General features: G+C 40.8%; 177 protein-coding genes, 10 pseudogenes and 1 riboswitch (1 of these 188 only partly in view). Of the genes and pseudogenes, 86 read left to right on the top strand and 101 right to left on the bottom strand.

Annotation, left to right across the window (positions count from 1 at the left end):
* Positions 1 to 2,346, top strand: the 3' portion of a protein-coding gene (locus RS893_RS22240) for a cation-transporting P-type ATPase (RefSeq protein WP_315787873.1). The gene continues 519 nt to the left of window position 1, outside the view; only the last 2,346 of its 2,865 coding nucleotides appear in the window; its start codon lies beyond the left edge, outside the window; it ends in the stop codon at positions 2,344 to 2,346.
* A gap of 529 nt (positions 2,347 to 2,875) precedes the next feature.
* Here RS893_RS22240 and acpP read toward each other — a convergent pair.
* The 13 genes from acpP to RS893_RS22175 form a co-directional block, all read right to left on the bottom strand.
* The gene (gene acpP, locus RS893_RS30375; protein ID WP_396336380.1) at positions 2,876 to 3,403 is read right to left on the bottom strand and encodes an acyl carrier protein; all 528 of its coding nucleotides are present in this window, start codon (positions 3,401 to 3,403) and stop codon (positions 2,876 to 2,878) included.
* Between the two features lie 246 nt (positions 3,404 to 3,649).
* Positions 3,650 to 4,360: a serine O-acetyltransferase gene (cysE, locus tag RS893_RS22230; RefSeq protein WP_315792075.1), complete on the bottom strand. Its 711-nt coding sequence runs from the start codon at positions 4,358 to 4,360 to the stop codon at positions 3,650 to 3,652.
* 731 nt (positions 4,361 to 5,091) lie between these two features.
* The gene (nrtS, locus tag RS893_RS22225) at positions 5,092 to 5,346 is read right to left on the bottom strand and encodes a nitrate/nitrite transporter NrtS (protein ID WP_315787872.1); all 255 of its coding nucleotides are present in this window, start codon (positions 5,344 to 5,346) and stop codon (positions 5,092 to 5,094) included.
* A gap of 95 nt (positions 5,347 to 5,441) precedes the next feature.
* A complete protein-coding gene (locus RS893_RS22220) occupies positions 5,442 to 6,749 on the bottom strand; it encodes a CmpA/NrtA family ABC transporter substrate-binding protein (protein WP_315787871.1) in 1,308 nt (435 codons plus the stop codon).
* Between the two features lie 74 nt (positions 6,750 to 6,823).
* Positions 6,824 to 7,651, bottom strand: coding sequence for a nitrate ABC transporter ATP-binding protein (locus RS893_RS22215; RefSeq protein WP_315787870.1), 828 nt, complete (start codon positions 7,649 to 7,651; stop codon positions 6,824 to 6,826).
* Between the two features lie 30 nt (positions 7,652 to 7,681).
* A complete protein-coding gene (gene ntrB / locus RS893_RS22210; RefSeq protein ID WP_315787869.1) occupies positions 7,682 to 8,479 on the bottom strand; it encodes a nitrate ABC transporter permease in 798 nt (265 codons plus the stop codon).
* A gap of 337 nt (positions 8,480 to 8,816) precedes the next feature.
* Positions 8,817 to 9,341, bottom strand: a complete 525-nt coding sequence (locus RS893_RS22205; protein ID WP_315787868.1) for a DUF302 domain-containing protein — start codon at positions 9,339 to 9,341, stop codon at positions 8,817 to 8,819.
* Positions 9,342 to 9,690: 349 nt separating this feature from the next.
* Positions 9,691 to 11,460, bottom strand: coding sequence for an NAD(P)/FAD-dependent oxidoreductase (locus RS893_RS22200; RefSeq protein ID WP_315787867.1), 1,770 nt, complete (start codon positions 11,458 to 11,460; stop codon positions 9,691 to 9,693).
* Between the two features lie 176 nt (positions 11,461 to 11,636).
* On the bottom strand, positions 11,637 to 12,602 hold the full coding sequence (locus tag RS893_RS22195; protein WP_315787866.1) for a DUF1702 family protein: 966 nt from the start codon (positions 12,600 to 12,602) through the stop codon (positions 11,637 to 11,639).
* Between the two features lie 85 nt (positions 12,603 to 12,687).
* Complete coding sequence (locus RS893_RS22190; protein WP_315787865.1) at positions 12,688 to 13,629, bottom strand: DUF1702 family protein; 942 nt, start codon at positions 13,627 to 13,629, stop codon at positions 12,688 to 12,690.
* A 2-nt stretch (positions 13,630 to 13,631) separates the two neighbouring features.
* Positions 13,632 to 15,044, bottom strand: a complete 1,413-nt coding sequence (locus tag RS893_RS22185; RefSeq protein WP_315787864.1) for a carotenoid oxygenase family protein — start codon at positions 15,042 to 15,044, stop codon at positions 13,632 to 13,634.
* Between the two features lie 132 nt (positions 15,045 to 15,176).
* Positions 15,177 to 15,962 (bottom strand): metal-dependent hydrolase, encoded by a 786-nt coding sequence (locus RS893_RS22180; protein ID WP_315787863.1) that lies wholly within the window; start codon positions 15,960 to 15,962, stop codon positions 15,177 to 15,179.
* A gap of 131 nt (positions 15,963 to 16,093) precedes the next feature.
* A complete protein-coding gene (locus RS893_RS22175; RefSeq protein WP_315787862.1) occupies positions 16,094 to 17,461 on the bottom strand; it encodes an aldehyde dehydrogenase in 1,368 nt (455 codons plus the stop codon).
* A 141-nt stretch (positions 17,462 to 17,602) separates the two neighbouring features.
* Between RS893_RS22175 and RS893_RS22170 the strand changes: the two are divergent.
* Positions 17,603 to 17,782, top strand: a pseudogene (locus RS893_RS22170) (IS1 family transposase); the annotation flags it as partial.
* 47 nt (positions 17,783 to 17,829) lie between these two features.
* Here RS893_RS22170 and RS893_RS22165 read toward each other — a convergent pair.
* Positions 17,830 to 19,659 (bottom strand): NAD(P)/FAD-dependent oxidoreductase, encoded by a 1,830-nt coding sequence (locus tag RS893_RS22165; protein WP_315787861.1) that lies wholly within the window; start codon positions 19,657 to 19,659, stop codon positions 17,830 to 17,832.
* A gap of 129 nt (positions 19,660 to 19,788) precedes the next feature.
* On the bottom strand, positions 19,789 to 26,841 hold the full coding sequence (locus RS893_RS22160) for an SDR family NAD(P)-dependent oxidoreductase (protein WP_315787860.1): 7,053 nt from the start codon (positions 26,839 to 26,841) through the stop codon (positions 19,789 to 19,791).
* A gap of 30 nt (positions 26,842 to 26,871) precedes the next feature.
* Between RS893_RS22160 and RS893_RS22155 the strand changes: the two are divergent.
* Positions 26,872 to 27,087: pseudogene (locus tag RS893_RS22155) on the top strand (DDE-type integrase/transposase/recombinase); the annotation flags it as partial.
* Positions 27,088 to 27,123: 36 nt separating this feature from the next.
* Here RS893_RS22155 and RS893_RS22150 read toward each other — a convergent pair.
* The 3 genes from RS893_RS22150 to RS893_RS22140 all read right to left on the bottom strand — a co-directional run bounded on the left by RS893_RS22150 (position 27,124) and on the right by RS893_RS22140 (position 32,317).
* Entirely contained in the window at positions 27,124 to 27,777 is a 654-nt protein-coding gene (locus tag RS893_RS22150; RefSeq protein WP_315787859.1) for a hypothetical protein, read from the bottom strand.
* A gap of 251 nt (positions 27,778 to 28,028) precedes the next feature.
* Positions 28,029 to 29,543, bottom strand: a complete 1,515-nt coding sequence (locus RS893_RS22145) for a hypothetical protein (protein WP_315787858.1) — start codon at positions 29,541 to 29,543, stop codon at positions 28,029 to 28,031.
* A gap of 1,664 nt (positions 29,544 to 31,207) precedes the next feature.
* Positions 31,208 to 32,317, bottom strand: a complete 1,110-nt coding sequence (locus tag RS893_RS22140) for an NmrA family NAD(P)-binding protein (protein WP_315787857.1) — start codon at positions 32,315 to 32,317, stop codon at positions 31,208 to 31,210.
* Positions 32,318 to 32,681: 364 nt separating this feature from the next.
* Between RS893_RS22140 and RS893_RS30370 the strand changes: the two are divergent.
* From RS893_RS30370 to RS893_RS22120, 5 genes and pseudogenes are all read left to right on the top strand, one after another.
* Positions 32,682 to 32,906, top strand: a pseudogene (locus RS893_RS30370) (tyrosine-type recombinase/integrase); the annotation flags it as partial.
* Positions 32,907 to 32,957: 51 nt separating this feature from the next.
* Positions 32,958 to 33,575 (top strand): TetR/AcrR family transcriptional regulator, encoded by a 618-nt coding sequence (locus RS893_RS22135; RefSeq protein WP_315787856.1) that lies wholly within the window; start codon positions 32,958 to 32,960, stop codon positions 33,573 to 33,575.
* A gap of 202 nt (positions 33,576 to 33,777) precedes the next feature.
* Positions 33,778 to 35,136, top strand: coding sequence for an efflux RND transporter periplasmic adaptor subunit (locus RS893_RS22130; protein ID WP_315787855.1), 1,359 nt, complete (start codon positions 33,778 to 33,780; stop codon positions 35,134 to 35,136).
* A gap of 307 nt (positions 35,137 to 35,443) precedes the next feature.
* Positions 35,444 to 38,590, top strand: coding sequence for an efflux RND transporter permease subunit (locus RS893_RS22125; RefSeq protein WP_315787854.1), 3,147 nt, complete (start codon positions 35,444 to 35,446; stop codon positions 38,588 to 38,590).
* 69 nt (positions 38,591 to 38,659) lie between these two features.
* Positions 38,660 to 39,133 carry a hypothetical protein gene (locus tag RS893_RS22120; RefSeq protein ID WP_315787853.1) on the top strand — a complete coding sequence of 158 codons (474 nt, stop codon included), beginning with the start codon at positions 38,660 to 38,662 and terminating at the stop codon, positions 39,131 to 39,133.
* A gap of 251 nt (positions 39,134 to 39,384) precedes the next feature.
* Here RS893_RS22120 and RS893_RS30365 read toward each other — a convergent pair.
* A pseudogene (locus RS893_RS30365) lies at positions 39,385 to 39,709 on the bottom strand (IS701 family transposase); the annotation flags it as partial.
* A gap of 225 nt (positions 39,710 to 39,934) precedes the next feature.
* Here RS893_RS30365 and RS893_RS22110 point away from each other — a divergent pair.
* Positions 39,935 to 40,975: a GntR family transcriptional regulator gene (locus tag RS893_RS22110; RefSeq protein ID WP_315787852.1), complete on the top strand. Its 1,041-nt coding sequence runs from the start codon at positions 39,935 to 39,937 to the stop codon at positions 40,973 to 40,975.
* A 285-nt stretch (positions 40,976 to 41,260) separates the two neighbouring features.
* On the opposite strand, the gene RS893_RS22105 is transcribed toward RS893_RS22110, so the two are convergent.
* Positions 41,261 to 42,073, bottom strand: coding sequence for a M48 family metallopeptidase (locus RS893_RS22105; protein WP_315787851.1), 813 nt, complete (start codon positions 42,071 to 42,073; stop codon positions 41,261 to 41,263).
* A 446-nt stretch (positions 42,074 to 42,519) separates the two neighbouring features.
* On the bottom strand, positions 42,520 to 43,302 hold the full coding sequence (locus RS893_RS22100) for a class I SAM-dependent methyltransferase (protein WP_315787850.1): 783 nt from the start codon (positions 43,300 to 43,302) through the stop codon (positions 42,520 to 42,522).
* A gap of 409 nt (positions 43,303 to 43,711) precedes the next feature.
* Between RS893_RS22100 and crcB (RS893_RS22095) the strand changes: the two genes are divergently transcribed.
* Entirely contained in the window at positions 43,712 to 44,161 is a 450-nt protein-coding gene (gene crcB / locus RS893_RS22095; RefSeq protein ID WP_396336379.1) for a fluoride efflux transporter CrcB, read from the top strand.
* Positions 44,162 to 44,244: 83 nt separating this feature from the next.
* Positions 44,245 to 44,580, top strand: coding sequence for a DUF190 domain-containing protein (locus RS893_RS22090; RefSeq protein ID WP_315787849.1), 336 nt, complete (start codon positions 44,245 to 44,247; stop codon positions 44,578 to 44,580).
* A 51-nt stretch (positions 44,581 to 44,631) separates the two neighbouring features.
* Here the strand turns inward: RS893_RS22090 and crcB (RS893_RS22085) are convergent, their stop codons facing one another.
* Complete coding sequence (crcB, locus tag RS893_RS22085; protein ID WP_315787848.1) at positions 44,632 to 45,045, bottom strand: fluoride efflux transporter CrcB; 414 nt, start codon at positions 45,043 to 45,045, stop codon at positions 44,632 to 44,634.
* An 82-nt stretch (positions 45,046 to 45,127) separates the two neighbouring features.
* A riboswitch (Fluoride riboswitch) is annotated at positions 45,128 to 45,212 on the bottom strand.
* A 289-nt stretch (positions 45,213 to 45,501) separates the two neighbouring features.
* On the opposite strand from crcB (RS893_RS22085), the gene RS893_RS22080 reads away from it, so the two are divergent.
* From RS893_RS22080 to RS893_RS22055, 6 genes are all read left to right on the top strand, one after another.
* Positions 45,502 to 46,737 (top strand): hypothetical protein, encoded by a 1,236-nt coding sequence (locus RS893_RS22080; RefSeq protein ID WP_315787847.1) that lies wholly within the window; start codon positions 45,502 to 45,504, stop codon positions 46,735 to 46,737.
* A 604-nt stretch (positions 46,738 to 47,341) separates the two neighbouring features.
* A complete protein-coding gene (locus RS893_RS22075) occupies positions 47,342 to 48,175 on the top strand; it encodes an SDR family oxidoreductase (protein ID WP_315792073.1) in 834 nt (277 codons plus the stop codon).
* Positions 48,176 to 48,561: 386 nt separating this feature from the next.
* Complete coding sequence (locus RS893_RS22070; RefSeq protein ID WP_315787846.1) at positions 48,562 to 50,103, top strand: GMC family oxidoreductase; 1,542 nt, start codon at positions 48,562 to 48,564, stop codon at positions 50,101 to 50,103.
* A gap of 472 nt (positions 50,104 to 50,575) precedes the next feature.
* Positions 50,576 to 50,740 carry a hypothetical protein gene (locus tag RS893_RS22065; RefSeq protein WP_315787845.1) on the top strand — a complete coding sequence of 55 codons (165 nt, stop codon included), beginning with the start codon at positions 50,576 to 50,578 and terminating at the stop codon, positions 50,738 to 50,740.
* 63 nt (positions 50,741 to 50,803) lie between these two features.
* Positions 50,804 to 51,370 carry an HPF/RaiA family ribosome-associated protein gene (locus tag RS893_RS22060; RefSeq protein WP_315787844.1) on the top strand — a complete coding sequence of 189 codons (567 nt, stop codon included), beginning with the start codon at positions 50,804 to 50,806 and terminating at the stop codon, positions 51,368 to 51,370.
* Between the two features lie 47 nt (positions 51,371 to 51,417).
* A complete protein-coding gene (locus tag RS893_RS22055; RefSeq protein ID WP_315787843.1) occupies positions 51,418 to 52,431 on the top strand; it encodes a CapA family protein in 1,014 nt (337 codons plus the stop codon).
* A gap of 23 nt (positions 52,432 to 52,454) precedes the next feature.
* Here the strand turns inward: RS893_RS22055 and RS893_RS22050 are convergent, their stop codons facing one another.
* The 8 genes from RS893_RS22050 to RS893_RS22015 all read right to left on the bottom strand — a co-directional run bounded on the left by RS893_RS22050 (position 52,455) and on the right by RS893_RS22015 (position 61,835).
* Positions 52,455 to 53,822, bottom strand: coding sequence for an NAD(P)/FAD-dependent oxidoreductase (locus tag RS893_RS22050; protein WP_315787842.1), 1,368 nt, complete (start codon positions 53,820 to 53,822; stop codon positions 52,455 to 52,457).
* 64 nt (positions 53,823 to 53,886) lie between these two features.
* Positions 53,887 to 54,126, bottom strand: a complete 240-nt coding sequence (locus RS893_RS22045) for a hypothetical protein (RefSeq protein WP_315787841.1) — start codon at positions 54,124 to 54,126, stop codon at positions 53,887 to 53,889.
* A gap of 618 nt (positions 54,127 to 54,744) precedes the next feature.
* Positions 54,745 to 56,016 (bottom strand): glycosyltransferase, encoded by a 1,272-nt coding sequence (locus RS893_RS22040; protein ID WP_315787840.1) that lies wholly within the window; start codon positions 56,014 to 56,016, stop codon positions 54,745 to 54,747.
* A gap of 145 nt (positions 56,017 to 56,161) precedes the next feature.
* Positions 56,162 to 57,391 carry a glycosyltransferase family 2 protein gene (locus tag RS893_RS22035; protein ID WP_315787839.1) on the bottom strand — a complete coding sequence of 410 codons (1,230 nt, stop codon included), beginning with the start codon at positions 57,389 to 57,391 and terminating at the stop codon, positions 56,162 to 56,164.
* Between the two features lie 240 nt (positions 57,392 to 57,631).
* Complete coding sequence (locus RS893_RS22030; protein ID WP_396336470.1) at positions 57,632 to 58,102, bottom strand: DUF2141 domain-containing protein; 471 nt, start codon at positions 58,100 to 58,102, stop codon at positions 57,632 to 57,634.
* Between the two features lie 169 nt (positions 58,103 to 58,271).
* Complete coding sequence (locus RS893_RS22025) at positions 58,272 to 59,279, bottom strand: NAD(P)-dependent oxidoreductase (protein WP_315787837.1); 1,008 nt, start codon at positions 59,277 to 59,279, stop codon at positions 58,272 to 58,274.
* Between the two features lie 68 nt (positions 59,280 to 59,347).
* Positions 59,348 to 60,526: an ABC transporter permease DevC gene (gene devC, locus RS893_RS22020; RefSeq protein WP_315792072.1), complete on the bottom strand. Its 1,179-nt coding sequence runs from the start codon at positions 60,524 to 60,526 to the stop codon at positions 59,348 to 59,350.
* A gap of 109 nt (positions 60,527 to 60,635) precedes the next feature.
* Positions 60,636 to 61,835 carry an ABC exporter membrane fusion protein gene (locus tag RS893_RS22015; RefSeq protein WP_315787836.1) on the bottom strand — a complete coding sequence of 400 codons (1,200 nt, stop codon included), beginning with the start codon at positions 61,833 to 61,835 and terminating at the stop codon, positions 60,636 to 60,638.
* An 849-nt stretch (positions 61,836 to 62,684) separates the two neighbouring features.
* On the opposite strand from RS893_RS22015, the gene RS893_RS22010 reads away from it, so the two are divergent.
* The 9 genes and pseudogenes from RS893_RS22010 to RS893_RS21970 all read left to right on the top strand — a co-directional run bounded on the left by RS893_RS22010 (position 62,685) and on the right by RS893_RS21970 (position 83,204).
* A complete protein-coding gene (locus RS893_RS22010) occupies positions 62,685 to 64,034 on the top strand; it encodes a ParB/RepB/Spo0J family partition protein (protein ID WP_315787835.1) in 1,350 nt (449 codons plus the stop codon).
* Between the two features lie 1,009 nt (positions 64,035 to 65,043).
* The gene (locus RS893_RS22005) at positions 65,044 to 65,322 is read left to right on the top strand and encodes a hypothetical protein (protein ID WP_315792071.1); all 279 of its coding nucleotides are present in this window, start codon (positions 65,044 to 65,046) and stop codon (positions 65,320 to 65,322) included.
* Positions 65,323 to 65,599: 277 nt separating this feature from the next.
* Positions 65,600 to 71,101, top strand: a pseudogene (locus RS893_RS22000) (beta-ketoacyl synthase N-terminal-like domain-containing protein).
* 172 nt (positions 71,102 to 71,273) lie between these two features.
* Complete coding sequence (locus RS893_RS21995) at positions 71,274 to 71,768, top strand: hypothetical protein (protein WP_315787834.1); 495 nt, start codon at positions 71,274 to 71,276, stop codon at positions 71,766 to 71,768.
* Positions 71,769 to 71,931: 163 nt separating this feature from the next.
* Complete coding sequence (locus RS893_RS21990) at positions 71,932 to 73,671, top strand: SDR family NAD(P)-dependent oxidoreductase (RefSeq protein WP_315787833.1); 1,740 nt, start codon at positions 71,932 to 71,934, stop codon at positions 73,669 to 73,671.
* Between the two features lie 95 nt (positions 73,672 to 73,766).
* The gene (locus RS893_RS21985; RefSeq protein ID WP_315787832.1) at positions 73,767 to 78,368 is read left to right on the top strand and encodes a PfaB family protein; all 4,602 of its coding nucleotides are present in this window, start codon (positions 73,767 to 73,769) and stop codon (positions 78,366 to 78,368) included.
* Positions 78,369 to 78,582: 214 nt separating this feature from the next.
* Positions 78,583 to 80,244, top strand: coding sequence for a PfaD family polyunsaturated fatty acid/polyketide biosynthesis protein (locus tag RS893_RS21980; protein WP_315787831.1), 1,662 nt, complete (start codon positions 78,583 to 78,585; stop codon positions 80,242 to 80,244).
* Between the two features lie 5 nt (positions 80,245 to 80,249).
* Positions 80,250 to 81,755, top strand: coding sequence for a thioester reductase domain-containing protein (locus RS893_RS21975; protein WP_315792070.1), 1,506 nt, complete (start codon positions 80,250 to 80,252; stop codon positions 81,753 to 81,755).
* A gap of 444 nt (positions 81,756 to 82,199) precedes the next feature.
* Positions 82,200 to 83,204 (top strand): NAD-dependent epimerase/dehydratase family protein, encoded by a 1,005-nt coding sequence (locus tag RS893_RS21970; protein ID WP_315787830.1) that lies wholly within the window; start codon positions 82,200 to 82,202, stop codon positions 83,202 to 83,204.
* 150 nt (positions 83,205 to 83,354) lie between these two features.
* Here the strand turns inward: RS893_RS21970 and RS893_RS21965 are convergent, their stop codons facing one another.
* Together RS893_RS21965 and RS893_RS21960 are read right to left on the bottom strand one after the other, a co-directional pair.
* Positions 83,355 to 83,759, bottom strand: a complete 405-nt coding sequence (locus RS893_RS21965) for a hypothetical protein (RefSeq protein WP_315787829.1) — start codon at positions 83,757 to 83,759, stop codon at positions 83,355 to 83,357.
* Positions 83,760 to 83,915: 156 nt separating this feature from the next.
* Complete coding sequence (locus tag RS893_RS21960; RefSeq protein ID WP_315787828.1) at positions 83,916 to 84,545, bottom strand: HPF/RaiA family ribosome-associated protein; 630 nt, start codon at positions 84,543 to 84,545, stop codon at positions 83,916 to 83,918.
* A gap of 348 nt (positions 84,546 to 84,893) precedes the next feature.
* Here RS893_RS21960 and RS893_RS21955 point away from each other — a divergent pair, with 348 nt between their 5' ends.
* The 5 genes from RS893_RS21955 to RS893_RS21935 all read left to right on the top strand — a co-directional run bounded on the left by RS893_RS21955 (position 84,894) and on the right by RS893_RS21935 (position 87,729).
* Entirely contained in the window at positions 84,894 to 85,229 is a 336-nt protein-coding gene (locus tag RS893_RS21955; protein ID WP_315787827.1) for an ArsR/SmtB family transcription factor, read from the top strand.
* Positions 85,214 to 85,792, top strand: a complete 579-nt coding sequence (locus RS893_RS21950; RefSeq protein ID WP_315787826.1) for an SRPBCC domain-containing protein — start codon at positions 85,214 to 85,216, stop codon at positions 85,790 to 85,792. Before RS893_RS21955 ends, RS893_RS21950 begins: the two co-directional genes overlap by 16 nt.
* A gap of 22 nt (positions 85,793 to 85,814) precedes the next feature.
* Complete coding sequence (locus RS893_RS21945) at positions 85,815 to 86,678, top strand: nucleotidyltransferase domain-containing protein (protein WP_315787825.1); 864 nt, start codon at positions 85,815 to 85,817, stop codon at positions 86,676 to 86,678.
* 10 nt (positions 86,679 to 86,688) lie between these two features.
* Positions 86,689 to 87,033, top strand: coding sequence for a cupin domain-containing protein (locus RS893_RS21940; protein ID WP_315787824.1), 345 nt, complete (start codon positions 86,689 to 86,691; stop codon positions 87,031 to 87,033).
* An 84-nt stretch (positions 87,034 to 87,117) separates the two neighbouring features.
* On the top strand, positions 87,118 to 87,729 hold the full coding sequence (locus RS893_RS21935) for an ATP-dependent Clp protease proteolytic subunit (protein ID WP_315787823.1): 612 nt from the start codon (positions 87,118 to 87,120) through the stop codon (positions 87,727 to 87,729).
* 5 nt (positions 87,730 to 87,734) lie between these two features.
* On the opposite strand, the gene hetI is transcribed toward RS893_RS21935, so the two are convergent.
* From hetI to RS893_RS21915, 4 genes are all read right to left on the bottom strand, one after another.
* A complete protein-coding gene (gene hetI, locus RS893_RS21930) occupies positions 87,735 to 88,457 on the bottom strand; it encodes a 4'-phosphopantetheinyl transferase HetI (protein ID WP_315792069.1) in 723 nt (240 codons plus the stop codon).
* A gap of 74 nt (positions 88,458 to 88,531) precedes the next feature.
* A complete protein-coding gene (locus RS893_RS21925) occupies positions 88,532 to 88,792 on the bottom strand; it encodes a type II toxin-antitoxin system RelE/ParE family toxin (protein WP_315787822.1) in 261 nt (86 codons plus the stop codon).
* Entirely contained in the window at positions 88,789 to 89,058 is a 270-nt protein-coding gene (locus tag RS893_RS21920; protein WP_315787821.1) for a DUF6887 family protein, read from the bottom strand. The genes RS893_RS21925 and RS893_RS21920 overlap by 4 nt, the downstream gene beginning before the upstream one ends.
* Positions 89,055 to 89,231, bottom strand: a complete 177-nt coding sequence (locus RS893_RS21915) for a DUF6888 family protein (RefSeq protein WP_315787820.1) — start codon at positions 89,229 to 89,231, stop codon at positions 89,055 to 89,057. Before RS893_RS21915 ends, RS893_RS21920 begins: the two co-directional genes overlap by 4 nt.
* Before the next feature lie 180 nt (positions 89,232 to 89,411).
* On the opposite strand from RS893_RS21915, the gene RS893_RS21910 reads away from it, so the two are divergent.
* From RS893_RS21910 to RS893_RS21900, 3 genes are all read left to right on the top strand, one after another.
* Positions 89,412 to 90,110 (top strand): cyanoexosortase B system-associated protein, encoded by a 699-nt coding sequence (locus tag RS893_RS21910; RefSeq protein ID WP_315792068.1) that lies wholly within the window; start codon positions 89,412 to 89,414, stop codon positions 90,108 to 90,110.
* 190 nt (positions 90,111 to 90,300) lie between these two features.
* The gene (locus tag RS893_RS21905) at positions 90,301 to 91,617 is read left to right on the top strand and encodes a polysaccharide biosynthesis/export family protein (RefSeq protein ID WP_315787819.1); all 1,317 of its coding nucleotides are present in this window, start codon (positions 90,301 to 90,303) and stop codon (positions 91,615 to 91,617) included.
* A gap of 225 nt (positions 91,618 to 91,842) precedes the next feature.
* Positions 91,843 to 94,014, top strand: coding sequence for a GumC family protein (locus tag RS893_RS21900; RefSeq protein WP_315787818.1), 2,172 nt, complete (start codon positions 91,843 to 91,845; stop codon positions 94,012 to 94,014).
* 200 nt (positions 94,015 to 94,214) lie between these two features.
* On the opposite strand, the gene RS893_RS21895 is transcribed toward RS893_RS21900, so the two are convergent.
* Complete coding sequence (locus RS893_RS21895) at positions 94,215 to 94,691, bottom strand: MEKHLA domain-containing protein (RefSeq protein ID WP_315787817.1); 477 nt, start codon at positions 94,689 to 94,691, stop codon at positions 94,215 to 94,217.
* 105 nt (positions 94,692 to 94,796) lie between these two features.
* On the opposite strand from RS893_RS21895, the gene RS893_RS21890 reads away from it, so the two are divergent.
* Positions 94,797 to 95,228, top strand: coding sequence for a VOC family protein (locus tag RS893_RS21890; RefSeq protein WP_315787816.1), 432 nt, complete (start codon positions 94,797 to 94,799; stop codon positions 95,226 to 95,228).
* A 211-nt stretch (positions 95,229 to 95,439) separates the two neighbouring features.
* Entirely contained in the window at positions 95,440 to 97,632 is a 2,193-nt protein-coding gene (locus tag RS893_RS21885) for a CHASE2 domain-containing serine/threonine-protein kinase (RefSeq protein ID WP_315792067.1), read from the top strand.
* A gap of 124 nt (positions 97,633 to 97,756) precedes the next feature.
* On the opposite strand, the gene RS893_RS21880 is transcribed toward RS893_RS21885, so the two are convergent.
* The 5 genes from RS893_RS21880 to RS893_RS21860 form a co-directional block, all read right to left on the bottom strand.
* A complete protein-coding gene (locus tag RS893_RS21880) occupies positions 97,757 to 98,662 on the bottom strand; it encodes an ROK family protein (RefSeq protein ID WP_315792066.1) in 906 nt (301 codons plus the stop codon).
* Between the two features lie 252 nt (positions 98,663 to 98,914).
* Complete coding sequence (locus RS893_RS21875) at positions 98,915 to 99,103, bottom strand: hypothetical protein (RefSeq protein WP_062245019.1); 189 nt, start codon at positions 99,101 to 99,103, stop codon at positions 98,915 to 98,917.
* A 193-nt stretch (positions 99,104 to 99,296) separates the two neighbouring features.
* On the bottom strand, positions 99,297 to 100,193 hold the full coding sequence (locus tag RS893_RS21870) for an ABC transporter permease (protein WP_315787815.1): 897 nt from the start codon (positions 100,191 to 100,193) through the stop codon (positions 99,297 to 99,299).
* Between the two features lie 402 nt (positions 100,194 to 100,595).
* On the bottom strand, positions 100,596 to 101,963 hold the full coding sequence (gene trxB / locus RS893_RS21865) for a thioredoxin-disulfide reductase (RefSeq protein ID WP_315792065.1): 1,368 nt from the start codon (positions 101,961 to 101,963) through the stop codon (positions 100,596 to 100,598).
* A 137-nt stretch (positions 101,964 to 102,100) separates the two neighbouring features.
* Positions 102,101 to 103,375, bottom strand: a complete 1,275-nt coding sequence (locus RS893_RS21860; RefSeq protein WP_315787814.1) for a metallophosphoesterase family protein — start codon at positions 103,373 to 103,375, stop codon at positions 102,101 to 102,103.
* A 248-nt stretch (positions 103,376 to 103,623) separates the two neighbouring features.
* Here RS893_RS21860 and RS893_RS21855 point away from each other — a divergent pair, with 248 nt between their 5' ends.
* Both RS893_RS21855 and RS893_RS21850 read left to right on the top strand, forming a co-directional pair.
* On the top strand, positions 103,624 to 105,312 hold the full coding sequence (locus tag RS893_RS21855) for an efflux RND transporter periplasmic adaptor subunit (protein WP_315787813.1): 1,689 nt from the start codon (positions 103,624 to 103,626) through the stop codon (positions 105,310 to 105,312).
* Between the two features lie 30 nt (positions 105,313 to 105,342).
* Positions 105,343 to 108,465 carry an efflux RND transporter permease subunit gene (locus tag RS893_RS21850; protein WP_315787812.1) on the top strand — a complete coding sequence of 1,041 codons (3,123 nt, stop codon included), beginning with the start codon at positions 105,343 to 105,345 and terminating at the stop codon, positions 108,463 to 108,465.
* Here RS893_RS21850 and RS893_RS21845 read toward each other — a convergent pair.
* From RS893_RS21845 to RS893_RS21835, 4 genes are all read right to left on the bottom strand, one after another.
* Positions 108,418 to 109,236, bottom strand: a complete 819-nt coding sequence (locus RS893_RS21845; protein ID WP_315787811.1) for an FAD-dependent oxidoreductase — start codon at positions 109,234 to 109,236, stop codon at positions 108,418 to 108,420. The two genes, RS893_RS21850 and RS893_RS21845, sit on opposite strands and share 48 nt — an antisense overlap.
* A gap of 57 nt (positions 109,237 to 109,293) precedes the next feature.
* Positions 109,294 to 109,887, bottom strand: a complete 594-nt coding sequence (locus tag RS893_RS21840; RefSeq protein ID WP_315787810.1) for a hypothetical protein — start codon at positions 109,885 to 109,887, stop codon at positions 109,294 to 109,296.
* A 79-nt stretch (positions 109,888 to 109,966) separates the two neighbouring features.
* Positions 109,967 to 110,197 (bottom strand): DUF4396 domain-containing protein, encoded by a 231-nt coding sequence (locus tag RS893_RS30360; protein WP_396336469.1) that lies wholly within the window; start codon positions 110,195 to 110,197, stop codon positions 109,967 to 109,969.
* Between the two features lie 191 nt (positions 110,198 to 110,388).
* Positions 110,389 to 112,458, bottom strand: a complete 2,070-nt coding sequence (locus RS893_RS21835) for a heavy metal translocating P-type ATPase (protein ID WP_315787809.1) — start codon at positions 112,456 to 112,458, stop codon at positions 110,389 to 110,391.
* Between the two features lie 491 nt (positions 112,459 to 112,949).
* Between RS893_RS21835 and RS893_RS30555 the strand changes: the two genes are divergently transcribed.
* The 7 genes from RS893_RS30555 (at position 112,950) to RS893_RS21805 (ending at position 121,493) form a co-directional block, all read left to right on the top strand.
* On the top strand, positions 112,950 to 113,183 hold the full coding sequence (locus RS893_RS30555) for a hypothetical protein (protein ID WP_425475831.1): 234 nt from the start codon (positions 112,950 to 112,952) through the stop codon (positions 113,181 to 113,183).
* Positions 113,184 to 113,204: 21 nt separating this feature from the next.
* A complete protein-coding gene (locus RS893_RS30550; RefSeq protein ID WP_425475830.1) occupies positions 113,205 to 113,525 on the top strand; it encodes a DUF411 domain-containing protein in 321 nt (106 codons plus the stop codon).
* A 52-nt stretch (positions 113,526 to 113,577) separates the two neighbouring features.
* The gene (locus RS893_RS21825) at positions 113,578 to 115,038 is read left to right on the top strand and encodes a multicopper oxidase family protein (RefSeq protein ID WP_315787808.1); all 1,461 of its coding nucleotides are present in this window, start codon (positions 113,578 to 113,580) and stop codon (positions 115,036 to 115,038) included.
* A gap of 200 nt (positions 115,039 to 115,238) precedes the next feature.
* On the top strand, positions 115,239 to 115,748 hold the full coding sequence (locus RS893_RS21820) for a hypothetical protein (RefSeq protein ID WP_315787807.1): 510 nt from the start codon (positions 115,239 to 115,241) through the stop codon (positions 115,746 to 115,748).
* A 151-nt stretch (positions 115,749 to 115,899) separates the two neighbouring features.
* Complete coding sequence (locus RS893_RS21815; RefSeq protein WP_315787806.1) at positions 115,900 to 117,135, top strand: LL-diaminopimelate aminotransferase; 1,236 nt, start codon at positions 115,900 to 115,902, stop codon at positions 117,133 to 117,135.
* Positions 117,136 to 117,398: 263 nt separating this feature from the next.
* Positions 117,399 to 117,515: an XRE family transcriptional regulator gene (locus RS893_RS21810; RefSeq protein ID WP_315787805.1), complete on the top strand. Its 117-nt coding sequence runs from the start codon at positions 117,399 to 117,401 to the stop codon at positions 117,513 to 117,515.
* Positions 117,516 to 117,563: 48 nt separating this feature from the next.
* Entirely contained in the window at positions 117,564 to 121,493 is a 3,930-nt protein-coding gene (locus RS893_RS21805; protein WP_315787804.1) for a GAF domain-containing protein, read from the top strand.
* A 24-nt stretch (positions 121,494 to 121,517) separates the two neighbouring features.
* Here RS893_RS21805 and cobJ read toward each other — a convergent pair whose 3' ends face one another.
* The 5 genes from cobJ to cobG form a co-directional block, all read right to left on the bottom strand.
* The gene (gene cobJ, locus RS893_RS21800) at positions 121,518 to 123,275 is read right to left on the bottom strand and encodes a precorrin-3B C(17)-methyltransferase (protein WP_315792064.1); all 1,758 of its coding nucleotides are present in this window, start codon (positions 123,273 to 123,275) and stop codon (positions 121,518 to 121,520) included.
* A gap of 115 nt (positions 123,276 to 123,390) precedes the next feature.
* Positions 123,391 to 125,052: a hypothetical protein gene (locus RS893_RS21795; protein ID WP_315787803.1), complete on the bottom strand. Its 1,662-nt coding sequence runs from the start codon at positions 125,050 to 125,052 to the stop codon at positions 123,391 to 123,393.
* A 700-nt stretch (positions 125,053 to 125,752) separates the two neighbouring features.
* The gene (locus RS893_RS21790) at positions 125,753 to 126,451 is read right to left on the bottom strand and encodes a precorrin-2 C(20)-methyltransferase (protein ID WP_315787802.1); all 699 of its coding nucleotides are present in this window, start codon (positions 126,449 to 126,451) and stop codon (positions 125,753 to 125,755) included.
* Positions 126,451 to 127,080: a precorrin-8X methylmutase gene (locus RS893_RS21785; RefSeq protein ID WP_315787801.1), complete on the bottom strand. Its 630-nt coding sequence runs from the start codon at positions 127,078 to 127,080 to the stop codon at positions 126,451 to 126,453. Before RS893_RS21785 ends, RS893_RS21790 begins: the two co-directional genes overlap by 1 nt.
* A gap of 123 nt (positions 127,081 to 127,203) precedes the next feature.
* Positions 127,204 to 128,682, bottom strand: a complete 1,479-nt coding sequence (cobG, locus tag RS893_RS21780; RefSeq protein WP_315787800.1) for a precorrin-3B synthase — start codon at positions 128,680 to 128,682, stop codon at positions 127,204 to 127,206.
* A gap of 432 nt (positions 128,683 to 129,114) precedes the next feature.
* Here cobG and cbiE point away from each other — a divergent pair, with 432 nt between their 5' ends.
* The 4 genes from cbiE to RS893_RS21760 all read left to right on the top strand — a co-directional run bounded on the left by cbiE (position 129,115) and on the right by RS893_RS21760 (position 133,690).
* Positions 129,115 to 130,323 carry a precorrin-6y C5,15-methyltransferase (decarboxylating) subunit CbiE gene (gene cbiE, locus RS893_RS21775; RefSeq protein WP_315787799.1) on the top strand — a complete coding sequence of 403 codons (1,209 nt, stop codon included), beginning with the start codon at positions 129,115 to 129,117 and terminating at the stop codon, positions 130,321 to 130,323.
* A gap of 140 nt (positions 130,324 to 130,463) precedes the next feature.
* Positions 130,464 to 131,036 (top strand): RidA family protein, encoded by a 573-nt coding sequence (locus tag RS893_RS21770; RefSeq protein WP_315787798.1) that lies wholly within the window; start codon positions 130,464 to 130,466, stop codon positions 131,034 to 131,036.
* A 301-nt stretch (positions 131,037 to 131,337) separates the two neighbouring features.
* The gene (locus RS893_RS21765) at positions 131,338 to 132,351 is read left to right on the top strand and encodes an SDR family oxidoreductase (protein ID WP_315787797.1); all 1,014 of its coding nucleotides are present in this window, start codon (positions 131,338 to 131,340) and stop codon (positions 132,349 to 132,351) included.
* Positions 132,352 to 132,802: 451 nt separating this feature from the next.
* Complete coding sequence (locus RS893_RS21760; RefSeq protein WP_315787796.1) at positions 132,803 to 133,690, top strand: SGNH/GDSL hydrolase family protein; 888 nt, start codon at positions 132,803 to 132,805, stop codon at positions 133,688 to 133,690.
* 204 nt (positions 133,691 to 133,894) lie between these two features.
* Here RS893_RS21760 and RS893_RS21755 read toward each other — a convergent pair whose 3' ends face one another.
* A complete protein-coding gene (locus tag RS893_RS21755) occupies positions 133,895 to 134,332 on the bottom strand; it encodes a DUF4383 domain-containing protein (protein WP_315787795.1) in 438 nt (145 codons plus the stop codon).
* A 672-nt stretch (positions 134,333 to 135,004) separates the two neighbouring features.
* On the opposite strand from RS893_RS21755, the gene RS893_RS21750 reads away from it, so the two are divergent.
* The 7 genes from RS893_RS21750 to RS893_RS21720 all read left to right on the top strand — a co-directional run bounded on the left by RS893_RS21750 (position 135,005) and on the right by RS893_RS21720 (position 141,139).
* A complete protein-coding gene (locus RS893_RS21750) occupies positions 135,005 to 135,397 on the top strand; it encodes a WGxxGxxG family protein (protein WP_315787794.1) in 393 nt (130 codons plus the stop codon).
* Between the two features lie 530 nt (positions 135,398 to 135,927).
* Positions 135,928 to 137,112: a PAS domain-containing protein gene (locus RS893_RS21745; RefSeq protein ID WP_315787793.1), complete on the top strand. Its 1,185-nt coding sequence runs from the start codon at positions 135,928 to 135,930 to the stop codon at positions 137,110 to 137,112.
* 261 nt (positions 137,113 to 137,373) lie between these two features.
* Positions 137,374 to 137,775 carry a sensor histidine kinase gene (locus RS893_RS21740; RefSeq protein WP_315787792.1) on the top strand — a complete coding sequence of 134 codons (402 nt, stop codon included), beginning with the start codon at positions 137,374 to 137,376 and terminating at the stop codon, positions 137,773 to 137,775.
* Between the two features lie 12 nt (positions 137,776 to 137,787).
* Positions 137,788 to 138,018, top strand: a complete 231-nt coding sequence (locus RS893_RS21735; protein WP_315787791.1) for an ATP-binding protein — start codon at positions 137,788 to 137,790, stop codon at positions 138,016 to 138,018.
* Entirely contained in the window at positions 138,015 to 139,292 is a 1,278-nt protein-coding gene (locus RS893_RS21730; protein WP_315787790.1) for a glycosyltransferase, read from the top strand. The genes RS893_RS21735 and RS893_RS21730 overlap by 4 nt, the downstream gene beginning before the upstream one ends.
* A gap of 288 nt (positions 139,293 to 139,580) precedes the next feature.
* Positions 139,581 to 139,730, top strand: coding sequence for a PsaJ protein (locus RS893_RS21725; RefSeq protein ID WP_315787789.1), 150 nt, complete (start codon positions 139,581 to 139,583; stop codon positions 139,728 to 139,730).
* 653 nt (positions 139,731 to 140,383) lie between these two features.
* On the top strand, positions 140,384 to 141,139 hold the full coding sequence (locus RS893_RS21720; protein WP_315787788.1) for a TIGR04283 family arsenosugar biosynthesis glycosyltransferase: 756 nt from the start codon (positions 140,384 to 140,386) through the stop codon (positions 141,137 to 141,139).
* Positions 141,140 to 141,163: 24 nt separating this feature from the next.
* Here the strand turns inward: RS893_RS21720 and RS893_RS21715 are convergent, their stop codons facing one another.
* From RS893_RS21715 to RS893_RS21705, 3 genes are all read right to left on the bottom strand, one after another.
* Entirely contained in the window at positions 141,164 to 142,468 is a 1,305-nt protein-coding gene (locus tag RS893_RS21715; RefSeq protein WP_315787787.1) for an HhoA/HhoB/HtrA family serine endopeptidase, read from the bottom strand.
* Between the two features lie 15 nt (positions 142,469 to 142,483).
* Positions 142,484 to 142,681 carry an NblA/ycf18 family protein gene (locus RS893_RS21710; protein ID WP_315787786.1) on the bottom strand — a complete coding sequence of 66 codons (198 nt, stop codon included), beginning with the start codon at positions 142,679 to 142,681 and terminating at the stop codon, positions 142,484 to 142,486.
* Between the two features lie 522 nt (positions 142,682 to 143,203).
* Positions 143,204 to 144,646 (bottom strand): alpha/beta hydrolase, encoded by a 1,443-nt coding sequence (locus RS893_RS21705; RefSeq protein WP_315787785.1) that lies wholly within the window; start codon positions 144,644 to 144,646, stop codon positions 143,204 to 143,206.
* Between the two features lie 691 nt (positions 144,647 to 145,337).
* Between RS893_RS21705 and RS893_RS21700 the strand changes: the two genes are divergently transcribed.
* From RS893_RS21700 to RS893_RS30535, 15 genes and pseudogenes are all read left to right on the top strand, one after another.
* A complete protein-coding gene (locus RS893_RS21700; protein WP_315792063.1) occupies positions 145,338 to 146,009 on the top strand; it encodes a hypothetical protein in 672 nt (223 codons plus the stop codon).
* 189 nt (positions 146,010 to 146,198) lie between these two features.
* Entirely contained in the window at positions 146,199 to 146,414 is a 216-nt protein-coding gene (locus tag RS893_RS21695) for a chlorophyll a/b-binding protein (RefSeq protein ID WP_009456324.1), read from the top strand.
* A gap of 135 nt (positions 146,415 to 146,549) precedes the next feature.
* Positions 146,550 to 146,993 (top strand): YidH family protein, encoded by a 444-nt coding sequence (locus RS893_RS21690; protein WP_315787784.1) that lies wholly within the window; start codon positions 146,550 to 146,552, stop codon positions 146,991 to 146,993.
* Between the two features lie 387 nt (positions 146,994 to 147,380).
* Positions 147,381 to 148,214 carry a DUF2382 domain-containing protein gene (locus tag RS893_RS21685; RefSeq protein ID WP_315787783.1) on the top strand — a complete coding sequence of 278 codons (834 nt, stop codon included), beginning with the start codon at positions 147,381 to 147,383 and terminating at the stop codon, positions 148,212 to 148,214.
* A gap of 561 nt (positions 148,215 to 148,775) precedes the next feature.
* Complete coding sequence (locus RS893_RS21680) at positions 148,776 to 149,693, top strand: decaprenyl-phosphate phosphoribosyltransferase (protein WP_315787782.1); 918 nt, start codon at positions 148,776 to 148,778, stop codon at positions 149,691 to 149,693.
* A 228-nt stretch (positions 149,694 to 149,921) separates the two neighbouring features.
* Positions 149,922 to 150,560: a class I SAM-dependent methyltransferase gene (locus RS893_RS21675; protein WP_315787781.1), complete on the top strand. Its 639-nt coding sequence runs from the start codon at positions 149,922 to 149,924 to the stop codon at positions 150,558 to 150,560.
* Positions 150,561 to 150,573: 13 nt separating this feature from the next.
* Positions 150,574 to 151,194: a YqeG family HAD IIIA-type phosphatase gene (locus tag RS893_RS21670; RefSeq protein ID WP_315787780.1), complete on the top strand. Its 621-nt coding sequence runs from the start codon at positions 150,574 to 150,576 to the stop codon at positions 151,192 to 151,194.
* A 94-nt stretch (positions 151,195 to 151,288) separates the two neighbouring features.
* Complete coding sequence (locus RS893_RS21665) at positions 151,289 to 151,627, top strand: SMR family transporter (protein ID WP_315787779.1); 339 nt, start codon at positions 151,289 to 151,291, stop codon at positions 151,625 to 151,627.
* Positions 151,628 to 151,658: 31 nt separating this feature from the next.
* Positions 151,659 to 153,197 (top strand): glycosyltransferase family 39 protein, encoded by a 1,539-nt coding sequence (locus RS893_RS21660; protein ID WP_315787778.1) that lies wholly within the window; start codon positions 151,659 to 151,661, stop codon positions 153,195 to 153,197.
* Between the two features lie 182 nt (positions 153,198 to 153,379).
* Complete coding sequence (locus tag RS893_RS21655; protein WP_315787777.1) at positions 153,380 to 157,312, top strand: DUF2157 domain-containing protein; 3,933 nt, start codon at positions 153,380 to 153,382, stop codon at positions 157,310 to 157,312.
* 205 nt (positions 157,313 to 157,517) lie between these two features.
* A complete protein-coding gene (locus RS893_RS21650; protein WP_315787776.1) occupies positions 157,518 to 157,646 on the top strand; it encodes a hypothetical protein in 129 nt (42 codons plus the stop codon).
* Positions 157,647 to 157,801: 155 nt separating this feature from the next.
* Positions 157,802 to 158,200, top strand: coding sequence for a tetratricopeptide repeat protein (locus RS893_RS21645; protein WP_315787775.1), 399 nt, complete (start codon positions 157,802 to 157,804; stop codon positions 158,198 to 158,200).
* 84 nt (positions 158,201 to 158,284) lie between these two features.
* A pseudogene (locus RS893_RS30545) lies at positions 158,285 to 158,581 on the top strand (glycosyltransferase); the annotation flags it as partial.
* A gap of 645 nt (positions 158,582 to 159,226) precedes the next feature.
* Positions 159,227 to 162,106: pseudogene (locus RS893_RS30540) on the top strand (glycosyltransferase family 4 protein); the annotation flags it as partial.
* Positions 162,083 to 164,470 carry a tetratricopeptide repeat protein gene (locus tag RS893_RS30535; RefSeq protein ID WP_315792062.1) on the top strand — a complete coding sequence of 796 codons (2,388 nt, stop codon included), beginning with the start codon at positions 162,083 to 162,085 and terminating at the stop codon, positions 164,468 to 164,470. The pseudogene RS893_RS30540 and the gene RS893_RS30535, both read left to right, overlap by 24 nt.
* Positions 164,471 to 164,570: 100 nt before the next feature.
* Here RS893_RS30535 and RS893_RS21630 read toward each other — a convergent pair whose 3' ends face one another.
* The 4 genes from RS893_RS21630 to RS893_RS21615 all read right to left on the bottom strand — a co-directional run bounded on the left by RS893_RS21630 (position 164,571) and on the right by RS893_RS21615 (position 168,878).
* Positions 164,571 to 166,814, bottom strand: a complete 2,244-nt coding sequence (locus RS893_RS21630; RefSeq protein WP_315787774.1) for a tetratricopeptide repeat protein — start codon at positions 166,812 to 166,814, stop codon at positions 164,571 to 164,573.
* A 127-nt stretch (positions 166,815 to 166,941) separates the two neighbouring features.
* Complete coding sequence (locus RS893_RS21625) at positions 166,942 to 167,514, bottom strand: type IV pilin-like G/H family protein (RefSeq protein ID WP_315787773.1); 573 nt, start codon at positions 167,512 to 167,514, stop codon at positions 166,942 to 166,944.
* A gap of 291 nt (positions 167,515 to 167,805) precedes the next feature.
* Positions 167,806 to 168,381 carry an IS630 family transposase gene (locus tag RS893_RS21620; RefSeq protein WP_315785248.1) on the bottom strand — a complete coding sequence of 192 codons (576 nt, stop codon included), beginning with the start codon at positions 168,379 to 168,381 and terminating at the stop codon, positions 167,806 to 167,808.
* A complete protein-coding gene (locus tag RS893_RS21615; protein WP_315785251.1) occupies positions 168,372 to 168,878 on the bottom strand; it encodes a helix-turn-helix domain-containing protein in 507 nt (168 codons plus the stop codon). The genes RS893_RS21620 and RS893_RS21615 overlap by 10 nt, the downstream gene beginning before the upstream one ends.
* Positions 168,879 to 169,116: 238 nt before the next feature.
* Here RS893_RS21615 and RS893_RS21610 point away from each other — a divergent pair, with 238 nt between their 5' ends.
* A complete protein-coding gene (locus RS893_RS21610; RefSeq protein ID WP_315787772.1) occupies positions 169,117 to 170,037 on the top strand; it encodes an S-layer homology domain-containing protein in 921 nt (306 codons plus the stop codon).
* A gap of 120 nt (positions 170,038 to 170,157) precedes the next feature.
* Here RS893_RS21610 and RS893_RS21605 read toward each other — a convergent pair whose 3' ends face one another.
* The 3 genes from RS893_RS21605 to RS893_RS21595 all read right to left on the bottom strand — a co-directional run bounded on the left by RS893_RS21605 (position 170,158) and on the right by RS893_RS21595 (position 175,569).
* Positions 170,158 to 170,448, bottom strand: a complete 291-nt coding sequence (locus RS893_RS21605) for a hypothetical protein (RefSeq protein WP_315787771.1) — start codon at positions 170,446 to 170,448, stop codon at positions 170,158 to 170,160.
* 991 nt (positions 170,449 to 171,439) lie between these two features.
* Positions 171,440 to 171,691 (bottom strand): hypothetical protein, encoded by a 252-nt coding sequence (locus RS893_RS21600; RefSeq protein ID WP_315787770.1) that lies wholly within the window; start codon positions 171,689 to 171,691, stop codon positions 171,440 to 171,442.
* Between the two features lie 422 nt (positions 171,692 to 172,113).
* A complete protein-coding gene (locus tag RS893_RS21595) occupies positions 172,114 to 175,569 on the bottom strand; it encodes a hypothetical protein (RefSeq protein WP_315787769.1) in 3,456 nt (1,151 codons plus the stop codon).
* Between the two features lie 97 nt (positions 175,570 to 175,666).
* Between RS893_RS21595 and RS893_RS21590 the strand changes: the two genes are divergently transcribed.
* A protein-coding gene (locus RS893_RS21590; protein WP_315784082.1) for an IS1 family transposase occupies positions 175,667 to 176,358 on the top strand; the annotation gives its coding sequence in 2 pieces (ribosomal slippage) (positions 175,667 to 175,991 and positions 175,991 to 176,358; 693 coding nt in all).
* Positions 176,359 to 176,493: 135 nt separating this feature from the next.
* Here the strand turns inward: RS893_RS21590 and RS893_RS21585 are convergent.
* The 7 genes and pseudogenes from RS893_RS21585 to RS893_RS21555 all read right to left on the bottom strand — a co-directional run.
* Positions 176,494 to 179,052, bottom strand: a pseudogene (locus RS893_RS21585) (TonB-dependent receptor); the annotation flags it as partial.
* A 7-nt stretch (positions 179,053 to 179,059) separates the two neighbouring features.
* On the bottom strand, positions 179,060 to 179,635 hold the full coding sequence (locus RS893_RS21580; protein WP_315785248.1) for an IS630 family transposase: 576 nt from the start codon (positions 179,633 to 179,635) through the stop codon (positions 179,060 to 179,062).
* Positions 179,626 to 180,132, bottom strand: coding sequence for a helix-turn-helix domain-containing protein (locus RS893_RS21575; RefSeq protein ID WP_315785251.1), 507 nt, complete (start codon positions 180,130 to 180,132; stop codon positions 179,626 to 179,628). Before RS893_RS21575 ends, RS893_RS21580 begins: the two co-directional genes overlap by 10 nt.
* A 65-nt stretch (positions 180,133 to 180,197) precedes the next feature.
* A pseudogene (locus RS893_RS21570) lies at positions 180,198 to 181,349 on the bottom strand (TonB-dependent receptor); the annotation flags it as partial.
* On the bottom strand, positions 181,346 to 182,860 hold the full coding sequence (locus RS893_RS21565) for a hypothetical protein (protein ID WP_315787768.1): 1,515 nt from the start codon (positions 182,858 to 182,860) through the stop codon (positions 181,346 to 181,348). The gene RS893_RS21565 and the pseudogene RS893_RS21570, both read right to left, overlap by 4 nt.
* 94 nt (positions 182,861 to 182,954) lie before the next feature.
* Positions 182,955 to 183,527 carry a hypothetical protein gene (locus RS893_RS21560; protein WP_315787767.1) on the bottom strand — a complete coding sequence of 191 codons (573 nt, stop codon included), beginning with the start codon at positions 183,525 to 183,527 and terminating at the stop codon, positions 182,955 to 182,957.
* Positions 183,528 to 183,701: 174 nt separating this feature from the next.
* On the bottom strand, positions 183,702 to 186,200 hold the full coding sequence (locus RS893_RS21555) for a hypothetical protein (protein ID WP_315787766.1): 2,499 nt from the start codon (positions 186,198 to 186,200) through the stop codon (positions 183,702 to 183,704).
* Between the two features lie 819 nt (positions 186,201 to 187,019).
* Here RS893_RS21555 and thrC point away from each other — a divergent pair.
* On the top strand, positions 187,020 to 188,318 hold the full coding sequence (gene thrC, locus RS893_RS21550) for a threonine synthase (protein WP_315787765.1): 1,299 nt from the start codon (positions 187,020 to 187,022) through the stop codon (positions 188,316 to 188,318).
* 97 nt (positions 188,319 to 188,415) lie between these two features.
* Entirely contained in the window at positions 188,416 to 188,691 is a 276-nt protein-coding gene (locus RS893_RS21545) for a MoaD/ThiS family protein (protein ID WP_315787764.1), read from the top strand.
* 145 nt (positions 188,692 to 188,836) lie between these two features.
* Here the strand turns inward: RS893_RS21545 and RS893_RS21540 are convergent.
* The 6 genes and pseudogenes from RS893_RS21540 to RS893_RS21515 all read right to left on the bottom strand — a co-directional run.
* Positions 188,837 to 188,944: pseudogene (locus RS893_RS21540) on the bottom strand (element excision factor XisI family protein); the annotation flags it as partial.
* Positions 188,945 to 189,013: 69 nt separating this feature from the next.
* Positions 189,014 to 189,175 carry an element excision factor XisI family protein gene (locus RS893_RS21535; protein ID WP_315787763.1) on the bottom strand — a complete coding sequence of 54 codons (162 nt, stop codon included), beginning with the start codon at positions 189,173 to 189,175 and terminating at the stop codon, positions 189,014 to 189,016.
* A gap of 359 nt (positions 189,176 to 189,534) precedes the next feature.
* Positions 189,535 to 189,810: a hypothetical protein gene (locus RS893_RS21530; protein ID WP_315787762.1), complete on the bottom strand. Its 276-nt coding sequence runs from the start codon at positions 189,808 to 189,810 to the stop codon at positions 189,535 to 189,537.
* On the bottom strand, positions 189,789 to 189,932 hold the full coding sequence (locus tag RS893_RS21525) for a hypothetical protein (RefSeq protein WP_315787761.1): 144 nt from the start codon (positions 189,930 to 189,932) through the stop codon (positions 189,789 to 189,791). Before RS893_RS21525 ends, RS893_RS21530 begins: the two co-directional genes overlap by 22 nt.
* Positions 189,933 to 190,192: 260 nt before the next feature.
* The gene (locus RS893_RS21520; protein WP_315787760.1) at positions 190,193 to 190,447 is read right to left on the bottom strand and encodes a hypothetical protein; all 255 of its coding nucleotides are present in this window, start codon (positions 190,445 to 190,447) and stop codon (positions 190,193 to 190,195) included.
* A 150-nt stretch (positions 190,448 to 190,597) separates the two neighbouring features.
* A complete protein-coding gene (locus RS893_RS21515; RefSeq protein ID WP_315787759.1) occupies positions 190,598 to 190,756 on the bottom strand; it encodes a hypothetical protein in 159 nt (52 codons plus the stop codon).
* A 198-nt stretch (positions 190,757 to 190,954) separates the two neighbouring features.
* Here RS893_RS21515 and RS893_RS21510 point away from each other — a divergent pair, with 198 nt between their 5' ends.
* Positions 190,955 to 191,617, top strand: coding sequence for a DUF2996 domain-containing protein (locus RS893_RS21510; RefSeq protein ID WP_315787758.1), 663 nt, complete (start codon positions 190,955 to 190,957; stop codon positions 191,615 to 191,617).
* On the opposite strand, the gene RS893_RS21505 is transcribed toward RS893_RS21510, so the two are convergent.
* Entirely contained in the window at positions 191,614 to 192,120 is a 507-nt protein-coding gene (locus tag RS893_RS21505; protein WP_315787757.1) for a TM2 domain-containing protein, read from the bottom strand. The genes RS893_RS21510 and RS893_RS21505 overlap by 4 nt on opposite strands.
* Before the next feature lie 467 nt (positions 192,121 to 192,587).
* On the opposite strand from RS893_RS21505, the gene RS893_RS21500 reads away from it, so the two are divergent.
* Entirely contained in the window at positions 192,588 to 193,109 is a 522-nt protein-coding gene (locus tag RS893_RS21500) for a hypothetical protein (protein WP_315787756.1), read from the top strand.
* 75 nt (positions 193,110 to 193,184) lie between these two features.
* On the opposite strand, the gene RS893_RS21495 is transcribed toward RS893_RS21500, so the two are convergent.
* Positions 193,185 to 193,679, bottom strand: a complete 495-nt coding sequence (locus RS893_RS21495; RefSeq protein WP_315787755.1) for a DUF4385 domain-containing protein — start codon at positions 193,677 to 193,679, stop codon at positions 193,185 to 193,187.
* A 77-nt stretch (positions 193,680 to 193,756) separates the two neighbouring features.
* On the opposite strand from RS893_RS21495, the gene RS893_RS21490 reads away from it, so the two are divergent.
* Both RS893_RS21490 and RS893_RS21485 read left to right on the top strand, forming a co-directional pair.
* On the top strand, positions 193,757 to 194,218 hold the full coding sequence (locus tag RS893_RS21490) for a VOC family protein (RefSeq protein ID WP_315787754.1): 462 nt from the start codon (positions 193,757 to 193,759) through the stop codon (positions 194,216 to 194,218).
* 89 nt (positions 194,219 to 194,307) lie between these two features.
* Positions 194,308 to 194,583 carry a hypothetical protein gene (locus RS893_RS21485; protein WP_315787753.1) on the top strand — a complete coding sequence of 92 codons (276 nt, stop codon included), beginning with the start codon at positions 194,308 to 194,310 and terminating at the stop codon, positions 194,581 to 194,583.
* Positions 194,584 to 194,672: 89 nt separating this feature from the next.
* On the opposite strand, the gene RS893_RS21480 is transcribed toward RS893_RS21485, so the two are convergent.
* A complete protein-coding gene (locus RS893_RS21480) occupies positions 194,673 to 195,053 on the bottom strand; it encodes a phosphomannose isomerase type II C-terminal cupin domain (protein ID WP_315787752.1) in 381 nt (126 codons plus the stop codon).
* 78 nt (positions 195,054 to 195,131) lie between these two features.
* Positions 195,132 to 195,455, bottom strand: coding sequence for a divalent-cation tolerance protein CutA (cutA, locus tag RS893_RS21475; RefSeq protein ID WP_315787751.1), 324 nt, complete (start codon positions 195,453 to 195,455; stop codon positions 195,132 to 195,134).
* 501 nt (positions 195,456 to 195,956) lie between these two features.
* On the opposite strand from cutA, the gene RS893_RS21470 reads away from it, so the two are divergent.
* Positions 195,957 to 196,346 carry a hypothetical protein gene (locus RS893_RS21470; RefSeq protein ID WP_315787750.1) on the top strand — a complete coding sequence of 130 codons (390 nt, stop codon included), beginning with the start codon at positions 195,957 to 195,959 and terminating at the stop codon, positions 196,344 to 196,346.
* 59 nt (positions 196,347 to 196,405) lie between these two features.
* On the opposite strand, the gene RS893_RS21465 is transcribed toward RS893_RS21470, so the two are convergent.
* From RS893_RS21465 to RS893_RS21440, 6 genes are all read right to left on the bottom strand, one after another.
* Positions 196,406 to 196,591 carry a hypothetical protein gene (locus RS893_RS21465; RefSeq protein WP_315787749.1) on the bottom strand — a complete coding sequence of 62 codons (186 nt, stop codon included), beginning with the start codon at positions 196,589 to 196,591 and terminating at the stop codon, positions 196,406 to 196,408.
* Between the two features lie 397 nt (positions 196,592 to 196,988).
* On the bottom strand, positions 196,989 to 198,482 hold the full coding sequence (locus RS893_RS21460; protein ID WP_315787747.1) for an AAA-like domain-containing protein: 1,494 nt from the start codon (positions 198,480 to 198,482) through the stop codon (positions 196,989 to 196,991).
* A gap of 5 nt (positions 198,483 to 198,487) precedes the next feature.
* Entirely contained in the window at positions 198,488 to 199,264 is a 777-nt protein-coding gene (locus tag RS893_RS21455) for a MinD/ParA family protein (RefSeq protein ID WP_315787745.1), read from the bottom strand.
* 357 nt (positions 199,265 to 199,621) lie between these two features.
* On the bottom strand, positions 199,622 to 200,878 hold the full coding sequence (locus tag RS893_RS21450; protein WP_315787743.1) for an alkaline phosphatase PhoX: 1,257 nt from the start codon (positions 200,876 to 200,878) through the stop codon (positions 199,622 to 199,624).
* Between the two features lie 777 nt (positions 200,879 to 201,655).
* A complete protein-coding gene (locus RS893_RS21445; RefSeq protein ID WP_315787741.1) occupies positions 201,656 to 201,970 on the bottom strand; it encodes a hypothetical protein in 315 nt (104 codons plus the stop codon).
* Between the two features lie 188 nt (positions 201,971 to 202,158).
* Positions 202,159 to 202,935, bottom strand: a complete 777-nt coding sequence (locus tag RS893_RS21440; protein ID WP_315787739.1) for a MinD/ParA family protein — start codon at positions 202,933 to 202,935, stop codon at positions 202,159 to 202,161.
* Between the two features lie 531 nt (positions 202,936 to 203,466).
* Between RS893_RS21440 and RS893_RS21435 the strand changes: the two genes are divergently transcribed.
* Both RS893_RS21435 and RS893_RS21430 read left to right on the top strand, forming a co-directional pair.
* Complete coding sequence (locus RS893_RS21435) at positions 203,467 to 206,997, top strand: AAA-like domain-containing protein (RefSeq protein WP_315792061.1); 3,531 nt, start codon at positions 203,467 to 203,469, stop codon at positions 206,995 to 206,997.
* 88 nt (positions 206,998 to 207,085) lie between these two features.
* Complete coding sequence (locus tag RS893_RS21430; protein WP_315787737.1) at positions 207,086 to 207,874, top strand: glucosamine-6-phosphate deaminase; 789 nt, start codon at positions 207,086 to 207,088, stop codon at positions 207,872 to 207,874.
* Here RS893_RS21430 and RS893_RS21425 read toward each other — a convergent pair.
* The 11 genes from RS893_RS21425 to RS893_RS21375 form a co-directional block, all read right to left on the bottom strand.
* Positions 207,871 to 208,887, bottom strand: coding sequence for a DUF3445 domain-containing protein (locus RS893_RS21425; protein WP_315787735.1), 1,017 nt, complete (start codon positions 208,885 to 208,887; stop codon positions 207,871 to 207,873). The two genes, RS893_RS21430 and RS893_RS21425, sit on opposite strands and share 4 nt — an antisense overlap.
* Positions 208,888 to 208,951: 64 nt before the next feature.
* Positions 208,952 to 211,876, bottom strand: coding sequence for an NHLP bacteriocin export ABC transporter permease/ATPase subunit (locus RS893_RS21420; protein WP_315787733.1), 2,925 nt, complete (start codon positions 211,874 to 211,876; stop codon positions 208,952 to 208,954).
* A gap of 221 nt (positions 211,877 to 212,097) precedes the next feature.
* Positions 212,098 to 214,419, bottom strand: coding sequence for an NHLP family bacteriocin export ABC transporter peptidase/permease/ATPase subunit (locus RS893_RS21415; protein WP_315787731.1), 2,322 nt, complete (start codon positions 214,417 to 214,419; stop codon positions 212,098 to 212,100).
* A gap of 139 nt (positions 214,420 to 214,558) precedes the next feature.
* Positions 214,559 to 215,998: an NHLP bacteriocin system secretion protein gene (locus RS893_RS21410; RefSeq protein ID WP_315787729.1), complete on the bottom strand. Its 1,440-nt coding sequence runs from the start codon at positions 215,996 to 215,998 to the stop codon at positions 214,559 to 214,561.
* A 117-nt stretch (positions 215,999 to 216,115) separates the two neighbouring features.
* Positions 216,116 to 217,213, bottom strand: coding sequence for a cyclic nucleotide-binding domain-containing protein (locus tag RS893_RS21405; RefSeq protein ID WP_315787727.1), 1,098 nt, complete (start codon positions 217,211 to 217,213; stop codon positions 216,116 to 216,118).
* 352 nt (positions 217,214 to 217,565) lie between these two features.
* On the bottom strand, positions 217,566 to 217,763 hold the full coding sequence (locus tag RS893_RS21400; protein ID WP_315787725.1) for a hypothetical protein: 198 nt from the start codon (positions 217,761 to 217,763) through the stop codon (positions 217,566 to 217,568).
* A gap of 103 nt (positions 217,764 to 217,866) precedes the next feature.
* The gene (locus RS893_RS21395) at positions 217,867 to 218,133 is read right to left on the bottom strand and encodes a CTB family bacteriocin (RefSeq protein WP_315787723.1); all 267 of its coding nucleotides are present in this window, start codon (positions 218,131 to 218,133) and stop codon (positions 217,867 to 217,869) included.
* A gap of 109 nt (positions 218,134 to 218,242) precedes the next feature.
* Complete coding sequence (locus RS893_RS21390; RefSeq protein WP_315787721.1) at positions 218,243 to 218,455, bottom strand: CTB family bacteriocin; 213 nt, start codon at positions 218,453 to 218,455, stop codon at positions 218,243 to 218,245.
* 89 nt (positions 218,456 to 218,544) lie between these two features.
* Entirely contained in the window at positions 218,545 to 218,757 is a 213-nt protein-coding gene (locus RS893_RS21385; RefSeq protein ID WP_315787720.1) for a CTB family bacteriocin, read from the bottom strand.
* Between the two features lie 90 nt (positions 218,758 to 218,847).
* Positions 218,848 to 219,060 carry a CTB family bacteriocin gene (locus RS893_RS21380; RefSeq protein ID WP_315787718.1) on the bottom strand — a complete coding sequence of 71 codons (213 nt, stop codon included), beginning with the start codon at positions 219,058 to 219,060 and terminating at the stop codon, positions 218,848 to 218,850.
* A 97-nt stretch (positions 219,061 to 219,157) separates the two neighbouring features.
* Positions 219,158 to 219,370 (bottom strand): CTB family bacteriocin, encoded by a 213-nt coding sequence (locus tag RS893_RS21375; protein WP_315787717.1) that lies wholly within the window; start codon positions 219,368 to 219,370, stop codon positions 219,158 to 219,160.
* A gap of 949 nt (positions 219,371 to 220,319) precedes the next feature.
* Between RS893_RS21375 and RS893_RS21370 the strand changes: the two genes are divergently transcribed.
* Positions 220,320 to 220,967: a response regulator transcription factor gene (locus RS893_RS21370; RefSeq protein ID WP_315787715.1), complete on the top strand. Its 648-nt coding sequence runs from the start codon at positions 220,320 to 220,322 to the stop codon at positions 220,965 to 220,967.
* Positions 220,968 to 221,097: 130 nt separating this feature from the next.
* On the top strand, positions 221,098 to 221,979 hold the full coding sequence (locus RS893_RS21365) for a universal stress protein (RefSeq protein WP_315787713.1): 882 nt from the start codon (positions 221,098 to 221,100) through the stop codon (positions 221,977 to 221,979).
* Position 221,980: 1 nt separating this feature from the next.
* Here the strand turns inward: RS893_RS21365 and RS893_RS21360 are convergent, their stop codons facing one another.
* The 3 genes from RS893_RS21360 to RS893_RS21350 form a co-directional block, all read right to left on the bottom strand.
* Entirely contained in the window at positions 221,981 to 222,856 is an 876-nt protein-coding gene (locus tag RS893_RS21360) for a D-alanyl-D-alanine carboxypeptidase family protein (protein WP_315787712.1), read from the bottom strand.
* Positions 222,857 to 223,081: 225 nt separating this feature from the next.
* A complete protein-coding gene (locus RS893_RS21355) occupies positions 223,082 to 224,767 on the bottom strand; it encodes an NAD(P)H-quinone oxidoreductase subunit 4 (RefSeq protein WP_315787710.1) in 1,686 nt (561 codons plus the stop codon).
* Between the two features lie 110 nt (positions 224,768 to 224,877).
* Complete coding sequence (locus tag RS893_RS21350) at positions 224,878 to 226,290, bottom strand: 1-acyl-sn-glycerol-3-phosphate acyltransferase (RefSeq protein ID WP_315792060.1); 1,413 nt, start codon at positions 226,288 to 226,290, stop codon at positions 224,878 to 224,880.
* Positions 226,291 to 226,742: 452 nt separating this feature from the next.
* Here RS893_RS21350 and RS893_RS21345 point away from each other — a divergent pair, with 452 nt between their 5' ends.
* Together RS893_RS21345 and hemN are read left to right on the top strand one after the other, a co-directional pair.
* A complete protein-coding gene (locus tag RS893_RS21345) occupies positions 226,743 to 227,441 on the top strand; it encodes a heme oxygenase (biliverdin-producing) (RefSeq protein ID WP_315787708.1) in 699 nt (232 codons plus the stop codon).
* An 85-nt stretch (positions 227,442 to 227,526) separates the two neighbouring features.
* Complete coding sequence (hemN, locus tag RS893_RS21340) at positions 227,527 to 228,909, top strand: oxygen-independent coproporphyrinogen III oxidase (RefSeq protein ID WP_315787706.1); 1,383 nt, start codon at positions 227,527 to 227,529, stop codon at positions 228,907 to 228,909.
* 204 nt (positions 228,910 to 229,113) lie between these two features.
* Here hemN and RS893_RS21335 read toward each other — a convergent pair whose 3' ends face one another.
* Together RS893_RS21335 and RS893_RS21330 are read right to left on the bottom strand one after the other, a co-directional pair.
* Entirely contained in the window at positions 229,114 to 229,824 is a 711-nt protein-coding gene (locus RS893_RS21335; protein ID WP_315787704.1) for a molybdopterin-dependent oxidoreductase, read from the bottom strand.
* A gap of 237 nt (positions 229,825 to 230,061) precedes the next feature.
* Positions 230,062 to 230,661, bottom strand: coding sequence for a cytochrome b/b6 domain-containing protein (locus RS893_RS21330; RefSeq protein WP_315787703.1), 600 nt, complete (start codon positions 230,659 to 230,661; stop codon positions 230,062 to 230,064).
* Positions 230,662 to 230,686: the final 25 nt, after the last annotated feature.

Genomic DNA, 230,686 nt, shown 5'->3' with positions numbered 1-230,686 from the left:
GCAGCAGATGGACGCTTGGTAGATGCTGCGAATTTGCAAGTGCGAGAAGCAGCCCTCACAGGGGAAGCACATGCAGTCAACAAACAAGCAGAAGTGCTGTTACCCAAAGATGCGCCCTTGGGCGATCGCATCAATCTCGTCTTCTCAGGAACTGAAGTAGTTCAGGGACGAGGAACAGTTCTGGTGACTGAAACTGGAATGCAAACAGAACTAGGCAAGATTGCCAGCGCACTCCAATCAGTGGAATCTGAGCCGACTCCCTTGCAAAAGCGCATGAGCCAATTGGGGAACACCTTAGTAACAGGTTCCTTAATACTGGTGGCGATCGTCATAGTAGGTGGTACTATTTTTAATCCCTCCTTGTTTGAGGAACTAGTAAAAGTTTCCCTGAGTATGGCAGTTGCCGTTGTTCCAGAAGGTTTACCAGCAGTAATCACCGTTACCTTGGCACTGGGAACTCAGCGCATGGTCAGGCGTAACGCTCTCATTCGCAAACTTCCTGCTGTAGAAACTCTTGGTTCTGTTACGACGATTTGCTCAGATAAAACTGGAACTCTCACCCAAAACAAAATGGTAGTGCAGGCACTGCATACACCTAGCAATTCTATTAGCATCACCGGAGAAGGCTACAGTCCTGAAGGTCACTTTTATGAGATGGGTATGGTAAACCAACCATCTCAAATGATTTCACCTCAACAGCAGCCAGAACTTTTGGCACTCATGCTTGCCTGTGTGCTGTGTAATGATGCAATTTTGCAAAAAGAAAGTGGTGAGTGGGCAATTTTAGGAGATCCGACAGAAGGCGCATTACTTTCTGTTGCAGGTAAAGCTGGGTTCCGCAAGCATGAGCAAGAAGTCTATTTCCCTCGTGTTGCCGAGTTTCCTTTTTCCTCAGAACGGAAGCGCATGAGTGTAATGGTGGAGACTGGCAGAAGTAATGAACTACTTTCTCCACTCAATAATCTACACCTTGCACCCTATGTAATGTTTACTAAAGGTTCGCCAGAGTTGACCCTAGAACGTTGTACTCATATTCAGGTGGGGAATCGTTGGCAACCGATCACAGATGAACAGCGTCGAAAAATTCTCCAGCAAAATAATCAGCTTGCCAGTCGAGGTCTGCGAGTTTTAGGATTTGCTAGTAAACTCCTAACAGAATTGCCGCCCGAAGCTTCTGAAGATGTTTCCGAAAATGGATTGACATGGCTAGGATTGGTAGGAATGCTAGATGCACCCCGTCCTGAAGTCAGAGAAGCAGTAGCAAAATGCCGTGCAGCAGGTATTCGCCCTGTTATGATTACTGGAGATCACCAGTTAACAGCGCAGGCGATCGCTGAAGACTTAGGTATTGCTAAAGTAGGTAGCTTATGTCTTACCGGACAAGAACTAGAAAAACTCAGCATGGCAGACTTGGAGGCAGAGGTTGATCGGGTAAGCGTGTATGCTCGTGTCTCACCAGAACATAAGCTGCGGATCGTCCAAGCACTGCAACATCGCAACAATGTAGTGGCAATGACAGGAGACGGAGTCAATGATGCGCCGGCATTAAAGCAGGCAGATATTGGCGTAGCAATGGGAATTACGGGTACAGACGTTAGTAAAGAAGCCAGCGATATGGTGCTTCTAGATGACAACTTTGCCACAATTGTATCAGCCATAGAAGAAGGGCGTGTTGTTTACATTAACATTCGCCGCTTCATCCGTTACATTTTAGGTAGTAACATTGGCGAAGTACTGACTATTGCTGCTGCGCCCCTATTAGGATTAGGTGGTGTGCCGATGTCACCATTACAAATTCTCTGGATGAACCTAGTGACGGATGGTGTTCCTGCCTTAGCTTTAGCAGTGGAACCAGGTAGACCAATTGTCATGCAGCAGCCACCCAAAGATCCCAAAGAAAACATCTTTGCTAGAGGTTTGGGAGCTTATATGATTCGCATTGGCTGTGTCCTTGCCATCGTAACCATCTTAATGATGACGTGGGCATACAATTTTACGCAGCAGAACACAGCAGGCGGAACACTTGACCCAGACCGTTGGAAGACAATGGTGTTCACTACCCTATGTCTCGCTCAAATGGGACATGCACTTGCTATTCGTTCCAACACTCGTTTATTCATTCAGATCAATCCCTTCTCCAACCCCTTTATCCTAGCTTCTGTGATTTTAACCAGTATCTTACAACTGTTGCTGATTTATATCGAACCACTCCGAAACTTCTTCGGTACTCACTACATTACTTTTCAAGAACTGATGGTTTGTATTGGCTTCAGTGCCATTATCTTTATATGGATTGAGGCCGAGAAGCTATTTATTCGGTGGTTCTTCCGTCGACAAAGAGGCTAAATTGATTTGAGCGCAACTTTTAGACTTGTCCCAAAAAATAATCTTAACAGGGGGCGTTGCTGAACAATATGAATTATGCGATCGCCATATCTTCACGGAGGCAAAGCCCCTATCCGAATGCACTAAGAGAGGTCACTACTGGACTGACACAGCTAAAATGTCGCATTAGAATCCATAATTTCGTTGGTTTCAAAAACAGGATAGAGATGTTTCAGTTTGATACGAGCATCCTCAGTAGTAAAGCGCTGTTAGGACTTTGTTGGGACTTTACTTGCGGTGTTCCTGATAATCTGATTTTATTTTTTCAGCCTTCTCACTCCCCGGAATTAAACTTCATTAAACAAGTTTGGCAATATCTCAAATGCCAACTTCGTTGGTTAATGCCTCGCAATCTTAAACAATTGCGTTCTACAATCTATTCTCAACTGAGCAAATTAACTAAATCCATAGTTGTATCCATTACGAGACGCAGCTAAGTAGTTAGATGTTTATGCGGCTTAATTGGATAAAGTCGAACTCAGACATCCTCTTAAGTCTCGATAGATACTTCATGTTTCTGGCAAATGTAATCAACGATTTGTTGCACCGTTAAAAGTTTTCCAGAAACTTCATTGGAAATTTTAATCTTGAAAGCATCTTCTAAAGCTATGACTAATTCTAATGTATCTAAAGAATCAGTTTTCAAGTCATTGATAAAATTTACTGTTGGAGTTACTTGATCTGGCTCAAGTTTTAGTTTAGCTACAAGAATAGCACTTACTTTTTCAAAAATTTCTTGGTTTTTCGATCTGTTACACTGAATTGTTGCTTTCACATCGTCCATAAGGCTTCCAATGTCTTTCAATATTATCAAGATTCGCTGATATTGCTCAACTTCCTCATCATTGAGAAGATGGTATTCTCGATCTTTAAGCCAGTGATTACAAATTTTAGAACCATCAATTTCGTGATTTGAAAGCTGCATCAGTATTTCTAGCGAATCCTGTAAGTATTGGCTTATGTCTTTGGTAATTGTGGTATCTGCTTCGTCAGTGATTGGTATTACAGAATTTTCCATAAAGGTAGTAGGAATATTTCCTGAATTGTTTGTAGTAGGTGTCCTATTCCTCAAATTTTTTAAAAACTAGGATGACATTATGTGCAATGAAAACAAAGGAATTAGAAAGGGCAACCTTACATTTAAGTAATACCTCAAAGCCTTGTTGCTATAGCGTTTACTACGCTTGTCCACGCCTGAGTGTTAACTTTTTTCCAAATCCCATCATTCTCTCACAGTGCCCTGAGGTAAAGCTTTTCTTTATTTTTATCTTGCGTTGTAAACTCTGCTTGCGAGCGTTTCTGACAATTCATTCATCATGGAATAGTGCTTGTCTTGGCTTAACAACGCTTTCAGGTGTTCTATGTCTTGCTCCAGAATTTGAATCCTGTTAACTAACAACTGAATTCTGTTTGCTTCTAGATCTGGCAACTTTGCATGGTCAAGCAAACCGATTGCTTCTCCTTTAAAACGGACTATTCGCCCCGGAACCCCCACTACTGTGCAATTAGAAGGAATATTTTGCAAAACAACAGAACCTGCACCTATGCGAACGTGATCTCCAATCTGGATATTTCCCAAAATCTTTACTCCTGCACCTATTACAGTATGCTGTCCTAAGGTTGGATGGCGTTTACCTATTTCTTTACCAGTACCACCAAGGGTAACTCCTTGATAAATTAAGGCATAGTCTCCTACAATCGCAGTTTCTCCAATTACAACTCCCATGCCGTGGTCAATGAAAACATACTTGCCAATTTTTGCTCCTGGGTGAATCTCAATTCCGGTCAATAACCGACTTAGGTGAGAAATCAAGCGAGCAATAAAACACATCTTTAAGCAATACAACCAGTGCGCGACACGATAACAAAATAGTGCATGCAAACCAGGATAGCAAAACAGCACTTCTAACCAATTACATGCAGCTGGATCTCGCTCAAAAATAATTTGAAAGTCAGTTTTTAGAGTGTTTAGCAGCATCATTGTAAACTACAGCATTTGATAATGGTTCCTTGGTTTTGCTCCGTAGCTAGTTTGTATGCTAAATCTCCTAAAGCAAGGTCAAGTATATCAAGTCTAAAAGAACTGAATATAGTAATGTTATTATCTTGCTTTAATGAAACTCTCATTCGCTCGTAATGATAGAAACTAAATCTTCATAAGCACTACATTTACTCCATAAGTCATCATAAATATAACGCTTTTGACGTTCTCAAAAAGTCAGTTTTTCTTCGATTTTCAAACTAATAAAACAGAGACATTAGACATCCTATATCCTTAATGCTTATCTGTTAATTGTAGAGATATAGTATTACCCACTAATTAAATCTAAAGTATAAAAATTAGAAAAAAATCACCATAAAATTCCCGTATACAATTTTTATTTATTATAAAAACACAACTAAATTTAGAGTTCATTAATTAGCATAAAGCTACCCAAAAGGATTACTACAACCAACACTAAGCATAGCGAATATCAAAAAAAGTATTTAAAATAATCATAAGCTGACTAAATAAAATAGCTAAAAATAATAGATTTCCTCTACGTATACTTGTTGTTAATTTTTCAATCACTTCTGTTGGTAAAGGTATTACAGCATTAGGAGGAAAAGCATAGAAACGTTATTTTTGAGCAAATAAATCTGTCCAACCATTTTCTTGACACTACTTTTTAAGATTTTTGTCATGTAAATTGTCTCTATTCATTATTACTTACCATTTTTGGTAATACGTTCTTTTCTACCAATGTATTGACCATGAATACTGACCATATAAGGAACTATGTAAGTCAAAGTTCCAGAAATCCAACGTTCAGATCTCATCTGACCAGTTAACAATGCCCAACCATGATTGATCGTGAATAGGAGAGATCCTATAAATAGCGCTACTTTAAAGGCAGTAGGCATTAATTGGCGATCAAATAAGCTAGATAGATAGCCTCCTATAATGTTCCTATGCTTCATTTTGTAACTTTCCTTAAAGTAGTAATTAACAACAATAGAAGATATTCACAATTATGTAGTTGCATTGAATTCATATCATGTTGTGTTGCAAAGAATTAAACTTTTCTGATTGTAGGAGCATTTAAATAGAGTTGAGGATTTTCAGGATCAAATTCCAAACCATTAAAAAATTTCTCTACGCCTCGTGATGTACTGGGTGGAATTGCCTTTTCTTGACCAATGAATTTTGCTGCTTCTCGCCATAAATCTTCGCGATTTACAGCCTCAATTAAAGGTTTGGTTTCAAATTCTGGTGAGCGATACCCCCAGCGCATATCTTCAATGAAAAACCACAAATCATGACTTTTGTAAGGATAAGAAGCATTTTCACGCCAGAATTTAATAGCATGAGGACTATTTTCTACAACACGCCCATTTCCATAATCAAACTTGCCTAACAAGCGATCGCGCAGTAAATCACCGATGATTCCGATCCACTGTCGTTGTGACAAAATCTCAAACATTTCCTCCTTATTTTCTGCCTTGTCACACCACATTTGAGCTTCCAAGACTGCTGCTAGAAGTGCTTTAGCTGCTTTGGGATGCTTATCTACCCAATCACCACGCATTGCAAGTGCTTTTTCCGGGTGATTGTTCCACAACTCGCCACTAGTTACAGCTGAGTATCCAAGCCTCTTTTTGATTAAACGATGATGCCACGGATCGACCACGCAAAAGCCTTCCATCGTACCACCTCGCATATTTGCTACCATTTGCGGTGGTGGTACTACAATCAGGGATGCATCTCGTTCTGGGTCGATACCAGCGTAAGCTAGCCACCAGCGCATGAAAAAATCCCCTGTTACCCGTCGATAGGGAATAGCAAAGCGGGAAATTTCTCCATGTAAAGCCTTCTGAGCTAAAACTGATTTGAGCGCAAAGCCGTCTAAGCCCAGGTTTAAATGTTTATAGGTATTGGCAAGTGAAATCCCCTGTCCATTGACATTCAGCCGAGCCAATATGTACATAGGAGTTTTACGACCATAGCTAATCTCTCCTGTAGCAATCAGATATGCCATAGGAAAGAGCAAATGAGCGCCATCCAAACCACCATCACTTGAACCTAACATCAGTTTGTCACGCATCACAGCCCAAGAAGGCTGCTTGAGAACCTGGACATCAGGCATACCATACTTAGTAAAAAAGCCTTTAGCTTTAGCAATGATTAAAGGACAACTACTAGTTACAGGGATAAAGCCCAGAGTACCTTTTGTGATCTCAGGAGTATCACTATAACCAGCATATACACCTGAACTCAACTGGTTGAAAGTGGAGCCAGGGGAGGCACGATGGCTTATGGTTTGAGTCAGCAGGGCTGCTGCACTTGTTGTTAGTAAAAATTTGCGTCTGGAAAACTTTGTCACATCAATTCACCTTTTGTAAAGTGAAGAATGAGTCTCAAAATTGGTTTACCAATCAAAGTTTATGTAGCGAAGTACTAAACTGGGTCTGGCAAAATGTTTTCAATTTGGTTTTCTATATACTTGACTTGCTGCTGTTTATGCAGGAATTGCATCAGATCATGGCGCAGCAAATGATATTTACTGCTATCCATAATCTCTGTTGAAAGTCGAGGATACGGAAATGGTACTTTTAAAGTTTGCTCGATTGTCGCACCAGGGCCGCTTTTCAACATCACTACATGATTAGAAAGCAATAATGCTTCATCTACATCATGAGTAACCATCATAGCAGTAATATTATTTGTATTACATATATGCATCAACTCAACTTGCAAATTACCACGGGTTAGTGCATCCAAAGCTCCAAACGGTTCATCCAACAATAGTAGCTTAGGCTTAATAGCTAAGGCACGCGCCAGTGCTACTCGTTGTTTCATACCCCCAGAAAGTTGTGTTGGTTTCTTGTGAATGGCATCTTTCAGCCCTACCATTTCCAAGGTATGGGCAATCAACTGATAGCGTTCTTTCTTGGATTTGTGATGCATTACTTTATTAACAGCTAAGGCAACATTATCCCAAGCGGTTAACCAAGGTAAGAGGGAATAGTTCTGAAACACCATCATGCGATCTGAACCAGGCCTACGTACAAGTTGACCATCAACTTGTACATAACCTTGGGTTGGTTTATCCAATCCAGCCACAATATTGAGTAAAGTAGACTTGCCACAACCTGAATGACCAATCAAGGAAACAAATTCTCCTGGTCTGATATTCAAATCTATGTTTTTGAGGACAAGATTTTTGCTACCGTCGGATAGTTTAAATTCCTTTTCTATCCCTCTAATTTCAACAAAACTAGACATTGCTTGTTCTCCTTGTTATGTCTTGAAAGCTTACTCTTGTGGAGTTAATTTGAAGGATAGATAAGCCATGATCTTGTCTAGAAGTAGACCAACTGTACCTAAATAAATAATTGCCAAGATGAGTTCACTAATGTTTGAGTTATTGTAAGCATCTATGATGAAAAAGCCTATTCCGTCGTAAGCCAGCAGCATCTCAGCTGCAACAACAGCTAACCAAGACAAACCAAGCGCAATCCTTAATCCTGTAAAAATGTAGGGAAGTGTGGCAGGTAATAGAATTTTGAAAAAATTCTCAAAAACTGTGAGTCCTAAAATTTTGGAGACATTACTGTAATCTTTAGGAATGAGCTGTACACCCAAGGCAGTATTGAGGATAATTGGCCAAATTGCCGTAATAAAAATTACAAAGATTGCTGAAGGATCTGGTTTCAGAAAGATAGCTTGAGCAAGAGGTAGCCAAGCTAGAGGTGCGACCGGACGCAACAGTTGAATGATGGGGTCGATCGCTTCTTTAATGAACTTGTTCAAACTGATGATAAAACCAACAGAAATGCCTACAATTGCTGCTAGAGAATAGCCAAAAATAACTCGTTCCAGACTAGCAAGAATCAGCCAAAAAAAACCTTTGTTATTGCCTCCTTTGTTAAAAAAGGGATCGATAATTAAACCCCAAGTATTAGTTATAACTTGAAATGGACAAGGTAGTGATGTTTCAGGATTTAAACTCAGTAAATGCCATACAATCAACATGACTGCTATACCAAAAGCAGGTGCAATAATTGACTTAACTTGATTGTGGGAAATTAAGTTTTGAGTGTTTATCAACATTGAGTATTACCTTCTCAGTTAATAAAAGGTTAATGATGATAATTTCGTAATTTATTGTTTAGGAATTCCAAAAAAAATTATTCAATCAATAAACTACATCAAAATGCAGAAAATACAAGGAAATAATGAATAAATGGGGTTTATGCGTTAACCTGACGGGTATTTTTATTTGTTCTTTGTTATCCGTTATGTTTTAATTTGAGAAAAGCGATCGCTATTTCCTTCAATCTAATTTAGCTAGCTTCAGGCTGTTGTGATCGCTGATAAATATTAGAGTAAAGTTTGAGGTTTAATTTGTCTGACAGCTTGTAAATCAAAAAAGTCAATCATCCAACCTTCAAGCAATAGTTACAGCTATTTCTTGGAAGCGTTGATCGAGCCTTTGCGATACTTTCAAGATAAATTCGTTGTCGAATTGAGATAATATCGACGATAGTTTATCATAGGTAATATGAGTCTTACCTTCATAATCGTCGTACACAAGCAATCTTGGAGGAACGTAAAGACCAACCACAGGATTTTGTTCGATCATTTGGTTTGCGATTAGTGGGTTGCCAAGCAAATAGAGTTTGACATTCTTAGCCTTACCCATGAGGGACAAAAGTCCACCCGTATTGAACATGGCAAGTTTCATAAAACCGCTTTGACCCAACATTGATTCGACTACACTTTCGACCTGCTCAAAAGGAGCTTTAGCAGCAACAAGTTCTTCAAAGACGCTGTATTTACCGTCGCCAACTATAGACTCGATCGCATCGATTACTTCTTGAAATGGCTTTTCTGAGGATACAATTATACGTGTGACCGTATAATTAACGGTTTGCACGCCCTCAACTTGAATGTTCACATCAACAGCTTCCATGGATTTCTCCTTGAGTTTCTATGTAATATATGCAGAAAAAAATTAGGTAAATTTTTGTGCAGTTCACAAGCTTATTTTTTCTTTGGTCTCTACCCCTCCAGTTAAAAACAAATAAATAAATCGGCGTCACTGAATTGAAGTATGAATCCGGATATAGTGAAAGTACAGTGCTACGTCTCTACAACGATTTTGGTATTATGCAAAATCATTTTCATAAATGGAATCAGCAACGCCCTTAAATCAATCCCTCGCAATTAAAAACCTTATTTTCAAGCCCTAGACTTTCACAAATCCCTAGCATCTGTGTAAATGATGTTATTTTTAGACAACACAGATTAACTGAGCAATTCTAAATTTCACTAGTACCAACCCAATTCTTTAGCTTTGATTGATACTGATAATTCTTGAACTCTTCCCGTGTCTTAGCAACGATACTATTTGAGGGCTGATTACTTAATTTCAGTTTGTGTATTAATTCGGCGATCAACATTACTAACCCTGTCAACAGTAGACGCACAATCTGGAAAATGTTGCGGGGTCTGAGCAGGCCTATAAGACCAAACCCTTTCCATTGCAACATAATAAACCAAATTACTATATAGAAGCAGTAGGCTCTGAGTCCGGCAAAAACATTAAGTTTTCCAGGCTCTAATTTTGCATTCTCCAGAAAGTTATCAAAGAATTTATCTGGATGATAACCCCCGACTAACTGATCAGCTCGTAGCTGATCCATAAATCCAATGTTTGTCCTGCGTTCAGCCAAATCATTCAGCTGTTGGAGCGTATCTACCCAAAAACTACTATTAATTTTGAAAAATATCAGAGCTAGACGAGAAAACAATAAGTCTAAGTGCCATTTACCAACGTATATTGGTAGTAATGTGTTAAACCACACCATATAGTTCCCATAAAGTCGCCAACTCATGATACTGGCGTTACCAACTTGCTTTTCCTGATTACTAACAGCAAGGTTCATAAAGCGAGCAACGGCAAGATTAAAGTGATTGTAAGCATCCCGTCTGGTTTCCGCATCTTTTTCATTTCCCAGCTTGGCACAAATAATCTCAGTTACAGACTCGATCGCTATACAAGACATTGTTGTTCCAGTACTGTAGAGCGCGTCAAAGTTGCTAGCTGCATCTCCTATGACATACCAATTGTCACGAGAAAACATCTTTTTACTTGTATGAGCGATTCTCGGCCAGTAATTAAACTCAACGTGTTCACCACTCTGGAGGAGTTTGTAAACTAGATTATGGTTGGCTTTTAGGAAAGCATAAAACTTTTCTTTGGTGTTAACCAATTCAGATGGAATCACGTCTGGATGATGAATTATTCCAACCGATAACTCTTTTGTTTCAGTATTCAGGGGAATCATCCATAACCAGTGACCTTTGCCCATCCAATGATTGGTAGCATAGTAACGACTTTCCAAACTCTCTGTGGAATATACACTGTTGTCAAAAATAGTACGGTCTACATTCTTGACTAACACCCATCCCGAACTTGGTTTAATATTAATAGGTAGCTCTTTCGGATGCAATAAGAGGTTATCAGTTTTACGCCCAATGATAAACTTGCGACCTGCTGCATCAATTAAGTGTTTTGCTTTTAACTGTATATAATTATCGTGGAGCTTAACCTTAACAGTATTGAGTTCATCTTCTGGAGTTAAGTCTACATCAACAACACGACCATTATAGAAATGCGCTCCCATCTGCTTGTTCATTTCCAGCACATCTTGATCAAACTTCAAGCGATTCAAATGAAAAGATGGAATTGTTAGTTGTCGGTTAACCCAGATGTTGTAATAGTCATCCAATGATTCTGTTTTGTCTACATCTTTTGGCCAATGCCAGTTAAGACCTGCTTTATGGGTATGCTGTTCCAGTAGATAATCATGGAGACCTAACTCGCTAAAGAGAAACATAGACGCCGCTTCCAAGGTTGATTCACCTGGTCTGTGGTTTACTTCAGATGAATCTTGAGAACGGGGATCAATAATAGCAAGTCGGATATTAGGGATTTTGAGCAATAAATGACGAGCTTGACAAACACCCGCATATCCTGCTCCCATAATCACGACATCATATTCAAGTTGTTGTTCAATTGTATTCATTATCGTCCTCCTGTCATTCGATTTTGGATTTTGGATTTTGGATTTTAGATTTTGGATTGACTCTACAGATAAATTTGCTTGCTCTGTACTATCCAAGAAGTATCGGTCAGCTTCAAAGTCTAGAATTCCTAATTCAGATGCTTGTAATATTGGAGAATCACCAACCTAGTTAGAAATTAGTTACAGATAAGATAAGCTCGATAGTTCTGCCATAGAGACTCAACAGGTGTCGATCCAATATTCGGTAGCTTTTCTGGAATCAAGTCTGTAGTATCTGTGACATTAGCAACTAGATCAGATAGAATCGCATTAGCCAATTCTACGTGGGCTGCTGGTATGCCTAGTATTCTACGGAACTTAGCAGCACAGGACGCTCCTTGTGCTAACGCTGGAAGATAAGCTCCGGCTGCGGTTCCTAAAGCTTCTAAAGTTTCACGTTGCACACCACCAATAGAACTACATGCATAGCCAATACCACACCACAGATCAGGCTGTCTGCTAGGAGAGAAAGTTGCAATCGTTTCTTGAATATGAGTGACATCACCAACATCTATCACCCAAATACTACGGCCTAATCCCTGATCAAAAATGCGACCAATATAACCACAGAAGTATTCAGGTCTTGGTTGACCATAGAGATAGTCTTGCCAGTGAAGCATACCACATTGAAAGCCATAGCCATCAGCGATCGCCCAAACCCGTAAAGGGTTAAATGGCTCTAAATAGGATGTGATGAATGGATCGAGTGGCAGTTGCTCCGTTGCTAGCAGCACACCCACCCCTAAGAAAACCATAATTTGGTAAGCTACACTCGTGCCTGTGACAAAAGCCTCTACTCGGTTTAATTTACCAGGTGTAATAATATCTTGCTTGGCGAGCGCCATCCCTACTCCTTCTAGCGCAAATCCAAGTAACTCAGGTTCTATTGCCTTCAGTTTAGCTAAAATTGTTTCTGGTTGTTCACCACTAGCAACTAGCTCGTTGATTCCCAGCAGAGTCCGCCGTACCTTGACAAATCGTTTCTTTTTTGCAGAATCAAATGCTTGAATTCCACGTACTTCTCTTGCTTTCAATAATGAAGCAAGCCAAGGATCCATTTTATCCATTTGAGTTTTCTCTAATATCTGTTCCGTCTGCGTCATTTTGATTCTCCTGTTTTCTATCTCAAAGAAGCTTTAGCCCTTACTAGTAGCAAAATTTGCATACAAATAAAGTATGAAGAGTAAATTAAGTGAGTAAAGCAATTTTTTTCTGACGTATAAGATGTATGCGGTAGGGTTGCCAGCTTTCTCGATTTAATGTAGTTCCATTTGTAGTTGCATTGATGGAGAGACTTTTTAACATCTTATTTATAGTCTCATCTGCTGTCTCAGTACCCGTACCGCAGAAAACCTGACAAGCCAGTTGTGTATATCTAGATGGATTTCCAAGCAATTGACGTGACTTGGTAGCTATAGCTGCTGCTTGAGTCAAAATCGTATCATAAGATCCTGCTGCCACTCTCAAGGCTTCTAGGGTTGATTGGTCTACACCACCAGCGTAGGCACAAGCGAAACCAAGTCCCCCCCATAAATTTACTTGTCTTTCTGGCGGGAAAGCACTGATAGTCTGTGAAATCAAAGTTACATCAGTACCGTTAATAAACCAAATGCTGCGCCCCATACCTTGATCAAAAACTTGAGAAGCATAACCAGTAAGTACTTCAGGTATTGGTTGACCTTGAAGATAATCTTGCCAATGGGTAAAACCATGCTGAAAGCCATAGCCATCGAGTACTAACCAACTCCTGATCAGGCTAAGAGATTTTAAATATGGTTCGATAGGCAACTTTTTGTTGCCCAGTATCAAACCTAACCCCACATACACAAAGTTCTCATAAGCTGCCCCAGGACCTTTGACAAAGGCCTCTACTCGATTGCAAACAGTAGGTGTAAATACATCCTGCTGGGCTAAACCAGTACCTACACCCTCTAAGGCAAATCCGAGCAATTCGGCTGAAACTGAATTTAGTTTAGGAATAATCGCCTCTAGTTCTTCAGTAGTAGTTGCTACTTGGTAGCCCAGACTGTAAGCACTATGTATACTTCCAAGACGCTGGGCTGCCTCAGCAGGCAGGGGGGGAACTCCACGTAGTTTTTTGGTTTCGGATAATATAATATCTTGTGTCACTTTTATTCTCCTGATTGAAATCGTGGAATCCAAATTCCGTGAAAACCGTAGGGAACTCGTTGCGGGATGAGAATACGAGCTACAGGTTCAGTAGTTAAATCTTGGGCATTCAACACTAGCAATTCAGAGGCTTGTTGTGTTGAATCATAAACAAAGGTCATTAACCAGCCATCATCCTCTGTATTGGCATTGGGGCGAGGGACAAAAACAGCTTCTCCACCAAAACGACCCGATCCCAACTCATATACCTGTGAGGAGTTGGTTGTCAAGTCATATTTCAGCAATCCGTCAAAGCTAAATGCTATCCTTTGCCCAGATGCCATTTTTGCTGTGTAAGCATATCGGCTTTGTCGCCCCAATCTTTGCTGATTCAGACTAGGAAAATCTGATGCTAGATCATCGAGTGGTTCTTCATAAACCGCACCTGTACGCAAATTGAATCGCCAACGGTACAGTCTTGGCTTATCATCCTGGTCATTACTAAATTTTGTTGGGATGTCAAGAGATGTTGTCCCACTCATCCGACAAGCAATGAGGACAATTTCTTCTCCAGCCTCATAAGCATTAACAGTATGGAAAATGTAGCAAGAAGGAGCCTCAAACCATTGAATATTACTGTTATCTCCATGCCGGGGAAGAATACCAAAGCGACTAGGAACATCTGACTCGAATAAGTATGCTGATTCTCCCCGCATGATTCTTTCCATGCTAAAAGTCAGAGGCAGATACATGAAAATAGTGTAGTGTTCAGTGATGGCGAAGTCATGCATCATCACTGGTGCTGGTATATCAATAGTTGCAGTTTTTGTTAATTCTCCCTCTCGTGACACAATACTATATTGCAGATATGGTTGCGAAGTCACCGCATAGCCATAGAACATCATCTCCCCTGTTTCCGGATCAACTTTGGGATGGGCTGTAAAGCGAGATGCAAGTTTACCTTGATAGTTACATGGCCCGACTGTCTCTAAGTTGGGTACTGCAATTTCGTAAGGTTCAGCTCCTTCCCACAGAGCTAAAAGTTTTCCAGCATGCCAAACTAAGGCAGTATTGGCAGTATTTTTGAAAGGCCCAAATAGATTATTAGGGGGAAGTTCAAAATTAGGTGGTTCTGTTGGTCCTTTCCATAGCGATCGCCCTGCTTCGATTTCCATTTTCAAAGCTCTAGTTTGCACGTAACGATTGCGATAGGAAGCTTTACCATGATTGATTTGCACTCCATGCAACATCCCATCACCATCAAACCATTGATGACGACCAAGAGGAGCAAACTTAGGATTTGGGCCATTGCGGACAAATATCCCGGATAAATCAGGTGGTAACTCACCAATGACTACGAGTTCATCAGCAGTAATTTCTTCCTGAACTGGAGCAAAATTGCCATCAAGATAAGGGCTGATTGTTGTTGTGACCATTTTTGTTCTTTTTGTTCTCTATAAGTCTTCTAATTGCAAAATCTTTGCAGTATAAGGCTCTTACGGTATTCGTCCAACAAAGCTGTGTTGTATGGTAAGTAGATACTTAGTAGTGGAAAACTTTGATGTCGATCACCTAATTTTCTTCCTGACCAAAAATAGATTGTCTCTTTGTAGGGGATGAAAGTTTTTTCTTAAATACTCAAGAGAGTTTAAAAATACTTTGAAAAAAAGTTTTTCTTTGATAAATAAGAATTGTACCATTTCCTGCCAGACCTTAAAATTTAGAAGCTTTTTGTCCTGATACAGCATTAGAAACAATCCCAAGTTAAAAAACCCAAAAACAAAGGTATAACCAATAAGCATACCTAGCAGACGAATCAGATAACTATCTGTTACATTCTGAAGAACATCATAGGCAACTGTTTTATGCTCAATTTCTTCAGCAGCATGCCACTCAAAAAGTTCCTTTAACTTCGAATCTGCTTCTGCCAATAATTCCTCTTCTAAGACAAGCTCAGCTACAACATTTGTACAATTCTCAACTCCTGCAATCATAGCTAGCTTCAACTCGATACTCAACCAATTTTCACAAATATTCCAAAGAATAAACCGCAGAAAGCGAAGGTAAGTTTTTAATTCATAGCCTTGCTGTTGTAGATTTTTCCAGAACTTTTCATGCTGAATAGAATGTTGTGCTTCTTGACCTATAAATGCCGAGGCTTCTTGTTTGATCTGCAAGTTATTAATTTGCTTTAGTTGCCGTTTTATAGTGCGAAGCATGAATTGTTCACCATCGGGAAACAGAAGCGTTATGCTATTAAAAAAGTGTGTTCTAAAGTAACTGTTTCCACACCAATACCTCTCAATCTGTTCTGGAAAATCAAAATTCATTTCTCGTACAGTTATTTGAGACATAACTCTATGCTCCCTAAAATAACTCATCAATTATTTCATTGATTTAGAGACTCAGTATAGACAGCTTCAAAAATAATCTAATGAGTATGATGTTCCATGCGGTTGACTATAGCTCTAAACAACCTCTGAAATTAATGCTTTTTTTGTCCTCTGGGAGTAGGATAATATCTCCAATTTTGATCGAGCAGAAAAGATTTATTCAATACACTTCTTTGATAAGAGAAGTTTTCAAAGCCAGCCTTGCCATGATAACGACCCATTCCACTTTCACCAACTCCTCCAAAAGGTAAAGAGGGAATAGTTAAATGCATGACTGTATCATTAATACAAATTCCACCTGATGTAGTTGTCTGCAATACCTGAGCTTGATGTTGTTTATTCTTGGAAAAGAAGTAAAGAGCTAAAGGTTTTGGTCTTTCATTAATGATTGTGATCGCTTCATCTAAATCTGTGTACTCAACCACAGGAAGAATCGGGCCAAAAATTTCTTCCTGCATGATATTGTCTTCCCAAGAAACTTGCTCGATGACTGTGGGAGCTATATAGAGGTCTTTGAAATTAGTCTCTCCTCCCACTACAATTTTCCCACATTTTAGCAAATTAGCAAGACGTAAAAAATGTTTTTGGTTAATTATTCGGGAATAATTTGGACTTTTGGATGGTACATTCCCATAGAATTCTCTGATATATTTCTCAATTCGATTCAACAATTTTTCTTTGACATTTTTATGCACTAAAAGATAATCAGGAGCAGTGCAAGTTTGACCAGCATTGATAAATTTGCCCCAGACAATTCTTTTAGCAGTATATTCAAGGTGAGTATTTTCATCAACAATGCAAGGGCTTTTACCACCTAGCTCTAGGGTAACTGGAGTTAAATGCTTGGCAGCAGCTGACATGACAATTTTACCAACTTCAGTCCCTCCAGTAAAGAAGATATGATCAAATTTTTCTGACAATAATTCTTGACTAATTTCTACACCACCTTCAACAACATGAATAAAGGAAGCTTCAAATGTTTTACCAATAATTTCAGCCATGACAGCAGAGGATTGAGTAGATATTTCGGAAGGTTTTAAAACTGCACAATTACCAGCTGCGATCGCTCCAATTAAAGGAGTCATTACCAAATTAAAAGGATAATTCCAAGGGCCAATGATCAAAGTAACACCAAATGGTTCAGCATAAATGTGAGAAGAAGCAGGGAACTGATGATAAGGAGTTGCGACTTTTTGCGGTTTTACCCAATTTTTAATATGCTTCAGCGCGTAATCAATTTCCTTGAGAATCCCCACTGTTTCAAAGTAAGCATCAAAACCTGACTTATTTAAATCAGCCTTTAAAGCTTTAAAAATAGCAGGTTGATTTTCTATTAGTGCTTGCTTTAACTTTTGTAATTGTGCAATCCGAAAATCAATTTCTTTGGTTTTACCAGTCCGAAAGAACTGTTTTTGTTGTTCCAGGATGTTACTAATTCTAACTGGAGGTTGTGCAAGCATAAAGTTTCTCTCCCCAAAATAATTAGGGTTTACATCAAAGCTAGGTTAAGCGATTGGTCGATGATAAAAGCTAACCTCTTCCTGTCTCAAGCTAAAAGGCTTAGTTGAGTAAGGACTTGTGTATGATCAGGGCGGTAATTCAAAATTGTTAGTAAGACGTATGTGACGCGAGTCGAAAATGAAAATACAAGACTTAGGCATTATTGGGCTTGTCTTTATTGCAAAACTTTTTGCTATTTTAAAACCAAAGAAATGCTGAAGCACTCTGTTCGATTGTTACTACACTACCTCCAATATTGTTCTGTTCTTTTACCAGCATGAAATATACCTTCATTCAGCAACGGCCACTTTTGAATCGAAAGCTGGGCTTAGCTGCTAACTTTGGCTAGTTCTGAAATTATTAGCACTTGCTTATCTTTGTCATTTGCATCTACAGTTTCCAAATTCTGCCAAGGCTGGAGTTCAGTCCGGGGTTGATAAGTTTTGAACTCTTGTCTTTGCTTGGCAACTGTGCTGTTAGTGGGAATATTTCTGGTTTGGTAGTCAAAAATCAACTCATCTACATAAGATTGAGCAGATATTTTCAACAAAGTTAAAACTCGTTTGAAATTTTTCGGTGCTAGCAAACCTGGCAAACCAAATCCTTTCCACAGCAACTTCAGATACCATAAGGCAACGAAGAAATAAGTATTTCTCATCTCGGCATAGATGTTGCAGTGTTTAGGCTCGTATTTACTCAGACCTATGTACTTACTAACGTCTTTAGTGATTGAATACCCAAAAGGTAATTCATCCGTACGATGGGTGTACATAAATCCCAGATTCTGCTTCTTCTCCAACAGCTTATCAAAAAGCTTATATGCTTCTTCCAAGGTTTCAGCAACAACTGCACCACGTCCTTGTTTGCCAAACTTGTGGAGGAACGGCAAATCTAAATGCCATTTGCCGATATACATCGGGATCAGCACCCCGAACCACCACATATTTTCAAGGAAGATCCGCCAACTCATGATACTGGCGTTACCGAGTTGTTTTTCATGATGGCTAACAAGGTGATTATTGCGAGCAATCATGTTGACAGCAAAGTTGTTGTAAACAGCCCGCTTCTTCTCTACATCAGCCTCACCTGCAAATTTTGCCCGGATGATTTCCGTGACGTTCTCGATTTGAAAGGACATCATTGTCATTCCCATCGAGTAAAAGGGATCAAACATGGCTGCTGCATCACCAATGACATACCAGTTATCCCTGGAGTACATCTGCTTACTCTTATGCGCTAGCCTTGGTAGATAATGGAAATCTACTTCCTCCCCACTCTTGAGTAATTGGTAGACAACATTATGATTAGCCTCTAGAAAAGCAGAGAACTTTTCCTTAGTATTAACGCTTTGAGCAGGTATGACTTCATGATGGTGGACTAAGCCGATGGACAATTCCATACTATCGGTATCCGTTGGGATCATCCACACCCAATGTCCATGACCCATCCAGTGATTGGTTGCATAATAATGGCTGCATGTAGCATTTGCTGGATCATAACCATTATGGAAAATAGTGCGATCAACATTTCTGACTCGCATCCATGCTGAACCATTATTCACACCGTAAAGATTCTCTGGCCCAAAGACTAAATTATCTGTCTTACGACCGATAATAAATTTACGACCAGCAGCATCAATAACATGTTTGGTCTTTAGTTCCAGCTGCTGATCACCTACTTTAACTTTTACAGTATTCAACTCATCGCCAGAAGTGAAGTCAACATCAACAACTCGACCGTTGTAAAATTCAACACCCATCTCTTTATTCATTTTCAGGACATCGCGCTCAAATTTGGGGCGATTAATCAGAACAGAAGCCAGGGGAGGTTGACGAGTAGCCCAAAGATGAAAATAGTCATCTGTGTTTTCTGTTTTAGCAGGATCTTTAGGCCAATGAAAGTTTAAGCCAAACTTGGGTGGGTGATTTTCAATCATGTAATCATAAAGTCCCAACTCCTTACCAATCATCAGGGTGGAGATTTCAACAGTTGATTCACCCACTTTCATATCCTTATCCGCTCGTTCTTCTGGGCGGGGATCGACTAAGGCAATCTTGATGTTAGGAATATTGAGTAGCAGATGGCGAGCTTGGCAAACTCCTGCCATACCAGCACCCATAATCACAACATCGTAAACTTGAGATTGAGTATTGTTCATTAACATTGGCTTTTGTGTAGTTAAAATTTAGCGAAACTTTTACACCAAAACTCTGCGTTCCTCTGCGCCTAACTCCGCGCCCCTTTGCGTTTCACATCACAACTTCTTTACGCAAAGTTGTACCTAGACTTACGCTTTCAGAAAAGTGAATTCGTTACCTCGCTTCTCTGTATAAATTCCATTTGTTGATTGTGGTTTAGCATCCTGTACAATCAATGCAACCATCCTTTGTAAGCCTCGTGTCAACTGCACAGGGAAAGTGAGAACTTTGAGTTGACTACCAGCAGACATATCACGGAACAGGACGCTGTCTCCTTCAATATGGGCAATTCTTAAGCTGATGTCCTTGGCTCCAGTTGCTTTACGCAGGGCTTCTACAGCCGTCCAAATTCGCATTCCCGCCAAGTCCCCTGAGTCATCAGAGCGGAGCAACAGTTGTTGCATTAATGGTTGTCGTGCCTCACTGAGCAGTGCATTCCAATCCTGCTGGCTGCGATGGCTTACAGGTTCAATGTCGCAACCTTGAGGACCTTGTCCGGCGACACACAGACAGACACGCTGATCGTGGGAAAGAGAAACTTCTATTCCCTCTGTTCCAACTCCATTCACCATTGGTTTTCCAGATGCACTCCAGTTAATTTGTATTTGCGAGACATCGGAGTTTAGTAGTTTACCCAGAGCCTGATAGAATAAAGGCAACTCTTGGGCGTGACGTTCGTCTAGTGAAAGAGTACTGATTTCAGGCAGATAAGTTAGGGAAATCTCAGGGGCGCTAACTCCAAAAGAATGGGCGCGATCGCTAATTTTTTTGTGCAGTAGTACTTCATCTCTGCGTTGGGGAGCAGCCAATTCTTCCACCGTCGGATTATCCTGGCGATGTTCTAGTAACCGTGCTTCGTATCCACTCAGTTTTTCAAAAATACGCCCATCTTCAGTCATCACAAGTACACTATTACGGAATTGCTTACCTGACTGACCCTGGGGTACGGTGATACAGATACAGGAATTACTCAACTCACTGTCTGGCTGGTAAATTTCGATCCGTTCAATCAGTACAGGTAGGCAATTATCCTGTGGGATCAACAGTTGTCCAGCTTGGAGTAACGAGTCTCTGTAATAGGGATCTCCGAGTAAGAATGGCCCTTCTGACCTATCTGCATTGTCTGCTTGAGCAGAGGAGAAACTAAAGTTTCTCTGAGTGCGGAAGACACATTTTTCAGCATCTAATGTGTAAATTTCCTGCAAGCGTTGGAAACGTGGTCCCTGGAACAGCAACCAACTATAGAGATCCTCTTGGGGTTGAATATCTAAGGCTGTAGATGGAAGTTCAACCGACTCTATTGCAGGAGTTTTCTGCGTACCGAGAACAAAAGTAGCAGAAAAGTGGCTAATATTGAATCCTGTTTTTTCAGTCTTAATAGTTACACACACCTCCTGGGGAGCATTTTTAGATTCTCGCTCCAGTACCTCTGCATGAATTTCGATATCTAACCCTTTCTCTGGATCAACAACGATTGGGCGCTCTAGGCGGATATCGGCAATTTCTAGAGTTGGTAGAGTATTCTGACCCGTAACATAGGCAACTGCTTGAGCCATAGCCTCTAAGCCGAAAACCGTGGGAAACAGATATGAACCTTTATAGAGATGATCCAGAAGGTAAGAATCTCGCTCTAAGCTCAAGTGCGCTCGTGCAACCATTTCCACACCTGGTTCACACAGCAGCACCCGTTCTAAGAATTTTGACTCTCTGGGTGGTAAACATCTTTCTGGGAACCAAGTATCAAAACCACTGGTTTCAAAAGCAGAAAGAGCTTGCATCGGAGCAGCAATTACTACTCGCATATCAGCAGCTTCGTTCTCAATTAGATGCAAGAACCGAGCTACACCTGCATCTTTGGGGATCGCCTTAATTCCCATTTTATTGAGACTGCGAACACTACCCATCCGCGCCCCCATACCAACTTCTTCCCAAACACTAAACGCCATAGAAACAACCGCAGTTTCTGGGTGTTGAGCTTTAAAGCGGCGCAAAATCAAATCTAAAGCTTCATTAGAGAAACCGTACCAAGCATTACGTTGCATTCCGGTAATACCGATGACGGATGAAAAACCAGCAAAGAGCTTCAACGGTGTTTCGGCAAACTCCTGACATAAATTAAGTATGCCTTTAAGCTTGGGCTTGATTTCATCAAACGCAGCTTCTGTTGACACCTGCTCAATTAGTCTCGGCCAATTTAAAGCAGCTCCATGAATGACTCCAGTAATCTCGCCAAGATCCTGGCGAATATGTCGCAAGACAGCCCTCAAAGATTCGGGATCAGCAACATCACAACTGTAGCAAAGACACGTTAATCCTTCAGCACTAAAGCGTTCGAGGGTCCGCATTACCTCTGCATTGCCAGAACCAACAGTATGTTTGTCTGGGAGTGGCGAACGACCAACTAGAGCCATGCGTACCCCTGTTTTCTTCGCCAAAGCTAAGGCACATTCCGCAGTAATACCCTTAGCTCCACCAGTAACAAGAATCACATCTTTAGAAGACCAGGTAATTTTTCGTTCCTCATACTCGGCTGGTTCTTGCACTTGCGGACGCGGAACATAACGCTTCAGGGTTGCATCATAACCCGCAGCTAAGTAGAAATGAGAGGTAGCAAGCTCTTTTGTTACACATTTTGCGATCTTAGTAGGACTAAGCTTGGTAGAAAAATCAATGACTCGTACTTTGAGATCAGGGCGTTCTAAATGCAGACTGGATGCAAAACTGATCGCACAGCATTGCTCAATATCTGCAAGCGGTGGCTGTGTGCCGAAATGTCCACCACCAAATTGAATATACGCTACTGTTGTATGGGTGCGGGATGCTTGGGAAGCTGGCGGGGGAGTGGCTATGCTGCGTAACCGCTCAATCATGTTGAGTAAACGAGTATCTGATGACGACCCACTACTCGGTTTTTGCGGAAGTACAGCAATAAAGTGAGTAAACTCAGTGTTATCAATGACTGCTTCAGCCTGTGCTGTCGCAAAGGATAAGATTTGAGCTTGCGCGCCTTGGTTACGTAGTTTCTTACACAACGCTTCAGCTATAGAATTTTCAGTACTTTCACAGAGGATAACGGCGTTGGTAGTTTGCCAGTTTTCATCAGGATGCTTCCCAAAAGCAACTGGCGTAGATGCCTCTGCAATAGTACTCACTATGTAGTCACGTACTCGTGGTTTGCGATCGCGCTCTGGTGTTTGTGTTTGTTCAGTCTGTCTGCGAGCCTGTAGCTGAGAGCCATTTGTGGAACTTTTCACTCCATTGGTTCCATGATTGCTTTGTGGCATAACTAAGCGAATTGCCTCAGCAATCTCTTGAATTGTGGCATTAGCCATAGACGCAGGGTCAACCTTACCTGCAACACCAAATTGTTGGGTGGTAGCAGCAATTAATTCCCCTGCTTTAATAGAATCGAGATTGAGGTCATCAAGCAGTCTAATATTTGGCGTGACGCTTTGTGGTGGAAAACCTGTTTGTTTGACGATAAAGTCTACCAGAAAGCTTTCCACGCTACTAGTTTGATTGCCATTGATAGCAAGACTATGGGTTGGAACTATTTCAGCTATTTCTGGCTGAGAACTGCTTTCTGGAATCACTAGCCGAATCGCCTCAGCAATCTCTTGAATTGTGGCATTAGCCATAGATGCAGGATCAATCTTACCCGCAACACCAAATTGTAGGGTGGCAGCAGCAATTAGTTCCCCTGCTTTAATAGAATCAAGGTTGAGGTCATCGAGTAGTCTAATATTTGGCGTGACGCTTTGTGGTGGAAAACCTGTTTGTTTGACAATAAAGTCTACCAGAAAGCTTTCTACACTATTGGTTTGATTGCCATTGATATGTGGTTGAGGAGTTTGAGGGATTTCAACTTGCTTGTCTAAGGGGACTGTTGCCAAATTAGGAGTTCGTGAAGAACCATTATTTGGACTAGAGAAACCATTCTTCGAGGAGCCATTTTTGCTAGAACCATTGGTGGTCGCAAAACCATTGCCGTTGGTTTGGTTAGGAATATGCGACAGAGTTTGCAAGTCTGCTCGGATCACCTCTGTTAAAAACCTGCCTCGTTGGGAAATATAATTAGACAGGATTTCCCAAGGAACTTGGTTTTCTGGGCTAGGCAGTGTCTCCACAGAAGCAGGAGAGATTTTAGATATTTGCTCGGCAGATATGTGGAATGGTCGCTCTACGGGATTTTCAATGAATACTCGTGCTGATACTGGTACAAAGGGACGAACAAGACGATTTTCGTAGAGAACTTCCCATTTTATTTCATTGCCACGTACAAATATCGCAGCCAACATGACATGCAAATCTCGGTGTAGTCCAGGTTTAGATTCAACCGGGAAACAAGATACTTTCTTAGTATCGTTAATGTCGCTGACTAAACTGGAAAGGACTTTCCCTGGCCCTACCTCCACAAGTAAATTGCAGGTTTGATTCAGTGTTTTTACTAGTGAGACAAAATCTACCTGTGCCAGAATTTGATTAGCAAAGTGTTCACGTAATGATAGCCCTTGGTTTTGCTGCTGACCGTCGACACTGGAGAACAAAGATACGTTGATTTGTTTTAACTGCTGTGGAATTAATTCTTGTTTTCTGAGATGTTCGGCTGCGGTTGCAACTAATTGCGAATGGAAAGCGTTAGAAACTGGTAGCAGATGAGTGCGAATTCCTGCTGCTTGAGCTAGGGCGATCGCTTGTTCCACACTAGCCGATTCGCCAGAGATCACCATCTGTTTTGGACTATTGATGTTAGCCAGAACGACGTAACCACTGACTTGCTTGAGAATATTCTCTGCTGTTTCTTGAGAGCAAGCGAGACTTGCCATCGCACCTTGATTTTCGCCTTCCACAGTCGCAGACATAGCCTGTCCGCGAATTGCGGCTAGACGTAAAAGTGATTTCTCGTTAAAGGCTCCGGCGGCGTGAAAAGCAGTTAGTTCGCCAAGGCTATGACCACCTACAGCAACGGGCTTAATCCCAAGACGCTGAAGATAGTGCAACCAAAGCAATGAAGCCAAAGAGATTGCAGGTTGAGCAACTGCGGTTTGTGCTAGTGCTTTCGACCATCTTGCAACTTGCTCTTGGTTGACAGCACGGTCTAGAGGTAGATAGATGGACTCTCGCACACCACCAAAACCAGCCTCACGCAGCCAGATATCTGCTTGCTCTACCAGTTCTCTAGCCCAGGGATAACGCTCTACCAGCCAACGACTCATATTTAATTTCTGCGAACCCTGGCCAGGAAAGAGAAAACCGATTTTGTTTTGTTGGACACTATTGCCTACCCACACTTCTTTTTGTGGGCTAGTAACTAACTCTCCTTTGCTTGGGGGTGTTTCATGCAACAATTTTTCTAACAGAGTCAGATGGTTAACTAACTCTTCAGGCTTACCTGCGATCAAAGCAGCCCGAATCGGCAGTTGGGGCTGGAGATTGCGGCTCAGGTGTGCAGCTAGGTCAACTTGTTCTGCGAAACTCAAACCTTCTGCGGTATTGATTAAAGTCCGCGTTTGTTCGAGTAAAGCGGGAATTGATTCAGCACTCAAGACAAAAATTTCTGTATCCTGATTGGAAACTAGCAGAGATTGTTCTTCTATTGAAGTTTGCAGTTTCTCAGCCGGAGCATCGCCCGATTCCAGGGTGACATGGCAATTAATACCGCCAAATCCCATTGCAGAGACACCGGCACGCAGAATATCCCTTTGAGAACGAACTTCTCCTTGCAAAATCGGGTAAAGAGAACGGGCGGAAGTCTCAAATACTGCGTTGGGTTCTTGACAATCAGCTACCGGAGGGATGACTCGGCGGTTGACAGCCATGACTGATTTAATGAAGGCTCCAATACCTGCTGCGGCTTTCGTGTGACCAACTAGAGATTTAAAGGAGGTGATCCCACAAGAACGGGGATTGGGTTCGCCATCAGTACTCATGGCTAAGGCTATACCTTCTAGTTCTGTGCGATCGCCTACGACTGTTCCAGTTCCATGTCCTTCGACAAAATCCAGTGTATGGGGACTGTAACCAGCTCGATCATAGGCACGACGCAATGCCGCAGCTTGTCCTTCACGATTAGGAGCGGTAATTCCGCCTTTACCATCAGATGAAATTCCCCAGCCTTTTAAGACTGCATATATATAGTTACCATCAGCGCGAGCATCTTCTAAGCGCTTGAGAACTACAAAACCGCATCCTTCACCAGGGATGAAGCCACTAGCTCTGCGATCATAAACTTTCATGTCTGTACCAGTCAGAGCGCCTGTTTTGGCAAACCCAATCAATTCAAATGTGTCGAGACTGATATCTACGCCGCCTGCAAAAGCGAGGTCTAAGTCACGATTCATTAAAGCGGTAGCAGCGTTAGCTACAGCAATGAGGGAAGAAGAACAGGCTCCATCGACTGTGTAACCGCCACCGTGAAAGTTAAAAAAGTTGCAAACTCTGCCTGCAATTGTGTTGGAGAGATTACCTGCGAGTGTGTCTTCGGTAATTGGTGAGAAAACAGATTTGTAGTAAGCCTCCATAGTCTCCACTAGGGAGTCGATCGCTGATGGTGGAAGTTCCTGTGCTTGGGCTGTAGCAACCAAGGCACGCCGGACATAGGGCCAACGCATTCTCATGCTGGTGGAGCGTGAAAATTCTCCTGTTAAGGTGTTACCAAGCAATACGCCTGTGCGTTCAGTGGGAATGTTTGTACGGTTATAACCAGCATCTTCCGCAGCTTGAATGGCAACTTCCAAGGCTAGCCATTGAGCAATGTCCGCAGAATCTACTACACTTTTAGGAATGCGCCACTTTACCCAGTCAAACTCAAAACCATCAATCACAGCCATACGGCTGCCATATGTCTTGTCTGGCGCATCGGGATCTGGATCGTAATAGTCAGAAATAGGTAATCTTTGATTTGGCGATCGCCGAAATTGTTGTCGCCTCGCCACTATGTTTTCCCACAGTTGTTGCAAATTATTGGCACCAGGATACCAACAACCCATGCCAACAACTGCAATTTCATTAGGGTGAGATGCTGTGCTGTGCATATCGGTAATTATTTTAACTTTGGTTAGAAAAATGGTTGTGTCGCAAAAATAGGTAGATGGTAAGGTAAGAAAGCCTAAAACTCGACTCCCGCTTTCCAATGTCCACATTATCTCTATTCAAATGGCGACACTTTTGGCCGGAGATCATCTTGCTCAAACGATTCGTGGTGTGTCGATGAAACCTACATCAAAGTCAAAGGGCAGTGGAAGTATTTGTATAGAGCGGTCGATTCACAAAGCAATTCCCTAGACTTTATGCTCAGTGCCAAGCGCGATGCCAAAACAGCTAAAAGGTTCGTACGTAAAATGCTGGATGTTGTTCATACTCAAACTTCAACAGCGATCAACGTAAACTAAGAATGCAGCATATCTGAAAAAGGTGATGTACGATCACACCCTTGCCTCTTCTTGATAGAAGAGATATTCAACCTCCTTAGGGATAGGCTCAGTTAGCAAAGGAATCGAAGCATGACCTTGGATAACTTTTTGGAGCAAAATTTGGTCGTCTAATCCGCCTAATTCATTAGTATGAACTGATACAGCAAAAAAACCTTGAAAACTCTTATTCTTTGGACAAAACTGATGATAAACTTCCCCGTGAAACCGAAGAACAAATATTGCGTCTTTAGGAAGCTCAACAATAGTCATTTTCTCGATGAATATTTGAGGATCTTGCTTAATCTCATCAAGAGTTGCACTACTAAACTTAAGCACAGCACCAAATTCACCAGTAACAGCAGTGATTACCCGATGTCCTGCATGTCGATGAAAAACTAAATCTTTCTTATCAACCCCAAAAGTGTATATGGTCGTCAAATCACCTTTTTCCCAGTCTGTATTTGCAATTTTTGCGCTTGGTTCGTTATATTCTTCAATAAAATTCTTGTGCTTTCTTTGCCGTTCTAAACCATCATGAACAATTTCTTTTCCTACTCCAGATGGAAGCTTTGCTACTACAAAAATTTCTACTGGTAAACGGTTGTCTCCACAATCAATCACCAAATTTTTGTCTGACAAAATGACACGTCTGTTAATTTCTAACATGTTAGGATACATCCTTCACTAAGATTTGAACGAATTTTTCTCATTCTCAACTTTAGTCAACGATATCGCGGGAGTCTCAACCGTCAACGGAGCGTAGGAGGAAGATTTTTCTGTCTGCAATTGTTAAATCTTTAAGCACGATGAGCGCGAAGATGATAAGGTAGTTTGCGATTAATTCTTTGTCTGGCACGTCTAAGTATTCTTCTTAGCATCATTTTGCAGACAGATATCTGTTGTTAGTAATCCATTTGCTATCTCATTTTATGAAGGCGTCGACCGATTCTATTGCAAGGACCAAAGTTATCGGTGTCAGCACCTTGTTGAGTACTACCAACTTGGTTGTAAGGAAATTGTCCACCAGTGTTATTGATGTTAAAGTTTGCTTGTTTAGGGTAAAGTTGACCAGCTTGATTACCCAGGAAGCCAGAGAAAAGGTAACCATAGCATACTTTTCGAGCAGCAATTACCTTTTTCCTATCGGAAGGACTCCCAGGACCAGCAGTGAGGTAGTCCTCTCTAAAGATTACATAGTTCGGACCCGCAGAAATGACAGTACCGGTCTGAGCAGCAGTTGGACTATCTGCTGGAATCACCAATATAGCTTTCGAAATTTGCTGTGGTAGTGGAAATGAGTTGTTGTCTGTTATTGCTCTTTCAAGCAAGGTACGTTCCACGGGGCCGATAGTTCCATTGTGAGACCGTATGGCTTTGATGACAGCAAAATTATAAGAATTGGAGTTGTTGTCATCGCCAGTTTCAATAGCTGCATTGAAAGGATCTGTTTTAGTTGGGTCGCTCGTCGTAGCAGCAGCATTAATGGCGATATCAGTTATTCTTGGGTTAGGGATTATTGCTCCGTTATTAAATGCTGTTTGTGTAGAGTCAACGGCGCTGAGATCAGGAAGAGGGTTGCTGAGGAAAGTGTCAAGAGGAGGTCGTTTAGGACCACCTGGATAGAGTTCAACGCCGTTATTACATCCTTGAGCCATTCCGTATCTTCCACGCACACTAGTTGTACTATCTGTAAATACAGTAGCGGGGACGTTATTTTGTGAGGGATCGTTACCGTTAGAGAGGGTAGCAACCTCTCCGCTAACATCACCTGAAATAACGCGTATGATAGGCACATCTGGACCGAACTCACCCTTGGCATTTTTCACTTGTTTCCAGTTGACTGGATCGCCTAGAGCTGGGTTTCCTCTTAACATACGGCAAGCTACTTCTGGACTCATACTAGGCTCGTAATAACGACCATCAGGAAACTGAATATTGGTAGCTAACTCAATGTTAATGTTGACTCCGTTGACAACAACGTAATGTAGACCAGTGATGGGGTCAATAACTGGCTGGTTGGTAACTGTGTCGATAATGGTGTTGTTGCGGACAGTTGTGTTAGCACCAAAGGTTGTGCCTATACCGTCGGTCACTGCAAAGTCAACACGTTGGCCTAAAGCGATATCTCCATTGCGAAACGCTCCACGACCATAACCACTACCGGTGATTATATATCTGTAAGGGCTGCCTGAACGGTTTGTGAAGTTCCATAGTTCACTGTCATAACCAACATCTGGATCGCTCAGGGGATTGTTATCATCAAAAATGGTGATAACGGAGCCTCCACCAGCACCAACAATAGCAGGATTATCTTGAGCGAAATCTTTTCGAGGAGGTGGTGCAGTAAATGCCGCACCAACGGTCAATGTCATACCAGTGGTCAACGCCGCAATAGACGCTGCTTTGCTCAGACGATTAAAATTAGCTAACATAATTTGTGTTTAAGGATGTTTAATCAGCTTTTGCAAGGATGTTTAATCAGCTTTTGCAGAGAATTATTATTCAGATAGTGTTGCAAAAGATTCGAGAACTACTACTTATAGAGTGAATCATGTGTGTTACGACTATTTATGTAGTACTAGAGAGAATTTTTACAACACTACCTCCTTATACTGTTTGACGAACATTGAAAGGTATGGAGGCAATGAATATGATTTGCAAAGGACAAGTTTAAGCTGTTGAAAAAGGTTATATACGATTTCAGACAGAATTCGTATCTTAAAACTTGAAATTACTTGCTTAAATAAGCCTAAACCAAGTCAATCATTGTGTTATTTAATTTTTATTCAATAATTTTTGCTACATGACCATAGTGATGATGTCAATCTCAATCTTCTTAGTATTTAGTTAAGGAGCTTGCCTAATCTTGCTGATACTTAAGCTTAATGGTCATGTTTGATTTTAGAACTGGACTTTGGATGTCCATTTGTTCATAACTACTACAATAGTATAACATTCCTAATGAGTCAATATAGCAAAACATAAGTTCACTCTTTCTTGTTAGTTTGTTGTACATTGGAATTCCCCCAATTGAACGAACTTAGGAAGCTTGAAAAAACTATTGGAACGTGAAATAAAAGTATTTTAGATGAGATAGAGACAACTTTAAACTTTGCTCAAATATGACATGAAAAGGTTAACATCTGGTTGTGAAGTTAGTAACTTAAGCTTATGAAAATGAAATTAAGCTGAATAAAAAGCTACGTTAGTAAGATAAAAAATCAAATATCATCGATTCTACAAATGAAATTCTCTTGAATTTAGATAAGTGGTTTATTAATATTTATTGTGGAACAATGTAATCTTTAAGTTTTTAAATATTTAGTTTTTAAATAGATTTATAAAGCTCTAAAACATTAAAAAAACTCATAACTACCCCAAAGATAAATGAAAGGCAAGGAGTATAAATTCTTCACACATATTTGAGGGGGAGAAAGCGCTTGCTGTCGCTTTCTCCCCCCACAGAATGATTATTATTTAAGAACTGTCTTTTGAGCTTTTTGGATTAATTTATTTTTTTCCAGTTATCTTCTTGGCAGAGCGATCGCTTACCATACTCTTATACATCTTACTTATGTCGTGATTAATGTCACTAAAGTTAATTTGTTGAGAATAAAATTGAGTGTAGCCCCTGCTATTTCGATGTTTTACAACTTAATGGCAAAAGTCAAATTACCGTGATGCTCCATAATCTCATGATGGAATAATTGATCCTTGTATAAAGTCAAGCGACAAGAGAAACAGATAGTCCAACGAGAATGCCGAAGTTTACTCCCTCGAATATCAGCATTCGTGGAACAAGTAGGTTTTGGTAGAGTTCGTGTAAGGCGATCTCAACAAACACTCTGAAACCTTATAAGCTAATAAGCAACCCTGCTGAAATTTTAGACTCAACTTCTCCCGTGCAAATGTGCTAAACAGCCCTCAAGTCTTTATGCCTTTGCACTCAAGAGTTCCAGCGTAAAGAAGCCACGCTACAAAGATTGCGATCAACGTTATTCGAGTACAACCTTCAAATAACGGGAAAACACTCCAATAGCGACGATTACCATTAATCTGGAAAGGAGCAAGAAAAGATTAGAGAGCATTTCTATGCTCATACGCGTGTTCCGTCGATACCATTTATGACTTGAAAGCTAAGCCTATCCGCTCCATTGTTTACACCATGCTCATTAATCCAAACCTCGGAGTCGGCGGCAAGTATTGGATGAGCGAGCAATGGATGCCGTTGTTGCCGCTCGTAGCCATCTAGATCGTAAGCAGGTGTGAAACCGATGCGAATGAAATCCACCAAAGCGCGAAGCTTGTTTTCCAAACTGATACGGGCCTTTGGCAAAGCGGCGTAACGGCGGGCGATGGTTTCAAAATCCTCCGGCTGTCGACCTGTGACGTCATAAACGTCAGTGGTTGGAGCGCCCATTTCAAAAGCCCCACGCTTGTGATCTTCAACGTAATAACGGAAACCACTCAGTTCGAAAGCGCTCACGCCCTCAGCTCGCGCAGCCTTTAAAAACATCGGCATCGGCATGTTCATAGGGAGAACCTTCCGCTTTAGCACCCGGCTCAAGATTTTGGTCATATCGCTTACCGAAAGGAGTACAGGTCCAGTTGGACGATAAGTTTTACCGTTATGCTTTGCGGGATCAATCAACGCAGCAACAGCGACGCGTGCTATATCCTCATTTGAAGGCGGCGCATTGCGGCTGTTACCAGTCAGGTTAGGAAACATACCAAAATGAGCAGCAAAATTGATCAGGCGCAAATAGTTATCAGCAAAGAATCCTGGGTTGACGATGGTGTGGGCGACACCTGGGATCATAGAGAACAAGTGGTCGACGAGCCAGTGTTGCCGTGTTAACAATGAAGGATGCGAGGGACTTGCAAGCCATTGGCTAAGGCCAACGATGGCTTCGAGTCTTGCCTTTTGAGCGGAAACTACAAAGGCGGCTGCGCTTTGGATCATATACGAGTTAAAAGGCGGACAGTAATAAGCACGAGAGGTTCCCTGCATGGCTCTAAAGAGCTGTTCCGGATCGAATAAATCTGCGGCAACCACCTCCACCCCAAGTTTTCTCAATCTTTCACTGCGCGCATCAAGCGTGCGGACAACGGCGCGTACTGGCCAGCCGAGATTAACAAGCTCCAAAACGACAGCGCTTCCTATTTTGCCAGTAGCGCCAGTTACAAGAATGATCGGTTTATTCATTAAGTTAGTTTTAGATATTGTATGATGGTAATCATATTATAAAGACAATAACTATACAATACAGTCTGTTTCAATATTTTTTTAGAATTGTTGGCAATTACATATCCTAAAGATATACATGTCCTTCAATTAGATAATGGACTCCAGAAGATGCCCACCTTCTAATGCAGGTGCGAACGCAATGTTTAAATCAACAGTAGAGCAGATAGACTTTAATGCTGGAACGATTTACGTGAAGCGGGTAAAAAAGGGGATACATAGTGTCCAACCACTTTATGGTGAGGAGATGCGCTCACTCCGTAAGCTTCAAAGAGATTATCCTCTTAGTCTCTATGTATTCCTGTCTTAGTGTGAACCATTAGCACGAGATACAATTGGTGGAATTGTTGAGCGGGCTGGCAAGTTAGCAAGTCTGTCCTGTGTTCACGCAAATATGCTACGACATGGAACCTGTTATCCCAAGGCCAATCGAGGTACTGATACCCGGACAATTCAGAGTTACTTGGGGTATAACAACATCCATGTATCCCTAAAAGAGTCGCACCCAAATATATTGTTTTACCTGTTGTCATCCAAATATTCCTTCTGATAATATGGCAATGGATTAAAAGACCAATTGGTCTTTAAATAGAGATGCTAAATGTCCAAAGCAAAAATTACCAGAGAAAAAATTCTGACAAAGGCAGCAGAACTGTTTAACCTGAAGGGTTATAGTGGTGTTTCGATGTCGGATATTATGCAGGCTACAGGATTGCAAAAAGGAGGAATATATAACCATTTTCAAAGTAAAGAAGAGTTAGCACTACATGCTTTAGATCTTGCCTTTAATCTTGTTAATCAACGTTTTGTTGATGCTGTCAAAGGAAAAACTCATGCCATTGAACGCCTGCAAGCCATCACTTCTGTCTACCTAAGTTTTGTGCTTGGAGAACCACTTATTCCCGGTGGGTGTCCAATTTTAAACACAGCGATTGAAAGCGACGATACAAATTCAGTTTTACGGGCAAAGACACAGGAAGCTATGAACAGGTGGCGACAACTTATTTGCCAAATTATCGAAAAGGGAATTGCTGAAGGTGAAATTTCTCAGGCAGTCGAGCCAGATGTGGTTGCAACCATTGTTATTGCTAACCTTGAAGGAGCGTTGATGATGAGCCAACTCTACAGAAAACATATTCACATGAAAAGAGTGATTGAGCATTTAAATCAGTACTTGACAAGCCTCGTTTCTCTAAAAGACGAACATGAGTACAGATAAAGATAAATTTTTTTTGCTCTTTTAAAGAGCAACTGGCTTAGCCTTTTTGAAATTTAGGGAATTTTAAGCGAGGTCAAAAACATTAATAGGTGCGAGTTTTCAGCAACATAATCAACATAATTATTTGTAAATTAGGTTTACGTATGCCCCATTCCAAATGCAAGCAAGCAAATGTTGCGATCGCTTTTGAAGGATAAAAGCCATGAAAACAAAGTCATCTGATGAGCTTGCGTTTAAACAGGTAATACCTCACTTCAAGTCAACAACCAGAAGACTAACCCTAATAGGCAGTATCCTCTTGCTATCTGGCCTGACTATTGGCATCACACGCTTGTTGATGGACAAGCGAAATGTAGAAAGCAGTGCAGATGTAAATCTGCTCACTGTCAAAACAACCAATGTCAAGCCAGTAAAGTCTTATCAAATCTCACGAACCTACACAGGAGAATTCCAGGCAGTTCGAGCCAGTGAACTAGGCTTTGAGCGAGGTGGAAAACTAGTTTGGTTTGGTGTTGATCGGGGAAATCGGGTCGCTACTGGAACTGCTTTAGCCAAGCTGGATACGACTAACTTAGAAGCTAAACGTCAAGAGTTGATTGCTCAAAAAGACCGAGCTGTGGCTGTATTGGAAGAATTACAAACCGGGCCTCGCAACGAAGATATAGCAACTGCTCGCGCTCAAGTCAAAGAAATAGAAGAACAATTAAAACTGGAACATCTAAAACGTACTCGACGCAAGTATCTCTACGAAACAGGAGCAATTTCCAAAGAGCAATATGACGAAGTAGCCTTTAACTCTAATGCCTTGTTTGAGCGTCTATCGGCAGCAAAAAGTAATCTCAATGAGTTATTGGCAGGAACACGTAAAGAACAGATAGCAGCGCAAAAGGCAGCAGTCAAACAATTAGAAGCCAGTATAGCTGACATCGAAATCACTATAGCAAAAAGTACTATTAAAGCTCCTTTTGCTGGGATTATTGCGGCTCGGCGGCTGGATGAAGGAACTGTTGTGAATGCAGGTCAAGCAGTGCTGCGCCTCATGGAAGATGTAAGACCAGAATTAGAAATCGGTATTCCTGTATCATTGCTTTCCCAACTCCAAGTAGGTACTAACCAAAGTGTTCAAATTGGGGAAACAACATACACAGCGAAAGTATCATCTATTCTGCCAGAAATTGATCTAGCTACCCGTACTCGTACTGTCGTCCTCACATTAGAACAGGCGGCAAAGCAATCAGTAGCACCTGGACAAATCGGGCGATTAAAAATTGCTCAAACCGTCTCAACAAATGGATACTGGTTGCCAATCTCAGCACTTGTACAAGGAAAACGTGGCTTGTGGTCTTGTTATGCCTTAACTGAGACGGAAAATTCCCAAAAGAATTTATCCTTAGCGAATGCAACAAAACCCTATCGCGTCGAACGTCGGGACGTGGAAGTTGTGCATACCGAAGGCGATCGCGTTCTAGTTCGAGGAGCAATTGAGTCTGGTGACAATGTGATTATTGACGGAATACAACGAATTGTACCTGGTCAGCTAGTACAGATTGCAGGCTCTTAGGACAAGGAGGGACAAGCAATTTTAGATTTTGCGAAGGTTTGCTCACTTCATTGATTGGTTGGAATATCAAAACTCGGTCAAATTGAAAATTTATTTCAGACAAAGCGATCGCTCTTCTGGTGCGCCAAACAATCCAACCCGACTCAGGTATTGTACACATATTGAATTGAGCAAACAGTAATAGCCGCAGTTATCAGGTATATGACGCGAGATTTAAACCCGCTAACAATGCGAACTGTTATCCAAGTGATGAAATTGGTAACTGATAACTGATAACTGATAACTGTTAAAAAAGGGCGTCAGAATAATGTCAACTCTGTTTTACCGCAATGTCCAATTACTACTTCTGACAATTTGCTTGATCGTTGTGTGGGGACTCTCTGCATTTGTGACTATGCCCCGCCTTGAAGATCCTGTATTAACTCAGCGCAACGCTTTAATTAAAACTGCTTTTCCTGGAGCAACTGTTGAGCGTGTGGAAACGCTTGTGACCGATAAAATTGAGGAAGAATTATCTGATATTGAAGAGATCAAACATCTTGAATCTACCTCCCGCCCAGGTTTCTCTATTATCTCCATTGAACTGAAAGACACAGTCAAGGGTAAAGATGCTGACGAAGTTTGGTCGCGTGTACGCAATCGCATTACAGATGCGATTCCCCAGCTGCCATCAGAAGCCTCACGACCCAGGTTTGAAAAATTAGAAATTAAAGCCAATGCTTTGATTGTTGCCTTGACCTGGAATCTTAAAGAATCCACAGACTATACAATTTTGCGTCGTCTGAGTGAAGAACTTAAAGACCAACTACGCTATGTTCCAGGCACAACAAAAGTTGAGATGTTTGGCGATCCCAACGAAGAAATCATCGTTGAGATTAGCCCCTCGGATTTAGCTTCCCTTGGTTTGACAGCGCCAGAATTATCGAGGCAGATTCTCTCAAGTGATGCCAAGGTAGCGGCTGGTCAACTACGTAGTTCAAACAATGATCTGTTGTTTGAAGTTGAAGATGAACTTGATTCGCTAGAGCGAATTAATCGTATTCCTATTCGCTTTGGTAACTCGGGTCAATTTACTCGCTTGGGTGATATTGCCCAAGTTAAGAAAGCAACAATTGAGCCGCTTGCCAGTTTGGCTTTAGTTAGTGGTCAGCCAGCGATCGCTCTAGAGGTGTTGGTAGAACCAGAGAAACGTCTTGATGACTGGAAACATGTAGCCGATCAAACCATAGAAAAATTCCGCGCCCAGTTACCAAGTGGGATTGGTTTAAAAGTCCTTCTTGACCAAAGCAGTTATGTCGCAGCTCGCATCCGTGTTGTCCTCCAGGAATTGCTGATTGGTTCTGTCCTGGCGTTGATTGTCCTCTATTTTATGATGGGCTGGAGATCTGCACTGGTTGTTGCTGTCACTTTGCCTCTGTCATCTTTAATAGTGTTCGGGGCAATGCAAGTATTAAAGGTGCCATTGCATCAAATGTCTGTCACAGGACTAATTATTGCCTTGGGTCTTCTGGTTGATAACTCAATTGCCGTGGTTGATGAAGTGCAAGTCCGCCTGCATGAAGGCATGGCTCCAGAACAAGCGATCGCAGATAGTTTTAAGCACTTAGCTGTTCCACTTGTGAGTTCTACTACTAGCACTGTTTTGGCTTTCTTGCCTATTGCTTTAGCTCCTGGAGGTGTAGGGGAATTTACTGGTACTATTGGCTTAAGTTCAATTCTAGGGATCGTAGCTTCTTTAGTTACATCGTTAACTATTTTACCTGCGGTGGCTGGAAAGTTGCATGATTGGACGCATAGAGGTAGAAGTCATACTTCTAGCCGGAATGTTTGGTGGGAAACAGGCTTTTCTCACCCTCAGATCACACGAGTTTACCGTTGGACGTTGGATAAAGCTCTTGCTAGACCAGTGATCGCAGTAAGTATGTCTCTAATTTTACCGATAGCTGGTTTTGCCGTAGCTCCCCATTTGGATATTGAGTTTTTTCCACCTTCAGGCCGGGATCAGTTTTACGCTGAGTTAGAGCTACCAATCCAAGCATCATTAGAAAAAACTGAATCTACTGTTCTACAAGCACGGCAGTTAATTAAAAAGCATCCAGAAGTTAATGATGTTCATTGGTTTATCGGTAAAAGCGCTCCGAAAATTTACTACAACATCATTAATAATCGCGAAAATTCATCTAATTACGCCCAAGGTTTGGTGCAACTAAAACCCAATGTGTTACCATTACCAGTGATTCAAGCTTTGCAAAAAGAGTTGGATCAGGCATTTCCTTCAGCTATCGTTTGGGTGCGAAAACTGGAGCAAGGTCCACCATATGAGGCTCCTATTGAGTTACGCCTTTATGGCCCTGACCTAGAACGCTTACGGGAATTGGGAAACCAAATGCGGTTAATATTAAACCAAGTTCCCCATGTACTCCATACTCGCGCCACTCTGGCTGAGGCTTTGCCGAAACTCAGCTTAAAAATAGACGAAGAAGAAGCAAGATTAGCAGGGCTTGATAAGAGTGCGATTGCCCAGCAGTTAGATAATAGTTTAGAGGGGGCTGTGGGTGGCTCAGTTTTGGAAGATACGGAAAACTTACCCGTGCGTGTGCGCTTATCAAATTCCCAGCGTGGTAACTTGGATCAGATTTCTTCCTTAGATTTGCTATCAAACAACACTCCAACATCAGGTCAGGAACGTGCTAGGATTCCACTCTCGGCTGTAGGTGATGTTCAACTTATGCCTGATGTGGCAACTATCTTTCGACGCAACAGGCAAAGAGTAAATAAAATACAGGGATTGCTGAGTGCTGGGGTACTACCAGCGAAAGTTCTGGCAGATTTCCAACACCGTTTAGCAGCCAGTGACTTTCAGTTACCCCCCGGTTACTCATTAGATTTTGGAGGTGAGGCAGAAACACGAAGTACAGCAGTTACTAATCTGTTGTCAACGGTGAGTGTGTTGCTAGTGCTGATGGTGGGGACACTGGTACTAACTTTTAATTCTTTTGCGATCGCAGGGGTACTCGGATTAATTGCTATACTTGCTGCGGGTTTTGGGTTAGGCTCTTTAAGTGTTTTTGGTTATCCGTTTGGATTTACTTCCATCCTGGCCACGATTACGCTCATAGGTATAGGAATCAATGAAGCTACTGTTGTTTTAGCTGCTTTATTAGAAGATCCGCTAGCTCAACAAGGCGATCACCAAGGAATACGTGAGGTTGTGGTTCATGCCACACGTCATATGATCTCTACCACAATTACTGATATGTGTGGTTTCTTTCCCTTGCTTTTTGATAGTACAGGTTTTTGGCCGCCTTTTGCGATCGTTATGATTGGTGGTTTGGTTGGTATTACTCAATTGTCTCTGTACTGCGTACCTCCTGCCTTTTTGGTGCTAGTACGTAGACGTTATAAAACCAGTTTCTCTGCCAGAAAACTGTCAGAGTTGGATGCAAAAGTTTGAGTATGAACTTTACTTTTATTGCTCTGATAGGTCAGCTATTTAGATCAACTGAGAATTGTAAAGTTAACAGTGGCAGGAAGTTTTACTCTAACTAAGGCACTGCCACTATCCAAACGCTACCAAAAAGATACCTGGAGGCAAGCTGTGAGAATTGAGCTACTTGACCCTAAAGCATCTACTCAGCAAACACCAGATTACACAAGCAAGCACAACACAACAGACAATTTAGAATTAACACAGCTAAGATTAGAGAAACTTAGCACTTTATCGCCAACACTAAATCAGCAAATTATGACAGAATTAGACAACCCTACAAGAGAGCTTTTGCAGACTTGTAGTATTGATGCTTATTTCTGGTCTCAAAACAGTTTTATCAGAATCTCTTGTTATAATTTCCGGCTTTTTTCCTACCTGAAGCGACATAAAAAATGGTTGTTTTATCTTCGTAAAGTTATTCATAAATTAGTAGCAGAAGTTAAAAAAATTGAAGTAATTTATCAAGAAGGAGAAAAATTATATATATTTTATAGAATATTAGACTAATTTATCCCTCTTTTGTCACTTTCAGAATTAAACAAGTAGGAAATCAGTGAAATTATCCAGAAGTATAAAAAGGTTTCAATTGATTCATTGCACAAATTAAGTGATTGAATCCCAGCAATAAATCAGAATTGGCAAAGAATCTAACCAGGAATAAATCAACCAAATTAGAAAGAGCGGTTGGACAATGAAACGAAGATTCTTTAGAGTATTTTTCCATCCACCCTCATGTTTCTATTGCTGATGATGAGAAAAATTAAGAGAATTATTTTGTTGTACCTCAGTTTCAATTTGGTTTTCTTTAATCTTCGACTCTTCAACTCATTTTCTGACCAGTCTGAATTAGCTATAAAATGATGTAATGACTGGGCAGAATTTATACTTACTACTTTAGCTATTTCTGGTAATTATTTTCTTTTAATCGGTGAAATTATTCCCAACTGTAAATATTTAAAGCATTCATAGTTTCTCACTTCTTTGAACAGGTCTTTGTACTCTGCACCGCGATTCATCTACAATCCCAACCGTTGGGTGGGCATCTCTTGCCAAATTTTTCAAGATTTGTAATTCTACATCCATTGCCCTGCTTAGTTTCCAGAGTTTTTTCTTTTAATCCTTTTATTCAGAATACTCGGAAAGTGACACAAGAGGGATAAGTGCATCTGATCAAGTATATCAGGCTGCTTATCTGTGCAATACTTATTTTTTAGAAAAAATATGAGAATATGAGATTGCTCATGAATGTCAATTACCTAAATTTTAATTAAAATAAATAATAACAGTTTATAGATTTTGTTTATTTTGATGTCCTCTTCGAGACTACTACCTATAGCTATTGATGTCCATGCTCCTCTCCCAATTACTGTTCAGGTATCTGAACAAATTAAGCTATTGATTGCAATAGAATATCTGAGACCTGGAGATAGCTTGCCAACAGTTATTCAACTAGCAGAATACCTGAAGATAAATCACAATACTATTGCATTAGTATATTCGGAATTAATAGAAACTGGATATTTAGTAGCTAAAAGAGGAAAAGGAACTTTTGTCGCCGAAAGTGAATTATTACAAAAGTCAATTAGTCGTAATTCTCTCTATCAAATTTTAGAACAAGCTTTTTTGATCGCAACTCAAATGGAGTTAAGTGCATCTGAGTTTGGGTTGACTGCTTATGCTGTAGCAGTGAGTTCAAATGAGCGTAAACAAGTTGTTCCTTTGAAGCTAGTATTTGTAGAATCTCTTCAATCTGAGGCTGATTCGTATTTGCATTCTGTTCAATCAGAAATTAGTCATCCTCTATCCTTGCTGTATTTGGAAAATTTGCAAGCTGGTCAACCAGTAGCTTTAAAAGAACTTTATTCCTCTAATTTAGTGATTACAAAAGCTCAGTATGTATGTGAATTGACTCAAATCACTACTTCAAAACAAGAGGTGATTGGGATAATTTTTGAACCAGATTTGCAACTTCTAACACAGATTTCAAGTTTAAATCGTGGTAGTCAGGTATTGCTTGTTAGTCAAAAATCGGGCGAAGGTAAAAATATGAAACAGATGCTAGAAAAATCTGGCATTTCTCACTTAAACTTACAGTCAGTAAATATTGAAAACATTCAGTCATACTTTCAGTTATTTAATCATGCTGATATCATCTGTGCTTCTCAATCTGTCTGCGATTATATATGTGAAATTAGCCCTCAATCTGAAAAGGTTGTAAGTTTTAGTTTCATCATTAACAGAGCTAGTCTCTCCGTTTTAAAAACTCGCTTAGTTGCTATTCAACCAAAATTTCGCAGGTTAGTTAGCAAAGCAAATAATATTTTCGACAGGGAAAAGGGGAGAAAGTAAACAGAAGAGATCCCCACTCAAAATCCCCCACATCCCTAACATCCCCCTATGTCGTCACGGGAATCATAAAAGTGTGCGGAATCAGGAATTAAAGGGAGGTGTCCACTTGGTGTTGCTATAAATAAACCAGGCTGGTTTCATACATGTAGAGAAAAATCTAATAGTCCTTTCCCACCCACAAATGTTTATGTAAGAACTCTATCAAACAGCGATCGCTCTGATTGCTCATGCTAGAGAAGAAGATAATGGATCACGCTGACCAGGCGATCGCTAATCTACAGCAATTTAACGATTATCAGCAATTTTTCTTTGTAAAACTGCAATCCGTTCTCGTGGATTTGGGTGAGTACTCAAAAACTCTGGTGGAGAAGAACGAGTCGCTAATTTCTTTAAGAAAGCAGGCATAGCATTAGGATCGTAACCAGCCTGTTGCAGATACTGCAATCCCCGAGCATCAGCGTTAAACTCAGCCTCACGGCTGTTAGGTAAATCTACAGCCAACTGATAAGCTATGGCAGCCAACTTACTTCTATCTAAACCAGCAAGTGAAGCTGCACCTTGAACTAACTGCGTTTGTTTAAGCCTTTTAACCAAATCGTCATTACAAATGTGAGCAATTTCGTGTGCTATCACCGACGCCAACTGGTCTTCATTATCCGCCGCATTGATCAAACCAGTGTGGACATAAACATAACCACCAGTAGTTGCAAAAGCGTTAATGCTTGCATTTTGAACTACATAAAATTTAAAAGGAGTTTGAGAGCAGCTACTAACTCGCGCTAATCTTTGACCAATTCTGGTGACAGTTGCATTCGTACCAACTCTATAATTTCTGCGTACCTGTTGATGTATATTACTGCCCAATTCAACCTTTTGCTTAGTTGATAAATTAGAAAGTTGAAAATATTGGATTCCCGGAACAATTAAATCCTGAAATGGAAGCGCTTCCGCAGGTTTTGGAGCAGATAATCCTACACTTGCAGCAGTTCCTAAACCAAGTATCAAAGAAAGACCCTTATTTAATTTTTTAGGTAAACGAGAAAAATCTTCCTTACTTTGTGTTCTTTGGGTACTTTGTGGTTTGTGAAAAAGGTTCATTTTTCTAACTCGAATAATATAACTGTATATCATTCTTTTACTACTTACATGATAACTAATTAAAGTCGTGAAAACTCATCTATCTTGGGTCAGGAATTTTGTATATGGCTGAGTGTTTTATAAAATATCTAACCAAGAATTAATTTCACCAATTACTTGATTTTGAAATTCCAAATAACCCTAATGATTTGACGGATAACCGACATCAGCCCAATGGGGTACATGACAATTTCACAGTCCAAAACCAACTATTTTGATTTCAAACTTGCTTTTGAGCTCAATCTAGTACTCTTAATATTGTGATGCACCAATAAGGGCAATTGTTCCCAAAATTTTTGTTTTAGTGAAATTACGCAAAGTGGCTGCTAGCTAGTATAAAAATGCTATAGAAGAAAAACAAGTTTCCGACTTATCTAAAAAATCGGGAAGCTAAGCGACGTGATTGTTTACAATTCAGCACGTAGAAAACGATAACCTAAATCTATTTCTGTCAAACTGCAAATTTCACCATACTTTTTCATCCATTCTCCACTATTTAATTCTGCTGCTAGCGATTGTACTCCTCGCTCGACTAAATGTGGATCAGCTAAAGGAAAAGACGAGATCCCGGCACGTACTTCAGGCAGTAAATATAATTCCGGACGTCTCCAAGCTGCTGCTGCAAATAAATCAGATAAATCATGAGGTAGCAAAAAAGGTATGACTTCTACATATCTTTTGGTATTAGTTGTAATTAAATTAATCAGGTCATTCAATTGTAAGAATCTGAGGGCATCTTCCCATAAAAATGGAAAATAATCATAAAGCCAAATTTTGGGAGCGAATCTAATATCAAATGTCAGCAACACTATTGCTCCATCTCTACTAATTCGCTGCATTTCCTGAAAAGCTTTTGCGAGGTTAGAAAAGTGATGAATTGTCAGAACACTGATAACTCCGTCAACATAATTATCTGGTAAAGGTAAAGCTTCTGCATAGCCAGTAAACCACTCAATTTGTGGGTGTTTTATCGCTTGTGTTTGCATAACTTGAGATGGTTCAATAGCATTCACAAACAATCCTTGGTTAGCTAGCGCTAAACTATAACCACCTGTACCAGCACCAATATCAGCAATAACGCTTCCTTTAGGTAAACTGAGTAACTCAATTAATGTATTGACGATGCGATAATCGGGAATGCGAGTTTTGGAATATTGTTGACCAATTGAATTGTAAACAGGAATTGACATAATATTAATATTTAGATAACTTAACTCTGCAAGAATCTCATTTTAAAATATAAATCAAATTGAATATATAGAATTAATCTACATAATTCATAAGTTTTCAGGGGTGAATATAAATCCCTTCTGCCACCGCTACGTACTACAACGGAGGGAACCTCCAAGGGCGCAGTGGCTCCTCTGCCTTCTGCCTCTGTTGGTCATACCAAGTTGTGTTTAAAAACCTCACAAGAACAGCCCCTTCACCCCTAATCCCCACTCCCTTAGGGGAGTGGGGCCCCCGAGTTCCCCAGAGGGGACCCCCCCATCCCCTCTCCTTAGTAAGGAGAGGGGTGGCGTAGCCGGGGTGAGGTAATATCTATGAATGCAACTTGGAATGCAACTTGGTATCAATGTATTTTCTAGGAGATGTAGAATGTTTGTTCACATCCCTAGTGATATATTGGCTGAACTTAGAAATCCTGTGGAATTATTGACTTCTATGAACTCTGCAACTTATGTTGCCATTATCATTGGCTTGGGAGCAGTTCTAGGTGGATTGAGTCGCTATTACCTCACCTTATGTTTTGGGCGCTGGTTTGGAATCGGATTTCCTTATGGAACTTTATTCATCAATCTTACAGGTGCATTTTTGATGGGTTTTTTTACTACCCTCGCATCAAAGCTGTCTATTCCTTCAGCAGTACAAATGTTAGTTTCAGTAGGCTTGTTGGGTTCATACACCACGTTTTCAACTTATGCCTTAGACACCTCTAATCTCTTACGAACGAGAGACTATAAAGCAGCATTACTCTACTGGTTTGGTAGCCTGCTGTTAGGGTTTATTAGTATAGAGTTGGGAATATTCTTAGCAAAGATGCTTTAGTTTGCTAATATCTGTAAAGTCTTAAAATCTTAATCAGTATTTTTTTCATAAAAAATTCAAAATTGATTGACTGAGGGGTGAACATGAATACCCTAGAGCGTTTGACAATTTATGTTGGCGAGTCGGATCACTGGCATGGAAAACCTGTTTATATTGCTTTAGTAGAAGAAGCCCGACGTATAGGGATGGCTGGAGCTACCGTGACTGGTGGAGTAGCAGGTTTCGGGAAAAATCAACAATTGCATACTGCCAGAATCTTGGAATTATCGTCTGATTTGCCAATGGTAGTGACAATTATCGATACAGCAGAGGCGATCGCTTCCTTTTTGCCTACAGTACAACAAATGGTAGCTGGAGGCATTGTTGTTCAGGATACAGTGAAAGTGGTTCATCATGCACCTGTAAGTATCTCCAAGTGACACTAGCGATCGCTTTATCTTAAGCCAATATGGAGTTACTTCCGGTGATTGTCATGATTCCTTTTTGATCCGGATACATTCAGCCAGAGCATTCCCTAACAGCAGGCTGAGCAGTGCTAAAACAGCACTACCAAGCCAGTAAATCAAACCAATTTCTAAGCTGTGTTCTTGGAACAACTTGGCTGTATCTAACTCATAAGTCGAGAAAGTGGTATAAGATCCTAAAAAACCTGTGGTTACTAATAGCCGGATATCAGGATGAATTGCGATTAATCGTCCCATTGCCAGCGTCGTAAAAAAACCCATGACAAAACATCCACTGACATTAATGATCAGTGTGCTGTAGGGAAATCCTGTACCAAAAAGCTGAGTAATCCACAAACCGAGATAATAACGCGAGAGGGCGCCAGCAATTGCACCGATACTGATACCAATAGGGGTACGAATTGCAAGTTTTTGTAGCATATTAACTTTAGAACACTGAAAGAGCCAGCGTGACTTGCAACGGAATAACAAGACAAATAGCCCCACTCTTCCGTAGCAAGCCGGAGAAGTAGGAGTCATCAGCCTTTTGATTAAGTGTTAAATATCACTAGAAGGCGGTTATGGCGAACTCCATCGCCTTATTATTACTTTACATGTGAAGTGGTTTGTTGGAAAGTAAGCCTTTGTGTCTTTGTGGTGAAAAAAAGAATTATTGAAACACCCAGACACAAAGACACTAAGTTACATCTTGAAGGGGCTAGTTTTGCAGGAGAATTTTTGCATGACTTATCGTCTGTATGGCTAATTGTTAATGGCTAGTAGTCTGCCAACTTTAAACTGATGGGTTCATATAGGACAAGGAGGACTAGGGAAACAAGGAAATGGTTAACAACCAACTATCAACTATCAACAACCAACTATTTACTATTAACAACCATGCTCAAACGCTTAAGTGTGACAATTAGTGCTCTTGCTGCTTTGTGGTTATTTAGCACGTCCCTAACTATGGCGGCTACTAAAAAGCCTCAACCACCAGATGAGTTTCCGCCATCACCGTTAGAAATTACCACACCCGATCCATTGTTGCCACGGAATCCCGACAAAGACAAACAGCCGTTATCTGTGACTGAACAGCAACAGTTGGAGGTGGAGTTGGATAAGTTGAATCAACAAGCTACGGCAAAATTGCAAGCAGGTGATGAGGTGGGAGCATTTGATATCTGGAACCGAGAACTGCGGTTGCGTCGATATTTGGGTGCTGTGAAAGAGGTGCAAGCACTAGGAAGGGTGGGTGCTGTAGCTTATCAAAAAAGTAATCGCCCAGAGGTACAATATGTTACTCAGCGATTACAAGCGATTCAAAAGCAGGCACAGTCTCAAAAATTTCGTGATTTAGAGTTATTGCAAGCACTAGGACTAGCTTACCAACAAGTGCGATCGCCTCAAAATGCTGTGGAAGTCTATGAGCAAGTTTTAGCTGCGGCGCGACAGCAACAAGATTTAGCTAAAGAAGTACAAATTTTACAGACAATCGGGGAAGTACATCTGAGTTGGTTTGATTACAGTAAAGCAGGAGCAACTTATCAGGAGTTGTTAAAATTAGCTACTGCTAGGGGTGATAGTAGCAATGAGCTATTATACTTGCAAAAATTAGCTTATATTTACGAACAAGGGAAACAACCCCAGCAAGCAATAGAAATACAGAACCGACTCGCACAAATATACCAAAGACAGAATAATCCGACTCAATTACCAGCTTTAAAACTAGCGATCGGTTCAGATTATGAATCCTTGGCAAAGGAAAATCCTAATCTTCTTCAAGAAGCTTTCAATAATTATCAACAAGCTTACACAATTGCTTGGCAATCACAACAATATGTGCGTGCAGGTGAAGCGTTGCAAAAATTAATCGCACTCTACCGTTCCCAAGGACAAATACAAGAGGCGTTACAAGCTAGCGAAATTCTTGTACAGACTCAACAATTAGCCTCGAATTTCTATGGTTTGATGAATGCTTACGATCAAATTGGAAAAATGCACTTGGAACGCAAAGAGTATCCGCAAGCACTAAATGCTTTCCAAAAAGGGTTGGAAGTAGCCCAACAATTAAAGTACGAGGAAGATTACTTTTCAGGGCAAATTCAAAAACTTTCTGGACAAAATCCCCAATAATTTCGTAGTAAGGGTTTTAGCTCTTTTTTGAAGACTAAAGTCCTCACTACAAATCTTTAATTATTTATGTTGTCCTACTATACCGAGTCACTCTCTCTTTTTACCGATGCAGTTTGCTGTCAAGTTTGCTATTTTTATTTAACTTATTTTTTGTCAAGAATTAGTGATTAATTGAAATAATTAAAATTATATAAACTAAATCTTAAATTGAAGCTTTATTCCATATATTATATGGAACGTTTGACAATTTAAAATTTATTGCATAAAAAGCTTAAAAAGCATGAGAGTTGTGTTTTAATTAAATTAAATTAGCAATTAATAGCTAGAAGAGTGTCAACGTTAAAAAGTGTGCTGAGAGCGTTTAGGGGAAGTAAGCGTAATAAGACACTCAATTTGTTGTTAATTGCATATGCTCTCAGAGTATAGATAATTAGTGATGATGAATGTTCTACTGAAGTGAAGTAGAGCAGAGTTCTTTCTTGTTTTTGGTAATTAGCTATTACTTAGTTGTTTGTTCATAGTTATGGGTTGTTTGGATAGCAACAATCAACAACCAACAATCAACAATCAACAATCAACAATCAACAATCAACAACCAACAATCATGAAAAATCTTGCAGGGAAGACAGTAGTTTTAACTGGTGCTGCGGGTGGTATAGGAGTATTTATTGCTCGGGCGCTAGCAAAAGAAAAAGCAACTGTAGTTGGTGTTTCTCGTTCCCAAGAAAAATTAGAAAATATCCGTGCTGAAGTAGAAGTTGCTGGTGGTACATACCTCAGCATTCCCTTTGATATCAGCAAATTAGAAGAATTACCATTACTTGTCCAGCAAATTAATCAACATGTAGGTCAAATTGATGTTTTGATTAATAATGCTGCGATTGAAAAATATAGACCTTTTCAAAATTACTCTCTCAATGATATCCAGTCAATACTGATAACTAATCTATTAGCAGGAATGGAATTAACTCGGTTAGTATTACCGAGTATGTTGGAACGTAATAGTGGTCACATTGTCAATATTTCCTCTGGTTCTGGGAAAAAAGGAGCGCCTTACAACAGCATTTATTCTGCCAGTAAAGCTGGTTTAATTATGTGGACAGATGCAATGCGGCAAGAATTAATTGATACTAACGTAGGCGTTTCTGTGATTTGTCCAGGATACACAAAAGCAGGGATGTATTTGAAATTTGGCTTACCAGCACCCAAACTAGCGCGTGTTTCTGAACCAAAAACCGTAGCGATCGCAGTTATAGATGCCATCAAAAACAACAAAGCAGAAGTCATCCTTGATGGATTACTAACCAGGCTTCTCTTTTCTAATGTACAACTTTTTCCAGAATTTGGAGATGCTATTTACCGTTGGATTGGTTTAACCAATCTCAACCAAACTTGTGCAGAAAATCAAATACTAGCTGAAAGACGTTCACATCAGTAGTAGTCTTTGACACCAACTTTCAATTGTTTGTAGTAAGGACTAAAGTGCTTACTACAAATCCTTATATATATTTGATATCAAGTTTTTAAGGTCTTGATTACCATATTTAATAAAAATTGAATAAAACATCATATTTATTACATTAAAACTGCAAAATTAATTACTGAAAATTCTAATTATTTGATTTTTTATAAATTTACTTCGCTTGATAGATTACACTTGACAAACATCTTTAGCAGTGTGTCATCTTTATAAAGATGCTTAAATACTTTATATAGCTGCTATTTATACTTGTCATTAGGTTTTTTTATTTAGTGTTGTTCATCATTATTCTCTTCTCTCCTCACACCTGATGCATTACCACGAACTCAACCGACGGAGAAAAAATGGCTGATAGTCATTATGATGTCATCATCATTGGTACGGGTGCTGGTGGTGGAACGCTAGCATCTAAATTAGCACCAAGTGGTAAGAAAATTTTGCTACTCGAAAGAGGCTCTTTTGTACCTAAAGAAAAAGCAAATTGGGATTCTCGGCTAATTTTTCAAAAAGAATGTTATCGCCCTCAAGAAGTTTGGTATGACAAATGTGGTAAAATAATTCGTCCAGTCACACACTATTATGTTGGCGGTAATACTAAATTTTATGGCGGGGCATTATTTAGATTTCGTGAACAGGACTTTAATAGAGTTTTTCATCAAGATGGTATCTCTCCCGAATGGCCATTAAAATATCAAGATTTTGCCCCATATTACACGGAAGCCGAAAAACTATATGAAGTACATGGTCAACGAAATTTAGATCCTACTGAACCTCAAACTAGTGAAGATTACCCCTTTCCTCCTATTAGCCACGAACCATATATTCAAGAAATTAATGATGGTTTAAAAGACAAAGGCTTACATCCATTTTATCTACCACTTGGTATTAAACTCAATGAAGCTAGTCGTTTTTTAAGTACTTGTATTCGTTGTGATACTTGTGATGGTTTTCCATGTTTTTTAAATGCTAAAGCTGATGCTGATATTAACTGTGTGCGTCCAGCCATAGCTAATCAAAACGTGACTTTAATTACTCAAGCCAAAGTCCTACGTCTGCATACAAGTGCATCTGGTAGAGAAGTTACCGGGGTAGTAGCAGAAATCGCTGGTAAACGACATATTTTTTCGGGAGATATTGTTGTTTTAGCTTGTGGTGCAGTCAACTCAGCAGTATTATTACTGCAATCTGCCAATGATCAACATCCCAATGGATTAGCCAATAGCTCTAATCTAGTAGGGCGAAATTACATGGCTCATAAATTTGGGGTAGTCATGGCCTTATCTACAAAATTTAATCCTACAGTTTTTCCCAAAACAATAGCTGTCAATGATTTTTATTGGGGTGAAAAAAATTTCCCTTTCCCTATGGGAAGCGTCCAATTACTAGGGAATATCACCACAAATAGAGTTGCTGCTTATGCACCACCTTTGACACCCAAATTTATTGCCCAAGCAGTAGCAACTCATTCTGTTTCTTGGTTGCTAATCACTGAAGATTTACCAAATCCTCATAACCGTGTGTATGTTAAAGGTGAGCAAATTTCTATTGATTATACCAAGAATAATGAACAAACCTTTAATCGTTTTATAAAGCGCTGGGTTGCAACTTTACAATCAATGAAACTACCATCTCATCAAGGGCATGTTTCTGTTGTTTTTCCTCAACAAATGACTTTGAAAGAAGTTGGACATCAATGTGGTACTTGTCGTTTTGGCAAACACTCTAGAAATTCTGTACTTGATCTTAATTGTCGCACCCACGATGTCGATAATCTTTATGTTGTTGATAGTAGCTTTTTCCCTTCAAGTTCTGCTGTAAATCCATCACTAACGATTATGGCAAATGCATTACGAGTGGGAGAGCATTTGTTGGCAAGGATGAAATAACTAATAAGGATAGCTCAATAGATTTACAAACAATGCGGATTATTCAATATATACATAGTTAACCTTTGTGTCTTAGTATCTTTGTGGTGAAAAATAACATTTTATCTAAACTACCAAGGCACAAAGACACGAAGTCAAGTTAACGCACGTTACTAGTCAAAGCAAAGGGAATCCCACCAGAGTGTATCGACCTCATAGACGACGGGATCGCCACTGGCTCAACCATCAAGTAATCAAAACTTTCTATTTTTTTTAACTTCTGTTTGTCGAAATCCGACGTTTGATTTTTATATATTTTTTTATCTTTTCCTTGCTGACAATAGCTTTTAGAGAAATAATAGAAATTGAAAGCAGAGTAGTAATAATTAAAGTTCAAAATTCAAATTATATTGACTACTGGGTTGTAATTGCTGCTACATAGAGCGCCCATATAATGATTTTCCTTCCAGATTTAGTGTGGGAGGTGAGTATAATGACCATCACAACCACTAATCCAAATTTGCAGGTAAAAAAGCAAATTAAGAAAAAACGGTTATCTCAATATCCAATAAATATAGGCACTCCTCGAGTTCCCCTCCGGCAACTCCCAGTGAAGCAAGAGCATGAGTTGCTGAGTGATTGGGAAAATGCATCTTAATTAGCATCTTGCCTGAGCAACTTATCAATCAAGGCAAGAGATACTTGAGAAATAGGAGAAATCATGAGAATCCCACTACAAGTCACCTTTCACAACATCCCACCATCAGAAGCTGTAGAAGCAAAAATTCGCTCTTTAGCTGATAAGCTAGATCGCTTCTATGACAGAATTACTAGTTGTCGAGTCATAATTGATGCGCCACATCGACATCACCGGAATGGCAAACTTTATCAGGTGCGAATTGACATCACTGTGCCAAATGGGGAAATAATTGTTAAACGTGACCCGCCTGAACGTCAATCCCACAAAGATATCTATGTAGCAATTCGTGATGCCTTTGATGCAGCCAAGCGCAAGCTGCAAGACCATATTAGTATGCTACGGCACGAAACCAAGACTCATGAAGTGCAGCCTCATGGACAAATTGTGACATTATTCCCAGATAAAGGCTACGGCTTCATCGAAACACCTGATGGTAAGGAAATTTATTTTCACCGCAACAGTCTATTCAATGGTGATTTCAAGCAGTTGCAAGTGGGAGACGAAGTTCGTTTTGCAGAAGAAGGAGGTGACAAAGGACTTCAAGCTAGCACTGTCAGACTGATTGGTAAGCATCACCTACAAAGTTGAAGCTGTTGATTTCAGGCACTTTCTTAACAAAAAATACAAAACAGGCTATGGCAAAGTCCGTCACTTTAGCATTTATCGGGGATGTCATGCTGGGTCGGGGGGTCAACGAAGAGATTACCCACACAGCAGCAGAATGCTTATGGGGTGATGTCTTACCAATTTTGCGCGGTGCGGATGCTGTCATAGCTAATTTGGAATGTGCCATTACTCAACACACTCACAAGTGTGGGAGAACAGCAAAAGTGTTTTATTTCCGCGCTGACCCCGCCGCAGTAGAAGTACTTCGTATTGCTAATATTCAGTGTGTTAGTCTTGCCAACAACCACATTCTCGACTTCGACGACCAGGGGTTACTAGATACACTAAAATACCTTGATGCTGCCGGAATTTGCCATGCTGGGGCGGGTCGGGATATCACTCAGGCTACAACTCCAATCATCATGGATATTGTTGGTCTGCGTGTTGGTATCATTGCCCTTACAGATAACGAGCCTGATTTTGCGGCAACTAAGGATTCTCCAGGTACTAATTATTTAGAAATCAATTCTAATCCGTTAACTTTATCACTGATTGAATCTGCGGTGGTGCAGTTACGCCAAGCAGGGGCTAAGTTGGTTATCCTCTCTGCCCATTGGGGATCAAATATGGTCATCTCACCACCGCCCCACTTTCGCCAGTTTGCTCGCGCAGTGGTGGATAGGGGTGTAGATATCTTTCATGGTCATTCTGCTCATATCTTCCAAGGTGTAGAACACTACAAACAGGGGCTAATTCTTTATGACACAGGGGATTTTCTGGATGACTATGTAGTTGATCCTCTGTTGCGTAACGATTGGTCTTTTGTGTTTCTGGTGGAAGTGAGCGATCGCAGCTTATATAAGTTGCGTTTGATACCTGTGATTTTAAAATACGCGCAGGTTGAGCTAGCAAAGGGCAAAGAGTTTACTACTATCTGTCACCGTATGCAATCTCTTTGTGCAGCTTTTAATACTAATGTCATACAAACATCAGAAGGATTAGAAGTCATATTAGAAACTGGGAAAAAGGTTACAGTGCTGTAATTTGGACTTTGGCTGTTGGCAAATTATTCCTTTTTCTCCTCATCACCCAACATTTTTAATAATTTTCTTGCCACTAAAATACCAACAACTCCTGCACCAACTAATTCCACCGCTTGCACCACTTTTTTACCGACATCGTGGGGGTCGATATGATGATGAAAAATTTCTTCGTCCAGCCATTCAGTTGTAGCTTTAAAGTCATGAATTGGCGTTGGTAATAAGGTTAAATAAGTGCCTTGACGGATAAAATGCGCGGGTTCACCTACAACTTCAAAAACATTGAATAGATTAGCAGCAGCATCATTTACCCCCAATTTCAAGAGAGTTCCCCGAATATTTACCTTAGTAGGTTTGGGGTCTTCTCCGAGAGCGATCGCTTTCAAATTCTGAGCAATATTAGCTCCTTGTTGATAAGCAACTTGAGCTGTAGGTGGTAGCGAAGTATCCTGAACTGCTGCACAATCACCACCTGCAAAAACTTCTGGAAAGTCAAGCAATTGCATTGTGGGAGTCACTAGGGGACGACCATGATGATCTCGATGTTCTTGCGTAATTGGTAAGTCTTGGATCAAGGGATGGGTAGAAGTGCCAGCTGTCCAAATTGTAGTGTATGTTGGCAATGTTTTTACTTCACCATTGCTCTTATATTCAATGGCGTGAGGGTGAACAGCAGTGGCTTCTGCTCCCCTAAGAATTTCAATTGGTACAGTGCGTTTTTGTAATTCTTTTTCTGCAATTTGGCGTAACAAATCGTTAATATCACCCTCAAGAATTTCTTGACCATGATTGAGGAGAACCACACGAATTTCAGTAGAATTACCCCCTAAAGCCGCATACCAATGGGGGAGAAAGTCTCCTAAAGTTGCAGCCATTTCTACACCACTAGGGCCACCACCAACTATAACGACTGTTAATAGTTTTCGACGTTGTTCTATATTGTCTATTTGGACGGCTTTTTGTAAACAGTCGCGTAAATGCCGATCAAGAGCGATCGCATCTGCTTGCGTCCAGAAAGGGAAAGCATTTTCTTTAGCACCTTCAATGTGATGATAGCCAGTAACACTGCCCAAAGCTAATACTAAGTTACTGTATTTGTAGGAGTTTCCCGAAACTAATTTAACTTCCTTTTGATGCAGGTCTATCGACTGTACTGTATCTTGAACAAAAATCACACCGCTACCTTGAAGTAATTCCGAAAACCGTGGTACAACTTGAAAGGTGTCCATCTCACCATCAAAATATTCATAGAGTAGTGGCTTAAAACAAAAGCGTTCATTTTTATCAATCAAGATTACAGAACGGGGATAGTGTTCATGTGCTAGGTGTAATGCTGTAAATAGTCCCGTAAAACCACCACCGATAATCACAGTTTGATAAATTGGACTGTTCATAAGAACCTCTTATTTTTAGATTTTTATATATTTAATTCGTATTACTTTTCCTTCTATTTTCTGCTTATATTACTAAAAACAAAGCTATCAAAATAGCACTAAGAATCAGAGCAAATACAAGAGCATATTCAAATCGACGGCTAAAAAAGCCCACAGCAGCAATCAAAGCGATCGCTAGCCCAGAAATGCCAATATACTGCTCTTTTTGTAAACCATGTGCAATGAGTGTTTCTTGGTTTTTACCTGATACTGGGGCTTCTTGAATTGTTTTTGGAGATGGCAATTCTTTTGCTAGTAAATTCATAATTTTTTTCTTGAAAGTAAATTTATCTAAATACACAAAAGTGTAATTTACATAATTATTGTTTGCAACTAACAAATACAAGGTGAAGTCTCTTAGACGCATCTTTCTCAAGATTGAGATTAGAGTTATAAATTACTAATTTTACAAATATTCATAAAATTGTCATGAGTTTGTCATAGAAACGACAACTCAGGAAAATATTAAGCTGTTTAATCTAATTAATTAATGTAGTTTGTGTGGTAAATTTAATTCTGAGATTTGATATTTATTTTGATATATTGAGTAAATATTAGGGATTTATTAAAGTAGAACCAAGCTGAAAGATTACTAATTTTCCCCTTTAGCAATTTAGATATTAAGAAAGCAGAGTGCAGAATTACTATCTAGAACTTTCTGTCCTCTACCCTTATCTAACTAGCTAAGGTAATGCCACCTTTGAAAAATCCGAGTTAATAGTATCGCTCCTGGTGCAATTACAACTCCCATCAATATATCTGCTTGGGAATACCCCACCTGCCTAACGGCACTCTAAGCGATCTTGCTTAGGGTTGGGGTGGGGTATTATATACTCTACGTGTTGTATTAGCACGTGGTGTCACGTGGCGTAGAAACCCCTAGCTAACTTGAAATAGGTGCTGTTGCTAAGTTGTTTGATTTTTCTACTATTTGATATAGTCTCTGTTCAAATTTTTCCATACATACAGACCAATCATATTCGAGAACGGAAAAACGAGCGTGGAGAGACATTTCTTGTTTGAGGTTGGGATTTTCTAAAATTCTAATTACTTTGTTGGCAAAATCCCAAGGACTATTTGGTTGAGCTAAAAAACCGTTACGTCCGGGAACTACTTGTTCTGAGGTTGAGGGTGCTTTGACTGCAACTACCGGAGTTCCCGAGGCTAAGGCTTCGTTGGTGGAGGTACAAAAGTTTTCCGTAGCGGATGGATTGACAAATACATCCGCTCGTGCATACCATCCCAATAGTTCTGTACCATGAGACTCTCCCCAAACTGTTACGCCTTTACCAAATTTAGCTGCACGTTGACGGATTTCTTCTTGCTGGGGGCCACTACCGACGATCACTAGATGGGCATCAGGTATTTTAGCAGCGACGATTGGGTATATATCTAGAAGTTGAATGACACTTTTTTCAGGAGCAATGCGTCCAACAAACAAAAGGGTGGGACGATTATCGTTAGGAATGGGATTGTAGCAGATATTGGCAGGATTAAATTTTTGGCAATCTATGCCTTGATAAGGTAGGTATTCGCTGCGTTGGGATTTCAAGTTTTTATATTTCTCTAGCTGTTCTCGCGAAGGAAAGAAGTTATAGTCGTAAGCTTCGCTAAATTGCTTGATTAACATCGGTAACATGGGACGAATAAAGCTAAAAAACTGATTGCCCATGTAATAGCGAATGTAAGCAACGATATCAGTGTGGAATAGCGATATAATTGGTGTGCCAGTTTTTCTAGCGTATTCAATACCTACAGGGCGACCGTAACCTTGTAAATAAAGTGAGTAAAATCCTCGCATTTGTGGTGCTTCTTCAACTACCACAATGTCTGGTTTAAAGTTCTCTAATAATTTGGTATCGCTCCAATGGCGATTATGTAATGGTTGGGGAAGAGATTTATAAAATATTAGTGGTTGGGTGGGAAATGCATAAGAAGAAAATTTGGGGAAAGATTGGAGTTCTTTGAGTCCCGCCATAGGACGACTACCAACCTCTTCAGGATACTGGTCATTGATTTCTGGATGAATTAGAAATACTTCGTGTCCCTGTTGTAGTAACCAGCGCACTCGTTGGTGTACCGCGATGGAAACCCCTGTCAAAAATGGCGCATATAATCCTGTAATCAGCGCGATGCGAAGAGGTTGTTTTTTCATAGTTAAGTTATTTGGAGGGATGGGGAGTGTGGGGAGGTGAGGAGTGTGAGGAGTAGTAAACCAATCACAACTAGCAACTAGCAACTAATGTACAGACGCGAGGAATATCGCGTCTCTACCCACTAACTACTAACTAGTTAGATGTTCAAAGAGATACTTTGGTATCAATGGGTTGGTCTAATTTTTGATAGGGGCGGTATTTGATAAGGCGGATGTGCCAAGGCCCTTTAATTTGATAGATGACGCCGCGCCAAGTAACTTTTGGCATCCAAAAAGACAATATCAATGCCAACCCATAAAACCAGTGTGTTAGGGGTATACCAAATAGCATTCTGACTACCATGACTGGTGAGAATTTGGTTTTAACCTTTGCATTGTGGTGAATTATGGGTCTGGCTCCAATTTCTAGAGCGATCGCCAACAACAGCAATGCTACTATGTAGCTACTATAGCTAGCAAAAGCTAGAGTTGCAGCATCCCATTGTTGCGTCCATAACGCAGCTATAGACAACACCAACAGCAGATTCGGAAGTAGTACTGTTTGCAATGCGTCAGCAATTACCGCCCACCACTGGGGATGATACAGGCGCGAAGATAACATTTGACGTTTTGTCCAGTCAAATAATCTTGGTAAGTCGCACTCTTCACGATTGAGAATCAACAGAGATGGTACAAACTTCAGTTGGAATCCATAATTTGCTAGCACTCTGCGGATAATGGTATCGTCAACATAGGCTCTGGCCCACCTCTCTAGTAATTCGGTTTCGTGAATCACTTGTGTTTTCAGTGCTAAACTACCTCCCCAAGGAATGCGGTAGAGACTCATTTGCACAACAGCAGAGGAGTTCCAGAAATACCGCACCAGCGAACCCCAATATTTACCTGTGGGTAAGTACCAGCGATTACCAGTAGTCGCCCCTACTTTTGGATCAGCTAGAGGACTGACTAATTCGCGTAACCAGTTGGGATGAACCACTGCATCAGCATCTACTAATGCAACTACTTTGTATGATTCATCCAATTCTGAGACAGCTTGAACTAGAGAACTGCATTTGAGGCTACAGTTATACCGTCTGATAGTCAAAGGGCTAATTTGGACATTGGTTGCACCTAGCGAAGCTATTGTCTCGCTGGCAATTTTCCAAGCTGGATCTTCGCGGTTATCGATAATTATCTTTAAATTATATCTTGGATAGTTTTGTTGTAGAAGCGATTCTAAACAATTGGCTAGAAAAGGATCGCCTCCCCGTAAACAAAGAATAACTGCTGTTTTGGGAAGTTGTTCATCTGGTAAGAAATTTCTGCAATGTGTTCTTAATGTCCATAAAAAAGCTAGTGCAACAAATGTTTGAATTGCTAGCCAACTTAGCAACATTCTAGACAGAGATATCGCCAATTCTTTCATTTGTGAGGAGTGGAGGGAGTGGGAGGTGGGGAGAGTGTGAGGGGTGTGTAGACGCGTAGCGGCTTAAGGTAAGGGTGGAGTGTGTAGACACGCAAGTGGCTTCCCGTAGGGTGGAGTGTGGGGAGTAGGTATTAAACAACTAGTAACCAATAACTACTAACCACTAACTACTAACCAACAATTAACAACCAACAACTAACAACAAATATTTTATGGGTCTAGTCCATACTTCATTTCGATGTTGATGGTTGTATTTTTCTGCAATGAAAAACTCGCTTTATTAAATTTTGGTGTACCAGTTATGACTGATACTGTTGGATTATTGGAAAGCCCAAAACCTTCCTGGGGAATGCCTAAAAAATCTCGGTTAAGTTTGTAATCTCCATTTTGATCATCAACTACAGCAACTGCATAATTTCCCGGTTTCAAACCAAAAAATTGTTTTTTTACAGAACTTCCTGTGATTTTGGTACAGCCACTTTGTATTCCGCTAGTTTCACTGAGAGGAAATCCTTTTTCATTGGCATATACTTTCAGGCAAACCTGGCCTTTTTGGTGTTTGATACCGTTTACTACTACAGTCAATGTGGTTGTAGGTTCTGCCTGTACTGTACTAGATAGAACAATACTTACCAAACTCGGAAATAGAAATGTCAAAACTGTAGAGGCTTTTGCTAACATTGTTTGTACCATAGTAAATATATCGTTCGTAATGACTGTTAGTGGATAGTGGTTAGTGGTTAGTAGATCTGAAAAAATATTAACCATTGATTACTAATAATTAACCATTAACAACTAACAACTAATGTACAGACGCGATGTTCCTCGCGTCTCTACTAACTACTAACTACTAACTATTAACCATTTTCTTAAGGTCTGTTTTTCTCAGCCATTCTTGGGTTAAACACATTCCTTCTTCTAAGTTAATTTTGGGTTCATAGCTTAGTTTTTTGCGCGCTTTTTCAATTGAATAAGCATAGGGACGAGTCATAAAATCTACAGCTTCTGGTAAAATATCAGCCTGTTTGCGAAAGAGTTTCTGTCCCTGGTAGCGTAGCTTGAGAAATAGTTTGAGTTCGTCTTTTGGTAGTGAAAAAGGTGCTGGTAAACCTTCCATTTCTGCCAGGCGAGTAAAATATTCTTTCCAAGTAGTTTCTTGCCCGTCGGTGATGTTAAAGATTTCGCCGTGGGTTTCTTTTTCTATTGCTAAAAATATGGCTGTAACTAGGTTATCAATATATACATGATTGATGACTCCCATGCCATCACCTGCATATGCAAATAATTTTTGCCGCATCATTAGTAATGGTCTGACTATCCAAGGAATACTACCTGGTCCGTAAACATCACCTGGTCTGATAATAATGATGCCAAAATGGGGTGGATTATTCAGTTGCAAAAGTGCTTTTTCAGCTTCTATCTTTGTTTGACAATAGGGATTATTGTCGCCAGAGAGTGGCCCTTCTTCTGTGATGTGTTTAGGGTAATTAAAGCCATAAACTAATGCACTGGAGATATAAACAAAGGTTTTGACACCAGCCCTTTTGGCTGCTTTAGCTATGTTGAGAGTACCATCAACATTTACTTTGCGAAATTCTTCTAGTGAACCACCTTCTTTGGCTATTTCATCTGTGTGTACAACTATATCTACTCCCTGACAAGCTAATTGAGCAGTAGCAGAATCGGTGATATTACCAATAATGACTTTTGCACCTAAATTCTGTGCTTTTTTAGCTTTATCTGCGGAACTTTGTATTCCACAGACTTTCATTTCTTTAGCGATCGCTAATTGAGCAGTACGCAAACCAATAAATTCGCCAATTCCTGTGATGAGGATAGTTTTATTCTTGAGATCCATGCTAATCCTGTAAATATTAGTTGTTGGTAGTTAATGATTTTTCCAGTTACCAATTACCCATTACCAAATTAAAAAATATCTGCTGGGTCTGTGGAGCGGAGTTTGTTGATAGCTAATGCACCAGATGTCATACACATTAATATTGTGGAAATGAAAACAATGACTGCATTTTGAGGACTCATCATAATGGGTAATTTAGTTGCTTCCATAGCAAAATCATATAAGAATATAGAGATAAATAATCCTGGAATATAACCTAATACTGATAATATAAAAGCCTGTTGAAACACGACATTCAATAAGTAATTATTTTCATAGCCGATGGCTTTTAAGGTTGCATAAGCGACGAGTTGAGTGGAGATATTACTGTAAAGAATTTGATAAACAATTACTACACCGACAACTGAAGCCATTGAAAGCATGAGATTAAGTATGAAACCAATTGGTGTTCTCGTAGCCCAATATTCTTTCTCAAAATCAATAAATTCTTGGTGAGTAAAAATTTTCACGTCGTTAGGTAAATTACTTTGCAATTCTGCTTTTACCTTTTGGGGATTAGCACCTGGTTGCAGTGAAATCACACCGACATCAATCATTTCTGAAGGACGGCTGTTAGGAAATATCCTTAAAAAAGTTGTGTCACTAACTATCAAGTTTCCATCCACACCGAAGGATGGGCCTAAACCGAATAAGCCACCAACTCTAACTCTATAACCTCTTAATGAATCAAAGGGAAATATTTCGAGAATTTGCTCGGTATTTTCTTGAATAAATTTCTTGGCAACTGGCCCAAATTCTGGCCGGGAATTACGGTCAAAAAGTACGACGTCAGGCACTTTAATTTTATCTATATTCTTCTCAACCTCCGGCATATTCATAATTGGTCTTCCTGGTTCAAAACCAATCACATAAATTGAATATTTCTCGCCATTTTCGGGGTTTTTGAATTTAGCAAATCCCAAATATATGGGGCTAACTGACTCTACACCATCAAACCCCAAAGCTTGATACAATCTAGTCCGAAAGAAGCTTTGGATTGCTGTCAAAGATTTGTATTGAGAACTGACTAAAAATAAATCGCCTTGGAGATTACGATGCACTTGGGTAGCACTGGAGTAAAGAGCATCTTGAAATCCAAGTTGCATAAACATCAAAATTACAATAAAACCAATGCCAGCCACAGCTACTAGAGAACGAATTCTGTTTCTGACTAGTTGCAACCATGCCAGAGGAATTTTAAACACCATGATTTGGTAATTGGTAATTGGTAATTGGTAGTTAGTGGTTAGTGGTTGGTAGTAAAAAATCAGCTTGACTACTTTGTTTTGTGGGTGATTTTTTAACTGCTGGGAGTAGCTAAATTTTAATGGCCACATCTACCTGTAAGTTAGTTAAACCAGAGACTAGTTGACTATCTGCTGGATTATCAATACGAATTTTTACTTGCACGACTCTGCGGTCTGTATCTGCGCCTGGATTAATACTTAAGATATTTTGTCTGTCAACAAGTAAACCGATTTCGCTAACGGTTCCTTGCAATTTTTTACCAGGGAAGGCGGTGCTGGTAATGGTCGCTTTTTGACCTATACGTACTTTCTGAATATCTGTTTGGTAAACTTCTGCGATCGCGCACATTTGAGAAGTTTTGCCTATCTCTACAATACCGCTAGTGGCGACTACTTCTCCTGATTTGGCGTGAGTTTTCAAAACTTTACCACTTACAGGAGATTTTACGTAAGTTAGTTCATGTTGGGCTTGTGCTTGTTTCACAGCAGACATTGCACTCTTGAGTTCGGCTTCTGCTAATCGTACGTCTGTGGGACGTACCTCTTTTATACTTCCTAGTCTGGCTTTAGACTCTGTGAGTTGTTCTTGGAGAGTATCAACAGTGCGGGTTAGGGCTGCTTTACCTTCAGCTAGTTGTTGTTGCAATGTTTTGAGTTGTAAAGCTTTGCTCTCTGCTGTAGACGCGGAAATAGCACCTTCTCTATATAGTTGTTGATAGCGATTATTTTCGGTTTCAGCATTTTGTACTTGGGCTTGGAGACTAGCGATCGCTGCTTGCTGAGTGTTGACTTCTCCTTGTAATTGCCATTCTACTTGAGCGATCGCTGCTTTTTGGGCATCTATATCACCTGTTTTGGCCCCAGCTTTGACCTGTGCTAGTTTAGCTTGAGCAACCGTCACACTATCTAAAGCCTGTTGTACAGCTACAAGGGTACGTGTATATCCTTCCAGCAATGCTATTACTTGGCCTGCTTTTACTTGGTCTCCTTCTTTCACTAACAGTTTTTCTACTCGTACACCAGTTAATGAACTCGGAGCAGACAATTGAGTGATTTCACCATCAGGTACTATCCGCCCTAAAGCAGTCACAGCAACTCTTGCAGGCGCAGCCTTAGCAGGCTTTTGTGGTTCTGTTGGAACCTGAGAGCGAAGCAAGAACAAACTGAAGAAAGACACTAAGCCAGTCGCAAAAGCAATAGAAACCGCCAAAAAAATTCCCCACCTAGTTACAGGTTTTGCGAAGAACAAGTTTTTCTTGTCTGCTGTCATATTTTTGTTGGTTGATAGTTAATAGTTGATGGTTGTTAGTAGTTAGTAGAGACGCGAGGAACATCGCGTCTGTACATTAGTAGTTACTAGTTAGTAGTTAGTAGGTAGTTCTTTAACACTAACTATTAACCACTATCCATTAACAATGAGTGTGAAAAATAGCAGTTATTAGTTATTGATAACTGTTCACTGATAACTGTTCACTGAATTAATTCAGAAACCCAACGATATAAGAATAATGTTTTGGTATAAATGTAATTGTTCGCACAATCAACAGCAGCTTTACACCAAAATTTTCTCAATTTTACTCTTGGTAGAAAACAGGTAAAGTAACCCCTGAACAATATAAAACTAAACTAAAAAACTTTAAGTCCAAACAGAAACTGGAAATAAAACGAAGCGGCAATGGTATGGGCATCAAAAAACTTGCCTCCCAATATGGCAAAAAAGTTTGATTTTGTCAAGCTAGTAATTGGGGATTGAGAATCGGGAAAGGGGACAGGGGAGACAAGGACGACAAGGAGGACGAGGGGGACTACTATATTATTCTCCCCACACTTCCCACACTCCCCACGCCTAATTATCAATTTTCTTTATCAACTAAAAGTTCCTATGGGGAACTTTTTTCGGATTATTGGCTTCAATAAGGTCGTAAAAAGAAAAATATAGCCCCCCAATTTATCTGTGGAATCAATCCAAAATCTAAAATCCAAAATCGAATGTCCATGAATCATAAGACATCCTCATCAGAGTTCTTACAAAATTCATGTTTGTGATCACACTGATGAAATAAGATCGGGTTTATCGTCTTGCGGGTATTCTCACTGACGACTTAGAAAAACAGCAATTATGCCTAAAATACCTATAGCAAAAATCAAAATTGGTGTGAATCGTCGTCCATTAAATGGCGAAAAAGTTAAGGATTTAAAAGAATCGATTCAGGCAAATGGGCTTTTAAACCCTATCACGGTAGATCAAAATCATAACCTGATTGCTGGGCTGCACCGTTTGACGGCGTGCCAAATGCTGGGTTTAGAAGAAATTGAGTGCAATGTTGTTAATTATGAAGATGCTGAGCAATCTCGTCTAGCGGAAATAGACGAAAATTTGATTCGCAATGAGCTAGAACCTTTAGAACGTAATGAGTTGTGGTTAGAACGGGAACAGATTCTCCAACGTATGGGACTGAGGGCGAAACCAGGAGATAATCAATATACCCTCAAAGGTAGTGCAACCATTTCACCACCAGCCAAAACTACTCGGGACATCGCCAAACAAACAGGTTTCTCTGAACGTACTTTGCAGCAAGGCTTACAAATCGCCAAGGCGATTCATTCGGAAGTAAAACAGCTAATTAAAGAAACACCATTGGCTAAAAGTACTACAGCACAGCTAGAAATAGCCAGAACTGCTACTGCTGAACGTACCTTAGCAGAACAAGCGGAAGAAGCTGCACAATTAGCCAAAGCCAAGGGAGAAGAACAAGAAGCCGAACGACAAGCCCAGTTAGCAGCGCAATCACGAGCCAAGCAAAAGGAGTTACAATTATTAGCCTTCAAAAGTGCGATCGCTCAAAAACAAGCAAAGTCAGCTGTGAAAAAAGCTGCCAATCGGTTAGAACAGACAGATAACAAAGCAACCATTATTCTCAAAGAAGCACAAGTAAAAGTTGGTGATGAATTAATACTGGGTAGACATTTAGTTTATTGTGGCGATACCAGTAGTCAAGGTTTTAGACAACTATTACCCTCAAATGCAGCTTTAGCGATCGCTACTCTAGCACCTACTTGGAACCATGATTACTTGGTCGATGAAGCAAGAATTGTGGCGGTGATACGTTCCCAAGATAACATTTATGAGTTTTGCAGTAAAACTCGGATGCCATATCAGTATGAATTAATAATTAGTAACATGTATATTGGCATCTTTTCTCATCAATCAATATCAAAGCCACAAACACCAATTCATATTGAAGGTATAGAGGGAGTAATCAATTACCTCATCAATCTTTATACAAGTCACAAAGATCAATTTGTCATTGCTCCATTTATGGGAAATGGTGAAATTCTAAATGCTTGTGAAAGGATGGGGCGTATCTGTTTTATCGCAGATCAAAACCCAGAATTAGTCAGTCGCGAAATCATCCGTTGGGAAAAGTGGACTGGGAAAAAAGCCAGTAGAGGTGGGGGAGTAGGGTGATGGGAACTCACCTAGGCCCCTGGTGGGGATTAGGGGCAGTGGGGAGGTGGAGGTGGGGAGGTGGGGGGTGGTGGTGGGGTGGTGTGAGGAGTAGTAAAGCAATAACTACTAACCACTAATACCATTTCACAAATTTATTGATACAAATCTTCTCCCTTGTCTTGTCCTCCTTGTCTCCCTTTTGTTTCTTCTTGGTCGCCAAATGTATCAGACTTATAGTGAAACGGTATAACCACTAACCATTAACAACCAACAATTAACCAATCTCAATAATGTAAATAAATATTGACTTAAATAACCTCTTAATATATCTAGTTGATTTTTATTAAAAAAACAGCATCATTTCTAGCTGAATTATCAGCTTGTCATGAAAAATATACTGATGTTCATCTACTACAAAAATTTATTAATAACATTGTTAATTTAATTCCTAAACCAATAGTTATTGAGTAAATTTATCTCTACCCCATAGCAGTTTTTACTTTCCACCTTTATTCAATAGTAAGAAATGCTACTTTTTGAGAATTTTCAAGTTTAGATGAGATTTTTTTAAAAATTGCCTTCTACGAACAATCCAGTTCATGCTGCTTATGCTAATCTTGGTATTAATTGTCATTCTTTCAGGCATAAAAGCTTATTAGTGAGTTAATAATTAATTAATTGAGAGTAAATAACTAATCACTAAAAAGCTCGAATGTCATCATTAATGATTCAGTAAGTGGACATAATTAAACGTAAAATGCCAACTATTGAAATCAAATCAGCAAGCAGCTTTTTTCTTCTGCCTTATGCCTCTTTGAAGCTTTGAGTAGAGGTTTCCGCCACACGTTTATGGGAAGTCTCTCGCGCGTCTACAACCTTCTTTTTACCTTCTGTTTTCTACTTAGTTCAATTATTTGTACAAGTGGCTTATGAATTCAGATGAAAAGAGGTGTTTTTTTGTAACGAATTTGTCAAATAATCTTTGACAAAATTCATAGAATATATTATCTTGGAAGTCGAAACTGCTATGGCATTTATCAAGATTCAGAACGTTATTATTAACACCAACTATATTGCCGCAGTTAAGCTAGATAATCAAACTGGCTCAGAATTAAAAAGCGTTTCTGTCCTCTTAGTTACTCCTAAGTTTCCACTGTTCCAGTGTGAGAGCATCTCGCCTAATCTCCATAATTACGAATGGATAGAGTTCACCGGTCAGGCTGCTAACGCACTACAAGACTACTTTACTAGTTACAACAACGTCATCGACTTATTACCACAATCTCAGGAGTCGAGCGTTGTGTAATATTTTGGCTCTAATTGCAACAGACACAAGCAAAATTATTTTCATCTAGTTAACCAATTTGAGATTTTAGATTTGTGATTGTAGAATTGATATTCCAAAAAATATGAATCCAAAATCCAAAATCCAAAATCCAAAATTCTCAGGGTGACATTTGATATTGGGTGCTGATGTCAATACAAGTATTTAGCTTTTTTGCATAGGATAACTGCTGCATTAATTCGCTACAGAAATTGTAGCAGTTCTATCATCCACATTACCAAAAATTAATCTATCTTCTATGTCTGCTCATTCAATTGAGATTGCCTTAGCGCAATTGGAAGAACAGATAAACAATTGTGAAAAGGCAGTGACGAGGTTTCTTGAGGTCAAAAAAAGGATGTCGGATAAATCTATGGGAATCGAAAAAATAAACAGAAAATTGCAGCATAATCCTATTGCTATTATTGGTATGGCTTCTTTATTTCCCCAAGCTAGAAACTTGCGGGAATATTGGCAAAATATAGTTAATAAACTCGACTGTATAACCGACATTCCACCCACACACTGGAGTGTGGAAGATTACTACGACCCCAACCCCAGAACACCAGAAGATAAAACCTATTGTAAAAGAGGTGGATTTCTCCCCCATGTTGATTTTAACCCAATGGATTTTGGCATTCCGCCAAATATCTTAGAAGTTACAGATGTTTCGCAACTATTGAGCTTGCTAGTTGCCAAACAAGCAATGGAAGATGCTGGCTACAGCGAAAGCCGGGAATTTAGTCGTGAGACTGTTGGCGTCATTTTAGGATCAGCAGCCCTAAAATTAGGAATTCCCCTTTCTGCCCGTCTACAATATCCAATTTGGGAGAAAGCCCTCAAAAGTAGTGGCTTATCTGATGAAGATACCCAAAAAATCATTGAGAAAATCAAAAGTGCTTACGTCAAGTGGGATGAAAACGCTTTCCCCGGAATGTTAGCGAACGTCATTTCCGGACGTATTGCCAACCGTTTGAATTTAGGCGGGATAAATTGTACAGTTGACGCTGCTTGTGCTAGTTCCTTCGCAGCCCTGAAAATGGCAATTAGCGAGTTAGTTGAGCATCGTTGTGACATGATGCTGACTGGCGGCGTTGATACTGATAACTCAATCACAGCTTATATCAGTTTTAGTAAAACCCCGGCGGTAACTCCTAGCGGCGTTGTTAGACCCTTCGATACCCAATCCGATGGCATGATGTTGGGTGAAGGTATTGGTATGGTTGTCCTCAAACGTTTAGAAGATGCAGTCCGAGACAACGATAAAATTTATGCAGTTATTAAGGGTATCGGTACATCCAGCGATGGACGTTATAAAAGTATTTACGCCCCTCGCCAGGAAGGACAGGTACAAGCATTGCGCCGCGCCTACGAAGATGCAGGCTTTACGCCAGAAACTGTCTCCCTGATTGAAGCCCACGGTACAGGGACTATGGCGGGCGATCCGACCGAATTCGGATCTTTACGAGAATTTTTCACAGAAAACAACTCTAAAAGACATCACATCGCCCTTGGTACAGTCAAATCCCAAATTGGACATACAAAAGCGGCTGCTGGTGCAGCAAGTTTGATTAAAACTGCTTTGGCACTTCATCATAAGATCCTACCAGCGACAATAAACGTTACTGAACCCAACCCCAAACTTAACATCAAGAATTCCCCCTTCTATTTGAACACGGAAACAAGACCTTGGATTCGCTCACAAGGGGAAGCGCCAAGACGGGCGGGTGTCAGTTCCTTTGGCTTTGGTGGTACAAACTACCATGTTGTTCTGGAAGAATACGAAGGCGAACACAACCAAGCTTATCGCTTGCACACTGCGCCTAGTGAAGTAGTCCTGTTTGCTCAAACTCCGGAGGAGTTATTAAGCAGTTGTCAGGAAACTTTAGCTCAATTGCAGTCTGAGGTGGGTAATAAGAATTATGTAGAATTGGTCGAAGCTTGCAAAACCAAAGAAATTCCCCAAGGTGCTGCGAGAGTTGGTTTTGTCGCCCAGAATAGTGCTGAAGCTTGCAAGTTACTGCAAATTAGTATCGACTTGCTGAAAAACAAACCAACAGCCACATCCTGGGAACATCCCCAAGGTGTTTACTACCGTGCTTCTGGTATGGAATTAACCGGAAAAGTAGTAGCTTTATTTTCCGGGCAGGGTTCGCAATACTTGAATATGGGTCGGGAATTAGTCATGAATTTCCCAGAAATGCGGAATCTGTATGGCTATATGGATAGCTTATTATGCAAAGATAACTTGCAGCCACTATCTGAGATAGTTTTTCCCCATCCCGTATTTGAAGAGACAGAAAAGAATGCCCAAGTTGCGGCATTACAACGGACACAATATGCTCAACCTGCAATTGGGATGTTGAGTGCAGGGATGTATAAAATTCTGCAACAATCTGGATTTAAGGCAGATTTCGTTGCTGGACACAGTTTTGGTGAACTGACAGCATTGTGGGCGGCGGGAGTGTTGAGTGATGCAGATTACTGTTTCCTTGTGAAAGCACGGGGACAAGCAATGGCAGCACCCCAAGATCCCAATTATGATATAGGAGCGATGCTGGCGGTCAAAGAAGACCTGAGTAAGGTAGAAGCTGTAATCAGGAATTATCCCCAGGTAGCGATCGCTAACTTTAATTCACCCCGCCAAGTCGTATTAGCAGGCCCCACCAATGCCATTACCCAAGTGCGGGATGCATTACACAAACAAGGATATGCAGCCGTTTCCCTACCAGTATCCGCAGCATTCCATACACCGTTAATTGCCTTTGCTCAAAAATCCTTTGCGATCGCCATTAAAAACGTTAACTTCCAAATACCCCAAATCCCTGTTTACACCAACGTCACAGGTAAGGAATATCCCAAAGAACCAGCATTAATCCAAAAAACCCTCGAAACCCACCTTTCTAACTCTGTACTATTCAAGCAGGAAATTGAAAACATCTACGCGGCTGGTGGTTACTGCTTCGTGGAATTTGGCCCCAGAAACATTCTCACCAACCTCATCAAAGACATATTAGGCGATCGCCCCCATATGGCGATCGCACTCAACCCCAGCGCCCAAAAGAACAGCGATCGTTCTGTGCGCGAAGCCGCCGTACAACTGCGGGTTGCGGGTATGTCTCTAAAAAACCTCGACCCCTACCAACTGCCACCAGTAATTACCGAAGCGCCGAAAAACAAAGGTTTGAACGTGAAATTATGCGGTAGTAACTACGTATCAGACAAAACGAAAATGGCATTTGAGCAAGCTTTGCAGAATGGGCAAACAGTGAAATTGCAACCCAGTGAAACAACCATAACTGTACATTCTACTCCTGTTCCCACTGGTGCGAGCGCATTGCCACAAACTAATAGTAATAACGGTACTAACGGACACAGCAAACAACTCCACTTGGTAGAAAACACAGTTGGGAAGGGTCAAGGGGAAGAAATAAAAAGCAACGGTAACGGTAATTCCCAATCCTCCATCCCCACCCCTCACACCCCTCCCACTCTCCCCACCTCCCAATCCCCAATGCTGCCAGAAATCCCAGACAAACTTGTAAATTACCAAAGAGTTTTAGAAAGTTTAGAATACGTCCTGACACAATTTCAACAAAATCAAAGCGAGAATTTACAAGTTCATTCCCACTATCTCAGTCATCAGGTGGAATATGCCAAAACCTTTTTCCAACTGATGCAGCAGCAAAATTCCCTGCTTGCTAATGGCAAACATTCAGCAGATGCAGTCAAGCTGAAACCAAGCATCATCGAAAGCTTAGACCGTAGCATGATGCAGTTTCACGCCCAACAAGGTGAAACCCTGCGCATTCATGAGCAATATCTCAAAGATCAGGTAAAATACACCAAAAACTTCTTCCAACTCGTCCAGCAAGAATACTCCCAACTCATCAACGAGAGTGGAACTTCTCAACCAGTAATTTCTACAAATGGGAAAATAGGGACACCAGAAGAAGTCAAAATCATCAAAGAAGTCAAAGAAGTCACACAAATAACACAAGTCAAACCAGTCAAAGAAACAACACAAGAAAACACTTCTATATCTTCCCCCACTCCCACACTCCTCACACTCCCCATCTCCCCACCTCCCCATCTCCCCACACTCCCCCACCTCCCCATCTCCCCACCTCCCCACCTCCCAATCCCCAACCTCTGCGACACCGACTGTCAGCACACCACCAGCAACACCAGCACCAACCATTGATCTATCTGATTTAGATCAAACTCTGCTAGCCATTACCAGTGAAAAAACTGGTTATCCCATCGAGATGCTAGAACTTGACATGGACATGGAAGCAGACTTGGGAATTGACTCGATCAAACGAGTAGAAATCATGGGTGCGTTGCAAGAAAAATACCCCGACTTACCCAAGCCAAGTAATGTAGAAGAACTGGCCGAACTACGTACCATCGGTCAAATCGTCCAGTATCTACAATCGTTAGTTTTTACCCCCGCGTTAGTAGAGGACAAGGGAGATAAGGGGACATGGAGGACAAGGAAGACAAGGAAGACAAGGGAGATAACATAGAAAGTATTTTTACCTCCCTACCCCTCACACTCCCCCACCTCTCACACTCCCCACACTCCCCCACCTCCCTATCCCCCACCCCCGACCTCTCCTCTGGTGTACCTGAATTCAGCAACGACTCCACCGCAGTTAGCGAAAGTGTCGCAGTCGCCGCCGAACCAATCATCAGCGTTACCGAAACAGCAACTCCCGCAGCAGAAGTTGACTTAAGTAACTTAGCTGAAACCCTGTTAGCTATTACTAGCGAAAAAACAGGTTATCCTGTCGAGATGTTAGAACTCGACATGGACATGGAAGCAGACTTGGGGATTGACTCAATCAAACGGGTAGAAATCATGGGGGCGTTACAAGAAAAATACCCCGACCTACCGAAACCGAGTAATGTAGAAGAATTAGCAGAACTACGCACCATCGGTCAAATTGTTGAGTACCTCCAGAAACTAGCTGGGGCTGAAAAAAAAAAGCAGCAGCATGAATCTGTTAACCAGCTAGACGAGTCAGTACCTAACGTCCAACGTCGTCCAGCCAAGCTGCAAATTCTGCCTCCACCCGACTTTTGGGAATTCCCCATACCAGAGGGACACATCGCTTTAATCACCGACGATGGTTCCCTCACTACTACCAAAGTTGCAGAATTACTGAGTCAACGGGGATGGAAAGTAGTAGTTTTAAACTTACCTGCATCCCTAGTTCCCGAAAAATCGCCCTTACCAGCAGGTGTGAATCGCGTTACCTTACAAGATGCAACCGAGGAACATCTACAACAACAACTAGCAGCGATCGCTACTCATTACGGTAACGTTGGCGCATTTATTCACATTCACCCCGTTTTTCAGGCTAGCGATAACAGTAAGATTGCTTATTTTCCAGAAGAAAAAGCGATTATTAAGCAAGTCTTCTTCATAGCGAAACACCTGAAAAAATCTCTCAATGCAGCAGCCAATCACGGACGCAGTTGTTTCTGTACCGTAGCACGTTTAGATGGGGCTTTTGGAGTAGAACACAAAGTTAACTTTGGGGCGATTGGTGCAGGTTTATTTGGATTAACCAAAACCATGATTTGGGAATGGCCAAATGTATATTGTCGGGCAATAGACCTGAGTCCTGATTTTAACGCCGAAACATCAGCACAGCACATCGTTGCTGAACTTCACGACCCCAATCGTTATCTTACCGAAGTAGCTTATGGTTCCCAGGGAAGAGTAACTTTGGTTAGCGTACCCGACAGATAAGACACGGGGTGTGAGGGGTATGAGAGGTATGAGGAGTATGAGGGGTGTGAGGGGTATGAGAATTACAAGGATAAAATATTTCTTTTACTCCTCACACTTTCCCCACCACTCCTCACACTCCCCCACTCCCCCTACTCCTCACACTCCCCCCACTCCCACTCCGACTGAAGATATGTCCAAGCATCAAACAATTACCTATCTTGGCCGTGTTCTTGACCAAAAAAAACAAGCCCCAATCAGTAGGGCTAAAGTGTTATTAACATATGCAGGTAATTCAGTGATTACCTACACAGATTTAGAAGGAATATATCGATTAAAAATTAACTTTAATAACAGTAATTCTTTGGAGGCACAATTATCTATTCAAGCCAATAGTTATAAAAATTATAACTCTTTCATAAAATTGTCACCAAATCAAAAAGACCTTGGTGATATTAGGCTGGTTGATATTAATTCTCATTTGAGTTCATCTTCTAATCTTAAATCAAATTCTAATTCTCATTCTAGTTCAAAGTTAAGTTCACAATTCCAAGAGAACAGTTTTGTTCCTTTACCAATAATCATAGCGATCATGATGGTGATGTTTTTAATGATGGCGATCGCTTTTAAACCTTCACCTCAAAAAATTCCAGTTAATAGGCGTAGTACGGTTAGTCATATCTATTAGCATTTAAGGTTTTGATGTTATGCGAACACCGATGCACACTCATGGAACACAGATGTTTTATTAGTATTAATAGTTTTGTGATTGGAGAGTATTTCAGAAATAATTTTCATAATTAATTGTAATAATTCATAATTTTTAGTTAATCTCTGCGGAAGGATAAGTTATGATTACAGCAACTCAAATTCGCCCTACATCAGTTTTTCTTGTTAGTGGTGGTGCTAAGGGAATAACAGCTAAGTGTGTAATTAAATTAGCACAACAGCATCCTTGTAAATTTATTTTGCTAGGACGTTCGGAACTTTTAGAAACAGAACCGGATTTTGCTCAAAATTGTTTTGATGAAGCAACATTAAAAAAACGCATCATGGAATATCTTCTTTCAAAGGGAGAGAAGCCTACGCCCATGAGCGTACAAAAGATTTATAATCAGTTGACATCAAGTAGAGAAATTAAAGAAACATTAGCAGCAATTCAGCAAGCAGGTGGACAAACTGAATATATTAGCGTAGATGTCACTGATACTTCAGCTTTGAATCAAAAAATAACTGCGACTGTTGAACACATGGGTGAAATTACAGGCATAATTCACGGTGCTGGTAATTTAGCCGATAAATTAATTGAAAAGAAAACAGAACAGGATTTTGAAAAAGTTTATACAGCCAAAGTTCAAGGGTTAGAAAATATTTTATTTTGTGTCAAACCTAGCCAGATAGAACATTTGGTTTTGTTTTCTTCCGTAACTGGTTTTTACGGTAATATCGGACAATCTGATTACGCGATCGCTAACGAGATTCTCAACAAATCAGCCCACTTATTCAAACAAAAATATCCTCAATCTCACGTTGTTGCAATTAACTGGGGAGGTTGGGATAGTGGGATGGTGACAGCAGAATTGAAAAAAGAATTTGCGCGTCGGGGAATCGATATTATTCCAGTAGAAGCAGGGACACAAATGTTAGTTAGAGAACTGCATCCTGCTCATCACAATACCACACAACTTGTGATCGGCAGCCCCATGCCCACACCTGCTGCGCCTCTAGATTCTGAACTTCGTACCTATCGCATCCGTCGTAAACTGACACTTGCAGCCAATCCCTTTTTACAGGATCATGTCATCGCTGGAAATCCGGTTTTACCAGCAACCTGTGCAGTGTCATGGATGTCCGATGTTTGTGAAAAATTATATCCAGGATACAAAGCATTCAGTAGCACAGATTTCCGCATCTTCAAAGGAATTACCTTTAACGAAACCTTAGCTGATGAATACATTCTCGACTTACAAGAAACATCCAAAAATCTCGATCATCACGAAATAAACTTCCTATGTAAAATCTGGAGTAAAACACCAGAAAGTAAAACCATATATCACTTCAGTACCCAAGTGAAACTCCTGCGTGATATTCCTCCCGCCCCCATCTACGAAAAACTGAACTTGACTGAAGATAACATCATCACCACCACAGGTAAAGACTTTTATCAAGCAGGAGAATCAGCATTATTTCATGGCCCAGCTTTTCAACAACTCAAAAGAGTCATCAATATTACTCCTGAAAAAATCACCGTCGAATGTTTTTGGCAAGAAATCGACAAAACCAAACAAGGTCAATTTCCAGCCTATTGGATAAATGGATTCACAACCGATCTGAGTACCCATCCCTTATGGATTTGGCTACATCATTATCATCAAGAAATTTGCTTACCAGGACAACAAGAAAAATACGAACAATTTGCCAAAACACCCTATAACCAACCCTTCTACGTCTCCTGTGAAGTTAAAAGTAAAACCCAAACAGGTGTAGTTGCTGATTTCTTCGTACATGATAAACAAGGGAAAATTTACTCACAACTTCTCGGAGGAAAAGGAATTATTTTCCCAGCCAAATTAATGCACCCAAAATCCTAAATACCAATTAAATATTCACCTATAAAAACTCTGCTACCTGGTGCGCTAACTCTGCGTACCTCTGCGTTTAAAGCATTAAGACCTAGGAGTTCCCCGTGGAAAAAATCGCCATTATTGGATTCTCATGCTTATTTCCTAACGCCAAAAATCCCGAAGAATTTTGGCAAAATCTTATCCAAAAAAAAGACTCCACATCATCAATAACCTCCCAAGAACTCGGAGTCAATCCCCAAATCTTTTACGAACCAAGTAAAGGAAAACCAGATAAAATCTACTCCCTCAAAGGCGGATTCATCCGCGATTTTCAATTTGATCCTACAGGCTACAAACTACCAGCAGAATTACTAGAAAAACTAGATAATACCTTTAAATGGTCACTGCATGTTGCCAAACAAGCTTTGCAACATAGCGGTTACTTAAATCAAGAATCTATTCTTTCTCAATGCGGAGTCATATTAGGGACACTTTCTCTTCCTACCAAAGCATCTAATCAATTATTCGCACCTATTTATCAACAAGTCCTCACACCAGCACTCAGAAAATTATTACAGCAGCAAGACTTTAATTTAGCTACTTTAAATTCATCTGAACAAGCCTCATTCTACAATGCGATGATATCAGGCTTGCCAGCAGCAATCATCGCCCAAGCTTTCTCATTATCAAATATACATTTTTGTATTGATGCTGCCTGTTCATCGCCCCAATATTCTATCAAGTTGGCATCTCATTATTTGTGGACACACAAAGCTGATTTGATGTTAGCTGGTGGTATTAGCTGTGCAGATCCGCTATTTATTAGGATGTTGTTTTCTGGTATTCAAGGATATCCCGAAAATGATGATATCAGCCGTCCCCTAGACAAATTATCACGCGGGATGCTGACTGCGGAAGGTGCCGGGATGGTGGTACTGAAGAGATATAGTGATGCCATCAGAGATGGCGATCGCATTTATGCTACCATCACGGGCAATGGTCTTTCTAATGATGGCCGGGGTAAACACCTACTTAGCCCCAATTCTAAAGGACAAACCCTCGCGTTTGCACGCGCCTACGAAGAAGCACAGATTAATCCTAACAATATAGATTACATGGAATGCCATGCGACTGGCACGTTGTTAGGTGATACTACCGAACTCCAATCTATCGAAACCTTCTTCGGTAAATACCAAGCTACACCTTTACTCGGTTCTGTGAAATCTAACGTCGGTCACTTGCTCACAGCTGCTGGCAGCGTTAGCTTAATTAAAGTGCTGATGAGCATGTCTAATGGCGTGATTCCAGCCACAATCAATGTTACAGAACCGATAGGTGCAGACAACAGTGTTGTCTCACCGCAACGCATTGTTACTAGCGCCACCAATTGGCCGGGAAATCAACCTATCAAACGCGCTGCTATCAGTGCATTTGGTTTGGGCGGAACTAATGCCCACATGATTTTAGAACAAGGTAAGGGAACAGAACCAGTCGCACCAGAAGAAGCCTTACACCCGGTCAAACTCGCGATTGTCGGGATGGATGCCTTTTTTGGTGGCTGCGATGGTTTAGATGCTTTTGAACGCAGTATTTACGAAGGTAGACAACATTTTATTCCTCTACCCGCCCAGAGATGGTACGGGGTAGAAAAGGAACCAGAGTTACTGAAAAAATACGGTTTAGCTGACGGCAAACCACCATTAGGCGCATACATTACAGACTTTGAAATTGATACAGTTTCCAGTAAGATTCCACCGAATGAACTCGAAAAACTCAATCAACAACAATTATTATTATTGAAAGTTGCCGAACGTGCCTTAAAAGATGCAGGCATTAAAGAAGGTACAAATGTAGCAGTAATCATTGCCGCAGAAACGGAATTTTCTGCACATCATTTACAGCAAAGATGGAATTTAGATTGGCAAATTAAGGAAGGTTTAATTGCCGGAGAAATTTCTCTACCAACTGATAAAGCTGATCAATTAGAAACCATCGTTAAAGATGGTATTCACCATCCTGTTGAAAGCAGCGAATATGTGAGTTATATCGCCAATATTATGGCGAGTCGCATTTCTTCACTGTGGGATTTTACAGCACCTGTATTTACTATGACTGCGGGTGAAAATTCCACTTTCAAAGTTTTAGAAGTCGCCCAACATTTACTCACAACTGGAGAAGCAGATGCTGTACTTGTGGGTGCAATTGATTTAGCTGGCGGGATGGAAAATGTATTGTTGCGAAATCAAAGAACAGCAATTAATTCTGGTGCAAACACCCTCAGCTATGATCAAAAAGTCAATGGCTGGATGGTTGGAGAAGGTGCAGGTGCAGTAGTCTTAAAATTGCATGAAACTGCCAAAAAAGAACGCGATCGCATTTACGCTGCTGTTGATGCCATCAGTTTTGTCCAAGATCGTTTGGGTAACAATAATCCTAAAGCAGTTCACCAAGTTTGTCAGCAAGCTTTGTTAATGGCGGGTATCAAACCATCTGAAGTTAACTATCTCGAAGTTTACGGTAGTGGTAACAAACAAGAAGACGAAGCCGAAATCATAGGTTTGCTTCAGGCTTATCCAGGAAGTGACAATGACTTAAACTGTGCCATTGGCAGTGTTAAAGCTAATATCGGTCACACATACACTGCATCGGGAATTGCTAGTTTAATTAAAACAGCCTTGTGTCTTTATTACAGATATATTCCAGCTACACCAAATTGGTCAGGGATTGGGGATTGCGGACAAGGGAGACAAGGAGGAGTAAATTCTCCTCACACCCCCCACACCCCCTTCTACGTCGCCACTGAATCAAGACCTTGGTTTCTCGACAAACAAGCTACAAAAAGAATTGCTGCCATTAATAGCATGGGGATAGATGGCAGTTACGCCCACGTCATCTTATCAGAAGAACCAGAACAACAAGAACGCAGCAGCAGATTTCTACAGCAAACACCCTTTTATTTATTCCCGATCACTGGACGCGATCGCACTGATTTACTCACCCAACTTGATACCCTAGAAAACACCGTTAATAATGGTACTTCTCTAGCCAATGCTGCTAACCTAGCTTTTGCTAACTATAAACTCGATGCCAGTGCCAACTACATCTTAGTAATTCTGGCACACAACCAAAACGAACTCACCAGAGAAATCGCAGCCGCGAGAAAAGGCATAGACAACGCCTTTGCTAAACAAGATTGGCAAACACCATTAGGTAGTTACTTCACAGCCAAACCCCTCGGTAAACGCGGCGGAGTTGCTTACGTTTACCCAGCAGCAGTCAATTCTTATCTAGGTATTGCCCGTAATCTCTTCCGCCTATTCCCCAACATCCTCGACGACATCGCCATCAAAGAACTACAAAACCTCGTCGCTGATATCTCCCGCGTCGTCTTCCCCAGAAGCTTAAACAAACTTTCATCTCGCCAACTCGAAACCCTCGAACAGCAATTTCTCGATGATCCTTTAGCGATCTTCGACGTAGACATGCTGTTTACCAGATTCATCACCCAAATCATCCGTGACCAATTCCAAGTCAAACCCGAATTTGTCTTTGGTTACAGCTTGGGTGAAACCAGTATGATGTCTGCTATTGGTGTCTGGGATAACTTCACCCAAGGAATCCGCGCCCTTCACGCCTCCCCCCTATTCGCCGACAGATTATCTGGTGCAAAAAACGCCGTCCGTCAGTATTGGCAATTACCACCAACCCAAGACAATAACCTCTGGGCGAACTATGTTCTCATGACAACCCCATCCCAAGTCAGAGAATACCTCAAACATGAGAAGCGCGTCTTTTTAACCCAAATCAACACACCAGAAGAAGTCGTCATCGCTGGTCAACCAGCAGCTTGTGAAAGAATCATTCAAATATTAGGCTGTAACGCCTTCCGCGCCCCCTTCGATCACGTGATCCATTGCGAGGCGATGGGTTCCGAGTATAACGAAATTGCCAGAGTCAACACCTTACCCATCCAGAAAAACTTACCAGATGTCACCCTCTACTCTGCTGCTGAGTATGGTCCGGTGAGACTAGAGAGTGGGGCGATCGCTAACAGTATCGCCACAGGTTTATCGCAACAGCTAGATTTTCCTCGCCTAGTCAACCGAGTCTACGACGATGGGGCGAGAATCTTTATCGAAACAGGTGCAGGTAACATTTGTTCACGCTGGATAGATAAAATTCTTAGCAACAAAGAACACATCACCATATCCCTCAATCGCAGAGGTTTAGACGACCATAGCGGTATCATCAAAGCCCTAGCAAAACTCGTCAGCCATCAAATATCAGTTGACCTCTCGCCACTCTATACCCAGGTAACAGAAACTAATAAAAAATCCAAACTCACCCTCAAAAAAGTCACCTTGGGTGGACAAAGCATCACCGACAAAATCTTGACAGAAGAAAACAAACAACTCTTCCGCAACATCTCCACAACTACCAAAAAATCTCAACCCAGCAACCCCCCTGCGACTCAACCAGAAAAAATGCCAATACAAAATATCATGGATAACAGCTTAGAGCCAAAAGCAGAAGTACAATTTGTTGAGTCAACCCAACCTATTACTCTCCTTAATCAATCTCATTACCAACAACTTAACGCCAATAATTTCCAAGTTCATAAAACCCATGACGCTTTCTTACAATCTCGTCAAGAATTCAGCAAACAAATCAGCGAACTAATTCAACTACAACTCGCTTGCGCTGAAAATTTACTGAGTGAGTAAAGGTTGCTGGAAAATATTTTATTACCACCCAGATAGTGTTTGATCTAACGAACCACAAAGAACACAAAGTTCGCAAAGATTTTAGCAAGCAATTTTCTCGTAAATCACAACTAATCCCTTACTTGAAATTTTTTCTTTGTGTCCTTTGTGTCCTTTATAGTTCATTCCTAACCCCCTCTTTTCATTAGATATTTTAATTTGAGGAATCACTACGGTGAAAACAGTAGATGTGCTACTAGAGAACGGTCTTGAATTTTATGGTTCTCTCTGCAACTTTAATCAAGTATGGAAAGGTTCTTTAGATTGCGTAGCCTTTGAACCCGGCAAAATCAAAGAAAAACTCCTATCTTTAGATAAACTTTGTTATATTGTGAGAGTTGACGGCAAAATTGGCGTCACCAACGACGGTTATTTGTCTCCTCTTGATAATAGTAAAACAGGACAAATTGAACTTTTGATGGTGATTCCACCTATCAGGTTACAACAATTAGGAGATCCCAATTTTCTTACTTTTCATGGTGTGAAATATGCCTATACTACCGGTGCAATGGCTGGTGGTATCGCCTCAGAAGAAATGATCATTGCTTTAGGAAAAGAGGGAATTTTAGGTTCCTTTGGTGCAGGTGGTTTACTGCCAAATCGCTTGGAAATAGCTATTAACCGCATCCAATACGCCTTACCAAATGAACCTTATGCTTTCAATTTAATTCATAGTCCTAATGAACCTGCACTAGAACGTGGTGCTGTAGATTTATACCTCAAATATGGGGTAAGAACCATAGAAGCTTCAGCTTTTTTAGATATTACTTCCAACATAGTTTATTATCGTGCCGCAGGATTAGGTGTCAATTCAACTAATGAAATTGAAATAAAAAACAAAATCATTGCGAAAATTTCCCGCCGTGAAGTTGCAAGTAAATTTATGCAACCAGCACCGCAAAAAATCCTGCAAGAATTGGTTGCACAAGGATTAATTAGTGAATTACAAGCTAATTTAGCAACCAAAATTCCTCTTGCTGATGATATTACAGCAGAAGCAGATTCTGGTGGTCATACTGATAATCGTCCACTGGTTTGTTTGTTACCTTCAATTGTCGCTTTGCGGGATGAAATTCAAGCACAGTACAACTATGAAAAACCGATTCGAGTTGGAGTTGCAGGTGGAATTGCTACACCACAATCTGCACTAGCTGCTTTTATGATGGGTGCTGCATATGTGGTGACTGGTTCAATTAATCAATCATGTATTGAAGCCGGAAGTTGTCAGCATACTAAGCAATTGTTAGCACAAGCAGATATGGCTGATGTGATGATGGCCCCAGCCGCAGATATGTTTGAAATGGGGGTAAAACTGCAAGTCCTCAAACGCGGTACAATGTTTCCTCTCCGCGCTCAAAAATTATATGAAATTTACAGGAATTATAACTCAATTGATGAGATTCCGACTCAAGAAAGAGAGAAACTAGAAAAACAAGTTTTTCGTAAGCCACTTGCTCAAGTTTGGGAAGAAACAGCTTCTTATTTATCTCAAAAAAATCCAGAGAAATTGGGGAAAGCTGTGAATAATCCTAAATTGAAAATGGCGTTAATTTTTCGTTGGTATTTAGGGTTATCTTCTCGTTGGTCTCATGCTGGAGAAAAAGGTCGAGAAGTTGATTATCAAATTTGGTGTGGTCCAGCAATAGGTAGTTTTAATGACTGGGTACGAGGTTCCTATCTAGCAGATCCAAATCATCGTCGTGTCGTGGATGTTGCGAACCACATCATGATGGGAACTGCCTACTTATACCGAATTCAAAGTTTGAAAACTCAAGGGCTGCAAATTCCAAATTACTACAGTCAGTATACTCCTGTTAATTCTACATTGGAAGCCTAAATATGATGACAGCAAAAAAATCTTTAACAGCAGCAGAAATTCAAGCTTGGTTACTATCTAATCTTGCTGAAGTTATCAAAACAGAACCAAACCAAATTGATGTAGAACAACCATTGGATAGTTATGGTTTAGATTCTACTCAGGCGATGCTACTTGTTACCAAAGCCGAAAAAATGCTTGGATTTAAAGTAGCTCCGACACTATTATGGCATTATCCAACTATTGCTTCACTTTCTCAGCGTTTAGCTGAAGAATCACAAGAATTAGCAGCAGATTTAGAAGACACTGTAGCGGTTAAAAATACTACTCCTGTCTTAGATTTAAGTGCTGAAGCAGTTCTCGACTCAAATATTCGCCCTACATCTAGTTCTTTTGTGTTTACAACTGAACCAAAGAACGTATTTTTAACAGGTGGAACAGGATTTTTAGGAGCTTTTTTAATCTACGAACTCCTACAACAAACCAATGCCGATATTTATTGTTTAGTACGTGCTTCTCATCCAGAAGAAGGCAAGCAAAAACTTAAGAACAACTTGCAAAGTTATGGAGTTTGGAATGAAGTTTTTCGTCCCAGAATTATCCCAGTTATCGGTGATTTATCTCAACCACTATTAGGAATTAGCAAAGAAGCCTTTGAAATGCTAGCTGCTAATCTTGATAGTATTTATCACAGTGCGGCAACACTAAACTATGTATATCCTTATTCTGCACTCAAAACACCAAATGTTTTAGGCACACAAGAAGTATTGCGTTTGGCGTGTCTTTTGAAAATCAAGCCACTACATTATGTTTCCAGTGTCGCTGTATTTGAATCGCCATTTTATGCTGGCAAAGTTGTCAAAGAAGATGATAGCTTTGAGCATTGGCAAGGTATTTTTCTGGGTTACTCGCAAACAAAATGGGTAGCAGAAAAATTAGTTACAATTGCTCGCGATCGCGGACTCCCTGTAACTATCCACAGACCACCTTTAATTGCAGGAGATAGCAAAACAGGTGCTTGCAATACAGATGATTTTATCAACTTAGTCATTAAAGGTTGTATTCAGATGGGATACTTCCCAGATGTAGATTATCGGTTGGATGCATCACCCGTTGATTATGTCAGCAAAGCCATTGTTTATCTTTCTAAACAAAAAGAATCTCTAGGTAAAGCTTTTCATCTACAGCATCCCGTACCTGTTCCTTTATCTAATTTACTTGAGTGGATGCATTCTCTTGGTTTTGCTATTGAAGCAATTCCTTATCAAGAATGGCAAACTAAGTTAATTAATGATATCTCCTCAGCAGAAAATCCTTTATATACCCTACGACCTTTCTTATTAGAACGTTGGTCAGAAGAACAAATCACAATTCCCGATTTGTATCTACAAAGTAGAAGACCAATCATTAATTGTGAAGCAACCCTAAATGCACTGGCTGGTAGTGGTATTGTTTGCCCACCAATGGATACACAATTGTTTATGACCTATTCTACCTACTTACTTCAGAAGGGTTTTCTAAATGTAGCATAACAAATCTACAAATGCATACAGATAATCTATCTGTGTCTATCGGTGTTTATCTGTGTGCATCTGTGTTCGATTTAAAAACAATGATTTTGGTCATAGATTCAACTTAACTTATATCAGAGATAACTTAATGTTTTCAACCCGCTTCAACTGTTTTTTTATATTTAGCTAATTAGTAAAAATATGTTAATTAAAATACTAAACAAAATAAATAAAATGTTCTCATAAGCATATTTTCTAAAAATCTATTCAAGAGATACGCCACCTGACAGATTGCATTAATTTGAAGTATCTTTACCATGAGTAGGAGGACAAAATTTTTTACTTCTACTCCAACTTTGCGTATCTCATTCCCTCCAAAAAAATACTTAAAAAAAGACTTCTGGAATATTTGTTCATGAAATTAAGAACAAATACTCTCTTTTTTCACAAAGGATATCTGTATTTATGAACCTCACAAATAAAACCATCCTGATCACAGGAATAGGTGGATTTATTGGCTTGCGAACTACCGAACTCGCGATCGCACGAGGAATGCATGTTAGAGGAATAGAGAATGATCCCAATAACGCCAAAATCGCCCAGAGTCTAGGCGCAACAGTAATTGTTGGTAGCATTTGTGATCCGATTGTGGCACAGGAAGCTTGTCAAGGAGTAGACATTATTCTGCATACAGCCGCCCTTGTCAAAGAAGGAGGATCGCTCGAGGAGTTTCGTAATGTCAATGTTGGTGGTACTCTCAATATAGCGAGAGCAGCCATAAACGCTGGTGTTAAGACTTTTGTCCATCTCTCAAGCGTCATAGTATATGGCTTCACCTACCCCAATCAAGTTACAGAAGAAGGGCCACTCCGCAGCGAAAACAATCCATATTCTTTGACGAAAATAGAAAGTGAAGCAGAAATCTTGAAGCTGAACGCACCACCAGATTTTGGGGTGATCATTATCAGACCTACGGCTGTTTATGGGCCAAGAAGCAACCCCTGGGTTATCCGTCCCCTTTCACTAATGCGCCAAAAAAGATTTGTCATACCAGATGCTGGAGGGGGAGTTATGAATCATTTATATATAGATAATTTAATCGACGGAATCTTCCTTGCTATAGAAAAAGAGGCGTACGGAGATGCTTTCAATATTTCTGATGGACAGGAAACTTCTTGGAAAGAATACTACACACGTTTGGCTAAAGCTGGAAATGTACCCCCGCCATTGTCTCTACCAGCACCAATTGTCAAATCTCTAATTCGCTTAGAGTGGTTAAGAATGAGAATTTTGGGTAAACAACCTGTTATTTTTCCAGCAGCTGTAGATTTTTCCACCAGTCCTCATGCTTATTCCATCAAAAAAGCACAAACCCAGCTAGGATATGAACCGAAAATAACTCTAGAAGAAGGTATGGAATATATTCGAGAATGGCTAGCAAACACGGATAGCCAGACCTTAAATAACTAAAGGAACTCTAAGCCTTTGTGAGGTTGTGGTGAGAAATTCAGATCAAGGAGTTGTGAAATATCTCCTCCTTATCTTCTTTTTCTCTATTCCTTGATCTCTCAAATTTCTGCTTTTTCACAAATCAAATAGGATTACTCTATTCCATAATTATTAAATATCTCCACAATAATTTGTGCCAATAAGTTTAGCATTTTTATAAACTAAAACTTTACCGTAACCACTATCTTTTACTGCAACATACTGATAGATATTATTTCTAAAACTGTAAAGAGTTTCCCCATTCTGACCACGCCTAATTGTACCATTATTAATCGCAAGATCCGGACGTTTAAGATTAGTAGGAATGTTATATGCTTCATAACGCAGCGTACCATTGTTTGAACGTTTAACCTCAACAATGACATTCTTCGCGCTGCATGAAAATAATGTTGGTTGAGAAGCAGTAGCAGATGAGGATATCCCTAAGATTCCACTTAATAATGAAGCTGCTCCACAAACACTAGCTAATAATAGAGAAAAAGGCTTTTTCTGTTTTTGAGTAATACTGTTCATCATGGCTCTTGATGTTTGATTACTCTCATCTACAAATTAGGATTTTAGTTTTTCGGATGATTTGAACAAAAAATGTTTTTCAAACTCACTTTTACAGTGAACAGTAATTAATAACTGATAACTGTTCACTGATCACTGTTCACTGATTTATCAACGGTGTCACTCCTGCCACCCCAATGGCAGTTCAACAATCGTTTGTTCTGCCTTCCCAGCACCAACGCCGGGTTTGTCAACAATCTTCACCGTGCTGGCTTGGGGTCCTTCTTCACCGAGTTCCACAAAGCAATGCACACCCGTACCAATTTCTAAACGGTCAAAGTCATCATGAAGTACACTGTTACGGTGGAAGTAAACTTCCTGACCGTCCAAAGTTTTCATGAAGCCGTAACCCTGTTCTAGAAATAACTTGGTAACAAGTGCCGTTGTCTGTTGGGCGCTATCGTTGGTTTTGGATTTATCGCTTTCACGCTGTTGTCTGGCGAGTTCTCGCAACTGGCGAGTAGCTGCATGAAAAGCATCTCGAATTACTGACTCCAAAGGTGGATACTGGTTAACATTTGGTGGATTGCTTTCCGCCACAAGTTCATGACCGGGGGGTACCGTCATATCAATTCGCACTCGGTACGGCGAGCCAGAACGGGGGCGATCGTGAATTTTTTCAATTACGATGTGACAGCTACTGATGTAATCACAAACTTGTTCCAGTTTGGTTATTTTTTCATTAACTAGAGCATCAAGAGCATCTGTTTTATCTACGTTGCGATAAGTAATTTCTGGTGGAACCTTCATTTCTGTTTTTATGAATTACTGCGTAACAAAGTGGTTAGTAGTTCAGTGATCAATGTATCCACCTATCCTAGAAAGCTTAAAATTCTCTCACCTCTTGCTAATGGAAGGTTTTTTGATAAAAGTCGGTTGTCTTAAAGCTTTTAAATTAGATTTTTATTGTTGAGCTAGTTTTAAACTAAATCTCTTCTTGGCTAGCAGATCACAAGCTATTAGCGATCGCCAAAAAGGCAAAATACCCTAGAAGGAACGGGCTTGCCCACCGTCTTTTTATGAGTAGTTGACATTTAAGCAATTGCTTATATATTCTAAAAATAGTTAAGCGTTTGCTTAAATATATGGTTAATTTGAATGAGTAGACCTGCTGCTAGTGCTGATGTGTTTGTGGCGATCGCAGATCCCACACGCAGGGCACTATTGGATCTGTTACGTACTGGCGAGCAACCAGTAAAACAACTGGCTGAGCCATTTGCGATGAGCTTGCCAGCCATTTCTCAGCATTTACAAGTTCTTTGCGAAGCAGGCTTAGTACAAATGCGGAAAGCAGGGCGACAGCGCCTGTATCGGCTGAACCCGGAGCCACTGAAGCAGATATCTGACTGGATCGCTGATTACGAGCAGTTCTGGCAAGAAAAACTAGATGCCCTTGGCAACTATTTGGAGGAAAATCAATGCTCCGAGACTTGAAGAAGGAAGTTTTCTATCCCTATCCCCCCCAACGAATTTGGCAGGTTCTCACTAACCGCCACACTCTTGCTGCATGGCTGATGGAAAATGACTTTGAGCCACGTGTGGGACATAAATTCCGATTTCTCTACTCATCACTACCAGGATTAAGTGAAAGCATTGATTGTGAGGTGATTGAACTTGATGAGCCAAAGCGCCTTTCCTTCACTTGGCAAGATAGTATGATGCATGGGCCTTCAATTGTGATTTGGACGTTAAAACCTGTGGATGGAGGTACTCGACTGCAACTTGAGCATAAAGGATTGAGTCACAAACCTGACCAGACGCGCCATGACCCGTCTCTACATGAACCGATGCGCCTTTCTCAACCGTGGCAAAGTCGTTTTATGCATGAGTCTACAGCAGAAACTGCTCACAGTACCGTGTTATCGCCCATACCTGTTGCTAGGTATGAAGCATTAGATAGTGTAATTTTCAGTTCCTTTCTCAATGGTGGGTGGGACTATAGGCTAAGTGAAACAATGCCAAAGGTCTTAGTTAGTTTTGCCAGTAACAATAAATAGCCAGATTAACAGGGAGAGAAAAATGAACGACGCCAATAAACAGCTGCTTGCTTTGGCGCGCACAAATGCAGCCAGCTACCTAGTTAATCCGAAAGTTAGGGCTATTGGTGTTGTTGGTTCTGTTGCTCGTGGACAAGCTGATACCTACTCGGATATTGACATGAGCATTTATTACTGGAAACTACCATCTGATGAAGAACTGAAAACAGCGTATGAACACAATCAAGGATCAGACTATAGACTTTATGGTAGCGATCGCCAAGCAGGATACATAGTCGAACAATACTTTGTTCAAGGCGTCAAGTGCGATTTTGGTCATATCACCATCGAGTGTTGTGAGCGCGACATAGACAAGGTGCTGGAGAAATGCAAGCCTGACGATCCTCTGCTGAATGTGCTAGCTGGCATTGTTGATATGCTGCCGTTGCATAATACTGAATTAATTAAACAATGGCAGACAAAGGTAGCAAACTATCCCGATAAGTTAGCTCAAGCAATGGTGAAAAAGCGTTTGCATTTTCGCGGTTTGTGGGTGTTACAACTTTATGGAATAGAAAGAAATGATGTGCTTTTTCTTCATGAGGAATTATTGAAGGGAGTCAAGAATATCATTGGAGTGTTGTTGGGCTTAAATTGCTTCTATCATCCCGTTGATTCTGTCCCATTTAAAGGGATGGATAAGTTCATCAATCAAATGGCGATCGCTCCCAATAATCTCTCATTTCGTCTCAAGCAGATTTTTTGTGAAGAACCTCAGTTAGCGGTTAACCACCTTGGTGAATTGATAGAGGAAACATTTGCCCTAGTGAAAAAACACATGCCAGAGGTGGATACAACAGAAGCTTGGCAGTATTACAAACTCTGGTCAGATAAATTTCACACTTAGGAAATCAAATATGGTCGAACAAACTTTTATTGATACAAACAATAAACAGTGGCTAGAAATTGAGCAATTCCCGGGAACACAAATACTGCCACTAGCAGAACCAATAGCGCAAGGCTCAATTCATAAATTACGGATGACTGCTGACACAGTAATTCCCGTTCATTACCATCCTTGTGATGAATACGTCTATGTTCTCAAAGGAATAATCGAAACCAATGGACGCCAATGCACATCGGGAACATTTTGGTTTACACCAGCTAATACCAAAAATGGCCCCCACAAAGCAATTACAGACGTAGAAATCATTACCATCCGCCTTGGAGAAATGGGAGTATTTGAGGAAGCATCAACCTAACAAATAGTAATTCTCTTCCTCCACGTTCTCTGCGTTTTCTGTGGTTTATTAAAAAATAAATCTTACCTTTTGGAGCTAGTAACTATGAACTCTCCATCTCAAATCGGCTTTGCAACTATTATTCAACCATCCCAGCAAGAAGAAATACAGTTTGATATTTATTCCCGATTGCTTGCAGAAAGAATTATCTTTTTACGTGGGGAATTAACAGAAGAAATAGCGAATTTAATTGTGGCACAAATGCTATTTCTTGATGCGAAAGACCCAGAGCAAGATACTACATTGTATATCAATAGTTCTGGAGGTTCCTTAACAGCAGCCTTGGCTGTTTATGACACTATGACTCAGCTGCGTACAGATATATGTACTGTATGCATTGGTAATGCGACTGCTACGGCAGCATTCTTGCTTTGTTCTGGTACTAAAGGGAAAAGATACACTCTCCCAAACGCAAGAATTACAATTCGTCAACCATCAACAAGCACTGAGGGAAAAGCAACTGAAATTGAGGTAGCAGCTACAGAAATTTTGTATCTCAGAGAAACTATGAATAGGATAATAGCTGCTAACACTGGTCAACCGGAAGAGAGAATTAAACTTGATTCTGAAAGAGACTTTGTTATGAGTGCTGAAGAAGCAAAAGCCTACGGTTTAGTTGACAACATTATCCAAAAAACACCTGCTTCTTCCCACTAACAAATTTAATACTGCCAGTATTTTAAATGTAAGTTTTGACCTGCTACAGCAACTGCACCAACATAATTATTAGCAGGTAATAGTTCAATTAAACTCCACTGTTCGTCAGTGATTAGTTTTGCTGGTTGTTCTGGAGATAAAGAAATCTCTACTTTTTCTAACTGAACTAGTCCTACTCCTATTGCTTTTAAATAAGCTTCTTTACAAGTCCAGTAGCGGAAAAATACCTGCTTTTGTTGTTCTGGGGGAAGCGATCGCACCACTGCATATTCTCTGGGTGCAAAGAACCTTTCAGCAAGGGCTTCGACATCACTCACTGAGCGCATGTGTTCTATATCTATACCAACCTGACGGTTACTACTGACAGCACATAAAGCTAAATCCTGAGAATGAGACAAATTAAACGACACCCCACTCTGAATATATGTATCACCTAATACTGGCTTTCCTCGAGGTTCATATGTAAATTGTACCGCTTGCGGTTCCAAATCCAAGTAGCGACCCAAGATTGTGCGGAGGATACCCCGACCTGCAATAAAACGCTGTCGATGTTGCTCAAAGTAAAACCTTTGAGCGCGAGCAATTTCGTCACTAGAGAGAGTTGTTTGTAAAGCTTGCAATTCTGATTCTGGTCGTTCCAGTTCAATTCGCCAGATATGCATTTCATCAGACAACAAAGTTAAATTGGTTGGTGCGGTTAACCACAAATGATTAGTCTCAGACCCCATATTAGATATTTCATCCGTCACTAGATTTTCAGCATCGCTCCTACTCAACAGGTGATCGCTGTTCTAAAAACGTTTTAATAGTAATCTTTTGGATGTGCAATTTTTATCACTGTGACTAGCAAAGATTGCTCCTGAATATGGTAAATAACCCGGTATTCGCCCAAGCGAATTCTATATAAATTTTCTGTCCCCTTCAGTATTAGTTGTATAGCATCTTCTGGACGCGGGTTAAATGCTAGTTGCTCTAGTTTTTGCGCTAGCTGTCGTTGTAATTCAGAATCTAATTTTGCAATTTCCTGCACAGCTGATGGTGCTAGTGCTACTTGATAGCTCATATCCCTAGCTCCTTTTTCAGCTCCTCAAGGGGCATTGCTCCAACAATTGCAACCTCTTCTAGTGTTGCATAAGCATCTCTTGCATCAGCGTCATCCAACCTTGCCTCAACTAGCTCATGCAATTGCTTTGTTGAGGTGATTTCAACTCCCGGCTGTTCTCTAAGCTTGTCGGCTAAGGCATAAAAAGCTTCTTGGTCGTCTCGATGTGCCAAAACATAAGCTCTTAACTCTTGTTTAGTCATTGCCTGAAAATTTCGCTCAGTCATAGGTATCTCACTCTTGCGTTGTGAAATATCTCTATTTCAGTTTCTTGTCCTGCCAGAATGTAAATACGTGTTGTCCGTTCATCTAATCTCACCAAGTAAATCGGCAGGTACATCTGAGTTAAATCCTGACACACCTTGAATAATTCAATTGCTTGTTCGACAGTTGGTTTCATTTAGTAATTTATCCAATCACTCTTATTGTCCATCCTTGATTATTTGATTTCAAGGTTTAGTAGAGCGATCGCTCTTCCAAGAGTACTGAAGGCAAGGTGAGTAGATCAATCAATAATATTACTGAACTCATTTAGGTAAACATGAGTCTAAAATTTTTTCATGCTCTACGTATTTTACCGATGATTTCTGCCAAACTCTTCAAAGAGCGTTACTTTGCTCAGCTAGTAGCGCTGTTGTTACTGCTACTTATATTAGTAATAGGGGCAGTTCCTGGATACCTAAAGGGAAACTGGCAATGGCAGCAACCTGCACCTATCACTAATCTGAAAAAGTTGAAACAGATACGTCAGACAGGATTAGCTATTCCTGGTTGGCAAACAATTGAACAAGCAGAACAACCAATTGGTGAACAAAAGTGGTCTTTGCAGCTAATTAAAAAGCTACAAACCAATACTGAGGCTGTGTTACTGTTATTACCGCAGAATGGCCCAAGAAAGCAGCCACAAGTAGAATGGACAGAGATTAATGGTTGGGGTCGGTCACGCTGGGGACAGTGGAATATTGCTCAAAGCCGCTTAGTGGAATTTCCTGTCAAGCAACCGCAAGCAAAGGTAAAAGCTATGTTTTTTCGTGCTGCTACAACAGAACAAACTTTTGCTGTTCTGCAATGGTACGCTTGGCGCGATGGTGGCAGTTCCTCAACTTTACAGTGGTTGTTAGCAGATCAGCTAGCCCAATTACAAAAGCAACGTGCTGCCTGGGTTGCAGTTAGCATCCTTATACCGATGGAACCTTTGGGAAAAATTGATACACTTTGGTCTGAGGTTAGGTCTATCGGCGAAACAGTACAGGCTACTTTAATGACAAGTGTTTTATGAATTATGAATTATTATGTCTGGTCAAATATCGATGAAAAGACCTAGAGACAAGCTGCAAAACTTGCCCCTTGTATTTTAAAGAAAATATATTACACCTATAATTACGTGTAGTTTAAGTTAAAATAGCCGCTTGCAGCCTGAGAATAACTACACAGCTTAAATTAAATTGTTTATTACTTCTACTGTTTATATGCGTGCATTCAGCACATTGTACTTATTTAGTTTTCAAGTCAGTATTTTTTTAGCAACACCTACAATACCTATTGTTGCTCAAGCGCCACCTCCTGCTTCCGCGACGCATATTGAATTTACTCAGTTGGATGTTAGTAGCAATGAAATATTACCCCAACTGAATCGTTATATTTTAGGGCCGGGAGATATCATCACTCTTCAAGTTCAACGTCCTCCTGGTTCCTATCGTTTAGGACCAGGAGATGTCATTAGCGTTGCGATCGAACGTTTTCCAGATCTAGGTTTTCAAGCTTCTGTTAATCCCGAAGGAAAGATTACTGTTCCTCTTTTAGGAACTGTATCACTACAAAATTTAACTTTGGCAGAGGCACAAAATAAGATTCGCTCGTTATTCAATACTTATGTCATTGATCCTATAGTGACTTTATCGCTTGTGTCGCAGCGACCAGAGTTAAATCTTTCACTCGCAATTAATCCAGAAGGTAATGTTGTTTTACCTCAAGTTGGCACAGTATCTTTAAAAGGCTTGAGTTTAGAAGAAGCTCAAGAAAAAATCCGCTTATTACTTGATCGCGTGACACCAGGTCAAGTTGTTGCTGTATCATTAGCATCACCTCGAACGGTACAAATAACTATTAGTGGTGAAGTCCCAAGACCAGGAATTTACCCTATAAGTTCGCCAACGCCTCGTATTGCTGATGCTTTACTACTAGCAGGCGGTTCGACAATGATGGCAGACCTGCGACAAGTTCAATTGCGGCGTAAGTTAATTGATGGTTCAATAATTACTCAAAATCTAGACTTGTATAGCCCTTTACTGAATGGTGAGGGCGCACCTAACATCCGCTTGCAAGATGGAGATGCGATCGTTGTCATGCGTCGTGACCTTGCTAGTGATGACAATTATGATCGCAATCTTGTTGCTCGTTCCTCTTTAGCTCAACCCCAGATTCGAGTTAGGGTGTTAAACTATGCCACCGGGGGACTAGTAACGCAAACATTACCGAATGGTAGTAATTTTGTTGATGTTTTATCAGGAGTCAACCCTAATTTTACCAACATCCGAGACATTGCCTTGGTTCGGTTCGACCCAGAACGAGGTAAAGCCATCACTCAGAGATTAAACGGTAAAAAGGCCCTAGCTGGAGATGCGACTCAAAACGTACCACTTCAAGATAATGATGTTATCGTTATTGGTCGAAACCTAATTGGTAAAATTACTAACCTCATAAATACTTTTACTCAACCCTTCTTCAGTATTCAGAATTTTCTCAACTTCTTTGAGACTTTTGGTAGTAGCAGTGGAGGGAAGTAGGGATGGGGGGATGGGGGGATGGGAAGATGGGGTGATGGGGGGAGTGTGAGGAGTAATATAGGTAACCACTAACTACTAACCACTAATGTACAGACGCGATGTTCCTCGCGTCTGTACCTACTAACCACTAACCACTAACTACTAACTACTAACCACCAACCAACAACCAACCACTAACTACTAACTACTAACTACTAACCACCAAACAACAACCAACAACTAACCATGACACCACCGATTGTAAAACGTTACCTAATAGCTTTTGAGAAGTATAAGTGGATTGGCTTAGCCAGTTTCACTTTAGTTGTTGTCGGTTCAACGGTGGTGGCTATGCAACCAGAACCACCCGCCAGTTACGTTGCAGAAGCCGCACTCACCTACTCTAGTCCTCCGGTTTTATTCTCTGTGACTGGGGGTGAAATTCAACAGCAAGGTCAAGAATTAACTCAAGAAACTTTGTTATCAGACCAAATCATTGAAGCTGTGGCAGCAAAAGTCAATGTTAAACCTAGACAAATTGGTCAAAATGTTGCTCTAAGTGTGCCTGAAAAAAGCAAGCCAGGAGAAGCGCCAGCATCTACACTTATTGAAATTAAATATAAAGATTCTCATGAAAAGCGTGCTAAGGAAACAGTACAGTTATTGATGGAAGCCATGATTAAGTTGAGTGGCGAAATCAATACTAGACGATTAAATGCAATTATCAAGAAAATCAACGAACGCTCTCCCGCGATTAAACAAGATTTACAATTAGCAGAAAAGAAATTAGAACAATACGATCGCATCGAAGGCCCAGCATTACTAGCTGCGGAAAATGGCAGTTTGCTGACTGCAATCACCAGCAGTCAAAGTCAGCAACGACAAATTCAACTGACGCTTTCTGGAGTAAATGCCCAAATTCGTAGTTTACAAAAAAAGTTGAGGTTAAATGGTAACGAAGCTTATGTTTCCTCAGCTTTGAGTGCTGACCCTATTATTGCCAACTTGCGATCGCAAATCTATCAAGTCGAAAGCCAAATGGGAGTTCTCGCCAAACAAGGTGCACGTCCGGAATTACCCCAAATGGTGCAATTGCAGCGTCAAAAAGAAGCTTACGAACAATTATTACAACAACGAGCTATTGAAGTAGTAGGTGGCGGGGGTGCAACTGCTCCTCTGGCTGGTTCAATTATAGATATTCGTTCTCAAAGTAACTTAGACCCAGCTCGTCAACAACTTGCCAATCAGTTAGTAGCTTTACAAACTCAGTACGAGACATTGCGACAACAGCTAGTTTCCTTAACGCAAGACGAAGAACGACTACGGCAGATGTATGCCTTGATACCTAACAAGCAACTGGAGCGATCGCGTTTAGAACAAGAAGTAGTACTGAAAAAAGCCATCTACGACAAAATGCAAGCGAAGCTAATTGACGCTCAAGCAGCAGAAGCAGAAACTGTCAGTAGCCTGAGTGTAGCGAAAGTACCTTTAGTTATTGCCGATGTCAAACCTCCTAAGAGTGTGCCAACTACCCTTGCGGTTGGTGGTTTTTTGGGATTAATAGTTGGTGGTGGCGTGATATTTTTATTAGGCTCACTAGAAGGTACTTTCAAAACCAAAGAGGATATCCGCAACAGTCTCAAACAACGAGAAGTCGCCTTATTGGGAGAGTTGCCTTTAATGCCCGTAGAGGACTTGGCAGCAGACGAAGTTCCAACAATACTTTCTGTATATTCCCCGTATTTAGAGTACTATGAAAAGTTTCGTAGTAATCTACGTCGCTTGGGTGGCAAAAATTTAAAGGTAATATTAATTACTAGTGTAAGTAGTAGCGAAGGTAAAACCGTGAGTACTTATAACTTGGGTATAGCTTCCGCCCGGGCTGGCAAACGTACCTTAATTATTGAAACAGATTTGCGATCGCCTTCTGGCAGTCCATCGCTGAAAGTGACAATTGACCCCAATGCTAGTGTTGAACCCCTGCGTTATTACGGTAGTTTAAGTGAGTGTATCCGCTTAGTTCCTGATGTCGAGAATTTATACATTGTTCCTAGTGCCGGGCCTGTAGGTCAGCCTGCTGCGATCCTTGAATCTAGTGAATTGCGCTGCTTAATTGAAGATGCCCGCGAACGCTATGATTTTGTGATTTTAGACACTAACCCCATCAGTTTATCCAACGATGCTTTATTAATCCAGCCTTATAGCGATGGCATTATCCTAGTCACCCGACCACACTATACACAGGAAAACATGCTAGGTGAAGTTGTAGATGAATTGGTTGAATCAGAATTAGGGTTAGTGGGGGCAATTATCAATGGTGCTGATATCTGTGTTCCTCAGCTTGTAGAATCAGTCTCTGCATCTGGAGAAGAATCAGAAGAAAAAGCAGGGGTGTCTGTTGGGACTATGCAAAATTAACTAGCGTTTTTAAACGCAGAGGATCGCAAAGGAGGACGCAAAGGGGAGGCAGCGCGTTGCGGGGGTTCCCCCCGTTGTAGCGACTGCCGTCGCGCAGAGTTTTGCTATAGCAATTTTACATCCGTGTGCATCGGTGTTCCATGAGTGTACCCTGCCTTAAGCCTATGAGCGCGTCTACGATTCCTAAAACACAAATTTTCTCACAGCATAAATTCATAATTCGAGAAAACAGCAGCTTGACCGCAATAGTGATTATTCTCATCTAACAAATTCCACAGAATACCATCTTTAATATAAAAACGTTTACCAGTACTAGTAATCCGCACACCAGAATAATTGCTAAAACCTTTGCTTGTCGTTTCCGCTAATAACCGATTACGCTCCTGTTGTACAACCTCTTGAGCTGTTTTCCGTGAAGGCATCTGAGTAAAATCTTGCCACGAAAGCTCCCATAGTTCCAAGGCTTTACGATTACCATAGTTAAAAATTGGGTCTGGTTCAGTACCGTGAGAAACTAAAGCAAAAGGCGCTGCAAACAGTGCTTGAGCGATTTCTCGTGCAGAACCATTAACATTTAGTAAAGAACTTCCTGTCCAATACTCAAAACTACGTAATAGACGTAAGCTATGGCGAATCACAGCTTCTTGCTGCCCAGGAAGTTGGATGTCATTGGTCATAGATATTACAGTTGCATAATTTCCTGATTATTTCGCAATTTATATATAGATAGTAATACGGCTATTCAACCCTTGCTTCTAGTTCCTCACTCCTATCCCCTAGATATGAATCAAACTATATTTCATCTTGCTTTTCCTGTCACTGACATTGCCCAAGCAAAAGCATACTATGTTAATGGTTTAGGCTGTATTCCTGGTCGGGAAAATCGCCATGCTCTCATTCTCAATCTTTATGGTCATCAGTTGGTAGCTCATGTTACCAAGGAACCCCTAACACCCCAACGTGGTATTTATCCCAGACATTTCGGATTAATTTTTACCTCGGAAGACGACTGGCAATATTTACTGTTGAGAGCGCAACAGTATCAGCTACTGTTTAGAGAAGAAGCTAAGCATCGTTTTGTTGGTACTCCTCTGGAACATTCGACTTTCTTTTTAGAAGATCCGTTTTATAACTTAATGGAATTTAAGTATTACCGTCATTATGATGCGATTTTTGGGAATGCGGAGTATCAACAAATTGGCGATCGCCATTGAGGTGAAAAGTTACGCTAACACATCTAGAAGACTAATTGAGTCTTTAGGTTTAAGTCATAGAGAATTTGCGAAATCACGTACAACGAATGTGAAGTGTTAAATAACCAACAATCACCAACCATCCACTAATTGCTACATTGATAAATACTTGGGATAAATTCTCATTCCCTGTTTGCACCATCTACCAAATTTGGGCGATCGCCACCAAGCCGTGATTACACTACTTAGGAAACTCCGCACCGCTTTAGCGACAAAAGATAGACGTCCTCAGGACAATACCAGCCGCAACTGGCTGCAAACTATTTTTATAACCAGTGTAGGAGTTACTATCTTAGTGCTGGGAGTTCGCCATCTGAAATGGTTGCAGACTTGGGAATTAGCTACTTACGACCAAATGATCAGGCTACGCCCTGCTGAAGCACCAGATCCCCATCTTTTACTAGTTACTGTCACTGAAGAGGATTTGGGGTCACAAGATTTTTCTCTGCCAGATGACATTATCAATCGGCTATTAATCAAAATCCAGTCTTATCAACCACGGGTTATTGGGTTGAGTATTGACCGTTCCAAACAGAAAAATTTAGGGGCTGGTCTGCAAAATCTAGATAATGTGATCACTTACTGCACGTTCAGCAGTATGGGCAGTCCAGAAATTCCGCCACCACCTAATTTTCCCATTGACCAAGTCGGCTTTAGTGATGTAATTTCTGATGATGAAGATGTGATTGTCCGTCGCAGTTTGTTATTTGCTGCTTCTGATGACAAAAAATGTCAAACAAAATTTTCCTTTGCCGCCCTATTAGCAATTCATTACCTGGAAAGACAAGGCATTAAATCTTATTTCACTGATATAAACCATTTTTATATAGGTAAAAGTCTATTTCCGCGTTTATTGAAAGATGCAGGTGGCTATGAAAATATTGATGCAGCAGGTTATCAAATTCTACTGAATTACCGTGATCCTTCTGAGTTTGCTAAACAAGTTACTCTCACACAAGTTTTACAGGATAAAGTAGACCCTAATTGGTTCAAAGACCGTCTCGTCATTATTGGTACTACTGCCCGTAGCGTTCATCCAGGTTTTTATACACCCTACAGTGGTTCATCTAAGTATCCGCAAAGGATAGCACCTGTTTATATTCATGCACAGGCAGCAAGTCAGATTATCAGTACAGTATTGAGCGATCGCCACCTAATTTGGTACTTACCAAACTGGGCAGAAGCTGTTTGGATGTGGGGATGGTCAATGGTAGGAGGTATCATAGCATGGCAGTTGCGATATCCCCTACGTCTAGGTTTAGCTGGTAGTGTGTCTTTGGGTGGCTTAGTAGGTGTTTGTTATTTACTATTTTTGCAAGGGGCATGGTTGCCAGTTATACCGCCTGCTGTGACTTTGGTTTTGAGTAGTGTTAGTGTTATGGCTTACAGTACTTACCAAACTCAACAACACACAAAAGTAATTGTTTTACAAGTTGAAAAACAAAAAGAAGCCATAGAACAATTAAATACACTCTTAAAAGAATCTACACGGATTTATGACAAACATTTCCATTCTGGGGCAACAGTTGATAACACAGAAAAAGCGACTGGTGACTTTATTTTAGGTGGGCGTTATCAAATTCATAAAGTACTTGGTTCGGGTGGATTTGGTTGTACTTATTTAGCAAAAGATAACCAGCGTCCTGGCAATCCTATTTGTGTCGTCAAACAACTTATGCCAGCCCGCCGAGATACAAGATTTATGCAAGTTGCCAGAAGATTATTTGATGCAGAAGCAGAAATTTTAGAAGTTTTAGGTAAGCATCATCAAATTCCAGAATTGTTGGCATATTTTGAAGAGAACAACGAATTCTATTTAGTACAAGAATATATTTCGGGACATGCCCTCAGCGATGAATTACCACCCCATCACGATATCAAAACTGAATCTGATGTTATCGAAATACTAAAAGGAATATTAGAAGTACTGGTATTTGTTCATGAACATCGTGTGATTCATCGCGATATCAAACCAAGTAATATTATTAGATGCGATACAGATCATCGCTTGGTGCTAATTGATTTTGGTGCAGTGAAGATGATGCAACCACAATCTAGTGAACAAACGGAATTAGCCACAGTAGCTATTGGAACACGCGGTTACGCACCACCAGAACAGTTTGCTGGTCATCCTCGATTATCCAGTGATATTTATGCTTTGGGGATGATTGCCATTCAAGCAATTACCGGGATACCACCGCACGAACTTCATCCGCATCCTGAAACTGGTACTGTGGAATGGCGTCATGGAGTAAAAGTGAGCGAGAATTTAGCAGAAATTTTGGATAAAATGGTTCGCTATCACTTTAGCGATCGCTATCAATCTGCTGCTGAAGTGCTACAAGAATTGCAAAAGATTGAATAACTTGGTGGTTAGTAGTTAGTACAGACGCGAGGAACATCGCGTCTGTACATTAGTTGTTATTACTACTCCTCACACCTCTCACACTCCCCATCACCCCTACCCTACGGGAAGCCTATGAGCGCGTCTACACCCCATCACCCCACCTCCCCACCATCCCCCACGCCAACCTCGCTGCACCCAACATTCCCGCAGAGTTTCCTAATGCGGCTGGCAAAATTTGTAAATCTACGCGAGATGTGGGTAAGACTCGTTTCTCAATTTCTGCTTTGGCAGCTGGTAAAAAAAACTTAGCACTAGCGCTAACACCCCCACCAATAATAATCGCTTGTGGTGTCAGTACGTAAATCAAACTTGTTAAACCAATACCTAAATCTCTACCGTATTCTTGCCAAAAATTTAAGGCGGCGGCGTCTCCAGATTGTGCCAAAACGCTTAATTGTGAGGGTTCTTTTCCAGTGCGGCGACGAATTGCTGTAATTGAAACATGCTGTTCTAACGAACCTTTGTTGCCACTGTTACACATGGTTCCATCTGGGTTGAATGTAATTAAACCTAATTCCCCAGCAGCACCGTAATGTCCGACAAATAATTTATTATCAATAAAAATTGCCCCACCAACGCCAGTCCCCAAAGTTAATAAGATAAAATTTTGAAAGTGGCGACCGGTTCCTAGCCAAGCTTCTCCCAAACCTGCACAATTGGCATCATTATCGAGAATCGTTGGTTTGCCAATTTTCGCTTCTAAAGCATCAGCAAGAGGGACATCAACCCATCTTGGCAGATTAATAGCTAATTTAGCAATGCGCCTAGTTGCATCCGCAGGGCCGGGAGTACCAACACCAATAGCAACAGCCTGGCTGAGTGGATCTAATTGGGCGATCGCATCTACCATTGTTGCTATCACTGCTTCTGGAGTTGCTGGTTGGGGAGTTGCTACAGTTAAGGATTTTAGGCAAGTGCCATCAGCTGTAAACCGTCCCAGCTTAATTGCCGTTCCCCCCAAGTCAATACCAATTACTTCTGGTGTCACCACACTTTTTTGGTTAGTAGTTAGTGGGTAGAGACGTGATTAATCGCGTCTGTACAGTGGTTAGTAGTTAGTGGTTAGTTGTCCAAATAGCAATCGACGAACAACAACCAACAGCTATCTGTAGTTACTAAGTAAGTCGACGGAAATAAATATAACTATGTTACAAAAAGTAAACATACCTAAATCCCTTACTAATGACCAATGACAAAGGACAAATGACGACCCCAACTAATTAGTTTTATTTGTGCTGACTTACTTATGTTTTTGAATGATTTCACTTGCATATGGTGTAGTTCGAGTTACATACATAACTGGAGTTGAACCCACATTTGCTTGTACCTGCCAAGATGTAACTGGCGCACCTCGTAAAATACCAGCCAAAGCAACGGAAAGCATAAAACCACCAGCCGTGGCAGCAACTAAAGAAAGTTTATCGTTCACACAAATCTCTCGCTAAAAACTACAACAAATATCCAGAATAGCAAATCGAATCAAATGATAATTGTTAGTGGTTAGTAGTTAGTAGAGACGCGATGTTCCTCGCGTCTGTACAATAGTAGTTAGTAGTTAGTAGTTGTTTTTTCACCACTAACCACTAACCATTAACTACTAACAAACAACAAACAACCAATCATTATTTCCGGATTCCATTTTCTTTCCGCAAACGCGGATTGATAAATTCGTTTAACCCTTCACCAAGTAGTGATAACCCTACAACCATGAGTGTTAAACCTAAGCCAGGGAAAAGGGTAGTCCACCAAATGCCTGTGGGTAGGGCTTCCAAAGCTTGCTTTAAGTCGCGTCCCCATTCTGGTACTTCTTCGGGTAATCCTAAACCTAAAAATCCCAAACCACCTAAGACCAAAATTGCATCGGCGGCGTTGAGGGTAAATAGCACGGGTACGCTTTGAATGACGTTGAAAAAGAGGTAGCGAGAAAGGACTTGCCAGGTATTAGCACCGATCGCTTGGGCGGCTTCGATATATACTTCTGTTTTGACACTCACAGTATGATTACGGACAACACGGTAATATTGGGGAATGTAAGCAATACTAATTGCGATCGCTGCATTCAAAATTCCCCGTCCCACTACAAACGCTAGTGTTACCGAAAGTAATAATCCTGGTAAAGTGTAGATGCTATCCATCAAAAACAGCAAGGTTTTATCTAATTTACCCCCAATATAGCCACTCACCATTCCCAATGGCACACCCACAACCATACTTAGGGCTGTTGCTAGCAAAACTACTTGCAACGCTGCTTGGATGCCAAATATTGTACGTGAGAAAACATCATAACCAAGGCGACTAGTACCAAACCAATGCTTGGCTGACGGTGGGCTATGAATGGGGTTACTCAAGAAATCTGTGGGATCTTGTAGCCATCCCCAAGCCTGAAATACAGGAGCAAATAACGCTAAAAATATAAAGAAGATGGTAATCACTAAACCCACAACCATTAATTTTTGGGAGAGGTTAGGACTTTTAGCAAAATTTAAAAATCTTGGCAGTTGAGTTTTTACAACAGTCATAGGTTTGGGGAAGACGCACCATGACGCGTCTGCAAATTTCAGATTTGAGTTATGAGTGTTGGGGTTTGAGGGCAATTTTGTCAAGCATAAAGTGGGGTGCGTTAATGAAGTGTAACGCACCTTCATTTCTGTTTTATTAATCGAACACAGATGCACACCGATGAACACCGATGATTTATCTGTGTTCATCGGTGTACCTTGCCTTAAGCCTATGAGCGCGTCTACATCGGTGTTCGTGATTATATTGATTTTTGTTGTGGCTGGGATTTATAACCAATAGTCCAATAGTTTTGGGAAAGCGAACACAGATGCACACAGATAGACACCGATGATTTATCTGTGTTCATCGGTGTTTATCGGTGTTCGTAATCATCCAATATCTCTTTTGGCCAGAGTTTACAGCTACAAATAACTCTCAATCAACTGGCGATACTCACTCTTTTGCTTCACGCCCTTGACTTCTTTTAACAGTTCCTTATTCTTAAAGAACTGAATTGTAGGAGTTCCACTAATGCCCGCGTTTTCAGCAATTTCTCGATCTTTGTCGATATCAATTTCCACAAAGTGAATTTTGCCGTCAAATTCATCTACTACTTTATTAAGTATGGGTTTTAGAGTATGGCAAGGGCCGCAACCAGGGGCGACGTATTTGACAACAATCAGGCGATCGCTTTCGTGGAAAAGCTTCCGCAGAGAATAACTTCCCTGATGACGTGTTGCATTTAGATCAAATTCATCGTCAGTAGGAGTACGGTTAGAGGTAGGCTGAGGCTCTAATTCATTATCTGGAGTTTGTGAGACTTGATGAAACTCCTGAATTAAGCCATTGGCAGATAACCACCGTTCTGCTAACATCGCTGCCATACAACCACTACCTGCTGCGGTAATGGCTTGGCGATATTCATGATCCTGCACGTCACCAGCAGCAAAAACACCTTCTAAACTTGTTTCTGGTGAGCCAGGTTTAGTGACTATGTAACCCACCTCATCAAGTTCTATTTGTCCTTTAAATAAAGAGGTGTTGGGAGTGTGACCAATGGCGTAAAATAAACCCTTGACGTGTAGTTGGCTTTCTTCCCCAGTCTTGTTGTTACGAATCGTCACTCCTTCCATGTGACCGTTACCGAACACATCTACAGGTTCAGTGTTCCAATGAACATGGATTTTGGGGTTACTCAAAACTCGGTCTTGCATAGCTTTAGAAGCTCGCATCTTTTCCGAGCGTACAAGCAAATTTACCTTAGAACCATATTTAGTTAGATAAATAGCCTCCTCTGCTGCTGAGTCGCCACCACCCACCACAGCTAATTCAGCCCCGTGAAAAATTGGCGTAGCGCCATCGCAAATGGCACAAGCAGAAATACCCCGGCTCCAAAATAGATGCTCATTGGCTAAACCCAAACGCCTAGCTGTTGCACCTGTGGCAATAATTAAACTATGGGTTTTAAATTCCCGTTCCTCTGAGCGGACTGTAAATGGACGCTGACTCAAATCTACTTCAATCACGTCTTCTGTATATAGCTCAGCACCCCAACGTTCCGCTTGAGCCTTCATCAAGTCCATCAGTTCTGGCCCAGTAATCCCTTTGGGAAAGCCAGGAAAGTTTTCTACTTCCGTTGTTGTCATCAACTGTCCACCAGGCAAACCCCCGGCTTGGAAGCCCTCAAATACAATTGGTTTCAGGTTGGCACGTCCTGCGTAAATAGCAGCTGTGTAGCCTGCTGGGCCAGAACCTATGATTACCACGTTTTCTACATTTGGGTTAGTCATGATGGCTAAGATAAACAAACTCATAACGACTACGTATAATTTATCATAACAAATATTTTGGTGAGCGGTTAGTTGTGATTCGATTACACCAAGGTGGTTTTTTCCCTCAGGGTAGTTTCATACAATGACTTATTACGTTATTGCTTTTTAATAGTGAAGTAATCGTTTACTTGGCCATGGCAATCAATAAATTTGACATCAAGCCTTTTACCTTGTACATCCAATACAAGCGACCCAGGAATGCTGAGTGAAGTATACATTGCCGGATGCGGTGATACATGATCAGCCAAAGCCGAAGTGCCTGCAACAATATATACTGTTCCCGCATGGGAAGCTAAAAGAGGTTTTTGATAAACTCCAGATTCGTCTTCTCGCCCACTACCAGCATCTTTTTTCATTTGTTCATCAAAAGAATCCGAACTTCCATAATGCCCGTTAATCAGGTAGGAACGTTCATAGGAGTGGCTGTGACCGCATAGTACCATGTCTACATTCGCCTCTTCCAAAATAGGAAGGACAAGCTCTCTCATTTCAATTAACTCAATCTCAGTATCAGAATCGTGTGATCCTTTTGTGTATGGGGGGTGATGCCAAAAAGCAACCTTCCAATCCTGATTAGATGCTGTTAAATCATCTGCTAACCAACTCAACATTCTCCCAGAACTAGAGCGATCGCTACCATAGGAGTCAAGACAAATAAAGTGGATGTTGCCATAATCGAATGAGTAATAGGCTGCACTCAAAGATGGCACACCACCTGCTTCCCCACGAGTTGGTAGAGTAAACAGTTCATAATATGGCCCTGTTTGCAACTGTGAATTAGCGCACCCAGCATCATGATTACCGATAGCAGTCCACAAAACACTACTGCGTAGGAGTTGGGGATACATATCAAATATCCCTCGCTGATACTCCTCATAAGTGCCAGTGTCATAAGCATTATCACCAAGCATTAGCCATAAATCAGTATGGCGCGTCTGTATAAATTTCAAATATCCATCCCGCACAGATGCAGCCACATCATTTCCGCGTCCCGCATCCCCTAAAACCCAAATTCGCATTGTTCGGAGTCCAACAGATACTGACTCTTGTGATGGCGCAGTTACAAAAAAGTAATCTTCAGTTCCTCCTATCTGTATTCCTGCTACTGTTCCAATTGCGTAGTAATATTTCGTGTCTTTTGTGAGTCCACTGAGTTTGACTATGTGGTCGGATGTAATCGTTGTTTGTTGGTGTTGGAAACAAAGTCTGTCAGGATCTGTACCGTACCACACCACCCCTTGAACAGGAGCATTAGTAGCCCAACGGATAATAATGCTAGAGGAAGTACCTTGTTGCAGATACGGGCCCCTAACAATTTGTAAATTCTCAATGACAGTTCCTTGTTCTGCTTCAGGATAGATTACCGTCATCAGCGAAAAGTTATCCTATGTTAATTTATTTAACCAAGACACATAAATAATTATTACAGATTTTTTACAAATCAAACTTGAAAATTTAAGCTGTGTGTTTCTTGATTTAAGAAGTAGTTTAAGTGCCATTTCATCCTAATTTCATTTCTACATGAAAGACTAAAAAATGTGTGTATATCTAACACGCACTAATAACAAAAACACGATATGCAATTTCCTTCCCCCAGAACTCAAGGACTTGAAGCACCATGCCCAACTCCTATTTCAAGCCACTTGTAGCAATTGGTAGTGTTTCTGGTACACTCCTCAGCTTGATATTACTGGTAACTCCCGCAGTAGTTCTAGGTCATGGCGGACACGCAGACGAATTTCAAGGTCCAAACCAAACCACTCAAACTACTGACTCAATTCAAGTTGATGCACAGACAGCCAAACGGTTGGGAATTAAAGTCGAGCCAGTCAAACGCCAGCGACTAGCTGTAGGAATTAAAACCACTGGACAAATTGAAACTCTTCCTAGCCAAAAAGTGGAAGTGACTACCCCAATATCTGGGGCGAAGGTGGTTGAATTGCTGGTGGAACCTGGTGCAAGGGTAACAAAAGGTCAACCCGTTGCCGTTGTTACTAGCCCTGATTTGGTAACATTGCGGGTGGAGTCTCAGGAAAAATTAGCACAAGCTCAAGCTGATTTACAGCAAGCACAAGCAGACTTGAGGCTGGCTCAACAAAACTACGATCGCTATCAACAAATAGCTGACTCTGAAATTGCTCAAGCACAAACTCAAGTTGACTTTGCCCAAGAAAAGTACGACAAAGACAAGCAGTTAGCTGATGCTGGTGCTTTACCCCGTCGTAATGCTTTAGAATCTCAAACCCAACTAGCTCAAGCTAAAGCAGAACTAACCAAAGCCAAGAGCCGTCGAAACGTGATTGAGGCAGAAAATCAACTCAAACGCGCTCAAGCCGCAGTTCAACTAGCAAAATCAAATATTCATCGCAGTAATACTAATTATCAAACTCGACTTGCTCAACTAGGAAACAGTGCCAACGCTAAGGGACTAGTAACAGTAGGCGCTCCCATCTCCGGTAAAATTGCTGATAGAGAAGTAACTATTGGTCAAACATTTAATGATGCTGGCGGCAAATTGATGACGATTGTCAACGATAGCCGACTGTTTGCCACAGCTAATATTTATGAAAAAGATTTAGGCAAAGTTAAGACAGGTCAACAGGTAAGTGTCAAAGTTGCTTCTGTACCTAAGCGCACTTTTACAGGAAAAATTGCCGTAATTGGGTCTGTGGTAGAAGGCGAAACGCGGGTAGTACCTGTAAAAGCCCAAATAAATAACTCAGGCGGAATCCTTAAACCAGGGATGTTTGCAGAACTAGAAGTCCTGACAGACCAAACCTCAGCACCTAGTTTGGCTATTCCCACTTCAGCAGTAGTTGACGCGAATGGTAGAAAAGTTGTGTATTTGCAAAATGGTAATGCTTACCAACCTGTAGAAGTTACTTTAGGACAAACTTCTGGGGACATGATTGAGGTTAACAGTGGCTTATTCGAGGGAGATATGATTGTTACCCAGCGTGCTACTCAACTTTATGCACAATCTCTGCGAGGGGGTAGCAAACCAAAACAAGAAGAAGCGAGAGAAACTCCTGCACAGACAATAACAGAGCCTAAAACACCATACTTGCTATGGCTGTTAGGAGCAGGTGGAGTAGCTGTGACTGCTACTTTAGCTTTCATGGCTGGTGTTTACATCACAAGTCGTCGCAGCAAGTCACGTCAGCTAGTGCTAGTAGGTAGTTCGTCGGAGTTAGATACACCCGCTGCTCAAACAGAAAATTATCACAATAATTCTAAATCGCCAGCCTTATCTGCTTCGACCACCGATGGAAATGAGCATGAAGATACTCATTTTCCAAAATCTTAACTAAATTAATTGCCCTAAATTTAATCAAATATGCTAAACGCGATTCTCAAGTGGTCGATTGTCCAACGCTGGATAGTTGTGCTGGGGGCAATTGTTGTCACTTTTTTGGGTGTGTATAACCTCACCCAGATGCCTCTAGATGTTTTTCCTGATTTTGCCCCACCCCAAGTAGAAATTCAAACCGAAACCCCAGGACTCGCTCCCGAAGAAGTCGAATCTCTCATTACTTTACCAATCGAAAGCGCAGTCAATGGTACGCCGGGAGTAGAAACTGTGCGTTCTTCCTCGGCTGTTGGTATTTCTGTTGTAAAAGTAATTTTTAAATGGGGTACTAATGTTTATCAAGCACGGCAATTAGTCACAGAACGATTGCAACAAACTGTGCAGAAATTACCAGAAGGTGTGGAAAATCCACAAATTTCTCCAATTTCTTCACCTATTGGTACAGTTCTGCAATATGCCTTAACTACCGAAACAACTCCGATGATGGAAGTGCGGCGTTTGGTTGATCGAGATATTACCAATCGACTGCTAGCTGTACCGGGTGTTTCTCAGGTGATTGCCTATGGTGGTGATGTTCGTCAATATCAGGTTTTAGTCGATCCAGCCAAGCTTAAGGCTTTTAATGTCACTTTAGAAGAAGTCACAGCAGCAGCAAGAGGTGCAAATGTCAATGCTGCAGGTGGCTTTTTAATTAATCCCGACCAAGAAATAGTTATTCGCGGAGTCGGACGCATAGATTCAATTGAACAATTGGGAAATTCGGCAATTACAGCTCGCAATGGTACGCCAATTTTACTCAAAGATGTGGCAGATGTGCGAATTGGTGCAGCCCTCAAGCGTGGAGATGGCAGTTTAAACGGTCAAAGAGCGATCGCAGTGATGGTTAACAAGCAACCCCAATATGATACCCCGACCGTCACCAGAGCGATCGAAAGAGCAATGGAGGAAGTCAAAGCTGGCTTACCCAAAGATGTCAAAGTTATCGAAACCTTCCGCCAGAATAATTTTATCGATGCCGCGATCGCAAATGTGACCAGTTCTCTACGTGATGGTATCATCATCGTTTCGATTATCCTGCTAATATTTTTAATGAACTGGCGTACCGCAGTGATTACCCTGAGTGCCATTCCTTTATCAGTTTTGATTGGGATGATGATTTTGGCCTTATTTGGTCAAGGTATCAATACTATGACATTAGGAGGTTTAGCTGTCGCCATTGGTTCGGTAGTGGATGATTCTATTGTCGATATGGAAAATGCCTACCGGGGTTTGCGAAAGAATCAACTAGCGGGAACTCCTGTGCATCCTTTGAAAGTTGTGTATGATACCTCTGTAGAAGTCAGAGTTAGTGTAATTTTCTCTACCGTAATTATTGCCGTCGTCTTCGCACCCATTTTTTCACTGACAGGCGTGGAAGGTCGGATATTTGCACCGATGGGGATTGCTTACTTAGTGTCAATTTTTGCTTCTACTTTAGTAGCAATGACCCTTTCCCCGGCTTTGTGTGCGATTTTGTTGGCGAACAGACGATTACCAGCAGATGATACTTGGGTAAGTGCTTTCTCACAGCGACTTTATCGACAGATTCTGAATTTTTCGATGCGGTTCCCGACAATTATCTTAGCAGTGGCAGCAGCATCTTTAGTGGCATCTTTAGTTATTCTGCCAAGTTTGGGACGAGTATTTTTGCCGGAGTTTCAAGAACCATCTTTAGTCAACGCAGTGCTTCTGTATCCAGGAAGTTCTCTAGAAGCAACTAATCAAGTTGGATTTGCGATGCAGGATGCTCTCAAAAATGATAAACGATTTAAATCAGTGCAGTTAAGATCCGGACGTGCGCCTGGGGATGCAGATGCAGGTGGGGTTAACTTGGGACATTTGGATGTAGAACTGAGTGCAGAGGGATTGAAAGATAGAAAAGGAAGTATTGAAAAACTGCGAGCCGAATTTGCGAAGATACCCGGTGCTGCGCCCAATATCGGCGGGTTTATTTCTCACCGCATGGATGAAGTATTATCTGGGGTAAGAAGTGCGATCGCTATCAAAATTTTCGGCCCTGATTTGGAAGAACTACGCCGTTTAGGTTCCCAAGTTCAAGCAGCAGTAAGTAACATTCCTGGACTTGTAGACTTACAACTCGAACCCCAAGTCCCGATTAAACAATTACAAATTCAATTTAACCGTGAAGCAGCAGCTCGTTATGGCTTAACTGTAGGTAATCTGAGTGAGATAGTAGAAACTGCTTTCAATGGAAGAGTAGTATCTCAGGTTCTTAAAGACCAACAACTATTTGATTTGGTGGTTTGGTTAAAAGAAGATGCTCGTAATAATTTAGATATTATTCGTAATTTACTAGTAGATACTCCCACAGGTCAAAAAATTCCTCTGGCGCAAGTCGCCAGTATAGATTATGGAACTGGCCCCAATACAATTAACCGCGAAAATGTTTCTCGCCTGATTGTTGTGTCTGCAAACCTATCAGGACGAGATTTAGGTTCTGTGATAGATGAAATTCAAACTCAAGTCAAAAATTCAGTACAACTACCCACAGGTTACTTTATTCAATACGGCGGTCAGTTTGAATCAGAACAACGAGCTACTCAGAATTTACTAGTATTTGGAGGACTGGCAATTGTTGTTATTGGTATATTAATGTACTTTGCTGTTAAATCTGTCGCGGCGATGCTGATGATTATGATTAATTTACCTCTGGCAGTGGTTGGCGGAATCTTTTCCATTGCTTTGGGAGGTGGGATAATTTCTGTAGCTTCCTTGGTAGGCTTTATTACCCTTTTTGGCGTAGCAACACGCAACGGCTTGCTACTGGTAGATAATTACAACAATAAGCTGGCACAGGGAATGACTTTAAAGGAAGTAATTTTTCAGGGATCGATGGAACGCTTAGTAGCTATTTTAATGACAGCTTTGACCTCCGCTTTGGGAATGGTTCCTCTAGTCATTGGTACGGGTGCGGGTAAGGAAATTTTGCAACCTCTAGCGGTGGTGGTACTGGGGGGATTATTTACCTCGACAGCCTTAACATTAATAGTGTTACCTGCTTTATACGCTAAGTTCGGTAAGTTGTTAATGCCAAAACAAATGTCAAGTGTTGAACAACAAAAGGGAGTTGGAGCAGTATTGGAGTGGTAACACGATACTTTCGACTTCTACAGGGCGATCGTCACAGGACAAAGTTAAATTTAAACATTTGTCTGCCTTAGCTATTTTGTCAACCTGACTGTTGGGACAGATTCTCACTCCTAAATCGCTAATTTCTGCTTGAATCATATTCCGCAAGTCTTCATCTTTGACGGGTAGAATGTTATCTTCGGCTACAACTAAAGTCACCTTCGATATTAGTCCGTTCATAATCCCCGCTAGCTTGACGGCAATATGGTTACTGCCCACAATTGCTAAATGATCTGGTTGCTGCTTAAGTGTGAGTAATTCGCGGGTAGTAATTGCATATTCAATTCCGGGAATACCTGGTTTGGTGGCTTTGCCACCCACCGCCAACAATATTTTTTCAGCAGTGTATTGGCGATCGCCAAGGTCTATAGTATGAGCATCTAATAATCGGGCATTTTCTGTGAATAGTTTTGCTCCAGCTTCTCGCAGATGCTCGGTGTGTACCTGTGAGAGATGATTGATATCATGATTTCTGGCTGCCATAAATTGTTGCCAGTCAAAGTTGGTTTGTACCTTACCCCAGCCATATTCGTCAGCATTGCGAAAAAACTTGGAGAAACTCGCTGCATAGGTCATCAATTTTTCGGGTATGCAACCATGCACTACACAGGTTCCACCCACTTGATCTCGTTCGGCGATCGCTACTCGCGCCCCATATTTAGCAGCACGTTCGGCAGCTGCAACACCTCCTGGCCCTGCACCAATCACAAAAAGGTCGTAATCATAACTCATCGCGATGTCCTATGTTATTTATATTTTCGTAATAATGTTGTCATCAATACCAAGTAATTATTGGCGGCCGTATCGCTTGATCGCCTCCTCTTGGTTTATTTCCTCTGCTAAAACCACAAAAACATACCCAAGGGTTTGTTTTTTGCCAAAAACGAGTTTGTTTCGTGGAATGGCAACAGGTGTTCCACCAAAATCGATAAAGCCTAAAGTATTTTGCCAGTCACCAATCCGGGCGCGTAAAACTTCACCTGTAGTAGATTCCAACTCTCCCAAAATCTGACCGCGTGCATTAATAAGTGTTGCCCCTTCATAGCCTTGTGTTGATTTAGAGACAGCAAAGTTTTGGGATATAGGTGCTTCATTCAGTACTTGTAAAGCCGCTTTTAATTGTATAGAAGCTTCTTTCGGCTTACCATTTTGGATCGAGTGCCGTACCTCTTCCAAGGCTTTTTCCGCTTTTGCAAAGTTGCCGTTACCCGATTGGGCATACATTCCGACTTTAGCAACACGACGGGCTTCGTCAATCGCTAACATTGCTTGCTTGCGCTTTCCCTTAGTAGCGATCGCCTCAGCAGCATTGCGCATATTTTTAACTATTCCCTTTTGGAGAATCTCTGCATTTGCACTTACTACTTGTGGAGAAGATGACACGGCTGCTGTCTCACCGAATACTACAGAGGTACTAACTAAACCAAACGAAATAACCAGACAACAACTAATCTGTTTCCAATTAAGACATCCTATGTTTCCATCCAATTTTGACCATAATGTAATTAGTAGGAATTGTTGCAATCATGCCAACAATTAATCCCAGACTTGCAAACCCCCAGAACGCATATGTATAAGGGGGTGGTTGTTCGCCAACAACAAAGGGAGTTATCCTTCTCATCACATAACCCATGCCGATCATCACACTGAGCATAGAAAAGAATTCAGCGCGAAATGCCTTAAATAACGAGATCCCGACTTTTTGTACTTAAAAATCGAGAGTAAAGAATTTTAGATATGTGAGCGATCGCATCTTTACAAGAATCACTCGCAATTTATATCTATCTATTTTGAAGATAGTAATCCTGACAATCCTTTGCTTCGAGCGTCATCTTAGACTCTGCGTACCTTTGCGTTTCCCTCAGCGTCCCTTTGCGTTTAAAACTAAGCCAACTTCGCTCGTCGCAACATCACAGCGTTAATTGCCACAATCACAGTTGATAAACTCATTAACAACGCCCCCACTGCTGGCGAAAGCAAAAATCCCCAGGTATAAAGCACACCAGCAGCCAGGGGGATGGCAATTACGTTGTAACCTGTTGCCCATGCCAAATTTTGAATCATTTTGCTGTAAGTTTTTTGTGCTAGATTGAGGGCTTTAACCGCATCTAAAGGATCATCTTCAATCAACACTAAGTCCGCAGATTCAATTGCCACATTAGTTCCTGCACCGATCGCAATCCCAATATTAGCTTCTAAAAGTGCAGCTGCATCGTTAATTCCATCGCCAACAAAAGCTGTTGCACCTTCTTGTTTCAATTGTTTGATAATATTAACCTTGTCTTCTGGCAAAACGCGGGCATAATAACGATCAATACCTAAATCCTCGGCAACAGTCCGGGCTACAGCTTCCGCATCTCCAGTAATCATGATTACTTGAATATTTTTTTCCTTTAACTTCTTTACCGCTTCTCGCGCCCGTTCTCGCACTTGGTCAGCCATTGAAATTACGGCAACAGCACTTTTAGAAGTCATTAAAACTACCGCACTTTCTCCGCGTTCGTCTGCTGTATTTAGTCCTTGACGTAGAGATGATGGTAAATTCAGATTTTGTTCTTCCACCCATTCCGGACGACCGATTTGGTAAGTTTCACCGTTAACTTTCCCCTCCACACCCCGACCCGTTACTGTCTTAAAATCGCTCATTTGGGGTAAATGCAGTTGGCGGCGTTCGGCGGCTTCCACCACTGCTTTAGCTAACGGGTGTTCGGAAGAAGTTTCCAAAGCTGCGGCTATTGCTAAGGCTTGTTCTTCTGCAATAGAGTCGCTAACAACTCTTTGAACTGCAAAGCGTCCTTCTGTCAGAGTTCCAGTTTTATCGAACGCCATATTTTTAATATCTTTTGCCCGTTCTAAAGCATCTCGGTTTCTTACCAAAATGCCGTTTTTAGCAGCTAAACCAGTAGAGTTGGCAATTACCAAAGGAATCGCTAAACCAAGGGCGTGGGGACAAGTGATAACTAATACGGTAACAGTACGGTTGACAGCAAAGAGTAAATCGCTAAAAAACAGCCAAACAAAGAAAGTGAGACTACCAGCAGCGATCGCAATGATAGTTAACCAGTAAGCTGTGCGGTCTGCTAAAACTTGATATCTACTTCTTGAACCCTGCGCCTCTTCTACCAAGCGCATAATCTGATTAATTGTCGTGTCACCACCAATACGAGTAACTTTAACTTTTACCGAACCTTCACCGTTAACCGAACCAGCTACGACTTCATCACCTTCATGTTTAGGAACAGGACGAGATTCACCTGTAAGAAAAGATTCATTAATATTGGTGTCTCCCTCAATGACAATCCCATCATTGGGAACCTGTTCGCCCGGACGAATTAAGATAATATCTTCTGCTTGAATGTCGTTAACTGGCACATCCTCAACTTTACCGTTAGTAAAGCGATGAGCTTGAGAAGGTACTAATTGTGCTAAATTTTCCAAAGCCCGACTAGCACCTTGAACTGACGCCATTTCTACCCAATGTCCCAGCAACATGATATCTACTAGGGTTGCTAATTCCCAATAAAAAGGCATCCCCCGTAAACCCAGAGAAACTGCCAAGCTATAGACAAATGCTACTGTGATTGCCAGTGCAATCAAGGTCATCATCCCGATTTTGCTGTGCAGTTCGTTCCAAGCACCTTTTAAAAATACCCAACCGCCATAGAAATAGATGATGATTGCTAAAACCGGGTTAATCCACCCCGAACCAGGAAAGGCGATCGCTTCGTAATTCAACCATTCTTGTAATTGGGTGGAAAAATATAAGATTGGTAAAGTCAGAACCAGGCAGATAAAAAAGCGACGTTTGAAAATTTCCGGGCTGTGTCCAGCGTGTTTACCATGTCCAGCGTGTCCACCGTGTTCCAAATGTCCTGGTTGATGTTCTTTAGGGTAGTGATGTTGCTGATGTTCTGTAACAGAGTCAACAGGTGTTCTATGGTTGCGATGTGCCATGACGAATTACAGTGAAGCCGGTAGAACAATGAAGTGAGGTGGCAGAAAGTCGCTTGCCTTACTGGACATCAAAGCTAGATTGATATTCATGATGAACTAAAGGCATATACACTCCTATGTTTAGGATTTGTACTTTCTTATTTAGAAGAATAGAAAAATACTTCAAAACAGTGCTTCTAACTATGGGAATAAAAGAAAATTTTTAATTTTCTTACTTATACATATGTTAAATTTCATCCTGATTTCATTTTGATATGCTTGCTCAAAAAACTGTGAAGTAATGTTTTAAAATTAAAATATATTTTCAAATTGTGCCTGATATACTCAGTAATAGACATCACAATAATTAGTAGTAATTTTAGTTGACTCTCCATCTAACCAGAGAGTCTAAAATAGAAGAAGTGTTTTGGAACCATGAACTAAATTAACTCATCATTAGTAATCAAAAATTAGTTTGGGATTTTGATGATGAAAAACGTTTATTTAATTCGATGAATAAAATATCCCGCCCTTTAGTATCAGTCATTATTACTACTGGAGTAGTAGCTACTACTTATGCAACAGTAGCTCTGTTAAGCAAAGGAAATGCTAATTTAGACAATAATCCACAAACATTAGTCAGCAATTCTCCATTAATTTCCACCACAAGCATCTGGGACAAAGAAACAGAACCTTACTCAGGAAATCAAGAAATCACAGTTTATCGCAGTCCGTCTTGTGGTTGATGTGGAGAGTGGATTAAACATATGCAAAAGCACGGGTTTACAATCAAAGAAGATATTAAAACTGATGGAATGGAGGCAATTAAGCAAAAGTACAACTTGCCTCAAGATTTAGCATCGTGTCACACAGCAATTATTGACGGTTATGTAATGGAAGGACACATACCCGCCGATGATATTAAACGTTTTCTCAAACAAAAACCCAAGTTGGCAGGTTTATCTGTACCGGGAATGCCTTTAGGAACGCCAGGAATGGAATCAGGCAATAGAAAACAGCCGTTTGCAATTTTAGCGTTTGATAAAAAAGGTGAAGTAGAAGTTTTTAAAGAGTATCAAAATTACTAATTTTGAAAAAAAGTGAGGAGTAAAAATCTCAAATTATAACAAACCATGAATTATGAAAAACATAAATCGCCGTCAGTTTATCACCCTGGCTGCGGCTGGTGCTGGAACGGCTGTAGCTGCTAGTTGGATATGGGAAAGAGTTAGTACTTCTCAGTTATCAGCAAAACCAGCAATTGACTTGCCTAAGTTGCATAAAAGTAATAATGGATTATTAGAAATTAACCTCGAAGCTAGTAACCGTGCTGTAAAATTGGGTGACAAACAAGCATATTTATTAACTTACAACGGACAAATACCCGCACCACGCCTGGAAGCAAAACCAGGAGATACCGTCCGCATTCATTTTACTAACAATCTTTCTCAACCAACTAACCTCCACTACCACGGACTACACATTCCACCTACGGGTAATGCTGATAATGTCTTTTTAAGCATTGAGCCAGGAGAAAGTTTAAACTACGAATTTACTATTCCTTCTAACCATTGTGCTGGGACGTTTTGGTATCATCCCCATCGCCACGGCTTTGTGGCGGAACAATTGTTTGGGGGATTGGCTGGTTTATTGATAGTGCGGGGGGAATTGGATGAAATTCCCGAAATTAAAGCCGCCAAAGAAGAATTTTTGGTGCTGCAAGATTTTGCTGTTGATGGTGAAGGAAGGTTAATGTCTTCAGCACATATGTCAATTATGACCGGACGTGAAGGAGATGTAATTACCATTAACGGTGATCCTAACCCCTCTTTCTCATTTCCGGCAAAAGGAATGGTAAGATGGCGAATTCTCAATGCTTCCACCTCCCGCTTCTATCGGTTGTCACTGGAAAATCATCCTTTTTACTTGATTGCGACTGAAGGAGGGGCATTAACCGAACCTGTAGAAATTAGTGAATTGCTGCTAACACCAGGACAACGAGCAGAAGTGCTGATTAAAGCAGATCAAAAACCAGGAAAATATCGCTTGCTCAATCTACCTTACGATCGCGGCGCGATGGGAATGGGTATGATGGGCACAAGAGGTATGATGGGCAGAAATGATGACACATCTACAGTTTTAGCAACTATTAATTACGGTTCGGCTATAAAACCCGCTTCTTTACCTAAAAAACTATTGAAAATACCAGCTTTACCCGAACCAAGGCAAGTGCGTCGCTTTGAACTTAATCATGGTATGGCTCCTGGTATGGGTATGGTCTTTCTAATTAACGGTCAGTCCTACCAGCATGAACGCATTGATACCCAAGTCAAATTAAACACAGTAGAAGACTGGGAAATTGTCAATACAGGGGTAATGGATCATCCCTTCCATCTCCACGTTAATCATTTTCAAATCATTAGTCGCAATGGTCAGCCAGAACCTTATCCCGCTTGGAAAGATACAGTTTTAGTACCCAGAGGTGAAACAATCCGCATTCGCGTTCCTTTCCGCAATTTCGCTGGTAGAACTGTTTATCATTGCCATATTCTCGACCATGAAGATTTGGGGATGATGGGGACACTGGCAATTCAAGGGTGATTGTTTTTTGTAACAAGCTGGTTTTTGTATGTCAAATCATTGAAACTTCAGTGAATGCTCATCTTGACTAAATATAACTATATAACTATTTGACAAATTTTATTTCAATTTCATTTTTATTTGAAATACTAAATATTACCATTCTCACTATAATTGCTCTCAAATCAGCAACACTCTTGTATAAACACCATTCGTTAAAAATGAAGACTAGTTATAAATATCTGAATCTTAGTTTTGTACTTGTAGTAAGTGTCGGATTATTTTTTTTAGCTGCTTGTAGTCATAACAATCAAACTGCTAGTACAGATAATAATACTTCAGTAACCTCTAACTCCAGTTCTGGCTCGGCAACTACTTCTGCTTCACCTGCTGCTAAAACAAACAATGAACATGGTGCATCTAAAGGTGGTCAAGTTGTAGAGACAGGAACTTATCATTTAGAATTTGTTCCGGAAAAAGAAGCAAGTGCAACTCACATGGATTTATACCTACTAAAAGGTGACAACCATGAAACAGTATCTAACGCAAAAGTAACGGCTGAAGTTCAGCTACCCGATGGACAACACAAAACAATCCCTCTCATTTATGATGCCAAAGGCAAACACTACACGGCTACACTTGCTGAAAAAACTACTGGTCAGTATCAAGTGAAAGTTACTGCGAATGTGGTCGGTAAAAAGGTCAACGGTCGGTTTAGTTTCAATCAGTAACTGCTTGGCGTCAGAGAATTTCGTAAAGTATCTACAGTGACGCTTCGCCTACACAGATGATGAAAACTAATATTGGCGATCGCAACTCAACCAAGATATCGCACATAGCAGTAAGCTGGTTTATTTAGAGCATTTATAAAAATTCCCAACTATGGCTACGATTAACGACAACTACCTCAAGCTGAAAGCTGGTTATCTGTTTCCTGAAATTGCGCGTCGTGTCAACGCTTTCGCAGAAGCTAACCCAGATGCCAAAATTATCAGGTTAGGTATTGGTGACGTCACCGAACCATTGCCAGAAGCTTGCCGCACTGCGATGATTAAGGCTGTAGAAGAAATGGGCGATCGCGCCACTTTCAAAGGCTATGGCCCGGAACAAGGTTACGCTTGGCTACGAGAAAAAATAGCTACACACGACTTCCAAGCGCGGGGGTGCGAAATTGATGCATCGGAAATTTTTGTGTCTGATGGATCTAAGTGTGACACAGGAAATATTCTTGAAATCTTTGGCAAAAATAATACTATTGCCGTCACTGACCCTGTATATCCGGTATATGTAGATACTAATGTTATGGCGGGAAATACAGGCAATTCTAACGATAAAGGCGAGTATGAAGGTTTAGTTTATCTGCCAATCACAGCAGAAAATAACTTCACCGCTACTATCCCCTCACAGAAAGTTGATTTAATTTACCTCTGCTTCCCCAATAATCCCACCGGTGCAGTTGCTACTAAAGAACATCTCAATGCCTGGGTAGACTATGCAAGGGCGAATGGTTCAATCATTTTCTTTGATGCTGCTTACGAAGCCTATATTACTGATTCAGAAATTCCCCACTCTATCTATGAAATTGAGGGAGCAAGAGATTGTGCGATCGAATTCCGTTCTTTTTCTAAAAATGCTGGATTTACTGGTACGCGGTGTGCATTGACTGTTGTACCCAAGAATCTCACAGCTAAAGCTGCTGATGGTTCCGATGTGGAACTGTGGAAACTCTGGAATCGCCGCCAATCTACTAAGTTTAATGGTGTGTCCTACATCGTACAACGCGGAGCTGAGGCAGTTTATTCTGAAAACGGACAAACGCAAACCAAAGCCCTGATTAGTTTTTACCTAGAAAACGCTAAAATCATTCGCGAGCAACTAACAGCAGCAGGATTAGCTGTCTACGGTGGTGTAAATGCACCTTATGTCTGGGTGAAAACACCCAATGGTCTTTCGAGTTGGGACTTCTTCGACAAATTGCTGCATAGTTGCAATGTTGTGGGTACACCAGGATCTGGCTTTGGTGCAGCAGGTGAAGGTTATTTCCGAATTTCCGCATTTAATAGTCGGGAGAATGTCGAAGAGGCGATGAAGCGGATTACAACCCGCTTTTGTGCATAACTTCTGCTATCCCACTTCACAAAAACCATTTCGCTAGAGACACGGGAAACTCATATCGGTGTCTTTACGTCGGAACTCATAAATATCCGCTACCCTCACGTAGGAACCTGCGGATATTTATTTTCAGGCTTGGCTACCTATATAGATAACCTATATAGATAAATACAACCTCTAACTCACGGATAATTCAGATATAGTATATGCTATACTGTCTCTAAATTTGTTCAGTTCCGGCTCAAACTTTCGTACTGAAAGAGGCAACTGTGCTTAAGCAACCAGAACTTAGCCAGCTGATTCGTCAACTGAGGCAGTTAACCGCACTGAGCCAGGAGCAATTTGCAGCAACATTAGGGGTGGCTTACTGCACTGGGAATCGCTAGGAAAAAGTTCACATCCAGCCTTCTGGTCGCCCCTACTCCTCAAAGTTCATGACTGAATCTTCCCCTCAACCGATGGCAACAACTGCTCCTTTACCTGCAAATGAGGTAGAGCGTTTAGAGGCACTGCGGCGATACAATATTCTCGACACCCCACCAGAAGTTGCCTTTGATCGTATCACCTCCTTGGCAGCACGTTTATTTGATGTGCCGATCGCGTTGGTTTTGCTGATTGATGAATCGAGAGGCTGGTTTAAATCTTCCTATGGCTTTGAGATACGCGAGGTGCAACGAGATGAAATTATTTGCAGCTTGACGCTATTATCCAACGAGGTATTAGTTATTCCCGACACCAAGCAAGATCGTCGCCTTATCTGTAATCCCTTTGTACAAAATGAACCGGGTTTGCGGTTCTATGCCGGCGCACCATTGCTCACCCAAGATGGCTTTAACCTGGGAAGTCTTTGTTTGTTAGATACAAAACCCCGTGATGCCTTAACCGAAGAGCAAAAAGCCATCCTCGCGGATCTAGCCGCAATGGTAATGGATCAATTAGAGCGGCAGCAAACAGAAGCAGCACAGCAACAAGCCCAGCAAGAGTTAGAGCAATTAGTTGAACAACGGACGGCTGAATTATCACAAGGAAACGAATTACTCCGCTTAGAAATTGCACAACGGCAGCAAGCCCAAGCAGCCCTGCAAAAAGAACAGGAGTTACTCAAAGTGCTGCTTGAGCATGTCCAGGCAGGAATCGTAGCCTGTAACGCCGAGGGAATTTTGACTTTATTTAATCGCGCAGCACGGGAATTTCATGGCTTGCCCGAACAACCACTGCCACCCGAACAGTGGGCAGAATACTATGACTTGTATTTGCCCGATGGCAAAACGCGGATGTCCAAAAACGATATCCCCCTATTTCGAGCGTTACAAGGACAAACAGTCGAGAATGTTGAAATGGTGATTGCGCCCAAACAGGGAAAGGCGAGGACACTACTTGCTAGTGGACAGGCGATCGCTGATAGCCAGGGCAAAAAACAAGGAGCAGTCGTTGTGATGCACGACATCACCGAACGCAAACAAGCCGAAGCCGAATTACTGGTATCAGATGTTGCTTTGCAACAAATGCCCGATGCCATTTTGTTAACCGATTTGGAAGGGAAGATTCAACGCTGGCTGGGTAATGCCGAGCAAATCTTTGGCTATACAGCCGCAGAGGTGATCGGTAAACCCGTTAACTTTCTCCATCACCTGGATATCAAAGCGACAATGACGGCTGAAATTATTCAGTCTATTCAGACAGCAGGAAAGTTTTGTGGTGAAATTCCCTGTGTGCGAAAAGATGGATCGCTAGTGCCAATTGAAACAACAGCAAAACCCGTGTACGACAAAACCGGGAATCCCATCTTTTTTATTGGTATTAACAAAGACATTACCGAGCGCAAACGCTCAGAAGCGGAACACGCCCAATTGATGCGGCAGCAAGTTCAAGAGCAAATTGCCCGGATCAAAGCAGAAGCCGACCAGCGGCGATCGGCATTTCTGGCAGAAGTCAGCACAGTACTGGCATCCTCACTGGATTATGAATGTACTCTGGCAACTGTGGCAAATTTGGTAGTGCCATTGTTTGCGGACTGGTGCGCGATCGACCTGCTGCAAGACAATCAATTCATTCATCGGGTTGCAGTGGCTCACCGTGACCCAACGAAAGTGGCATTGGGTTGGGAAATTCATCGGCAATATCCTAGACGAATCGACGAGATGGAAGGAGTGCCGAAAGTGCTGCGAACTGGAAAAAGCGAAATGGCAACTGAAATTCCAGATGCTGCATTAGTAATGGTGGCTCAAGACGCTGAACATCTACGCATCTTGCGCGAACTGGGCTTAAAGTCTGCCATTGTTTCACCGTTAATTGCTCGCGGACAGATTTTAGGAGCAATTTCCTTGGTCACAGCTGAATCTGATCGCCGTTATCACCAGGCAGATATAGACTTGGCAGAAGACATTGCCCATCGAGCTGCGATCGCTATTGATAATGCCCGCCTCTACCAAGAAGCACAGCAGTCGCAACAAGCCGCAGAGCAATCTGCCGAGCGCATTGCCCGCCTTCAGTCTGTGACGGCTGCTTTTTCGGAATCTCTGACCCCCCTCCAGGTAGCAGATGTGATTGCAGATCAAGGAATTGCGGTTCTGGGTGCGAAATTTGCCCTGATTGCCTTAGTGAATGAGACTGGCACTGAACTCGAAGTTATCCGAACCGTGGGCTGTGAACCCGAGCAAATCAACCCTTGGCAGCGATTTTCCCTCAATGAGCCTGTGCCTTTAGCAGAAGCCGTACGCACCGGACAGCCCATCTGGGCAGAATCATCACAAAGACGAGCAATCCACTATCCGCACCTCAGAGAACAGTATGAGCAGCAGCCCTTCGATGCTTGGATTTCCATTCCCCTGATAGTTGAAGGTCGGGCAGTCGGAGGCATGTCTTTTGGTTTCATTGAGCCACAACAGTTGGATGGGGAACAACAAGTGTTTATCCTATCGCTGGCCCAACAATGTGCCCAGGCGATCGCTCGTACTCGCCTCTACGAAGCAGAACGAACAGCAAGAAGTGTGGCAGAAGCTGCCAACCGGGTCAAAGATGAATTCTTGGCGGTGCTGTCCCATGAGTTGCGAACACCACTCAATCCAATTTTGGGTTGGTCTAAATTGCTGCGCACGGGAAAATTGGATGCGGCAAAAACAGATTATGCCTTAGAAACAATTGAGCGCAACGCTAAACTCCAAACCCAACTCATTGAGGATCTTTTAGATGTCTCGCGCATTCTCCAAGGTAAGCTTAGCCTCAATATGGCTCCTATTAACCTGCCAGAGGTGATTCAATCGGCACTTGAAACCGTGCAGTTAGCAGCCCAAGCCAAGTCCATCGATTTGCGATTTACAATTTCAGATTTTGGATTGGAGAATGGTCAGCAAAATTTAGCATCCATACCAACCGAGGAACAACCAAACAATCCCAAATTCCCAGTTTTAGGAGATTCAGCCCGCCTCCAGCAATTGATTTGGAATTTACTCTCCAATGCTGTCAAGTTTACGCCCCAAGGAGGACAGGTAGAAATTCGCTTGTCATTGGTCACTAGTCATACCCTACGGGAAGCCCTTCGGGTTCGTAGTCGCTCATGGGGGAAACCCCCAAGACCGCGCTGTCTCACCGCTGGCGCGTCTACGTCATCTGGAGAAGGTAAAGAACAAAGGACAAATGATAAAGGACAAATGACAAAGTATGCTCAAATTCAAATCACAGATACAGGTAAAGGAATTTCTCCAGATTTTTTACCCCATGTGTTTGAGTATTTTCGGCAAGCAGATAGCACCACAACCCGGATGTTTGGGGGATTAGGGTTAGGGCTGGCGATCGTACGTCACCTCGTTGAATTGCATGGGGGAACCGTTGCAGCAGAAAGTCCAGGAGAGGGACAAGGAGCAACTTTTACTGTTAGGTTACCAATCAAATCCGCAAGTGTTAGACCCAAAGATGGAACAGCGACGAATCACTCCTGCACGTCTACTCCTGACACTTTACCACTAACAAATCTCCGGGTTTTGGTGGTTGATGATGAAGTAGATTCCCGTAATTTTCTCGCTTTTGTCTTGGAACAAGCAGGTGCTGAAGTAGCTGCAACAGCATCTGCTAGGGAAGCATTACAAATACTGACGCAATTCAAGCCAGACATTCTAGTTAGCGACATTGGGATGCCAGAAACAGATGGCTATATGTTAATGCGTCAGATCCGCGCGTTGGAATCAGAACCAGAAAATAAGATTATAGCGATCGCCCTGAGTGCTTATGCGGGAGAAGTGAATCAGAAACAAGCACTAGCTGCGGGTTTTCAACAGCATATTGCTAAACCTGTTACTCCAGAAATACTAGTGGAAGCGATCCGAACTTTACACAGTCATCAGTTAACAGTTAATAATGACCGATAACTGATCACTGATTGCGAACTTACGTTAATTATCATAGCGACGGGGAGTATAAACCCAGATACCACCATCTCGCTTTTGGATCATCCGGGTTTTGCTGGAACCAACAAGAATCACTGTCCGCATATCAGCATGTTCTGGTACTAAATTTTCCAGAGTACAGACTATAGTAGATTCAGCCTCTCTGCCGAGGTTGCGCGCCACTACCACTGGGGTATCAGGAGAACGATGACGCAGGAGTATATTTTGTGCCTCTGCTAATTGCCAGGTACGTTGCTTAGACACCGGATTATAAAAAGCAATAACAAAATCTGCTTCGGCAGCAGCACTAATGCGTTGTTCGATAATTGACCAAGGCTTTAAAATATCTGAGAGGGAAATTACACAGAAATCATGACCAAGAGGCGCGCCCATCTTCGCTGCGGCTGCCTGCATTGCGGAAATACCCGGCGCTACTTGAATTTCAATACCTTGCCATTCTGGCTTTGCTTGTTTATCCAGCACCTCAAATACTGCTGCTGCCATTGCATAGATTCCAGGATCTCCAGAGGATATCACTGCCACAAATCGTCCCTGTGCTGCTAAATCCAGGGCGACCTTTGCTCGGGCAATTTCTTCCCGATTGTCTGATTCATGCAGGTGTTTGCCTTTGGTGAAGGCACTAACTAAATCCAGGTAAGTAGAATAACCAACAAAATCAGTGGCATTACGTAAAATTTCTTTGACTTCTGGTGACATCCAATCACTTCTGCCTGGACCTGTGCCAATAATTGCCAAGCGTCCGCGTGGTGTACCTGTGGTGTTAATGTCGATGGGTAAAGGTGCGATCGCAATGGCACAGGAAAAATTTGCTGTTTGCCGTTGTCCAATCAACTCACCAGCAGAAGCTGCTAAAGCCGCCCCTACTGCCACATCTGCGGTCTGATGTTGAGACATAACTTGAGTGATCGCATCACGAGTAAAAAAACGAATTGGCACATTGAGATAATTAGCGATCGCTTCTAAACCAGGTTCAGCAGTATCTGAGATACTAGCAAAAACTCCTGCAACAGCTGCCGGGGCTAACTCCGCATCTGTCAACATTTGCTGTACTAAGGTGATTAACTCTGAACCTTCTCCCCTGAAGGAGGAATTGAGCGGGGTAATTCCAATTGCCACTGTTGCAGGATGATAAACCAGGTGGTTTAGTGTAGAAAATACTGCCTTTTCAGTAACTTCTATAACTCTTTGTGCATCCTGAACAATAGGTAAAGAACTATTCCTCAACCAAGCTGCATTACCCTCTAACCGCATCGTATGTCCTGCCAAGAGGTCAGACATAAAGCCTTTTGCATATTCCGGGTTAGACAAACGATAACCTACTGGCGGATCTTCTAAGGCGATGCCAAAGCGAATATCGCCAGTTGTTGTGATCGCAGGTATAACACTTAACACACTAGCGATTTGACGTGCCAAATTATTAACGCCATTGAGTCCTCCCAACAAAGGTACTACTGCACTACCATCCTCTGCAACTGCTAAAACTGGGGGTTCCTGCCGTTTGTTGGCAAGCAGTGGTGCTAAGGTTCTAATCAAAATACCTGTAGCACAAAAGCCAATAATAGGTGTACCATTTGCAAACAACTCCCGCAGTGTGGCTCCAAACTCTGTAAAACTCACATCTACATCAGAAGTGCGATCGGCTAGTCCATATAATTGCGCTTCTGGTAAGACACTGATGATTTTACGGGCGACGGGGATGCTGTTGTTACCCAGCACAATAATGGCAGGTGCGATATGAGTCATAGAATTAGCTGAAAGTGGGGCGATCGCGTTTCTAGTCGGCAATAGTAAATCAATACTTTGAGCCATCTATTCCACGAAATGTTTATTTCATGGAATAGATTACCGAAGAATTGTACTAATCTAACGGATGTGGGCATGAAGTAGGACCACCTTCAGCCTCATAGTTCAGGCCCATTGCTGTGGCAACAAGCTCATTTGCTGCACTAGCGGTAATATGCCCCCGGCAAATCATGCCGTCTAGAAAGTCGGTAATATCCAATCCAGGTAAACCACGATCTACATAGTTAGGGTTGGTTCCCAAGGCACCGTTACCGCCCAAATAGTAAATCAGCACATCGTTAATCGCTAAGGATGAGGGAGGAGTTGAGGTTCCGCCGCCTGTGATCTTGTCGAATTGCCCAAATTCACAAGCATTGCCACAGTTGTTGGGACTCTGATTAGGGATAATAAAGGTTGTCAACGGCTCAGGATCGGAGGTTCCACCATCGACTAAGTCCCATACAATGCGCTGAAACCAACCCGCGCTTGCCAAGTCATTAGACCAAACAACTGCTTGGGGGAACCCTGGTGTACCACCACTATTAGTGCATTCATTAAATTGACTCGGGGTATCAATCCGGGGGTTCCATTGTGTTCCATTCCAACAGGCCATGCGTGCATTCACATCCAGATTCTCGACCAAGTCGCTTCCAGTAGTAGTGATCCACTGGCTTTTGCGGATGATGGCAGACTGAACATTAGCCAGGCCTTCACCGAACCGACCATAGTCAGGGTTTTGTCGCAGGAAAAGGCGTTGAAAATAATGGGAGGTCTCGTGAATATGTGCATGAGCATCCTGACCCAAATCTTTACAATCCCAAGGAATGAAAATGAAGCCGAGATCCTTTGTAGGGACATAAATTGCTGACTGGAGGTTCTTTTCTTTTGCATCCCATGCATCGCATTCCAAGCCACGAGGCTTCAAACCTTTGCTATGAACTACGTTTATTTTTACCAGTTTAGTATCAGAGATACCTGGCAAACTACTGTAATAGCTGCGTGCAATGAGAACGTTATCCATAATAAAGAAACCCCGCGAGGCTTCATCATTTAGGGGGATGGTAATTTTCCCCAAGTCGAGACCATTGCCACCATTCTTGCGTGCTGGTTTGATATCAAAGGAGTGGCTAAAGGAATAAGGAGTATAGTCTGACGTATTAGTAGTCAATTCATCCATTGTGTTGACTGGCCCTTTGAGCCATTTCCCAACCCCGACTTTGTCAGCCTTATTGCCAGGGGCAACCGACCAGACCGTAATTTTGCCTTTGTTGCAACCAACCGGGGTCCACTCAAAGGAGAAATCTCCATTCGATGAGATTTTACGTTTGATGTAATGTCCACACTCATCCTCCAGGATGACTACAGCATCGCGCACAAGGCGGGATTGAGGTGTATTAGTGACAGTAGCTTTCCAAGGGAAAAGGGGTGATTGTTGGGCATTGAGTAGTAAGCCGACCTGATACTCAAACTGGAACTGTCCAGAAACTCTATGGGTGTGTTCAACAGGTTTTCCTGTGAGATCATCGACTACATTCGATGATGAGCTACTTACTGGTTTAGGCGGTATACTAATCCCTTGCACCGGATAGGGTTGAGGGGAGAGTTCAAGATCGACAGGCGTTGCTCCGACGGCAGGTTCTCCTGAGAAAATATTCGGCAGTATTACAGCGACGGTACCTGCTAGAATTGCCAATGCACCAAATACAAATGTGGTTATTTGATTTGACTTTTGTTTCATTGATTTGCTCTAGTGTTTGTTTGCCTCACTAAGGACTAACGCCTTCCAAGACTAGTGCGTTAATCCAATAGCAGTTTGCTATCTAATGCCTTCATCACGGCATGAGGGTAGCATTTCGCGGCAGAGTGACAAAACTTTACGAGTTGGTAGTGTTATAGATTTATTGTTGGATTACTGCATTACTGAATTAAAACTAGTACTCTGGCAAGGCAACTTTACTTGGTAAAACAACTTGGACAAATCGATTAAACCTCTTTGTTTGTGTTCTTTGTGTCCTACCCTACGGGAAGCCTATGAGCGCGTCTATGTGGTTCATTCTTTACCCCTCAAAGTTTGGTTGCCAAACCACTAGTAGCGATCGCACAACACAAATAATCCCCTTGCAGGGCTATGTGAATATTAAGAATTTTGGTATTGTGCTAAATAGGGATGTAGACACTTGGGGGCTTAAGGCAGGATAGAACGAACCACTAAGTCACCAAGACACCAAGAATTAATTTCTCTATTTGTAGTAAAAAATAAGACTTAATACCTTTTGAGAGAAATCTCGTCCTACTGGTCTACCACACTGATTTTGAAGGGTCAACAAATGAACCGCATTAGACGCGTTCATAGGCTACTTACCCTTCGGGAACCCTTTCAGGGAACAGAAGCCACTTCGTGTCTACCCGCAGGGTAGACAAGAAGTAAGTGTATTGTCTTATAAACGACTTTGACTGGGAACCAAAATCATCGAAAAATAAGGCACTTGATCGGGATCTACTTCATCTAAAGAAATAATCTTTTGATTGATCATCGTTCCTCGTTCAATGTAACGCGCCCGTGATGCCAAATCCAAGTGATGCAACACATCCCGGACTTTCGCAAAATGTCGCCGCAGTTTAATAATTGCAGCGGCATCGGCATTTAACAATTGTGCTTTGAGAGTTTCGGCGGGTAGGGTGGCTGGTAATACGCTAAAAACATCGTCGCGATAACTCAGGGGTACTGACAATGCAGAAGCACACCCCATCGGTGAGGAAACTCCTGGTACAACTTCTGTTTCAAATTGGTCAGATAGACGTGTAAATACATACATAAAAGAACCGTAAAATAACGGATCTCCTTCACACAACACTACTACGTCCCGTCCGGCTGCGAGATGTTCAGCAATAGGTGTAACAACTTGGTCGTAAATTGGTTGTGCTGCGTAAGGATCGATGGCACGGGGAAGATGATACTTGACTTCGATTTGATTGCCGGGGAGATATTCAGCTACGATACCTCTGGCGATACTTTCTTTGTCTTCTGCTGATTGATAGGCAACCACCGGACAAGTCTTTAACAAGCGTAATGCCTTAATAGTCAATAGTTCTGGATCTCCAGGCCCAACACCAACACCATAAAGACGACCTTTCATTATTCCTTCTCCGTTGCTAGGGCGTTAACTGCGGCAGCTGCGATCGCACTTCCTCCTCGCCTTCCCTTTAATGTCATAAATGGCACACCACGGCTATCTGCTGCTAGTGCTGCTTTTGACTCTGCGGCCCCCACAAACCCAACTGGAAAACCGAGAATCAATGCGGGTTTGGGTGCGCCTGCATCCAGCATTTCCAAGAGTCGAAATAGGGCAGTAGGTGCGTTACCAATGGCTACTACAGATCCTTCTAGGTGGGTTCTCCACAATTCTAAAGCCGCAGCAGAACGAGTATTTTGCAGCTTTTGGGCGAGTTCTGGCACTTGAGGGTGATTGAGAGTACAAATCACTACATTGTCTGCTGGTAGCCGCTTACGGGTTATTCCTTCTGCCACCATGCGACAATCACACAAAATCGATGCGCCAGCTGCGATCGCTGTGCGTCCAGATACAACAGCAGTAGATGAAGCGACTAAATCATCAACAATATCAGTCATACCACAAGCGTGAATCAAACGCACTGCCACCTTCGCTACATCTGGAGGAAGCACAGATAAATTTGCCTCAGCCCGAATCATGGCAAAGGACTGACGATATATTTCATTTCCATCTCGAATGTAGTCAATGGTCATTATCTAAGAGTTGGTTGTTGGTTAGTGGTTAGTGGTTAGTTGTTAGTGGTTAGTTGTTGATAAGAGGGAACTCTTAACAGGAAATAGGTAATTTCTTCCTTGTCCCCCATCTCCCCACGCCCCTCACACCTCCCCACCTTCCTCAACCATCCGTTGCAACTGTGCAATACTATGTCGGTTGGCGAATTCTCTCAGAGATTCATGGCGAGTGAGGCGTTTTGCAATATAAACTTGGAGAATTTTTTCTATTAATGGAGGTAATTGTGGAAAATGCACAGCTTGGTAAAGTACTCGTCCGAATTTGCTTTCATGATCACTATCTCCAACGTGTACCTGATACTTGTCCTCGCTAACACCTAAGAGAGTGATATCGCTATTGTTGTGTTGGGCGCAGGATTTTGGACATCCTGTGAAGTGAATATTCACAGGTTGATTGAGAGAAACGCGTTGATCTAGATACTCAGCTAACTTGAGGGCGTGATTTTTTGTATCCGTGGCTGAGGATGCACATCCTGTACTACCAGCACAAGCAACTAGGGCGCTATATATTTTAGTTGCAGACCAATGCAAATTCAGGTTTTCTATTTTGCTTTTAACTTCGTGAATATACTGTTGGGGAATATCTGTTAACAGTAGATTCAGCCAAGGTGTAAGCCTGAGTGTACCACTACCGTAACCCTGGGCAATATCCGCTAAACCCTGGATTTGCCATGTTTCCAATTTACCTAGTGGTAGCACAACACCAATATAGGAAAGTTCTTGTTGTCTTTGGGGGTGGACACCAAGGTGGAGATAGCGAGTTAAGTGTGGATGAGAACTCGCTATCTCCAATCCCCCAAGGGAGTGGGGAAGTCGCAGCAAAGGGTAAGAAAGATGACTTTCTACTTCTTGGAGAAATCTTTCTATACCCAAGTTATGCAGAACCTCAAATAAACGAATTTTGGGTGATTTGCGGTAGGGTGTAACATTCTCTTTCTTGATTGCAGAGTGTTGCAAATAGACTTTGGCGATCGCACCTACTACATCTATACATTCTTGGGGTTGCAGTAATATGCTTGTGTTTGTAAATGATTCGCCTAAATTCAGCTTGAGGTGAAAATATATTTGTGTACCGAGTTCCACAGCAGTCAAAATGATATCGTTGGGGCGATCGCACACCTTTAGCGCGCCTCCACCATCAATTGCAATGCTGAACTTGGGTGAGAGCGGGGCAAGTTCAGCATGGCTACTGATATAATGATCCAATTTACGAATGAGCGATCGCGTATCAATCAATTCCTCGGAATCAATACCTGCTGTCGGACTACCCATGATGTTACGCAGATGATCAACACCTGGAGTTGGTGAGGCTAAACCAATGTCTTGGAGTAGGTGCAGAACTTCAGAAGTTATTTGTGTACGAACTTCGCGAATTTGTAAGTTGGCACGGTTAGTAATGTTAACGTAGCCTGCACCGAATTTCTCTGCTAAATCAGCGACAATCCGAAACTGCCCAGTAGTGACTATTCCTCCGGGAATTCGGATACGAAATAGTGTGCCGTCTCGCGCGGACGTACTGTAAAAAACACCAGGACAAGGGACAGAAATTGACGATAAATACACCTACTCGACTCCTTCCCTGTGCAGCGCAGGGAGCAGAGAAACTATGTGTCTTGGTAACACCCCTAGAAGTTGGCATTCTGACTAACCGAATTGGTTGGTTGTTTAGTTATTGGTTGTTGGTTGTTGGTTGTTGGTTTTTCCACCAACTACTAACCACTAACTACTAACTACTAACCAAATTGGATTACAGCTGCGGCACAGTACCGGGATCTCACCGAACTTTCCCAACTCTAAGTTTGAGTAGTTTAGCATGAGTTTGTATCTCGAAAGATAAAATCAAAGCTTGGATTAATGTTTGTCCAAAAATCTCATTGCTTTGTCACATGAAGTAATCTAATTTTTGAAACGCAGAGGGACGCTGAGGAAGGCGCGGAGGTTCGCAGAGTGTTTCCGTTACAATCATAACTTGGCTCCTGCTAAGTTTTGACTATCATGCAAAAATGGCTATCTGTAATCGGTATTGGTGAGGATGGACTATCAGGATTAAGTGCGATCGCTCGTTCTATACTGCAACATGCACAGGTAATAGTTGGGGGAAGCCGCCATCTCGCCATGCTACCACCTGATGATCAGCGCGACAAAATCACTTGGTCTTCACCGATTAATGCGTCTGTAGAGGAAATTCTCTGTCGTCGGGGTCAGTCTGTGTGTGTTTTGGCAAGTGGTGATCCTATGTGCTTTGGTATCGGTGTTACTCTCAGACGCAGCATCCCTATTGCTGAGATGACCATTATTCCTGCACCTTCGTCTTTTAGTCTCGCCTGTGCCAGACTGGGATGGTCGCTGACGGAAGTGGAGACATTAAGCTTTAATGCTCGTCCCCCGGCTTTGCTCCATACTGTTATTTATCCTGGGGCGCGATTGTTGATTTTGAGTGAAGGGAAGGAAACCCCGACAATTGTAGCTGATATCTTGACAAAACGTAAATTTGGTGGTAGCAGGCTTACTGTCCTAGAACGTATGGGTGGTTCTCAAGAACGGATTATTGATGGGATAGCCGCCTCGTGGACAACTACAGAAGTAGCTGATTTAAATACTGTGGCTGTAGAATGTATTGCTGATCCTGGAGTTGTAGGGTTATCTCGTTTAGCAGGATTACCAGATGATGCCTACCACCATGACGGACAACTCACTAAGCGGGAAGTACGGGCGATTACCCTTGCTGCTTTGGCTCCTATACCAGGACAATTATTGTGGGATGTCGGTGCAGGCTGTGGTTCGATTGGTATTGAATGGATGCGGAGTCATTCTCGGTGTCGAGCGATCGCGATTGAACAAAATCCCACTCGACTACAATACATCGCTGACAATGCTAATGCCCTCGGTACACCTCATTTACAAATCATTCATGGCAAAGCACCGACTGCACTAAAAGATTTACCCCAACCAGATGCTATTTTTATCGGTGGTGGTGCGACAGCAGCAGGCTTGTTTGAAGCATGTTGGCAAGCTTTGCGTCCGGGTGGGCGTTTGGTTGCTAATGCTGTGACTATTGAAAGTGAACAAAAATTACTGCAATGGCACAATCAAGTAGGTGGAGAATTGATTCGTGTTGCTGTACACAGAGTTGCTCCCATTGGTGGTTTTTTGGGATGGAAGCCGATGGCGCCTGTGACGCAGTGGGTGGTGGTGAAATGGTGAACCACCCTGCGATTTAAGCTAGTTGGAATTACGTGAGTGTACTTAAGCAGTCCTCTTGAGTAGTGCTTTTTTATTCCAATTTAACACATAATAGAACCAGATATGAGCAAAAATAGAGAACTCATATTTAAGGAGATTAAATGACTCGACGTATTACCAATGCTGTAAATTCACTAGTGACAAAATTCTCGCGACGAAATACACTTTTGTGGCTTGGGGGTAGCGGACTAGGTACTGCCTTTGTGGTGGGAACACAAAAGGAAGTCAGCGCTCAACACAACAAAGATGTAACATTGGTGAACCCACCAACATTATATGATGCAACCCGAAATGGCTATAGTCATATAGCTGTGACGCCACCAAAGACGAAAACCGTCTATATTTCTGGTCAATTTGGTTCGGATTTACAAGGGAATCTTGTCTCCAGTGACTTTGAACAACAGTTAGTGAAGGCTTTTGAGAACCTCCGCTTTGCCCTAGAAGCGGTTGGTGCCAGACCAAAAGATGTAGCAAAAACTACTATTCTTATAGTGGATTATAATCAAGATAAATTGATACCGTTAGGACGGGAAATTAGCAATTTGTGGGGGGATAAACCACCAGCAAACACCCTCATTCCTGTTCCTAGACTTGCACTTGATGGTATGTTGTTTGAAATTGATGCTTATGCGGTGATTCCAGAAAAAGGTGATGGCAGACTAGTTTCTGATTAATTTACATTTTGCACCACCTGCAATAGCTAGGAGGCTGAGCCTCCAAACCCTTGTTACCAGATTGAACCTGGTAACAAGAACAAAAGCTTCTGGCTCTTGTTGATCTTGGTGCAAGACCTCATACCATTTCACAAAATTATTGATACAAATTCTCTCCCTTGTCCTCCTTGTCTTCCAGTTCGCCAAGTGTATCAGACTTATGCTGAAACAATATCAGATGCCCTATCTGTCAGCCTTACGAAAGATGTAGCGGCGCTTTATCAAAGTTAATACAGGGAAGGAGACACAAGAGTGATCAATCATGCAATTAAAGCCTATTAATCAGCAAGTAGTCTCGATAGTTGGTGCTTCCAGTGGTATCGGACGATTAACAGCACTGAAGTTTGCAAAGCGTGGTGCAAAAGTAGTAGTTTCTGCTCGCAGTGAAGGCGGTCTCAAGTCCTTAGTAGATGAAATTCAAGGCTTTGGTGGTGAGGCTACATATATAATCGCAGATGTGAGTAATTTTGAGCAAGTAAAGGCGATCGCTTCCCAAACGGTGGCAGAATATGGACGGTTGGATACTTGGGTTCATGTTGCTGCTACAGGTGTAATTGCGCCTTTTGAGAAAATCACACCGGAGGAATTTGAACGAATTGTTGATGTTAATTTAATGGGACAGGTATACGGTGCAATGGCAGCACTACCCCATCTAAAACGCGAGGGACGTGGGGCGCTAATTCATATATCCTCTATGCAGGGTAGGCGGAGTTTACCTTTGCAAAGTCCCTACTGTGCTGCCAAGCATGGTCTGGAAGGTTTTTTAGAAACCCTGCGCGTGGAGTTGCAGTACGAAAAATGGCCCATTAGCGTTACCTCTATCTTGCCTGCAACCATCAACACACCTTATTACAACAAGGTTGGCACTAAGCTAGGAGTTAAACCTACTGGTATCCCGCCTTACTACCAGCCTGATCTTGTTGCTGACGCTATTCTTTATGCTGCCGAACATCCCATGCGTGATTTTATTGTTGGAGATGTAGGTAAAGCGTTAGATTTGCTACAAAAAATTTCACCTTCTTTAGTAGATTCGCTACTACTGCTCATAGGGTTTGCCCAAGGTACGAGTGAACCAAAGTCAGAGGATGCACCCAACAATATTTTTGCACCAGTTGCAGGCTGCGATCGCGTGGAGGGAGATTTTAATAAACTAGCGATACCCTCTTTCCTGGATTGGTTTGATATGAATCCACCACTGAAGTGGGGAACAGTAGCATTGGCTGTGTTAGGTGTGGCAGCATTTCTCGGTGGATGGCGTCCAGGAAATGATATTTAATTTTTAACCAATTCGGCGGAATTCCCCACCATAAAAGACGGTGGGGTGCATCACCAATTATTGGTAATAGGTAACGAGAAATGGGGAAAACCAGCGATTACTAATTACCAATTTATCTATTAATTTTTTTTGCTTCTATCTTTCGGCATAATTTTTTAAAGTGTGTTTAAGTTTTGAAAATAAATATAGTGCGATCGCCATTCAAAGTACGGATAACCCTGCTTCCTTACCAGAAATATATTGTTACATTAGAAAAGCATTCACTGGAAAGGCTTTAACCCTTATAACATCACAATCTAATAGCTTAAAAGGCTAAATAAGTATCAAATTCTTGAAAAGAAATGATTCATAATTTCTAACTTTTATGAACCAGTCTCACCCTTCTTTATCAAAACAGAAGAATGCTTTTGCTTAAAAAATAGTCTGCTTCTCATTAAAAGTGAATGGAAGCGTGAAAAAACAGATTTTAGTAGTGCTTGCTTTCTTATCCTTCATTATGGTTGCACTGACAAATTCAATCACAAATTCTCATACTAGCATCAATGAACTTTATGTCTTTGGTGACAGCCTTTCCGATATTGGTAACGTATTTAATGCGACTGAAGGATTCCATCCTTCTAGCCCTCCCTACTTTCAAGGGCGTTTTTCTAATGGTTTAGTTTGGGTGGAATATCTTGCTTCTGGGCTAGCATTAACTCCCAAACCAAATACTAACTTTGCCTATGGTGGCGCAACTACAGGAAGTGGCAATCTTAATGGAATTCCAGATTTATTGACACAAGTTGATGGCTTTATCAAACTTCATCAGCAGGTTGATAGAAATGCACTCTATATTCTATGGGCTGGTGCTAATGATTATCTTCATGGCATGAGCAATCCTTCACTATCAATCAATAATATATCTCAGGCAATCCAATCTCTGACAAAAGCTGGAGCGAAAAAAATCTTGGTTGCTAACTTACCAGATTTAGGGAATATTCCAGCCACACGCAATAGTCCTTATTCTAGTATTCTGAGTTCTGCAACGATCGCGCATAATCTCAGCTTGGCTAAGTCCTTTGATATTCTCAAACAAAAGTTAGGACATGACGCCCAAATGATTATGCTTGATGTTCATTCACTATATAAGGAAGCGATCACCAACCCAACTAAGTTTGGCTTTATAAATGTAACCGAAGCTTGTCTAAATAATCTTGCTACTTGTGGCAATCCAGACAAGTTTTTATTCTGGGATGGTATTCATCCAACCACTGCTGCTCATCAGATTTTGGCAAAAGCAGCTCTAAAAGAGTTGAAAACGACATACTCATTTCCGCCTCTTCCAGAGCTTTTGCAATGATATGTTCACAATAAAGTTAGGAAAGTTGCTTTTACTCCTTCTGCCATCAGGTCGGGCTGACTTATTTTCAAGCTAGACCTCCACGGGCAATTGCCCACAACGAGGAGATGAAAGAACGAACACAGATGCACACAGATAAACACCGATTGATCATGGGTTTGCTGTTAAGTTTCCCCGACCCCTATTTTTAAGACAGAATCTCAGTTAAACCGTTCTAGTATCAATGTTCTTAGCTTCCTCTGGAGTTAATTGCATCCAGTAGCCAAAGTAAGCTGCAATCAGTGCTGTTAATCCATGAAGCCAAATATTATTACCAAAGATGGGAATAAAGCCAAATGTTGTATTTGTTGCCGGAATTGCACCCATCACTGCTAATAATGCATAGAAAATTGCTAACCCTTGTGCATACAAGCGTGAAAATTTAAAGCTCCAAAAGGCAGCAATCCCTAGTAAGCCAACCACTAGATGTACAAAATTATGCAAGTAATTGATCGGAAAAAGACTGAATAAGTAGCCATATCCAGTAGCAACTGAGATTAGAGGCGCATCTTGAGGAAGTATACGCAAACCTGGTATAAATCCCAGTATTCCGACAAGCAAAAATAGAATTCCTACGATGAGAGCAAAGTAGCGTATTCTCATACTAATGCTCCTTCTCTATTGAGTTGTTTTGTCCTATAAGTAACACTGCTACTTATCAAAATTCCTCTTCTATAGGTAGCAGGATAATGTTAAATAGTTTTGTGTTCAACAGCACAAAATTCCTAAGCAAAATCCCTTCCTATAGGTGGAGAGTTTTTGCTTTATATACCGTCGGTAATAAGATTAATATGATTAATATAAATATTATTTCTTTTGGTATAGCTAAAATAGTATGATTAATTCTTATGGTAGAAGCTGGAGATAAACATTAACAGATATTGTATTTTTTAGGTTTAATTTTCGAGAAAATGAAAAATACTTTAAAAGTTATACCGCTCTTAAAAATAGCGGTTGTTTTTTATATAGTTAAAAATTGGAAAATATTTTTTTGCATTCTCCACGATTAATATAGAAAATAATAAAAAACAAATATTGGAGAATTAGTAAAATTTTTCATGGTTAACACAATTAATATTTTGATTGAATGGAATATAAATAAATTTTACAGTACCGCACAATAGTGTGAATACTAATAAAATTTTATTAAAAAAGAAGTAAGTTAAAAATTAACAATTATGATTTTTCAGTAATTAAGTATTTGATTAAATGGGAAATAATTTTTGTTAATCAATAAAGCAATGCAAAGTTTAGAAAATTCAAGGAAGTGTAATCATGAAATCTTCTAATTTATCTAAAAAAGTTTGGGCTAGTGCTTTTGCCATCAGTTTAAGTATTTTGGCTTTAAATGTGTCTGTTTTTGCTCAAAGCGGTACAACCGGAACAGGCACAACTGGGACTGGTACAACTGGGACTGGTACAACTGGGACTGGTACAACTGGGACTGGTACAACTGGGACTGGGACTGGTACAACCGGAACAGGTACAACCGGGACTGCTACTGACACGACAAGAACTACTGATGTAAGGAGCGATCGTGGTTTTGATTGGGGATGGCTTGGCTTGCTTGGTTTGATTGGTCTTGCTGGTTTGGCTCGGAATCGTCGTGAGGAACCTCAGGCTTATCGCGATCCCAATGAGACACCTACCTCGCGTTCTAGATATTAGAACTCTTGCAAAACTAACTTTTGTAAGAATTTGGATAAAGGTTAAAAGGCAAAGGGAAAAGGAGTTTGCAATTCCTTTAACCCTTTCCCCTTAACTCATTGATGCTTATCTGGTGCAACTTGGCAGTGCTTGAATTTAATGGTTAATATATAAGTTTTAACAATATCTAAGTAATCAAAAGTTTTTCTACCTTAAGATAGAAGTAATATTTAACTAAAGACCACTAATTTTTTTATATCTATAAAAACTTCTAAATAGGATTTTACCCCTCTTGGTTGCCATAGTGGAATTATCAAAATACATTGCTAATTATTAAGATAAAAATCTGATTGCTTCTAGATACTGGTAATCTAGATTTTTCTCTGAAAACCTTAATATAGCGACTAAATAATCATTTCCAAGTGCATGTACTGGAAAAGATCAAAAGGCAATAGGAGATTATCTTGATTTTTGCGTTCTATCTCTAGAATACCTGCCTTTTTAACTCAGACTTTTTATTCAATCTCTACAATATAAAGTAGTAAAAAATTATGGTGGATATTATAGATAAGTCAACAATAGATCAATTTGCTAAGAAAACACAGGTAATGGATCAGCGTATAGCCAAACTATACGAAAAGGTTATGGTCATGCCTGTGCCGCCAAATTCAGTTCCGCAAGCTCTCTTTGAACTTGGTAACGCTTCACAAACAATACACCATGCTGTAGAGGAACTGTATCAGCAGAATGAACAACTAGAACAAGTCCAAGAAGTTTTAGGAGCAGAGTACCTACGTTATGAGGAATTATTTGAGGAAGCACCAGACGGCTATTTAGTGACTGATGCACATAGCAAGATCCGACTAGCTAACCATAAAGCAGTAAGATTGCTCAATATTGACAAGAATTATCTCGTAGGCAAAGCAATAGTTAATTTTATTCACTTAGAAGAACGTCAGTACTTTCGCAATTTCCTCAGCCAGTTAAGTCAAGCAGGCAGGAACCAAGAGTTACTAATCCGCCTGCAACGTCGCAATGGTGAGTTATTTAATGCAGCATTAACGGTAGCGGCTAGCTATGACAACCAAGGCAAAATCAAAGAGCTGCGCTGGTTAATCCGAGGAATTACTGAAAGTAGACGAGTAGAATTAGTACATTTAAAAAAAGAATGTGACTTTAGCGATCGCCCCATACATAGTTATCCCAAAGGAGAAATAATCCCTCTTAACCCACAGAGAATTTGGTATATTTCTCAAGGTTTAGTAAAGTTGACTACCCTTAGTGAAAGCGGTGAAGAAGTGCTAGTAGGTTTAGCAGATCAAGGAATGGTTTTTGGCTCTTACATGACTTCCCTTAACACTTACCAAGCCACAGCCATGTCCGATACTAAGTTAATATCAATTTACGTATCAGAGATCATAGATTCTCCTAATTTAAGCCATATCCTTTTACCCAAATTAAATCAACGACTACGACAAACAGAATCTTTTTTAGCTGTCTCTGGTTTGCGACGAGTACAAGACCGCATATACTATCTTTTGCGGATTTTGAAACAGGAATTTGGTGAAAAAGTAGGCAATGAAACTCGTCTTTGTGTTCGCCTAACTCATGAAGATTTAGCTAACGCCTGCTGCACAACTCGAGTAACTATTACACGATTACTGTGCAAGTTAAAACACCAAGGAAAAATTAGTTTTGATAGTAAAAGACACATAATCATCAAAGATATAGATTAAATCGACACTCCCCCGATGCTGATTATGGAGCGCCAAAGGTATTACGTACAGGCATTCTGGAGCTTGTTCCCGAAATTCCCAACTCTATTCCGTTAGCAATTGCATCTGATGCAGAACACCTCGACTTACTTGTTCAGCTTCAGGCTAAGTCTTACATGGTTGGGCTACTCATAATCCAGGAGCGAAAACTTGGGACAATCTCATTTGCTTCCTCGCAGCCAGGACGAGACTACATTCAAAAAGACCTAGCAAGACCTAGCAATGGCTACTGAACTTGCCCGACGTGCTGCTATTGCCCTTGATAATGCCCGCCTCTACCACGAAGCCCAAGAAGCTAATCGCCTCAAAGACGAGTTTTTAGCGATCATTTCCCATGAACTTCGTACACTTCTGCATGCCATAATAGGTAGGATAAAAATGCTTTGTAACCGCAAACTGAACGAAGTCAGAACCGATAAGGCACTGGCGACAATTGAGCGAAATGCAAAATTACAGGAAAAACTGATTGAGGACATCTTAGATATCTCGCGCATCGTCCAAGGGAAAATTCGCCTGAATACTCGTCCTGTGTATCTAGCACCAATCCTTGATGCAGTCATAGAGAATATGCATCCAACCGCAGATATCAAAAACATTCAAATAGAGTCTATGCTTGACCCCTGAGTAGGTCAGGTTATGGGTGATGCGGATCGCTTGCAACAAATCGTCTGGAATCTGCTTTCTAACGCCATTAAGTTCATACCTGCTGGGGAAGGAGCAACATTTACAGTACAGATTCCCTTAATAGATTTACCTAGATTTACCGCCATTTTGAAACAGTACGGTGTGCTAAGGAGGACAAGGGGGAGAATTTGTATCAAGAATTTTGTGAAATGGTATGACATCATTAAATCCAAAATCGCATGACTCACTTTGGCATTATTTGTCCACCTTATCCTGGACACATCAATCCCCAAGCAGCCTTAGCACGAGAACTGCAATCCCGTGGTCATCGTGTCACCTTTGTGCAAATTTCAGATTTAGAATCGAAGGTGGAATCAGAAGGTGTAAACTTTTATGCGATTGGCAAAGCCATCTATCAGCCTGGGTCAATGTCTGAAACTTTTGTACAACTGGGGAAACTCAGCGCTATAGAGGCGCTACGTTACTCTGTTGACTTTTGCCAGCAAATGGTGGAAATAGTTTGCCAAGATGCACCCAAAGCGATCGCAACGACGGGGATTGAAGTCTTGCTGGTAGATCAACTTGAACCTGTGGGTGAAACAGTAGCAGAATATCTCAATCTCCCGTTTATCTGCATTTCGTGCGGTCAGGTAATTCACCGTCGAAGCGATGTTCCCCCTTTCTTTACTCCCTGGAATTACCAGAATACACACTGGGCAAAGATTTGCAATCAGATTGCCTATTACTTTTTAGATCGTAGCTGTCAACCGATTTTACAAGCGATTAATCGCTACCGCCAGGAGTGGAAGTTACCCGATTACCACCATATCTATGCTTCTAATGCACGGCTTGCTCATATTAGTCAACAGCCTGGGTTGTTTGAGTTTCCTATTCCTAATTTGCCATCACACCTGCATTATGTCGGTCCTTTGCGAAATGCTTCACCAAAATTAGTTGCTTTTCCCTATGAAAAATTGACCGGACAACCCATGATTTATGCCTCTTTGGGAAGTGTACACAACACTAAGCAAAAAGTATTTCTAGCAATTGCAACTGCTTGTCAAGGACTGGATGTGCAACTGGTAATTGCTCACGGGGGTGGGATGAGTGCAGAAGTTGTGCGATCCCTACCAGGTTCCCCCTTAGTAGTCGAGTATGCTCCCCAGCCTGATGTACTGGCTCATGCTAGTCTCACAATTACTCATGCAGGTATGAATACAACATTGGATTCTCTTACCTATGGCGTGCCTTTGGTAGCCATTCCGATTACATTTGAACAACCAGGAACTAGCGCACGAATTCACTCAACGGGAGTAGGAGAAGTGCTTCCGCTAGCGAAACTGAACATTTCCAGTCTGCGATCGGCAATTAAGCGCGTGTTAACAGAAGATTCCTACAAAAATAATGCACGCAAAATTCAACAGTCAATTCAACTTTCAGGCGGTGTTAAACGAGCAGCAGATATTGTTGAGCAAGTAACTCAAAACCAACCCTTCAATATTGCACAAGCAATTTGAATATACATCAGTCATCCGATTTTGGATTTTGGATTTTGGATTTAGACTTAGTTCTATTTCTTAAAATTAACAAATTTTGAGTATACAAAACAACTGAGTTATTTAATCTTGATCTATCTCTTGAGTTAGAAGCTTGATTAAATATTATTAAATAAATTATTAAATAGTTAAATTTAATTCTTAGTTTTGGAAACCTAAAATCCAAAAATAAACAGAATAATTTTGGTGTTTTTTATATCCAAAACAGAGAAATATGAGAGTGATAATGTTAATTTTGGAGAATGAACAGTGCAAAAATCAAGTGATCAAAGAAGCTATTTCCTTCGATATCTTTCTCTTGGACCAGTACTTGCAGTTTTAGCGGTGTCAATTACCTTCTCGACCTGGGCTATATTTAACTTCATTTTCCCTGATCTTCTCTTCCATCCAATGCCATAAAACCCTGCAAAATTAAATCAGTGAACAGTCTACAGTTATCAGTGAACAGGCTCAGGCTATGGTGCAGTGTTATAACACACCAACGCATTTGACCAATTGATAAGGACTCTCTTTACTGACATACTGATAACTGATAACTGATAACTGAATAAAAATACCCCTAGAGGAGCAATTTTATCCTCAAGGGGTAAAGTGAGGTATGACTTAAATGTTTCTCTTCTTCCAGAAATAATACTAAATTGATTACAAAACCTTTGTATCTATCTATAGATCAGTCTATTAATAGGTTAGTATAAAGTTCTGTTGTTATAATAGATACAAACTTACATGTTTTGATGCATATAACTTGACAAATTTGCACATACTATTTATCTAGGATTTTGTCGAGAGAGAGTACAGTAATCTAGAAATTACTTACCTCACCACAGCCTTACTTTTGTTAGTACAACTTTACACAAATTTGTAGTGTCATACTCTGTTTAGTTACTGCGTTTTAATATGAAAATGCTACGTATAACCATGCTGTCTTAAAAGAATGTTTGTATTGATAAATCTAAGTGTTTGTACCAAAAAACCATTAATCCAAGTTCAGCGAGGATTGCACTTTTATAGAGCCAAAACAAATATTAGAAACTAGTAAACTGGGTTAGTAGATGTTGAGCGTTTCTATAATCATTCCCACTTTAAATGAATCAACCTGTTTAGAACGCACCTTGCGTCGACTAACTTTGCTAGATCCGCCTGCGAAGGAAGTTTTGGTGGTAGATGGCGGTAGTGAAGATGAGACGGTGGTAACTGCAAAGCGCAACTTGGAATTATTCTCTCCACCAGCAGAAGTAAAAGTTATATCTTGTACCAGACGTGGACGCTCTATTCAGATGAACTACGGAGCTTCCCTAGCAACTGGAGAAATTCTTTGCTTTCTTCATGCGGATACTTGGGTTCCGGATGATTTGGTGTCTGTAATTGAGTCAACCTTAGCTGATACAACGATCGCTTGTGGGGGGTTCATTTCTCTCATGGCAGGCTCTCGAAAAACTTATTGGGGCATATCTTTGATTAATTACCTCAAAACTTATTGCTTTCCACTGCTATTTAAACCCCACCTCTTTTTTAGGGGATTGCGACTTTTGGTTGGAGATCAGGTAATGTTTTGCCGTCGCAGTGACTTTTGGGACTGTGGTGGCTTTAATGAAGTACTGCCAATTATGGAAGATGGAGATTTATGCCTGAGACTATTGTCAAAAGGACGAATTCGGATGGTAAACCGCATTGTTTACACTTCAGATCGTCGTGTGGCGCACTGGGGTGTGTTGAAAGCGATCGCAATTTACGTTTACATCGGGATTTTATGGGGAATCGGCGTAGATACAAAGTATTTAAAGCGGTTTTATCAAGACATCCGCTAATTTTAGCAATTAGCAAAAACCTGCCTAGCGAGTTTGAATGTCAGGAAGCTGTTCAGGTTTAAGCGTTAATGTCACAGTCTGTTCCCGTCGCCGGACTTCCATTTGCAAATTGCCGCCGACTCCAGCTTTGTCTACAATCTGCTGAATGATCTTGGCTTTTGTTACAGGTTGGTCATTTACTGCTATAATTACATCTCCAACTCTAAGTCCAGCTTTCGCAGCTGGTGAGCCTCTGCCAACCTGGATAACCAAAATTCCTTGGTCATCTTCAACATGAATATTAGTGTTGGGAGCATTGTTAATTTGCTGCTTGATTTGTGGGTTAAGAGCAACCATTTGGATGCCGATGTAGGGATGTCGAACTTGTCCTGTAGCGATCAGCTGCTGCGCGATCGCTTTTGCACCGTTGATGGGAATAGCAAAGCCAAGTCCTTGTGCGCCCCTGAGGATGGCAGTGTTAATGCCAATGACTTCACCTTTGGCATTCAAAAGCGGTCCACCAGAATTACCAGGATTGATGGCGGCATCAGTTTGAATAAAGCCAATACGCTTATCTGGTATCCCAATATCTACACTAGAGCGCTCAGTTCCACTAATCACGCCAACCGTTACCGTTTCCTGTAAACCGAGAGGATTACCAATTGCGATCGCCCACTGTCCTTGTCGCACTTGATCGGAATCACCCATCACCACCGTTGGTAAATTATCCCCTGCTTGTACTTGAATCACAGCGACATCAGTGACTGGATCTTTCCCTAAAACTTTACCCGCCAAAATCTGACCATTTTGAAAGGATACGGTCACTGTATCTGCTTCGTTCACAACATGAGCATTAGTCAGAATTAAACCAGTGGGATCAATCACAAAACCGGAGCCAATTCCCCGCAAAATTTGTGCAGAAGGCGGAATTGCCCGAACACCACCCAGAAAGGGTTTGAGGACATCTGGCACATCCCCTCCCAAAGTGCGGGAGACATTTACCTGAACTACAGCAGACTCTACTTTTTCTACAGCTGCTGTGACAAAATTAGATTCTGGATCAATTTGTGCAACAAGAATGCTGTCATAAGCATAAGCAGGGCTTGACCAACCTTGGAACAATACCATACCAATGCTTATTAACAAGATAAGTGTGTAAGTAGATAATTTCTGTAACCAGTGCTGAAAAACTGTTAGTTGAATTTGTTGTGTATTCTGACTTGAGTAAGGATTTGTCCGGTTGCCAACTGTCAGCTCAGCATTGGCGCGATCGCCATCCATAATTCTTGATTCCTCTATTGGGATTAGTCTGAGCCAATCAGGTTTGACTCGATAGTATTTCTCTAGCAAAAAGTGAGATCCATTCTACGCAGACATCGGATCTGAACCAATTCCCCAGTCATGCTCTAACAAAGACTTGTACATATTTTCTTTGTGCATCATATGCTCGTGCAGGTCAATCAGAAACTCAATAGCCTGTTCGCGGGACATCTGCCGCACATAATCTGCAAAGACTCTTGAGCTGAATTGTTGCTCTATGGATAATTCAGTTGATTGATTCATAAACATATTTACCCTATTTTGTATTTCTAAGCCTTGATTAACCAGATGAGTAAATCGACAAAAATTTAAGTTAATTGGTGAGAGTGGAGAATATAGCGCTTCTCCTTTGGATGAAGTACAGCTTTATCAGTGTTCATCTGTGTTCGTTTTTTATCTTGTACTGCATCCAATTGCAAATTGCTATATGTTGTGATTTTGCATTGTTAATACTTCTTTAATATTTCTCAACATTGCTTAGATATTTCGATATTATTCGCCCCCGACCATACAATGCCCTCTCTATAGGTTTAAACTCATTCATTCTCAAGGATGATTTTCTTACTACAAGTCTGTATACCAGAACACGAAGTATGTACTTTGTACTCAAACTACACCCCACACCCTTTTTCAAGCTAGAACCCCAGGGGCGATCGCTTACAGTGAGGGAATGAAAACTCGACCACCGTACAAGGCTATGCACACAGATTAATCATGGTTTTGCTGCTAAGTTAATCCCTAATCCCCAATCCCCGATCCCTATTTTCAAGCTAAAGGAAAAGCAGCTGCCAATATCCAACCAAAGAACATTGCACTGCCAATTGCATAACTCCAAGGTTCATTGAGTAAGCTAGCAGCAAAGGAGAAAATAAGCATCAAGATCGGAAATAAAGGCAATAAAAGGTAAATAAAACCAAGTTGAGGCAATAGGTAAAGTACTAAGATAAATCCCCCCACTAAAACCGTACTTTGTCCGAGCCACCATAAAATTCGTTTTCCCAGTTTCAGACTTTGTTGTGCTACTCCCGATGCTAAAAACCAAGGAAAACAAATCAGTGCCAGTAGGGGAAATAACCCTAAACGTACTGGAATTAGCCACCACTGTAACCATACCACCTGTGCCATTACTCCTAAGGCAATCCATAACACCACAAATAGCACTACACCGACAAAGACGGCTCGTAGTGTTGGAATTGTTAGCCGTGAGATAATAATCAGCCAAGTTAAACCTGCTATACCAAACCAAATAGCGATCGCACCACCCACCAACATGCCGCCTAAGCTATCAAGGTCAGCAATACGATTAAGCAACAACAATACACCACTGGCGACAAACGGCGCTATTAGTAAACCAACAAAGCTTTTTAACTGCCTTGGTTTACTTATACTGGCAGGCACAACTAAACTGGAAGCAATAGCTGCAAGTACAGCCAACCATCCTAGTAAATGTAAGCCATACCAAATCATGCGGCGATCAACATAGTTGCTTGGACGCTGTACTCCGAAGGTGGCATCAAGCCAATTTTTTGCAGCTTGATGGCTCTGATTGCGAAACAAAATTGTAATGTGTTCGGCATTGGGTATAATTACAAGCGATCGCCCAATTCCATTAGCCAAATTTAAATTCTCTCCGCCCCCAGCTTGCAGTAATCGTCGTGCATTCGCAACAAATCCAACCTCCCAACTACCTGCTTGCAATTGCAGATTGCGAGGTGCGTTTGCTGTTACAGATACGCCTGTAGGTGAAACAGCCACACTCGCAGCATAGCGATCAACATCGGCAATTGCAGCCGACATCACTGCACCACTCCCCATTGAGTGACCTAAAGTAGCTAAACGTGATCCATCTACTTCTGGTTGTGTCACCAGTGCAGCATAAGCAGTATCTAAATTTTTTTGAAGTGAATTTCTCTCTAAAGGTTGGCTATTAGCTGCATGGCTATCAAAATCCCATAACATGACTGCATAACCTGCATGTGCCAAAACATGGGCGTATCCCAACATCAACTGCTTAGAACCTGCATATCCGTGGGCGATTAAAACTCCAGGTGCTTTGAAGGCGTTCTTTGGCGCTACGTACAGTAACGGTACTCCTTCACGCGACAGTTGACGTATCACAAGTCCGGTTCGTGCCGTTACCACACCCCACCAAGAAATGCTAATCAGCAGTAGTGCTAAAATCAGCACCAGTAAACGCTTGCTGCTCATGTAATTTTAAAAATTACTTTCAGCAAATTTTATCTTTCTTGAGATGGTTTACGGTTAATGGCGTTTGCTATAGAATCATGTTTTAGAAATAGACCAACTATCTTGGAAACATAATTTTTGTAGAGACGCAAAGCTTTGCGCCCCTACCCATAGTCTATATCTAGATAGGTGAAAGGCACTTTTGCCATAGCTTAAGCTTTGTTAGATTTAGGCAGTGTCCAGCAAATAGCTGAAGACAACACTGTGCTAGCAACAAAAGCAATCAGAACAACTTGAATGGCGTCACTTAAATTAAAAGTCATTGTCGTTACCTCGAATTCTCTATTTCTATAAGTCTCTTCAAGTTCTTACGGCAATTCTCCAGGTAGAAAATTGTGATTTAGAACAGACATAGGTGTGATTTTCGTCTTGTGGAGTCATGAGTGTTGGCATTGCCCAGAGGATAATTATGTATAAAGCTTTGATCATCTTCCCCAAAATTTGAGTATTACTGGGGTTTTTTCTTTCTCTTTTAGTAGTACAATTGTTCTAGTTAGTAAATTTATTTTCAAACTTTCACCAGCTTTGGTGTCACGGTGCAATACGCATAGTGGCAACTTGATGGAATTGCACCCAGAAGTGCGATCGCCTTTGTTGACTAAAGGCGATGGATTTGTTGCGCGTACTGGGAAGTTTTTACGAGGTCAATATTATGATGACACGAGTGCAGAGCATAATTGCAGAGCAAGTTGACGAAAAAGTAATTGCCATATCAAAGTTTGAGCAATACGCTGAGGAAAAAGCCAATGATTCTGACAGTGTTAGTGTCGAGAATTTTCAAGTGCTTTCGCTTGCTGATGTTACCAAGACAATTTTGCATCATGCCTGTTGGCTAGCCGACCAAAAACAGAAACTTTCACCTAAGGAGTACAGAAAGCTACTTGTTGATCGGGGTTGGCAAGGTGAGGAAAAAAAGTATCTCAAGATTGCTGCGGTATTTGGTAAGTTTGCACCCCAGGATTTAGCACACGTTGAGCCATTGACCATATACAAGCTAGCAAATAACCATAATAAGTACAAGCCAGTCATAGATGCTTTATTGGACATAACTGCAATCACCCAAGAGGCTGTACGTTCATTAGTCAAACAGCGCCGCACTCCTAGACAACCAAAACCGGAAAAACCGAGTATTTGGCGACGGACAAAGAATGGTGGACGCTACTGCCAAATTCCACCAATTCATTCTGAGTATGAGCATACAGGTGTAACTTTGCAAAAGATGATGGATTCTGAAGGGTTAACTGCCCAACAGATTGTGGCAGAAGCCATAGCTTTGCGACAAGCATATAAGGAAGGAAGATTAGTGTTGGTGAATGGGGAATAGGGAATCGGAACGAGGAAGGGGAATAGAGAAATCCCCATACTCTTGTTCCTTCTACCATCTGCACTCTTTAATTATTTGACGATCGCCAAAAACCCACGCGATCGCCCATCTTATTTTCTTTACATTTTTTAACTTTATTGTTACCATTCTTTACATAAATGCAATAATCCCATTCATTAGGAATTATCCATGCGTACAAACGGTGCTATTGTTGACGACCAAGGTAAAATGAACAACTTTGCGATCGAGCCAAGAGTTTATGTAGATGAACAAGGCGATCGCACTGGGTTCACTCCCTATGCTGAGTTGCTTAACGGTCGTTTGGCAATGATTGGCTTTGTGTCTCTGATTGCATTAGAAGTGTTTACAGGACACGGTGTATTTGGTCTGTTTGCCAACCTGTAAGTAACTAGGTTGCCTACATCACTGACGCTTTTTTAATTTATGTAGAGATGTAAAGTTTTTTTAGATCTCTACATTTTTTATTTTTGCAAGAGATGAGCAAGCACAATACTTAAAGGGGTAGGTGTTCTGTAATGTATGAATAAAATACCCAAAGTTGACCGACAAAGAGAGCATCAGGCAAACGAGCGTACATTTCTGGCTTGGCTGAGAACATCGATCGCATTCATTGGTTTTGGTTTTGCCATTGCTAGGTTTGGTCTATTTTTGCGTCAGCTTAATTATACGGTGACACAACAACAGCCACCATCACACGCTTTTTTTAATTCCGAAAATTTAGGGATTGCTTTAGTAATTTTTGGGATTATGACTATTGCCTTTGCAGCATGGCGATATAACCAAGCTTACTGGCAAATTGAGAAAGGCGACTATCGACCGATGCGTTATATGGTTTGGGTGATAGCAGGAATAGTTATGCTGTTTGGATTTTTCAGTCTTCCTTTACTGATGATGCGACAAAAAGTACCTCCTTTACAAAGGAAATTAACTCAGACTCAGCCACTGTCTCGAAATTGGCGTTAGAGGATGTCCTACAAATCGTCTCTGCACACGGTGGACATATTAGTGTCAAAAGTGTAGTCGAGAAGGGATCAACTTTTCCAATAATTCTGCCGATTAAGACAAATTTGGAGACTGTTAAAAGAAACACATTATGCCAAAATATACGGTTCTCCGATTGTGTCTGAAGAATATGCTATTGGTGTGTATCGCAATCATCAAAACAAAACGCAAAAATTTCCATAACTATATTCCGACAGTCAGCATAATCAATGTAGATAGAGGCGTTCTCAGTGAAAACTTCTTCAGCTTGATAAATTTATCATAGTTAATCATCCCCTAGTTAGAAGATAGCTGAATAAATATTTTTAACATAGTAGTTAACAGAGAATTATTTGGAGAAAATACAAAATGGCACTTGTAAAACTAGAAGATTTTTACCCCGGCTATCGTGAAGATGATTCTGACATTGATGACATCAAAAGTTTTGATGTTTATGCTCAAACAAATGAAAAAGTTGGTTCGGTTCATGATATTTTAGTTGATGAACAAACAGGTAAATTCCGCTATTTTATAGTAGATACAGGCTTTTGGGTTTTTGGTAAAAAAGTTTTACTACCGGTCGGTCTTGCTGATATTCGTTACACTGACAAACGAATTTATGCCAAAGGTCTGACTAAAGAGCAAGTAGAAAACCTGCCTAACTTTGATAACTTGGAAAGAGTTGATTACGATTATGAAGAGCAAGTACGTGGAGTGTATCGTGGCTCAGTTGCTACTTCTGGTATGACTCAGCCTGCTGCTTATGACCGCAGCACTTACAACTATGAGCAAGAACCGTCACTTTATGACGTTAACACCCAGGATAGTCAAACCTTAAAATTATACGAAGAACGGTTAATTGCTAACAAACAACGTCGCAAGACAGGGGAAGTTACTGTTGGTAAACACGTAGAAACGGATACAGCCCGTGTAGCAGTACCTGTTGAAAAAGAGCGAGTTGTAATTGAGCGCACAAATCCTACTAATGCTACACCAACCGATGCAGACCAGGCTTTTCGTGAAGGTGAAGCAGCTCGCGTGGAAATTTACGAAGAAACACCTGATATTCGCAAAGAAGCTGTTGTACGCGAAGAAGTTCGAGTTAAGAAAGTTGTAGAACAGGACACAGTTCAAGCTCAAGAAAATGTTCGACGCGAAGAGCTTGACATAGATAGCGAGGGTCGTCCGATTGTTGATAAGTAATGTCATGTTCGCTTGAACACTTCTATTAACCGCGTGTATTGGTAATTGGTTTTTCCGATTACCAATTACTAATAACCCTCTCACCCCAGACACGCTTGAGCAGTTTCCCCTCAACTTTTGGTGAGATATATATTTTCGTAAGTCCTGTGGTTGCGACGGTAACATCAGGACTTACATTTTGCGAGATATTACTAGTATCTGTGTAACAGTTATTGACCATAGTGAAGACAGAAAGTCGAACTGTGTTGCTTGAAGTGTGATTAATTCCAAGAGCAGCCCAATAGAATCTAAGTAATTACTGTATTAATGTAGTAACTATCATAACTATTATCTTATTCTGTCAAGAACAATTAATGAATGGTATATAAAAAGTATTTAAAGATTAGGTAAAAATTTCAACCATATTTCTGACATCTGATTGACATCTGATATAAATACTAATGTTTAGACAAGTCTAAATAATATTGTCTAAATAATATTATTGTTTAATTATATACAAAGGCAATGAAACCCCTGACCTCTCCTGTGGAAAGCAATGGTATTGCAGGGATAAGACATAAAATGCCTTACATAACTGCTCTGCGACCTCGACAGTGGACAAAAAACCTTGTCGTGTTTGCTGCACCTTTGTTTGCTTTTAGCATCAATGTCCATACAATCTTGGGTAGTTTATTAGCATTTATCCTATTTTGTTGTGCTTCTAGTGGATTTTATTTAATCAACGACATCGCAGATGTAGAATCCGACCGTCAACATCCTGTTAAATGTAAACGTCCGATCGCTGCTGGATTGGTGAGCATCCGTTTAGCACTAGTTATGGCATTAGTACTGCTGGGTGGTGCTTTAAGTATTGGTTGGTGGCAATCCTGGGCTTTGGGTGCAACTATAACTGTTTATGCTGCCTTGCAAGTAGCGTATAATTTGCGACTCAAACGCATGGTGATTTTGGATATTGGTGCGATCGCCACTGGATTTGTGCTACGTGCTTATGCTGGTGCTGCTGCCACCGGCATTATCTTATCACCTTGGTTTCAGTTATGTAACGCTATGCTGGCTCTGTTTTTGGCAATAGAAAAACGTAAGGCAGAATTGCGATTAGCTCAAATCAAAGGTGCCAAACCTCGTTCTGTCCTTAAGCGCTACTCTCTACCACTACTCAGTCGTATGGAAAATGTTGTGACGACAGGAACGGTTGTCACCTATGCTTTGTGGAGTTCTGGCCCGGTCGTACGCGGCGCTTCGACTTCCTGGATGCTGTTGACCTTACCTTTTGTCTTGTATGGTATTTTTCGCTATCAGTTGCTTAGCGATCCCCAAGAAATAGCCAATTATATAGAAGGTGATATTGAGCAAGGTGGACGTAGTGAACGACCTGAAGAAGTTTTGCTAAAAGATAAGGCAATTCTAGTGACTGTGGCAGGTTGGATTGTTACCTGTTTTTTTATTATTTGGCTGAAAAATAAAGGCTGGATCGAATAAATTTTGCCGCTAAATCAATAACAATAATTTTGTTTTTAAGGTCGAACACAGATGAACACAGATGAACATTGAGAATCATCTGTGTTCCCTACGAGAAGCCGCCCTTAGGGCGTCTATGTTAACTAATATCAAACTCTGGACAATTGCTAAAAAACCTTATACTGCTTCTTCAATTCACAGTCTTATGTAAATCATCAAATTTTGGCGAATTTTCAACTCAATAATTTTATGAACTCTTTTAGTCTTTATCGTGCATTAAAATTGCCTTGTCAGAAAATGTCTGGTCTTGCAGCACTCAAAACACGCTATCGCCCATTTATTTGTCCCCTTGATCTTGTTCTTGCAGAGATTCCTATAGACGCACATCTTTATGATATTGGTTGTGGAACTGGAACTTTACTTTATCTTGCCTTAAAATTTCGGTCGGTAAAAGTTGCTCATGGTTACGATGTTTCCCTAGAAGCAGTGAAGGCTTCTAAAGCTTTTGCTGTCGATTCTCAAAATTTTCAAGTTATGTACATGAGACCAGAAGATACTCCCCCGGATCTTTCTAGCTATGATACTGTCACTATGATAGATGTTTTGCACCACATTCCTCAAGCACAACAAGATGATTTTCTGCGGAAAATTATTGCCCGTATGAATTCCGGGGCAAAATTAATTATTAAAGATATAGAAGCATCAAAAATTTTAGGAGCTTTGATGAATCAGCTGCACGATTTGTTACTAGCAAGAGAATGGGTTCATCAACGCCGCAGTCAAGACATTGTTAATATTTTACGCTCAACAGGAGCAAGTGTGAGTCGACCTGTTCTACGTTGGACTCTTTGGTATCCACATTTTCAAATAGTAGCAGTAGTTCCTTAGAGTGTGAGAAAGAATGATTAAATTGAAGCTTAAGGATTTATGGAAAAAATGGTTAAAAACTCTTTTAAATTGGTTACGCTTATTTTTTCAAGAAACCAATCGGCCCACTTTGGATGGTAAACCGTATCGCTTACCACGTAGAGCCTATACATTAGCAAGTATTGAGATTGAAAGGCTCCAAAAATGTGACATTAAAGGAATTATCCTCGATTTAGATAACACTATAATATCTGAAGATGACCGCTACCTATCTCCAAATGCCGAAGCTTGGATTACACAAGCAAAGTTAGCAGGATTACAATTTTTTATTCTTTCAAATGGTAAACGTCACTATCGAGTAAAATATTGGTGTCACCGTTTAAATATTCCAGCTATTAATCCAGCTAAAAAGCCATTTCCTAAGTCTTTTCGTAAGGCAATTACTCATATGCAATTAAAACCTCAACAAGTAGTTGTTATAGGTGATGGTTTGCATACAGATATTTTTGGAGCATGGCTATCAGGCTGTTACAGCATTCAAGTAGCGACACTTCCTCATCCACTTCGTTGGTGGGAAAAAATAGGCGGAAAATGGGTACAAACTACCTATCCGACTCATATGGAACTTTGGGATTTTAATGCTAATAATTATTGAAATATGATTCAGAATAATAATTTATTCTAAATAGCAAAAGAATGCAATGATATTTATACACCAAGACTAAAAACACAGGGAGTAAATTGCAATCGTGCTGAGTCAGATTTTTTTTATTCTATTAATTTTACTTACAGTCGCTTTAAATACTGTAGCTCAAACTTTTTTGAAACTAGGAGCAGGTCAAAATCCCTTGAATATCTATTTATTTGGAGGTACTTGTCTGTACTTTTTTAGTATGATTGTTTACATTACTGTTTTAGGAAAGTTTAATTTATCTATTGCCTATCCTATAGTCATCGGATTAACTGTTGTGGCTACCACAATTGTTGGTTCTATGATTCTCCAAGAAAAAGTGTCGCCTGCTCAGTGGATTGGGGTTGGATTGCTTATCAGTGGAATTTGGGCGATCGCTGTAGGAAAAACTCTGTAAATTGACAAGTAATATTGGAAGATATGAAAATATGAACAATTTAGTTTCCGATTGGCGTAAGTTTTACTCAAGTAACTTACTCTATTTCAGCATCTTTGTTTTTTTCTGGGCTTTATTTGCTTTAACTAATAGTGGTGTTGATTCATCAGAAGGATTATTTCATTACAAAGTTGCAGTGCAAATTATTAAGCATGGTCAGCTAGGCTTTGATACTCCACAAGACGGTATTTTTCAAATAGCACCTAATGGTAGAACCTATGCAGGACATGAAATTGGTAATACACTTTTTCTACTGCCAACTGCATTGATTAATGTTATTTTAGAAAATATTTTATCTCGATTTATTAGTCAAGAAACTATAGAAAAATTTCAACAGTTTATCTTATCATTTCAAGCAGGAATTTATGTATCGCTCACTGCTACTATTTTCTTGGCTATCTTAAGAATCGGATTTTCCAAAGCAGTAATATCGAGCTTATTAGCAACTCTTTGTTTAGCTTTGACTACCTATTTGTGGACTTATTCTAGAAATTTATTTGATGGTGTACTATCTACTACATTATTGACTTCTGCGTTTTTTCTGATTTTAAGATACCGTCAGACAAATAATTTGAAATTCTTAGTCGGTTGTTTTATTTGTTTAGGATTTGCATTTATTACTAGAATCACGATGATTCTAGCGATTGGAGTATCATTTGCTTATTTATTAAGTCTTAATCGTTCGTCTATTGCAACACGTTTGCGGGAAATCTCATTAGCAACTTTTACACTGATACCTTTTTTCATTTGGCAATCTTGGTATAACTATCTTAGAACAGGAATATTTTATAAATCTCCTGTACAAACAGATGTTTATGCTGGAAATAATGCCTTAGATGGTAATATTTTTGTAGGAATCAGTGGTTTACTTTTCAGCCCAGGCAAAAGTATATTTATTTATGCTCCTTTACTGATTTTATCGGTAATTTTATTCAAAAAGTTTTATCAAGAGTATAAAAAAGAAGCAATATACATTGCGACAATTACTATACTCTGGTTATTACTTCATGCCAAGTTAAGAAATTGGTATGGTGCTGCTGGATGGGGTCCGCGTCACTTACTTACGATTGTGCCGATCGCATTTTTACCTTTTGCTGTCAATATAGAGTTTGTTTTGCAAAAAACCGCCTTGAGGATTGCCACAATTTTTCTAGCAAGTTTTGGATTTATTCTTGCTTTATCCTCGATAATTTCTAATTGGCATTTTCGCATGGTTTATGCCTTGGAGCGTGGTATTGCCACTCTAGAAGTTAACAATGATTTTATTTGGAATTTTTGGCAGAGTCAGCCAATAGATATGATTAGTGGTGCATACGGCAACATTATGCGGATACTGACTCATGCACCAATTATCACTATCAAAGATACATACTCAGAGGCAAATGAGTATGCAAGCAGCACAATCAATCTGTGGTCTAATTCTCTTTTATATGCAGGTGTTCCCTGGTATTTAGTAGTGGTTTTGGTAACTCCTTTGTTGATTTTGATGTTTGTGTCAGCACGAACTATTCTTCGTTCACAGTACGAATAATCTCAATGCGTGCATTGGTGTTCGATGATTAAAATAATTTTTCCTACTCCTTAATTATCATCAGATGTAAATGAAAGTAAATAAAAATTAACGACAGTCAGCAACATAAGTGGCACAGCTAGAGCGAAAATACAGTTGGAGAAACTGATGATTTAAGTATCTTAGCTGCATTGCTACTACTTATGTCATCCCCACTTGATCGCCCACTCAAAATTGAAATTAGGCTGCCATCCTACCATCCGCAGTTACTGCAAGGACTTGATACGTGGTTACGTTTGGGCTTGATATCTGATGCCCAAGTTCGGCAACTGTGTCGAGAATACCTTGTTTGCAAAGTAGTATTGGAATCTCAGATTCAATCTGAACCAGAAAAAGCAGCTATCACATCTACATCTGTACAATCTGTAACTGCTAACAGAGTTCAGCCACCACCAGAACCAGCAAAACCGAATTTTGCCACAGAAATATTGCAGTCACTGCTATCAGAATTAAGTGTGCGTTGGCTGCTGTTTTTGGGTGTATTTCTGGTAGTGCTATCTTCTGGGGTGCTTGCAGCTAGCCAGTGGGAGAGATTTCCTGCGTCCGGACAGTATGGGGTTTTGTTTGCTTATACCCTGAGTTTTGGGGGAATGAGTTTGTGGACAGCCAAGCAAAGTAATTTAAGACTAACAGCACAGACATTATTAATTGTCACGCTTTTGTTAGTACCGATAAATTTTTGGGCAATGGATCGCTTTGGGTTGTGGCAGAATCCTGTGAACTGGATTGTAGTAGCGATCGCTTCTATTTGTCTGAGTGCGATTACAGTTTTGATCGGCAAAAGTCGCCTATTTGCTGTCGGTTTAGCAAATCAAAAATTATTTCTAGTAAATATTCTCGGCTTAAGTTATCTGCACTGGGGCTGGAATCTACCCATATTTCCCTTGATTGCCCTTTATCTTGCAGTTGCAGGAACGACTCTGATTACGGTTTATCAAACTCGTTTGCGATCACGACAAACAGATAGACAAAGTGAGAACGGTATTAGTTTATCTGCTTTAGTTGTGGTTTATGCCTTACTGGTATTGTTAGTCAGGGGAATTTTTATTCACCACCTAGATGTGACACAGTTGGGGTTAGCTGTTGGTATTTGCGGTTGGCTGCTAACTTGGTTGGCACAACAACAAGATGAGGAGGTGGGGAGAACCGGAGGTGGGGAGAATTTGATTCTAAGTTCTCCCCATCACCCTATTACCCGATCACCCGATCACCCTATCTCTATATTTCCTTGGCAACTAATCGGTGGTATCTTATTATTCCTCGGTTGGTTAGTCTCAGTACTATCTCATCCTGGACAAGCAATAGCTGTAAGTGGCTTAAGTTTGTGGTTTTTCGCCCGTCGTTTGCAACTATATAACTACAAACGTGACTTTGTTGCTATTTTTACAATCGGCTTACAGGCAATTTGGCTAGGCTGGCGATTAGTACCTGACGCTTTACAACAAACAGCGATCGCTACTGCAACCCAACTCACCAATTCTCAAGGTGAAGCCTGGGCTTTATTAAGTGTCGCTTTATTTCCCTACGTAATTTTAATGGTGGTGGTGACAGACAAGTTACACCACCTCGGTAGAAGAGAAATAGCTAAGTTTGGCGAACAGTTAACATTGGGTTTTGCCTCTGCGTTAACTGTAATTGCTTTAGTTAACCCAGCATTGCGATCACTAAATCTACTCCTTTCCACAATCACTTTAGCAGTTGTCACCCAACGCCGCCCCACTCCTCACACCTCCCCTACCCTGATATATCTCACTCACATCACAGGAGTACTAACACTTTGTTCCATAATTGATTGGCTGTTCCCAAATCTAAGTAATGAAATTTGGGCAACAATTTTGTTAGTCATCATGGTAGCCGAGTGGCTATTTAGCCTTGGTGAAGGTTGGTGGCGACGTAGTGCTTGGTTCATCGGTTTGGGGCTAGCTGTGATTAGCTTTTACCTATTTTGGGTAAATGCTGAATTCGCCTGGAGAAACTACGCTGTCAATAATGCCAGTTGGGGGATCGCTTGGCTAATTACTCCCATAACTCTCACAGGTGTTGCTAGTCGCAGTTCCGGAGAACAACGCAATCTCAAGGTTATTTTGAGTGTCATCGGGTTGGGACTTACTCAGTTGCTAACTTTACCGCTACCCAGAGTGAGATTAATCGCCTTGGCAGTCGCTGCGGCTTTAATGTTTGTAAATACTAGTTTTTTAAAATACAAAGTCTATGCGGTAATTACAGTCGGGTTTGTTCTAAGTGCGATCGCTGCTTTGTTGTGGGAAGATGTACCAGGTTTGCCAAACTTGTCAGTACAGGGGTGGTTTGTAGTTGGCGCAATAACTATTCTAGGATTATGGCTAACTCGCACAGCACTGCAACATAGAGGTAACGAACTAGCAAGTATATATGCAGTTGCCACAGATAGATGGGCGATCGCATTAACTGGTGTAGAGTTATTGAGTTTGACACTGCACTCTGTCTGGGTTTACCAGGGTGTTACAACTCCTGGATTGTTGTATGTAGCTGCTAATGTGATTATTCTCGCAGCCATAATTTATCGTAGTTGGCAGCAACCAACAAATTTGGCTTTTTATGGCATCGGTTGGTGTTTAGAATTATTAATTGCCGAGTTGCTGGCTTTTGGCGATCGCTCTATGATTCAAATTGCGATCACTAATATCGCCTTGGGTTTATTTTCTCAACTATTTGGCGAATGGTGGCAACGGCGACACCGCTTAGAAAGATTGCCTAGTAGCTTTCACATTCTCCCGTTAATCTATGCAGGGTTCAGTTTACTGCTGCGCTTGGACACCTTCACAGAGTGGACAGGTTTGGCTTCTTTGGGTGTAGCTGTAATTGTGATTGGAGTCGGGCGACGTCGGGAAGAATTTAAACCTCTAGTTTACTTAGGAATTCTGGGCATATCAATTTCTGCCTATGAACTGTTGTTCTATCAAATGTTGCAAGCTTCAGGGGGTGCATGGGGCGATGGTTTAATTGCCATGTCAGCTTTAGGCACAACTATTATGTATGCCTATCGTATATTGTCGCCTTGGCTAGTCAATTATTTACGGCTGACACCAGAAGAATTAAAAGTAATTGCCCATTTGCATTGGGCTTGGAGTAGCTTTTTATTGATAGTCGCTATAACTGCACCCATTCAAGTTAACCGCCTCTTGGGTTTAGGAACAGGAGTATTTTTGATTCGTTACGCTATCTTTCAGGGAAGATTCCCACAGCAAAGGGAAGAATCCCACACCTCACTCGTTACACCTGACGAAATCTGGGTTTACCTGGGGTTGTTAGAAGTAGCTGCCGTGAGGATATTTTGGCGAGAAACAGCTGTGGGACAATGGTTTGCTGGGCCGTTAGTACCTTGGAATGCTGCGATCGCCTGTGTCGTTGCCTATTTCCTCTACATCTTACCTTGGGAAAACTGGGGTTGGTCAAAAAGACCTTGGCAACGAGCCGCCTACATCATACCACTAATACTTTTATGGGAAACCAGGCTGCAAATTCATCCAATTGCTTTGCTGCTAACAGCCGGATTTTATGCTTTCCTTGGTATATTTAGCCATCAATTCCGTGTCACCTACATCAGTGTGGCGTTGATTGATTGGGCTATTTTCCGCTGGTTTGCTGTCTTGGGTTTGAATGATAGTTTATGGTATGTGACAGTAATCGGCTTATCTCTACTATATGTTGCCCAATTTGATCCTCAACTAAGACAACCAGACATGAAAACCAGTCGTCACTATTGGCGACTGCTAAGTAGTGGCTTAATTTGCGGATGGGCGATTTTATTTCATCAAGATACAGCCTTAATACCAGGAATTTTCAGTCTCATCGCCATCTTTGCTGGCTTGGGTTTGCGAGTGCGGGCTTTTCTCTATGTTGGCACAGCTACCTTTTTGATTACTGCTTTTTATCAATTGGTGCTTTTTAGCTTACGCTACTCATTTTTTAAATGGATTATTAGCTTAGTAGTGGGTATCATCTTCATTTCTATCGCCGCCAACTTTGAAACCCATCGCACCCAGTTAAATTCTTTACTTCGCAGTACAAGCGATAAATTTCAAGATTGGCAGTAGGTGAATATAGCGATTTGCAGTTAGGTGCAGTATGGGGAAAAAACGAACACAGATGCACACAGATGCACACCGATAAAACTGTACTTTATGCAAACGACAAGCGCTCTAAATTTATAACTGCTGCATCAAATAAAACATCAAGTTAAAGCAAACCAAGGTATATCAAGAAGCCAAGTTAGAAGGTAAGTTAGAAGCAGTTCCTTTTATGTTGAGCTTAGGTGCAACTGTAGAACAAATAGCGGAGGCACTAAAGTTAGATATAGAGTTAGTGAGACAGGTAGCAGATACAAAAGCAATACAGGAAAAAAGTAGCGAGTCGGACACTGCTAAATAATTCATCTTTGTTTATTCGTCTCTACACTCACAATAGGCTTTTGAACTTAAGGTAAAAAATTTTTAGCCCAAATGTTAGTTTTTAAGAGACACTGGGTATTCTCTTAACAGGAGGCTTGCTGGTACTTAAGTATTTACCGCAGTGACTGTTGAAATATGGTTAGTTCTGGAGAAGAATACCTAGTCGCCCACCGTAAAAAAATAGAGCGGCGACAAAGGATTTTGACTTGGGTGTCAATTGTATCTTTTGTTGGTTCTGGGATGTTTGCTATAGTTCCTACACTGCAACAGGCTATTCAAAACCCTAAACCAGTTACTTCTTCTGCTGATACCTCGTTACAACAACAGGTACAGGGTTTTGAGGTGGTATTGCAGCGAGAACCAGAAAATCAAACTGCTTTAGAAGGACTAGTGAAAATACGGTTGCAGTTAGGTGATATGAAGGGCGCGATCGCACCCTTGGAAAAGTTAGTGAAATTGAATCCTGAAAGAGAAGATTACAAAGTCATTTTAGAACAATTGAAAAAACAAGTGGGTAATAAGAGCGATCGCTAACAAATTTCCATAAAACTTGAACAGCTTGTAAATATTTTTACAAATGATTAAATTAATTTTTAAATTAAGGAGTTTGAATACTATATGCCAAGTCTTTCTGTGTGCATGATGGTACAAAATTCAGAAAAAACATTAGCTATTGCTTTAGAATCTCTGAATTATATTTATGATGAGTTGATAATTATTGATGGTGGCAGTACTGATTCCACTTGTAAAATTGCATTAAATTATGGAGCTAAAATAATACATTCAAAATGGTCAGGTAATCATTCTCAACAGCGGAATTTATATTTAAATTGGGTTAAGACTGATTGGATATTTGTCCTTGATTCAGATGAGTTTGTTAACACAGAAACTAGAGAATTCTTACAACTTATCAAAAACTCCAGATATAATTTAGACAGTGATAACTTTTGGATTCCTAGAAAATGGATTAGTAATTTTAGTAAACATTACTATATTAGTAGCTCACCACATTATCCTAATTTTCAGCGGCGTTTATTTAAATATAATCAAGATATTTATTATACTGGACAAATTCATGAAAGTGTTCATAATCTTAATCATCCAGGTATATACTTAAGTGAATTAAGTATATATCATTTAGATTTATTTATTAATAATGAAGAACAGCGACGTACAAAAATTCGACGCTACTCTAAGATAAATCCGCAAGATGGAGGACGGCATTTTTATTTGCCAGATCCGAAAAAAATTGAGATAACAGAATGGAATTATATTGAAATACTACCTTCTGTTCAAGCTTTACTTGAAAAATTAGATAATAATAAAATATTAAATTCACAATTAAACAACATCATTTTACCTGAAATAACAAATGATGATTTTTACTACATCATTAAGAAGATTGTTAACCAAAGCGATATCAAAACAGTTCTAGAAATCGGTTCATCTTCAGGAGAAGGAAGTACAGAAGCATTTGTTACAGGCCTGCAAAAAAATCCAAATCACCCAACACTATTCTGTATTGAAGTTTCACATACTCGATTTACAGAGTTAAAAAAGAGGTATGCTAATGACTCTTTTGTAAAATGCTACAATATTTCATCTGTTTCTCTAGAGAATTTTCCCAGTATCAATGAAATTATAAATTTTTATAGCAGTACTAACACCAATTTAAACTACTACTCTCTTGAGCAAGTAATAGGCTGGCTAAAACAAGATATTGAATATGTAAAAACTTCTGGAGTTCCTCAAAATGGAATCAAGAAAATTAAAGAACAAAATAACATTGAATATTTTGATGCTGTCTTAATTGATGGTTCTGAGTTTACTGGTGCAAGTGAACTCAATGAGATTTATGGAGCAAAATATATATTACTAGATGACATCAACGCTTTCAAAAACTATCAAAATCATCAAAGATTAATTTCTGATCCTAATTATGAGTTAGTTATTCAAAATCTTGCCCTACGCAATGGTTACTCAGTCTTTAGAAGAGTTGATGATTTTAAAATCCCAGCTGAACAGCAAATTAATTGTAATGCCAATACACCAATTAACTTTTTTACGATAGTTCTCAACGGCGAACCATTCATTAGATATCATATTGAAGTATTCAAACAATTACCTTTTAAATGGCATTGGCACATAGTTGAAGGTGTAGCTGAACTTCAACACGATACTGGATGGAGTCTTAAGTTAGGTGGGCATATCAGTGCTACAATTCATCGCGATGGGCACAGTAATGATGGTACAACAGAGTATCTGGATGAATTAGTGCGCCAATACCCAGATAATATTACAATTTATCGGCAGCCTGAAGGCGTTTTCTGGGATGGAAAGCGGGAAATGGTTAATGAGCCATTATTCAACATCACTGAAGAATGTTTATTGTGGCAAATAGATGTAGATGAATTATGGACAGTCGAGCAGATTTGTACTGCACGACAAATGTTTATTAATAATCCTGAAAAAACTGCTGCTCTTTATTGGTGTTGGTATTTTGTAGGAGAAAACTTAATTGTCAGCACTCGTAACTGTTATTCTCAAAATCCCAGACAAGAATGGTTGAGAACCTGGCGATATAAACCAGGTGCAGTGTGGGTAGCACACGAACCACCGACACTAGAAGAACCTCTACCAAATGGTCAATGGCAAAATGTTGCAGCTATAAATCCTTTTTTACATCATGAAACCGAAAAATACGGTTTGATCTTTCAACATTTTGCCTATATAACACAAAATCAGTTGGAATTCAAAGAACAATATTATGGATATAAAAATGCCGTTTCCCAGTGGAAAGTTTTACAAGAAGAAACTAAATTTCCAGTTTTATTAAGGCATTACTTCTCATGGGTACAAGATGACACAATGGTTGATACTGTTGAATCATGCGGTGTAAAACCAATAGCTTATAGAGATTCGGAAAATCAGAGTTGGGAGTTTTTACAATCGGCAGAGTTACAGACTCCACAACTTAAAAAACCGCAACCATTAATTATTGTTGATGGCGTATTTTTTCAATTATATCAAACAGGTATTGCTCGTGTTTGGACATCATTACTAGAAGAATGGAGCAATAACAGTTTTGCTAAACATATTATTGTGCTTGATCGCGCTGGTACTACTCCTAAAATTCCTGGTATTAGATACCGCACAGTTCCAACTTATGACTACGATAATACTGATGTAGACCGAGAAATATTACAGCAAATTTGTGATGAAGAAAGTGCTGATATATTTATCTCCACTTACTACACAACGCCAATTACAACACCTTCTGTATTTATGGCATATGACATGATTCCAGAAATTATGGGATGGGATATGAATCATCCTATGTGGCGAGAAAAACAGCAGGGTATTAGACATGCATCTGCGTATATAGCAATTTCAGAACATACAGCAAATGATCTTGTAAACTGTTACAAGTATGTAGCTAGAGAGGCTATCACTGTAGCTTATTGCGGAGTAAAAAATACTTTTTTACCATCTAAACCAGAAGAAGTTAATAGTTTTAGAACCAAGTATGGTATTGGTAAACCATACTTTATGGTAGTTGGTGAAGGAAGTGGGTATAAGAACAGTATTTTATTTTTTCAAGCTTTTTATCAGTTAGCAAGTAGCAACGGATTTGATATTGTCTGTACAGGAAGCTGTGGTGTATTAGCACCTGAATTTAGAGCTTTAACATCAGGTAGTGTTGTGCATATGTTGCAACTAAGCGATGAAGAGTTAGCAATAGCTTACTCTGGTGCTGTAGCACTTGTTTATCCTTCTAAGTATGAAGGTTTTGGCTTACCTGTACTAGAAGCAATGGCTTGTGGTTGTCCAGTTATTACTTGTCCTAACGCTTCACTTCCCGAAGTAGCAGGAGAAACAGCCATATACATTAAGGATGATGATGTACAGGGATTAGCAGATGCACTTTGCGAAGTACAAAAACCTAGTGTTCGTCAAGCATTAATTGCTGCGGGTTTAGAACAAGCGAAAAAGTTTTCTTGGTCTACAATGGCAAACATTGTCAGTTCAGCTTTAATTGATGCTATGCTTCTGCCTTTAAATCTACAAGAGACAAATTTAATTATTTTTCCAGATTGGTCGCGACCAGAAGAATCACTCTGTTTAGAGTTGGGAAAAGTGATTAAAGCGATCGCATCTTGTCCTAATAGTAAACAGATTACTTTATTGATCTGCACTAGTAATATTTCTTATGAAGATGCTCAAATGTTTTTGTCTGGTGTGACGATGAATATCCTGATGCAGACAGATGCAGACATTTATGAGGAATTAGAAATTTCCTTAGTAAGTGATTTATCTGAAATTCAGTGGCAAGCTTTGTTACCTCGTATCAAAGCAAGAATTATTTTAGAACAGGAAAACAAGCAAGCCATTGTAGAGTTAAAAGCGGAAAAATTAATATCTTACAGCACAAACATCTTTATTGAAAAACTACAGAATAATTTACTAAGCAAAAATAGCCACAATTGTCAACTTGAGCCAGAGAATCATCTTAAGAGCCGTCAAGAGGTAATAAGTCAATTACATACGCAAGCTCTTGCATTCTATCATAATAGACAATTGGATGAAGCTGAGAAGAAATTTCAGGAAGTATTACAGTGGGATAACCATCATGCCGCAGCTTGGCTAAACATCGGTACTCTGTATTACATAAAAGAAAGATATCAAGAAGCATTAGATGCACTAAATAACTGTTTAAAAATTGAACCATTAGGAGCTATCCAGCATTACAGTCTTGGTTTGGTTTTAGAAAAAATAGATGATATTCCCAAAGCAATTCAGGCTTACCAACAGGCAATTTTCTTAGATTCAAAATTAATTGATGCTTACAATAAACTGGGAAATATTTTTTTGGCAATGGGAAAGCTAGAGCAAGCTGAATCCATTTATCATCAAGCGATCGCAGCCAAACCGGATCATTTCGGTAGTTATATTAATTTAGGTAATATTCTTGTAGAAAAACAACAGATAGATGATGCAATTACTGCTTATGAGAAAGCTCTAGAATTGAAGCCACGTAATCCTGATATTCTCTATAATTTAGGAGTAGCATTTGAAGCTAAAAATGATAAAGCAGAAGCAGCATTAAATTATGGCTATGCTTTTTATCGTCAAGGTAAATCTGAAAAAGCTGTAGAAAAATTTTTGGAGTTTCTTGAAACCAAAACAGGTGATGTGTTTTTCTACATAGCATTAGGTGATTGTTATAAACGTCTGCAAAAAGATGAAGAGGCTATTAGAACTTACCAAGCTGGAATCAAGCTGTATCCCGAATCAGCCATCCTTTATTTTGAATTGAGTATTACTTTACAAGTATTTGGTAGACCACAGGAAGCAATAGCTGTTGCAGAACAAGCTTCACAGTTGCTACCTCATGTTTTATCTCTGAAAATACAACAGCAATGTACACTACCTATTCTTTATGAAACTGAGGCAGAGATTGACTACTATAGACAGCGATTTACTCAAGGGTTAGAACAACTAGTTCAGCAAACATATTTAGAGAGTATTGAAGACAAAAGCAATGCTTTAAGTGCTATAGCTTGCCGTACAAATTTTTACTTACAATATCAAGGAAAAAATGATTTAAACTTACAAAAAAAGTATGGACATTTTGTTCATCAAGTTATGTCTGCTAATTACCCCGAATGGGTAAAACCAATATCCATGCCGCCCGTAAGTAACAATGGTAAAATTCGTATTGGTTATGTATCTGAATGTATGCGTATGCATACAGTAGGAAGATTAATGCTTGGATGGCTGCGAAATAGAAACCACCAAGACTTTGAGGTATATTGCTACCATATAGATCCAATAGTAGATTCTATAACTCAGCAGTACCGATTATATAGTAATTATTTTTGTCACATACCACAAGATTTAGAATCAGTCTGTAAAAAGATTATTTCCGATCAACTACATATACTGGTCATATTGGATATTGGTATGCAACCACAATTATCACAAATAGCAGGACTGCGCCTTGCACCAGTACAATGTACATCCTGGGGACATCCCATCACTTCAGGTAGCCCTACAATTGATTACTTTTTAACTAGTGATTTGATGGAACCGGAAAACTCCCAAGCACACTATTCAGAGAAATTAGTTCGCTTGCCTAATATTGGCATATCTTATGCTCAGCCAATAATTCCTGAGCTTCAAAAATCTCGTCTAGACTTTGGGTTAACGGAGGAATCAATACTCTATTTATCCTGTCAATCTCTTTATAAATATCTACCACAGTATGATTATATTTTTGCTGCGATCGCTCAAAGAGTTCCTCATGCACAATTTGCATTTTTATCTCATCAAAGTGTTTATATTACAGACAAATTCCGCCGACGCCTGCAAAATGCCTTTGCTAACTTTGGCTTAAATAGTGAAGAGTATTGTGTGATATTACCAAGATTGAAATGGGTGGAGTATTTAAACCTTAATTGTATCTCTGATATTTTTCTAGATACTTTTAGTTGGTCTGGTGGTAATACAGCACTGGAAGCGATCGCTTGCAAATTACCTATTGTCACCTGTCCTGGTGAATTTATGCGCGGTCGTCATTCTTATGGCATTTTGCAAATGTTAGGTGTGACAGATACAATTGCTAAAAATGAAGATGAATATATTGAAATCGCTGTCAAATTAGGAATTGAAACTGAATGGAGAATGAGCATTGTTGAGCAGATGGTAGCTCGTCATTCTTATTTATATAATGATAAAACTTGTGTAGAAGCACTAGAAAATTTTTATCGGCGGGTGGTACAGGAAGGTCTGAAAGTTCCATAATATAAATTGAATAAAAGGTGTAACTATCAAATTTATAGCCACCTTAATAATTTCGTAAACTATTGTGTTTTTATTTAACTGCTTACTAGGTATAAGTTAATTAACTCTTACCTTCAACATAAATTTGCCACATTTGCTCATATGCTTTTTCCATGTCCTGAGTAAACTTTTGAGCATTCCATAAAGGCGCAGATTTCTTAAATTCTCGCAATTGGCAAACTATTTTTTGCCGCAAAGCAGAGTCTTTTCCTAACCTAATACCCCAGTCTAAATATTCCCCATCTGTCCACGCAATACCTTCTGTTAATCCAGCATTCATCATCATTGTGTAGCTGTTGCGAGCAGCAAATTGCTCTCCTACTTTTGTAACTAGAGGAATTCCCATCCAGAGAGTCTCCATAGTTGTTGTTGCACCATTATAGGGATAAGTATCGAGTATCACATCAGCAATGCTTAAATTAGCTCGATGAATTGCTTCTGAGGGAACTTCTGGTAAAAATCGCAGTCGCTCGCCATCTACACCCTCTTCTTTTGCTAGCTGGGTAAAAAAGACTTTAATTGCTTCTTGATCGGCTAATCCTTTAATCAAAAAGTAGCTATTTGGTACCGCCTTTAAAATTCTCATTTGTAGCCGCACAGTATCAGGATGGCGCTTACATCCCCCTTGAGTGCTTAAATAAATTACAGCATCCGTTGGAATATTTAAATGCTCACGACGCAGAGTTGGTACACCTACCTCAAAACCATCCACAGCAATGTAAGTTTGGGGTAAGCGCCAGATTTTTTCTTTGTAGTAATCCTGAGCTGATTCTGGCAAAACATAGGGATCAGCGATGTAATAGTCTATTGCTGGTATTCCTGATGCATCCCAACCTAGCCAAGTAGCCTGCACTGGAGCTGGTTTAAGTGCCATCACTTCACAGCTAATATCTAGAGTGAGACTATCAAGGTCAATTAATATATCAATCTCATCCTGATAAATTTGCTTGGCAATTTCTTGGCTGTCTATGCCCATTTTGCGTGCTTGCTCAACAGTACTGGTATACCATTGTTGTAGTGGGTCTTGTTGATCTTTGTAATTGATGAAGTAATTATAGATTTCAAAGCGATCGCGATTGTGATACTCGAATAACCATCGTGCTAACCACCCTACTGAATGTTGCCTGAAACAATGAGATAGATAGCCAATTTTTAATCTTCTATTAGATGCATCCAGTTTTTTATGAATACAATATTGTTGTTTTTGATACCAATTGTCTCGTTTACTCACATATTTTTGCAGATATAATTGGCAAAGTTGAGCAATCTGGTTCTGAATTTTTCTAGTTTGCTGCGGCTGATCTCGAAGATAGGGGAAAAAAAATGTTGAAAGTAGCACACGAGATATTTGAGCGTAGTCATCTATAGTTGTGTGCTGTTCTATTAGTTCATTTAAAAGCGATTCTTGACGCTGTAAAACTGCAATACCTTCCTCGTAGTAACCACCACTGTTAATCAACCCTCGCAGCAGAAGATGATTCGCAAAAACTCTATCTACTAACGCCTCTGCTTCTAATAGCGAATAGCACTTTTTAGCTGTCTCTATACCTTTTAAGTAATCTCCAGCATTTTGATAAAAAGCAGATAAATGTCTTAATAATTCTAAATCTTCAGCATCGATTTGCAGACATAATTCTGCAAACTTAACTGCTTGAGTAGGTTTTCTTAAAGAATAAGCAATTGTGATAGCTGTTACTAATAAAATAGCGAAAAATTGAGGGATATTTTCTAGATGCGGTAAACAAGCTTCAGAAAATTCTAGTGAAGATTGATGCAGAGGCTCACACTCTAAAACCTCCTGTAGGACTTGTATTAACAAGCTTGCATTAATTTCTACTAGTGACTTTGATTTTAATATTTCAATAAGTTTCAGAAAATTTAAATCATCTCCACTAAATTTATTTAACTTGATTGCTAACTGGACTATGTGTAATAAATTCTCCAGATTTTTGGGTTGAACTTCCTGTATGTGTAGTCTCAGCAAATAAGCTGTGGAACTATCAGATATTTTCTCCCATCTCTCTACTTCTGCTTGCAAAATACTTACTAATTCGTCATTCCAAAGTTCAACTTGATCTGGTTCACCTTCCATAATTGCCATGAACCAAGTTGTCTGCGCTTCTACTTCTTGCCCCTGTAGAAGTAAACTCAAACCTAAATACCAGCAGTGAGACTTTACGTTCGGTTCTGCATCAATTGCTTGTTTGTATAAATTTGCAGCTTGAGAGTAATCACCTTGGATAAAGCATTGATAAGCATATTCATCTTGACTAAAAAATTTTTCTACAGAAAATCTAGAATTCATAAACTTCAATGCAACTAAATACTTAAATTACATGTCAATAGAGTGAGTAGTTGATACTACCCACTCTGATTGAATCATCCATCTATATTGCTCGTAAATTTTGCGGAAGCAATAAATAGAACACTGCTTATTTCAATGGGCTCATTGTACCAGTACCATCATTAGGACAAGCAGTAGTATTTGCGGCTCCATCGTTCACTGTTATACCGCTCGCGTAATCTGTGGTTGCTGGGTTCGAGCTTTCACAGAGAAATGCTAAGGTGATTGCTTCATTAACTCCGCTTACTGTTTGAGTTGAGGTGTAAGTTACACCAGCGTATGACTTAAGCTTTGCCTTTAATGACTTGCCTTTGTTGGTAACAATTGTGCCAGTAGTACCAGTAGACCCTATTTCGTATACATAGTTATCAGTCTGTGTTCTGATACCAAGAGCTAATTGCTGAACTGAAGTTGTGAAAGAGTTATTGTTTTCCAAAAAGTATGCTTGCTGCGCCCGGTTCATCGCACCAGTATTCTGTTTTGCTTCTGTCTGACGCGCTTTACTAACTTGGCTTAAGAGCGAAGGTAATGCAATAGCCGCCAGTACACCGATAATAATTACTACCACCAATAATTCAATAAGTGTAAAACCTTCTTCATTTTTTTTCTTACGATTGTTCAAATGCTGGAGGAATTTGGCTTGCAGTTCTGGCTTGAGCATGGGTTTCTCCTTAAAGTGGGGATGTTATAGGTGATTGCCGTGTTCTAAAAGTAACTTACCCACTTAAAATGACTTTCATATCACTTTGGTAAAAAGTTTTTCTTGCCAGCACAGAAAAGGAAGATGGGGAGGTCTTTCGCCGATTTGCGTCTGGTGCAAGCACGGAATCTGCAAGTGAATGAGTCAGCACTCACAGTCTTATATTTATTGGGTTTCACTGCGTTCAACCCCTACTAACAATCTGTTTCATTTTTTTATACAATTGATATCACAACCTTAAGTAATACCAATTCAAAAAATGTTTGCGACAGATAAGGCATTGAGGATGAAGTCATAACCAGTCAAAGAAGCAGCAATTTGAGGAGTGAGGAGAGCTAGGAGTTGAGCAACCTTGGTTTGCAGATGCTCCAGGTGATCAAATAGCTCCCATTTCAAGTCTTGCTTGAGATATTCCCAAACGCGCTCTATGGGATTCAGTTCAGGAGAATGAGCAGGCTGGAACAAAAGAACAATATTCTCTGGAATTTGTAAACGTTTAGCTTTATGAAATAAGCCGTTATCAACTTGGAGAATGTTAAGTGATTTGGGATAACAGGCAGCGAACTCGTTCAAAAATTGTTGGTAGCATTCGGTATCAACATGAGAAAACTGCCAAAATAAACTTTCCCCAGTAAGTGGTTCAACTGCTCCATATAGCCAGAACGCTTTAAATTGCCACTGCCAATCACCAATAGGCTTAACTCCGGGAAGAGTAATTTTACGTCCTTCAATGGTTTTGAGTCCAAATCGACTCTCATCTTGTACAAAATAACGAATATTTTCGTACTGGGGCAAGATAATGGCACTGTATTGAGCAATTAATTGCAAGTCATCACCGAGTTTTTTTTAAAAGACTCTAGTTTTTCTTCGTCCTGTTTTCGGTTACGCGGACGTGGGACTTTCAGCTTGGCTTTGAGCCTGTAACGTGCCAGATGATGTACAGTTGCGTACTCAGCTTGCACACCCAAGGTTTTTTCTAACCAATGTTGTATTTGTGTGTACCGTTGAAACCCACCTTCTGGTTGTTCGAGTTGTTTTTTCAAACTCGATACAGCCCAATCTGGTATTGCTCTTTTTCGACCTGAACTCGTTCCAAATTCAACAACCGCCTCAATTCCTCCTTCTCGATAATCTGCCAACCATCGATGTACTGTAGCTCGATGTTTTCCCAAGATTTTAGCAATCTCACTTACACTCATTTCTTGCCCTTTAATCAGATATAGGGCTTGTATACGTTCTTTGCTCCGAGACTGTTTTTGATGTCTGAGCAACTTCTCTAGTTCCTCGACACTATCAACTATCTCGATCTGTGTTACCCCTACCATCACATACCCTGAATGCTACTTCTGTCTATTTTTACCATCTGTCGCATTCTTTTTTCAAATTGGTATAACGAACCACCCACAAAGGACACAAAGAACACGAAGAAAGAGGCTTTCAGAGAGATTTTGCGTAAGTCCTATAAGCATCTAGGAAAATCAGTTTAATACCAATAGGTAGATTCAGAAATGAAATTCCGAAAATACTATTAGTAAATAAGTATGATCATTAGGAGGTATCCTCATGACTAGCTCTCTTCGATTATTCTCAGTAGCTGTATCTTTACCCACTTTATGTTTGGCTGTAAATGCAGCTATACCCTTACTAAGTCATGCTCAAACTCCTACACAAACTACCTTCCCTGATGTGCCACCTAATTACTGGGCGCAACCATTTATTCAACGCTTGGCACAAAGGAACATAGTGGCAGGATATCCTGATGGCACATTTCGACCAGAGCAAGCAGTACAGCGTGATGAATTAGCTGCAATTATTCGTCAAGCTTTTAACCAACCGCCAGTGCGACAGATAGAAAGTGGCTCTGCATTCAAAGATGTTTCTGAACAATACTGGGCAGAACGTCCGATTGAGTCAGCATATCAACAAGGCTTTATGTCTGCCTACCCTAATGGTAATTTTCGACCAAATCAACCTGTTACCAAAGTTGAAGCAATAACTGCTTTGAACAAAGGTCTAGATTTAACTTCTGATACGCCAGTGGCAGTTTCTGCAACTACTCAACCAACTACACAACAACGAGCAAGGAGAAAACCAGTATTTGTTCCAATCGCGATTACTTCCCTAATGCAGCCTCTAATAATTCCTAGAGCCGAGGCTGTACCTCCTGCTGCAACTGCTCCTGGAACAAAGACACCTCAAAAAGCTACACAACCCCAACGTTCTGCCTCAGCTATTGTCAATGACTATTACACAGATGCCAGCAGTATCCCGCAAAATGCTATTCCTGATGTCGCCGCAGCCACCAAACAAAATATAGTGGTGAACTATCCAAATGTAAGACAACTCAACCCTAACCAGCCTGCTAGCCGTGCAGAAATTGCGGCTTTAATCCATCAAACATTGGTTTCTCAGGGAAGAATGGAACCACTTCTTAAAGATTCACCTGCTAATCAGTATATTGTTCGGACTTCTGGTAATAACTAAAATACTCAATAGCAGTCGTTGATAGTTTATGGTTTATCATCACGAGCCAACTTATGTTTTTCGCCTGACGCACGAACTCATGTTGCGTCGGGCAACCCTTAAGTATTTTGCTGTTTTTTGTCAGTGTAGCAGGTGTGAGTGGATTTTACCAAGCCATTCATAGGCAGACATGGACATTGATCTCTGCAAGTAACCAAACACTCTAACTGCTCCGGTTATATCTACATTTTGATTACCGATGCGATCGCTCGTTTGCACAATACCAACTTGTTGACCTTGATCTACATCTTTGGCGATGATAGATACTTTTTCTATTGACAAGCCAGAAGCTTTTAATTCATTAAGTGCTTGCTCAGCTTTCTCAAGCTTGGAGAATACTCCAATAGCGTTTTGAAAACTTTTATTACTCATATTTTTAGGAAAAATTATTAATAAATATTTAGTATTTAAATTTATTTACTAATAATTTCATACTAACATTAATTCTAAAAATAGAGGAGAAAGAGTCTGTTTTAGACTTAACCCCTCATTCATCACTTTGGACACCAATTATCAATTGATAATAAGTTTGACTTTACCTCAATTCCAATTATCTTAGAATTAACAGTTCAGTCCAATCTAACTAAAGATATAAAACATGTTAAACAATTAAGTGTTGATATATACAAAATTAATTTGTTACAGGAAATATTGGTAGCAATAAATATATTTTTTGTGATAAATTCTAGTCATTAATTTGTGATTATACCAGTTTGAAAAAAGAATGCAACACATGAATAATTATGAAAATCCCTCCCCAACCCTAAGCGAGAGCGATTAAGATGCCGTTAAGGGGATTGAGTTATCTGCCCGCCCTTAAATATTTTTTTGAATTGGTATCGGTTGTATCTATAGTCGTTCTGGATACTGGTCTATTGAAGTTATTTATTTCAAAAATATCATCATTTACAAAGTTAAGTAATAAAATTCTCAACGACAAAAAATTATTTATCTAAACTATCTCTTTAGATAGCTGCTGTTTAAACTAGTTGATTTTATACTCTATATATTTATAGGAGCAAAACCTCTCTTTAAGCAGCTACTTAAGTTTGCCTCAGGAACACTGGGGCATTTTTATTTGTATTCAAGACCTCTTGCACAAATATTTTTTACCCCACCCTAACCCTAAGCGTAAACGGTGAGGGAACTAAATCTTCCCCCCGGGAACGGGGGATTGAGGGGAGTAGTTTCATACAAGTAGAGAAAATTTAATTAGTCCCTTCCCACCCAGAAATATTTATGTTAACGAAAGTCCGCCTGTACAGACTAAACAGAAAATCAAAGCGTACTGACTTTTATTTGTTTAGCTGTGCAGGTCGAACATCGGTGATTCTGAATAAAATTTAATTTCAAGAGATATCCTCTAAGCAGCAGAACTAAGATTAGTATACAAAAAACCCAATTGACTGAACTTCTTAAGTTCTGCTACTAATTGAGACGGAAGACGCTTTAAAGCGCTGCCTTGCCATCCTTTTTTTTCTTGATACTCAAGATGTCCACAATATTTATCTCCTTTGTGAATATGCCAACCAAAATTTGCTGGAATTACTTCATATTCAGCTAGAGCTTGAGTTAGGTACAGCAAAATTTGTTCATGCTTCGGATTTAACATCATAACTGTTTAAATTATTGACATACTTTTCTATTTACTAAGTCAATATTATTTATAACTGTTATTAGTGGCTAGTTTCTTGCGGCTTATTTTATTATCTTATTAGCTAGACAAAAGTCAGAATCAAGATAAAAAATAGCTGTATCTTAATGAAGAATAATTAAAAAATATACATAACTTTGGAAGTATACCTTTGATATAACACTCTTAAGAAACACAGGGGATACAGGGGTAGACTTACATGTGTAGGTTTTTTACGCTTTGCCCAAAAAATACAGCTTTTAGGGTGTAAGGGTATAAGGGTGTGAGAGTTTATGATATGTTACCTCAGTGGAAAATAGGGAACACCCAACGCTGCCGGAGGTCTTAATTTACTTTTTTACTAACTGAGGTGGGCAGTGCGATCGCTTTGTTCTTATGGATTATTATTTCACCCGTCCTTGGAAACGAATAAAACCGTAGGAGTTGGTGGGCATTCCAGAAGCAGTGGCCTTGGGTAAATCACCTAAATTCACCACAATTGCACCATTTGTATTTTCACCACCACAGTCAACAGTAGGATAAACATCTGTTGGATGTTCTCCAGGTGGGAAATACTGCGCGACATCTCCATCTTTGATATTAGTGAGAGATTCGGTATTACCGTTATATAGCCAGATAATTCCTCGGTCAGTGTTTTGTAAACCGATGTTGTTTTTAGGGGTGAAACTATTAAAGGCAGTGGGTAAGAAAGTAACGTTACTGGGGATGCGATCACACACCACTACGTTCTTGGCTTGATTATCTCCAGTTGAGAGATAGTAAATCGTGTATTCTACCTCATCTCCAGGATGAATCTTACCACCGTTGATCCCACCAATTAGAAATGTATTGGGATTAGGCCATTTATCTGTGTCCTTAGGATCGGGTGTGGGAGTATCGAGATTGTTATCATCATAGGGACTACTGGGGTCATCTTTATATTTATCTAATTCATCACCGCTGTTAGTAGCCATGCTGTGATTAATGGCTGTAATTCTTTTGACTAAAATTACGTTTGGATTATTTGCAGTAGCGGCAACGTTGTTAGTGTCTGAAGCACTATTATTATCGTTGTTTGGATCGCTGACAGTCGGTGGAGTTGTAACTGTAGCAGTATTGGTAATTGTACCACTGGCGTTAAGAGCAACTTGGGCATCAACCGTTAAAGTTGCAGTACCATTTTTAAGCAAGCTAACTGTGATATTCAGCTCACCCGTACCTGATGACTGATCGCAGCTAGAACCATTAGTAGCATTACAAGACCAGTTAGTAAATGTCAAACCAGGAGGAACTAGATCAGCGACATAGATGCCAGCGACATTATCAGGGCCATTGTTTCGCACTATAATCGTGTAGGTGGTTGTTGCTCCTGGTGCGACAGAAGAGACTCCATCATCTTTTTTGACTACTTCGATATCGGCTGTACCCAACAGAGTCAGTGTTGCTGATGGCTTATTGTTGTTGGTCACACTCTCGTTAGAAGTCACCAAGTTATTTGGTAATTCGTTCGTAAGATTACCGACAAAATCTGATGTAACTTTTACTGTGAGCGTACATTGAGCCCCAACATTTATGGTGGCATTACTCAGAGAAACTTGATTGCTACCAGGATTGGCTACTATAGTACCACCGCTACAACCAGAACCTGTAAAAGTGGCATTAGGTGAACTGGCAATTTTCATGCCCGTTGGAAATTCGTCTATTAATGCAACACCTGTCAATTTGATGGCATTGGCATTGTTATTCAGAATCAAAATATTTAGCGTCGATGTACCACCATAGTTGATGCTTGTGGGTGAGAAAGATTTGTTTAAAGTCACGAAACTATTAATCCTAGTCACTGTTGCCTTGGCATCACTTGTATTAGTTGCACCTTGGTCTGTAATTACAGAATTTTTGGGAATAATATTTTCATCAGAGCCAGTTGTATTGGGTACTTGCACATTAACACTAATACTGCAACTTCCGACTGTGGGCAATGTACCGCCGCTTAAGGTAATCTGCGTGCTGTTAGTAGAGGCGCTGAGTGTGCCATTGCAAGAATTTGTCAGGTTGGGTGTAGAGCTAATTTTGTGTCCAGTAGGTAAATTATCAGTTAGGTTGATACCTGTGAATGCGGGTGCGCCACTGTTACGGGCGACAGTGATAGTCAAACGAGTGACACCTCCCACCGGAACAGTTCCTGGAGAAAATGATTTGCTGAGGCTTAAAGCAGACTTCACATCTAGTTCCGCAGTTGCGATCGCAGTATTATTGCCCAAATTTGTCTGTAAACCATTAATCGCGATCGTATTTTTGCGTTTATTTATAGGGGCATTGATGGCAACTTGTACAGGTACGGTAATTGTACATGAGCTTTTGGCAGGAATTGTGCCACTATTCATAGTAATAACTGTGCTGCCTGCTGTGGCATTCACCGTACCACCACTACAGGTGGTGCTAGCCGCAGGACTAGAAGCAACGGTGAACCCCGAACCCATTGTTTTCAAGTCGTCGGTGAAAGATGTGATGGTAGCTTGGCTATTTGCCGTATTGGAGAGGGTAATTGTGAGAGTGCTTTGTCCTCCCTGTACACTCGTACTTGGTGAGAAGCTTTTGCTCAAAGAAACAGGCGTAGCCTGGCTAACTGTTAAAGTGGCATTCGTTGCAGGGTAATTTACCCCATTCAAGTTGCCAGCTGGTATATCGTTTTTGTAGCTGCCGCTTGTATTCGCAGTCACATTTACCTGGATCTGACAGGAACCAGAACCACTACCTGAAGGTGCAGCAGGAACTGTACCACCTGAGAGTTGGACTTGAGTGGCAGTAAATATTACTGTGCCACCACAGGTATTGTTAACCAATCCAGTTACTGTCAGCCCTGAAGGCATCGTATCAGTAATATTAGCTGAGGTAATTGGCGTACTATTGAAGTTATGTAGGGTCAAAGTGAGTACAGATGTCTCACCTGTTTGGACATTACTAGGAGAAAAGGCTTTGTTGACTTCGGCTCCTGTTTGCACCTTCACAGAACCTTCAATCGGGCTAGTATTAGTAATTCCTTCTGTTGTAATGGCATTGTTTGCAACAATTGTATTTTTAACGTTGCCGTCTTGGAAATCATTGGGATTACTGGCTTCTAATTTAACGGTAACAGTACATGAACTACTAGCCGGGATGGTTCCACCACTCAGACTAACTGTATTCGATCCAGCAACGGCAGTCACAGTGCCACTACCACAGGTTGTTGAGGCTGAAGGAGTTGTTGCTACTTTCAAACCAGCTGGCAAGTTATCAGTGAAGCCTGTGTTAGTTAGGGGGAAAGCATTTGAGTTGTTTAAGGTAATGGTCATTGTAGTGGGTGAACCATTACCGTGAACAGTGCTAGGAGAAAAGGATTTAGAACCTGTGATTGGTATACCAGAGGAGACAGTGAGAGTAGCATTAGCTGCTAGTGGGTTGGTGCCTTGAGAAGAGGTAACGGTATTTGCCACAATTGTGTTGACGTAGGTATTGGGAGTAGATGCAATCACCTTCAAAGTGATTTGGCAATTACCAGGAGTACCACTTGTTGCTGCTGGAATCGTACCACCGGAGAGTTGAATACTAGTACCACCAGGGTTAGCTGTCACCGTACCACCACAGGTATTGCTCATCATCGCTGGGTTAGCAATCACAAGTCCAGATGGTAAGTTATCGGTGATGCTAGTGTTGGTTGCCGCCGAAAAGTTGGAATTAAATAGTTGTATTGTTAGGGTTGAAGTTTGATTAACAGAAATAGATATGGGGTTGAATTCTTTATTAACTGCGACCGCAGCATGAGCTTTACCTGCACTCAATGGAATGCCGACAAAGGCAAACCCAAAAGACAAGCAAGACAAAATTAGTGGGGACTGTTTAAGTGTTTGCAGGGGGGTTTTTTGAATAATTTTGCTTTGGGCGTTGCATAATAGCGGTATGAATTGAGGTCAATTAATCATGGAATGTCCACGCTGTGGATCTTGTCATAACCGTAAGAATGGAAAGAAAAGAGGTAAACAGAATCACATTTGCTGTGATTGTGGTCGTCAATTCATTGATGTCTATAAACCACCCAGGGGCTACTCGGATGAAATCAAACAAGAATGCCTAAAAATGTACGTCAATGGTATGGGATTTCGTGGAATTGAAAGGGTGAAAAACGTTCATCATACTACCATTATTCATTGGGTTAAACGAGTGGGTACACAATTGGCGGATACACCAAATTCAAAGGAAATTCCGCAGGTGGGAGAACTAGATGAATTAGAAACATTTATTGGTTCAAAAAAAATAAAATCTGGTTGTGGACGGCGGTAAATCACTTTACTCAAGGTATTCTTGCTTGGGTTTTAGGTGATCGTAGTTCGACTACTTTCCAACAGTTATGGAACATTGTCCAGTGTTGGCAGAGTTATTTTTACGTCACAGATGGATACCCTGTTTACCCTTGTTTTGTTCCTGATGGTGACCAAATTGTGAGTAAGACCTACATGACACGAGTCGAAAATGAAAACACAAGGCTTAGACATTATTTGGCTCGTCTTCATCGTAAAACTTTATGTTATTCCAAAACCGAGGAAATGCTGAGATACTCTGTTCGATTGTTATTGCACTACCTCAAATATCGTTCTGTTCCCTTACCTGCCTAAAACATACCTTTATTCAGCAACGCCTTGCTTTGGGATAGATGCAATTCCCGCAGGTACTTAAATAAATATTTCATTGTTTAATTCCAACAATATTAAAACGCAGAGGTAGGCGCAAAATTTTCTTGACAAATTGGTTCATGGTTTAACACTGCTTGCAGATTCCTGTTGTCGGGTAGCAACTTTGTGCAACCCAAATCCATCAAATAATTCGTTCAACTTCACCGTTAAACCGAGATAAAGTCCCCCTGGGGAACGGCTTCCCGAAAAATCACGGTCATCGACTTTACCAAAGGCATAACCAGCAGACAAGCGTAAGTTAGGCGTAAGGTAGTAACCTGCTTCAACGACAAAGCCTGTTTCTGTGTAATCATTTTGACTAATCAACCGAGCTTCACCAACCATATCCCAACTATATCCCAAGCGATAGGTTGCCCGTAATTGCCCTAAGTTAACTGTGCTAGTTCCAACTAAATCTTCAGCTAAATAAGAAGTACTATTACGTAGAGCATACTTACCGTAAAATTCCCATTGCCAATTGGGGGCGTAGATAGCTTCTACAGCAAAGGTATGGTCTTCGGAACCTGTACCACTGCCCAACAAGACAGTATCAGGAATCACGGCAGGATTTTTGCGATATTCATAACGCAGCAAGGCGTTAAATTTGTCGTTTTTAGGGTCGCGATAGGCTAAACCAACTTTCAGGTTGGCTGTGTCTCCCAATCCTGTTAGTTTTTGATTGGCAGAATTTGCTTGTTGATAACGTACCAAGGCTGTGAGTGCTGGTGATATTTTCCCTATCGCACCTGCGGTAATTACTGAGTTTGAACCACGATCAGAACTACGATGCTCGAAGCGGGCGCTGGCTTGGAACTTGGGGTTATCAGTGTATTCCAGACCAATGCTGTAACTATCGCCGCTACCAAAGCCCAAGGAGTAGCCACTTTGACCAACAGCAAAAGGCTGGGGAAATTGTTGCCCTGTGGCAGTACGTCCGAAGAAGTTGCCAAAGACGTGTTCATAAGCAAGATTGAGTTTTAAGCCAGGGGCAATAGCCCAACGGTTATTTAATCCAATGGCTCCTTGGGTAGTTAGTTCATTCGCCCCACCCAAAATTGTGTAACGACCAGTGATAGTCGTATCTCTACCAAGTTTGTGTTGACCATTGACACTTAAACTGGTGATCGAGTTATCGTCATATTGACCGCGAGTGAAAAACTGTTGTGCCAGACTGACGTTGATACCAGGTACAACAGCCCAATTTAAACCAAATGTAGTCCGGTCTGGATATACAGCATCTGTTTCTGAAGATAGAGTAAATTCATTGATGGCTTGGAAAGTGAGGGTTTTGGTAATCGGGATTTTAAGTTGCGATCGCAATTGATCGGAATTACTGCTTAGACTTTCTGGTGAGATGCGGTCTTCTCGATCGCGATGTACCCAATCCACATCCACAGTCGCTTTGCCAAAGCGTTGCTGAATCCCCGCAGTAATTGTCGTCAGAGAATTATCAACTTTGCTCCCAGGAACTGCTTGTGTGCGCGGTGCAAATAACTCCTCAAAAGTATCTAGCGGTTGGGGTGCAGTCCCAAAATTATCTTCGTGGTCGTATTGGAACCGCAAATTAGTAGTAGGTGAAATTTTTCCTGTTAATTGCGCCCCGTAGCGAGTTTGACCGGGGACAAAGCTAATTGTGGCATCGTTAGCAAAACCTACATCTGTGGAACGGTAGTAAGTGCGTCCTCGTAAACCAGGGAAAATTTCTCCCTCGGTTTCAATGCGGTAGGCAGAACCGCTCACCTTTCCTGAGATATCGGAACTATTGGTGGCATGGGCATATTCTGCAATCAATTTGCCTGTTGAACCCAAAGCAATCTGTGCATCTGCACCGTAGAGTTCAAAGTCATGCATCCCCTGGTCTTGTAAGTAAGTTGTGCCTATCCAGCTTTCTTTATTGAGGGTGCGGTCAAAATTGTATTGCAGACGACCAGCGTAAATATTACTATCGGAACCACTACCTTTGTATTGGTAGGTAACGACGATACGCCGGACTAAAACCTGTCCTGATTCATCTAGATCAGTACGTTGAATGGGTTCTCGAAATAAGATAGTACCGCGATCATAATCTATCTCGTAATCAGGACCGCGATTAAGTTGCTTGCGTTCCAACACAGTACCAGGACGGTTGAGTTCTTCCAACTCAATCGCGATGTTTTCACTACCCGGAACTAGTAATCTGCGTGAAAGGAAATAGTAACCACTCGTACCATCAGGAGCAATGGTATCCCTTTGAAAAGCTTCGACGTTATTGCCATAGAAAGCAGTCAGTTGCAGATTTCCCAAACTGTAGTTTCCCTTAAAGCCATGTAATTGGTGTGTTACCGAGGTAAATTGCTGGGATGAACGGGCAAATTCTTGGGTGGTGTAGTCACCCCACATGAAATAATCGGGTTCAGCACCGGTGGTTTTAGGCGATCGCTCAAACCGTGCATAGACGCTATCAATAGAAGGAGTGAGTACTTCGGTTTTGGAACTATCACCGTAGACAGGATAGTTTTGGTCGTTGAACTGGAAAGCACGAAACAGCCTGTTATCACAGTTGCAGTCTTCATTCAGATTACGAGAACTGTTGTAAGCACCAGTAAACAACCATTCTCCAATCGCGCCAGTTGCAAATACCGACGAACGCACATCTAATACCAATTCAAAAAATGTTTGCGACAGATAAGGCATTGAGGATGAAGTCATAACCAGTCAAAGAAGCAGCAATTTGAGGAGTGAGGAGAGCTAGGAGTTGAGCAACCTTGGTTTGCAGATGCTCCAGGTGATCAAATAGCTCCCATTTCAAGTCTTGCTTGAGATATTCCCAAACGCGCTCTATGGGATTCAGTTCAGGAGAATGAGCAGGCTGGAACAAAAGAACAATATTCTCTGGAATTTGTAAACGTTTAGCTTTATGAAATAAGCCGTTATCAACTTGGAGAATGTTAAGTGATTTGGGATAACAGGCAGCGAACTCGTTCAAAAATTGTTGGTAGCATTCGGTATCAACATGAGAAAACTGCCAAAATAAACTTTCCCCAGTAAGTGGTTCAACTGCTCCATATAGCCAGAACGCTTTAAATTGCCACTGCCAATCACCAATAGGCTTAACTCCGGGAAGAGTAATTTTACGTCCTTCAATGGTTTTGAGTCCAAATCGACTCTCATCTTGTACAAAATAACGAATATTTTCGTACTGGGGCAAGATAATGGCACTGTATTGAGCAATTAATTGCAAGTCATCACCGAGTTTTTTTTAAAAGACTCTAGTTTTTCTTCGTCCTGTTTTCGGTTACGCGGACGTGGGACTTTCAGCTTGGCTTTGAGCCTGTAACGTGCCAGATGATGTACAGTTGCGTACTCAGCTTGCACACCCAAGGTTTTTTCTAACCAATGTTGTATTTGTGTGTACCGTTGAAACCCACCTTCTGGTTGTTCGAGTTGTTTTTTCAAACTCGATACAGCCCAATCTGGTATTGCTCTTTTTCGACCTGAACTCGTTCCAAATTCAACAACCGCCTCAATTCCTCCTTCTCGATAATCTGCCAACCATCGATGTACTGTAGCTCGATGTTTTCCCAAGATTTTAGCAATCTCACTTACACTCATTTCTTGCCCTTTAATCAGATATAGGGCTTGTATACGTTCTTTGCTCCGAGACTGTTTTTGATGTCTGAGCAACTTCTCTAGTTCCTCGACACTATCAACTATCTCGATCTGTGTTACCCCTACCATCACATACCCTGAATGCTACTTCTGTCTATTTTTACCATCTGTCGCATTCTTTTTTCAAATTGGTATAATTGAGTGCTATTGTCTTTGTTCGGAGGCAGAAATTCGCGAAAACTGCTGTAGTAGTCTGTACCCCTCGCACCCAAACGCACATCTATTATCCCAGTTACCAAACTCGGACGCAGGGCTGTTTCAAATTGCAGTTGAGTGTATGCTTCTAAATCATTGGCGATCGCTCGAATTCTCACAGTTTGAGCATTTAAACTTGATTTCACAGAGGCGGTAAATTGTCCTTTCTTTGCCTCTACTTGGAATCCGGGTTGGTCAGGTTTAAAATCTGCACCGATAAACTCACCAGCAGTAGATACGAGAGTAACAACTCCATCACGATTGGAACGGTTGCCATTTTCATCTCGGAGTTCACCCTTAATTGTAGCTGTGGAACGTCCATCTGCTGGAATCCGAGTTTCGACGGCTTCCAATTTCAATTGTGTGGGTGCGCCTCTGACAACTACTTGCACGCTGACGGGAGGCTCACTAGAACCTATCACTTGGGTAGTAATAGTGTTAGTTCCTTCTTTTAAGGAGACACCATACCATGTCTGCGTTACTAAGTTAGTATTGGCATCGCTTTCTGTCCGTCCCACCAAGGATGGATCTACCAAATCCCCATTCACCCGTAATTCCACTCTTGCACCCACAGGAAATTGCAAGATGACTGTGGTAGCTGGTATATCGACTACAGTATTAGGGGTGAGGATTTTGATCGGGGGAGTGGGGGGAACAGATGTGTTTTGTGATAGTTTTTGTAGGCCTTTTGGTAATTTGATATCTTGTGCTGGTTGAAATGGTTGTATCGCAGGGGATCTTGTCGTAGATAGAAAACAGAGTTGGTCTGTGACTGTATCTGTTGCTATTTCTTCCTCTAGTAGAACAGATAACTGTTCCGTCAGGGGTGAGTCAATAGTATCTTTAGATAAATTTGTGTTGGATTCTAGAAGCTTCTGTGCGTCTTTTGAGTGCTTGGGTGTGAGGTCTTGCTGTTCCTCTTGAACAAGATTGGGGTATTCTGCCTTGGCTACGACAGGATACAATGCTAGACTTGCAGCCCCTGCGATCGCCCCCATTAATCTGAGGTTGAAACTATTTGCGTTCAATCGTTGAGATAGAAGTAACTCCCTTGTGCCTCCTGCCTCCTGCCTCCTGCCTTCTTTACTCATTTCTTGACCTCCTCACCAGATGTGGGGGTAACTGCAAAATTCATGCGTGCCATACCACCGGGTTCTAAACGTACTAGGCGGGATTGGCTGTTGCGTTCTTTAAATTTGAGGTTGGGTGCTAGGGTATAACCAGGCAAGCTGCTGAGGTCGATAACTCCTGTGTGATTACCCGGTAAGACATTAGCCACAGAAAATAAACCGTTAACATCAGTAGTTATACGGTTGCCATCCTTCATAATAATCACTGCATTGGGAACTCCCGGTTCGCCTGATTGCTGTTCGCCATCAAAGTTTTTATCTACAAACACTCGGCCAATAATTGTGCCGCATTCTGATACAATTCCTGGTCTAATTTGTAACTGGTGTGTAGCGGGCCCGTCTTTAGTGAGGAAACGATTATCTGCTCTTTGAGCAGTGACACTGGCTAAGTTGCGTCCCGATCCACGTACTGCATCTGGCGTGAGTTGTGCTGCGTAGGCAATATTTAATACTTTCTGCGACGGAATCACAGTATTTGTCCGGAAGACCACATTGGAACCATTGCGTTCTACTGTGATGGTGACAGGCTGACCATCAATTTCACCCCGGACAGATTTGGCTAAGAAATTGAAACCTAAGGGTAAGGTGTCAGTGACAACTAAACTATCTAAACCAGCATCGGCTAAATTTCTGACTGAGAGGCGGTAGATTACTGTATCTCCTGGTTCTGCCACAGCGCGATCGCCTGTTTTGACAATCTGCACCTGTTCCGGCTGACACATATTGGTAGTAAATTCAAAAGCTAGTAAGTCCAGTCCTTGGAGTTCAGCATTGGGAACTAAAACAACCGTTGATTCGGTTTGGGTTTGTCCTGTAAGTGTAATTGGTTGACCATCTAGGGATGTAGCAACATACCGGACAACATTATTGTTCTCCGTACCAGTGCTTTGCACAATTTGAATTTTGATTCGACGCTGTTTATAAATAGAATTTGCCGGGGGATTAACTACAAAAATGTAGGTTCTGCCTGGATCGGTTTGACCCAAATTTGGATCGAGTAGGAAGTTATAAGCACCTAGTGGTTCTGTATTTGTTAGGAAATAGGGGTTGCTATTCTCAATATTTGGTTTTAATCCACCAGGGATTTTGTTGTTAGAAATATCAGGTAACTCTGTGTGAGTCAGGGGTAACAATTTTCCTAATTCTGTCCCTGTAGGATCGCCGGGGTTAGGCTCATAAACAGCAACAGAAAAGCCTGTGTAGTCAGGTAAAACATTACCAGCACATCCTAAAATTCGTCCTAGTGGGTCAACTAATGGGGTGGGAGCAGCTTGAATCTGACGAGAAATTCCTTGATATTTAAGATTATTGCTAGAATCTGTATAAGTATAAGTAGCTTGATTTGTAAAGTTGGTCAGCAGCTTGCTATTCTCAACTTGAGCGATCGCAGACGTAGAACCCTGCAATACACTTGTGACTACAAACGTTGCCGCTATCCGCCTAAACCAGCTACGCGAACTTTGACGGCGCACTAAATTTTCTCCTGTAAAACTTTACGGTTCCGTGGCTGGGGTTTTCAGTGAACAGTTATCACTGATAACTGATAACTGTTCACTGATCACTGATTCACCGCACCTGCACTTGATAAGTTCCTTTGATTTGCGCTTTGGCTGCAACAGATGTACCAAAATTCCACCGAATATGGGTGTAGGCGATCGCTGGTGCAGGACGAGTTTCCACTTTGCCATTGGGAAGTTTGACTTGTACTGTTGGCTTTTCTAGAAAGGTGCGTCCGTTATCAATGCTGTAAGTAATTTTGACGCCAGTGTTAGGATTGACAGTTGCAGAGTTCAGCACATATATCATCCCTTTGGGAATCGGCTGATTGATGACGAGATTTTTTACTGCTTTATCGCCATTGTTGACACCAGTGACTGTGTAGCGCAGTACATCCCCTGGTTGCACCACCGCTTTACCTTGCAATGCTTGCCAGCTTTCTTTTTGCTTACCCTGGACTTGCTGTCCTAATATTTTCTTTTCTGCTTCTAGGCGCAACTCTACTCGACCTTTGGCTTGAGCATTTTGAGCAAAAGCAGCATGAGAATGCCAGATATTTGTGAGTACCGGAATTTGATTAACGAATGGAAGTGTAACAATCAGTGCTACTGCTCCCATACCGGCAATTGAAAAACGCTTCATATTGATACACCTGTTCAAAATTGTTGTCATTTCTCGTTTCCAATCTCAAAAACGGTATCTATGCAATCAACTTCTTGCAGAAGTCAGGGAGAAGGGTATTCACCAGATGGTGATGGGAGATGCTAATTCTGTATTCTCCCCATCTCCCAATCTCCCCATCTCCCCACGATCTACTTAATTTACCTTGCGTTGGAATGTGAATGTTCTAGACTCACCCGGTGCAACGTTACCTGTGACGGTGTCTACATACTTGGTGACATCGGTGTCCACTGTTGTGCCGGTTTGGTCAATGCTAGAGTTGGTTGCTGGATTACCGTTGTAGAAGTTGATGGTTGCAGCCCCAGAATCTTTAGCTGATCCGACAATGTTACTGGTATCAATTTGACCGTTAATATCGTTGTCTAACGCCCAGTTGTTACCACCAGCTGTGCCATCTTCAGTAATTACAACTTTGTCAGCCTTCAAGAGTATGTTACCTGTACCAGCTTGAGCTTCTGAAATATTCTTGTAAGTAATCCGGTACTCAATAATGTTTCCTGGTGCAGGTTTCTTCGGATCGCTGCTGAAAGTACCATCGTTACCTTGAACAGCTGGGCCAGTTCCTGGAAGTACCCTTGATTCTTTGACGAGTTTCAAGAAGCCAGTATAGACGCGATCGATAGTAGTATTCTGGGGTTCTGAGTCTAAACCAGGATTCGCATCATCAACGAAGGCTGTGACTGGAACCGGGAAACCTTTGTCAATATCGGTAGAGAGAGGAGTATTTGCAGGTAGATTCACCTCAACACCGTAGTTGATATTTGTTCCTGGTGCAACGTTAGGAACAGTGATGTACTCAGAAGTAGCATCAATCGGAGATTGGTCGTTGGTTGTGCTAGGATTACGGTCTACATCATATAAGAACTCGTCGCCATCCCACACGTAAGATACTGACTCAGACCCATAGGTAATAGTTACAAGTGTACCCACAGGTAAATCAGCTGGATTATCTGGTGGTGTGGGAACTAGAGAGATGTCGTTCGGGTCAGTGCCACTATTTTGAACTGTGTTAGTAAAGGCTACACCTGATGGATCAAGTGTTGAACCCGGGGCTTGAGTTGGAGGTACAAAGGAAGATTTATTAGTAAAGTCATCGTTATTGCTGGTCGGGCCAATAGCATCTGGGGTGCGTTCGGGCCCGTTCAGTACATCAGAAGCCACAGGTGTTTGCACTGTGAAGGTGTTTGCTTCACCTCCGACACCACTACCACTGTTGTTGTTGCCAGAGTCTGTACCTGTGTTGCTTAAGTCAGTGGTGTCATTGATATAGCCGTCAGTCACTGTAGGATCTGTATCAGGAACACCATCATTATTGGTATCTGTTGAACCTGGAGGAATTGTCCGACCATCGTAGTTACTGGGATTTTGGTCTCCGGATTCGTCGTATACCAGGGTTGTACCGCCAGAGGTTTGACCAAACAGTTGAGCAATGTTGTTAACTGTTAATGGTGAAGTTGCAGTTGATTTAACTTTTACGTCAATCGAGAATCCGCTAACTGTTTTACCAGGAGCAATGGAAGTAATTACAGCTGGGTCATTGACAAAACCGATGCGGGTAACTGTAGAAAGATTGGTAGCACCTGTAAGCGGTTGCCAGGTAGCATTATTAGCATTAATACTAACTGGATCGGTTGTATAAACTACTTGCCAACCAGGCGGTGGAGTGGGTACAGCTGCTAGTTCTGTACCATCAGGAATTGCATCGGAAACTAAAATACGTGAACCAGTCAAGCCCTGAATTGTCGTACCGACAAGTGGTGCAGGAGTGATGTTATTACCTGTTGGATCGTTTAACTCTACTCTCAAACTCAAATCGTAACTGAGGGTGTCATCAGTAATTTCTGGAGTACTAGCGTTGTCATAATCACTGCGGGTTTTGAGTAACGTAGCCAAAGCATAGTTCTTCAGCGAAGAATTTACAGATGCTTTCTGAGTAGCACTAGCCTCACGTACACCGTTTACAGGTGCGCCAGCAACTTCCCCTGTAACCGAACCATCGGCGTTATCTACGGTGTAAACGTCACCACCATTAGGATCTCGCAGTTGGTTCTGACCATCACCAGGGGTATCACCAAGGGTGACGGTAATTACATCATTGGTTTGAGCGCCAGGTTGTACAGTTACTGGCACACGTACTAAGATCGAACCGCTAACAGGGATGGAATCTGTTATATATTCACTGCCACTAATTGGTGTCCAGGTTGTACCGCCATCGGTGCTGTATTCCAAATTACCCGCCGTTGCCGGGCCTGTAACACGTGCCAAGTTGGGAACACGGAACTTGGTGGGGTCGTTACCGACGTTGGTGACGGTGTAGTTGTAGTACAGGGTATCACCCACTGAAACTGGAGTTCCTGATGTATTGTCTGTAATCCCAGAGGCTGTGACAGTTATACCAGCGACCTCTGCTATGGTGACAGTTACTGTATTAGAAGTAGTATTGATGGTCGTGCCTGGATTGTTTGGATCTTCGTAGGTTGCAGTTGCTGTGTTGCTAATTGATTGACCAGCTGTTGTACCTTCTGCTAACACAGGGGCAATAAATTGGAAAATGCCATTGGCAAGCAACGCTGTTACTACCAAGGAGCGGTACAACCTTGGCGTTTTTTTGACAAAATGATTAAGTTGTGACATAGTTTATGATGCTTAATTTATATTCAAAGTCAATCCTGTGTTTTAACACAGGATTTTTTATCTAAAAGTTCCTATCCTTAGCTAAGATACGCACAGGTTTATTTGATAGTTTAGGTTAAAGTTTACACCTTGCACTTGTTGCAACAGCCAGGAGGCTGAGCCTCCAAATCCTTATTACCAGGTTGAACCTAATAACAAGAACTAGAGCTAGAGACTCTAGTTGAGCTTGGTGCAAGTTATCAGTTAAACCCAACAAAAAGCTAAATAATTACCTAGCTTTTTAGCGTTGGATGAAATAATGCAACACAAAAGCTAGACCTTTTGACATTTGTAAAATGAAACATCGCTTGCCAAAATATCTACCAACAGATTCCTGCTCTTGAGTATTCATGTCTAATAATGCACCTTATGATTTGAGTACTACTTAAGTACAGACTTTTAATCAATCATATATTTAATCTAAAAAATCTATCTCAAGACATATTGATTAATTGTTAAAGTCATGGTTAACAAAGTAGCATTTATTATAAGTTCAGACCATTAGTGAAAACAATGAAATTTTATTTGTTTAACTATGTGTACTGTTAAAAAATATACCTATGTTTAGAATATCTCAATAAAATTACGTATTTTTTCAGGAAATACACATAATTAGTTACAGTAATTAATGATTATATATACAGCATTAAAAGTATGCAATTTTTGTAATCTTTCTGACTGTTTTAAACCCGATAAAAATTATCGGGTATGTTTGACTGGTATTTTTACTCGTGATAGCATCAAGCGACATTTGAGGGAAATCCAGGGAGAAGCTAGTTTATGACTCAGGCAATTGACACCCAAAAGGCAACCGCCGCTTTCAAAGCTTTGAAATGTAAAGAATGTGGCGCAGAATACGAACTCAAAGCCAGCCATGTATGTGAGTTCTGCTTTGGGCCTTTGGAAGTAAGTTACGACTATAACAGCCTTCGTCAAACTGTTACCCGCGAATCAATTCAAGCGGGGTCAAATTCGATGTGGCGCTATCGGAAGTTTTTGCCTGTGGCTAGCGAAAACCCTATTGATGTGGGAACTGGTATGACTCCCTTGGTGCGTTCCCAACGCTTGGCACGTCGCTTAGGCTTGAATAAGCTTTACATTAAAAATGATGCTGTGAATATGCCTACCCTCAGCTTCAAAGATAGGGTGGTATCAGTTGCTTTGACACGGGCGCGGGAGTTAGGTTTCACGACTGTTTCTTGTGCTAGCACTGGTAACTTGGCGAATTCTACTGCTGCGATCGCAGCTCATGCTGGTTTAGATTGTTGTGTCTTCATCCCTGCTGACCTGGAAGCTGGTAAGATCTTGGGCAGCCTGATCTACAGCCCTACTTTGATGGCTGTTAAAGCTAACTACGACCAAGTCAACCGCCTCTGCTCGGAAGTTGCCAATACACACGGTTGGGGTTTTGTCAATATTAACTTGCGTCCTTACTACTCAGAAGGTTCCAAAACTTTGGGCTTTGAAGTTGCAGAACAACTGGGTTGGCAGCTACCTGACCATATCGTTGCACCTCTGGCATCAGGTTCGCTGTTTACAAAAATTTATAAAGGCTTCAATGAATTTGTGGAAGTTGGTTTAGTCGAAGGTAAACCAGTTAAATATAGTGGCGCCCAAGCCGAAGGTTGTTCACCTATTGCTCAAGCCTTTAAAGAAGATCGTGATTTTATTCAGCCAGTGAAACCAAACACAATTGCTAAATCGATCGCGATCGGCAATCCAGCAGATGGTATTTACGCTGTCGAAATTGCCAAGAAGACAGGTGGTAGCATTGAATCTGTAACTGATGCTGAGATTATAGAAGGCATCAAGTTGCTAGCGGAAACTGAAGGTATTTTTACCGAAACCGCTGGTGGTACAACAATTGCCGTGCTGAAGAAATTGGTGGAAGCTGGCAAAATTGACCCAGATGAAACCACCGTTGTTTATATCACAGGCAATGGTTTAAAAACCCAAGAAGCTGTACACGGCTACATTGGTGAACCTTTGACAATAGAAGCAAAGCTCGATAGTTTTGAGGGAGCCCTTGAGCGTTCTCGTACACTTGAGCGCCTAGAATGGCAGCAAGTTCTTGTTTAGCTAGTGGTTAGTGGTTAGTAGGAACCAACCAACAACCAACTACTAACTACTAACAACCAACAATCAACAATCAACAACCAACAATTAACAGTTAAAAATGTCTGTAAAAGTTTTAGTTCCTACCGCTCTGCAAAAATTTACTGATAATCAGGCTACTATAGATTGCAATGCTAGTACTATTGCAGAACTTTTTGAATCTCTAGAGCAGGCTTTTCCTGGTATTAAGTCACGCTTATGTGATGAAGGAGGACAGCCGCGACGATTTTTAAATTTGTACGTCAATAGCGAAGATATTCGCTTTTTAGAAGGAACAAAAACACCTTTAAAAGAGGGTGATGAAGTCAGCATTGTTCCTGCTGTAGCTGGCGGTTGAGCAAAAATTAGGAATTTCCTCTTTTGAGCTTTCACTTACTATTAATAGTTAAAAGCCCCACTCAATAATATTCAAGTGGGGCTTTGCTTTTATTGAAAACAATTTAGCTGAAGAATTAGCGTCGCAGATCTCGCCTTTCGGTTATCTATGCTACGGCAAAGCCTGTATACTGCCGTACTTTAGGATGACGAAAACCAAGTACTATATCTTCTCTGAGAACACCTGCTTGTATTAAATCAGTCACTACACCTTTTTCGGCGTCATCATATTAAATCCAGATTTTGCCATCGATTAGACTAATATGAATAGGTGTTGCATGGAACTACTTGTCACCACTCCAGCCAATACCCAAAACTAAATACTGCCCTCGCTCATCGTCAAATATAGTTTGAGAGTCGTAACTGTCGGGTAGAGCAGCGGGATAATCTGCGTGTTTTTGGAGGATGCTTTTAATAATATCTTGATACTTTAATCGTGTATCCATTCCACAATTGCCTCACTTTCATCATTAAATAGTGCAATACCTACTAGCTACAGACTGTTATAAAAATTCATTTCTGGGGAACTATAACAATAGCCACTGAAAACTAGATTAGAAAAGAATTTCCAGTGGATACTCAATATCCCCCTATAAAACTTAGTTAATATCCATGCTTAACACAGTGACTTTAGTTGGTTATGCAGGTAAACAACCGGAGGTACACTATTTCAAGAGTGGTAAGATACTTTGTAAATTTCCTGTTGTAGTGAATTCATGCGGTAATAGTGGTGAAACACTCTTGAGACATATTATTTTTAGTCAGATGGAATTAGCTTGGAAACGGATAAATTTATTTTATAGACTCACCTATTTTGGAGCAAAATATTATTAATTTGCTCCTCATCCATTTCAATTCCGCGACGCTCTAAATATTGACGTAAATTAATTTGAATAAACAAATCCTTTAATTCTTCCGCAATCTCTTGTGGTGGATTTCCTGATAAAGCAGTTGCAATCAAACGTTCTGCTATTTGAAATTCTCCACATTCAATAGCAAGGGAAGTTGCACTGCAATGCAATACAGAACGAGTTGGTTCTGCATCAAGAAGATTGGCAATTAGTCTCCAGCTGCTGCCCATTCTTTTTCAAAGGCTTGTCGAGTCAGTTGGTTGGCTTGCTCTAAATTACCTTTGAGTTTAGCTATAAAAGCTGCCTCAGCCAAATCCATTGCTTGATTATGTAACTGTTGAATCTGACTCATTTTTTCACAATCATAGATAAAGGTTTGCTAAATTCTACGACAATTATGTAAGCGGGAAATTTACCATCAGAAGGATTGGTTTGCTCGATTTTCTGTTTGACTCTCGCTCGAATACGGCTATCATCTCCTTTACGTATACCTGAAACTTCTAGCCTGAGTTTATTTTGAAATGGAAGTTCGCTATCTTCATTTTCACCTCTTCGAGATTCACCAGTTACCTGCGACGGGGAATCTGTCTTCAGTGCTGGCTCAGTACCTAGCTAGTAATCGAAACCTGTACCTTTGCGAGAACGCTTAATAACTGTTAAATCAGTTAATTGCCTAATAATTAAAAAGGCAATACCGTAAGCAGCTTGTTCTGTTGTAAACTCTTCATCATTCCAGCAGCGCAGTATTTGCTCTGTTACTGGTTGCCAATAAAGTTTAAATTTAGCTCTTATATCTCCATTTATCGTCAGTTCTGCACCTTGCGAATGATTTTGATCTTCCAAAGACACTGCACAAGCTTCTGCCAAAGCTGCTCCAAAGGATGGGGTGATAGCAGGTAGGCCTTCTCCTAGTTTAGTTAATAGTAGTTCTTAGGGTTCGTCCAAGGTGAATTGACCGAAGGTTAGTTAAATGAAAATTAGTTCAATTGTACTTGATTGCGTCTATTTTTTTAGTTCTCAGGCGATAGCGTGGAGCGATCGCCTGAGAGCGATCGCACAACTAGGAACGACGAAAACAGACGTAAACAGAGCAAGATCTTGATATAACCACGCAATAATCAGGCGCAACAGCAAATCCAACTTGTACCACCACGGATCTTCTACAAATTCATACATCTGCTACGAACCGAAATGGCAACACCAAAACCCTAGAGTCAACCTTTAGTTTCTTCGATTGTCACCATTCTCATAACGCATTCTTGGCAATATATATAGACTGGCTATGCTGTGTCAAAATGAAGATGATTAATGATTTCAGGCGAGCGATCGCTCCCAAAGCTCCCCTAAAGCTATACATAAGGATTGATCTGAGCAATGGCAGAAGCAACCAATCACAATGAAGCGGGAGAGGTGGCTCCCAGCACAGTTGACAAACAGGCTCCCACTGTCGCAGAAGAACACGCTCCCAGCACCGATTCCCCGGAAGCGACAGACATTCCCACTTCCAACGCGCCAGATCCAAAAGCGGCAAACCCAGACACAAACCCCAATGCTGCTAAAACTACAACTGCACCACCCAAGCGGGAAAAACCTGCCGCCGCAGCTAAAGCAGCAGATGGGGAAAAACCTGCCGCCGCCAAGGCAGCTAAAAAGGAAAAACCACCAGCAGTTGAAGATAAGCCTTTTTCAGAGTTTATCCAACAATATTACTTACCTGCTTTACAAAAAGCTGTAGCTCAAGAAGGGGTAAAAGACTTACAAATTTCTTTTGTGAAACAGCAGGTTCCTATCAAAGGAATGCAACAACTCGGTGAGTGTTGGCAAGTAGTGGGCAACTTTGCAGATGGTGTACGCCACTTCAATTTATATTTTCCCGATGAAGATATTCAAGGGAAAAAAGCTTTTTCCTGCAATGAAGGGAAACACCCTAGTACTCTGGAATCATTCTTAATTGATGAACGCAAAATCACACTAGATTTGCTGGTGTATGGTTTGATGCAGCGATTGAATGGTCAGAAGTGGCTAGGAAGAAATTAACCTAGTTCATAGAAATGATAGGTAACAGCTCCAGTCATGGGGTCGTTATCTATCCTGACATAACCTGATTTGAGCAAGTCTTTTAAAGCTGTTTCTACTTCTGCAAAGCTGGCTCCAGTTGCTTTTACGCCTTGAGTGACGGTGATCATTCCACCCCGACTTTCAGCAGTTTCGATCAGTTTAACGATCAGTTGATTACCAGTAGGACGATATACTTGTGAAGCAACTACAGCTTGTTCCAAAGGTACGCCAAACGGCGACACACCTGCTTTTAATCTTAGTTTTAGTTCATGTTCATCTACCATGTTGGGGATGAAAAACAAATCTATAAACTGACCGATGCCAAAAACACCATAGGTTACTAACCATAACAAACCCGTCCCAATTTTGCCATTGTATAAACGATGTAATCCTCCTAATCCAAAAAACCAACCTGCACTCAAGATGTAGGAGACAAATAGACGTTCTTGGTGATCTTTGTTGGTATGGTTTTCTGCATTCATCTTTTTTCAACCCCTTGGACTCTTCACTCTTGGTTTTTAGACAGTTTTCTTATTCTTGTTTGTTTCTTGCGGCAATAGACTTTTATATTAAATTTGGCGGTAGGAACGAGTTATATAAACATAAAAGATTTCTAAGTTGAATAAAATATCGCTAAACTCGCCTCTATATTAAGTAGTTGGCGGTTACAAACATCATCACTAAGACCATATTTTGACTAAAGCTAAGCTACTTAATTCTAAGATAACCAACTTGTTGGATGATTTTTGAAATCCGCAGTGACTAAAAATACAGAATATTAATTTTTATGTCACAACCAGGAGCTAAGCAGGTAATAAAACGAGATTGATAGACGAATGGCTAGACAGGTTTAACGTAGCTTACAAATTTAAGATTGATTTTGTACTCAGTTGTGAATACTTGTGATAAATGTAATAGTAAAATCTAGTTATTTTAGGTACATCTATCCATGTTAACAAAAAAATCTATATCCTTTTTTCTAGCTTTTTTAGGAGTGTTATCTATCTGTGGATCAGCAAAAGCAGAATTTGGCTCTGAATCTACTGTGTCGCAAGAACAGATCGAAAAAGCGCTAAATAAAGAATTATTAGCACAAGCCAATACAAAAGTTACAAATTGCGATAGACAAGATAAAAGTGATACAACCTTACTTTTTAATACCAATAATGGCAAGACTGTGAGAGTTTTTCGGACAAGAAATACTTCACCACAGCAGTTATTAATGAATATATACGACAGCAAAAACCGTAAAGAATTAGCTGCATGTACTCCGGCGGCGCGGTTAACACAACCAAATCAGATTACTTACAATACAAAGGTGCAAAACACGGTATACTATGCCACAGTCTTAATTAATAAGCAGTCAAAAATAGAAGGAAGTATAATAGCAACTGATCAAAACGGCAAAAGAAGATTGTGGACAGAACCAGCTTCTGGCGAGGTGACGTTGAAGTTGAGAATTTCTGAGTGACACAGACCCACCGCTAAACGCTTTGCGTTCTAACGGGAAAGTGTCAAGTAACAAAATTAACTCAAGCACTCACAATTATTTTTGTTCGTACATTTGTTTATGTCTGGCTAAAAGCTGTAGATATTTCTCGTTAGTTTTAGCTTGTATCCACTTTTGTTTAAAGATTTTTGCTGATTCAGCCTTAATAGGGTCTACTTCATAAGGTAAGATATCATTTCTCGCTTGCTTTTGGGCTGCTGCTGAGCCAGCTTTTTGGGGATTAGTTTTATATTTTCTGCCACTTTTGTGGTTTGCATAACGACGCGATCGCGTGTAACCCATTTGTAAAAATTTCCGTGCCATATCTGCGCCTACAAAATCATCCTGCTCAAGATAAGCTAGAAACATTTCATAGATTTTTTCGCTAGATTCTCGAGCAATATCTGGTGTTTTGAACCGCCAATGTGGCAAAATTTCCGATTTATATGGTTCTACCAAAAGCACACCCTGCTCACCTTTGCCAATACGATACAATTCAGGGTGTTGGCGAAAATCAATATTTTGAAAATCTAGTGAATAATCAAATATCATGATAAGTTTTTACTATTAAAAATAGTCTTTAAAAAATTCTTTGCCATCTATCCTCAAAAGTAAATTTTAGTAAAGTCATGCTTTCTAGTCCCCACTCTCTCAACTCTGTTTTGACTCCAGGAGACTTGCGTCGTGTACATCATATTGCTTTGAATGTCCAAGATATGCAAGCTTCACGGCACTTCTACGGTAATATTCTGGGTTTACATGAACTCACAGGTGAAGAAGTTCCAGAAACCTTAAAGGATTTAGTCGTGCAGGGAAAAGTAGCTAACTTTATTACTTTTGACGGGACTATTCTGGATTTATTTTGGGAACCAGAATTATTACCACCAGATCCCAATCCAGAACTCACTTTTACCAGAGCTTATCATCTTGCTTTCGACATAGATCCACTCAGTTTTGATCGCGCTGTCGAAGTACTTAGACAAAACCAAATTGTGATCGCACACGGGCCAGTTACTCGTCCTACTGGACGCGGTGTTTATTTTTATGACCCCGATGGCTTTATGATCGAAATTCGCTGCGATCCCATTTGAAGGGAAGGGAGGTGGGGATTAGGGGCAGTGGGGAGTGTGGGGAGAATAAATAGTGACCATTGACCATTGACCATTGACCGTTGACTAATATGCAAATTTTCCAAGTCATTGAAGAAGCAATCAAAAAACCTCCAATTCCACACGAACCAGCAAAACAATCATTAAAAGCTTGGGCGATGTATTGCTTGCGAGACAGAGGTTTTAAGGTGGTATACGCTCAAAATGCTGATTTTGCTATTGAAATGAAGGGCGGTGAAAAGCTTTATTTTAAAGTAACAAATACTGATGATAACTTAGATCATCAATTTGGTTGGATAGTTTGGAACAGTGCTACAAAAACTGCTAGCCTGGTTCCTCCACAATAATAAGTGAGAAAATATATATTCATATCTTATAGGGTGGGTATTGCCCACCCTATGATTTTTGTAAAATAAAATTTGTGCTACAAGCTAGACTAAATTGATAATGGGCGTTCTACATCATCTTCACCTAAGTATTCGCCATTCTGAATTTCCAGAATAATGAGTGGGATAAATCCTGGATTTTCTACTTGGTGAAGTGTTGCAGGAGGAACAAATGTTGATTGATTTTTATTAAGAAATTTTTCCTCCTGACCACAAGTAATCTTTGCTGTACCAGAAACAATAACCCAGTGTTCACCACGGTGATAATGGATTTGTGGTTTAATGCCGTGCTTTGGCTTGATTTCAATACGATTAATACTGTAATTATTCCCTTTTTCTATTACTTCTACTTTGCCCCAATATCGTGCATCAATATGGGAAGAAGATTGATTGACTTTCGACTGAGTATTACAGTTCTCATTTCGAGTCATAACTAGTTTCTAACTAGACAACTATTATTATTGTTCTCTAGTCCAAGCTGAAAATAGCTACTGCTATAGAATTTTTAACTACATCTTTTTTAATGAATTTAAGGGAACTTCTGCATTTAACCATTCAAGAAAGTTATGGTTGATTTCGGTGGGTGAAATTTCGGCAATAAAGTTAGTGTAATTAATATACTGGCGAATTACTCCTTCAATTTGTTCCCGATATCCAGCTTGAGTTTTCACAATTAAAACCATTTCTGGCTCTTCTGTGATTTCTCCTTTCCATATGTAAGCACAAGTAATAGGGAACCAATTGACGCAGACAGCTAATTTTTGTTCCAATAAAGCGCGACCAATCTGACGCGCTTCATCTGCGTTATTTAAGGTAATGTAGTAAAGTTTCATATATAAAATATTTTGATATTGTTGTCTAAATACTTGACATTTTCCAAGAATTGGACATTATTTAGTGTACCTAAGTTTTTCCCAAAAATCTATTGCTAATAAACTTGTGAACTTTAATTACCTCTGCGATCGCTACTTTTATTCAGTGTTGTACTCTTGATCATCTCTGTTGATTTAACATCAGCTAGAGTCAGACCTGTATGCTAATCTCGCCTAATTGCAAAACTGTCACACTGCCTGTAGTTTGTTACATTTTGCTGCATCTAGTCTAAGTAATAAGGCAAAATTAAGTTTTTATGGGGTGGAGGTAAGGAAACAGGGAACGGGAAGCTACAGCTAATTGTGGTTTGAAAACGTAATCGGATGAATGTATGCCGTCAAAACCTTTAACTTATCTTTAACCCAGATGTTGCAGAATCAAAAAGTGTCTAACTATAGTGCAGCTTCAAGTAGGATCAGCCAAAATTAATAGTAGGTATTTATTTATGAGAAATTTGATTTATGAAATGCTTACTACTAAATTTGGCAGTTTTAATTGGTACACTTAGTTTGATTCCAAGCGCCTATGCCAACGAGGTGAGTACTCCAGTAACGAATGGAAGTAATCGAGCAGGTTTTTTGGTTACTAGACCAGTGACAATTAATAACAGATGGAGTAATGTCGGCAACCGAAACAATCGTCTACAAACAACTGCAAATTCAATTACGGTAATCAGGGAACAGGGATGCACCAAGATTGACCCGCTTGAGTTAATTCAGAATCCAGGTCTAGTCATCAAAGAATGCGAAGAACGGAAAAATCAAACTCCTGAATATCTCCAGCCAATAGAGTATTTTAAAACTCCAAAACAAATCAATTCTGGTATTAACCTTACAGTGACTAAATTTTAGCTTTACCAATTTACTCATCAAAACAATAGGGCAAGTACTATAAGTACTGCCCTATTGCATCATTTTTTATTATCAACTTTGTTAATTAAATTTTCAGCCATTTCAATGGCAATTATCATCAATTCTTGCTCTTGTTGACCTTTAGCACCTTCATCACTGATCGTTGCATATATATGAGGATTAGCAAGCATAGCTGCTAATAACTGTGTAGCAATTTGTTTCACTTCATTAGCTTGTGATTCCATCTTTTCCCCCACTGATAAATTTGTAAGATACTAGATTTAAAGTCAGAATAAAAATATTTTCTACTTGCGATCGCCTTTGTTGCAAATATTTAGAGTCAACTAACATTTTAAGCATTTGTTGGGTTTGGCAAAGCCTCAACCCAACCTACAATTATCCTTTCCTTAACTGACCCTCATCTAAATTTGGGGCTAATACCTTAAGTTTACTGAATTAACTGAGATTGGCATTATCAATAAAATCAACTTAGGTTTTCCAGAATGGTAATCAAGATCAAGTGCAAAATATATGTTCCGGGGTGATCTTTAATTGCTGTTCCACCTATTCGAGGTTAAAAACCTCTTGATAAATGGCGATCGCATTCATATACTTGTGCGATCTTTATTACAGTCCAAAATTTTACTCATTTACTGTCATTGCTCTCCCAAAATACCGTTGATATAATTCACAACTGATAGCCACTTGATTCCCTCGTAAACTGACGAGTCCCATACTGTGTAGCTTAAATGCTAAAATTTGCTCTAGCTCCACGGGTTGTGATGACTTTAACACCTGGTCGTATGCTGCTGCCAATAGAGGGTGTTCTTGAAGATTTCGTAAATGCCGATGCAGGTGATTACTATAAATACCTGCATCTGTAGCAGCCATTTGCACTAGCTGATTGAGAGTTAGGTCATGCTGTGCTAGGTGGTAGAAAGCCTGTTGCACTAAATAAGGATGTCCCGCCACAAGTTGCATTAACTCAGATATTTCACTTTCTGATAGTTGCAATCCATAATGTTGTTGCAATTCAAAGACTTGCTCAGTTGTAAACGCCTGTAATTCAATTGCTAGACCCACATTAAAAGGGGAGTTATTAATATCCAAAGGGATATAAGCTTCTGTAGAATGGACAATAATTAGGCGTAGATTTTGCCATAAAGGATTGCCACTATCTCCATAAGCTGCCTCTTCATACCACGATCGCAATAACGTAAAGAAATCATCAGCAATTTCTGGGTGTAAAAATACCTCATCTACTTGATCCAAAGCTAAGACTAAAACACCATCAATATCTGGTAGCAAACAATCTTCAAAGTAAGCAGTACAGTTGCTCTTGCTGCCAAAGGTTTCACTCCAATAATCTTCTACCTTATGGGGTAAGTGGAGTTTGCGAGTAATGGATGCACAGAACCAGCGCAAGAATCTATCCAAGTCAGTAAATACTGCTCGGTCTGCTTGCTGTAAATTTAGCGCTACGGTATGTACCTTTAGTCCATCCCCAGGATCAAATTTCTGTTTTTTGGCATGAGCTAAAATTCTCACCATCACAGAAGTCTTTCCCATTTGACTGGGTGCTTTGATACGAATGAGCGCCCCTGGTCTAGTAATATCTTCATAACAGCGCGACTCTGCTGGAGGACGTTCTACATAAAAAACAGAGTCCAGTGGTACTAGTCCAACTGGCGGTTCTAATTCTGAGGATTGGGAATTAGGGAACTCACAACCCCGGTCGGGAATTAAAGGTAATGGGGACTGGAGACTGGAAAATGAGGAAGAGTCTTCAATTGTGAATTTTGCATTTTGTAGACGCGTAGCGGCTTCCGCAGGTATTTTGAATTCTTGAGAGGCTCGCTGTGCTAAAACAGCCATTAAATTGGTTTTACTGACTTTTTCTCCCAGACTAGATGAAAGCATCTGCCACAGTTTCGGCCCGACATCATGCTTGATGTATTCAGGAGCATAACCACTCTCTACCGCAATTTGGTCATATTTTTGACCTAGCCAAGCTCCTCGCAAAACAGCAACTTCAATGTTTCTCAAGTGTCTAGAGGTCTTAGCGAAAATAGCTGCATCCACCAACTTCAGGGCTAGTTCAAAAGGTATAAATTCTTCTCCACCACTGTCAGTCATTTTTCTTACTTAATTACTAGGCAAGTTTCCGTAATTGCTTTTTCTGCAACCTGTTTGAGTATCCGAGTCAGGGGATGGTTAGGATATTGCAGGCAAAACACCCCACTGCTGCCCAGCTGCACCATTTCTTCCGACAGTGGCAAGATGCCTGCTACTGGAATTTTATAAGTTTTCTCTACTTGCTGTTGTAGTGTCCAAAAGTCCATGTTTATCGGTGTCTTGTTAATCAGCAGCATCATGTTGCGGACTTTGATCTGGCGAGCAACATCAACTGTAACTGCTGTTCCCTGAAAATCTTGGCGGTCTGGACGCAAAATCACCATTAGCAAATCAGAAATAGCAATAGATAATAAAGTTTCTCGACTCAGTCCAGGGTGAGTATCAATGAATAAGTAGTCTAAATCCAATTCTTCGATCAAGCGCCGAAATCCACTATTAAGTAGACTAACGTTGTATCCTTCATACTCAACCCTGGCAATTTCATCAGCATTTAGACTGCAAGGAATTAAGAAAACTCTGCCTTTGCCCTCTATTGTTAAGTAAGAGCTAATATCACAAGCTGTGTTACTAATTGAACTGCGATTCCACAAATAATCATTTAAAGTATTTTTTGTCACACCCTCATCAGTATCAAACAGGGCGTGAATACCTGGCGACTGGAGATCTGTATCTACCACTGCAACTCGGTTTCCCTGTTGAGCGATCGCGACTGCTAAATTTGCTGTTAAGTTAGATTTACCAGTTCCGCCCCGAAAAGAATGAATAGCAATAATTTTAGACATAAGATACCTCTAACAACTATCGTCAGCGGCTTGTAAATTCCTGGAGGCTTTCATCTTTTCTAGGATCGCTCTATTGGGCAATTTGGCGAAAGATCAGTTTGAAGTAGATCAGTTTTGAAAAACTGGTCTTGACAAACAAACATATATATGGATTGCCTAATTCAAATGCCTAAAACTGGATAATCTCAGTTTGAGTTTCTGAATCGGTTGATATTTTTTGGAATTTTCTACAATAGACCTCTTGCATGAATCCTAAAAACCCCTCAAGCCCCCCGTTCACGAGGGGAAGATTGAATTCCCTCCCGTTTAAGAGGAGGGTTAGGGTGGAGTAAAAAATATTTATGCAAGAGGTCTAATTTACCAAGGACCCCAGATAGCAAAAGTAATTCCTGGTGTCTGCATATTCACAAACATAGTTTGTCCGTTAGGTGAAAAACAAACCCCTGCAAACTCGTTTGAATTCAACGCATTGCGTGCAAATTTATAGAGTGCGCCGCTTGGTGTGATACCCACAATAAAGTCAGTACCACCACCATCTTCACAGAGAAATAAATCACCATTAGGTGCAACGACAATGTTATCTGGGAAGTCTAGAATACCCCCATTGTTAGGTTCTATGTACAGACGAAGTGTTTCAGTGGCAGGGGTATAGCGCCAGATCTGACCCAATCCAGCACTTCCACCACTGGTACAGCAAAAATAAATATCTCCATTGCCATAGAAGATACCTTCACCACGAGCAAATTTAGCAGCTCCCGAGTTAAAGCCCTCAGTTCGTACTGTATCGGTTGAAGGATTGGGGTTGGTAATCCGAACCCAATCCACTGCAAAGGCTTGACCTACTGTAAATCCTGTTGTGGTGTTTGCTTGGGGTCTTGTAGTAATTCTCAAAGCATACAGCGTACCACCTGCACTCAAGTTATTCTGGGAATTAGGTATAAAGCGATACAATAAGCCATCACTGCGATCTTCAGTCATATACACATAGCCTGTATTGGGGTCTACTGCTGCTGCTTCATGATTGAAGCGACCCATCGCCGTCAGGGCTACAGGTGTTACAAATCCACTTGCACTACTAGGTACTTCAAATACATAGCCATGCTTTTTATTTCCTGTCTCAAAACTCTCTTCGCAACTGAGCCAAGACCCCCAAGGTGTTGGCCCACCAGCACAGTTGCGGTAAGTTCCTGCTAAAGAACCGTAGTGACTAATCAAAGTCCGATTCGGACTGACTACCAAAGTTGTTGTGCCGCCTCTTCCTTTGGTGTCGTATTTCTTAGAGTTAGGTGCGCCAACGCCATTACTTGATGTTGGTGCGAGTTCATGGTTGCGAATGAGAATTGTATTGCCATTAGCTCCTGCAAATGCACCCATACCATCATGCCCACCCGGTACTTTGTACCCATCGGTCATCGTTTGCCCAGTTTCAGACAATCTCACATAAGAAAATCCGGCAGGTAAATCTAGAACACCTTTAGGATCAGATTGAAGCGAACCGTAGGGGCCGGCAGCTAAAGTTCTTTTAGCATATAAAGCCTGCAATGGGGATAACAATATAGCACCAGCAGTACTTGTGCCAGCTAGTGTGAAAAACTGACGTCTTGATAAAGCCACTAAATCCTCTCTTAATTATTTCTAAATAACTCTATCGGTAGCGAAATAATTAATAGTTATTATGGAGAATATTAAGGTTTTTCGAGTTAAGATTAGATTAAAATAACCTTATCAAATAAGGATTTTTGCAATCCAAATTTTTAACTACGCATTAGTCGGATATTTCTTAACAAAAAAGTGAAAAGATAGGAATTTGAATTGGTAAAGGTTTGAGAGACTAAAAACGATGTTATCACAATAGCAAGTGGAGATAAAAGCAACAGAAGTTAAGATGAATGGTGAATAAAGTTGACAGAAGATGTAGATAATATAAGAAAAGTAAGACCACGTGAAATTAGGCTGTAGAGCATAACATAGTGGCGTGTAGAGGCTAGAAGCTAGTTCATACCGTTTTAACAGCAAGTCTAGAAGGCGAAAATCAGTCAGTATAGGTAAGACGAGTTTATTTATCTACCGATAATCCCAGAAGAAAGGCAGGCTCTTCAAGAACATATTCAGGCGATCGCTAAAATATTTTACAAAGATATGTCATTTTTTTGATTTCCGATGCAAGTACGATCATACTACTAGCTATCTTTAATCATTGAACTATGATGGTGCAATCTATTACGCTCATGGAGAATCATTAAATGGCTCTTTCTGCAAATGGTTATGTTACAGATTTTTGTTATACCCAGCCAAAATAATTTTAATTTTAGGGTAATACTTGCTTTGTTGAATATCAATATTTTTAGTCAAAACAAAGAATTATATCTATTGCAAGAGGTCTATTCTCTATTAGCGATAATCGCCATAGTGATACCAATAGTGTAGAGTATTTCGCATGTTGGGATTAGCAATTTTGTTAATATCAGCAAGGGTAAATTTGCCGCTACGGAAGCGATCTGCCCATTCTTGAGGTACTTTAGGAATGCTACCATCATCAACAGCATCCCATTCTCTGATTTGATTAGCCCAGTAGCGATCGCTCGCTTGTTTAGAAGAGATTTTTCCCTCCCGAACTTGACGAGATAAACGCTTGGCTTTAGCTTGGGAAGTTTGCGAATTGATTATTAACATTGCTATCAGGGCAAGTAGAGTTGCAATTAGCATTTTGACTCCCCAGTCAGACTAAGAATAAATAATTGATGTTTCACTGTTAATTACCTTGGAAATTTTGATTGATGTTTTTGTGGAAGATATTGAATTTTCTCTTGACTTAGATATCAGAAAGATAATCGGATATTCTGTTTGAATAAAACTAGTCGATGTATTTAAGGTGGAGAGAAAATTTATGCAAATCATCTGTTATTCATGATCTGCTTGGCGATCACATTTACTTCCTGTGTCCAAGGATGTTCGGGGTAGCACAAACTGAAAATATCCTTACTACCCAGGTAAAACATTTCTTCACACACAGGTAAAATACCAGCTACAGTTGTGCCATAAGTTGAAAATACTTGTTGTCGTAAAGACTGAAAGTTAAAAGCTGGTAGTGCCTTATTAACTACTAGCATGATATTAGGAACATTTAATTTTCGAGCTACATCCACAGCTACAGCAGTACCTTGGTAGTCCTGCTGATCTGGTCGGAGGATGACTACAAGAATATTAGAAATAATTATAGATAGTAGAGTTTCTTCGTTAATGCCAGGGTGAGTATCAATAAAAAGATAATCTAGTTTTAAACGTCTGGTTAAATGCTGAAAACCATCATTAAGCAAGCGTGCATCATATCCTTCGCGTAATATACGAGAAATTTCACCAGTTTTAATACTAGAAGGAATAAGGAAAATATTACCTCTGATGGCAGCATTTTTCTGTCTCATTTTAATCAGTGGTGTGACATCATAAGCAGCCTTCTCAATTGGGCAACGTCCCCAAAGATAATCATTTAGAGTATACTTTATCTTTTCCTCGTTAAGACCGAAAAGAACGTGAATTCCAGGCGATTGAATATCTGTATCAACAATACCAACTCGCTTACCCGAACGAGCAATGAGAGTAGCTATATTAGCAGTTACATTTGATTTACCTGTTCCGCCACGGAACGAATGAACAGATACAACTTTAGACATAATATATATCCTCTTTAATTTGGTGAAATTACTCGTAGAGACAGGCAATAGGAAAGAATATGATCATAATTCTTAGTTTTTATATTGATCAAAATCTATTTTTAATTTCTATGGCATTGTATTTATCGTATAAATTTAAAAACAGATACACATCTGAAGAATGTCTCAAATCCCTATTCAACTAAATATGTAAACAGCTTCTGACTTTCGTTGACTGGTTAAGTAAAATTAGCTATAACTTTCGTCTTATGTAAAGATAAATCTAAAATTTAGATGTAAAATCAAAAGTTTGTTAGTGGTTAGTAGTTAGTGGGTAGACGCTTACACCAGTTCCCACGACCCTTACATCAATTGGCGATGAAGCTTGTGATAAGCCAAAAATTATTTGATAACGCCATAGCGATCGCCATTGAATTTAGAGTTAAGTTACCTCTGTTTGCAAAATCCTTAACTTTTCTACATCGACAATTGACCGCTTAAACCCTAAAAATAAGGTCAGTCAACCTTTGATGAATGACGCAGCCAATCAGAATGCACGAACTGTTGTCACCCTACGAATATCAAGTTGGTGGTCGCCTCCCAGTAGATGCACCTAGCTATGTCATGCGCCAGGCAGATAAGGAACTCTATCAGGCTTTGAAAGCAGGTGCTTTTTGTTACGTTCTCAATTGTCGCCAGATGGGGAAGTCTAGCCTGCGGGTACAGGTAGCTAAGCAACTGCAAGAAGATGGCTTTGCCTGTACAACGGTTGACTTGTCTGGAATTGGGAACAAGAATATTACACCAGACCAATGGTATGCCGACATTATTATGCGTCTGGTGCGAAGTTTGCGTTTATCTAGCCAGATTAACGTCCGCAATTGGCTAGCAGAACAACAAGACTTATCGCCTGTAGGTCGTTTAGGCGAGTTGCTACAAAACGTATTACTAGAATTGATCGCCCAACCAATTGTGATTTTTTTCGATGAAATCGACAGTACCCTCAGCCTACCATTCAATACAGATGACTTTTTCGCTCTCATCCGCTCTTGCCACGAATATAATCGCCTTACCTTTGCTTTATTGGGAGTTGCAACCCCTTCAGATTTAATTGCAGATAAAACACGTACACCTTTTAATATCGGTCGGGCGATCGAGTTGAACGGTTTCTGTCTGCATGAAGTCAAACCATTAGAGGGAGGATTGGCTGCAAAAATAGAAAATCCCAAGTCCGTACTCAAGGAGATTCTAGATTGGACGGGAGGACAACCATTTCTGACTCAAAAGTTGTGTCAATTGGTAGCACAGGAGGAAGACGGGGAAACAGGAAAAGAATTTTCTAGCCCCCAATACCCATTCCTGCAAAAATTGATGGGGGAGATACTAACACAGCATGAAGAGATTGCTGATAAAGTATCTGCAATTGTGCGATCGCGCATCATTGAAAATTGGGCAGCCCAAGATGAGCCACCCCACTTAAGAACAATACGCGATCGCTTACTCAGTAATGAACAACGCGCTAGTAGACTGCTGGGGCTATATCAACAAATTCTCCAAGATGATAGTGTCTGTGCTGACGATTCTCCAGAAAAAATTGAGTTACTCTTATCAGGATTAGTTGTCAAACAACAAGGTTGTTTACGAGTTTACAACCGCATTTATCAAGAGGTATTTAACCCCGAATGGGTGGAAAAGCAATTAAAAAAATTACGCCCTTACGCAGATTTACTCAATAGCTGGGTAGCATCTGATTTTCAGGATGAAACATATCTCCTACGAGGGGAAGCGCTGAAACAAGCTCAAACCTGGGCAAAAGGCAAGAGTTTGAGCAACCAAGATTATCGTTTTTTAGCTGCTAGTGAGGAACTCGATAAACGAGAAGTGCAGAATGCCCTCAGCACATCCGAACAAGCAAATCAAATTCTGCTTCACGCCCAACAGCAAGCGAAGAAAACCATTCGGCGCGGATTGATGAGTTTATCAGTGCTTTCGGTGGTAGCTGTTAGCCTAGTAGGACTCTCAGGATTGCTGACATGGCAAACCACACAACAAAAACGACAGGTAGCTATTGGTGAAATTAAAGCCCTTACCCTTTCATCAGAAGCTGCTTTTGAGTCTGATCATAACTTAGATGCCTTGCTTGCCAGCATAAAAGCAAGTCAGAAATTGAACCAACTGGGATGGCAGAATGCGGATACAGACTTGAAAGTGCGGGTAGAAAAAGCACTACGGCAATCTATTTACTGGATACGCGAAAACAATCGCTTAGTAGGGCATACAGATGTAGTCACACGGGTAAAATTTAGCCCAGATGGACAGAAGCTTGCTTCTGCTAGTTGGGACAAGACGGTGAAAATTTGGCGGCGTGATGGCAAGCTACTTCACACCCTGCATGGACATACTGATGGCGTATGGAGTATAAATTTTAGCCCGAATGGCAAGATGTTGGTTAGTGCCAGTCGGGATAAAACTGTAAAGGTTTGGCGTGTTGAAGATGGTCGAGAACTTCTCACTTTACCTCACAAAGATTGGGTAGCGTGCGTAGGCTTTAGCCCCGATAGCAAGATGGTAGCGGGGATGGAGTGGGGTGGCACAATGCGGCTATGGAATTTGCAAGGAAAAGAGTTGCGATCGTTCCATACCCATAATGCACCTGCTGTAGCGATTAGTTTCAGCCCCAAGGGAGGAATGATTGCTACCGCCAGTCGGGATGGTACTGCCAAGGTTTGGAGCCTTGATGGTCAAGAACTACTGACACTCACAGGACATCGCAGTTGGGTAATGTATGTTAATTTCAGTAGAGATGGTAAAACAATTATTACTGCCAGTCGGGATAAAACTGCCAAACTCTGGAATCTTCAAGGAAAGGAACTAGTAACTCTACGTGGACATACTGACACAATTGGTAGTGCAGTATTCAACCGGGATGGTCAGATCATTGCTACTGCTGGTTGGGACAAAACTGTGCGCCTTTGGAATCGTCAAGGTAATCAACTGCAAGTTCTCCAAGGTCATACAGATGCAGTTTGGGGTGTCAACTTTAGTAAGGATGGTCAGCTGCTGGCGAGTAGTGGTGAGGATGGGATGATAAGACTATGGAATTTAGGCAATACTCACTCCTTTATACTCAATCTTGGTGAAGCTGCTGCTGCCAGTGTTAGTTTTAGTCCTGATGGTCAGACCCTTGGTAGTGCTGGTCGTTATACGATGGCTAAAATATGGAACCTACAGGGACAACTGCTAACAAAACTCGGCGGTCATGACGATACATTGAGAAGTTTACAATTCAGTCCCAACGGCAAATTCATTGCCACTAGCAGTCGAGACAAAACTATTAAGCTGTGGAACCTAACTGGCCAGGAATTGGTAACATTGCGGGGTCATCAAGCGGATGTGAGAAGCGTTAGTTTTAGCCCTGATAGTCAGATCCTTGCCAGCGCTAGTTGGGATACAACTACCAAACTGTGGAATCTAGCTGGTCAAGAACTTGCCACCCTGCGGGGACATCACTCAGGTGTGAGGAATGTGAGTTTCAGCCCCGATGGTCAAACGATCGCTACCGCCAGTGAAGATACTACAGCTAGACTTTGGAGCCGGGATGGTAAAGAATTATTGATATTACGAGGACATCAGGCAGGAGTAAATTCAGTCAGTTTCAGTCCCGATAGCCAGATGATCGCGACTGCGAGTAAGGATAAAACAGTCAAGCTGTGGAACCGACAAGGTAAAGAAATATTGACTCTCCGGGGGCATGAAGCTGAGGTAAATGCTGTAATTTTTAGTGATAACGGACAGACTATTATTACGGCTAGTGAAGATATGACACTCAAGCTTTGGAACCTTAGGGGAGAAATATTGCAAACCCTTGGAGGTCATACTGCTGGTGTCAAAAGTCTGAGTATCAGCCCTGATGGTCGGGTATTGGCTTCATCAGATTCTCTGGGTAAAGTAATTCTGTGGAATTTAGATTTTGATTCCAGCCCAGAGAAATTATTGATGCAAGGGTGCAAGTGGATCGGGGATTATTTGAAAAATAGTGCAAATCTTAAAGAGGAAGACCGTCATTTGTGTGATCGCACCTGAGATTATCCACTAAAGAGTTTCTCAATCTAAAATCTAAAATCCAAAATGGTATTACAGAGTCTCTTTATAATTCATAGTTGATAATTCAATGCCAACTGCCAAAAAATTGTTTCATGTTGATGAGTTGAATGTGCAAATTTATAACGGTGAAACTGAATTAGCCCAGAATGTAGCAGAAATTGCACAGAATTATTTACAGGATGTTCTACAACAAAATGGTAATGCTACTGTATTGCTAGCTACAGGTAATTCTCAGATTAAATTTCTCGATGCATTGATAGGATTGGGTGGCATTGATTGGTCGCGGGTTACTTGTTTTCATTTAGATGAGTATTTAGGAATTTCTGCTACTCATGCTGCTAGTTTTCGGCGCTACCTGCGGGAACGTTTCCACAATCGAGTCAATCTGAAAGAATTTCATTACATAGAGGGTGACACTTTAGAACCAATACTAGAATGCGATCGCTACAGCAAATTATTACAAGCACAACCAATTGATTTGTGTTGCTTGGGTGTGGGAGAAAACGGACACATCGCTTTCAACGATCCATCTGTGGCTAATTTCCAAGATCGTTACAGCGTCAAACTAGTCAAATTAGATCAAGTTAATCACCAGCAACAAGTAAAGCAAGGTCATTTTGCTAGTTTAGAAGCTGTACCAAAATATGCTTTTACTGTTACTATTCCCACAATTTGTTCTGCTAAAAAAATTCTTTGTCTTGCGCCAGCATCACATAAAGCTAAAATAGTCCAAAAGATGTTACAAGGACAGATCAGCACAGATTGTCCTGTTTCTGTGCTGCGTAAATATTCTCAGACAACACTGTTTTTGGATGAAGATTCTGCTTCACTGCTTAGTCAAAGTTTGATGTCTTAAACCTGGTCTAGCCATGCTAAAATCTCGGCTTTACTGTCTGCCAATCCCTTATAAATGAGAGATTCCGGTCTCATCGAGTGAATTGCAGCAGATAGTTGGTACCGCAACTGTGGGTCTTTTTTGATCACATGACAATCCCGAAAGTAGGTGCGGATAGTAAATAGCGCCGCCTCACACTCTGGTAATCCCCAAATCACTTGACGCTCTATTCGCAGATACAAGCGAGGATGCTCCCGATTAAAATTTCTACCTAGCCATTGTTTGACTGACACATTTGGCGGTGCTTCGGGGTGATGGTTCAGGCGAGTGTCAGTACTTAAACCCCAAGCAAAGCGTACCATTGGTTCCCGGATAATCATGGTGTTGACAATGGCGTTAGCGCGGCGATTAATTTTTTCTATACCTGCCACAGGTACATGAACTGTGGCAAAGTCTTTGCCAATTTTCTCTTCTGCTGACCAGTGGTTGGGATAGCACAGATGAATTGCACTTACCCAATTGTTACCATTTTTTCTACGGGAGATTACAGTGATATCTTCTTGTATCTGTGCCGCCAACGCATCGAGAGTAGAGGCATAAGGTGGAATTATTGAGCTAGTTTGTGCTATTTGTATCTGGTAATTTGGATCTAGATAGAGAGACTCTCCTGTCAGTTGATTGTAAAATTTGATATCAGCGTTGCTCCCGCGTTCGATGTGGAAGTATTGTGGGTATTCTTGAGTGAGGCGGTTGATAATTAATTGAGCGATCGCACTAGCTACAACATTAGAATAATTACTAGTTTGATAGTACTTGCTCAATCTTTCGGTGCGCCCAGCAAGCTTTACATCACGATAGTGAGCAAAGTTTTCATCTATTTGAAATACTTGTTGGTCAACTTGACCATTACCAATGTCGTTGGTTAAAGGAATTAAACCAGGTTTGACCTCATAGCGTCCATTACTCAGCGGAAAGTAGTAAACTGCATCATTAGATGCTTCAACAGTTTTAGCTTCCATCAATAATTGAAGCATAGGCTCATACCGTTTTACTATCAGTCTGACACGACTAAAATGGTGAATTAGTCGTTAGCCTCTATTACAACATCTGTCTTGCCATTAACTGAGCAAACAGTCCTTGTTGTTGTGCTAGTTCGTCGAAACTACCTTGCTGTACGACTCTACCCCCCTGGAGTACATATATGCGATGAGCATTACGGATAGTGCTAAGACGGTGAGCGATCGCAATTCTGGTTACTTGTAATCTTTCCAAGCTTTCACTGACAATTGCCTGAGTTCTGTTATCTAAAGCACTAGTAGCTTCGTCAAATAACAAAATCCGGGGTTTCAATACTAATGCTCGCGCAATTAATAACCTTTGTCGTTGTCCCCCGGATAAGTTAGTAGCACCCTCGCTCACTACTGTATGCATACCCATCGGCATACCTTCGATATCGTCGGCTAAACCAGAGGCTCGTGCTGCGTCCCAGGCTTCTTCCATCGTAATCATTGCCCCGCTAGCAATATTATCAAAGATCGAACCCGACATCATCCGGCTATTTTGCATCACCACACCCAACTGCCGACGCACAGCATTCACATCTAGTCCAGCCAAATCTTGTCCATCGTAGTAAATCGTGCCAGACTCCGGATGATCGAAACCCAGCAATAAACGAAACAGAGTTGATTTACCACTTCCAGAAGGGCCAACAAGGGCAATATACTCTCCTGGTTCAGCTTTGATGGTGACATCATCTAAAGTCAGCGGCCCATCATCTCGATAGCGAAACACCACATGGTCTACAAGCAACTTACCCGATAGTCTGCCAGGATCGGTTTTGCTGGCAGTGATTTCTGGTATGGCTGTGAGAATTGGTTCCGCACGTTTCCACATCGGTAAGACTCGCATAACGTCCACAACTGTGGTACTTAAACTAGTCGCTCCACCAATGAAGCTACCAAAGGCAGCATTGAAGGCGAGGAAAATACCAGTAGATAAACCGCCACCTTCAGGTGAGTCCTGAATCATACTAGCAGCAACCCAAAATAGAAGAGCATTTGTTAGAGGTGGCAGCACTTTAGTGATGAAAGTCACACCATCTTCAATACCCTGAGTTCTCAACATCAGTTTGAGTTGATGAGTGTATTGTCTACTCCAGTAGGCAAAGGCTCGTGACTCTGCTCCTGAAACTCGGATTTTCGATACACCATTAATCAACTGCACCATCACACCAAAGATTTGCCCTTCTAGCTCTAGCAAGGGACGGAACTTTTGTACAGTCAGAATACCAGAGAAAAGAGTGATAGCAATATTGACAACAGCAACAAAACATGCAAGCAAAGCAAGCGTTGCACTGTAGTAAAACAACAGTCCAAGATTAAGCAAAGAAAAGAAACTAGAGAAAATACTTTTGATGACAGTACTACTTAATTTCTGGTGAATTTGAGAAATGCTACTCACCCGAGATTTCAAGTCACCAACTGAGTACTGACGGAAAAACGACGCTTGCAAATTTAACAGCCGATCCCATACCGCCGCCTGTGTAGAAGATTCTGCAAAAGTCTGTAGTCTGATAATGGCAAATGCTTGAGTCAGTTCAAACATCGTTTGTCCAAAGGTGACAGCCAAAAGACCTAAGCCAATTTGCGTTAATAATCCCCGGTTAGCATCCGGAATGGCATTGTCGATCAAGATAGCAGTTGCTTGGGGTGTCAGCATCCCTAGTACAGTGGTGATCACTCCCGCCAGCATAATGTAAATTAGCTCTTTGAAGTGTCCTCGCAGGGCAAACTGGAGTAAATCTTGAATTTTAAATTTTGTATCAGGAAAAGGTCGATAAAATACGTAGCCAGTCGGAGCTAAATTAGCAGCAGAGCGCTCATCTACACGGGTACGAGTCCGCTCCAGGGGATCAAAAATCTCGTAACGGTTGTCGGATATCGGTAATATTGCTACAGGGTGGTCGTCTTTGGTGTAAGTAAGTACGGGGCCAGAATCTTTTTTCCACCACTTGTCAGCCAAAGAAATCCGACGCATCCTGACTCGGGAAGCACGAGCGATCGCTTCTAGTGGTTCTGCTACCCGTCTAAGATCCTCTGACTGGGCTGGTGGGCAAATCTTAATCCCTAAAGCACGTCCCACCGCACCAGCAGCAATCATTAAAGCCTGATCTGAAGTATCAACCGACTTTGTCTCTGGAGGAAAAGCTGATTTCCGTACTTCTAGCACGGATGACAGTTCCCCCAAAGCCTCCTGCATTACCTGATAATTGAGACGTTCCCTTTCTTGAAACCTCCGTAATTCTGCGGTTATTTCCGATTGCTCCAACAGTTCAATACCTTGAAGAAAATAGGTTGTCAGTTGGGACAAACTTTTTAATATCGTATCTCCATTTTGCAGATCCGAAGTTTCACTAGTAGCAAGCTCAACAATACTATCTGCCTGCAACCACATATCTGCACTCAAAGGCAAAATGCCAGAACTGGGATAAATTTGTAGTTTTTCAATTCCCATCCAACGAACATACCCTTCCTGAATTTCCACCCAAGACACTGTATCAGGTTGGGGTTGGAAAATATCACTTTTATTTAAGGAGAAAAAGTTAATTCCTTCTGGTTTGACAGGCATTGCTGGAGGAACAATTTCAGACAGTGCCAAGCCTAGCTGATTCACCCAGTCATCCACCAGCGACACAGCCTCACCATCTTTATTGGCAATCAACCTGTTAAAATCTGCCTTGGACATCTTCAGGAGTTCTGTCTCCTCCATCGATACCGCTAGAATCTGGCGTTGCTCCTGATTTTGACTAGGTATTGTCGAGAACATCGCCTCTCCATCTCCCAAAGTCAATAAATAACGCCGAGAACCCTCCGGTACACCATCCTTAACAGCGATCACAAACAACGCCATCGAACCAGACTTAATCAACCAAACCGTCTCTGGGTCATTTAAAAGTATTGGTTGATTACCCTTTAATATATATTCTTGTCCCTGTGGGATAACAAAACTAATTTGATTAATCATAAATATTAATTAATAGTCAATAGTCATTGGTTATTGGTTAGTAGTTAGTGGGTAGAGACGCGATGTTCCTCGCGTCTGTACATTAGTGGTTAGTAGTTAATAGTCTTTACTCTTCACACTCCACCCTACGGGAAGCCACTTGCGTGTCTACACACTCCACCCTTACCTTAAGCCGCTACGCGTCTACACACTCCTCACACTCCCCACACTCCCCACCTCCCCTAAAGCGCTCCCCCCTCACTACGAATCAACTCCAAATACTTACCCTCAACCTGCTTCAATTCATCGTGGGTTCCGCGCTGGATTACCTTTCCTCGTTCGAGGACAATAATTTCATCACAATCGCGGATCGTGCTGAGGCGATGCGCCACTATAATGCAAGTACAACCACGCTGGCGGAGTTTCCGGTCAATGATTTTTTCGGTCTCAGTATCAAGAGCGCTGGTAGCTTCATCCATTACTAAGATTGCGGGATTATTAACTAAAGAGCGGGCAATTTCCAAACGCTGTCGCTGACCGCCGCTCAAATTGCTGGCACCTTCTAAGAGTTCAGCACCATAACCCCCTGGCAAGGAAATCACAATATCGTGGATTGCTGCATCTTTACAAGCACGCACCAAATTACTTTCTGGTACAGTAGTATCCCAGAGCGTCAAGTTTTCTCTAACACTGCCAGCAAACAGAAAAATATCCTGTTCTACTAAAGCCAGAGAATTAACTAAAACTTGCCGAGGAATTTCACTTCTGGGTTGACCATCAAACAGGATCTCTCCTTCCCAAGGTTCATATAGCCCAGCGATCATTTTGGCGATCGTAGACTTACCAGAACCACTTCCACCAACTAAAGCAACGCGCTGTCCTGGTTTAAGCGAGAAATTAAAGTTTTCAATCAAAGGAGCAGCAATCCGGTTATAGCCAAAAGTAACATTGCGTAGCTCGACATACCCTTGTAATTTAGTTGCAGGAGCAGCAGGTACAGGAACGGAAGAAGACGCCGAAAGCTTCTGAGCAGGTGACGCGGAGAGTGCTTCATATATATTCCCAAGATCCCCTTTTCCTCCTTGTCTCCCTTGTCTCCCTTCGCCCCCTTGCCCTCCCTGTCCCCCTTGTCCTCCCTTTTCCCGAACCGTCGGGTTACGCAACACATCATCAAGACGGGTGATACTACCTTCTACTTCTTGCAGGCTACTTCCCAAAGTAATGAGATTGTTCACAGGCTGCATAAACTGTTGCATCAAAGCCTGAAATGCCACTAGCATCCCAATGCTTAAATATCCATCTATCACCCGCAAACCGCCTACAGTGATCAGCAACATGGAGGCAATTCTGGAGAGGAAAGAAGGTAACACTCCTAATGCTTGGTTAGTTACATCCATTTCTTGTTGAGTATTGATCGATTTGGCATAATAACCTGCCCACCGCGAGAAGAAATCTGACTCCAAGCCCGATGACTTCAGCGTTTCCATACTCTGGAGACCAGAAATTGAAACTCCAGTTACTTTACCTTGATCCTGTTGATATCGCATATTGGCATCAACGCGTCGTCTTGATACCCACTGCAAGGCGAGGAGATTAAAAGCGACAAAAGCTATGCCAATCGAAGTTAGCACAACGTCATATTGCAGCATGATCACTGCATAAAAAATTACCGTTACTGCTGCGATCGCTGTGGTTGCCAATTTACCGGAAAGTAGACCTGCTAAAGAGTCGTTAAGCTGCACACGGCTGCTGATTTCTCCTGCAAATCGTTGATCGTAAAAACTCACAGGTAAATGTAAAATATGCCACAAAAATTGACTGGACATACCTACAGATAGCTTGATTTTCATCCGACGCAGAGACTGCAACTGTAGTAGAGTCAAAAATCCAGTAATTACTGCTGTAAATACAATCCCCCCAATCAGGGGATTCAACCATTCTTTGCGACCCTGAATTAAAATATTATCTACAAATACCTGGGAAAAAGCTGGCATTGCCATTCCAGGAATTACCAAGAACAATCCTGCTACCACACAATAAACAAGTGCCACAACCGAAAAGCGCATTCTTTGCCACAAAGCTGCAACAATGCTGGGTTTGCGTCCCCCTCTTTTGAACTCTGGGCCAGGCTGCAAAACCAATACTACACCTGTAAAAGAATTGCTAAATTCCTGCATAGAGACATGGCGTGGCCCACTAGCAGGATCATTGAGATAAACTCGATCCTTACCAAATCCTTCTACAACTAGGAAATGGTTGAAATTCCAAAACACAATGTAAGGACATTCCATTTCCCGTAGTCCATCCAAATCTGTCTTGAAACCTTTGGCATTAAACCCATAGCTTCTAGCAGCAGCGAGGACGTTAGTAGCTTTACTCCCATCACGCGATACACCGCAATCTTGACGGAGTTTCGCCAACGGCACAATTCGACCGTAATAACCAAGAATAATTCCTAAAGAAGCAGCGCCACATTCCACAGCTTCCATTTGCAGCAGCGTGGGAGTATGACGCCGAGTATCTTTACGCTTTTTAGGTAGTGATTTTAATATTCGCTTTAACATAGTTATTTATCAATAGTTAGTAGTTAGTACAGACGCGAGGAACATCGCGTCTGTACATTAGTGGTTAGTAGTTAGTGGTTGGTTATTCTCCTCACACTCCCCACCTCCCCATCTCCCCACCTCCCCATCTTCCCAATTCCTACGATCCACCCAAAGACTTCAGAATGGGTAATACAAAATTAATTGGTGCTTCTTCTTTCACGGTGATCCGTACAGAGGAAGTCGTACCAGGAGTGATTTTTTGTTCTGGGCCTTTGGAAGAAGACCATTTGTAACCACTGAAGGTTGAAGTGTCTGGTTGAAGTTCGGCGATGACTTGGATCTGAGGTTGTGCTGTGACTAAACTATTGACGATGTCTGGATTGCCTACGACCTTAGCTGCACCTGCTTTTGTAATCGGGAAGGGTGAAACATCGGTGATTGTGCCAACAATACCGCCAAAGCGTTCCCGCTCGACTGTAGAAGGTGTAATTTGTAACTTCATACCCTTGCGGAGCTTTTTACCGTCATTAACAGGAATAAATGCAACTGTTTGTAATTTTGTAGACGGTGTTTGTTGAATATCAATTGTGCCAATGCGAGTTCCTGGAGCCAAACTTTGTCCGGGATTGACGGTAAGTTCTAAAATACGTCCAGTATAATTACTGATAAATTGAGAGTTATTTTTTAAATTTAATTCTAGTTGGGCAATGGTGCGCTGCAAATCTTGAATCTGATTTTTCCGAGTCACTGAAGCTTGGAAATTTCGTTCTGCTAAGCTTTTTTGTTGAGCGTTTAGTTCTGTCAACTGGGTTTTAAATTTATCAATTTGGTTAAGATTCTCTAGGTAGGACTTTTGGGCTTGAACCTGATTGATATCCAGTTGCTTGAGTTGTTGTTTGAGTTCAGAAATTTTTTGCAGACTATTGAGGTAAGTTTGTTGTGCTTCTAACACTGTATCATCTGAAATAGCTCCTTCATTTTTGAGTGCTTGACGCCGCTCAAGTCTTACTTTGAGAGTAGGAGCTAAAGTTTCAGCATCGCGCAAATTTTGTAATAGATTTTGTCGCTGTTGATCGATCGCATCCAAATTTTTACTTTTGAGAATTGGATTTAAAGCTTGGGCTTGCTGCAATTGTACTTCTAAGTTTTGGCGCTGTTGAGCGATCGTTATGATTTGCTGTTGAGTGCGTTGGTCTTGCAGTGAATTAGCATCTTGATCTTGGGCTTGCAGTTGTGCTAATTTGGCACGCTGTTGTAGCAGTTGCGCTTGCAGTTCATTTTGGTCAATTGTTCCCAGTACTTGTCCTTTCTTAACGAAGTCGCCCACACGCACATTTAATGTCTGCAATTGACCTGAAGAAGGAAAATCGAACCCGACTACTTTGCTAGGAAAGATAACTACACCTTTACCCTCAACTGTAATCGGGATACGACCCAATACACTCCAGGCCAAACCTGCTGCAACCAAAGTACCCAGACCAATTAAAGGTAGCCACTTGGTCGGGCTAATTACTTGCATTAACTGATCTAAGCGCTCAGGTGAAGATGAATGATCTAAGGCTTGTTTGCGAAATAAATTATTTTTTTGAGTAACCATAATCTTATATCAGTTATCAGTTAGAGACGCGATTTATCGCGTCTGTACAGTTATTAGTTACGCGATAAATCGCGTCTGTACAGTTATCAGTTATCGGTTGATAACTGTTCACTGAATTTAAGTGCGGCTAATTCTTTTCAGCATCCAGTCAAATCTGGCTCCAGCCAGCGCTACTTGCCCTAAAAAGTCAGAGTTCAGTTCGTTCTCATATTCGATATTTTCACCCAGCGACTGACCCGTACTATAACTAAGTCTGCCGTACCCCAACCGACTAACTATTGCTTGTTGTTTATATGCTAAAAGAACTGCCAGAACTCGATAAAAACGGGCAGCAAAAGCAACATCGTGCAGCAGTTTAGCGGCTAATCGCCAGCGAGGAATTGACAAGACCATCGAATCCTCTGCGGCTTTCACAGTCATAGAGGGTGGAGGAGCCTCCACAAAAGGGGTTTCTCCGACAATGTCGCCTCGAGACAAGTTCGCAAACTCGCGTTCTACAGTTTCGCTGTCTTCTAAATTGGAAAATGCACGGGCTAAAGGATTGCGATCGTCCTCAGATGTAGAAAGTGTCAATTTTCCATCGAGAAGGATATGCAAAGCTTCTACAGGTCTGCCGCTAGGAATAAGAACAGCACCTGCGGGAATTCGGTTTACATCCCCTGCAACAATTAACCAATCAATATCGCTATCATGCAATTCTGCAAAAATAAATAAGATTTCTCTCAACCGAGGTTGGCTGAGGACTAATGTACTGTGACCAAGTTGACTAACTATTTTTTCTAGTCTGTCTGCAAGCAGAATTGCACTTGCTCGGTAAAGATGGGCAGCAAAACCGACATCTTGTTTCAGTTTTGTTGCTAACTGTTGTTGCGGAATCACTAAAACCTGGGAATTTTTGAGTGCTTTAACAGTGGTCGAAGGCAAGTATGACTCTATAAAAGGAATTTCTCCTACCATTTCTCCACTAGATAATCTGGCGATTTCCCGCCCTGACATTTCACCACCTTCTAAAGCAGCAAAGGCACGTCCCAATGGGTTGTTGTCAGCCTGAGATATAGAAACTGTTAATGCTCCATCTAAGAGAATATATAAAGCATTGACAGGTTCGCCTTGGCGGATGAGAACTTGACCTGTAGAAATTTCTTCTCTACTACCAGTCTTCAGCATCCAGTCAATATCACTATTACTAAGTTCCTTGAGTAGAACTTCTGTCATAATTAGACTCTCTTATATTTTCTAAGGGTATGAGAGCGTTTTTACTTGGTAAAAAATTTAACAATGGAAATAAAAAGGCTTTGCAGAATGCAAGCATAAGATCGAGTGATCTTTGTTTGAACCTTTGTGTAACTATCTGAGGTAGGTTAGGAATTTATGCAGCCATTCAATAATGTTATATTTCTTTACAATATTTCCTGCTTCAGCACGCCAACTTCAGACCAGTTCTTTCGAGGCGAGTTGTATAATCTCTTTTTTCTAGTTGTGTTCTGGTATATATCTGCGATTGATAAGTTCTTGATTTAACTGTTAAGAGGTTATAGAGTTTATTTTCGAGGATTTGTATTCACGTCTATAAATCCAAACCTAAAAGAGGAATCGCAGAGAAGATTTTATCCACAGATTGGGAAACTGACTGTGTTAAATCATCGGGAACTAGACTCAGTTGCTTAGCAACATATTGAGTATTCTCTATACCACCAGCTAAAGTATTTATTTCTTGCTCAGTCAGTTCTATAATTTGATTGTCGTTAAATATTTCATCTGACATAACTTTCTCCAATTTTTTTAAAGATTTCAGTTTATAAAAACAGAGAATTATTCATGGTTGAATAAATTTTTCTTTTCTCTGTTTTTTGTCAAAGTTAGAATATTTAGCTAATATTTAGATCTTGAATAGCAGTTGATTCTATATTAGTAATTTCGATGTGTAAGGAATTAAAAGAACCTTCTGAATTTACAATGCTTACCTGATCTAAGACAAATTTACTTTGTTTGAAATTAGCTATATTTACTTGGCTAAATTGATTAATATCTTTAAACAATTCAGATAGGTTGAGACCTCCTGATACTTCATCTAATTCTTCCTCAGACAATTCTGTGATTTTATTGTCTTCATCAGTTTTAATTTTCTTAGACATGTTTTATCCTCACTTCCTACTTATTTGGTAAAGCAGAGTAATCTTAATTATTGAATAAAATAATCAAAATTTCCTCTGCTAATTAAAGAAGAATTGTTGATTGATGAACTTAAGCTTCTGCTTGTTTTTGAACAACAGATTCAAGATCTAAATACTGAATATCTGTCGTTGAAACAGAACCAAAGGGAGTAGCAGCTGAAGCTGATTTAATACTCTCTTGGCTAGTTGCAAAAGCAGCAAGTTCATTCAGGCTAGCGCCACCAGCTACTACATCTAGTTCTTGTTCAGACAATTCGATGGATTTGTTGATTTCGTGAGACATAATTTACCTCGTTTGTTTGTGTTGTTTGTGTTTTTTTTGAAAGCAGAGATTACCTCTGCTAATCAAAGAAGAATTGTTGATTGATGAACTTAAGCTTCTGCTTGTTTTTGCACAACAGATGCAAGATCTAATTCTTGAATATCTGTTGTAGAGAAAGAGCCAAAACCAGTTGCTGCTGAAGCTGATTTGATACTTTCTTTTTCAGTTGCAAAAGCAGCAAGTTCATTCAGGCTAGCGCCACCAGCTACTACATTTAGTTCTTGTTCAGACAATTCGATGGATTTGTTGATTTCGTGAGACATAATTTACCTCGTTTGTTTGTGTTGTTTGTGTTTTTTTTGAAAGCAGAGGTAATCCTCTGCTAATCAAAGAAGAATTATTGATTGATGAACTTAAGCCTCTGCTTGTTTTTGCACAACAGATTCAACATCTAAACTTTGAATATCTGTTGTAGAGAAAGAGCCAAAAGCAGTTGCTGCTGAAGCTGATTTAATGCTCTCTTGGCTAGCTGCAAAAGCAGTAAGTTCATTCAGGCTAGCGCCACCAGCTACTACATCTAGTTCTTGTTCAGACAATTCGATGGATTTGTTGATTTCGTGAGACATAATTTACCTCGTTTGTTTGTGTTGTTTGTGTTTTTTTTTGAAAGCAGAGGTAATCCTCTGCTAATGAAATGAAGAATGACTAATTTAGAAGTTTAAACTAAACGTCGATTTGTTTTTGAACCGCAGATGCGAGATCTAATTCCTGAATATCTGTTTGGGAAAAAGCTCCGAAGGGAGTAGCAGCTACACTTGATTTAATGCTGTTTTGTTCAGCAGCAAAAGCAGCGATTTCATTCAAGCTAGCACCACCAGCTACTACATCTAGTTCTTGTTCAGACAATTCAATAGATTTGTTAATTTCGTAAGACATAATTTACCTCGTTTGTTTGTGTTGTTTGTGTGTTGTTTACTAGTTGAAGAAAGCAATAGTTTGGAAACCTTTTCATTTATTTTTTGGTCTTCTGTGTTTGATTGCCTTCGCAACTGTATTCATAGTAGAATTTTGATTAGAGATAAACATCTGAAAAACGTCTATACTCTCATCTCAACTAAATAAATAAACCTACTGGGACTTTCGTTGAGTCATTGAGTAAATATTCCTAAGACTAAAGTTGGAGATTGTAGAGAAAAATTCAATAGACCTCTTAAACAAATATTTTTTACCTCACCCTAACCCTAAGCATTGACGAGGAGGGAACTAAATCTCTCCCCGTTAACAGCTACGGTGTACATACAAGTCTGAAATAGCTTATGAATCCTGGTTTTACCTCACCCTAACCCTCTCCTTTACAAGGAGAGGGAACTATATCTCTTATTTCCCAAGATATTCGGGGATTAAGGGAGGTAAATTTAACTTGTGTATACACGGTAGCCCGTTAATAGTGGGATTAAGCAGGGTGGTTTCATACGACGGAAGAAAAATTATAATCCCTACTAACTTCTTAAACTCTTTGTGTTCTTTGTGTCCTTAGTGGTTTGTAGTGGTTTGTTAACATACATATCTCCAGGTGTGAAGGAGCTAATTAAATTTTCTGGTGTTTGTATGAAACCACCCTGCGTTCACGGAGGAATTGAGGGTTTTTAGGATTCATGTAAGAGGTCTAATATCTTCAGTTATTAATTTGAAATGAATAAGTAATACTCGCTAGTAGGTGTGACAGAACGAATGTCTGTAACGCACCTCCACACGGAAATATAGTGGGTTACGTTATCACTAACACACGCTACCCTACTGGATAATTTATTTTTTTGGTATGCATCAGGGAGACAGAGTTCTACACTAGGGTAGTACTCCTGCAAAAGTTTAGATGCACTCCTATATGATTCGTCTGTTACTCGTAGATGACCAGACTCTTATTCGAGACGGTATCAGGGCTATGTTAAATTTAGAGCCTGATTTAGAAGTTGTGGGAACTGCGGATAATGGTGAAAGTGCGATCGCACAAGTAAAGGCATTACAGCCAGATATTGTGTTAATGGACGTGCGTATGCCTGTGATGGATGGTAGAGTGGCTACTAGCATCATCTCCGAGCAGTTTCCAAATACAAAAGTGATAGTCCTTAGCACCTTTGATGATGATGAATACATTGCTGATGCAATGCGATCAGGAGCAAAAGGCTATTTACTCAAAGATATGCCATCTGAGGAATTAGCACAGGCAATTCGGTTTGTCCATAAAGGTTACACCCAAATGGGACCAGGGCTGTTAGAAAAGATAGTTCCTAAAATCCAAACTTCAGAACCTGCTAGCCCGAAGTTACCAGAACCAAAATTGGATTTGCTGACTGATCGGGAACAAGATGTATTGCGCTTGATTGCAATTGGTGCTACGAACCGCGAAATCGCACAACAACTTTATATTTCGGAAGGAACAGTCAAAACTCATGTCACCCACCTGCTGAATCGTCTCAATCTGAAAAATCGATCGCAATTAGCAATTTATGCGAACTCAGTCTATAGTGCGTAAAGTGTGTTGACTGATACTTTGCACCAGTTGCGATCGCTGTAATGAAATATGCTGTAAGTATTCAAACGAATTTGATTATAGGTTACGGGATTAAATTAGAAGATTTCTAAATATCTTTTACTGGTTATCTATGTTTCAACGAGTTTTGATTTGCACAGATTTTTCTGACGGTTTACACCGTCTCACACATTTTGTTTCTAGTCTTGCGCTTGCGGGGATGAAGCAAATAGTTTTTTTGCACGTTGTTCCATTGTGGGAAAAAGGTATTATTCCACGAGTCGATACTGAGAAAATAGAACAAGCTCAAACCCGATTGGCAAAAACCGTTGGTGAAACTCCTACTGATGTAGAAGTAAAAATAGAAGTTCAATCGGGAAAGCCTGTTGAAATCATCCTTAAGGTTGCTCAAACCTATCAGTCCCAACTGATTATACTGGGTTCTCAAAGTCGCAACTTACTCACTGAAAAATTGGTGGGTAGTACAATGGCTGACTTGTCTCACAAAACAATGATTCCTCTTTTGGTAGTGCGTCCTCAGTTAATCTCTACTTATACTTCTGAGGAATTAACTCTCCGTTGTCAGCACCTTTTCCGCTCTTTGCTACTTCCCTACAACGATACTCAAGCGGCAAATTATCTGGTGCAACAGGTAAAGCAGTTAGCTCAACAACAATCTGATAGATATCTCCAACAGTGTACGTTATGTTGGGTCTTAGAAGATACTGGTCGTCGGGAAGTACCAAAGAAAATCTCACCGCAGCAGGCAGGGCAAACCCTATCTCAGATTAAAGCTGATTTGGAGGGAGTAAATTTACAAGTAGAGATAGAAGTTCGCCAAGGACACTGCGTGACTCAGATTTTAGAGGCAGCTACAATGGCAGATATTAGTGCGATCGCAGTGTCTTCAGGAACGATAGGTAAACTCCAAGAATGGTTGATTTCCAGTTTTGCGGCTGAATTATTGCGTTATAGTTGGTACCCTGTACTCTTTTTTCCACCCCAACGTGGATAATTTATAAAGGAGTTAGCCAATAACTAATTCCACCAATCACTTTATTTTGAAATCCCAAATCACCCAGTTCATCTGGCGGATAACCAATATAAGTCCAATGGGGTACATCATATTCCACAGTCCGAAACCAACCATTTTGATTTAAAGCCTGTCTTTGAGCTTCACTTGATACTCTCAAATCAATTGCTAATCCCCACAGATGTTGTGATGCGCCAGGAGGTGCAACTGTTCCCAAAATTTTTGTTTCTTGACCTTGTTGAACTCTTGTTAAAGTTTTATCGTTAGCATATTTTCTCCAAAATCTAACGTTGGCGGCAAAACTACGAGTGCAATCACTATCAGCGTCACCAGATTTTAAGGGAATACTAACTTGTGCTTTAGCCTGATTTAAGGCATCGGCTGCTGCTTTTTGTAAATAACAGTTGTTAGTTCCATTCACTTTACCCATTGTCAGGGTAGCCTGAAATTCTTTTGTTTCTTTTTCATCTTTAAATAACACTTGAGATGGAAGCTGAACCTCTGAATTATGATTCACAAAAGCTGCTCCATAGGCACGCAATAAATTATATTCATAAGTGCCAGATTCGGGAATTGTTGATAATTTATCTGTTATTGCTGTTAAAAATCGCTCTTTGCTAGTTAAGTTTAAATTAGGAGTAGGAGTAGCCTCGGGAGTGGGGGTGACTATCTCATTAACTATGCCAATATAAAGTTGATTTGATTGCTGCTTGGGAAGTAAATCAGCAAGAATGTAACTTTCTGAATTACGAGTATCTTGATTGAGGATTTTATTTGTTGTTCCACTACTTGCAACTAGACTAAAAACAATTAGGGCAACAATCGTAAAAAAGGCAGTTTTTTTCCAAAATCGTTTCATTTTTCATAATTTTATTGGTAGATTCCCTAACCAGAATTTTTAGTGTAAAAATCTGGTGCTAAAGCGCTACTAAAAACCAAGGGATTTACGTTTATTTACATAGCTTTTTTCATTGTATAATTTTATTTGGCTAAAAAATAATGGGAGGGGCTATTAAACCCCTCCCAGATTTGGGAATATTTTCCCTGTCCTCGGCAAAGCTTGAGTATTAAGGCGATCGCAAGGTTATTTATCTATTCCGGAAACAGACGCTATATTAGATTCTGCGATTTTAGGAAATAGAAAGCCCTTAGCAAATATTTGGGGATTTGTTTGTGAGATTTGGATGTAAGATTGACGCACCTGGGTATTAATTGCAACAGTTTTGACATCGTACATCTCGGTAGCTAGTTTTGGGTAGACGCCGATACCGATAGTCAGCAGCAAGAAGCAAGCAGCAATAAACACTTCACGCGGCTTAGCATCGCTAAACTTAGCCTCAGTCGGGAGGACGCAGTTAGTCCCGAAGCAAACAGCTTCCTGATTGTCTTGGTTTTGTGAACCTGCATCAGAAATAACACAGGTAGGAGCGACATCAGAACCGTAAAATACCTGTCTGAGCATTGAGAGTAGGTATATTGGTGTGAGGATGAGTCCGACGGCTGCTAAGAAAACCATGACAGTACAGAAAGTCGAACTGTAAATGTCGCTAGTGGTGATGCCAACAAAGACTGCGAGTTCGCCCACAAAACCACTCATTCCAGGAAGGGCTAATGACGCCATTGCAGCAGCTGTAAACAGGGCAAATACTTTCGGCATTGCTCGACCAATACCACCCATATCTGACATGATCAATGTGTGGGTGCGATCGTAGGTTACACCTGTAAGGAAGAATAGGACTGCGGCAATCAAACCGTGAGAAATCATCTGTAGCATCGCCCCACTGATTCCCAAGTCGGTGAAGGATGCAATACCCAACAGAACAAAACCCATGTGAGAAACTGATGAATAGGCGAGGCGACGCTTCATGTTGGGCTGGGCGAAGGAATTTAATGCACCATAGATAATATTGATAACACCGAGACAAGCTAAAACTGGCGCAAAATAAACGTGGGCATCAGATAAAATTTCTAAATTGAGACGAATTAGACCATATCCACCCATTTTCAGGAGTACACCCGCCAAAATCATTGACACAGGCGCAGACGCTTCACCGTGGGCATCAGGTAGCCAAGTGTGCATGGGGAAAATAGCCAGCTTCACACCAAAGGCAATCAACAATCCTGCGTACAGAAGTAGTTCTAGTGCCAGGGGATAATTCTTCATCCCCAATTCGACCATATCAAAGGTCATATTGTCACCGTAGAGGGCCATTGCTAACCCTGCTACCAGAATAAAAATCGAAGCTGCTGCTGTGTATAACAAGAATTTTGTCGCTGCGTAGCGGCGCTTTTGTCCGCCCCAAATAGAAACGAGTAGGTAGACAGGAACCAGTTCTAGTTCCCACATAATGAACAACAACAGCATGTCTTGGGCAACAAACACGCCTATCTGTGCAGAATATAACACCAACATCAAAAAATAGAATAGGCGGGGTTTGCGATCGACTTGCCAGGCCGCAAAAATCGCCAGTGTTGTTACTAATCCTGCTAGCAGCACTAGTGGTACAGACAGTCCATCAACTGAAACTGCCCAGTTCAAACCTAGCTGAGGTATCCAGGTGTATTTCTCCACAAGTTGAACAGATGCGCTACTGGCATCGTAATGTTGCCAAAAGGCATAGCACATCAAAATAAAGTCCGCCATACCCACCCCTAAAGCATACCAGCGCAGACGCTTGCCGTTTTTATCGGGGAAAAAGGGAATGGCTAGGGAAGCCACAAGTGGCAATAGGATGATCGCAGTGAGCCAGGGAAATTGATCGCCTATCATTTTTATGAGCAAAAATACTTATGAGTGTATAAACCCATATTATTAAACTTTGTAAACATTTTTTATCAATATTTACCGCAGATAGGTATTGACAAAACTCTAGTTAGGCTTCACGCCTTAATTAATTGTTCTAAAGCTTGGTGCAGTTCTTTTGTTAACTCAGTCACCCCAACTCTTGCTGCATGGCGATCGCTTTGAGATTTTGCCCACCGTTGTGTAACTGATATTGGTTCACCAACTGTAATTAGTACTTGTCGCCAACCCAAACGGGGACGCCCTGGCAGTTTTGTGTTATTTCTGGTTCGGGCAATCATGTCAAATATTAGTAGCGCTGTCTCTGCAAACCTTTCTGGAGTAGGTTTTTCCTTGACATAAGTCCCTGTAACTGCTGTAAAAGTTTCTACCAATCGCATATGTCGCATTCGCAGTTCTGCTTCTGCTGCTACCCAGTCTGCTAATCCTCGTTGGAAGGGTGGTAAAGCGTTAATATCTGACACGTCTTCTCGGTAAATATAACTCCAGCCAGCTTCTTCCAAACGGCGACAACGGTCAATAAAATTTCCTTGTGGTTGTAGTTTAAAATATTGCTCGGCAACTTTTAAGGCTGTATCTTGTAAGCGATGCAGTCTAGCGATTAGTATCTCATTGGCATTGCCTCTAGCCTCAAGTTCACAATCAATTGCAGCAAGATGCTGATGATAAAAGCGTTGATAAAATCCTTCCATCTCTGTTAAAAGACATTCCGCTAGCCGCAACAGACGTGGATAGTGTATCTCTTCTGGATTGGCAATCTCAGATGTGCCAATAGTCTCTACTGGCAAACCACAATCAGCTTCTAGTTTACTCAACAGCCAATCCAGTTTTGCCCAAGGTGGTTTCACATAACTATACTGGAGCGCGATCGGCACAATCAAAACTTCTTCCGAACGGTTAGCTTTATGCAAGTCTTCTACACACCAAAACCCAAATTGAGCAACACCAGGTTCTAAAGGGCTAACGATCCCACTATGTCCATTGGTAGCACCTTCGGGAGCTACTGCGATCGGCATTTTGCCATTAGCAAACAAATTCCGGGCATTTTGAATACCTAGCTTGTCGAGTCGCTTACCCCGACGAATGGGAGTTCCCCCTAAATTTGAGAAAAACCAGCCTAGCCAGTCTCCCGCCCACAATAACATTCCCCGTTCATAAATGAAGTGTGAATGAATTGGGTATTGCAAGGGAATTCCTTGCTGACGTGCAACCCGTGGCACTGCTCTGGAAAGCAGGTATAACATACACAGGGGATCGTCTACCTCTGGATGACGAAATGCCATCAAAAAGCGAACTTTGCCAGTTTGGAATTGTTGATATAATTCGGCTAAAATTTCTGCATTCTTGACTTGGATGCGGGAAATTCCAGCTGGCAACCACGGTCTTAGCCGAAAGCGTAGCAAAATAGGCAGCAACCACTGGGCAAGACGGAGTACAACAGGGTTGAAGCTTTGCGGAATAAACTCCAGCCGTGACTGGGCGTGTTGCATGGAATCAGGCAAGGTTGCTCTCCATTTAACAGTTATCAGTTATCAGTTTTCAGTTACCAGTTTGATCACTGTTGCTGGTACTGTTGACTAATTTAATAACGGTAGCGAATATAGGGGCTAGAAAATAGGGTTTGGGGTGTCAGGATGTAGGAAACTTTACAAAAATACAGATGCGCTATGCGATCGCACAGTACACCCGTAAACTTCAAAGCACTATCCTGAATTGATCTGGAGAACTATGAAAATTTATAAATAACTATATGATTATTTAGCGATTGAATGTTAAATGATTTTGGTAGAAATCAACATGGCTTGGGTCTGCATCGGTGATGTGATTAGCTGACGGTGATGATGCAAATCCTTTCCTAAACCTGAATAACGATTTTTCAACGCTGGCGTTGACAGTGAACTGATAGGTATCAGCTTGCGTTTTGAGATGAAGGAACAAACCAATGAGTAGCAATTTAGCGATTAAGCTTCGTACCGGAACCCAAAAATCCCACACAGCAGCAGAAAACGTGGGATTCATGAAGTGTTTTCTCAAAGGGATTGTAGATAGAGGCTGCTTTGCCAAATTTTTAGGTAACTTGTATTACGTCTACAGCCAACTGGAAGCGGAGATAGAAAAACATCAAGATCACGCCATAGTCGGTAGTATTTATTTTCCAGAACTAAATCGCCAAGCCGCTTTAGAAAAAGATATGGAATTTTACTATGGTAAAGACTGGCGATCGCACGTCAAAATATCTCCTACTGCCCAGAATTATATTGCCCGAATTCAAGAAGTATCTGCAACAGCACCTGAGTTATTGATTGGACACGCATACACCCGCTACATGGGCGATCTTTCCGGCGGTCAGATGTTACAGAAAATTGCTCAGTCAGTCTTAAAGCTAGAAGGTTATCAAGGTACGTCTTTTTACAACTTTGACCAAATTCCTGATAAAAAGGCTTTTAAAGACAAGTATCGTCAAGCATTAGACACATTAAATGTTGATGATTCCACAGCAGAAAAAATTGTCGCAGAAGCAAATAATGCCTTCAGTTTCAATATGAAAATGGCTCAAGAACTAGAAGGAAATTTAGTTCAAGCAATTGGCCAAGTATTATTTAATTCCCTAACTCGTGGTCAAGAAACAGTTATCAGTTAACAGTTATAAGTTATCAGTTATCAGTTATTAACTAAACACTGATAACTGAACACTGAAATATACCCTTCTTCATTGGAAAAATTCGATGGTTTTGCAAATTCCTGGTGTGAATTTCGATATAGATATCATCAAAAAATACGATATTCCCACACCCAGATACACTAGTTATCCACCCGCTACAGAACTGAATGAAGCATTTACAGCATCTGAATTTGAACAAGCGATCGCTTGTTCAAATCAAAGAAAAACGCCTCTGTCTTTATACTTTCATATTCCCTTTTGCCAGAGCGCTTGCTATTTTTGTGGCTGCAATGTAGTTATTTCTCATAATAAGAATATTGCCAAACCTTATCTAGAATATCTGGGTCGAGAAATCAAACAAATAGCATCTTTGATTGATACAGATAGAAAAGTAGTGCAGATACACTGGGGTGGAGGAACCCCAAACTACTTAAGTTTAGAACAGGTGGAAAACCTGTGGAACAATATTACTCATCACTTCCACTTCGATCCACAAGCAGAAATCTCGCTCGAAATTAATCCCAGCTACGTTGATAAAAATTACATCTTTTTTCTCAAAAAAATTGGCTTTAATCGTATTAGTTTTGGTATTCAGGATTTTAATCCCCAAGTGCAAGCGGCTATTAATCGCGTCCAGCCAGAAAAAACACTATTTGAAGTCATGGATTGGATCACAGAAGCAGGGTTTAAAAGTGTGAATGTAGACTTAATTTATGGTCTACCGTATCAAACTTATCAAAGCTTTCACGAGACAATTAAAAAGACAATTGAGTTAAATCCTGACCGGATTGCAGTCTTTAATTTTGCCTATATACCGTGGGTAAAATCAATTCAGAAAAAAATTGCTAAAGATGCGCTACCAGCACCAAAGGAGAAGTTAGAGATTTTGAAAATGACTATTGAAGAGTTAACTAATAGTCAATATCTTTTCATTGGCATGGATCATTTTGCCAAACCTCATGATGAATTAGCGATCGCTCAACGCAACTACACATTGAAGCGTAACTTCCAAGGTTATACTACTTGTGGGCAAGCAGAACTTTTTGGTTTTGGTGCAACATCAGTCAGTATGCTAGAAGATGCCTATGCCCAGAACCACAAACGCTTGCGTGATTATTATCAGGCGATTAACGCGAGTGTTTTACCCATCGCTAAAGGTATTAAGTTATCTGAGGATGATATTCTCAGACGGGATGTGATTATGCGGCTGATGTCTCATGCTAAACTGCATAAGCCAGATATTGAAGATAAATATCATATCTGTTTTGATGAGTATTTTTGTCAAGAATTAGAAGCATTACAACTTTTAGAATCGGATGGATTAGTCAGCCTATCAAAAGATGAGATTGGCATTACAGAAACTGGTAGATTATTGGTTAGAAATATTGCTGTTAATTTTGATGCTCATCGTCTTACAAAAGAGCAAAAATTTTCACGATCAATTTAATATTTGAGGTTAGTTGGGTTAGAATTCGCTACTATGTTAGGAAATTTTGTACTTCAAGGTTAGGAATTTAAGTCTATAAATTTTACAGCATTTTGCAAATAAATGGAGTACACCCCTCCTAACTCTAAACGCAAGCGGTTAGGGTGCGCGATAGCGCGGGTGGGGTATTGTGCACCTCACAAACTTGAAATCTGCTGTAAGTTTTTAAAGTCCAGCAAACCATTCGTAACCTTGGTCTTCCCAATAGCCTTTTAAAGGCAATAAACTACTAACTAAAGTAATTCTAGTTATCCATTTACTTTGCTTATAACCAAGTTTAATTGGTGAAGCTAAACGCAAGGGCGCACCATTTTCTTTTGGTAGAGTTTCACCATTTTTTTGGTAAGCTAATAATGTTTGGGGATGCAATACCGAAGTAATATCCCAACTAGAATAATAGCCATCAGCCGATTGAAAGTAGACATATTTAACATTCTTTTGGGGTTGGGCAAGGGCTACAATTTCTTGTAGACGTACACCACCCCATTGCACGATCGCCGCCCAACCCTCTACGCACACATGACGAATAATCATCTCAGTCATAGGCAAAGCCTGAATCTGGGCTATGCTGAGGCTAAGGGGATTATTTACCTCACCATCAACAACCAAACGATACTTAGTTGAATCAATAACGGGAGTACCTCTAAAGCTATTGATGATCAAAGCTTCTGGATGAATTTCACTCTTAGAGAATTCTGGTACAGGCTGATGTGATTTAAAGATTAAAGTTTCTAGTTTCTGGTTTAACGGTTCAGAAACTTCACCAACAACATCTTCTAATATTGGTACACCACAGCCACTAAGAAGAAAACTGATACCAGATAGTCCAGAAATTTGTAAAAGTTGACGGCGTGATAACTTATGAATTAAAGGCATAATTTATTGGTTGTTGGTTGTTAGTAGTTAGTGGTTAGTAGTTAGTGGGTAGAGACGCGATGTTCCTCGCGTCTCTACATTAATGGTTAGTGGTTAGTGGTTAGTTGTTGGTTGTTAGTTGGTGATTATTAGTTAGTAGTTATGAGTTAGTTACTCCTCACACCCCACCCTACGGGAAGCCGCGCAAAGCGCGTCTACACACTCCCCACACCCCTCACACCCCACCGCGTCACCGCGTCACCAAAACATTGAATCTGTCAACTCCGAACCACCTGCTTTTTTTCCCAACCACCAGTGAACAATCACAAAAATAATCACGAGTGGTACTGAACAAAAGTGCATAATTCTCAATCCTTGCCAACTACCAAACATATCAACAATCCAAGGAAATTGAGCAGGTTTATACATACCTATACCTGTAAATATAGCCAAAAGTAAAATGGGAATTATACTTGTATAAACTATGCGATGCCAAGCATAAATAAGACGTTTAGGATTTTGAGTTTTTTGTAATGCTTTGATATCATTAGCACCTACAAATCGGTGTCGCCAGCGACGGGTGACGAAAATATAAAATCCATACCACAAAAGGTTAAGTGAAAATAACCACATCGCTGCAAAATGCCAATGTCTTCCTCCTGCTAGCCAACCACCCAAGGTAAATATCGGTGGAATATGCAAACCTGAACGTCCACCGAAAACAGGGTTAGCATTATAAATTTGCAGTCCGCTAGTAAGCATGATAAATAGGCTAATAATGTTAAGCCAGTGGAAAATCTTAGCTCCCGTTGCTTGAGTTGGTAACTTTCGATGCTTAGGAGTAACATTTAAAGTCATACAATTTTGGATTTTAGATTTTGGA

This window comes from Fischerella sp. JS2, assembly GCF_032393985.1.
GTDB lineage: Bacteria > Cyanobacteriota > Cyanobacteriia > Cyanobacteriales > Nostocaceae > Fischerella.
This window is presented reverse-complemented; position numbering and strand designations above follow the sequence as displayed.

What these genes read in the sequence shown, in the direction of transcription:
- acpP (WP_396336380.1), bottom strand. Translation starts at nt 3,403, where the DNA reads ATGGAAAATTCTGTAATACCAATCACTGACGAAGCAGATACCACAATT.
- nrtS (WP_315787872.1), bottom strand. Translation starts at nt 5,346, where the DNA reads ATGAAGCATAGGAACATTATAGGAGGCTATCTATCTAGCTTATTTGAT.
- RS893_RS22215 (WP_315787870.1), bottom strand. Translation starts at nt 7,651, where the DNA reads ATGTCTAGTTTTGTTGAAATTAGAGGGATAGAAAAGGAATTTAAACTA.
- ntrB (WP_315787869.1), bottom strand. Translation starts at nt 8,479, where the DNA reads ATGTTGATAAACACTCAAAACTTAATTTCCCACAATCAAGTTAAGTCA.
- RS893_RS22205 (WP_315787868.1), bottom strand. Translation starts at nt 9,341, where the DNA reads ATGGAAGCTGTTGATGTGAACATTCAAGTTGAGGGCGTGCAAACCGTT.
- RS893_RS22200 (WP_315787867.1), bottom strand. Translation starts at nt 11,460, where the DNA reads ATGAATACAATTGAACAACAACTTGAATATGATGTCGTGATTATGGGA.
- RS893_RS22195 (WP_315787866.1), bottom strand. Translation starts at nt 12,602, where the DNA reads ATGACGCAGACGGAACAGATATTAGAGAAAACTCAAATGGATAAAATG.
- RS893_RS22185 (WP_315787864.1), bottom strand. Translation starts at nt 15,044, where the DNA reads ATGGTCACAACAACAATCAGCCCTTATCTTGATGGCAATTTTGCTCCA.
- RS893_RS22180 (WP_315787863.1), bottom strand. Translation starts at nt 15,962, where the DNA reads ATGTCTCAAATAACTGTACGAGAAATGAATTTTGATTTTCCAGAACAG.
- RS893_RS22175 (WP_315787862.1), bottom strand. Translation starts at nt 17,461, where the DNA reads ATGCTTGCACAACCTCCAGTTAGAATTAGTAACATCCTGGAACAACAA.
- RS893_RS22165 (WP_315787861.1), bottom strand. Translation starts at nt 19,659, where the DNA reads ATGAACAATACTCAATCTCAAGTTTACGATGTTGTGATTATGGGTGCT.
- RS893_RS22160 (WP_315787860.1), bottom strand. Translation starts at nt 26,841, where the DNA reads ATGTGGACATTGGAAAGCGGGAGTCGAGTTTTAGGCTTTCTTACCTTA.
- RS893_RS22150 (WP_315787859.1), bottom strand. Translation starts at nt 27,777, where the DNA reads ATGTTAGAAATTAACAGACGTGTCATTTTGTCAGACAAAAATTTGGTG.
- RS893_RS22145 (WP_315787858.1), bottom strand. Translation starts at nt 29,543, where the DNA reads ATGTTAGCTAATTTTAATCGTCTGAGCAAAGCAGCGTCTATTGCGGCG.
- RS893_RS22140 (WP_315787857.1), bottom strand. Translation starts at nt 32,317, where the DNA reads ATGAATAAACCGATCATTCTTGTAACTGGCGCTACTGGCAAAATAGGA.
- RS893_RS22135 (WP_315787856.1), top strand. Translation starts at nt 32,958, where the DNA reads ATGTCCAAAGCAAAAATTACCAGAGAAAAAATTCTGACAAAGGCAGCA.
- RS893_RS22130 (WP_315787855.1), top strand. Translation starts at nt 33,778, where the DNA reads ATGAAAACAAAGTCATCTGATGAGCTTGCGTTTAAACAGGTAATACCT.
- RS893_RS22125 (WP_315787854.1), top strand. Translation starts at nt 35,444, where the DNA reads ATGTCAACTCTGTTTTACCGCAATGTCCAATTACTACTTCTGACAATT.
- RS893_RS22110 (WP_315787852.1), top strand. Translation starts at nt 39,935, where the DNA reads ATGTCCTCTTCGAGACTACTACCTATAGCTATTGATGTCCATGCTCCT.
- RS893_RS22105 (WP_315787851.1), bottom strand. Translation starts at nt 42,073, where the DNA reads ATGAACCTTTTTCACAAACCACAAAGTACCCAAAGAACACAAAGTAAG.
- RS893_RS22100 (WP_315787850.1), bottom strand. Translation starts at nt 43,302, where the DNA reads ATGTCAATTCCTGTTTACAATTCAATTGGTCAACAATATTCCAAAACT.
- crcB (WP_396336379.1), top strand. Translation starts at nt 43,712, where the DNA reads ATGTTTGTTCACATCCCTAGTGATATATTGGCTGAACTTAGAAATCCT.
- RS893_RS22090 (WP_315787849.1), top strand. Translation starts at nt 44,245, where the DNA reads ATGAATACCCTAGAGCGTTTGACAATTTATGTTGGCGAGTCGGATCAC.
- crcB (WP_315787848.1), bottom strand. Translation starts at nt 45,045, where the DNA reads ATGCTACAAAAACTTGCAATTCGTACCCCTATTGGTATCAGTATCGGT.
- RS893_RS22080 (WP_315787847.1), top strand. Translation starts at nt 45,502, where the DNA reads ATGCTCAAACGCTTAAGTGTGACAATTAGTGCTCTTGCTGCTTTGTGG.
- RS893_RS22075 (WP_315792073.1), top strand. Translation starts at nt 47,342, where the DNA reads ATGAAAAATCTTGCAGGGAAGACAGTAGTTTTAACTGGTGCTGCGGGT.
- RS893_RS22070 (WP_315787846.1), top strand. Translation starts at nt 48,562, where the DNA reads ATGGCTGATAGTCATTATGATGTCATCATCATTGGTACGGGTGCTGGT.
- RS893_RS22065 (WP_315787845.1), top strand. Translation starts at nt 50,576, where the DNA reads ATGACCATCACAACCACTAATCCAAATTTGCAGGTAAAAAAGCAAATT.
- RS893_RS22060 (WP_315787844.1), top strand. Translation starts at nt 50,804, where the DNA reads ATGAGAATCCCACTACAAGTCACCTTTCACAACATCCCACCATCAGAA.
- RS893_RS22055 (WP_315787843.1), top strand. Translation starts at nt 51,418, where the DNA reads ATGGCAAAGTCCGTCACTTTAGCATTTATCGGGGATGTCATGCTGGGT.
- RS893_RS22050 (WP_315787842.1), bottom strand. Translation starts at nt 53,822, where the DNA reads ATGAACAGTCCAATTTATCAAACTGTGATTATCGGTGGTGGTTTTACG.
- RS893_RS22045 (WP_315787841.1), bottom strand. Translation starts at nt 54,126, where the DNA reads ATGAATTTACTAGCAAAAGAATTGCCATCTCCAAAAACAATTCAAGAA.
- RS893_RS22040 (WP_315787840.1), bottom strand. Translation starts at nt 56,016, where the DNA reads ATGAAAAAACAACCTCTTCGCATCGCGCTGATTACAGGATTATATGCG.
- RS893_RS22035 (WP_315787839.1), bottom strand. Translation starts at nt 57,391, where the DNA reads ATGTTGCTAAGTTGGCTAGCAATTCAAACATTTGTTGCACTAGCTTTT.
- RS893_RS22030 (WP_396336470.1), bottom strand. Translation starts at nt 58,102, where the DNA reads ATGTTAGCAAAAGCCTCTACAGTTTTGACATTTCTATTTCCGAGTTTG.
- RS893_RS22025 (WP_315787837.1), bottom strand. Translation starts at nt 59,279, where the DNA reads ATGGATCTCAAGAATAAAACTATCCTCATCACAGGAATTGGCGAATTT.
- devC (WP_315792072.1), bottom strand. Translation starts at nt 60,526, where the DNA reads ATGGTGTTTAAAATTCCTCTGGCATGGTTGCAACTAGTCAGAAACAGA.
- RS893_RS22015 (WP_315787836.1), bottom strand. Translation starts at nt 61,835, where the DNA reads ATGACAGCAGACAAGAAAAACTTGTTCTTCGCAAAACCTGTAACTAGG.
- RS893_RS22010 (WP_315787835.1), top strand. Translation starts at nt 62,685, where the DNA reads ATGCCTAAAATACCTATAGCAAAAATCAAAATTGGTGTGAATCGTCGT.
- RS893_RS22005 (WP_315792071.1), top strand. Translation starts at nt 65,044, where the DNA reads ATGGCATTTATCAAGATTCAGAACGTTATTATTAACACCAACTATATT.
- RS893_RS21995 (WP_315787834.1), top strand. Translation starts at nt 71,274, where the DNA reads ATGTCCAAGCATCAAACAATTACCTATCTTGGCCGTGTTCTTGACCAA.
- RS893_RS21990 (WP_315787833.1), top strand. Translation starts at nt 71,932, where the DNA reads ATGATTACAGCAACTCAAATTCGCCCTACATCAGTTTTTCTTGTTAGT.
- RS893_RS21975 (WP_315792070.1), top strand. Translation starts at nt 80,250, where the DNA reads ATGACAGCAAAAAAATCTTTAACAGCAGCAGAAATTCAAGCTTGGTTA.
- RS893_RS21970 (WP_315787830.1), top strand. Translation starts at nt 82,200, where the DNA reads ATGAACCTCACAAATAAAACCATCCTGATCACAGGAATAGGTGGATTT.
- RS893_RS21965 (WP_315787829.1), bottom strand. Translation starts at nt 83,759, where the DNA reads ATGATGAACAGTATTACTCAAAAACAGAAAAAGCCTTTTTCTCTATTA.
- RS893_RS21960 (WP_315787828.1), bottom strand. Translation starts at nt 84,545, where the DNA reads ATGAAGGTTCCACCAGAAATTACTTATCGCAACGTAGATAAAACAGAT.
- RS893_RS21955 (WP_315787827.1), top strand. Translation starts at nt 84,894, where the DNA reads ATGAGTAGACCTGCTGCTAGTGCTGATGTGTTTGTGGCGATCGCAGAT.
- RS893_RS21950 (WP_315787826.1), top strand. Translation starts at nt 85,214, where the DNA reads ATGCTCCGAGACTTGAAGAAGGAAGTTTTCTATCCCTATCCCCCCCAA.
- RS893_RS21945 (WP_315787825.1), top strand. Translation starts at nt 85,815, where the DNA reads ATGAACGACGCCAATAAACAGCTGCTTGCTTTGGCGCGCACAAATGCA.
- RS893_RS21940 (WP_315787824.1), top strand. Translation starts at nt 86,689, where the DNA reads ATGGTCGAACAAACTTTTATTGATACAAACAATAAACAGTGGCTAGAA.
- RS893_RS21935 (WP_315787823.1), top strand. Translation starts at nt 87,118, where the DNA reads ATGAACTCTCCATCTCAAATCGGCTTTGCAACTATTATTCAACCATCC.
- hetI (WP_315792069.1), bottom strand. Translation starts at nt 88,457, where the DNA reads ATGGGGTCTGAGACTAATCATTTGTGGTTAACCGCACCAACCAATTTA.
- RS893_RS21925 (WP_315787822.1), bottom strand. Translation starts at nt 88,792, where the DNA reads ATGAGCTATCAAGTAGCACTAGCACCATCAGCTGTGCAGGAAATTGCA.
- RS893_RS21920 (WP_315787821.1), bottom strand. Translation starts at nt 89,058, where the DNA reads ATGACTGAGCGAAATTTTCAGGCAATGACTAAACAAGAGTTAAGAGCT.
- RS893_RS21915 (WP_315787820.1), bottom strand. Translation starts at nt 89,231, where the DNA reads ATGAAACCAACTGTCGAACAAGCAATTGAATTATTCAAGGTGTGTCAG.
- RS893_RS21910 (WP_315792068.1), top strand. Translation starts at nt 89,412, where the DNA reads ATGATTTCTGCCAAACTCTTCAAAGAGCGTTACTTTGCTCAGCTAGTA.
- RS893_RS21905 (WP_315787819.1), top strand. Translation starts at nt 90,301, where the DNA reads ATGCGTGCATTCAGCACATTGTACTTATTTAGTTTTCAAGTCAGTATT.
- RS893_RS21900 (WP_315787818.1), top strand. Translation starts at nt 91,843, where the DNA reads ATGACACCACCGATTGTAAAACGTTACCTAATAGCTTTTGAGAAGTAT.
- RS893_RS21895 (WP_315787817.1), bottom strand. Translation starts at nt 94,691, where the DNA reads ATGACCAATGACATCCAACTTCCTGGGCAGCAAGAAGCTGTGATTCGC.
- RS893_RS21890 (WP_315787816.1), top strand. Translation starts at nt 94,797, where the DNA reads ATGAATCAAACTATATTTCATCTTGCTTTTCCTGTCACTGACATTGCC.
- RS893_RS21870 (WP_315787815.1), bottom strand. Translation starts at nt 100,193, where the DNA reads ATGACTGTTGTAAAAACTCAACTGCCAAGATTTTTAAATTTTGCTAAA.
- trxB (WP_315792065.1), bottom strand. Translation starts at nt 101,963, where the DNA reads ATGACTAACCCAAATGTAGAAAACGTGGTAATCATAGGTTCTGGCCCA.
- RS893_RS21860 (WP_315787814.1), bottom strand. Translation starts at nt 103,375, where the DNA reads ATGACGGTAATCTATCCTGAAGCAGAACAAGGAACTGTCATTGAGAAT.
- RS893_RS21855 (WP_315787813.1), top strand. Translation starts at nt 103,624, where the DNA reads ATGCCCAACTCCTATTTCAAGCCACTTGTAGCAATTGGTAGTGTTTCT.
- RS893_RS21850 (WP_315787812.1), top strand. Translation starts at nt 105,343, where the DNA reads ATGCTAAACGCGATTCTCAAGTGGTCGATTGTCCAACGCTGGATAGTT.
- RS893_RS21845 (WP_315787811.1), bottom strand. Translation starts at nt 109,236, where the DNA reads ATGAGTTATGATTACGACCTTTTTGTGATTGGTGCAGGGCCAGGAGGT.
- RS893_RS21835 (WP_315787809.1), bottom strand. Translation starts at nt 112,458, where the DNA reads ATGGCACATCGCAACCATAGAACACCTGTTGACTCTGTTACAGAACAT.
- RS893_RS30555 (WP_425475831.1), top strand. Translation starts at nt 112,950, where the DNA reads ATGAATAAAATATCCCGCCCTTTAGTATCAGTCATTATTACTACTGGA.
- RS893_RS30550 (WP_425475830.1), top strand. Translation starts at nt 113,205, where the DNA reads ATGCAAAAGCACGGGTTTACAATCAAAGAAGATATTAAAACTGATGGA.
- RS893_RS21825 (WP_315787808.1), top strand. Translation starts at nt 113,578, where the DNA reads ATGAAAAACATAAATCGCCGTCAGTTTATCACCCTGGCTGCGGCTGGT.
- RS893_RS21820 (WP_315787807.1), top strand. Translation starts at nt 115,239, where the DNA reads ATGAAGACTAGTTATAAATATCTGAATCTTAGTTTTGTACTTGTAGTA.
- RS893_RS21815 (WP_315787806.1), top strand. Translation starts at nt 115,900, where the DNA reads ATGGCTACGATTAACGACAACTACCTCAAGCTGAAAGCTGGTTATCTG.
- RS893_RS21805 (WP_315787804.1), top strand. Translation starts at nt 117,564, where the DNA reads ATGACTGAATCTTCCCCTCAACCGATGGCAACAACTGCTCCTTTACCT.
- cobJ (WP_315792064.1), bottom strand. Translation starts at nt 123,275, where the DNA reads ATGACTCATATCGCACCTGCCATTATTGTGCTGGGTAACAACAGCATC.
- RS893_RS21795 (WP_315787803.1), bottom strand. Translation starts at nt 125,052, where the DNA reads ATGAAACAAAAGTCAAATCAAATAACCACATTTGTATTTGGTGCATTG.
- RS893_RS21790 (WP_315787802.1), bottom strand. Translation starts at nt 126,451, where the DNA reads ATGAAAGGTCGTCTTTATGGTGTTGGTGTTGGGCCTGGAGATCCAGAA.
- RS893_RS21785 (WP_315787801.1), bottom strand. Translation starts at nt 127,080, where the DNA reads ATGACCATTGACTACATTCGAGATGGAAATGAAATATATCGTCAGTCC.
- cbiE (WP_315787799.1), top strand. Translation starts at nt 129,115, where the DNA reads ATGCAAAAATGGCTATCTGTAATCGGTATTGGTGAGGATGGACTATCA.
- RS893_RS21770 (WP_315787798.1), top strand. Translation starts at nt 130,464, where the DNA reads ATGACTCGACGTATTACCAATGCTGTAAATTCACTAGTGACAAAATTC.
- RS893_RS21765 (WP_315787797.1), top strand. Translation starts at nt 131,338, where the DNA reads ATGCAATTAAAGCCTATTAATCAGCAAGTAGTCTCGATAGTTGGTGCT.
- RS893_RS21755 (WP_315787795.1), bottom strand. Translation starts at nt 134,332, where the DNA reads ATGAGAATACGCTACTTTGCTCTCATCGTAGGAATTCTATTTTTGCTT.
- RS893_RS21750 (WP_315787794.1), top strand. Translation starts at nt 135,005, where the DNA reads ATGAAATCTTCTAATTTATCTAAAAAAGTTTGGGCTAGTGCTTTTGCC.
- RS893_RS21745 (WP_315787793.1), top strand. Translation starts at nt 135,928, where the DNA reads ATGGTGGATATTATAGATAAGTCAACAATAGATCAATTTGCTAAGAAA.
- RS893_RS21740 (WP_315787792.1), top strand. Translation starts at nt 137,374, where the DNA reads ATGGCTACTGAACTTGCCCGACGTGCTGCTATTGCCCTTGATAATGCC.
- RS893_RS21735 (WP_315787791.1), top strand. Translation starts at nt 137,788, where the DNA reads ATGGGTGATGCGGATCGCTTGCAACAAATCGTCTGGAATCTGCTTTCT.
- RS893_RS21730 (WP_315787790.1), top strand. Translation starts at nt 138,015, where the DNA reads ATGACTCACTTTGGCATTATTTGTCCACCTTATCCTGGACACATCAAT.
- RS893_RS21720 (WP_315787788.1), top strand. Translation starts at nt 140,384, where the DNA reads ATGTTGAGCGTTTCTATAATCATTCCCACTTTAAATGAATCAACCTGT.
- RS893_RS21710 (WP_315787786.1), bottom strand. Translation starts at nt 142,681, where the DNA reads ATGAATCAATCAACTGAATTATCCATAGAGCAACAATTCAGCTCAAGA.
- RS893_RS21705 (WP_315787785.1), bottom strand. Translation starts at nt 144,646, where the DNA reads ATGAGCAGCAAGCGTTTACTGGTGCTGATTTTAGCACTACTGCTGATT.
- RS893_RS21700 (WP_315792063.1), top strand. Translation starts at nt 145,338, where the DNA reads ATGATGACACGAGTGCAGAGCATAATTGCAGAGCAAGTTGACGAAAAA.
- RS893_RS21695 (WP_009456324.1), top strand. Translation starts at nt 146,199, where the DNA reads ATGCGTACAAACGGTGCTATTGTTGACGACCAAGGTAAAATGAACAAC.
- RS893_RS21690 (WP_315787784.1), top strand. Translation starts at nt 146,550, where the DNA reads ATGAATAAAATACCCAAAGTTGACCGACAAAGAGAGCATCAGGCAAAC.
- RS893_RS21685 (WP_315787783.1), top strand. Translation starts at nt 147,381, where the DNA reads ATGGCACTTGTAAAACTAGAAGATTTTTACCCCGGCTATCGTGAAGAT.
- RS893_RS21680 (WP_315787782.1), top strand. Translation starts at nt 148,776, where the DNA reads ATGCCTTACATAACTGCTCTGCGACCTCGACAGTGGACAAAAAACCTT.
- RS893_RS21675 (WP_315787781.1), top strand. Translation starts at nt 149,922, where the DNA reads ATGAACTCTTTTAGTCTTTATCGTGCATTAAAATTGCCTTGTCAGAAA.
- RS893_RS21670 (WP_315787780.1), top strand. Translation starts at nt 150,574, where the DNA reads ATGATTAAATTGAAGCTTAAGGATTTATGGAAAAAATGGTTAAAAACT.
- RS893_RS21660 (WP_315787778.1), top strand. Translation starts at nt 151,659, where the DNA reads ATGAACAATTTAGTTTCCGATTGGCGTAAGTTTTACTCAAGTAACTTA.
- RS893_RS21655 (WP_315787777.1), top strand. Translation starts at nt 153,380, where the DNA reads ATGTCATCCCCACTTGATCGCCCACTCAAAATTGAAATTAGGCTGCCA.
- RS893_RS21650 (WP_315787776.1), top strand. Translation starts at nt 157,518, where the DNA reads ATGTTGAGCTTAGGTGCAACTGTAGAACAAATAGCGGAGGCACTAAAG.
- RS893_RS21645 (WP_315787775.1), top strand. Translation starts at nt 157,802, where the DNA reads ATGGTTAGTTCTGGAGAAGAATACCTAGTCGCCCACCGTAAAAAAATA.
- RS893_RS21630 (WP_315787774.1), bottom strand. Translation starts at nt 166,814, where the DNA reads ATGAATTCTAGATTTTCTGTAGAAAAATTTTTTAGTCAAGATGAATAT.
- RS893_RS21625 (WP_315787773.1), bottom strand. Translation starts at nt 167,514, where the DNA reads ATGCTCAAGCCAGAACTGCAAGCCAAATTCCTCCAGCATTTGAACAAT.
- RS893_RS21615 (WP_315785251.1), bottom strand. Translation starts at nt 168,878, where the DNA reads ATGGTAGGGGTAACACAGATCGAGATAGTTGATAGTGTCGAGGAACTA.
- RS893_RS21610 (WP_315787772.1), top strand. Translation starts at nt 169,117, where the DNA reads ATGACTAGCTCTCTTCGATTATTCTCAGTAGCTGTATCTTTACCCACT.
- RS893_RS21605 (WP_315787771.1), bottom strand. Translation starts at nt 170,448, where the DNA reads ATGAGTAATAAAAGTTTTCAAAACGCTATTGGAGTATTCTCCAAGCTT.
- RS893_RS21600 (WP_315787770.1), bottom strand. Translation starts at nt 171,691, where the DNA reads ATGATGTTAAATCCGAAGCATGAACAAATTTTGCTGTACCTAACTCAA.
- RS893_RS21575 (WP_315785251.1), bottom strand. Translation starts at nt 180,132, where the DNA reads ATGGTAGGGGTAACACAGATCGAGATAGTTGATAGTGTCGAGGAACTA.
- RS893_RS21560 (WP_315787767.1), bottom strand. Translation starts at nt 183,527, where the DNA reads ATGAAGCGTTTTTCAATTGCCGGTATGGGAGCAGTAGCACTGATTGTT.
- RS893_RS21555 (WP_315787766.1), bottom strand. Translation starts at nt 186,200, where the DNA reads ATGTCACAACTTAATCATTTTGTCAAAAAAACGCCAAGGTTGTACCGC.
- thrC (WP_315787765.1), top strand. Translation starts at nt 187,020, where the DNA reads ATGACTCAGGCAATTGACACCCAAAAGGCAACCGCCGCTTTCAAAGCT.
- RS893_RS21545 (WP_315787764.1), top strand. Translation starts at nt 188,416, where the DNA reads ATGTCTGTAAAAGTTTTAGTTCCTACCGCTCTGCAAAAATTTACTGAT.
- RS893_RS21535 (WP_315787763.1), bottom strand. Translation starts at nt 189,175, where the DNA reads ATGGATACACGATTAAAGTATCAAGATATTATTAAAAGCATCCTCCAA.
- RS893_RS21530 (WP_315787762.1), bottom strand. Translation starts at nt 189,810, where the DNA reads ATGGGCAGCAGCTGGAGACTAATTGCCAATCTTCTTGATGCAGAACCA.
- RS893_RS21525 (WP_315787761.1), bottom strand. Translation starts at nt 189,932, where the DNA reads ATGAGTCAGATTCAACAGTTACATAATCAAGCAATGGATTTGGCTGAG.
- RS893_RS21515 (WP_315787759.1), bottom strand. Translation starts at nt 190,756, where the DNA reads ATGTATGAATTTGTAGAAGATCCGTGGTGGTACAAGTTGGATTTGCTG.
- RS893_RS21510 (WP_315787758.1), top strand. Translation starts at nt 190,955, where the DNA reads ATGGCAGAAGCAACCAATCACAATGAAGCGGGAGAGGTGGCTCCCAGC.
- RS893_RS21505 (WP_315787757.1), bottom strand. Translation starts at nt 192,120, where the DNA reads ATGAATGCAGAAAACCATACCAACAAAGATCACCAAGAACGTCTATTT.
- RS893_RS21500 (WP_315787756.1), top strand. Translation starts at nt 192,588, where the DNA reads ATGTTAACAAAAAAATCTATATCCTTTTTTCTAGCTTTTTTAGGAGTG.
- RS893_RS21495 (WP_315787755.1), bottom strand. Translation starts at nt 193,679, where the DNA reads ATGATATTTGATTATTCACTAGATTTTCAAAATATTGATTTTCGCCAA.
- RS893_RS21490 (WP_315787754.1), top strand. Translation starts at nt 193,757, where the DNA reads ATGCTTTCTAGTCCCCACTCTCTCAACTCTGTTTTGACTCCAGGAGAC.
- RS893_RS21485 (WP_315787753.1), top strand. Translation starts at nt 194,308, where the DNA reads ATGCAAATTTTCCAAGTCATTGAAGAAGCAATCAAAAAACCTCCAATT.
- RS893_RS21480 (WP_315787752.1), bottom strand. Translation starts at nt 195,053, where the DNA reads ATGACTCGAAATGAGAACTGTAATACTCAGTCGAAAGTCAATCAATCT.
- cutA (WP_315787751.1), bottom strand. Translation starts at nt 195,455, where the DNA reads ATGAAACTTTACTACATTACCTTAAATAACGCAGATGAAGCGCGTCAG.
- RS893_RS21470 (WP_315787750.1), top strand. Translation starts at nt 195,957, where the DNA reads ATGAAATGCTTACTACTAAATTTGGCAGTTTTAATTGGTACACTTAGT.
- RS893_RS21465 (WP_315787749.1), bottom strand. Translation starts at nt 196,591, where the DNA reads ATGGAATCACAAGCTAATGAAGTGAAACAAATTGCTACACAGTTATTA.
- RS893_RS21460 (WP_315787747.1), bottom strand. Translation starts at nt 198,482, where the DNA reads ATGACTGACAGTGGTGGAGAAGAATTTATACCTTTTGAACTAGCCCTG.
- RS893_RS21455 (WP_315787745.1), bottom strand. Translation starts at nt 199,264, where the DNA reads ATGTCTAAAATTATTGCTATTCATTCTTTTCGGGGCGGAACTGGTAAA.
- RS893_RS21445 (WP_315787741.1), bottom strand. Translation starts at nt 201,970, where the DNA reads ATGCTAATTGCAACTCTACTTGCCCTGATAGCAATGTTAATAATCAAT.
- RS893_RS21440 (WP_315787739.1), bottom strand. Translation starts at nt 202,935, where the DNA reads ATGTCTAAAGTTGTATCTGTTCATTCGTTCCGTGGCGGAACAGGTAAA.
- RS893_RS21435 (WP_315792061.1), top strand. Translation starts at nt 203,467, where the DNA reads ATGCACGAACTGTTGTCACCCTACGAATATCAAGTTGGTGGTCGCCTC.
- RS893_RS21430 (WP_315787737.1), top strand. Translation starts at nt 207,086, where the DNA reads ATGCCAACTGCCAAAAAATTGTTTCATGTTGATGAGTTGAATGTGCAA.
- RS893_RS21425 (WP_315787735.1), bottom strand. Translation starts at nt 208,887, where the DNA reads ATGCTTCAATTATTGATGGAAGCTAAAACTGTTGAAGCATCTAATGAT.
- RS893_RS21420 (WP_315787733.1), bottom strand. Translation starts at nt 211,876, where the DNA reads ATGATTAATCAAATTAGTTTTGTTATCCCACAGGGACAAGAATATATA.
- RS893_RS21415 (WP_315787731.1), bottom strand. Translation starts at nt 214,419, where the DNA reads ATGTTAAAGCGAATATTAAAATCACTACCTAAAAAGCGTAAAGATACT.
- RS893_RS21410 (WP_315787729.1), bottom strand. Translation starts at nt 215,998, where the DNA reads ATGGTTACTCAAAAAAATAATTTATTTCGCAAACAAGCCTTAGATCAT.
- RS893_RS21405 (WP_315787727.1), bottom strand. Translation starts at nt 217,213, where the DNA reads ATGACAGAAGTTCTACTCAAGGAACTTAGTAATAGTGATATTGACTGG.
- RS893_RS21400 (WP_315787725.1), bottom strand. Translation starts at nt 217,763, where the DNA reads ATGTCAGATGAAATATTTAACGACAATCAAATTATAGAACTGACTGAG.
- RS893_RS21395 (WP_315787723.1), bottom strand. Translation starts at nt 218,133, where the DNA reads ATGTCTAAGAAAATTAAAACTGATGAAGACAATAAAATCACAGAATTG.
- RS893_RS21390 (WP_315787721.1), bottom strand. Translation starts at nt 218,455, where the DNA reads ATGTCTCACGAAATCAACAAATCCATCGAATTGTCTGAACAAGAACTA.
- RS893_RS21385 (WP_315787720.1), bottom strand. Translation starts at nt 218,757, where the DNA reads ATGTCTCACGAAATCAACAAATCCATCGAATTGTCTGAACAAGAACTA.
- RS893_RS21380 (WP_315787718.1), bottom strand. Translation starts at nt 219,060, where the DNA reads ATGTCTCACGAAATCAACAAATCCATCGAATTGTCTGAACAAGAACTA.
- RS893_RS21375 (WP_315787717.1), bottom strand. Translation starts at nt 219,370, where the DNA reads ATGTCTTACGAAATTAACAAATCTATTGAATTGTCTGAACAAGAACTA.
- RS893_RS21370 (WP_315787715.1), top strand. Translation starts at nt 220,320, where the DNA reads ATGATTCGTCTGTTACTCGTAGATGACCAGACTCTTATTCGAGACGGT.
- RS893_RS21365 (WP_315787713.1), top strand. Translation starts at nt 221,098, where the DNA reads ATGTTTCAACGAGTTTTGATTTGCACAGATTTTTCTGACGGTTTACAC.
- RS893_RS21360 (WP_315787712.1), bottom strand. Translation starts at nt 222,856, where the DNA reads ATGAAACGATTTTGGAAAAAAACTGCCTTTTTTACGATTGTTGCCCTA.
- RS893_RS21355 (WP_315787710.1), bottom strand. Translation starts at nt 224,767, where the DNA reads ATGATAGGCGATCAATTTCCCTGGCTCACTGCGATCATCCTATTGCCA.
- RS893_RS21350 (WP_315792060.1), bottom strand. Translation starts at nt 226,290, where the DNA reads ATGCAACACGCCCAGTCACGGCTGGAGTTTATTCCGCAAAGCTTCAAC.
- RS893_RS21345 (WP_315787708.1), top strand. Translation starts at nt 226,743, where the DNA reads ATGAGTAGCAATTTAGCGATTAAGCTTCGTACCGGAACCCAAAAATCC.
- hemN (WP_315787706.1), top strand. Translation starts at nt 227,527, where the DNA reads ATGGTTTTGCAAATTCCTGGTGTGAATTTCGATATAGATATCATCAAA.
- RS893_RS21335 (WP_315787704.1), bottom strand. Translation starts at nt 229,824, where the DNA reads ATGCCTTTAATTCATAAGTTATCACGCCGTCAACTTTTACAAATTTCT.
- RS893_RS21330 (WP_315787703.1), bottom strand. Translation starts at nt 230,661, where the DNA reads ATGACTTTAAATGTTACTCCTAAGCATCGAAAGTTACCAACTCAAGCA.